This is a genomic window from Clostridiales bacterium (genome assembly GCA_015243575.1).
Lineage (GTDB): Bacteria > Bacillota > Clostridia > Peptostreptococcales > Anaerovoracaceae > Anoxybacterium > Anoxybacterium hadale.
Window position 1 is genome coordinate 519043 of the sequence record CP042469.1, and the last position, 230686, is coordinate 749728.

206 protein-coding genes and 6 pseudogenes (1 of these 212 cut by a window edge) are annotated in these 230686 nt (G+C 44.2%); 159 read left to right on the forward strand and 53 right to left on the reverse strand.

The window, feature by feature from the left end; translation table 11 throughout:
* Positions 1 to 606 carry the 5' portion of a hypothetical protein gene (locus FRZ06_02105; GenBank protein QOX62231.1) on the reverse strand. 93 nt of this gene lie to the left of the window's left edge, so the window shows 606 of its 699 coding nt (coding positions 1-606); the start codon lies at positions 604 to 606; the stop codon falls past the left edge of the window.
* Between the two features lie 253 nt (positions 607 to 859).
* On the opposite strand from FRZ06_02105, the gene FRZ06_02110 reads away from it, so the two are divergent.
* The 8 genes from FRZ06_02110 (at position 860) to FRZ06_02145 (ending at position 12182) form a co-directional block, all read left to right on the forward strand.
* Positions 860 to 1537 carry a uracil-DNA glycosylase gene (locus FRZ06_02110; protein ID QOX62232.1) on the forward strand — a complete coding sequence of 226 codons (678 nt, stop codon included), beginning with the start codon at positions 860 to 862 and terminating at the stop codon, positions 1535 to 1537.
* 527 nt (positions 1538 to 2064) lie between these two features.
* Positions 2065 to 6459, forward strand: coding sequence for a hypothetical protein (locus FRZ06_02115; GenBank protein QOX62233.1), 4395 nt, complete (start codon positions 2065 to 2067; stop codon positions 6457 to 6459).
* Positions 6460 to 6497: 38 nt separating this feature from the next.
* Positions 6498 to 7658, forward strand: a complete 1161-nt coding sequence (locus FRZ06_02120) for a hypothetical protein (protein ID QOX62234.1) — start codon at positions 6498 to 6500, stop codon at positions 7656 to 7658.
* A gap of 35 nt (positions 7659 to 7693) precedes the next feature.
* Complete coding sequence (locus FRZ06_02125) at positions 7694 to 7930, forward strand: hypothetical protein (GenBank protein QOX62235.1); 237 nt, start codon at positions 7694 to 7696, stop codon at positions 7928 to 7930.
* A gap of 144 nt (positions 7931 to 8074) precedes the next feature.
* Positions 8075 to 8410: a hypothetical protein gene (locus FRZ06_02130; protein ID QOX62236.1), complete on the forward strand. Its 336-nt coding sequence runs from the start codon at positions 8075 to 8077 to the stop codon at positions 8408 to 8410.
* Positions 8411 to 8820: 410 nt separating this feature from the next.
* On the forward strand, positions 8821 to 9657 hold the full coding sequence (locus tag FRZ06_02135; protein ID QOX62237.1) for a hypothetical protein: 837 nt from the start codon (positions 8821 to 8823) through the stop codon (positions 9655 to 9657).
* 51 nt (positions 9658 to 9708) lie between these two features.
* The gene (locus FRZ06_02140) at positions 9709 to 10272 is read left to right on the forward strand and encodes a LemA family protein (GenBank protein ID QOX62238.1); all 564 of its coding nucleotides are present in this window, start codon (positions 9709 to 9711) and stop codon (positions 10270 to 10272) included.
* On the forward strand, positions 10272 to 12182 hold the full coding sequence (locus FRZ06_02145) for a DUF2207 domain-containing protein (GenBank protein ID QOX62239.1): 1911 nt from the start codon (positions 10272 to 10274) through the stop codon (positions 12180 to 12182). The genes FRZ06_02140 and FRZ06_02145 overlap by 1 nt, the downstream gene beginning before the upstream one ends.
* Positions 12183 to 12243: 61 nt before the next feature.
* Here FRZ06_02145 and FRZ06_02150 read toward each other — a convergent pair whose 3' ends face one another.
* From FRZ06_02150 to FRZ06_02175, 6 genes are all read right to left on the reverse strand, one after another.
* On the reverse strand, positions 12244 to 13383 hold the full coding sequence (locus tag FRZ06_02150; protein QOX62240.1) for an SAM-dependent methyltransferase: 1140 nt from the start codon (positions 13381 to 13383) through the stop codon (positions 12244 to 12246).
* 114 nt (positions 13384 to 13497) lie between these two features.
* Positions 13498 to 14046, reverse strand: coding sequence for an N-acetylmuramoyl-L-alanine amidase (locus FRZ06_02155; GenBank protein ID QOX62241.1), 549 nt, complete (start codon positions 14044 to 14046; stop codon positions 13498 to 13500).
* Between the two features lie 21 nt (positions 14047 to 14067).
* A complete protein-coding gene (locus FRZ06_02160) occupies positions 14068 to 14661 on the reverse strand; it encodes an N-acetylmuramoyl-L-alanine amidase (GenBank protein QOX62242.1) in 594 nt (197 codons plus the stop codon).
* Positions 14655 to 15260 carry an N-acetylmuramoyl-L-alanine amidase gene (locus FRZ06_02165; protein QOX62243.1) on the reverse strand — a complete coding sequence of 202 codons (606 nt, stop codon included), beginning with the start codon at positions 15258 to 15260 and terminating at the stop codon, positions 14655 to 14657. The genes FRZ06_02160 and FRZ06_02165 overlap by 7 nt, the downstream gene beginning before the upstream one ends.
* A gap of 86 nt (positions 15261 to 15346) precedes the next feature.
* Positions 15347 to 15883, reverse strand: a complete 537-nt coding sequence (locus tag FRZ06_02170; GenBank protein ID QOX62244.1) for an N-acetylmuramoyl-L-alanine amidase — start codon at positions 15881 to 15883, stop codon at positions 15347 to 15349.
* Positions 15884 to 16012: 129 nt separating this feature from the next.
* Positions 16013 to 16966: a LysR family transcriptional regulator gene (locus tag FRZ06_02175; protein ID QOX62245.1), complete on the reverse strand. Its 954-nt coding sequence runs from the start codon at positions 16964 to 16966 to the stop codon at positions 16013 to 16015.
* 384 nt (positions 16967 to 17350) lie between these two features.
* Here FRZ06_02175 and FRZ06_02180 point away from each other — a divergent pair, with 384 nt between their 5' ends.
* The 7 genes from FRZ06_02180 (at position 17351) to FRZ06_02210 (ending at position 26726) form a co-directional block, all read left to right on the forward strand.
* Positions 17351 to 18790, forward strand: coding sequence for an aldehyde dehydrogenase family protein (locus FRZ06_02180; GenBank protein ID QOX62246.1), 1440 nt, complete (start codon positions 17351 to 17353; stop codon positions 18788 to 18790).
* Between the two features lie 140 nt (positions 18791 to 18930).
* A complete protein-coding gene (gene adhE / locus FRZ06_02185) occupies positions 18931 to 21558 on the forward strand; it encodes a bifunctional acetaldehyde-CoA/alcohol dehydrogenase (protein ID QOX62247.1) in 2628 nt (875 codons plus the stop codon).
* A gap of 22 nt (positions 21559 to 21580) precedes the next feature.
* On the forward strand, positions 21581 to 21796 hold the full coding sequence (locus FRZ06_02190; GenBank protein QOX62248.1) for an acetyl-CoA carboxylase biotin carboxyl carrier protein subunit: 216 nt from the start codon (positions 21581 to 21583) through the stop codon (positions 21794 to 21796).
* A gap of 64 nt (positions 21797 to 21860) precedes the next feature.
* Positions 21861 to 23240 (forward strand): ATP-grasp domain-containing protein, encoded by a 1380-nt coding sequence (locus FRZ06_02195; protein QOX62249.1) that lies wholly within the window; start codon positions 21861 to 21863, stop codon positions 23238 to 23240.
* Between the two features lie 5 nt (positions 23241 to 23245).
* Positions 23246 to 24091 carry an electron transfer flavoprotein subunit beta/FixA family protein gene (locus FRZ06_02200; GenBank protein ID QOX62250.1) on the forward strand — a complete coding sequence of 282 codons (846 nt, stop codon included), beginning with the start codon at positions 23246 to 23248 and terminating at the stop codon, positions 24089 to 24091.
* A 15-nt stretch (positions 24092 to 24106) separates the two neighbouring features.
* Positions 24107 to 25090 (forward strand): electron transfer flavoprotein subunit alpha/FixB family protein, encoded by a 984-nt coding sequence (locus FRZ06_02205; protein QOX62251.1) that lies wholly within the window; start codon positions 24107 to 24109, stop codon positions 25088 to 25090.
* A 94-nt stretch (positions 25091 to 25184) separates the two neighbouring features.
* Positions 25185 to 26726 (forward strand): methylmalonyl-CoA carboxyltransferase, encoded by a 1542-nt coding sequence (locus FRZ06_02210; protein ID QOX62252.1) that lies wholly within the window; start codon positions 25185 to 25187, stop codon positions 26724 to 26726.
* Between the two features lie 252 nt (positions 26727 to 26978).
* Here the strand turns inward: FRZ06_02210 and FRZ06_02215 are convergent, their stop codons facing one another.
* From FRZ06_02215 to FRZ06_02230, 4 genes are read right to left on the reverse strand one after another with little or no spacing between them, the layout of a single operon-like run.
* The gene (locus tag FRZ06_02215) at positions 26979 to 27761 is read right to left on the reverse strand and encodes a crotonase (GenBank protein QOX62253.1); all 783 of its coding nucleotides are present in this window, start codon (positions 27759 to 27761) and stop codon (positions 26979 to 26981) included.
* A gap of 13 nt (positions 27762 to 27774) precedes the next feature.
* Entirely contained in the window at positions 27775 to 28944 is a 1170-nt protein-coding gene (locus tag FRZ06_02220; GenBank protein QOX62254.1) for an iron-containing alcohol dehydrogenase, read from the reverse strand.
* Between the two features lie 33 nt (positions 28945 to 28977).
* On the reverse strand, positions 28978 to 30555 hold the full coding sequence (locus tag FRZ06_02225) for a 3-oxoacid CoA-transferase (protein QOX62255.1): 1578 nt from the start codon (positions 30553 to 30555) through the stop codon (positions 28978 to 28980).
* Between the two features lie 48 nt (positions 30556 to 30603).
* Positions 30604 to 31758 carry an acyl-CoA dehydrogenase gene (locus tag FRZ06_02230; GenBank protein ID QOX62256.1) on the reverse strand — a complete coding sequence of 385 codons (1155 nt, stop codon included), beginning with the start codon at positions 31756 to 31758 and terminating at the stop codon, positions 30604 to 30606.
* Between the two features lie 210 nt (positions 31759 to 31968).
* On the opposite strand from FRZ06_02230, the gene FRZ06_02235 reads away from it, so the two are divergent.
* The 6 genes from FRZ06_02235 to FRZ06_02260 all read left to right on the forward strand — a co-directional run bounded on the left by FRZ06_02235 (position 31969) and on the right by FRZ06_02260 (position 38565).
* The gene (locus FRZ06_02235; GenBank protein ID QOX62257.1) at positions 31969 to 32817 is read left to right on the forward strand and encodes a MoxR family ATPase; all 849 of its coding nucleotides are present in this window, start codon (positions 31969 to 31971) and stop codon (positions 32815 to 32817) included.
* 24 nt (positions 32818 to 32841) lie between these two features.
* Complete coding sequence (locus FRZ06_02240; protein QOX62258.1) at positions 32842 to 34038, forward strand: VWA domain-containing protein; 1197 nt, start codon at positions 32842 to 32844, stop codon at positions 34036 to 34038.
* 280 nt (positions 34039 to 34318) lie between these two features.
* On the forward strand, positions 34319 to 35227 hold the full coding sequence (locus FRZ06_02245; protein ID QOX62259.1) for a LysR family transcriptional regulator: 909 nt from the start codon (positions 34319 to 34321) through the stop codon (positions 35225 to 35227).
* A gap of 122 nt (positions 35228 to 35349) precedes the next feature.
* Positions 35350 to 37155 (forward strand): translational GTPase TypA, encoded by a 1806-nt coding sequence (gene typA / locus FRZ06_02250; GenBank protein ID QOX62260.1) that lies wholly within the window; start codon positions 35350 to 35352, stop codon positions 37153 to 37155.
* Between the two features lie 260 nt (positions 37156 to 37415).
* Positions 37416 to 38204, forward strand: coding sequence for a mechanosensitive ion channel family protein (locus FRZ06_02255; protein ID QOX62261.1), 789 nt, complete (start codon positions 37416 to 37418; stop codon positions 38202 to 38204).
* 94 nt (positions 38205 to 38298) lie between these two features.
* Positions 38299 to 38565 (forward strand): hypothetical protein, encoded by a 267-nt coding sequence (locus FRZ06_02260; GenBank protein ID QOX62262.1) that lies wholly within the window; start codon positions 38299 to 38301, stop codon positions 38563 to 38565.
* 234 nt (positions 38566 to 38799) lie between these two features.
* Here the strand turns inward: FRZ06_02260 and FRZ06_02265 are convergent, their stop codons facing one another.
* Positions 38800 to 39066, reverse strand: a complete 267-nt coding sequence (locus FRZ06_02265) for a hypothetical protein (protein ID QOX62263.1) — start codon at positions 39064 to 39066, stop codon at positions 38800 to 38802.
* Between the two features lie 472 nt (positions 39067 to 39538).
* On the opposite strand from FRZ06_02265, the gene FRZ06_02270 reads away from it, so the two are divergent.
* The 23 genes and pseudogenes from FRZ06_02270 (at position 39539) to FRZ06_02380 (ending at position 61904) form a co-directional block, all read left to right on the forward strand.
* Positions 39539 to 40576 carry a hypothetical protein gene (locus FRZ06_02270; GenBank protein QOX62264.1) on the forward strand — a complete coding sequence of 346 codons (1038 nt, stop codon included), beginning with the start codon at positions 39539 to 39541 and terminating at the stop codon, positions 40574 to 40576.
* A gap of 54 nt (positions 40577 to 40630) precedes the next feature.
* Positions 40631 to 41323 carry a deoxyribose-phosphate aldolase gene (gene deoC, locus FRZ06_02275; protein QOX62265.1) on the forward strand — a complete coding sequence of 231 codons (693 nt, stop codon included), beginning with the start codon at positions 40631 to 40633 and terminating at the stop codon, positions 41321 to 41323.
* Positions 41324 to 41391: 68 nt separating this feature from the next.
* A complete protein-coding gene (locus FRZ06_02280) occupies positions 41392 to 42441 on the forward strand; it encodes a zinc-binding dehydrogenase (GenBank protein ID QOX62266.1) in 1050 nt (349 codons plus the stop codon).
* A gap of 18 nt (positions 42442 to 42459) precedes the next feature.
* On the forward strand, positions 42460 to 43524 hold the full coding sequence (locus FRZ06_02285; protein ID QOX62267.1) for a hypothetical protein: 1065 nt from the start codon (positions 42460 to 42462) through the stop codon (positions 43522 to 43524).
* 23 nt (positions 43525 to 43547) lie between these two features.
* Complete coding sequence (locus FRZ06_02290) at positions 43548 to 44135, forward strand: PTS sugar transporter subunit IIA (GenBank protein QOX62268.1); 588 nt, start codon at positions 43548 to 43550, stop codon at positions 44133 to 44135.
* A pseudogene (locus FRZ06_02295) lies at positions 44122 to 44423 on the forward strand (PTS sorbitol IIB subunit). Before FRZ06_02290 ends, FRZ06_02295 begins: the two are co-directional and overlap by 14 nt.
* Positions 44424 to 44425: 2 nt before the next feature.
* Positions 44426 to 45865, forward strand: a complete 1440-nt coding sequence (locus FRZ06_02300) for a PTS sugar transporter subunit IIC (GenBank protein QOX62269.1) — start codon at positions 44426 to 44428, stop codon at positions 45863 to 45865.
* 21 nt (positions 45866 to 45886) lie between these two features.
* Positions 45887 to 46579: a GntR family transcriptional regulator gene (locus FRZ06_02305; GenBank protein QOX62270.1), complete on the forward strand. Its 693-nt coding sequence runs from the start codon at positions 45887 to 45889 to the stop codon at positions 46577 to 46579.
* Between the two features lie 31 nt (positions 46580 to 46610).
* Positions 46611 to 48356 carry a phosphoenolpyruvate--protein phosphotransferase gene (ptsP, locus tag FRZ06_02310; protein ID QOX62271.1) on the forward strand — a complete coding sequence of 582 codons (1746 nt, stop codon included), beginning with the start codon at positions 46611 to 46613 and terminating at the stop codon, positions 48354 to 48356.
* A gap of 51 nt (positions 48357 to 48407) precedes the next feature.
* Entirely contained in the window at positions 48408 to 48677 is a 270-nt protein-coding gene (locus FRZ06_02315) for an HPr family phosphocarrier protein (protein ID QOX62272.1), read from the forward strand.
* A gap of 114 nt (positions 48678 to 48791) precedes the next feature.
* Positions 48792 to 49820 carry a methylcobamide--CoM methyltransferase gene (locus FRZ06_02320; protein ID QOX62273.1) on the forward strand — a complete coding sequence of 343 codons (1029 nt, stop codon included), beginning with the start codon at positions 48792 to 48794 and terminating at the stop codon, positions 49818 to 49820.
* Positions 49821 to 49840: 20 nt separating this feature from the next.
* On the forward strand, positions 49841 to 51457 hold the full coding sequence (locus FRZ06_02325) for a DUF4445 domain-containing protein (protein ID QOX62274.1): 1617 nt from the start codon (positions 49841 to 49843) through the stop codon (positions 51455 to 51457).
* A gap of 130 nt (positions 51458 to 51587) precedes the next feature.
* Complete coding sequence (locus tag FRZ06_02330) at positions 51588 to 52181, forward strand: cobalamin-binding protein (protein ID QOX65802.1); 594 nt, start codon at positions 51588 to 51590, stop codon at positions 52179 to 52181.
* A 27-nt stretch (positions 52182 to 52208) separates the two neighbouring features.
* Positions 52209 to 52859 (forward strand): cobalamin-binding protein, encoded by a 651-nt coding sequence (locus tag FRZ06_02335; GenBank protein QOX62275.1) that lies wholly within the window; start codon positions 52209 to 52211, stop codon positions 52857 to 52859.
* On the forward strand, positions 52856 to 53710 hold the full coding sequence (locus FRZ06_02340) for a hypothetical protein (GenBank protein QOX62276.1): 855 nt from the start codon (positions 52856 to 52858) through the stop codon (positions 53708 to 53710). Before FRZ06_02335 ends, FRZ06_02340 begins: the two co-directional genes overlap by 4 nt.
* A 616-nt stretch (positions 53711 to 54326) precedes the next feature.
* Positions 54327 to 55262: an aspartate carbamoyltransferase gene (gene pyrB / locus FRZ06_02345; GenBank protein ID QOX62277.1), complete on the forward strand. Its 936-nt coding sequence runs from the start codon at positions 54327 to 54329 to the stop codon at positions 55260 to 55262.
* A 1-nt stretch (position 55263) separates the two neighbouring features.
* Positions 55264 to 55734 carry an aspartate carbamoyltransferase regulatory subunit gene (locus FRZ06_02350; protein ID QOX62278.1) on the forward strand — a complete coding sequence of 157 codons (471 nt, stop codon included), beginning with the start codon at positions 55264 to 55266 and terminating at the stop codon, positions 55732 to 55734.
* Positions 55700 to 57007, forward strand: a complete 1308-nt coding sequence (locus FRZ06_02355) for a dihydroorotase (GenBank protein QOX62279.1) — start codon at positions 55700 to 55702, stop codon at positions 57005 to 57007. Before FRZ06_02350 ends, FRZ06_02355 begins: the two co-directional genes overlap by 35 nt.
* Positions 57008 to 57013: 6 nt before the next feature.
* Positions 57014 to 57925, forward strand: coding sequence for an orotidine-5'-phosphate decarboxylase (pyrF, locus tag FRZ06_02360; protein QOX62280.1), 912 nt, complete (start codon positions 57014 to 57016; stop codon positions 57923 to 57925).
* Complete coding sequence (locus FRZ06_02365; protein ID QOX62281.1) at positions 57922 to 58749, forward strand: dihydroorotate dehydrogenase electron transfer subunit; 828 nt, start codon at positions 57922 to 57924, stop codon at positions 58747 to 58749. The genes pyrF and FRZ06_02365 overlap by 4 nt, the downstream gene beginning before the upstream one ends.
* On the forward strand, positions 58742 to 59698 hold the full coding sequence (locus FRZ06_02370; protein QOX62282.1) for a dihydroorotate dehydrogenase: 957 nt from the start codon (positions 58742 to 58744) through the stop codon (positions 59696 to 59698). The genes FRZ06_02365 and FRZ06_02370 overlap by 8 nt, the downstream gene beginning before the upstream one ends.
* 19 nt (positions 59699 to 59717) lie before the next feature.
* On the forward strand, positions 59718 to 60401 hold the full coding sequence (pyrE, locus tag FRZ06_02375; protein ID QOX62283.1) for an orotate phosphoribosyltransferase: 684 nt from the start codon (positions 59718 to 59720) through the stop codon (positions 60399 to 60401).
* Positions 60402 to 60506: 105 nt separating this feature from the next.
* A complete protein-coding gene (locus tag FRZ06_02380) occupies positions 60507 to 61904 on the forward strand; it encodes a spore germination protein (GenBank protein ID QOX62284.1) in 1398 nt (465 codons plus the stop codon).
* Between the two features lie 5 nt (positions 61905 to 61909).
* Here FRZ06_02380 and FRZ06_02385 read toward each other — a convergent pair whose 3' ends face one another.
* The 3 genes and pseudogenes from FRZ06_02385 to FRZ06_02395 all read right to left on the reverse strand — a co-directional run bounded on the left by FRZ06_02385 (position 61910) and on the right by FRZ06_02395 (position 63449).
* The gene (locus FRZ06_02385; GenBank protein QOX62285.1) at positions 61910 to 62401 is read right to left on the reverse strand and encodes a hypothetical protein; all 492 of its coding nucleotides are present in this window, start codon (positions 62399 to 62401) and stop codon (positions 61910 to 61912) included.
* A 20-nt stretch (positions 62402 to 62421) separates the two neighbouring features.
* Positions 62422 to 62874 carry a cell wall hydrolase gene (locus FRZ06_02390; protein QOX62286.1) on the reverse strand — a complete coding sequence of 151 codons (453 nt, stop codon included), beginning with the start codon at positions 62872 to 62874 and terminating at the stop codon, positions 62422 to 62424.
* Positions 62875 to 63221: 347 nt separating this feature from the next.
* Positions 63222 to 63449, reverse strand: a pseudogene (locus FRZ06_02395) (copper amine oxidase N-terminal domain-containing protein).
* 297 nt (positions 63450 to 63746) lie between these two features.
* Here FRZ06_02395 and FRZ06_02400 point away from each other — a divergent pair.
* A pseudogene (locus FRZ06_02400) lies at positions 63747 to 64220 on the forward strand (nuclease).
* Positions 64221 to 64575: 355 nt separating this feature from the next.
* Here the strand turns inward: FRZ06_02400 and FRZ06_02405 are convergent.
* Positions 64576 to 64857, reverse strand: coding sequence for a DUF2325 domain-containing protein (locus tag FRZ06_02405; GenBank protein ID QOX62287.1), 282 nt, complete (start codon positions 64855 to 64857; stop codon positions 64576 to 64578).
* 408 nt (positions 64858 to 65265) lie between these two features.
* Here FRZ06_02405 and FRZ06_02410 point away from each other — a divergent pair, with 408 nt between their 5' ends.
* The 3 genes from FRZ06_02410 to pyk all read left to right on the forward strand — a co-directional run bounded on the left by FRZ06_02410 (position 65266) and on the right by pyk (position 71273).
* Positions 65266 to 68727, forward strand: coding sequence for a DNA polymerase III subunit alpha (locus tag FRZ06_02410; GenBank protein QOX62288.1), 3462 nt, complete (start codon positions 65266 to 65268; stop codon positions 68725 to 68727).
* A 53-nt stretch (positions 68728 to 68780) separates the two neighbouring features.
* A complete protein-coding gene (gene pfkA / locus FRZ06_02415) occupies positions 68781 to 69746 on the forward strand; it encodes a 6-phosphofructokinase (protein QOX62289.1) in 966 nt (321 codons plus the stop codon).
* 99 nt (positions 69747 to 69845) lie between these two features.
* The gene (gene pyk / locus FRZ06_02420) at positions 69846 to 71273 is read left to right on the forward strand and encodes a pyruvate kinase (GenBank protein QOX62290.1); all 1428 of its coding nucleotides are present in this window, start codon (positions 69846 to 69848) and stop codon (positions 71271 to 71273) included.
* 167 nt (positions 71274 to 71440) lie between these two features.
* On the opposite strand, the gene FRZ06_02425 is transcribed toward pyk, so the two are convergent.
* A complete protein-coding gene (locus FRZ06_02425) occupies positions 71441 to 73012 on the reverse strand; it encodes a Na+/H+ antiporter NhaC family protein (protein QOX62291.1) in 1572 nt (523 codons plus the stop codon).
* Between the two features lie 274 nt (positions 73013 to 73286).
* On the opposite strand from FRZ06_02425, the gene FRZ06_02430 reads away from it, so the two are divergent.
* From FRZ06_02430 to FRZ06_02450, 5 genes are all read left to right on the forward strand, one after another.
* The gene (locus FRZ06_02430; protein QOX62292.1) at positions 73287 to 74147 is read left to right on the forward strand and encodes a MerR family transcriptional regulator; all 861 of its coding nucleotides are present in this window, start codon (positions 73287 to 73289) and stop codon (positions 74145 to 74147) included.
* 85 nt (positions 74148 to 74232) lie between these two features.
* Positions 74233 to 75459, forward strand: a complete 1227-nt coding sequence (locus tag FRZ06_02435; GenBank protein QOX62293.1) for an aspartate aminotransferase family protein — start codon at positions 74233 to 74235, stop codon at positions 75457 to 75459.
* Between the two features lie 125 nt (positions 75460 to 75584).
* Entirely contained in the window at positions 75585 to 76949 is a 1365-nt protein-coding gene (locus FRZ06_02440) for an aminotransferase class III-fold pyridoxal phosphate-dependent enzyme (protein ID QOX62294.1), read from the forward strand.
* 3 nt (positions 76950 to 76952) lie between these two features.
* On the forward strand, positions 76953 to 78317 hold the full coding sequence (locus tag FRZ06_02445; GenBank protein ID QOX62295.1) for an aldehyde dehydrogenase family protein: 1365 nt from the start codon (positions 76953 to 76955) through the stop codon (positions 78315 to 78317).
* A gap of 290 nt (positions 78318 to 78607) precedes the next feature.
* Entirely contained in the window at positions 78608 to 79939 is a 1332-nt protein-coding gene (locus tag FRZ06_02450; protein ID QOX62296.1) for a butyryl-CoA:acetate CoA-transferase, read from the forward strand.
* Positions 79940 to 80023: 84 nt separating this feature from the next.
* Here FRZ06_02450 and FRZ06_02455 read toward each other — a convergent pair whose 3' ends face one another.
* Positions 80024 to 80437 carry a universal stress protein UspA gene (locus tag FRZ06_02455; GenBank protein QOX62297.1) on the reverse strand — a complete coding sequence of 138 codons (414 nt, stop codon included), beginning with the start codon at positions 80435 to 80437 and terminating at the stop codon, positions 80024 to 80026.
* Positions 80438 to 80542: 105 nt separating this feature from the next.
* Here FRZ06_02455 and dinB point away from each other — a divergent pair, with 105 nt between their 5' ends.
* From dinB to FRZ06_02520, 13 genes are all read left to right on the forward strand, one after another.
* Positions 80543 to 81769 carry a DNA polymerase IV gene (gene dinB, locus FRZ06_02460; protein QOX62298.1) on the forward strand — a complete coding sequence of 409 codons (1227 nt, stop codon included), beginning with the start codon at positions 80543 to 80545 and terminating at the stop codon, positions 81767 to 81769.
* Positions 81770 to 82035: 266 nt separating this feature from the next.
* Positions 82036 to 82575: a hypothetical protein gene (locus FRZ06_02465; protein QOX62299.1), complete on the forward strand. Its 540-nt coding sequence runs from the start codon at positions 82036 to 82038 to the stop codon at positions 82573 to 82575.
* 272 nt (positions 82576 to 82847) lie between these two features.
* Positions 82848 to 83996, forward strand: a complete 1149-nt coding sequence (locus FRZ06_02470) for an acyl-CoA dehydrogenase (protein QOX62300.1) — start codon at positions 82848 to 82850, stop codon at positions 83994 to 83996.
* Complete coding sequence (locus FRZ06_02475; protein QOX62301.1) at positions 83996 to 84769, forward strand: electron transfer flavoprotein subunit beta/FixA family protein; 774 nt, start codon at positions 83996 to 83998, stop codon at positions 84767 to 84769. Before FRZ06_02470 ends, FRZ06_02475 begins: the two co-directional genes overlap by 1 nt.
* Before the next feature lie 76 nt (positions 84770 to 84845).
* A complete protein-coding gene (locus tag FRZ06_02480; GenBank protein ID QOX65803.1) occupies positions 84846 to 85856 on the forward strand; it encodes an electron transfer flavoprotein subunit alpha/FixB family protein in 1011 nt (336 codons plus the stop codon).
* Positions 85857 to 86168: 312 nt separating this feature from the next.
* Positions 86169 to 87371, forward strand: coding sequence for a sodium ion-translocating decarboxylase subunit beta (locus FRZ06_02485; GenBank protein QOX62302.1), 1203 nt, complete (start codon positions 86169 to 86171; stop codon positions 87369 to 87371).
* Between the two features lie 138 nt (positions 87372 to 87509).
* Positions 87510 to 87719 (forward strand): acetyl-CoA carboxylase biotin carboxyl carrier protein subunit, encoded by a 210-nt coding sequence (locus tag FRZ06_02490; protein ID QOX62303.1) that lies wholly within the window; start codon positions 87510 to 87512, stop codon positions 87717 to 87719.
* Between the two features lie 13 nt (positions 87720 to 87732).
* Positions 87733 to 88890, forward strand: a complete 1158-nt coding sequence (locus tag FRZ06_02495) for an acyl-CoA dehydrogenase (GenBank protein QOX62304.1) — start codon at positions 87733 to 87735, stop codon at positions 88888 to 88890.
* Between the two features lie 37 nt (positions 88891 to 88927).
* Complete coding sequence (locus FRZ06_02500; GenBank protein QOX62305.1) at positions 88928 to 90670, forward strand: glutaconyl-CoA decarboxylase subunit alpha; 1743 nt, start codon at positions 88928 to 88930, stop codon at positions 90668 to 90670.
* A 330-nt stretch (positions 90671 to 91000) separates the two neighbouring features.
* Positions 91001 to 93163: a PAS domain S-box protein gene (locus tag FRZ06_02505; protein ID QOX62306.1), complete on the forward strand. Its 2163-nt coding sequence runs from the start codon at positions 91001 to 91003 to the stop codon at positions 93161 to 93163.
* Between the two features lie 199 nt (positions 93164 to 93362).
* Positions 93363 to 95258: a heavy metal transporter gene (locus FRZ06_02510; GenBank protein QOX62307.1), complete on the forward strand. Its 1896-nt coding sequence runs from the start codon at positions 93363 to 93365 to the stop codon at positions 95256 to 95258.
* Positions 95259 to 95937: 679 nt separating this feature from the next.
* Complete coding sequence (locus tag FRZ06_02515; protein ID QOX65804.1) at positions 95938 to 97719, forward strand: ABC transporter ATP-binding protein; 1782 nt, start codon at positions 95938 to 95940, stop codon at positions 97717 to 97719.
* Positions 97712 to 99463 carry an ABC transporter ATP-binding protein gene (locus FRZ06_02520; GenBank protein QOX62308.1) on the forward strand — a complete coding sequence of 584 codons (1752 nt, stop codon included), beginning with the start codon at positions 97712 to 97714 and terminating at the stop codon, positions 99461 to 99463. The genes FRZ06_02515 and FRZ06_02520 overlap by 8 nt, the downstream gene beginning before the upstream one ends.
* Before the next feature lie 384 nt (positions 99464 to 99847).
* On the opposite strand, the gene FRZ06_02525 is transcribed toward FRZ06_02520, so the two are convergent.
* The 5 genes from FRZ06_02525 to FRZ06_02545 all read right to left on the reverse strand — a co-directional run bounded on the left by FRZ06_02525 (position 99848) and on the right by FRZ06_02545 (position 104807).
* Positions 99848 to 100900, reverse strand: coding sequence for an ABC transporter substrate-binding protein (locus FRZ06_02525; protein QOX62309.1), 1053 nt, complete (start codon positions 100898 to 100900; stop codon positions 99848 to 99850).
* 92 nt (positions 100901 to 100992) lie between these two features.
* On the reverse strand, positions 100993 to 101817 hold the full coding sequence (locus FRZ06_02530) for an ABC transporter permease subunit (protein QOX62310.1): 825 nt from the start codon (positions 101815 to 101817) through the stop codon (positions 100993 to 100995).
* Positions 101814 to 102620 carry an ABC transporter permease gene (locus tag FRZ06_02535; GenBank protein ID QOX62311.1) on the reverse strand — a complete coding sequence of 269 codons (807 nt, stop codon included), beginning with the start codon at positions 102618 to 102620 and terminating at the stop codon, positions 101814 to 101816. Before FRZ06_02535 ends, FRZ06_02530 begins: the two co-directional genes overlap by 4 nt.
* Before the next feature lie 2 nt (positions 102621 to 102622).
* Positions 102623 to 103393, reverse strand: a complete 771-nt coding sequence (locus tag FRZ06_02540) for an ABC transporter ATP-binding protein (GenBank protein ID QOX62312.1) — start codon at positions 103391 to 103393, stop codon at positions 102623 to 102625.
* 253 nt (positions 103394 to 103646) lie between these two features.
* On the reverse strand, positions 103647 to 104807 hold the full coding sequence (locus FRZ06_02545) for a PucR family transcriptional regulator (protein QOX62313.1): 1161 nt from the start codon (positions 104805 to 104807) through the stop codon (positions 103647 to 103649).
* A gap of 499 nt (positions 104808 to 105306) precedes the next feature.
* On the opposite strand from FRZ06_02545, the gene FRZ06_02550 reads away from it, so the two are divergent.
* The 13 genes from FRZ06_02550 (at position 105307) to FRZ06_02610 (ending at position 120527) form a co-directional block, all read left to right on the forward strand.
* On the forward strand, positions 105307 to 106107 hold the full coding sequence (locus FRZ06_02550) for a methyltetrahydrofolate cobalamin methyltransferase (GenBank protein ID QOX62314.1): 801 nt from the start codon (positions 105307 to 105309) through the stop codon (positions 106105 to 106107).
* Between the two features lie 114 nt (positions 106108 to 106221).
* Positions 106222 to 106893, forward strand: coding sequence for a DUF3786 domain-containing protein (locus tag FRZ06_02555; GenBank protein ID QOX62315.1), 672 nt, complete (start codon positions 106222 to 106224; stop codon positions 106891 to 106893).
* Between the two features lie 19 nt (positions 106894 to 106912).
* Complete coding sequence (locus tag FRZ06_02560; GenBank protein QOX62316.1) at positions 106913 to 107671, forward strand: AAA family ATPase; 759 nt, start codon at positions 106913 to 106915, stop codon at positions 107669 to 107671.
* 84 nt (positions 107672 to 107755) lie between these two features.
* Entirely contained in the window at positions 107756 to 109723 is a 1968-nt protein-coding gene (cooS, locus tag FRZ06_02565; protein QOX62317.1) for an anaerobic carbon-monoxide dehydrogenase catalytic subunit, read from the forward strand.
* A gap of 11 nt (positions 109724 to 109734) precedes the next feature.
* The gene (gene cdhC, locus FRZ06_02570) at positions 109735 to 111864 is read left to right on the forward strand and encodes a CO dehydrogenase/CO-methylating acetyl-CoA synthase complex subunit beta (protein ID QOX62318.1); all 2130 of its coding nucleotides are present in this window, start codon (positions 109735 to 109737) and stop codon (positions 111862 to 111864) included.
* 186 nt (positions 111865 to 112050) lie between these two features.
* On the forward strand, positions 112051 to 113385 hold the full coding sequence (locus tag FRZ06_02575) for an acetyl-CoA decarbonylase/synthase complex subunit gamma (protein QOX62319.1): 1335 nt from the start codon (positions 112051 to 112053) through the stop codon (positions 113383 to 113385).
* 33 nt (positions 113386 to 113418) lie between these two features.
* Positions 113419 to 115320 (forward strand): DUF4445 domain-containing protein, encoded by a 1902-nt coding sequence (locus tag FRZ06_02580; GenBank protein QOX62320.1) that lies wholly within the window; start codon positions 113419 to 113421, stop codon positions 115318 to 115320.
* 31 nt (positions 115321 to 115351) lie between these two features.
* The gene (locus FRZ06_02585) at positions 115352 to 116107 is read left to right on the forward strand and encodes an AAA family ATPase (GenBank protein ID QOX62321.1); all 756 of its coding nucleotides are present in this window, start codon (positions 115352 to 115354) and stop codon (positions 116105 to 116107) included.
* Between the two features lie 42 nt (positions 116108 to 116149).
* A complete protein-coding gene (locus FRZ06_02590) occupies positions 116150 to 117124 on the forward strand; it encodes an acetyl-CoA decarbonylase/synthase complex subunit delta (protein ID QOX62322.1) in 975 nt (324 codons plus the stop codon).
* Positions 117125 to 117180: 56 nt separating this feature from the next.
* Positions 117181 to 117978, forward strand: a complete 798-nt coding sequence (locus FRZ06_02595; protein QOX62323.1) for a methyltetrahydrofolate cobalamin methyltransferase — start codon at positions 117181 to 117183, stop codon at positions 117976 to 117978.
* Between the two features lie 94 nt (positions 117979 to 118072).
* Entirely contained in the window at positions 118073 to 118270 is a 198-nt protein-coding gene (locus tag FRZ06_02600; protein QOX62324.1) for a CooT family nickel-binding protein, read from the forward strand.
* An 81-nt stretch (positions 118271 to 118351) separates the two neighbouring features.
* Positions 118352 to 119242, forward strand: coding sequence for a MoxR family ATPase (locus FRZ06_02605; GenBank protein ID QOX62325.1), 891 nt, complete (start codon positions 118352 to 118354; stop codon positions 119240 to 119242).
* On the forward strand, positions 119211 to 120527 hold the full coding sequence (locus FRZ06_02610) for a VWA domain-containing protein (protein QOX62326.1): 1317 nt from the start codon (positions 119211 to 119213) through the stop codon (positions 120525 to 120527). The genes FRZ06_02605 and FRZ06_02610 overlap by 32 nt, the downstream gene beginning before the upstream one ends.
* A 49-nt stretch (positions 120528 to 120576) precedes the next feature.
* Here FRZ06_02610 and FRZ06_02615 read toward each other — a convergent pair whose 3' ends face one another.
* The 4 genes from FRZ06_02615 to FRZ06_02630 form a co-directional block, all read right to left on the reverse strand.
* Positions 120577 to 121053: a hypothetical protein gene (locus tag FRZ06_02615; GenBank protein QOX62327.1), complete on the reverse strand. Its 477-nt coding sequence runs from the start codon at positions 121051 to 121053 to the stop codon at positions 120577 to 120579.
* 152 nt (positions 121054 to 121205) lie between these two features.
* A complete protein-coding gene (locus tag FRZ06_02620) occupies positions 121206 to 122189 on the reverse strand; it encodes a hypothetical protein (GenBank protein ID QOX62328.1) in 984 nt (327 codons plus the stop codon).
* Positions 122190 to 122434: 245 nt separating this feature from the next.
* Positions 122435 to 123157, reverse strand: coding sequence for a response regulator transcription factor (locus FRZ06_02625; GenBank protein ID QOX62329.1), 723 nt, complete (start codon positions 123155 to 123157; stop codon positions 122435 to 122437).
* Between the two features lie 219 nt (positions 123158 to 123376).
* On the reverse strand, positions 123377 to 124654 hold the full coding sequence (locus tag FRZ06_02630) for an AraC family transcriptional regulator (GenBank protein ID QOX62330.1): 1278 nt from the start codon (positions 124652 to 124654) through the stop codon (positions 123377 to 123379).
* A 213-nt stretch (positions 124655 to 124867) separates the two neighbouring features.
* Between FRZ06_02630 and FRZ06_02635 the strand changes: the two genes are divergently transcribed.
* The 17 genes from FRZ06_02635 to FRZ06_02715 all read left to right on the forward strand — a co-directional run bounded on the left by FRZ06_02635 (position 124868) and on the right by FRZ06_02715 (position 140742).
* Positions 124868 to 125515, forward strand: a complete 648-nt coding sequence (locus tag FRZ06_02635) for a dimethylamine corrinoid protein 3 (protein QOX62331.1) — start codon at positions 124868 to 124870, stop codon at positions 125513 to 125515.
* 89 nt (positions 125516 to 125604) lie between these two features.
* On the forward strand, positions 125605 to 126579 hold the full coding sequence (locus FRZ06_02640) for a hypothetical protein (GenBank protein QOX62332.1): 975 nt from the start codon (positions 125605 to 125607) through the stop codon (positions 126577 to 126579).
* 45 nt (positions 126580 to 126624) lie between these two features.
* Positions 126625 to 127074: a hypothetical protein gene (locus FRZ06_02645; GenBank protein ID QOX62333.1), complete on the forward strand. Its 450-nt coding sequence runs from the start codon at positions 126625 to 126627 to the stop codon at positions 127072 to 127074.
* A 97-nt stretch (positions 127075 to 127171) separates the two neighbouring features.
* Positions 127172 to 128230 (forward strand): [dimethylamine--corrinoid protein] Co-methyltransferase, encoded by a 1059-nt coding sequence (locus tag FRZ06_02650; GenBank protein QOX62334.1) that lies wholly within the window; start codon positions 127172 to 127174, stop codon positions 128228 to 128230.
* Positions 128231 to 128578, forward strand: a complete 348-nt coding sequence (locus FRZ06_02655; GenBank protein ID QOX62335.1) for a hypothetical protein — start codon at positions 128231 to 128233, stop codon at positions 128576 to 128578.
* A gap of 267 nt (positions 128579 to 128845) precedes the next feature.
* Positions 128846 to 129238, forward strand: a complete 393-nt coding sequence (locus FRZ06_02660) for a BlaI/MecI/CopY family transcriptional regulator (protein ID QOX65805.1) — start codon at positions 128846 to 128848, stop codon at positions 129236 to 129238.
* Positions 129222 to 130928: a hypothetical protein gene (locus FRZ06_02665; GenBank protein QOX62336.1), complete on the forward strand. Its 1707-nt coding sequence runs from the start codon at positions 129222 to 129224 to the stop codon at positions 130926 to 130928. Before FRZ06_02660 ends, FRZ06_02665 begins: the two co-directional genes overlap by 17 nt.
* Before the next feature lie 228 nt (positions 130929 to 131156).
* The gene (locus FRZ06_02670; protein QOX62337.1) at positions 131157 to 132584 is read left to right on the forward strand and encodes a DUF4445 domain-containing protein; all 1428 of its coding nucleotides are present in this window, start codon (positions 131157 to 131159) and stop codon (positions 132582 to 132584) included.
* A 109-nt stretch (positions 132585 to 132693) separates the two neighbouring features.
* Positions 132694 to 133350, forward strand: a complete 657-nt coding sequence (locus FRZ06_02675; protein ID QOX62338.1) for a dimethylamine corrinoid protein 3 — start codon at positions 132694 to 132696, stop codon at positions 133348 to 133350.
* Between the two features lie 4 nt (positions 133351 to 133354).
* Entirely contained in the window at positions 133355 to 134197 is an 843-nt protein-coding gene (locus FRZ06_02680; protein QOX62339.1) for a pyrrolysine--tRNA(Pyl) ligase large subunit, read from the forward strand.
* 18 nt (positions 134198 to 134215) lie between these two features.
* Entirely contained in the window at positions 134216 to 135019 is an 804-nt protein-coding gene (gene pylD / locus FRZ06_02685; protein QOX62340.1) for a 3-methylornithyl-N6-L-lysine dehydrogenase PylD, read from the forward strand.
* Between the two features lie 56 nt (positions 135020 to 135075).
* Complete coding sequence (locus FRZ06_02690; GenBank protein ID QOX62341.1) at positions 135076 to 135786, forward strand: hypothetical protein; 711 nt, start codon at positions 135076 to 135078, stop codon at positions 135784 to 135786.
* A 182-nt stretch (positions 135787 to 135968) separates the two neighbouring features.
* Positions 135969 to 137015 (forward strand): methylornithine synthase PylB, encoded by a 1047-nt coding sequence (pylB, locus tag FRZ06_02695; protein QOX62342.1) that lies wholly within the window; start codon positions 135969 to 135971, stop codon positions 137013 to 137015.
* An 81-nt stretch (positions 137016 to 137096) separates the two neighbouring features.
* Complete coding sequence (locus FRZ06_02700) at positions 137097 to 138341, forward strand: ATP-grasp domain-containing protein (protein QOX62343.1); 1245 nt, start codon at positions 137097 to 137099, stop codon at positions 138339 to 138341.
* 124 nt (positions 138342 to 138465) lie between these two features.
* The gene (locus FRZ06_02705) at positions 138466 to 138792 is read left to right on the forward strand and encodes a hypothetical protein (GenBank protein QOX62344.1); all 327 of its coding nucleotides are present in this window, start codon (positions 138466 to 138468) and stop codon (positions 138790 to 138792) included.
* Positions 138793 to 138932: 140 nt separating this feature from the next.
* Positions 138933 to 139274 carry a PadR family transcriptional regulator gene (locus FRZ06_02710; protein ID QOX62345.1) on the forward strand — a complete coding sequence of 114 codons (342 nt, stop codon included), beginning with the start codon at positions 138933 to 138935 and terminating at the stop codon, positions 139272 to 139274.
* Positions 139261 to 140742, forward strand: a complete 1482-nt coding sequence (locus tag FRZ06_02715) for a hypothetical protein (GenBank protein ID QOX62346.1) — start codon at positions 139261 to 139263, stop codon at positions 140740 to 140742. Before FRZ06_02710 ends, FRZ06_02715 begins: the two co-directional genes overlap by 14 nt.
* Here the strand turns inward: FRZ06_02715 and nuoB are convergent.
* From nuoB to FRZ06_02750, 7 genes are all read right to left on the reverse strand, one after another.
* A complete protein-coding gene (nuoB, locus tag FRZ06_02720) occupies positions 140719 to 141447 on the reverse strand; it encodes an NADH-quinone oxidoreductase subunit NuoB (GenBank protein QOX62347.1) in 729 nt (242 codons plus the stop codon). The genes FRZ06_02715 and nuoB overlap by 24 nt on opposite strands.
* A gap of 60 nt (positions 141448 to 141507) precedes the next feature.
* On the reverse strand, positions 141508 to 143115 hold the full coding sequence (locus FRZ06_02725; protein QOX62348.1) for a pyridine nucleotide-disulfide oxidoreductase: 1608 nt from the start codon (positions 143113 to 143115) through the stop codon (positions 141508 to 141510).
* The gene (locus tag FRZ06_02730) at positions 143112 to 144590 is read right to left on the reverse strand and encodes a hydrogenase 4 subunit F (protein ID QOX62349.1); all 1479 of its coding nucleotides are present in this window, start codon (positions 144588 to 144590) and stop codon (positions 143112 to 143114) included. Before FRZ06_02730 ends, FRZ06_02725 begins: the two co-directional genes overlap by 4 nt.
* Before the next feature lie 5 nt (positions 144591 to 144595).
* On the reverse strand, positions 144596 to 145255 hold the full coding sequence (locus FRZ06_02735; GenBank protein QOX62350.1) for a hydrogenase: 660 nt from the start codon (positions 145253 to 145255) through the stop codon (positions 144596 to 144598).
* A 3-nt stretch (positions 145256 to 145258) separates the two neighbouring features.
* The gene (locus tag FRZ06_02740) at positions 145259 to 146317 is read right to left on the reverse strand and encodes a formate hydrogenlyase (GenBank protein ID QOX62351.1); all 1059 of its coding nucleotides are present in this window, start codon (positions 146315 to 146317) and stop codon (positions 145259 to 145261) included.
* A gap of 12 nt (positions 146318 to 146329) precedes the next feature.
* Positions 146330 to 148426, reverse strand: coding sequence for a formate hydrogenlyase (locus FRZ06_02745; protein QOX62352.1), 2097 nt, complete (start codon positions 148424 to 148426; stop codon positions 146330 to 146332).
* Between the two features lie 187 nt (positions 148427 to 148613).
* On the reverse strand, positions 148614 to 149468 hold the full coding sequence (locus FRZ06_02750; GenBank protein ID QOX62353.1) for a metallophosphoesterase: 855 nt from the start codon (positions 149466 to 149468) through the stop codon (positions 148614 to 148616).
* A gap of 236 nt (positions 149469 to 149704) precedes the next feature.
* Here FRZ06_02750 and FRZ06_02755 point away from each other — a divergent pair, with 236 nt between their 5' ends.
* From FRZ06_02755 to FRZ06_02770, 4 genes and pseudogenes are all read left to right on the forward strand, one after another.
* On the forward strand, positions 149705 to 150889 hold the full coding sequence (locus tag FRZ06_02755) for an NAD(P)/FAD-dependent oxidoreductase (protein QOX62354.1): 1185 nt from the start codon (positions 149705 to 149707) through the stop codon (positions 150887 to 150889).
* Positions 150890 to 152418: 1529 nt separating this feature from the next.
* Positions 152419 to 152697, forward strand: a pseudogene (locus FRZ06_02760) (hypothetical protein).
* Between the two features lie 45 nt (positions 152698 to 152742).
* Positions 152743 to 153261, forward strand: coding sequence for a cob(I)yrinic acid a,c-diamide adenosyltransferase (gene cobO / locus FRZ06_02765; protein ID QOX62355.1), 519 nt, complete (start codon positions 152743 to 152745; stop codon positions 153259 to 153261).
* Positions 153262 to 153411: 150 nt separating this feature from the next.
* On the forward strand, positions 153412 to 154977 hold the full coding sequence (locus FRZ06_02770) for an endoglucanase (protein ID QOX62356.1): 1566 nt from the start codon (positions 153412 to 153414) through the stop codon (positions 154975 to 154977).
* Between the two features lie 77 nt (positions 154978 to 155054).
* Here FRZ06_02770 and FRZ06_02775 read toward each other — a convergent pair whose 3' ends face one another.
* From FRZ06_02775 to FRZ06_02815, 9 genes are all read right to left on the reverse strand, one after another.
* Entirely contained in the window at positions 155055 to 155612 is a 558-nt protein-coding gene (locus tag FRZ06_02775; protein ID QOX62357.1) for a DUF2284 domain-containing protein, read from the reverse strand.
* A complete protein-coding gene (locus FRZ06_02780; GenBank protein QOX62358.1) occupies positions 155613 to 156047 on the reverse strand; it encodes a hypothetical protein in 435 nt (144 codons plus the stop codon).
* Positions 156044 to 156730, reverse strand: a complete 687-nt coding sequence (locus tag FRZ06_02785) for a GTP-binding protein (protein ID QOX62359.1) — start codon at positions 156728 to 156730, stop codon at positions 156044 to 156046. The genes FRZ06_02780 and FRZ06_02785 overlap by 4 nt, the downstream gene beginning before the upstream one ends.
* Before the next feature lie 35 nt (positions 156731 to 156765).
* A complete protein-coding gene (locus FRZ06_02790; GenBank protein ID QOX62360.1) occupies positions 156766 to 157425 on the reverse strand; it encodes a DUF1638 domain-containing protein in 660 nt (219 codons plus the stop codon).
* A gap of 15 nt (positions 157426 to 157440) precedes the next feature.
* Positions 157441 to 158547 (reverse strand): uroporphyrinogen-III decarboxylase, encoded by a 1107-nt coding sequence (locus FRZ06_02795; protein ID QOX62361.1) that lies wholly within the window; start codon positions 158545 to 158547, stop codon positions 157441 to 157443.
* A gap of 1 nt (position 158548) precedes the next feature.
* Entirely contained in the window at positions 158549 to 159175 is a 627-nt protein-coding gene (locus FRZ06_02800; protein ID QOX62362.1) for a cobalamin-binding protein, read from the reverse strand.
* A gap of 210 nt (positions 159176 to 159385) precedes the next feature.
* Positions 159386 to 160234, reverse strand: coding sequence for a glycosyltransferase family 8 protein (locus tag FRZ06_02805; protein ID QOX65806.1), 849 nt, complete (start codon positions 160232 to 160234; stop codon positions 159386 to 159388).
* Positions 160235 to 160337: 103 nt separating this feature from the next.
* On the reverse strand, positions 160338 to 161072 hold the full coding sequence (locus FRZ06_02810) for a putative ABC transporter permease (GenBank protein QOX62363.1): 735 nt from the start codon (positions 161070 to 161072) through the stop codon (positions 160338 to 160340).
* 14 nt (positions 161073 to 161086) lie between these two features.
* Positions 161087 to 161515: a phosphohydrolase gene (locus tag FRZ06_02815; GenBank protein QOX65807.1), complete on the reverse strand. Its 429-nt coding sequence runs from the start codon at positions 161513 to 161515 to the stop codon at positions 161087 to 161089.
* A 155-nt stretch (positions 161516 to 161670) separates the two neighbouring features.
* Here FRZ06_02815 and FRZ06_02820 point away from each other — a divergent pair, with 155 nt between their 5' ends.
* Together FRZ06_02820 and FRZ06_02825 are read left to right on the forward strand one after the other, a co-directional pair.
* Positions 161671 to 162366, forward strand: coding sequence for a TetR/AcrR family transcriptional regulator (locus tag FRZ06_02820; GenBank protein ID QOX62364.1), 696 nt, complete (start codon positions 161671 to 161673; stop codon positions 162364 to 162366).
* A complete protein-coding gene (locus tag FRZ06_02825; GenBank protein QOX62365.1) occupies positions 162338 to 163930 on the forward strand; it encodes a cardiolipin synthase in 1593 nt (530 codons plus the stop codon). Before FRZ06_02820 ends, FRZ06_02825 begins: the two co-directional genes overlap by 29 nt.
* Before the next feature lie 306 nt (positions 163931 to 164236).
* On the opposite strand, the gene FRZ06_02830 is transcribed toward FRZ06_02825, so the two are convergent.
* The 3 genes from FRZ06_02830 to FRZ06_02840 form a co-directional block, all read right to left on the reverse strand.
* Positions 164237 to 164959 carry an ISL3 family transposase gene (locus FRZ06_02830; GenBank protein ID QOX62366.1) on the reverse strand — a complete coding sequence of 241 codons (723 nt, stop codon included), beginning with the start codon at positions 164957 to 164959 and terminating at the stop codon, positions 164237 to 164239.
* Positions 164905 to 165420, reverse strand: a complete 516-nt coding sequence (locus tag FRZ06_02835; GenBank protein QOX62367.1) for a transposase — start codon at positions 165418 to 165420, stop codon at positions 164905 to 164907. Before FRZ06_02835 ends, FRZ06_02830 begins: the two co-directional genes overlap by 55 nt.
* Positions 165421 to 165562: 142 nt before the next feature.
* Positions 165563 to 167110 (reverse strand): 2,3-bisphosphoglycerate-independent phosphoglycerate mutase, encoded by a 1548-nt coding sequence (locus tag FRZ06_02840; protein ID QOX62368.1) that lies wholly within the window; start codon positions 167108 to 167110, stop codon positions 165563 to 165565.
* A gap of 195 nt (positions 167111 to 167305) precedes the next feature.
* On the opposite strand from FRZ06_02840, the gene FRZ06_02845 reads away from it, so the two are divergent.
* Together FRZ06_02845 and addA are read left to right on the forward strand one after the other, a co-directional pair.
* On the forward strand, positions 167306 to 168907 hold the full coding sequence (locus FRZ06_02845; protein QOX62369.1) for a polysaccharide biosynthesis protein: 1602 nt from the start codon (positions 167306 to 167308) through the stop codon (positions 168905 to 168907).
* 98 nt (positions 168908 to 169005) lie between these two features.
* Entirely contained in the window at positions 169006 to 172806 is a 3801-nt protein-coding gene (gene addA, locus FRZ06_02850) for a helicase-exonuclease AddAB subunit AddA (GenBank protein ID QOX62370.1), read from the forward strand.
* Positions 172807 to 172911: 105 nt separating this feature from the next.
* Here the strand turns inward: addA and FRZ06_02855 are convergent, their stop codons facing one another.
* On the reverse strand, positions 172912 to 174132 hold the full coding sequence (locus FRZ06_02855) for an MFS transporter (GenBank protein QOX62371.1): 1221 nt from the start codon (positions 174130 to 174132) through the stop codon (positions 172912 to 172914).
* Between the two features lie 482 nt (positions 174133 to 174614).
* Between FRZ06_02855 and FRZ06_02860 the strand changes: the two genes are divergently transcribed.
* Complete coding sequence (locus FRZ06_02860) at positions 174615 to 175010, forward strand: NimC/NimA family protein (protein QOX62372.1); 396 nt, start codon at positions 174615 to 174617, stop codon at positions 175008 to 175010.
* 134 nt (positions 175011 to 175144) lie between these two features.
* Here FRZ06_02860 and FRZ06_02865 read toward each other — a convergent pair whose 3' ends face one another.
* The 3 genes from FRZ06_02865 to FRZ06_02875 form a co-directional block, all read right to left on the reverse strand.
* Entirely contained in the window at positions 175145 to 175783 is a 639-nt protein-coding gene (locus FRZ06_02865; protein ID QOX62373.1) for a GntR family transcriptional regulator, read from the reverse strand.
* Positions 175784 to 175792: 9 nt separating this feature from the next.
* A complete protein-coding gene (locus FRZ06_02870) occupies positions 175793 to 176926 on the reverse strand; it encodes an isocitrate/isopropylmalate dehydrogenase family protein (protein QOX62374.1) in 1134 nt (377 codons plus the stop codon).
* 119 nt (positions 176927 to 177045) lie between these two features.
* Complete coding sequence (locus FRZ06_02875; protein ID QOX62375.1) at positions 177046 to 178971, reverse strand: aconitate hydratase; 1926 nt, start codon at positions 178969 to 178971, stop codon at positions 177046 to 177048.
* Between the two features lie 483 nt (positions 178972 to 179454).
* Here FRZ06_02875 and nrdJ point away from each other — a divergent pair, with 483 nt between their 5' ends.
* The 43 genes and pseudogenes from nrdJ to FRZ06_03090 all read left to right on the forward strand — a co-directional run bounded on the left by nrdJ (position 179455) and on the right by FRZ06_03090 (position 216900).
* A complete protein-coding gene (gene nrdJ / locus FRZ06_02880; GenBank protein ID QOX62376.1) occupies positions 179455 to 181806 on the forward strand; it encodes a ribonucleoside-triphosphate reductase, adenosylcobalamin-dependent in 2352 nt (783 codons plus the stop codon).
* A 542-nt stretch (positions 181807 to 182348) separates the two neighbouring features.
* A complete protein-coding gene (locus FRZ06_02885; protein ID QOX62377.1) occupies positions 182349 to 183242 on the forward strand; it encodes an MBL fold metallo-hydrolase in 894 nt (297 codons plus the stop codon).
* Positions 183243 to 183252: 10 nt separating this feature from the next.
* Positions 183253 to 184344 (forward strand): MBL fold metallo-hydrolase, encoded by a 1092-nt coding sequence (locus tag FRZ06_02890; protein ID QOX62378.1) that lies wholly within the window; start codon positions 183253 to 183255, stop codon positions 184342 to 184344.
* An 11-nt stretch (positions 184345 to 184355) separates the two neighbouring features.
* Positions 184356 to 185027 carry a hypothetical protein gene (locus FRZ06_02895; protein ID QOX62379.1) on the forward strand — a complete coding sequence of 224 codons (672 nt, stop codon included), beginning with the start codon at positions 184356 to 184358 and terminating at the stop codon, positions 185025 to 185027.
* A 171-nt stretch (positions 185028 to 185198) separates the two neighbouring features.
* The gene (locus FRZ06_02900; GenBank protein QOX62380.1) at positions 185199 to 186230 is read left to right on the forward strand and encodes a hypothetical protein; all 1032 of its coding nucleotides are present in this window, start codon (positions 185199 to 185201) and stop codon (positions 186228 to 186230) included.
* A gap of 113 nt (positions 186231 to 186343) precedes the next feature.
* Positions 186344 to 187072: a hypothetical protein gene (locus FRZ06_02905; protein ID QOX62381.1), complete on the forward strand. Its 729-nt coding sequence runs from the start codon at positions 186344 to 186346 to the stop codon at positions 187070 to 187072.
* A gap of 363 nt (positions 187073 to 187435) precedes the next feature.
* Complete coding sequence (locus FRZ06_02910; protein QOX62382.1) at positions 187436 to 188320, forward strand: hypothetical protein; 885 nt, start codon at positions 187436 to 187438, stop codon at positions 188318 to 188320.
* A gap of 188 nt (positions 188321 to 188508) precedes the next feature.
* Complete coding sequence (locus tag FRZ06_02915; GenBank protein QOX62383.1) at positions 188509 to 189087, forward strand: hypothetical protein; 579 nt, start codon at positions 188509 to 188511, stop codon at positions 189085 to 189087.
* A 316-nt stretch (positions 189088 to 189403) separates the two neighbouring features.
* Positions 189404 to 189643, forward strand: coding sequence for a hypothetical protein (locus FRZ06_02920; GenBank protein QOX62384.1), 240 nt, complete (start codon positions 189404 to 189406; stop codon positions 189641 to 189643).
* A gap of 188 nt (positions 189644 to 189831) precedes the next feature.
* Positions 189832 to 190347, forward strand: coding sequence for a hypothetical protein (locus FRZ06_02925; GenBank protein QOX62385.1), 516 nt, complete (start codon positions 189832 to 189834; stop codon positions 190345 to 190347).
* 1213 nt (positions 190348 to 191560) lie between these two features.
* Positions 191561 to 192604, forward strand: coding sequence for a hypothetical protein (locus FRZ06_02930; GenBank protein ID QOX62386.1), 1044 nt, complete (start codon positions 191561 to 191563; stop codon positions 192602 to 192604).
* Between the two features lie 215 nt (positions 192605 to 192819).
* A complete protein-coding gene (locus FRZ06_02935; GenBank protein ID QOX62387.1) occupies positions 192820 to 193359 on the forward strand; it encodes a hypothetical protein in 540 nt (179 codons plus the stop codon).
* A 186-nt stretch (positions 193360 to 193545) separates the two neighbouring features.
* Complete coding sequence (locus FRZ06_02940) at positions 193546 to 194526, forward strand: DUF1963 domain-containing protein (GenBank protein QOX62388.1); 981 nt, start codon at positions 193546 to 193548, stop codon at positions 194524 to 194526.
* Between the two features lie 125 nt (positions 194527 to 194651).
* Positions 194652 to 195014, forward strand: coding sequence for a hypothetical protein (locus FRZ06_02945; protein ID QOX62389.1), 363 nt, complete (start codon positions 194652 to 194654; stop codon positions 195012 to 195014).
* A 689-nt stretch (positions 195015 to 195703) separates the two neighbouring features.
* Positions 195704 to 196129 (forward strand): C_GCAxxG_C_C family protein, encoded by a 426-nt coding sequence (locus tag FRZ06_02950; GenBank protein QOX62390.1) that lies wholly within the window; start codon positions 195704 to 195706, stop codon positions 196127 to 196129.
* Between the two features lie 44 nt (positions 196130 to 196173).
* Positions 196174 to 196674, forward strand: a complete 501-nt coding sequence (locus tag FRZ06_02955; GenBank protein QOX62391.1) for a hypothetical protein — start codon at positions 196174 to 196176, stop codon at positions 196672 to 196674.
* 47 nt (positions 196675 to 196721) lie between these two features.
* Positions 196722 to 197456, forward strand: a complete 735-nt coding sequence (locus FRZ06_02960; protein ID QOX62392.1) for a GNAT family N-acetyltransferase — start codon at positions 196722 to 196724, stop codon at positions 197454 to 197456.
* Positions 197457 to 197583: 127 nt separating this feature from the next.
* Entirely contained in the window at positions 197584 to 198291 is a 708-nt protein-coding gene (locus FRZ06_02965; protein ID QOX62393.1) for an SAM-dependent methyltransferase, read from the forward strand.
* Between the two features lie 167 nt (positions 198292 to 198458).
* Positions 198459 to 198985 (forward strand): annotated as a pseudogene (locus FRZ06_02970) (GNAT family N-acetyltransferase).
* Positions 198986 to 199068: 83 nt separating this feature from the next.
* Positions 199069 to 199896: a metallophosphoesterase gene (locus FRZ06_02975; protein ID QOX65808.1), complete on the forward strand. Its 828-nt coding sequence runs from the start codon at positions 199069 to 199071 to the stop codon at positions 199894 to 199896.
* 66 nt (positions 199897 to 199962) lie between these two features.
* Entirely contained in the window at positions 199963 to 200310 is a 348-nt protein-coding gene (locus FRZ06_02980; protein QOX62394.1) for a hypothetical protein, read from the forward strand.
* A 246-nt stretch (positions 200311 to 200556) separates the two neighbouring features.
* Entirely contained in the window at positions 200557 to 200733 is a 177-nt protein-coding gene (locus FRZ06_02985) for a PspC domain-containing protein (GenBank protein ID QOX62395.1), read from the forward strand.
* A 120-nt stretch (positions 200734 to 200853) separates the two neighbouring features.
* Complete coding sequence (locus tag FRZ06_02990) at positions 200854 to 201327, forward strand: hypothetical protein (protein ID QOX62396.1); 474 nt, start codon at positions 200854 to 200856, stop codon at positions 201325 to 201327.
* Between the two features lie 207 nt (positions 201328 to 201534).
* On the forward strand, positions 201535 to 202158 hold the full coding sequence (locus tag FRZ06_02995; protein ID QOX65809.1) for a CatB-related O-acetyltransferase: 624 nt from the start codon (positions 201535 to 201537) through the stop codon (positions 202156 to 202158).
* 191 nt (positions 202159 to 202349) lie between these two features.
* Positions 202350 to 203209 (forward strand): annotated as a pseudogene (locus tag FRZ06_03000) (CPBP family intramembrane metalloprotease).
* A gap of 66 nt (positions 203210 to 203275) precedes the next feature.
* Positions 203276 to 204169, forward strand: coding sequence for a hypothetical protein (locus FRZ06_03005; protein QOX62397.1), 894 nt, complete (start codon positions 203276 to 203278; stop codon positions 204167 to 204169).
* A 51-nt stretch (positions 204170 to 204220) separates the two neighbouring features.
* On the forward strand, positions 204221 to 204673 hold the full coding sequence (locus FRZ06_03010; GenBank protein ID QOX62398.1) for a PaaI family thioesterase: 453 nt from the start codon (positions 204221 to 204223) through the stop codon (positions 204671 to 204673).
* A gap of 99 nt (positions 204674 to 204772) precedes the next feature.
* A complete protein-coding gene (locus FRZ06_03015; protein QOX62399.1) occupies positions 204773 to 206281 on the forward strand; it encodes a carboxypeptidase M32 in 1509 nt (502 codons plus the stop codon).
* Positions 206282 to 206415: 134 nt separating this feature from the next.
* Positions 206416 to 207012, forward strand: coding sequence for a DJ-1/PfpI family protein (locus tag FRZ06_03020; GenBank protein ID QOX62400.1), 597 nt, complete (start codon positions 206416 to 206418; stop codon positions 207010 to 207012).
* A gap of 112 nt (positions 207013 to 207124) precedes the next feature.
* Complete coding sequence (locus tag FRZ06_03025) at positions 207125 to 207538, forward strand: DUF3788 domain-containing protein (GenBank protein ID QOX62401.1); 414 nt, start codon at positions 207125 to 207127, stop codon at positions 207536 to 207538.
* Positions 207539 to 207567: 29 nt separating this feature from the next.
* A complete protein-coding gene (locus FRZ06_03030) occupies positions 207568 to 208329 on the forward strand; it encodes an MBL fold metallo-hydrolase (GenBank protein ID QOX62402.1) in 762 nt (253 codons plus the stop codon).
* Between the two features lie 23 nt (positions 208330 to 208352).
* Complete coding sequence (locus FRZ06_03035; protein ID QOX62403.1) at positions 208353 to 208823, forward strand: YbhB/YbcL family Raf kinase inhibitor-like protein; 471 nt, start codon at positions 208353 to 208355, stop codon at positions 208821 to 208823.
* A 35-nt stretch (positions 208824 to 208858) separates the two neighbouring features.
* Complete coding sequence (locus FRZ06_03040) at positions 208859 to 209275, forward strand: hypothetical protein (protein QOX62404.1); 417 nt, start codon at positions 208859 to 208861, stop codon at positions 209273 to 209275.
* Positions 209276 to 209516: 241 nt separating this feature from the next.
* Positions 209517 to 210323: an ion transporter gene (locus FRZ06_03045; GenBank protein ID QOX62405.1), complete on the forward strand. Its 807-nt coding sequence runs from the start codon at positions 209517 to 209519 to the stop codon at positions 210321 to 210323.
* A gap of 48 nt (positions 210324 to 210371) precedes the next feature.
* Positions 210372 to 211232: a hypothetical protein gene (locus FRZ06_03050; protein QOX62406.1), complete on the forward strand. Its 861-nt coding sequence runs from the start codon at positions 210372 to 210374 to the stop codon at positions 211230 to 211232.
* Positions 211229 to 211651 (forward strand): N-acetyltransferase, encoded by a 423-nt coding sequence (locus FRZ06_03055; GenBank protein QOX62407.1) that lies wholly within the window; start codon positions 211229 to 211231, stop codon positions 211649 to 211651. The genes FRZ06_03050 and FRZ06_03055 overlap by 4 nt, the downstream gene beginning before the upstream one ends.
* An 85-nt stretch (positions 211652 to 211736) precedes the next feature.
* Positions 211737 to 212429 (forward strand): DinB family protein, encoded by a 693-nt coding sequence (locus FRZ06_03060; protein ID QOX62408.1) that lies wholly within the window; start codon positions 211737 to 211739, stop codon positions 212427 to 212429.
* 16 nt (positions 212430 to 212445) lie between these two features.
* Positions 212446 to 213591 carry a hypothetical protein gene (locus FRZ06_03065; protein ID QOX62409.1) on the forward strand — a complete coding sequence of 382 codons (1146 nt, stop codon included), beginning with the start codon at positions 212446 to 212448 and terminating at the stop codon, positions 213589 to 213591.
* On the forward strand, positions 213566 to 213802 hold the full coding sequence (locus tag FRZ06_03070; GenBank protein QOX62410.1) for a DUF2164 domain-containing protein: 237 nt from the start codon (positions 213566 to 213568) through the stop codon (positions 213800 to 213802). Before FRZ06_03065 ends, FRZ06_03070 begins: the two co-directional genes overlap by 26 nt.
* Before the next feature lie 115 nt (positions 213803 to 213917).
* Positions 213918 to 214850, forward strand: coding sequence for an AEC family transporter (locus tag FRZ06_03075; GenBank protein ID QOX62411.1), 933 nt, complete (start codon positions 213918 to 213920; stop codon positions 214848 to 214850).
* Between the two features lie 155 nt (positions 214851 to 215005).
* Positions 215006 to 215488: a sigma-70 family RNA polymerase sigma factor gene (locus FRZ06_03080; GenBank protein QOX62412.1), complete on the forward strand. Its 483-nt coding sequence runs from the start codon at positions 215006 to 215008 to the stop codon at positions 215486 to 215488.
* Positions 215485 to 216111, forward strand: coding sequence for a hypothetical protein (locus FRZ06_03085; protein ID QOX62413.1), 627 nt, complete (start codon positions 215485 to 215487; stop codon positions 216109 to 216111). The genes FRZ06_03080 and FRZ06_03085 overlap by 4 nt, the downstream gene beginning before the upstream one ends.
* A gap of 153 nt (positions 216112 to 216264) precedes the next feature.
* A complete protein-coding gene (locus FRZ06_03090) occupies positions 216265 to 216900 on the forward strand; it encodes a DUF4397 domain-containing protein (protein QOX62414.1) in 636 nt (211 codons plus the stop codon).
* A 97-nt stretch (positions 216901 to 216997) separates the two neighbouring features.
* On the opposite strand, the gene FRZ06_03095 is transcribed toward FRZ06_03090, so the two are convergent.
* On the reverse strand, positions 216998 to 218869 hold the full coding sequence (locus FRZ06_03095) for an APC family permease (GenBank protein ID QOX62415.1): 1872 nt from the start codon (positions 218867 to 218869) through the stop codon (positions 216998 to 217000).
* A gap of 208 nt (positions 218870 to 219077) precedes the next feature.
* Between FRZ06_03095 and FRZ06_03100 the strand changes: the two genes are divergently transcribed.
* The 11 genes from FRZ06_03100 to FRZ06_03150 all read left to right on the forward strand — a co-directional run bounded on the left by FRZ06_03100 (position 219078) and on the right by FRZ06_03150 (position 228738).
* Positions 219078 to 221732: a sensor histidine kinase KdpD gene (locus tag FRZ06_03100; GenBank protein ID QOX62416.1), complete on the forward strand. Its 2655-nt coding sequence runs from the start codon at positions 219078 to 219080 to the stop codon at positions 221730 to 221732.
* Positions 221722 to 222420 (forward strand): response regulator transcription factor, encoded by a 699-nt coding sequence (locus FRZ06_03105; protein QOX62417.1) that lies wholly within the window; start codon positions 221722 to 221724, stop codon positions 222418 to 222420. The genes FRZ06_03100 and FRZ06_03105 overlap by 11 nt, the downstream gene beginning before the upstream one ends.
* A gap of 38 nt (positions 222421 to 222458) precedes the next feature.
* Positions 222459 to 223595, forward strand: coding sequence for a cell wall-binding protein (locus tag FRZ06_03110; protein QOX62418.1), 1137 nt, complete (start codon positions 222459 to 222461; stop codon positions 223593 to 223595).
* A gap of 115 nt (positions 223596 to 223710) precedes the next feature.
* Positions 223711 to 224253, forward strand: a complete 543-nt coding sequence (locus tag FRZ06_03115) for a DUF1697 domain-containing protein (protein ID QOX62419.1) — start codon at positions 223711 to 223713, stop codon at positions 224251 to 224253.
* 110 nt (positions 224254 to 224363) lie between these two features.
* Positions 224364 to 224864 carry a cupin domain-containing protein gene (locus FRZ06_03120; protein QOX62420.1) on the forward strand — a complete coding sequence of 167 codons (501 nt, stop codon included), beginning with the start codon at positions 224364 to 224366 and terminating at the stop codon, positions 224862 to 224864.
* 341 nt (positions 224865 to 225205) lie between these two features.
* Complete coding sequence (locus tag FRZ06_03125) at positions 225206 to 225577, forward strand: DUF2089 domain-containing protein (GenBank protein QOX62421.1); 372 nt, start codon at positions 225206 to 225208, stop codon at positions 225575 to 225577.
* A 17-nt stretch (positions 225578 to 225594) separates the two neighbouring features.
* Positions 225595 to 225966 carry a hypothetical protein gene (locus FRZ06_03130; GenBank protein ID QOX62422.1) on the forward strand — a complete coding sequence of 124 codons (372 nt, stop codon included), beginning with the start codon at positions 225595 to 225597 and terminating at the stop codon, positions 225964 to 225966.
* Between the two features lie 143 nt (positions 225967 to 226109).
* The gene (locus FRZ06_03135; GenBank protein QOX62423.1) at positions 226110 to 226370 is read left to right on the forward strand and encodes a hypothetical protein; all 261 of its coding nucleotides are present in this window, start codon (positions 226110 to 226112) and stop codon (positions 226368 to 226370) included.
* A 129-nt stretch (positions 226371 to 226499) separates the two neighbouring features.
* Positions 226500 to 226979 carry a sigma-70 family RNA polymerase sigma factor gene (locus tag FRZ06_03140; protein QOX62424.1) on the forward strand — a complete coding sequence of 160 codons (480 nt, stop codon included), beginning with the start codon at positions 226500 to 226502 and terminating at the stop codon, positions 226977 to 226979.
* Entirely contained in the window at positions 226976 to 227836 is an 861-nt protein-coding gene (locus FRZ06_03145) for a DUF3298 and DUF4163 domain-containing protein (GenBank protein QOX62425.1), read from the forward strand. The genes FRZ06_03140 and FRZ06_03145 overlap by 4 nt, the downstream gene beginning before the upstream one ends.
* 212 nt (positions 227837 to 228048) lie before the next feature.
* A complete protein-coding gene (locus tag FRZ06_03150) occupies positions 228049 to 228738 on the forward strand; it encodes a TerC family protein (protein ID QOX62426.1) in 690 nt (229 codons plus the stop codon).
* Between the two features lie 231 nt (positions 228739 to 228969).
* Here FRZ06_03150 and FRZ06_03155 read toward each other — a convergent pair whose 3' ends face one another.
* Positions 228970 to 229314: a P-II family nitrogen regulator gene (locus FRZ06_03155; protein QOX62427.1), complete on the reverse strand. Its 345-nt coding sequence runs from the start codon at positions 229312 to 229314 to the stop codon at positions 228970 to 228972.
* A gap of 22 nt (positions 229315 to 229336) precedes the next feature.
* Positions 229337 to 230575: an ammonium transporter gene (locus FRZ06_03160; GenBank protein ID QOX62428.1), complete on the reverse strand. Its 1239-nt coding sequence runs from the start codon at positions 230573 to 230575 to the stop codon at positions 229337 to 229339.
* Between the last annotated feature and the right edge of the window lie 111 nt (positions 230576 to 230686).

Below are 230686 nucleotides of genomic sequence, written 5' to 3' on the forward strand. Positions count from 1 at the left end.
TTCAAAATCAGGGTGAGCGGAGAGATCCCCATTGAAGAGGATTTCGTCATCGACTCTTCCGGAGGCACCGCCAAGGAAGCCGTAGGCAAAGCCCTTGAGTCTTACGTGACCGCCGGATATGAGAAGGACATCCAGAGGGTATTGGGTCAGACTGCCTGCAATGCCTTGATCAGATGTGATCAGAGATTGTTCATCGACAACAACCAGACTGCATTTCGTATAGCCTTGCTTTACATGGATCGTTTCCAGTCCAAGCTCCTCAGCTTTTTTTAAGATGGATGGATCCGTATACTTTAAATTATGAATCAAATAAGAACCTGCCCAGGCAGCATTGTAAGCGATATTGTCAGGATAGCCGGAACCTTTCAGGGGACTGCCAATGGTATAGGAAACAACCCTTTCCCTGAGCATACTGCCAATCAGTGCATGCTGCTCAGGGGAGAGGATTCGTTCGTTCTTGATTCGGCAAAGGTAGAGATCGCTGTGAGCGGAAACCGCCTCGTAAACTGCGGTGGTCCGTTTGATTTCAACAATCTGGTGCCCTTTCAGCCGTATATAATGTTTTAATGCATCCTGTGCATCCTCCGAAAGACAAATGATACTCATGCTGTTATTATACCACAAAAAGTATAGATTTTTGTGGTATATCGCCATCTGCGTTTTCGAAGATACAGTTTAAAAATTCGAAATTCTCGCAGGGCATTCGATCCGTATAACAGTCGCAATTGCGGGATTGATGCGATTGTTATACCATAAAAAGCTATTAATCGACGGTGTGCCTTGTTTGAATGCCTGTTTTGTTATATTATAGAAGAAGAACATGCGTCAATGCATTGGAAAAATGAAGAGGAAGAATACGATGGTTACGATAGGAAATGAATGGGACAATGTCCTTGAAGGTGAATTTGATAAGGAGTACTATCAGGAATTGCGAAAGTTTCTGGTCAGTGAATATAAGTCGAAGACGGTTTTTCCTTCGATGTATGATATTTTCAACGCTATGAAATATACGGCATACGATAATGTGAAAGCAGTGATCCTGGGTCAGGACCCCTATCATGAGCCGAATCAGGCACACGGCCTTTGCTTTTCAGTGAAAAAAGGAGTTCCAAAGCCACCTTCGCTGGTAAATATTTTTAAGGAACTGGAACGGGACTTGGGCGTAAAAACGCCGAATCATGGTTACCTTGAGGATTGGGCAAAGCAGGGCGTTCTGCTGCTCAACACCGTTCTCACAGTGCGGATGGGGCAGGCGAATTCCCATAAGGGAAAAGGTTGGGAGCAGTTTACGGATCGAGTGATTGAGCTGCTGAATCAAAGAGAAAAGCCCATGGTCTTTCTTCTTTGGGGTGCCAATGCAAAATCTAAGGCGGCGCTGATCACAGGAAAGCAACATCTGATTTTGACTGCAGCCCATCCAAGCCCACTTTCGGCACATAACGGCTTTTTTGGGTGCAGACATTTCTCAAAAGCAAATGAGTTTCTTTCTAAAATAGGTGAGGATGAAATCAGTTGGGAGCTTCCGCAGCAGGATTGAACCTATGGAATTCCAAAGTAAGGATCGGTTCTGAACGGTATAAAAGGCTGTTCCGTATAAATTTATGTGATAATAATTTGTTATAATATACAGATCAAAAGGAAGGAGAAAGAGATATGTCAATGGTGTTGTTACTAGGGGTCGGGGGAGCCTTGGTCGTAGTGGTTGTAATCGGGATCGTGCTGGCGCTCAGCAATCGCTGATTGCGCTTGTCCCAAGGATTATCAGATTTTACTTCAAAATATTATGGAAAAGAAAGTCTAGGAAAGAATCAACGCTTTCCAGACTGTTTAACATCGTTTACTTTTGAACTGATACATGGATCAAAGGTTTGGTATTCAGAGCGGCAAAGGCATTTGCCGCTTTTTGCATGAAAAAAATCGGATTTCTTGTTGAACTTTGGTGGGGATGGAATTATTATGTAATTAGGATTTTGATGGTGGGGATAGAGTGGAGCGGGTGTGTTTTGGCTATAATCAGAAGTTTAAACAAGAAAGTTAACTGCGAATAAAAAATCATGACAGCAGGTGTGGATTGAGGTAGATGAAGTGAGAATATACCAAATTGCGGACTTACATATTGGAGTTGATTGTGATATTCCGCGAGGCCAAGAGAAAATTGAAAAATTATGCGAGTTCATTCGCACGACTCAGCCGATTGATGAACTCTTTGCTATAGTTGTTTTAGGCGATATAATCGATTGCGGTGAACCAACAGCATTTAAAAATGCTGAAAAAATATTTGATTATATGCAAAATAGGCTAGATAGCTATCATTACAGTTTCGAATTTTTGCCCGGAAATCATGATATCTGTAATGAATCATTGAATGACTTTGATGAGTTTATTTTAAAATATCAGAAGAATAATTGGCATTACTCAAAAAGTAATTCATTTTCAAATATACATAACGGAGTGAATTTCATATACACCAATTCTCTGTCTCACCTAATCTTTGACCAGCAGGGACGTATCGACTGGAACAGTGTTATAAACTGTATACGTTCTGAACTCCAAAATGTTCTGTTACTACATCATAGTTTTATAGTGGAGGATGAAAGCAATCATTCTGACCTTGAGCACAGCTCAACAGGCGAACAAAAACTTATTGAGGCTGGAATTAGGTTTGTGTTCCATTCACATACACATGCAGGTAGAAGATACTTAATGAGCGGGGAAATCCCTTTAATTGGTTGTGGATCTCTAATGAAAAACATCAAGGATATGGAGAACACAAATAACCAGTTTAATGTAATTCAGATTCATAATGGTGAAATTACCCATATCGAACAGATGATATACATTGGAGATCGTGAGCGATATGTACCAACACCGTTCTACCCTGAAAAGAGCGAAACATATGCAGATCCATTTAGTGTTGAGAAATTACAATATCCAGCTGTGGATGCATATATTCGGCGATTAGTATTACCTCATTCTGTTGCAGTAGGAGACCAATGGGAACAGTATTTCGCTAAAGATAGCTTTTGTACACTTTTGGATGCCTGTAGCAGAAGGAAGAGAGTACTGCTTCTATCTGATGCTGGGATGGGAAAATCTCTCGAACTGCAACAACTGGCGCTCGAGTTGAGCCTTCGGAGTTCAATGTATTACCCTGTATTAATATTATTAGAAGACTATGATGGTGAGGACATTGTCGGACTATTGCCGCATTCCCATAAAAATCTTTATTCGGGAAATCTGCTAATTATCTTTGATGGATATGATGAATTAAATAAGCAGCTCCGATTGAAATTTGAGCGTAAGTTAAAAGCCTACATGACTGAAAATCAAAGTGTACACATACTTATTTCAGCGAGGAGCAATTTTTGTAAAATTGAGCTGGATGATAAATCAAGAACTTTATCCGACTTTGATATATTCGATTTATGCAAACTAACGAGGGATGATATAAAGAATTTTATTAGTTCTATGTCCGTTGAACCAGAGACGTTTATGAAAGATGCCGTAGGAAACAGTCTAATAGATTTGGCTGAGATACCTTTTTATTTGACACATATGATAAGAATATATAAAACAGATGGTTTGTTGCCACGCCGTTCAGAATTAATGAATCGGCTATTGGATTTGCAGCTTGAAAGAGACGATAGTAAATTTAAAGATATTGGCGATTCTTCAATAGAAGAGCGAAAGCATGAGATAAAACAAGTGCTTCAAGAAATTGCATTTGCAATGCAACTGATGCAAAAAGTGTTGTTGAATGATGAGAATGATTATCAGGCTATTTTCTCTTATGAAAAACAAAAATTGGCTAAATACTGCGGAATTTTAACAAAAGTAAAAGATGGATGGAAATTCATTCACAATAATTTTAGGGAATACCTGTCTGCACAGTTATTGAATACTATGAAGCTCGAAGATATAGTTGGATATATTGCCTATAAGGATAATGTCATTAAAGAAAACTGGGTAAATACGCTTTCTTATCTTGCCTCTACGCGTCAGACAAATGATATTCTTAATTGGCTGGCAGAATATAATCCAAATGCGCTAGTGAAATTTGAAAAAGATCGTATTGATGAAGATACGCGATATCGCATTTTTATTAACATCTTTAATAATTATGAAACAAAAAATATATGGTTTCATGATCCTCTTTGCAATGAGGAAGAGCTAGCTAGATTTGCAGCTAGTAAAGAATCGTTATCGTTCTTACTGGAGAAAATACTCCATCCAGTTCATTTCCGTTCACAATATACTGCATTGATGCTACTTCAGGAATTCAAAGATTTGTTTGGAATGGAAACACAAGTAAGGGATTTACTACTTAAGAGCTGCAAAAATCAATCAATCAGAGGACATGAGTGCCGCATGGTGATTGTATCTTTGGCTGTTTTGCATTTAGACAATGATGAAGTTACTGATGAGCTGATACAATTGTTTTCAAATACGCAAGATGACTATATACGGCTCGGTATGTATGAGTATCTAATCAGCATAAATGGTGTGGATAAGCACGTTGATTTCCTGCTCAGTGGTATTGAATATATTTGTCACGACAGAAGTGGTGAACGAATTGGAAATGAATCATATGAACTAACAGAAGGATTAAAGCGTTTGTCGCAAGTTGAAAGTGTTGAGAAAGCTCTAGCATGGTTTCAAACAAAGAAAGAAGAAGATCCTTTCTTTGAATTAGAAAAGGTTTTCGAGACGCTTTGTGAAACTGCGGCAAATCTTTATAAACAAGGAATAATAGAGTTGTTTTCATTTATGGTGAAATGCTTTCAAGACGCTGCGCAACATTTTAAATGGAATCAATGTAAATCTGTAATCCATTTCTTTGAAAATACAAACATGAAGATTGAGCTAATAAATTATATCTTCAGTGAAGGAGAAAATTCGGAGATTACATGGCGCTGCATAGATGAGCTATTTGATAACGATATTGATAGCATAGACTACTTAGCGAATCAATACAAAGACGGAAAATTAGTGGATGACAAACAGTTTATTAAAGTAATACAGTGCGTTGCAATGTCAAAAGAAAAATTTGCTGAATACGCCGAATTGGTTTATAACAAATGTGGATTTTCAATTCCGGAAAAAAAGACAATTAATTATGAGGCCATAAGGAGATCAAGTGTCCAGGAATTCTTTGAAACATTATTTGACCAGGGCCAAAGTGAATTATTACTCAATGAATTACTTACTTCTTGTGGTGGTGAGAATTTGACGATAAATCAATTGAGAAAGGGTGAATACCCTTATAATGATGAAAGACCAACAGGAGCCCCACGATACCTATGGTCTGCTATCTTGCACTATGGCGAGAGCGATGAACTAGCAAGTTCTTTTTTTGATTTAATTTCATGGCAAGACTATTCTGCATTAAATATTATGGATTGTCTAAAAAAACATGATTGGCTAAACCCCAATCAGGAGCAATTAAAGCATATCGAGAATAGATGCCTTGACTTAATTCAAGAAATTGATTTTAATACAGCAGTAACTTACCGCGGAAATGGATATATAGTTAGTTTGAAAGCACGCTTTGTTTCATTTGCTTTCTCGAAGTATCATTTTGAAATTCCAAATGAGACAAAGTTAGATATGTTAGCTCTCCCATCATCTGTTTTCAATGATAAAGGTAACAATATACAAAAATATGAACTTCTTTGTAATGGGATTTCACGACATCTTGTTAGCAAACGCGTTGAAGCAAATGTAATATCAAAATTAGCGCGAGGTGATGTTTTGGCAGACCATTTGGAATACTGCAAAGATAATAGAATTTATAGTGTGGCAGATATTGCAAAAGAAGTATGTTTTGATAATAATGTATGGTTAAAACGTTTCGCGCTTGACTATCTTCTGACTGTTCATGGCGAGGCATATATTTGTCAAAATATGCTATCAGATCTCGAAGATGATCTTCTTTATGATTTCAGCGAAAAAGTTTGGAAAAACAGAGATATGACGCATACTACCGAACTAGAGAAACGTTATCGGAAACAGCCAAACAATCGTTGTCTTAGATACTTAATTATGCTTAATAGTGAGTTTGGTTTGTGCCAATATATAGCTATAGCTGATAAAACAAATGCAACCCCATCTGATGATAGCATAGTGGAAGATTGCACTGATGCAATCGGTCTCATAAGTGATCCTGCCCTGCTTAAACAACTGAACATACTTGTTAAGATTTTTTTTAGACCAGGTTTTAAAGATAAAGATTTTGGATCATTATATGGTAGCTTAACAAAAGCATATACATTGTGCAGTATGATTGATTTCGATACTGTTGTTGCAGAACTAAATAGTATTTGTGTAGAGATGAAGAGCAATTTAGAATGTGTTGGCTTTTGCAATAGAATATTGTCTGACATTTGGTTTAGGAAGCATAACGAAAATGATGGTGCTCTTACTATTCAAGAAGTCAAATTAATACTTGCTAATTTCTGATATCCTTGAGAGATCATTAACTTTAAAGGAGATGGAATATGATACCAATAAATTATCTTATATCCACAAATATAATGAGGAAAATCAATTTAAATATCTATTATATCATTGACCTATTTATTGCTTCTTGTGATGGGCTCGATTGGGAGACATTTCTTCAAGAGATATTTCCGGAATTTTATTTACGAAAACATCCAGAGAGATGCAAAGAAATAGTAACAGAATTATACGAGATGTCAAAAGATGATTTCAGAAGGGATTCCTTAGAACCATTATATGAATATGCATTGTATCATTTAATACAATGGTGGTTAGATGTTACAGATATTGAAATGGATCAAGAAGTTGACGATAATGAAATAAAAACTGAGGACGATGAATTTTGGGCGAAGTATATCAATGATATTGAAGGGTATATAGGTTATTTATTTGATGACTGGGACTTTTTATATGTAGCTGAAATATGGGAAATTTATAAACGGTCGCCGTGGATTATTGAAAATTTCTTTCATATTGATTTAGATGATTATATAGATTTAATGCCTGATGATATAAGCCGAGAATATAGTAGGTATAAAAGCAAAGGAATAAGATCAGCAATCCCACAAGAAAGCATTGAAATGTTTATTGTTAAACAAATTTATAATGTATTAACTCTATTAGAAAATCGACCAAAGGAAATCGCTAAATTGTCAGAAGTGGAGCTAAGCAATCAAATCCAAACAGCACTGTATATGCTATTTCATCATCAGGGAATAGAGATTCAAAGAGAAGAATTGGCCGGCTATGCGGAAAAAGGCACCGGGGAACTAGATTTTTATGGTTATAGGATTGATGATGATATATATGAGAAACTTTTTGTCGGTGAAAATAAGGAGTGGGGAAAATTTGAAAAATCATTTCAACAGCTAATTGGTTATCTGGATAACAACTATATTTTTGGCTTTACAATTATTTTTAATAAAAAAACCCGATTGAGTACAGTAATAAAAAGACGACTTGACATTTTATATTCATTAAACATTGAAGGAAAATTTAAAATTATAGGTGCGCCAACCCCAATTCCCGGCATGAATGATGTTATTATAAGCAAGCACGAGAATCCCGAAAGAGAAGAGTCTTATTTTAATGTATACCATTTTATTTGTAATACATATAAGCCTGAAAGGGAAATGGCTGCTCGGAAAGCTCGTGAGTAAAGAACACATATGTGATTATAATTTAGAGGTATGATATGAGTATGAATTATAAAGCATTAACAGAACTACCCAATGATGAATTGATTCGTCAGTACGACAAGATAGCCGAAAGTACATGTGTTGGATCAAATTATTATACTGAGGAAATTGCTAGACGCAGAAATGAAAAATCAAACAAGCTGATGATTCGTCTTACAATATGGATTACGATTATGACTGCAATAATGCTCTTGTCTACAATTGTTAATATTGTAATCGCAATCGTTAAGTAATGGCTATAATGAACGAACACGTACTGATAATAAAGAATCTTCCAAAGCGGGGAACTTCGCATTATAGCAATCTCAGGTAACTAGGACCTGCCAGCCTAAGCTTCATTTAGTTTTAAAATTGATTCGAGATATGAGGGGTACTAGATGAAAACAGAAAAGAAGAATAATGACCAACATATTGAAGATTTCGAAGAATGGCAAGATAATCAGTACAACCCAGGTCATTATTTGGGGGGTAAAGTGCCAGGGAATTTATTGAATTCAGGAAGAACTAAGATAGTTGGATTCTTTTTAATAGGGATTGGCCTCATGACGATGATCCCTTTTGTTTTTATAATTATTAATGAGTTCAAAAACGATGAGAATCTTTTGCCGATAGAATATGTCCTTCGGTTTATTCAGATGCTTGGTTTCGGAGCATTCAGCTCGGTGATGATTATAAACGGCATAAGAAAAATAATTAGTGGAGTAAAAAACTAGCTATATTAGTTAAAACTAAGGTAAATATGTGCTTTGTATGTGATAGTTTATTAGTGAGTGTTAATATAGAACATCCGTATCAATACTTTGATATTGTTGAACAAATAAATCGGTTTATGTCTGAAGGCATATTGGTAATGGTGGAAGGAAATTGCGACTTTAACAAAATTAATAGAGAAGGCATCTTCGCGGATGACGTTCCATATCATTTGTTTGAATGTAGTAAATGTAAACAAAGATTTTCTTTGTACGTTGAAACATATCATGGGTCTGGAGGAACCTGGAAAGTAGTCAATAACGGATTAATAATTGAACGATAGATTTCAGTTTCGTATTAATGAAAATATTTGAACGTTGCATATTTATAGGAACGGTTGATGTTAAAATGATTTTATAGGAGGATTTTGTTTATGGATTTAGTCAAAAATGGGAAAAGTATTACAATTACTATTATTGCTGTAGTAATCTTACTTGATATTATTAGCTCTCTTAGCGTTTTTCTTATGTACTCTGGCGGCAACGAAAATGTTCTTACGATTATGATAAGACTGATCTTAGAATGCTTATTACTTTATTTCCTTTACATAGGTCACAGATGGGCTAAAGTGTTAACTGCAATACTTCTTCTAATTGGCGGAGTATTATCCGTTCTCACAGGGATTACTCTAATAGGATCACCGTTGGATTTCCTTATGACTTTGGCGTTTGGCTTAGTATTTATCATTAGCGGTATTATATTAATAAAATCAAAATCTGTTAATACTTTTTTCTCATATCAACGTGAAAGGTTAAGCAATATGGATCCTTTAAAAAAAGGAAAGAAAATAATCATTAGCTTGATCTCAATATTTATTTTTACTTCTATTATAACAACGGTGGAGTGTTCGTTCATATATGCTTCTAATAACGACACAGTGAGACTGATTAGCCAATTAACAAGTGGAACAATTAGATTATCTCTCGAATGTGTTATCTTTGTATTCCTTTACAAAGGTCGGGAATGGGCCAAGACGTTAACAATAATACTTTTTTTAGTTGGTGGCGTATTTGGAGTCATTCGCAGCATAGCGTTACTCGGTGCAAGCACATTTGCTATCCTATTGATAATTATGTCATTATTATATGTTGGATTTGCTGTTGTCTTAATAACCTCTAAATCTATTGAGCATTATTTATCTAATAAAAGAGCTGGCATTAGTGATATTTATACAAAGCCAGAGGAAGATAATCAATTAGGAGCTGGCTGAGAGCAAGTTTTTGGGATATAATATAAAGATCAAAATTAGGAGGGGATAAATATGGGAACTGGAATAGTATTACTGATTGTGATTGCGGTTATCGCACTGGCAGCAATTTGGGCAATTTCTGCGTACAATGGCTTTGTCCGTCTGCGCAATATGGTGGAGGAGGCATTTTCCACCATGGATGTTTATTTAAAGAAACGGTATGATCTCATACCAAATCTGGTTGAAACAGTGAAAGGATATGCAAAGCATGAGGCTAGCACACTGGAAAAGGTGGTGCAGGCCAGAAACATGGCGGCAGACGCAAGAACCATCGAGGGGAAAATTCAGGGAGAGAATATGCTGCAGAGTACCTTGAAAAGCCTCTTTGCCATTGCGGAAGCTTATCCGGATTTGAAGGCGAATACGAATTTTATGGATCTGCAATCTCAGCTCCAACGGATTGAGGATGAAATCGCCAATGCCAGAAAATACTACAATGCTGTGGTGAAAGAATTCAATACGAAAGTGGAATCCTTTCCCAGCAATATCATAGCAGGAATCTTCCAATTTAGAAGAAAAACCATGTTTGAAGTGGCGGATCAGACACAGCGGGAAAACGTAAAGGTTCAATTCTGATGAGCACTTCATTGAAACGAAGTAGATTAATTATGGGACTTCTGTTGATGGCAGTACTGTTTTTTGGAAGCACTGTATTTGCTCAAGCGGAAGCCTTTGACACCAACCGCTTTGATGTCAATCTGGTACTGGCAGAAAACAATTCCTTTACGGTGACCGAAACCATCAAGGTTCATTTCAATGAAGCTAGGCATGGTATCTATCGATATATACCATATCAGGGAATTACCACAAGAGAGATAAACGGTACCGAGGTGCAGGAGAAATATCGGCTTAGAATTTCCGATGTGAAGGTGGATGGATATTCCTTCCAAACCTCTCGGGAAAATGGGAATCTTGTGATTCAAATCGGCAGTGGTGATGTTTATGTAAGTGGGGATCAGGAATATAAAATTTCCTATCGCTGTACGCTTTATGATGACGAAAATACTGCGTTTGACAGCTTTTACTGGAATGTGCTTCCGCAGGGATGGACGACACCCATAGAAGCTTCCAATATAACCATTTCCATGCCAAAGCCCTTTGATTCGAAAAAAGCAGAGTTTATAGCGGGTGCTTACGGCTGGACGGATATGGAAGCAGTAAGATGGTCTGTTCAGGGAACTGAGATTACGGCTGATACCACCCGGATTCTTGAGACGGGAGAGGGGGTAACGCTGAACATGCTTCTCCCCGAAGGTTACTTTGTCGGGGAGCTCTCCATGGAATGGATGAAATGGGTGATGATGGCGCTGATCATCATTTCGCCGCTGCTCAGCTTCTTGCTCTGGTTCCTGTTTGGGAGAGATCCACAGATCATCCGAACGGTGGAATTTTATGCTCCGGAAGGGATTACTCCTGCTGAAACAGGATATATTATCGATGGAGTAGTGGATACCAAAGACGTAGTATCACTGATCATTTACTGGGCCAACAGCGGATTTTTAAGGATCGAAGAAAAGAAAGACAAGAGCTTCACGCTGATGAAACTGAAAGAGCTTCCGGAAGACGCGAGAACTTACGAGCATACTATGTTTCGAGGATTGTTTGACGGGCGGGATCAGGTTTCTCCAGAAGATTTGAAAGAGGATTTCTACGGAACCTTTGAAGCGACAAAGGGGCAGCTGAAGGCACACTTTACAATGAAAAAGGAAAACCGAATCTTTACACAAAGTTCGATTGGAGCAAGAGCTGCAGGAATCCTGCTGATGGTGGTGCCGCTGCTTTCCTTGATCGTCTTTGGAACCTTTCTAAGTCGCGCAGAAGACTACTGGGTGATTGCCTCAGTACCTGCGATCCTTTTTGCAGTGGTGGGGTTCAGTCTGTTTATAACAGCCTATGACAGAAAGGACAGCTATTCCAAGAGCAAGCTGACCGGAATGAATTTTGCCGGAGGGCTTTGTCTTGTGATTTTTGGAATTGTGACCTTGGCGTTCAGTTTCATCACCTTAACGAATCTGTTTCCGGGACTGTCGGTTATTCTGGCATCCTTGATTTCACTGTCCTTTACCATGAGAATGAAGCAGCGGACCAAGAAGAGCAGCATGCTTTTGGGTAGAATTTTGGGATTCAGAGAATTCATCAGAACAGCTGAATTGGATCGCATCAAGAGATTGGTAGATGAGCGGCCGGATTATTTTTATCATGTCCTGCCCTATGCCTATGTCTTTGGTCTTACGGACAAATGGGCGAAAAAGTTTGAATCACTGGCGGTTGCACCTCCGGAATGGTATTCCGCAGGCTATGGCAGTCCGATGTTCAATACCTGGATTTTTATGAATTCTTTCAACCACTATACCCGTGCCATGCAGCAAAACATTTCGATTCCTCCCGCTCCGACGGGAGGCAGCAGCTCAGGAGGAGGAGGCTTTTCCGGTGGAGGCGGCTTTTCCGGAGGCGGAATGGGCGGCGGCGGCGGCGGTTCTTGGTAAGAGATCGATTTTAAATAATGAAACACAAAAACGGCGCTTTGCGCCGTTTTGGTTTTCCAAGTTATAATTGATCAATGGTAGGATTTACACTCCAATACTCTTTTAGGCGGAGGTATTCTTCTTCAGCCTCCGGTTTGGGTTTGCCGGTTTTGATCGCGCGGATCATGATATTCTTGGAGGTGTGTTCCAAACTGGTAAATTCAATCAATGTGACCTGATAGCCCCGCTGCTCAAGCTTCAGACTGCGAAGACCGTCGGTCAGAATTGCACAAAATCGTTCTTTCAGGATACCGTGTTTCATCATCGGAGCGTGAAGCTCACTGCTCATCTGATCAAAAAGCTCATGCTGACAACAGGGAACGGAAAGGATTACCGATGCATCCCAACCCACCGCTTTGATCAGTGCGTAGTCGGTTGCGGTATCGCAGGCATGAAGCGTGACCACCATGTCCGCCTTTTCTTCATCGGTGTAATCCGCGATGTCACCCAACTGAAATTGCAGGCCTTCATAATTTAAATCCTGAGCAATGCGGCTGCAAAAATCGATTACATCTTTTTTCAAATCCAGACCGATTATTTCAACATTTCTGCCAAGTTGCTTTTTTAGATAATGATAAAGGGCAAAGGTCAGATAGGCCTTGCCGCAGCCGAAATCGATAATCCGAAGCGGCTTTTGCTGTTTCGGCAGGCTGTCCAAAGCATCGGAAACGATCTCAAGGAACCGGTTGATTTGACGGAACTTTGCGTAATGTTTCTGAATCACATTTCCCGATTGATCCATGACTCCAAGGCGGATCAAAAAATCACAGGGCGTATGATCCGGGAGAATGTATTGCTTTTTCTTATTATGCTCCAAAGAGGAAAGCTCCTTGGACGGCGGTTTTTTTAAGATACGCGGTTTATCAGGCTTAGCTGCAAGGATCTGATAATCACCATCGGTACAGAATAGATTGATTTGCTTAAACTCCCCTGCAATCAGATGATTACAGAAGGGGAGCAACTGTTCCTCATTCAGATTTTCGTGAGTCACCTTGTTGCTGTACTGAAATTCCACCTGATAAAAGACTTCTGCCTGAATCAGCACAGGGCGAACCGTTACCCGATGATAGGGTATTGTTTTTTTTCGCAGTCCGCTGAAGACGATTTTAATCAGACTGCCATTTTCGATTGTTTCCGTAAATAATGTATTTATCTTGTCCATAGTTTCATTGTAACAGTTTTAGAATGAAATAAACAGTTTTTTTTCGATAACGTATTTCTATATCCTGTTTTAACTGCAGCGATTTTATCGTTTTCACTGGGGTTCTTCTTGTTGCTATGCTCGTTTTAAAAAAGGAAGACCGAAATACTGTGAAACACCGAGAGCAAGAATTCTTCCGATGGATTTGATATTATCCTGAATCCACATGGCGTCCAGGGTATTGTCATGGTATCCAATCTCTGCAATAACAGCAGTAGCATTGGTGTCACGAAGCTCCTGCATGCTCCGGCTCGGCATGGTTGTCACGAGATTTGGACGCGGATAGATTGCTCTGAGATTTTCTGCAATAATATTAGCGGCTTCCTGCCCTTTGGGATTATCAGCATAATAAACAAAGCTGGGCCCTTGAAGGGTACCGGTCAGGTATTCAGGTGACGTGGTTGTCTGGAGTCCCAGATGAAGATCGTAGTTGCCTGCATTGGACTCTTCGATACTGACAGAAAGGTCTTCTCCGGGTCTGCTGCGCACCACCTCGATTCCGCTCCCTTCAAGATATGGAACCATCGCATCTGCGATTAAATTCATGTAGTATTCCTCATAACCACCAGTTACAAATTCATTTTTTTGGTTTGAGGGATTCAGATAAACCGTGGGCATAGACATTACCTCCTGGTGTCTTGGAGTCTATAACACTCCCATTTTATTCAGACTGCGGCGTCCGAAAAGGTCTGTTTCCCCAATATCAACAAAAGGGGTGCCTAAATATTCAGATATGGATAATACCAACTGGCGTGCGATCGTATCAATATTTTCTCTGATCCACTGTGCATCTGTTGCGTTGTCATGATATCCCACATTCACAAGTACAGAAGGTCTTGGGGCATCCCGCAGGATTCGGGAGGTTTTATTGGGGATGCTGCTCACAAGGTTGGGCTGAGGATAGATTGCTTTCAGATTGCTTTCTACCAGCTGAGCTGCAGCTCTTCCTCTATGGCTAAAGGCATAGAAATAGACCTCAGGTCCCCTGAGCATTTCTGCAAGATCCGGCGGAGCGGAAGCTGATTGAAGTGAGAGAACATAGTCGAAAGGTTCCTCGTTCGTGCGCTCAATCACCTCTGTCAGAGATTCCCAGGGACTGCTTCTTTCAAACTGAATTCCGCTGGCGCGAAGATAAGGAATCATGGCGTCGACAATGAGATTCATATACTCCTCTTCGTTACCACCGCCTACGTAATCGTTATAATCCTGATTGGATGGATTAAGAAATACTTTTACCATAGCTTTGCCTGTAGTGGACTGGAAAAAGAGATGGACTGGCTGCCAGCTGGCGGAGCCTGCACATCCACAAAAGGCACCTCGAGATATTCTGCAATTGACATTACAAGCGTTTTTGCAATCTCATCCAAATTGTCATGCAGCCAAGTTACATCCGCATAATTATCCCGGTATCCAAGATCAGTCATTATGGCTGCGGCATCGGTATCCCTCAGCTGGGGATTCAGTCTGTCGGACGAGAGCGTCACCAGATTCGGGTTAGGATATATAGACCTGAGATTATCATAAAAAACCTTTGCTGCAATGGACCCGCCGGGGCTGCCGGTATAATGAATCACATTGATGCCCCTCATTAAACCTGCCAGATTTCCCACTCCAGACTCCATATTAAGTACCAGATGCAGATCATGGTATTTTGAATTGGATTGCTCAATAATCTGAGCAACCGTCATGTTGGGATCGTTTCTGTCAAATTCGATTCCGCTGGCTCTCAGATAGGGAACCATGGCATCCGCAACCATGTTCATGTACTCTTCCTCATTTCCTCCGGTGACCACCACTTGCTGGTCATCGACAGAAGGGCTTAAATATACACTTGCCAAGTGTTTTTACCTCCGTTTCATTGAGTGAGGCAGCAGCGGAATGTTGCTGTCCGTTTCTATAATAAATTTATTCATAAAGTTTGAATTTATTCGGAGTCTGAATCGAATAGTTCTGTCAGTGATTTCACAATATTTTCGGCGATAGGATTGATGTTATTTCTGATCCATTGGGCATCCTCAAAATTGTCATGATATGCAAGCTTTATTAATACAGCGGGGGATGACGTCCGTTTCAACTCTGTATAAATTGTAGTCGGTATCGTTGCGATAAGTTTGCGTACAGGGTAAATTTCTCTAAGATTTTCACCGATGATGCCAGCAGCTTTGCGCCCGGAGGTACTTGTGGCCTGATAATAAACGTCCGGACCGCGCAGTACCCCCTGCAGGTCTTCGGGAGCGGAATTTGACCGAAGTGCAATATGCAGATCAAAATTTCCGCTATTGGACTGTTGAATGATTTGAGCCAATGTATTTCCCGGATTGCACCGTTGAAACTCGATGCCATTTTCCCGAAGATAAGGAACCATTGCATCTACGATCAGATTCATGTAGTACTCTTCGTCTCCGTCAATAATATATGAATGATTGTCCTGAACTGTAGGACTTAAGTAAATTTTAGGCACGCAAAACTACCTCCTCCTTTAGCATCGACTGACAGGTGAAACGAGTTTTGGGCAGCGAATTTGCTGGATACATTGTCAGCCGATGCTACAGTTTATGATGGTGTGGTATGTCTGGTGAATCGGAGGAAGTTAAAAGGAAACGGATTTGCGGAGCATGGCTCGGAACGAAGGATCCTGTATTTGATTAGAAGCAAGAAGAGGTTTCCTGTGATAGGTGAAATTACAATTTTGAATATAACGGATAAAGACTTTCATGGCATTGGAGAGATACGCATGCTTACGCCAGAAGACACAAATCTCTGCTGCGATTGGTTCGGCCAACGGACGACAACAAATATCGCTGTCATTTTCAAAGACCTCCTGAAAGATGATGGTTGCAGCATTTTTACTTTTGATCATGTAACGGATGGTTGAGACCTGATTCGATTGCATTATGATACTCAGTGGTAAATCCTCAAAGCTGCTTTTTATGGCATAATAATGAAAAGAACCTTTTGGAAGAATTACAAAAGGAGTGTGCTCGAGCATGGACTTTTCGATCACAGTTTCTTTTGATAAGGGACTTTCAGGACTGAAGGCAGCAGTTAGCTCAGTGATAAAAATAGATTTTGAATCGCAGAGAGACAGAGAGTGGTGACTTTGCACCCCAATCAGAAGATCCAGTTTCGCTTCATCTACCATCTTCAGCCCATCGAGTGTAGGTATCTCAAGAAGTTCTAAGTGAATTCCTGGATGCTGCAATTCGAAACCCGGAATGATATCACCCAATAAGAAGGTTCCTAAGATTGGCGGTACGCCAAGACGAAGCGTAACGTTAGGCTTCTTTTTCAGATCCAGCGCCATCTTTTCAAAGTTATCGACGGACGAGAGAAATTCCCGTACCTTAAGGAAAAAAACGCGACCATCTGTTGTAAGAACCAGCTGATTGTTGACTTTCTCAAAAAGTTGAAATCCAAATTCTTTTTCAAGTTCCTTAATTGCTGCTGTTATTGTAGGCTGCGCCACAAAGATTTCTTCAGATGCTTTTGTGATGCTCATATGCTGACAAGTCTTTTCAAAGTATCGCAAATGGTTGATGTTCATGATGAATACCTCCAGATCTCATATTGAGATAACTCTTTCTGGTACCCAGCATTTAAAGAAGTGCTGATTCCTTTCAGCCGCACCGTAGAACGGTGCATGTCTTCTATTGAATCAAAATTCCTCCTCTGACAGTTTTCCCAACTCTTTCGACCCTATATTCTATCCCATAATACCAAAAAACTATCATAAGATGCGTCAAAGTGCAAGAAAATGTTTAATAATTAACAATCTTTTTACCTAAAAATTTCCTATTGGGCAATCAATTTTTTTAATTTTACAGTGAATTACTGCCATGATAAGGTTAAACCGCCGGAGAAAAAAAGTGTAAAAATGCATGAGGAGATTCACATCCGGAACAAACAATTCAAGAAAGGAATATAGACCATGATGACAAATTGCAATGAATATGTAGCGTATGACGAGTATGTGGCGCATTTGGTCAGCAAGGGAAGAGCTGCACAAAAAATCGCGGAAGGCTTTGACCAAGAGAAAGTTGATCGGCTCACGGAAGCTGTAGCCTATGCGCTTACCGTACCTGAGGTTGCCTTAAAGTTTGGTGAAAAACTTGTCGAGGAATCAGGCATGGGAATTGCGAAAGACAAGCAAGCCAAAATGTTTAGTAAAGTAAAGGGTTCTTATGCACAGATGAAGGGACAAATCTCAGTTGGACTGATTGAGAAGGACGAAGCAACCGGAATCGAAAAATATGCAAAACCCATCGGAGTAATTGGTGCGATCATCCCCATTACCAACGGTGAGGCAACACCTGTTGTAAAGTCATTGATGGCGCTGAAGACAAGAAACGCCGTTATACTGGCACCTCATCCAAAGGCGAAGAACGTCAATTGGGAGATTGCTCAGATGATCAGAGGCGTTCTGAAAGCCTTTGATGCTCCGGAAGACCTGGTTCAGGCAGTGGACCCCGATTACGTATCGGTTGAGTGCTCTCAGCAGATCATGGCTCAGGTGGACTTTATTCTTGCCACCGGAGGAACTCCTATGGTAAGACAGGCGTACTCCTCGGGAAATCCCGCCATTGGAGTAGGCACCGGGAATGTTGTTTCTATCGTAGACGGTACCACGGATATGGATGCGGTGGCTGATATGATTGTCCGGTCAAAGTCATTTGACAACGCTACTTCCTGTTCTACGGAAAACAATATCATTGTATTTGAAGACGCCTATAATGACTTTGTAAAAGCGATGGCACAAAAAGGCGGTTATGTGATTAAAGAGGGTACGGCAGAAAAGCAGCAGCTTGTAAAGACACTCTGGCCTGAAACACCGAAAAATCATGACTTGAACCGTCAGATTGTTGCCCAGTCCGCAGAACGAATTGCGGAGATCGCACAGATTCCTGTTCCCGCAGGAACAAAGATTATCATGGTTGAAGAAAACGCTGGATACGGAAACAATTTCCCGCTTACCGGCGAAAAGCTTTCACCCGTAGCTGAATTGAGAAAATGTAAAGATTTTGATGATGCCGTTACCCAGGTCGAACAGATTCTTGAGTATCAAGGTAAAGGTCATAGTATTGGAATCCATACCAATATTGATGAGCGCGTCACCGCTTTGGGGGAGAGAATTCCGGTGTGCAAAGTTTGTGTCAATTTGCCCCAAAGTCTTTCAAATTCCGGTTCGTGGACTTGCGGTTTTCCGATGTCAATGACCCTTGGCTGCGGAACCTGGGGACACAACAGCATTTCCCATAACGCAACATGGAAGGATTTGCTCAACTTTACATACGTGGCACGCCCCATTCCATCATGGCAGCCCAAAGATGAAGAATTGTTCAGTAAAGAAATCGTCGATGCCCTGAAATAAGCCCCATAATACTGCTTTTTTCAGGCATGCTATGCCCAACTTGCCCAGCTTTGTATCACAGGAGTCTCCTGTGATGGCTCCCTTCCCAATTCAGATCCAACATACGTCTAACCATAATAAAAATAATGAAGGAGAATATTATGAAAAAGGAAGATGAACAGAAAGATGTGAAAAAAGCTGATGCCAGCACACCTGAAGCGGTGCTGGAAGCCAAGCTTGAACAGCTGAGGAAGGCGCAGGAAATTTATTCACATTATACTCAGGAACAGGTGGACAAAATCTTTTTCGCCGCAGCCATGGCTGCAAACCAGGCCCGTATCCCCCTTGCAAAGATGGCAGTTGAAGAATCGGGAATGGGCTTAGTGGAAGATAAAATCATCAAGAATCATTATGCAGCAGAGTACGTCTATAACTCATTTAAAGACACAAAAACCTGCGGTGTGGTGGATTATGATCCCGGATTCGGAATTTCCACTGTTCTGGTACCGGTTGGTGTAATCGGTGCGGTTATCCCCACAACCAACCCTACCTCCACTGCGATTTTTAAATCACTCATTGCTTTGAAGACTCGAAATGCACTAATTATTTCACCCCATCCAAGGGCAAAGAAATGCACTGTGGAAGCAGCCCGAATCGTACTGGAAGCAGCTGTGAAAGCAGGCGCTCCGGAAGGGATCATTGCATGGGTTGATGAACCATCCATCGAGTTCACAAATACCATCATGAAGTCTGTTGATCTGATTCTTGCAACCGGCGGTCCCGCAATGGTTCGTTCCGCTTACAGCTCCGGAAAACCGGCGGTAGGAGTAGGAAATGGAAACTGCCCTGTTATCTTTGATGAAAGCTGCAATATTAAGATGGCAGTGAGTTCCGTAATCCAATCCAAGAGCTTTGACAACGGAACCATCTGTGCGTCTGAGCAGGCAGTTATCGTGTCTGATAAGATCTACAACGAAGTTAAAGAAGAATTCAAGTTCAGAGGAGCCTATTTCCTTTCTCCAGAGGAAATTGAACGGGTTCGTCCGATCATTCTCAGAAACGGTACGGTAAACGTTCAGATCGTAGGCCAGAGCCCGCAGAAGATTGGAGAATTAGTAGATATTAAAGTCCCTGAGAACGCAAAAATTATGATTGGTGAGGTCACATCCACAGAGCTTGACGAGCCCTTCGCTCATGAAAAGTTATCGACTATACTCACCATGTATAAATCCACCAGCTTTGACGATGCCCTTGCAAAAGCAAAGAAACTTGCTCATGACGGAGGTATCGGACATACGGCAGTTCTTTATGTGGACGCAACAAACCAAAGGGACAAGATTACGAAGTTCAGCGATACCATCAACACGGCGAGACAGCTGATCAATACGCCGTCCTCACAGGGCGCCATCGGAGATCTATATAACTTCAAGCTGCCGCCTTCATTGACATTGGGATGCGGAACCTGGGGCGGAAACTCTGTATCAGAGAACGTTGGTGTAAAGCATCTGCTCAATAAAAAGACAATTGCGGAAAGAAGGGAAAATATGCTGTGGTTCAGAGCGCCGGAAAAGGTTTACTTTAAAAAAGGCAGTCTTGGGGTGGCGTTAAAGGAGCTGAAGGCTGTGATGGGTAAGAAGAAGGCATTTATCGTAACAGATGGCTTCCTTTACAGCAATGGTTATACCAAGGCTGTTACCGATCTGCTGGACGAGATGGAAATTCGTCATACAACGTTCTTTGATGTTGCTCCTGATCCGACGCTTTCCTGTGCTGTAGCAGGAGCCAAGGCCATGGCAGAATTCAAACCGGATGTTATCATCGCCCTCGGAGGCGGTTCTGCAATGGACGCCGGAAAAATCATGTGGACGCTGTATGAACATCCGGAAATTGACTTCCTGGATCTGGCTATGCGTTTTATGGACATCAGAAAAAGGGTTTATACCTTTCCTAAAATGGGGGAAAAGGCATACTTCATTGCTATTCCCACCTCGGCAGGTACCGGCAGTGAAGTGACACCCTTTGCGGTTATTACGGATGAAAACACCGGACAGAAATATCCTCTGGCGGATTACGAGCTGATGCCTGATATGGCAGTCATCGATGCCGACCTAATGATGACCATGCCCAAGGGCCTTACCGCAGCTTCCGGTATTGACGCGCTGACCCATGCGCTTGAGGCTTACGCATCCATGCTGGCCACTCCTTTCACCGACGGACTGGCACTGCAGGCTGTGAAGAAGATCTTTGATTACCTGCCAGCCTCTTATATAGAAGGTGCCGCCAATCCGGTGGCCAGAGAAGAAATGGCCCATGCATCCTCCATGGCAGGTATGGCCTTTGCCAACGCCTTCCTGGGCATTTGCCACTCCCTGGCGCACAAACTTGGCGCTCACCATCACTTGCCTCACGGTGTTGCCAACGCACTGCTGATCACTGAGGTTATGAAGTTCAATGCGGTGGATATCCCCAAGAGAATGGGTACCTTCCCGCAGTATCAATATCCGAAAACCCTTCAGCGTTATGGCGAGATCGCTTCCTTTATCGGGATAACCGGCAAAAACGATCAGGAAAAGCTTGATAAGCTGATTGCCAAAATTGAAGAGCTGAAGGATGTGCTGAACATTCCAAAGACCATTCAGGCTGCCGGTGTAAAGGAATCAGATTTCCTTGCATCACTGGATCAGATGACGGAACAGGCGTTTGATGATCAGTGTACAGGTGCTAACCCCAGATATCCGTTGATGGAAGAGATGAAGCAGATCTATTTGAAGGTTTATTATGGCAAATAGCCGCATCAAGGAGTAGCAAACAATGAAATATGAAGTAAAATCACCAATGCCTGCCACCGTGCTTGAAGTTCTGGTAACAACAGGAGAAAAGGTAAGCGAAAAAACCATTGTGGCCACATTGGAATCGATGAAAATGGAAATGCCCATTTTTGCGGATGTGGATGGAACAGTAACCTCCATATCGGCGTCGCCGAATACCACGGTGCCCAAAGGTGGAGTATTGGTCATAATCGAATAATTTTCAGCGTGGATGAATGCCCCTGGCATTCATCCGCTGTTTGAGTGCTTGGAGAGGTATCATCATGATAAAAAGATTACTGATTGCAAACCGGGGTGAAATCGTAGACAGAATTATGCGTACCTGTGAACGGCTGGGAATCGAAACAGTGGCTGTATATTCCGAAGCGGATCGGGATGCACCTTATTTGGGAAAAGCGACCTTGTCCTACTGTATCGGCCCTGAGCGGCCTACGGAAAGCTATCTGAATATTAACGCCCTGATGGAGGCGGTAAAAGACTCACGGGCAGATGCTGTTCATCCAGGCTATGGATTTCTCTCGGAATCAGCAGCGTTTGCAGAAGCTGTCACCCAAGCTGGTGTGAAATGGATTGGTCCTGGTCCAGGCATCCTGCAAAGTATTGAATCGAAGTGTTTTTGCAGATGGCTGGCCCAGGAACTGGATATCCCCGTCACTCCAGGAACGCTGAAACCTGTGACAACGGTAAAAGAAATAATAATGGCAGCGGAGAGGGTAGGGCTTCCGGTGCTTCTAAAGCTGGATAAAGGCGGCGGGGGAAAAGGAATTGAAATTTTAGAGAATGTCTCTGATTCCGGAAGTGTCACGGCGGTGCTGGATCGGATGAGAAGGATTGGAGAAAAGGCTTTTGCCTGTGGGGATGTCTATGTGGAAAAGGTGATTCCTGCTCCTAGGCATATTGAAGTCCAGTTTCTGGCAGATGAAGTTGGCAACGTGATCTGCCTCGGTGAACGGGAGTGTTCCATCCAGAGGCGTTATCAAAAAATCATTGAAGAATCCCCTTCCAGTATTGTCTCAGAGCCGGAAAGAAACAGCCTTTATGAACAGACGGGAAAGCTGGTCAGAGACATGGGATATGTGGGCGCAGGCACCATCGAATATCTGAGAGGTCAGGACGGAAGGTTCTATTTTATGGAGGTCAATGCCCGGCTTCAGGTAGAACACCCTGTGACGGAATTTGTGACAGGGCTTGATTTGATTGAACAGCAGATCAAGATTGCAAACGGAGAGCCTCTTGATTTGCAGCAAAGCGATATCAAATTGTTCGGTCATGCTATTGAATGCCGTATTTATGCGGAGGATTCAGAGACCTTTTTACCTTGCCCTGGGACAATAAGCCGGTTACTTTTTCCGGAAACAAGTTGGGGGAGTGTTAGGGTCGATCATGCCATCAAGCAGGGGTTCAATGTCTCACCCTACTACGATCCCATGCTTGCCAAGGTCATCGCTTGGGGCAAGGACCGTGATGCCGCAGTCTACAACATCACCCAGGCATTGAAAACATTCATCATCGAGGGAGTGGAAAACACCATCGATGCCAGTCTCTCTATTCTTGAGAGCGAAGGCTTTCAGACAGGGGATTTCAATACATCTTATTTAGCAGAACGGAAATTAAACGAAAGAATAACCGATTTACCAGCTTGATTTGCATGCGAATTGAATCGGTATTTCCTAAGCGTGAAAGGAGAATATCAGTGAACATTATCGTTTGTGTCAAGCCGGTGCCTGACCCGGATAAATACAATCTGCTGACCATCGACCCGCAAACCAAAAGACTTGTACGGGAAGGAATTCCTACCGTGATCAATCCCTCCGATAAAAATGCATTGGAGGAAGCACTTCGGCTAAAGGATCTTTATGGTGCAAAAGTATCGGTCATCAGCATGACGCCGCTTTTCAGCGTGGATAAAATTAAACAGTGCCTTGCCATGGGAGCAGATGAGGGATTTGTGATCAGCGACCGTGCCTTCGGTGGTGCCGATACCTTCTCCACCTCATATACCCTGATGAAGGCCATTGAAGAGATCGGGACGCCTGATCTGATTCTGGCGGGAAATGAGAGTGCAGACGGCGCAACCTCCCATGTGCCGGTACAGCTTGCGGAGTGGATGTCTCTGCCCCACATCACCAATGTAACCGTAACAGAAGCTTTTGAGACAAAGCTTCACGTTCGCAAGAAGACTGAGGAGGGCAGTGTGGACTACGAGATTGATCTGCCTGCTGTCATTGCTGTGGAAAGAAACAGCAATCAGCCGAGGATGATTACCGCCAAGGGTATGGTTTCCGCAAGAAGTAAACCTATCCGGGTTTTTGCAAAGGATGATCTGGATGTTGATGAATCTCTGATTGGTCTTTGCGGCTCGCCGACACAGCCTGGAGAACTTATTGTTCCGAATTTAAAGCGAGCGTCCCAGGAACTTAAGGGAGAGCCTGAGGAGATCGCAGCTCAAATTATTACCTTGATCAAGAAATCCGGCGTTGCGGTAGCCGTATAAGCAGGAGGATACATAATGAAGATAAAAAGAATATTGGTTTACGGCGAATTGGAAAAGGAAAGGCTTCATCCTGTCTCGCTGGAACTGCTGTCCAAGGCGAAGGAGATCTTCCCGGAAAGCGATGTGCAGTTTGGCATCGTCGTATTGGGATCGGGGATTGGCAGCGCTGTTGCCGAAGCGCGAAAAAGCGGAGTGGACCTGGTTTACCATCTGGACGATGATCGTCTTTCCGTTTTTCACCCGGAGTATTTTGCAGCAGCATTGATTCAGGCAGTAAAAGCATTCGATCCGGATCTGCTTCTCATGGGAGCGACTTATGGGGGAGAGGAGCTGGCCCCGGCTCTTGGAATTCGCTTGAAAACGGGAGTTGCTGCCCATTGTACCGACATTCGGCTGACAAAGGATGGAAAGCTTGCTCAGCTGGTACCTGCTTTTGGCGGGAAGGTAATAGGAGAAATTTTTACCCCAAATACCAGACCCCAGATTGCAAGCATTAAGCCGGGGATGTTTCTCGCGTCTCCTCAGGAGGACAAAAATGCCTCCCTTAGTACTCTGGATGGAAGTCTTTTGAACAGTGTTCCCAATCGGATCAGGGTCAAGGGTGTTAATCGAAAGGAATTGTCCTCTCTTCCAGTTGAGAAGGCCGAGGTCGTGGTATGCGGTGGGTATGGGATCGGAAGTATGGAGCATTGGAGTTCGCTGGAAAAGCTCGCTGAAAAATTGGGCGGAGCCGTGGCATGCACCCGGCCTGCCATTGACGCAGGCTGGGTCAGAGATGAAAGCAGCATGATCGGCACCAGCGGAAAATCCATTCGTCCCAAGGTTTATATCGGCGTCGGGATTTCCGGTGCGACACATCATATCTGCGGAATGAAAGATGCCGGCTTGATTGTAAGCATCAACAGTGACCCCAATGCCGAATGCTTTACTGTGTCGGATTTTAAAGTGACGGGCGATGGAAATATGATCGTCCGAAATCTTCTGGAAGCTCTGGGGTAACGTTTGGATTCAGTACGGTAAGATTGATTGAAGCATATAACACAGTCTGCAAAGGCAAAGACCTGAGCAGATGATACAGAAGGAGAATATTGCTATGAATAAGCTGGATGGTCTTTTCGAGAAAAAACATGAAATTGCCCTCGGCGGCGGTCAGAAGCGTATTGATGCGCAGCACGCAAGGAACAAGCTGACGGCGAGAGAACGTATGGAAATTTTATTTGATAAAGGGAGCTTTCGCGAACTCGACGTTTTTGTGTCTCACAGGTGTCATAATTTTGGCATGGAGGAGAACCACGCCCCCGGAGATGGAGTCGTTACAGGATTTGGGCGTATTGAAGGGAGACCAGTCTATGCTTTCGCTCAGGATTTTACCGTTCTTGGAGGGTCGCTGGGGGAAGCCCACGCAGATAAGATCGTGAAAGTCCAGCAGATGGCATTACGGATGGGCGCCCCTCTTGTAGGAATCTATGATTCCGGAGGGGCGAGGATTCAGGAGGGTGTAAATTCCCTGGATGGTTTTGCAAAGATCTTTTACCAGAACACCATATCTTCCGGAGTCATCCCGCAGATCTCTGTTATCATGGGGCCCTGCGCTGGAGGGGCTGTCTATTCACCTGCGATTACAGACTTTATCTTCATGGTGGATCAGACCAGTCAGATGTTCATCACCGGCCCCCTTGTAATCAAGGCTGTAACTGGGGAAGATATCTCCTCTGAAGCACTGGGGGGTGCGAAGACGCATAATACCGTCAGCGGCGTCGCTCAGTTCATCGGAAAAAATGACAAGGAAACGTTACTGGAGGTACGGGAACTACTCGGCTATCTTCCCTCCAGCAACAGAGAACCGGTACCGTGTCTAGAAATCACAGATGCACCTGACAGACTGGTTGAATGGTTTAACGGGTTTATTCCGGATGATCCAAAGAAACCCTATGACATTTATGAAATTATAAAAGGATTGGCGGATCATGGTGAATATTATGATGTAATGCCGCTCTTTGCAAAAAATATGGCCACATGTTTTATCCGAATCAATGGAAAGACGGTAGGCGTTATTGCCAACCAACCGCTCTTCATGGCAGGTTGTCTTGATATTAATTCTTCGGATAAGGCAGCCCGATTTATACGGTTCTGCGATGCATTTCGGATACCTCTGTTGACACTTGTGGATGTTCCGGGGTTTTTGCCCGGCGTGGAGCAGGAGACGGGAGGAATCATCCGCCACGGAGCGAAAATGCTCTTTGCTTATTGCGAAGCAACGGTGCCAAAAGTAACCATGGTTCTCCGAAAAGCTTATGGCGGTGCTTACATTGCCATGTGCAGCAGGGGCCTTGGCAGCGACATCAATTTCGCATGGCCTACGGCGCAAATCGCTGTAATGGGCGCAGAGGGAGCGGCTGATATTGTATTCACAAAGGAAATTAACAGTTCTGCTGCTCCCGAGGAAAAGAGGAAAGAAAAGATTGCAGAATACGAAGAGAAGTTCAATAATCCCTACTGTGCCGCAGAACGTGGATACGTTGAGGATATCATCGAGCCTGCTACAGCAAGACAGAAGGTCCTGGAGGCTTTCGAAATGCTTCGGACGAAGACACAGGAACTGCCGGAGAAACGGCATGGAAACATACCACTGTAGATTGGAAGTATGAACCGGAGGATTCCTTCCCTACAGTCACCCTGGACGACAGGCTGACAGGAGAGGATTCATAGATAGATTTTTCCCACAAAACCAAAAGCCGTGCGGTTGTAAAACTGCACGGCTTTTGGTTTTTGTAATAAACTTCTTGGCTTCAAAAAACAAAAACCGTGCGGTTATCAGTCCGCACGATTTTTGACAGGTTAGAATGATGAATCTGAGCAATGGTAAATTGCTCAATCTGGCTTGCTTTTATTTATTCTGGAAGACAGCGCCTCTTTTCTCCAGGAATGCGCTCATTCCTTCGGTTCTGTCTGCAGAGCAGAAGGTGCTGACAGCGGCTTCTGCCTCAAGGGCAATCCCTGACTTGATATCCAGATTCAACCCGGTGGTGATGGCAGTTTTTGCCATCTTCACGCCGATGGGTGATTTACTCATAATCAGACGAGCAAATTTCTCGCTTTCGGCAAGGAGCTCTTCCGCAGGAAATACCTTTTGAACGAGACCAATCCGGTAGGCTTCTTGAGCATCGATCATTTCGGCGCTGAAGATCAGATACTTCGCTGTTCCTTCACCTACCAGGCGTGAAAGCCTCTGGGTGCCTCCGAAAAAGGGGAAAATACCTAAATTGACCTCTGGTTGACCGAATTTTGCCTTGTCCGACGCAAAACGGATATCCGCAGCCATGGACAGTTCATTGCCCCCGCCCAGTGCAAAGCCATTTACAGCGGCAATTACCGGTTTTTCGATGTTTTCTATGTATTCCATGACACCCTGTGCCTTGTGAGCCCAATCTCGCAGCTCAGATGCGGTTTTGTCCTTCATATAAGCAATATCGGCGCCAGCTACAAAGGCCCTGCCTGTGCCTGTCAGTATGACCGCTCTGATTTCCTCTGCGTTCTTAATGGTTATAAAGGCGTCAAGCAGTTCGTCAAATACGTCTACATTCAGCGCATTCAGGGCTTCGGGCCTATTAATCGTCACAGTGGCAAGGCCTTCTTCCACTTTGTATATAATATTTTTATAATCTGCCATTTTAGTTTACCTCCTATTTCTTTTCGCCTGAGTCCCAGAGCTCTTGATAGAGCTCCTGAATTTGAGCATTGCTGGGCGTCCTTCTCGTGTTTCCGGGGCTTCCGCTGTCCAGGGCATCCGAAGCCATTTTCGGAATCTGCTTTATAAATTCTTCTTTTTTTACGCCGAATTCCTGCAATGTCTGGATATCAAGCTTATGAAGCAGCTCAATAATGGCGTTTACAAAGGCATCGGCGCCTTCTTCTTCGCTCATTCCTTCGCTGTAAACTCCGATCGCCTTGGCCAGATCGCATAATCTGTCTGTTGCACCGGGCTTCAGGAATCTGAGGCAGACCTCAAGGAGCATGGCGTTGGAGAGGCCGTGGGGGACATGGAAGAGCGCTCCGATGGGGCGGCTCATTCCGTGGACGATGGTCACAGAGGCGTTGCTGAAAGCGATGCCGCCTTCCATGGCCGCAATGGCCATTTCTCGCCTGGCTTCCACATTGGTGCCGTTGGTATAGACCTCATAGATATTCTTGAAGATCTTCTTTACGGCGGATAAGGCGAACATATCTGCCATAGGGAAGGCTTTCAGCGAGGTGTAGGCTTCGACTGCATGGGTCAGTGCATCAACTCCGGTAGCTGCAGTTATTGCAGGGGGAACCGTAAGCGTGAATACCGGATCGATGACGGCAATCTTTGCCATGAGCTTGGGATCACTCAAGAGCATTTTTACGCCAGTATCCGTATTTGTGATAATGGATACCTTCGTGGCTTCGGAGCCGGTTCCTGCGGTGGTGGGAATTGCCACGGTAGGGGGAAGGTCCTTTTCGATGACCTTTCCCTTGTACTGAGTAATGCTGCCTCCGTTGGATACAACCGCTCCGATGGCTTTCATTGAGTCCAGAGGACTGCCACCACCGATACCGATCAGAAAGTCGAATCCACCCTGCTGAAAGATTCTTACGCCTTCATCAATCATCGTATGAGTTGGTTCGCTGTTGATGCCGGAGTAAATTCTGTATAAAATATCATACTTTTCCAATTCATCGGTAAGCTTTTTTACGTTTCCAAATTTGACCATAGTATCATCGGTTACGATCAGAGCCCTTTTACCAAATGCCCTGATATGTGGCATGCTGAGCTGGATTGCATTTTCTCCGGTGATAATGTACTGTGGAACGAAGAATAGATTTGCCATATTAGTTTCCTCTCTTTCTGATTTTTTGCATTCTTATGAATCACTTTGCAGGGAGGCATTATCTTTCAAGCCCATAATGGAGTCTCGAAAAATTTTTTCATCCATCAATTTCGGTGTTCCCACCATTTTGGGGGTAAAATCCATCAGATCAAGGATCTGTTTCTGTAGATCGATTCCAGGAGCGATTTCGATGAGATAGATTCCGTCATTACGAAGTTCGAAAACCGCTCGCTCAGTGATATACATGACCTGCTGACCAAGTCTTGATGCAAGATCTCCGCTGAAGGTGATTTGCTCAACCATGCTGAGGAATTTCTTTTCCGTGCCTTCCTTGAGAATCTTAAGTTTTCCGTCCTCCACTGCGGTTTCCAAACCGGAGGCGGTAAATGTTCCGCAGAAAAAGACTCTCTTTGAGCTCTGAGTGATATTGATGAACCCTCCGCAACCGGAAAGCCTCGGTCCGAATTTACTGACATTGATATTGCCAAACTGATCTGTCTGGGCCAGGCCTAAGAATGCCAGATCGATGCCGCCGCCGTCGTAAAAGTCAAACTGCTCGTGGTGAGCCAGGATACATTCAGGATTTACAGATGCACCGAACCGGGCGCCGCCTGCCGGAATACCTCCGATGGGACCTGCTTCAACGGTGAGGGTCATATAGTCCCCGATCCCTTCTTCATTTGCTACAGCTGCTATGAATTCAGGAATACCGATTCCCAGATTGACAACGGTATTTTCTGTCAGCTCCATGGCACCTCTGCGTCCGATGATTTTCTTCGCGGAAAGGGGAGGCGCAGAGATACTGGTCACTGGCACTCGAATTTCACCCGTAAGTGATGGATCGAATTGGCAGCCGTAGGTTTGTTCGTGATCCTTTGGGTCAGCAACGATAAGGGCATCGATATAGATCCTCGGGATTTTCACAAGACGAGGATCCAGTGTTCCTTCCTTGACGATTTTTTCAACTTGAACGAATACCTTGCCCCCGCTGTTTTTTGCAGCTTGAGCCAAAGCGGTGACCTCATTGAGGCCCACTTCCCGCTCCAGAGTAACATTGCCTGCTTCATCTGCATAGGAGCCTCTCAGAAAGGCCACATGGATGGGAAATGCCTTATAGAGAAGTTTTTCCTGCCCCAGAATGTTAACTACTTCAACGATGTCTTCCTTTGTGATATCGTTGAGCTTTCCTCCGCCTTTGCGTGGATCGACATAGGTCTCTAGCCCTACGTGGGTGATGGTGCCGAGCTTCTTGCCGGCAATGTCTCTGCAAAGTTGAGAGAGTGTGCCCTGGGGCAGGTTATAGCCCTCGATTTCGTTGTTCAGAATGCATTTTCCAAGGGCCGGGGCAGTGTTGTAATGCCCCGCTATGACCCGCTTGATCATCCCTTTATGCGCAAGATGGTCTCCGCCGTGTCCATCTCTGTTTCCGGCAGAACCGGCGTAAAAATATGTAAGATCTCGGGGGGTACCGCTGTTCAGCCATCTTTGTTCCAAAGCGGCAATTAATGCTTCGGGAATTCCGCTGCTGACGAAACCCCCGTGTGCTACTGTATCACCGTCTCTGATTTGCGCTGCAGCTTCCTCCGCTGTGATGATTTTCATGTGTTTCATGGTCTTCCTCCCTGTTTGTTCGAAATAAGCTTCATTTATTAGCTACAATCAGGAACCGTATTTTTTCAGCGTATCTCCGGCAATAATGATCCGTTGAATTTCACTTGTTCCTCCGGAGGAAATGGAAGTGATGGCATCTCTCAAGAATCTACCGGTGGGATATTCGTTGATTACTCCATATGCTCCCATGAGTTCGATGGTACGCTTTGCTGCTCTTGAAGCTGCTTCCGTTCCAAAGTGCTTGGCCATGCCGAATTCAGTTGTGGTAGGAACCCCTTCATCTTTCAGACAGGCTGCCCGGTACAGAAGTAAATTGGCTGCTTCGTAATCCAACCTGTTTTCCGCGATATGAAATTGAATCGCCTGGAGCTTGGAGATAGGCTTTCCATACAGGATTCTGTCGTTTGCGAATTTCACACTCTCTTCAAGGCAGCCGCGGAGGATTCCCACGCAGATAGCCGTCATGCTGGCTCTACCCACTTCGCCTATGACTTTCAGCGCAGCGGCATTGCCGTTTCCCACGGTTCCAATGAGGTTTTCTTCCGGAACAACGGCGCCAGAGAGGATCAGTTCTCCCGTTACAGAGCCTCTAAGTCCCAGCTTATGTTCTTTTCTGCCAGGAGCAAAACCTTCTGTTCCCTTTTCGACGAGGATTGCTGAAAAAATGCCTCTTCCTTTGTCATCAACGCCTGTCTTGGCTGTGAGAATGGTATAATCTGCCACATGAGAATTGGTAATAAAGCATTTTCGGCCATTGAGATGCCATTTTCCATCTTTTAATACTGCTTCTGTTTTTTGGCCGGCCACATCAGAACCTCCTCCCGGTTCTGTCGTTGCAAGACCTCCGATTTTTTCCCCGCTACATAAAAGAGGAAGGTATTTTTTCTTCTGCTCTTCTGTACCATAATCAAGAATTGCGGAAATACCCAGCTGATGTGTAAACACAAACATTGCTACTCCTGGGGAATGACGGGCGATGGATTCTAGTGCCATGACTCTTTCCACATGGCCCAGCCCAGAGCCGCCATACTCTTCAGGGACATAGATCCCCAAAATACCCAACTCACCAATCTTGGGAAACAGTTCTACCGGACAATAGTCTTCTTCGTCCCATTTAGCCGCATTTGGCGCAATTTCCTGTTTGACAAAATCGTCAAAGGCTTCTTTTAATAATCGTTGTTCTTCTGTAAAATGAAAATTCATGCAAACACCTCCAAAATTAATTGTTAAAATATTGTCCAACAATTTCACTTTATCACGTTCGTTATTTACTGGATAATCAGAAAAACTGATTCCCCCATAGAAAAACTTATCTTGCAGAGTTTCAACGCTCAGGCATAAAATAATACCGGAAATCAGCCGGCGGTAATTGCTCGCTTCGAAATCGTATCGTTTTGAAAGGAAGAGATAAGAATGACAAAAGAATGGCAAAATCAATTTAACGGAAGCGGGGATTATATTGTTTCCCCTGAATTGAAAGACGCAGTGAATATTTCTATCGCCCTGCAGAAACCTTTGCTGATCAAAGGGGAGCCGGGAACGGGCAAGACAATGCTGGCGGAAGCGATTGCCTCTGCTCTGGATAAGGAATTGATCATCTGGAATATAAAATCAACGACCAAAGCGCAGGACGGGCTTTACCTATACGATACAGTCCAGAGGCTCTATGACAGCCAATTCGGCGACGGTGACGTAAGAGATATTCACAGATACATAAAGCTTGGGAAGCTGGGAGAAGCGTTTTTGGCAGACGAACAGAGCGTATTGCTAATCGATGAGATCGATAAAGCAGATCTGGAATTTCCAAACGATCTTTTATGGGAACTGGACAGAATGGAATTCTATATCAATGAGACGAAAGAAACGATTCGGGCAAAACACCGCCCCATTGTAATCATCACCTCCAATGCAGAAAAAGAACTGCCGGATGCTTTTTTGAGAAGATGTATCTTTCATTATATAGAGTTTCCAGGCCCAGAAAAGATGACTGAGATCGTGGACGTTCATTTTCCTGATCTGTGTAAAAAAATTCTCGATCAGGCACTGGAAGCATTTTATCGTCTGAGAGAAATGAATGATCTGCAGAAGAAACCGGGGACCTCCGAGCTTCTGGATTGGATGCAGGCATTGACGCTTTCGGGAATCCCTGTAGTGAAGATCAAAGAACTGCCTTTTCTTGGCGTTTTGCTTAAGAAGAATCAGGACATGGACACCTTTGCCGAGATTGAGGAGAAGGGATACACTGCAAAGCGTTGGATCTAAAAATTAGAAGCACGGGAGGATCGCATGTTTGAGCCGTTTTTTTACCTTTTGAAGACGTATGGATTGAAGGTTTCATTAAATGAATGGATGATTCTTATGGAAGCATTAGATCAAGATCTTGCCCACTCCAGCCTAACGGGGTTTTACAGACTCTGTAAAGCAGTGCTCGTTAAGAGCGAAGCGGACATTGACAAGTTTGATATGGCTTTTATCGCTTACTTCCGTGGGATTGAACACCCTGATCAGCTAAATGAGGTGTTCTGGAAATGGCTTTCAGAAGAAATAAAGGTCAAAGATATTGATGACAAATCGATGCTGGACGACTATCTTCTGGAGCTGGAAGAGTTGCAAAAACGATTTGAGGAGCGGAAGAAGGAACAGAAAGAGCGTCACGATGGAGGGAATTACTGGATCGGTACAGGAGGAACCTCAACCATGGGTCATAGCGGATACCATGAAAGAGGGATTCGGGTAGGCGGAGAAGGGCGCCACAAGACGGCTGTTCAGATTGCGGGAGAGCGTAATTTCATAGATTTCAGGGAGGATCATGTCCTCAGTATCCGCAGTTTTCAGATGGCGTTCCGCAAACTTCGCCAGTATGCTGCCAACACAGATTCTGAGCGATCTGAACTTGACATAGATGAAACGGTGAAACAGACGGGAGACCATGCAGGGTTGCTTTCTCTTGAGTGGAAGAAACCCCGGAGGAATACTGTAAAGCTGATTGTTCTATTTGATTCAGACGGCTCCATGCTTCCTTACAACCGGTTGTGCAGCAGACTCTTTCAGTCGGTAAGCAAGTCCAACCATTTCAAGGATTTGAAGATCTACTATTTTCATAATTGTATTTATGAACATCTTTATACATCGCCTGCCTGCAGAAACGGGGAGTGGATTGATACAGAGTGGATGCTGAAAAATCTGAATAGAGATTATCGGTTAATCATTGTGGGAGATGCAGCAATGGCAGCCTCTGAGCTTATGTCGATAGGGGGCAATGCCGTCATTGGACTTTATAATGAAATCCCCGGTATCGCTTGGCTGAACCGTTTAAAAAAGCACTACGTGAAAAGCATCTGGTATAATCCGGTTCCGGAGGGGAAATGGCAGACGGTCTACGGAAATCAAACACTGCAGATCATCAGAGAAATTTTTCCAATGTATGGACTGACCTTGAATGGACTTGAATCAGGTATTAAAAAATTAATGGTGTTAAGGTAATCTGCTCTGAGTCAAGCATTTTTAGAGTGTTTTACTTCTGTTTGTAAGGTGTTAAATGTCAGTTTTTAGAGGACATATAAAAATTGATATAGGATATCCACAAAAGACATATGGCAAATAATTGAAATTTTACTGGAGAAGCGTGTTGGAACATGATAGGATAACTTCAATTTAAGGATACTGCCTAATGCGACAAAAATTGCCAAAGATACATTTTAATCGTCGGAATTGATATTCATCCGTATTGGGATTCTTTAATGAAATCAGAGAGGAGCATACTATGGATATCAAAATGGTAAATTCTTTTGTGCAGGTTGCAAGACTAAAAAGCTTCTCCAAAGCAGCTCAGATTCTATACATTACCCAGACGGGGGTAAGCCACCATATTGGAGTTTTGGAAGAAGAACTGGGAGTAAAACTGCTCTATAGAGATAAGAAGAGTGTTGCACTGACAGCAGCGGGGGAGTTTTTCCTACAAGAGTCCCATCGTTTAATCTCTCAGTATGAAAATGCGGTGGAGAAGACCAGGGGTATTGCCCAGGGAGACTATGGGACGCTTAAAATCGGATTTTTCAGCATGTTTGACCGAGAACGGATTTCTCTTGTCCTTACAGATTATCATCAAAAGTTTCCCAAAATAAAAATAAGTCTGAGTCAGTGCAGTTATCGGGATTTGAGCTGGAACCTGCTGAATAATGTATTGGACATTGGATTTTCTTCTGATTTAGTCTCTGAAGAATTGCAAGAGTTGAAAGTTTATCAAGCGTATCCCAAACTATGTGTCAACAGAAATCACCCCCTTGCCGATAAGGAGATCGTCCACCTGAAGGACTTGAAAGGAGAGCGTATTATCGTTTTCAATAAAAATAAAGAACAAAAGGAGTATTGTGAAGGATATAATCAAAAAGAGAAGGACGGGCTGCAAGTGGATCAATCTCTTCTTGTGGAAAGCATGGAAGATGCGATGATGCTTGTAAACAACAATTCTGGCATCAGCTTTCTGCCGGAACTATTCAGCTTTGTTAACCCTGAGAAAATAGTGTTTATCGATCAGTCGGTTGTCAATGCTCCCTTTGCCATCAATGCATATTGGATGAAGGATAATGTCAATCCTGTACTTGGAGTATTTGTCAACGAGATAAAGAAAAGGTATGGTGTTTATCGATCCGATGCAGAAGAAATCTGCTAGCCTCCAGTTTTTTGTTATTAATAATAAAAAAAATGAAATTTGGGTAAAAATCTGTTATAATAGAAAGGTTATAACGTTAAGTTAGTAATTCCTTTACAGAAATATAAGAAAGCAGGACCCAAATGAAAGAAAAAATAATCAATATTGCCGTAATTGCTCATGTCGACGCCGGTAAGTCTACCCTAGTAGACGCATTTTTGTCTCAGAGCGGCGTGTTTAGAGAAAACGAAGAAGTTGTGGATTGTGTCATGGACAGCAATGACATTGAAAGAGAGCGCGGCATTACTATTTACTCGAAAAACTGTTCTGTCATGCACAATGACGTGAAGATAAATATTGTAGACACACCAGGACATGCAGATTTTTCATCCGAGGTAGAGCGGATTATTAAAACCGTCGATACCGTTATTTTGCTGGTGGATTCCAGCGAAGGACCTATGCCGCAGACCCGTTTTGTACTGCAGAAATCTCTTGAAATGGGATTGAATCCGATTCTTCTGATCAACAAGATCGATAAGAAAGATCAAAGAGCCATAGAAGTTGTAGACATGGTATACGAGCTCTTTATGGAGCTGGATGCCAATGATAAGCAGCTTGATTTCCCGATTTTATACGGTGTTGCCAAGCATGGGATTGCTAAGACTGAGCTGGATGCGGAGAGTGACGATATCACACCGCTTTTCGATGCCATCATCAATCATGTTGCGCCTTATCCCGACTATAACGATGAACTGCTGCAGATGCAGGTTTCCACCCTTGCTTACGACGATTACATCGGCAGACTGGGAATCGGAAGAATCTATAAGGGAAAAGTGCGTACGGGGCAGGTTGTATCCGTTTGCAAAGCAGATGGAAGCGTCGTACAGCGGAAAATCAATCAGGTTTTTGTATACAAAGGACTGAAGCGGACTGCGGTAGAGGAAGCAGAGTGCGGTGACATTGTCGTACTTGCCGGTATTTCCGATATATCCATCGGGGAAACGATCTGTGCGGATAAAAACCCTCTCCCATTGGAGATGATTCACATTGAAGAGCCCACCATGTCCATGAATTTCATGGTCAACAAATCTCCCTTTGCAGGAAAAGCAGGAAAATACGTAACCTCCAGACATCTGAAGGAACGGTTGGAAAAAGAACTTGAGGTCAATGTAGGACTTGTGGTAGAACCACTGGAGACAACAGATGGCTTTAAGGTTTCCGGACGAGGAGAGCTGCACCTTTCCATTCTTCTTGAGAATATGAGAAGAGAGAGCTTTGAAATCGCGGTATCCAAGCCGGAGGTAATCATGCACAGGGATGAAAAAGGCAAACTCCTTGAACCCATCGAAAAAGTCGTTGTTTCTGTACCGGACGAGTATTCCGGAGCAGTAATCTCGAAGTTGAACATTCGTAAGGGGATTATGGTAGGCATGTCAGGAAAAGATGGATATTCCAAGCTGGAATATCTGGTGCCCACCAGAGGCTTGCTGGGTTATCGTACCGAATTCATCAATGACACCAGAGGAGAAGGAACTTTTGTCCGCCGCTTTGAGTGTTTTGAACCGCATAAAGGAGAAATCCCACAGAGAATTAACGGTGCTGTCATCGCACAGGAAGAAGGCGTTGCAACGCCTTATGCGCTGGATAACATCAGTGAGAGAGCGCAGCTGTTTATTGAACCGGGTACAAAGGTTTATGAAGGCATGATTGTCGGCATGAACAGCAGAAACGAAGATATGGTTGTCAATGCCTGCAAGGCAAAGAAGACCACAAACATGCGAGCGGCGGGAAGCGACGATTCTGTTAAGCTGTCGCCTGCGAAAATCTTCACCCTTGAGGAAGCCTTGGAATTTATCAACGACGATGAATTTGTGGAAGTCGTCCCTGGCGACATCCGTCTGCGAAAAAAATATCTCAAGGAGCTGGAACGGAGAAGGAACGGAAAGTAAAAGCAGCGTGAAATGGAATGAACTGCTGATAGAAGATAACTTTATAGGCCCATTAACCTTTTGAAAATAACGGACTACAAGTGTAATCAGTATACAGACTACATTTGTAGTCTGTTTTAGTGTCTAAGGAACCAAGGAATGAAACGGCTTTTACCTCACAAAAATTCAAGTTGATTCCTGAAAGGAAGCTTACCCATTGTAACTACTTTCGGAAATAGTGTATAATAGGGACATCCATTCCATGATAATTAAAAAGGAGGATGTTTATGTCGGAAACCACCATAAACCTTCTGAAAGAACTTGGTCAGGCTTTTGTTATCGTACTGGCAGGATCAATTTTGATCAGTCTGGTCTGTCGAATCCTTCGCAGGGCACTAAAAAAGAGCAAACTGGATGCAGCACTGCACGTATTTCTAATCAACAGTGTGAGAATCTTCCTGTGGCTGATCGTCGCCATCACAGCATTGAACAGCGCAGGGATTCCTGTGACAGCCTTTGTTACAGCGCTTGGAGCTGCCGGTGTGGCTGTTGCGCTGGCATTAAAGGACAGCCTAGGCAACTTTGCCGGGGGCATTCTGATCATACTTACAAAACCCTTCAGCAAAGGGGATTATATCGAGGACTATCAGACTGCAGGACAGGTCGATAAGATTGATCTGCTGTATACCACGCTGGTCACCTTTGACAACAAGATTATTACAATTCCAAACGGTAAGCTGGCCAATTCCACGATCGTCAATTTTACAAGAAACAAAAGCAGACGTGTAGAATGCCGATTCTCTGCCGGATATCAGGATGATATCGAGAGAGTAAAGGATCTTTTAATGGCTGTGGCAGAGTCCAATCCCTCCATTTACACCGATCCTGCTCCCATAGTAGGAGTGGCAGGGCAGGGGGAAGGGCACGTTCATTTTGATTTAAAGGTTTGGTGTGATACCAAGGATTACACTATGATAAAATATTTTCTCGAGGAACAGGTGAATCTGGCCTTCAAAGAGGCGGATATCAACGTAACTTACCCACAGATGGAAGTCCGTTTGAAAAAATGACAAGAAAAATTTCTAAAATGATTCAAGCTAAATAAAAGGAATCGTATTGTCTATCGATTTCATTAAAAATGATATTAAGAAATGGAGTAAGCTGATGACAAAAGTAAGCGTAGTTTTATATTATTGGATCCTGGTTGCTGCGGCTCTGCTGTTTGCCAGAACGGCGGGCCTTGCTGACAATAACTCCGCAATTATTAAAATTCTTATCGTCATAACAATTCTTTATGTAGGGGTCGTTATGATCAGTCTTTCCCTGGGAAAAAACAGAGCAAAAGAGTATGGCAACAATAGAAACTCGGGTCAGAGTAAGCGAGCCGGGAACGGTCAAGCTGCGGCCTCTCAAAAGAAACGAAAAAAATAACAACAGATCATTAAAATGATAAAAGTCAGAAACAGCCTCAAGAATTAGGCCTGTTCTGACTTTTTTGTTAGTGGTAATTGGCTCTTTTATATCGTAGGGAACGATCGTCCGTACTGGTATAAAAAGACCTTGGATTTCTCCAAGGATTCCCGGCTCATCCGTAATATCAGACTAGCTGTAAGCATTCATTAATAACTTCTTTTGTGAGTACAAACTCAACGTTCTTTTCTTCTTTCATTTACGACCCCTCTTTCCGTCTATTCTTTCTATTGCAAGAGTAATCATATTATTTTTTAAACTAATCGGCCCTATTTCTGCTTTTTCTTGAAAAGTTCCAAGAATACCATCATAGATAATATCGGGCAGTGTTTCATCAGACAGCGGCTTTCGGTCTTCAATACCCAGTTTAGTATCTAAAATTTTATCAATACATACCAAGGTTTTTTGTTGGTCAAACCCGAGGCCAATAATTTCATTCAATAAACTAAGTGCGGTTCTCATCGTAACTTCCCCTTTTCTGATCATCGTTGGATTCATAATAAAAAAAACCCTTGCATTCTAATTACAAGAGCTAACAATATCTCAATCGTTTTATTACATGGCCTAAGCCGATGGTTCTTTCTTTTGCAATAATCTAATTATAGCATACAAATTACGTTTAGGCAACCCAAGTTATAAAATGATTCTTCAAGTCACCATATTTCTAATACGGTTTCACCAAAGAATCAATTCATATCTATTTAGAAAATGAAGAGAGAATGAATTTGATAAAAAAGTATTGATTTTTCATTGACAAAAGGGAAGAAAGGTGTTAATTTATAATACATATTAAACATATATGAATATAATAATATAAATGATATGTACAGTTGACTGGAAAAACCAGAGACTGCAATACCGACATTGATAGATCTAATGGCGGCTTTGCGGTCTTTTTTTTGTACACATATACAATAGAAAGGACGTGGCAGCAATGCACATTTTAGTGATTGGTGATCGGTTTATGACAAACAAAATACTTAAGGATGCCGTAGAAGAGCGCTTCCGGGGAAGCGGTATTTCACTGCAATACACCTTCTTACAAGATGAATGGCCGGTGGAAAATCTTATGGCCAACGATGAAGTCTACGAATTTTGCGGCAGTGATCTTGATATTCTTCCCCATGCCGGAGAAGCGGATGCAATTCTCACGCACTCTGGATGCATTACCAAAAAGGTCATAGACGCAGCACCCAATTTAAAAATCATATCGTTGGCAAGAGGCGGCCCGGTAAACGTCAATGGGAAGGCAGCAGCTGATAGAAACATACCGGTTACATACGCGCCTGGCAGGAACTCCGGTGCAGTCGCTGAATTCGCTGTTGGCCTGATTCTTGCGCACACCAGAAAAATTGCCCAAAGTCATTACTTTTTACGGCATCGCCAGGAATGGCGGGGTGACTTTTATGCAGCGGAATTTGTTAGCAGAGAAATCGGAGGCAGTACTGTGGGAATTGTGGGCTTCGGTACCATCGGTAAAAAGGTTGCAAAAATTCTAAATGCATTTGGAGCAGAAATTCTGATCTATGATCCATATATCACAAAGGAAAGCCAGAAGGAGCATCCAGAGTTTCAGTTTCTGCCGCTCGATCAGGTACTGCAGCGTTCCGACATTCTATCACTTCACAGCAGATACACCAGTGAAACAGAAAAAATGATCGGGGAAAGAGAGCTTGGCTTGATGAAACAAAGCGCGGTTCTGATCAATTCAGCCAGAGGACAGCTGGTAGACCACGATGCCTTATATCTTGCTCTTATGCAAGGAATCATCAGCGGAGCAGCACTGGATGTCTTCGAAGCAGAGCCACCAGGATCAGAATCCAAACTTTATACCCTTGAAAATGTTACCGTTACACCTCATCTTGGCGGTGCTTCCGTTGAAGCGGCAGAAATTGGTGCGAAAATTGCAGCGGATGAACTGTACCGCTATCTGGTGGAGCATGAAGAGCCACGATACTGGTATAACAAATAAATGAATCATTCCATTTAATGATGCGGTTTATTTTAATAGGAAAGGATTTGTAAAATGCCTGAAAAAAAACTAACAGCAGAACAGATTGCTGGTATGATAGATCACTCTTTGCTGCAGCCGCAGCTTACCTTAGAAGAAATTGAAGAAGGCTGCCGGATTGCGGAAACCTATCAAACAGCTTCAGTGTGTGTTCGGGGATATGATACTGCTTACTGTGCAAAGCGTCTTGAGGGAACTGGCGTAAAGGTGGCTTCTGTCGTCGGCTTTCCCCATGGAAACAGCAGTATCGAAGTCAAAGCTTTTGAAACAAAACGTTACATTAAGGACGGAGCCAATGAGATTGATCTGGTTCTTCCCATTGGACTGCTTCGATCTGGATACTGGGATTATGCTGAACGGGAACTGAATGAGGTTCTGTCTGAATGCAGAGAGCACGATGTATTATTGAAGGTCATCTTTGAAAACAGCTACCTAACTCGTGATGAAATTATCAGGTGCTGTGAAATCAGTACGAAGGTCGGTGTGGACTTCATCAAAACCTCTACAGGATATGCACAAGTGGGCGCCACAGAAGAACACATTCGCTTAATGCGAGCAAATACCCCGGCTCACATTGAGATCAAAGCAGCAGGCGGAATCAGAACCTTGGATGATTTTCTCCTCTTTTATCAGGCAGGAGCAACGCGGCAGGGCACCAGATCCACGGTCGAAATTATTGAGGAATCAATACAGAGATTTGGAAAGTAGGAATTTGTCAGTCAGGGTTTGGATAAGGAGATGCTGAATCTGCGGTTCCTGAAATAGGAGGTACATACATGAAAGCTTTATTTTTAACCGGAAAGTCCCAGGTGGAGTACAGAGAAACTCCCACACCAGCCTGCCCGGAGGATGGGTTGCTGCTGATCGTAGAAGCGGTGGGGCTCTGCGGTTCCGATATCAGAACCTACACCCATGGTCACAGCCAAGTTAGCTATCCCTGCATTCTGGGACATGAGAATGCGGGAGTTGTGGTGGCAGTGGGCGCCAATGCCCCTGGAAATTATAAGATTGGAGATGCACTGGTGGTTCACCCGGCAGTACCGTGTGGAACCTGTTATTACTGCCGGAACGGAATGGAATCCATTTGCGAGAATTTGATCGTAGTGGGGTCCGGAATACCCGGAGGATTCGCCCAATATATGGTGATCCCGAAATTATTGCTTGAAAAAGGCACCTTGATCCGAATGCCGGAAGGAATCTCCTTCGATCGAATTGTCATTGCCGAACTTCTTGGATCGGTAATCAGGGCGCAAAAGCAGCTGGATATTGGTCTCGGAGAAACGGTCGTGATCATCGGTACGGGGCCCATCGGCTGTCTCCACAGCGAAATTGCAAGGCTCAGAGGGGCATCAAGGATTATTCTGATCAACCACTCTGCGGGAAGACTGGAATTGGCCAGAAATCACAGCAGCGGTACTCATTTTATCAATTCCAGTGAAGAGGACCCGGTAAAGAAGGTACTTGAGTTAACCGACGGGCGGGGTGCCGATGCAGTGATCTCGGCATCGCCATCTACAGAAGCGGTAGCACAGGGATTGAAAATGCTCAGGAAAGAAGGAAGACTTTCCGTTTTTGGAGGGTTTAACAAAGAAGCGCCAGAGTTACATCTTGACGGCAATCTGATCCATTACAGGCGACTGTCGATCATCGGTGCCTATTCCTATTCTGCAGCGGATTTTGAACAAGGCGTCAAGCTGATCGCAGAGGGAAGGATCAATACTGATCTGGTCACCCATCATCTTCCATTAAAAGAGATGGAAAAAGGTGTGGAACTGATTCAATCAGGAAAAGCCCTGAAGGTAGTACTGTTGCCTCAGGAAGAATAGAAAGGAGCTTGAAAGAACATGGCAAATCGAGAACAGATGACTTCCAGAGAGCGAATCGCGGCGCTGTACCGGCGGGAACTGACGGATAGAGTTCCCTTTATGCATAAAGGGTATGCCTTTTGTGCGAAACATACGGGGATTGACCTATCAGACATCTATCGGGATCCCCACAAGAGCTTTGAAGCACAGAAGCGCATCTTTGAGACTATTGGTATGGACGGTGGACCCTTTTACACCTTCATCGCTTACGGAGCAGGTGAATTTGGAGGTACGATCCGGTATCCCAAGACCCAGGCATCCTATGGACCGGAGGTGGGTGAACGTCCCGTTTTAAAACCGGAGGATATTGAAGGTCTTCAGCTTCCAGAAGTGAGAACCGCAGGCTGTATTCCAAACTCGATGGAATTTGCCAGGCTTCAGGAAGCAGAGGACTATGAGATTGCGTTTATCTGCGGTACTCCGTTTACCCATGCAGCCAACCTCTGCGGAGTAGCAGAATTCCTGACCTATACCAAGAAATATCCGGAGCTGGTTCACAAAGCCCTGCGCCTTATGACAGATCATATTCTTGAGGTAGCCCAGTACTACGTAGACACCTTTGGAAAAGGCAGGGTTCTGGCAAGAGCAGTCTCACCCACAGAGAGCAATGCACTGATTTCTCCCAAGACATTTGAGGAATTTGCTCTGCCCTATGTCAAGGAACTCAACAGCAGGGTTCTGGAAATGGGTGCAAAAAGCATTTACATTCACATGTGCGGGAAGCAGAATAAGAATCTGCCCAAATGGGCAGAAGTCCCCTTCGGTGATCCGGGCATCATCAGCATCGGAACCGAAGTCAGCCTGAGAGAAGCTGCGGAATTTTTCCCGCAGCATGTCATCGCGGGAAATCTGGACCCTCAAATCATCACCAGAGGAACACCTCAGGAGGTGTATGAGGCGAGTCGGATCAATATTTTGGAAGGAAAGGAGCTTCTGCGGGGCCGCTATATCTTTATGGCAGGCTGTGAAATCCCTCCAAATGCGCCCTATGAAAATATCGTATCGATGAAAAGGGCTGTGGATGATTTTGGATGGTATGAATAAGCGCCAAGCAGACCGTAAGACAAATGAGTAATCAAACAATTGATGCAATTGAGCAAAGCAAACAACACGGGCATAAAGGAAAAGCGGTGTCTGGACGATTGGCAACCGGAAAGGAACTGATTCATATCGGTGCCAATTTCAGCAGTGCGGAGGAACTGATGAATCGTATTGCAGACAGCGCACTGGAACAGGGATATATTGAACCTCATTACCGTGATGCCATTTCGGAGAGAGAAAAGGAATTTCCAACAGGGCTTGATCTGCCAATCCCCATCGCGATCCCGCATACCGATGCGGGCTGCATTACCCCTTTTATTGCAGTCGCGACGCTGACAAACCCCATCCCCTTTTATTCCATGGACTTATCCGGAGATATCGTTCATGTTCAGATGGTATTTCAGCTTGGTATCCAAGACGGAGCAACCCACCGGAGGGTTTTGAAAAAGCTTGCATTGGCATTCTCCAGAAAAGAGGATATGGAAGAACTTCTGTATTTGAAAGAGGAAGCTGAGCTTCTAGAGAAATTGAACCTGCTTCTGGATGGATTGCTTGCGATTTCCGAAAGCGGAAATGACTCTGATTCGATAGGAGGACCCCATGAAAAAAATTAAAATCATTGTGGCTTGCGGAGGCGGAATTTTCACCACCACCGTCGTAACGGATAAAATCCAGGAGCTGCTGAGGAAGAACAAAATTCCCTTTCTCATCACCCCGTCAAAAATTACGGAGATTCCCAAGCTGACTGGCGCGGATCTCATCGTGGTGACAGGGAAGACAGAAGCCAAAAACCAAAGTAATATTCCTGTGCTCATCGGCTTGCCTCTTTTTACCGGGGTAGGGCCGAGGAATTTTCACAGGTGCTTTTAACCAAAATTTATGAACTAATTGAAGGGAGATAACTATGAATTTTTTAACTGTACTAAAAAGCGCCATTGACCTATTCGGCGCGCCCATCATCGTACCCATTGTGGTATTCCTGCTGAGCATTGCGCTCAAGGTCGAGGTTAAGAAGGCCTTCCGCGGTGCGCTCTTTATGGGAATCGGTCTGATTGCGTTCAACGTAATTTTGGGTGTACTGATCACTGCCATTAATCCGCACATCACGGCAATGGTAGAACACACCAGTGTAAACCTGCCCATCATCGACATCGGCTGGCCTGCCGGAGCTGCTATCGTTTATGCAAACCAGCTGGGAATGATCTATCTGGTGGTAGGCATCGGCTTCAATCTGCTGCTCTATTTGATCAAGTTCACAGATACCTTCCAGCCCACCGACGTTTGGAATTATTATTATTTTGTTGTATTTGCGCAGCTGGTTGTCTTTGTTACAGGAAGCTTGCCTCTTGGAATCATCAGCGCGATGTTTATGAACCTGATCGTATTGCTCTTTGCAGATTTTCTTGCGCCTTCTCTTCAGGAATATTACGGATATGAGGGGGTTACCGCAACCTGCCATGCCGTCGTCAATATTTCCGCTTTTGCTATCATCGTTCGCTGGCTCCTGATCAAACTCAAAGTAAAGCAGATCCATATCGATCCGGAAACCATTCAGGGAAAATTCGGATTTTGGGGTGAGCCCACTGTCATTGGTCTAATCATGGGTCTTGCCATTGGTATTCTGGGTAAATCCAATGATCTTGCAAATCCTGCAAGCTGGGCCAACATTATTGTGACAGGATTTACTGTAGCAGCGGTTATGTATCTTTACCCCAGCATCTCCGGCATGTTCGTCAGAGGAATCATCCCTATCAGCCAGACGCTGAATGCGAGATTCCAAAGCGGAGAAGCAAAGCGGAAAAACATCAACATCGGTATCGATCCAGCTGTATTCTTCGGTGAGAGCGCCACCCTTACCACAGGACTGATTCTGATCCCCATCCTCATCGCTACAGCGGTGATTCTTCCGGGAAATCAGACACTGCCCCTTGCGGATCTGCCTGCAATGCCTTTCATGGCCATAGGTGCCATCGCAGTATTCCAGGGCAACATTCTAAACAGCGTTGTTACCGGAACCATTTGGTACAGCATTTGCCATTATATCAATACTGACGTGGCAGCAAACTTTACAAAGGCTGCTGTCAATGCAGGCGTGCAGCTTCCTGATACGGCCACAACCATCACCAGCTGGTGCATCGGTGCCAATCCAATTTTTTATGTAGTATATAAGGCCTTCAGTCAGGAAGGAATTGCGCAGATCATCGGCATTGCAGCAGTTGTCGCAGTTTATGTCATCGCTGTGGTACACTTCAAGCGCCACAGAAAGCAGTGGTATCTGGCAGCAGGTGCCAGCGAGGATTTCGTAAATGATTTCCTGGCAAAAGGAGAGCTCGCCAAAGCGTAATCGGAGAAGACGAGAAGGAGAATGGGAATGAACACATCAGCAGTTACTTTGTACCAACAAATTAGGGAGGGAACCTATGGGGAGGGCGATGCCCTTCCCGATGTGGAAACCTTGGCGAAAGAATATGCGGAAACACTTAAAATCGGCATCGGAGATCTGATCTACGAGGGAGCGCTGGAACGGGACCCGGCCCAGCCCGAGGTTGTAAAAGTCAAAGCATCCTATCTTTGGGATGTGGTGGGAGGCAATCACAGCTTTACCGCAGAAGCGAAAAAACGCGGCCAGAAGCCCGGAAATAAAATAATCGGTTTCCAGAAACGAAAGGTATGGCCGCAGGTGCAAAGGCGCCTGGAGCTGGAGCCGGATGATGAGGTCTTTGTCATGGAGCGTATCGTATATGCAGATAAGACCCCGGTGGGTATGGAGTTTTCCTACCTGCCTGCAAAACTTTATGAAGGACTAACTCGGGATCTGTTTGAAGGAGGAAAGTCCACCTTTAAGATCATGGATGAAAAATATGGGCACAAGGCAGCCAGAGCAACGGATGAACTGCGGGCTGCACGCCTTGAAGAAAGGGAAGCTGAAATCCTCGGCCTGGAACCCGGGATTCCTGTGCTGATCCGATTTCGGGTTGCGAGGACTGCCGAAGGGGTTCCCATCAAAGGTTCCAGGGCAATTTACCTGTTCAATGCCCAGTATGAACTTCCGATTTAGCAATGATGATCGATAAAGGAACAAGCGGCAGATGATGATATATAAGGGAACACCGGCTGCACCCGGAATCGCAGTGGGTAACGTATTAAAATATTGTACGAATTGGATCGAACCAGAGGAAAGAACAATCCCCGAAAAAGAGATCAAATTAGGCTTGGCGCGCTTCGAAGATGTAAAGGTAAGGGTTCATCAGGAACTTACTGAGCTCGTCGCTCTGATATCGCAGCAGGATTCTCAGCAAGCAGAGATTTTTGAAGCCCAAAAAGATATTCTCGATGACAATGAAATGAACGCGGAGATCCTCGAGGAAGTCAACGAGAAACGTTACAGTCCTGAGTATGCACTGAGCCTGGTGTTTGGCCGCTATGCAGCAATGTTGGATCGGGCAAAGAATCCAGTGATTCGAGAACGTGCCGCGGATATCAGAGATGTGAGAAACCGCTTCCTCAACTGCTGGTTTGATAGAAGAAACACATCCCTGACTGAACTCAGGGAACCGGTTATTGTCGCTGCCCATGATCTTTTGCCTTCTGAGACAGCAGGACTGAACAAAGAATATGTTCTTGGCATTGCAGGAGAAGTGGGTGGCAGCACCTCCCATACAGCAATCTTAGCCAGAGGCCTTGGGATACCAGCCGTTCTTGGCATTGAAAACCTGCTGTCATTAATAGAAGATGATCAGCAAATTGTTCTGGATGGTTTAAAAGGAGAGCTGATTCTGTCATCGTCAGAGACTGTGAAGGCAACGTATCAGGAAAGGGCGCAATGCTACGGAAATCGCCGCCGGGAAAGCGATGCATTTGAACATATCACAGGAAGGACGGCAGACGGAGAGCGAGTAGATATTCTCATGAATCTGGCAGCACCCGATGACGAGATTCTCAGCAGGGAACCCATCGTTGACGGTGTGGGGCTCTTTCGAACAGAGTTCTTATATTTGGGAAAAAACAAACTGCCTGATGAGCGGGAAAGTTATTTGGCCTATCAAAAGGTACTGAAAACGTTTGGCCATAAGCCTGTGACGATAAGAACCATGGACATCGGCGGAGATAAATGTCTTGATTGTCTTTCTCTTCCCCAGGAGACCAATCCGTTTTTGGGGCTAAGGGCTATACGGCTCTGCCTGAAAGATCGGGATCTATTCCGCGTGCAGCTGAGAGCAGTACTGCGGGCAGGAACCGATGGGAACCTCCAGATTATGCTGCCCATGATCAGCAATTTGGAAGAAATTATCCAGGTGAAGAAGATCCTCAGCGAAGTGAAAGCGGAATTGGCAGAAGGGGGAGAGGCTTTTGCAGCAAATCCCCAGCTGGGCATCATGATTGAGGTGCCTTCCATCGCTCTGATTGCTGATTTGGCGGCAGAAGAAACAGATTTCGCCAGCATCGGAACCAATGATCTTTGTCAATACCTCATGGCAGCAGACCGGTTGAATCCCGATGTTGTAGAATGCTATCAGAGCTTTCATCCTGCTTTATTTCGGCTTATCGCCCAGGTCAAAGAAGCCTACCATTTGAGAGGAAAGCCTGTCAGCGTCTGCGGAAGCATGGCGGGAAATCCGATGTTTGCGGCAGTGCTGATCGGTCTTGGTATCAGAAAGCTGAGCATGGATGTAACAGAAGTAGGTGAAATGAAGCGATTTCTCAGTCTGCTGACGACGGAGCATGCTCAAAAACTTGCGGATCGGGTCTTGACGCTTCCTACCGCTCAGTCGGTTGAAGAATATCTGCAAGAGCAGATGGAACTTCTGGGCTACAGCAGTTATTATGCAATATAGCCTGCCCAGAGACTGCCGATTGCTGAAGCGGATTATTAGAAAGGAAATAAAATGTATACGCAGACAGTAGAAGTAATCAATCCTTCGGGACTCCATTCCAGGCCCGCTTCAAGCTTTGTGAGGCTTGCAGCAAGCTTTCAATCTAAAATCAAGATTCGCAAAATCGGAGAAGACCTCAGCGTGAATGCCAAAGCCATTGTCATGCTCCTTACTCTGGAATGCGGACCGGGTGACACGGTGGAAATCTCTGCGGAAGGCGACGACGAAAAAATTGCGGTGGATGGGCTTGTGGCACTGGTTCAAACCGGATTCGGAGAATAATGAATCAGCGGACACAATTATCAATCATCTATGTTTGGATACAATTCATCGCTTTTGGCGTTTCGTACTGAATCAAATTAGGGTACCAATCCTTAACAGAAAGGAAGGACAGATATGGCAACAGACGTTTTTTCACCAAAGGAAAGACTCCTGCGAATTCTCAATAAAAAAGAAGCAGAACGGCCTCCTGTCATTTGCCCTGGCGGAATGATGAATGCTGCCGTGGTAGATGTGATGGTCAAGGGAACCAGACTCCCGGAGGCGCATCATGATCCTGTGCTCATGAGCAGTCTGGCGAAAGAGGTGGCTGAAAAAACCGGCTTTGAAAACTTTGGTGTTCCCTTTTGTATGACGGTGGAAGCTGAAGTTCTGGGCAGTGAGATCAATTACGGAACGCTGGAGTGTGAGCCGAAGATACAGAAGGAAAAATATCCTTCCGTGGGTCTAGTGGATAGGCTGCCCCTGGGCAGTATGGAAAAAAATACAAGAGTTGGGGCGATAGTACAGGCAATTTATGCGCTGTCAAGGTCGAATCCCGATATTCCTGCCATCGGAAGCATGACCGGTCCGCTGAGTACTGCTGCATCTCTTGTGGACCCCATGACGTTTCTGAAGGAACTGCGCAAGGATAAAGCGCATGCACATCAGGTACTAGAGTATGTCAATGCTCATCTCATGGAATATGCGGCACTGATGATCGACAACGGAGCATCACTGATCTCCATCGCAGATCCTACAGCCACCGGAGAAATTCTCGGACCGAATATGTTTGAAGAGTATGCGGTTCCATATCTGAATCGTTTGGCAGATGGAATCCATAAGCTGGGAGCACCTGTTATCATCCATATCTGCGGAGAACTAAAAGCAGTGAAGCCCCTGGCTGCCGGCCTACAGGCGGATGCTTTGAGCGTAGATGCCTTTGTAAGCCTGAAAAAGCTGAAGGAGGAATTCAAAGAGGTGACTACCATGGGAAATCTGAGTACCATTCTGCTGGAACAATCGGGAACAGAATCCGTACAGAGAGCGGCGGAATTGCTGCTTAAAAATCGGATTGATATCCTTGCTCCGGCCTGTGGTCTGAGCACTTCCACTCCTCTTGAGAATATCAGAGCATTTACTGATCAGGTCAGAGCTGGGAAGTAAAAGAAAGCAAGTGAGGGAATATGCCTATTATCAATTTTAAGAAAGAGAAGATCGCAGTCGAAATACCTCAGGGCACCACCATACTTCAGGCAGCAAGGAATGCCGGTGTGCTGGTGGAATCCCCCTGTAACGGAATGGGTACTTGCGGTAAATGCAGGGTCAAAATAAGAGGAAATGAGGCAGTACTGGCGTGCAGAGCAATCGTAACAGAGGATCTGGCTGTTGAGACTTTGGAAGATAAAACGCTGAATAACACATTGAAAATACACAGTGAAGGAGACAGCTTCACGTATCAAATAGATGCTCCCATTACAAAGAGGTTTGACGGAGTAAAAACACAGGTCTATCTGAGAGACTCACTTCTCACTATAGAGGAGGGTGACACGGAGAACCAGTGTTACGGCCTTTCCGTGGATATTGGAACAACGACTCTGGTCAGTGCCCTGATCAATCTTGCCACAGGAGAGGAACTTGCGTCAATATCTGCCTTGAATCCCCAAAGTCTCCATGCGCAGGATGTCCTTTCCAGAATACAGTTTGCATCCAAAGATCAGGGGCTTGATCAAATGTATGAGGAAATCACCTCAGAGCTGAATCGGATGACTGCGGAGTTATGTTCCGCAGCTGGTATCGAGAGACGTTTTATTTATGAGGCAGTTTACAGCGGCAACACTACTATGATCCATCTTGCCTTACATACCAACCCTGAGTCCCTTGGAAAATACCCTTATACGCCGATCTTAAAAGGTGGTGCGTTTGTAAGGGCATCCGATTATAATCTGGAAATTTCACAGGCAGGAGTCATTTATACGCCGCCTGTTATTTCTGCTTATGTGGGGCCGGATATCACTTCTGGTATCCTTGCAGTACGGCTGCAGGATGTTGAGGGTACGGTTTTGTTCATCGACATCGGTACAAATGGAGAGATGGCTCTTTCCCGTAATGGGGAACTGTCAGCCACCTCAACGGCTGCGGGACCGGCGTTTGAAGGAATGAACATCACCTTCGGCATGCGGGCGGGAAATGGCTCAATTGAAGGATTTGAAATTCATGATGACGGGGCTGTTTCCCTGCAGGTGATTGGCGGGGGGAAAGCCGTGGGAATTTGCGGAAGCGGTCTATTTGATCTTGTGGGCGAATTGGTTCGCCTGGGAATCGTAACGGAAAATGGGCGGTTTGCCAATCCGGATACGCTTCGTCTGCCGCAGCAATTGTGCAGCAGGCTGAAGGAATTCCAGGGGAAGATTGCCTTTGAAGTGGCACCGGACATCTATCTGACATTGAAGGATGTCCGTCAGGTCCAATTGGCAAAGGGAGCCATCCGAGCGGGGATAACCGCATTGCTTCGCCATCAGGGAGTAGCAGAGGAGGACGTGAGTCAGGTGCTCATTGCAGGGTCCTTCGGCTATCATCTGAAGACCAGGAGTCTGGTTGATATTACAATCATGCCGAAAAGCTTTGAAAAGAAGATCCAATTTGTGGGGAATACATCCAAATCAGGCGGGAAAGCATTTCTCCTGAACCAGAGGTTCCCGGAAGAGATGAAGGCGCTCGTAAAGCGGGTGAATTCCGTTGAACTTGCCAATTTAGACGGATTTGAAAGACTGTTTGTGGGATGCCTGAATTTCAAAGAGTAATCTCAGTGGCAGTGCTGAGTGAAAGGAATCGGTGCAATCTGTGCTTAAGCAATGTGTGCTTGAAAAATCTGTGCTTACGCAGTCCGCGGTGAAGGAATTTCTGTCGGCGTTGGCGGCAGCCGTTGCAGATATGCAGGAGGGCGAAGCTGTGAAGCTAGCCCATAGAGCGCTGGAAATGGGACTTGACCCGCTGACAGCAATCGATTTGGGCTTGCGGGCTGGTATGGAGGAAGCGGGCAGACGTTTTGAAGAGGATCAGTATTTTATCCCTGAGCTTCTGGTGTGCGCCGATGCTATGGAAGCAGCAATGTCCGTGCTAAAGCCTCATATTAAAATTGAGGACAATAATCATCCAATTAAAGTGGTGATTGGCACCGTCGAAGGAGATAATCATGATCTAGGAAAGAATACCGTAGCAGTCTTTTTGGCTGCGGCAGGATATGCTGTATATGATCTGGGAAGAGATGTTCCCTCGCAATTATTTGTTGAAAAGGCCATAGAGATTGATGCCGATATTATCGCATTGTCAACCCTCATGACCATCTCTACGCCTCGTATGGCAGAGGTCATAGGATTACTTGAAGCACAGAATATTCGCAATCGCTTTAAGGTGATCATCGGAGGGAAACCGGTATCGAAGGACTTTGCAGGAAAGATTGGTGCAGATGGTTACTCTGCAGATGTTTCCGGCGCGTTGCGTCTTATTCGCAGCCTGATGGACTGAATGAATGATATGGAAGGAGTTGCAGGAATGTCAGAACAAGAACGATTATTTGAAGAACTAGCCCTTGCTGTTTTGGAGATGGAGGAGGAAAAAACCATATCTCTTTCCAAAGAAGCATTAGAGGAGGGTATTGATCCCGTGGATATCATTGAAAAAGGATTGTCGGAAGGAATGACTCGGGCAGGAGAGCTATTTGAAGAAGAAGAATATTTTGTGCCGGAGTTGTTAATGTGCGCCGATGCAATGAATGCAGGAATCGATTTTATAAGACCGCATATAAAGATTGATGCGAATACAGTACGCAAAAAAGCAATCATCGGGGTTATTGAAGGGGATACTCACGATATTGGAAAAAATCTTGTCAAACTGATGATGGATAATGCAGGCTTTGAAATGATCGACCTGGGAAGAGATATCCCAGCGCAGCAATTTGTGGATAGAGCAAAAGAAGTGGAAGCGGATTTGATCTGCATCTCCAGCTTAATGACAACCACCATGGACAATATGGCGGAGGTGATTCAACGATTAGAAACAGAAGGCATCCGTGGGAAATTTAAGGTTATGGTGGGTGGCGGGCCGATTTCCGGTGCCTTTGCAAAAGATATTGGAGCGGACGGCTATTCCGCAAATGCAGCAGAAGCAGTTCGTTTGGCAAGAACGCTGGCGGGTGTATCATGACCCATGAGTTCCTATGCCCCGGCAGGGAGGAATCCAGCTTGAGCAGGGGTGCTGCCGCTCTAGGGGCAGAAGTTTTTTCTGAACCTAGTGTTTTGCTTGAGGGAGCGGTGCGAAACCAAAAGGAGTATAAAAGTGCGTTTTTACGCCTTCCTCCCGGTTTCCCAGCTGAGTTAACTGATTTTGGACAAAAATTCCGAATTGACGGCGGCATGGCAGTGCCCGGAAAAATGCCTTTTCAAAAACCCGAAGCACTTGCGGAATTTCTAAGAAAGAATCAATCCTTGAGGATCGGTAAAATCGTTCTGGAAAGCCTGAAACGTTCAAAGCTTACAACGGTTCACAGTCCTGTGATTCTCAGCTTCTATGCGCCTTTTTCTCTGGCAGCGGCATTAACAGATTCCTTTTTACTTTACCGCATGATGAATCATTCTTCAGAGTCCGTTGCGCTGTTACATGAGATTTTATCTCGGATTACAGTGCTATTGAGCGATTATGCCATTGACGGGTTGGCATGCGGTGCTGATATCCTTTCCCTCGCGGATCCCTATGGCAATTTGGAGTTGGTTGGCGGGAAGTGTTATCGGGAATTTTCCGGTAAATATTCCGCGATGCTTTTGAAAAGATTGGAGCCGGAGCTGGGAGCTGCTCTCGTTCATTTGTGCGGAAAAACTGCGCTATCTCTTGAGAAAACCGGGTTTATGAGAGCAACGGAATCTCGGGAAGAACCTCCTGCTCCTTATGCAAGGATCTTAATAAAGAGCCTCCGAAAGGAACCTTCCTTTCTTGGATATGGGTGCATCCATTGTGAAGAATCGTTGAACGATCGTTTTTGGGTCATGCATTTATCATGAATTTAACCTGTTTTTAGCAATGGGCTCTGCTTAAGTTTTTTTATTGAAATGGAACCATTCGATAATGATCAAAGGAAGATTCATAATTTGGGAGTAGTCTGCAATTAAAATATATTTTCTTAATTACCTTGACGTATGAAACAAGCTGTGATAATATACTATAGATTTAAGCTAAAATACGAAAGGACATCAAAATGATAGCAAGGGAACGTCGATTCAAGAATATGAAATGTGTATTACCGGACGCGGGATTACTATTCTATTCCGAAGGTGTCGTATTTCCCGTTTTCATTATGATTCATCAATTCTAGTCTTCCTTTTTGGAAGACTTTTTTTTATCTAGCAAGAGCTAGATAAAAAGGGGAGTGCAGAGGGGGTACCCCTCGCCGATAAGGAGGGTGCTCAGGCTGCTTGCAACTTAAAAGCAGCCGCCGAAGGGAACCATAGGGTTCCCTAGCGGAAGTGGCATAGCCACTTTTTTATGGCCTAAAACCATTTACATCACGTGAATGATGGGAGTTCGTGAAGGCAACCCGTTATTCATTTCGGATAGCTTGTATTGCATTGCTGCATGAATGAAAAATCATAGAAGATTTTTCAGTAAGGAGGGATCACATTGTTAAAAGGAAAAAGCTTACTGGAGCCCATGGATTTTACAACAGAAGAGATGGAGGAACTATTCTTACTTGCAGATAGGATCATCGAGGAACCGGAACAATATGCAAAATCCTGTGAAGGAAAACTGCTGGCAACGTTGTTTTATGAACCCAGCACCAGGACGAGGTTCAGTTTTGAAGCTGCCATGCTTAGACTCGGAGGAAAGGTTATCGGATTTTCTGAACCGAATTCCAGCTCCGTATCAAAGGGAGAGAGCATTTCTGATACCATTCGGACAGTAGCCTGCTATGCGGATCTGGCTGTCATGCGTCATCCCAAAGAAGGGGCGCCAAAGGTTGCGGCAGCCTGCACCGACATGCCTGTTGTCAACGCAGGGGACGGAGGTCATCAGCATCCCACGCAGACCCTTACCGATCTTTTGACCATTCGCAGAGAAAAAGGCGGGTTTGAAAACCTCACCATCGGTCTTTGCGGAGATTTGAAATTTGGACGGACAGTCCACTCTCTGATCAAAGCCCTGTCAAGATATAGAAACATCTCCTTCGTGATGATCTCCCCTGAGGAATTAAGGATACCGGAATACGTACGCAGGGAGATTCTGATCAAGAATAACATACCGTTTCAGGAAGTTAAAAATATGCAGGAGGTGCTTCCCAGCCTGGATGTTCTCTATATGACGAGAGTTCAAAGAGAACGCTTTTTCAATGAGGACGATTATCTCCGTCTCAAGAATCGTTATATTCTGGATGCTCAGAAAATGAAGCTGGCCAAGGAAAACATGATGGTGCTCCATCCCCTGCCAAGAGTAAACGAAATCTCTGCAGAGGTGGATAACGACCCGCGAGCACTGTACTTTAAGCAGGCGAAATACGGCATGTTTGTCAGAATGGCACTGATCATGAGTTTGCTGGGCGTGGAAGAGAGGAGAAATTGACATGGTAGTAATCGACAGTATTAAAACAGGCATCGTCATTGATCACATCACAGCGGGTTTGGGTATGAAGATTCTGGAGTATCTGGATATCGATACGACAAAGAATACCGTAGCACTGATTATGAATGCGGTGAGCAACAAATTCGGCAGAAAAGATGTTGTTAAAATCGAGAATGTTGTGGATATTGATCTGGCAGCCCTTGGGATTATTGATCCAAAAGTTACCGTCAATGTCATTGAAGATCATATTATTAAGAGGAAAATTCATGTCACAGTGCCTGAGAAGGTGGTGAATATCATCAAGTGCAATAATCCTCGCTGTGTTACCTCTGTGGAATCAGGTGCACCTCAAGTATTTCACCTCATCGACAGGGAGAACCGCGAATATCGATGCGACTACTGCGATGAAATTATCAGCATGAAAGGCGGATATAGTAATGAAGTTCTGCATAAACAATGGTTTGATCGTTGATCCCCATCAGGCTTCACCGTTTCTGGGAAACCTGGTGATTGAGAATGGCATCATCACAGAAATTGTTCCTGCAAAGCAGAATCCGGCGGCAGTTCAATCTGATTCTGAGACTGCACATGAGGGCACAATTGAAGATAATCATACAATTGATGTAAGTGGAAAAGCGGATGTGCATACAATCGACGCAAGGGGAAACTGGGTGGTACCTGGGCTCATTGATCTTCATGTTCACTTTCGAGAACCGGGATTTGAATACAAAGAGGATATACAAAGCGGCTGTGAGAGTGCAGCTGCAGGCGGATTTACTATGGTCTGTTGTATGCCCAATACAAGCCCTGTTATTGACACCCCTGAAGTGGTTCGTTTCATCCGAAAAAAGGCAGATGCCGGCAATGGTGTTGATGTGAGCTGTATCGGAGCAATTTCAAAGGGGCAGGACGGGATAGAACTTGTAGACTATGAAGGCATGCTGGTTGATGGAGGCATTTGCGGAATCAGCGAAGACGGAAAAACCGTCGCGGATGAATCGGTTATGCTGGAGGCCATGAAAAAAGCAAAGGAACTGGGGCTTACCGTGTACTCCCATGCAGAACCTGAGGCTGAAATCGTGAAGAGGGATCTTGCCTTGGCGAAACAATCGGGATGCAGGCTTCATTTCTGTCACATCAGCGAGAAGGCCAGCATTGCGCTCATTCGCCATGCAAAGGAAGGCGGACTCGCTGTCACAGCGGAAACAGCGCCCCATTATTTTGCCCTCACAAGTGAGGAGGTTCAGGGAGATCCAAATAAAAAAATGAATCCGCCGCTTGGGACGAAAGCTGACCGTGAAGCAGTAATGCAAGCGCTGAGGGATGGAACCTTGGATGCCATCGCAACAGATCATGCACCGCATCATATCAATGAAAAAAGCGTTCCTTATGAGCTTGCCCCCAACGGTGTAATCGGGTTGGAAACAAGCTTCGCAATAAGTTATACGAAACTGGTACGAGCGGGTATTCTGACGCCTGCAGAGCTGGTCAAGAAAATGAGCTGTAAGCCTGCAGAGATACTAGGGATCCACAGCGGGAGGATTGAGATTGGCAGACCAGCAGATCTTGCCATCATCGATGTTGAGGCAGAATATGAGATTGGCTCAGAGCCGTTTCGTTCCAAGAGCGCTAACTCCCCCTTTTTGGGAGAAAGAGTGTTTGGACGGATCTTATACACCATCAAAGACGGAGCCGTCATATGGAATGCGTCAGAAGCATCCGGCTGCATGAAATCAGGAGGTTGAATAAGTATGATAGATCGATTAATAAAACAGATTGAACAAAAGGCAAATCCTACCGTTGTTGGATTAGATCCTACTTTTGAGATGATCCCCAAGACCATGGCTAACGAGATGTTTGAAGAACACGGGAAAAACACGAAAGCAGTGGCAAACATGTTCCTTCAGTTCAACAAGGAAATCATAGACCAGACCTTTGACCTGGTACCGGCAGTAAAATTACAGATTGCAATGTACGAACAGTATGGATTGGACGGAATCTCTGCTTACCTTGATTCCATCGTTTATGCTAAGGAAAAGGGGCTTGTGGTAATCGGGGATGTGAAACGCGGTGACATCGCGTCCACCGCAGCGGCTTATGCAGGTCATATCAGCGGCATGAGCATCGAAGGAATTCATTTTGACCCATGGAAGGAGGATGCGGTGACACTGAATCCATACATGGGTTTTGATGGGATCGAACCGTTTCTTCCTCCTTGCAGAGAATTGCATAAAGGGATTTTCATTCTAGTAAAAACCAGCAATCCCTCTGGCAGCGAGCTTCAGGATTTGATGAGCCAAGGGAAGCCTGTTTACGAATATACAGCTGAGCTGGTGAGCAAGTGGGGGGAGCTGGCAATGGGCGATCAAGGCTACAGCAACGTAGCGGCAGTGGTGGGAGCAACCTATAAGGAGCAGGGCGAATTCCTGCGAAAGAAGCTGTCCCATACCTTCTTCCTTGTTCCGGGATATGGTGCCCAGGGTGCGTCAGCAAAGGATCTGGGCGGGTACTTTGACAGCGACGGCAGAGGCTGCATCATCAATTCTTCAAGAGGAATCATCGCAGCTTACCAAAAGGACGGGAAATATGGGGAACAAAATTTTGCAGAAGCAGCGCGGGAAGCGGTACTGCTGATGAAAAAAGATCTGGGAGGTATCGTATGACGGGATCTGAGTCAAGAATTCTGGAATCCAAGATCTTGGGAAATGATCAGATTGCCCGGGAAATATACTGCATGACGCTGGAGTACGAGGGCTGGGAAAGTGAGATGAAACCGGGGCAGTTTGTAAATCTTTATCTCAATGACAAGAGTATGATTCTGCCAAGACCGGTCAGCATCTGCGAAGCTGAGAAAGGCAAGCTGGCACTGGTATACCGAATTGTAGGAAAGGGAACGGAAGCGCTTTCCAGCTATGCCCCCGGTGATATCATACGAGTCAGCACTCCTTTGGGAAATGGATATGATGTGACCGATATTGCGCTAAGGCTTGGAACTGACAGCTCAAAGACGATTGTCCTTGCGGCAGGCGGGCTTGGAGTGCCCCCTATGCTGGAACTTGCCAAGTCACTGCGAAAAGCAATTGAGCCCAATATAAAGTTGACTGCAGTGATTGGTTTTCAGGATGAGGTTTTTCTTTGCGAAGAACTGGAACAATATTGTGACAGTGTTCTGGTTGCCACCGACAACGGAAGCAAGGGATTTCATGGGAATGTTCTGGAGCTGATGAAAGCGGAAGGCGATCCTGGAGATTATTATCTGGCTTGCGGACCGAAGCCAATGCTCAAGGCTGTCTCGGATTACTGTGTAGAGAAAAACATACCGATTCAAGTATCTTTGGAGGAACGAATGGGCTGCGGCTACGGGGCGTGTGTTGGATGTACCTGCAGGATCAAAGAGGAAAACGATGAGAAAGTTCCTTTCAAGCTGAAGAAGGTTTGTAAGGACGGTCCGGTATTCAGGGGAAACGAGGTGGTTTGGGATGATTAGTCTTAATAAGAATCAAAAATCTACTGGCAGCAGCAGTGCAGACTGTGATCTGGATCTGCGTGTTACCATCGCAGGAGTAACACTTGATAATCCTGTAACAACGGCTTCCGGTACCTTTTCCGCAAGAGAAAGCGGTGCATTCTACGACATCAACGAACTTGGCGCTGTCATCACCAAAGGAGTGTCGCTCGAACCATGGGACGGGAATCCAACACCGAGAATTGCAGAAGCCTATGGGGGAATGCTCAATGCGGTGGGGCTTCAGAACCCCGGTGTAGATGCTTTTATTAAGGACGAACTGCCCTACCTGAAGAGCTTTAAAACGAAAGTGATTGTGAATGTTGCGGGCAAGACAAAGGATGAGTACTGCCGTGCCGTGGAAAAGCTTTGTGAGACCGATGCAGATATGCTGGAGATTAATATTTCCTGCCCCAATATCAAAGAGGGCGGCATCAGTTTCGGTGCAGATACTGCAATGGCCGCTGAGATAACGAAGGCGGTCAAAAGAATCTCGACCAAACCAATCCTGATGAAACTGACACCGAATGTGACCGACATTGCAGAAATAGCAAGAGCAGTAGAGGCGGAAGGCGCTGACGGGATCTCGCTGATCAATACACTACTGGGTATGAAAATTGATATTTACAAAAAGAAGCCTGTGCTTTGGAATCGGATGGGAGGTCTTTCCGGCCCTGTGGTGAAGCCGGTTGCCGTTCGCATGGTATATCAGGTGCGCAGAGCTGTAAAGATTCCGGTCATCGGTCTGGGTGGGATCATGACTGGCGAGGACGCTGTGGAATTCTTTATGGCCGGAGCAGATGTGATCTCCATTGGTACTGCCGCGCTTGTTGATCCTCAGGCACCGGTAAGGATTAAAAGAGAATTGATCGACTTTATGAAAAGCAACGGATATAAAAATCTGCAGGAGATAAGGGATGCCTTGCTGTGATTGGAAAAGGGAGAACCAAATGAATTATAAAAAAGAATTTATTGAATTTATGGTGCGGTCAGGTGTGTTGACCTTCGGTGAATTTACCACGAAGAGCGGGCGGAAATCACCATATTTCATCAATACAGGAAATTACAAAACGGGAAGGCAGCTTGGGATGCTTGGCGAGTTTTATGCTCACTGCATTGGAGATCATATAGAGCAAGGGAATCTTAAGAAGGACATAACTGCTTTGTTTGGACCAGCATATAAGGGGATTCCCATCTCTGTAGCGGCATCCATTGCTCTGGCGCAGAAGCATGGCATTGACATCAACTACTGCACCAACCGCAAGGAGGTCAAAGATCATGGCGAAGGAGGCTCGCTAATGGGTTATCAACTGCAGCCGGGAGATTCTGTGCTGATTGTTGAGGATGTAATCACTGCAGGGACTGCTATGAGAGAATGCCTGCCGATCCTGAACCATTATGGTGTCAGTGTCGAGGGGCTTATCGTATCGGTGGACAGGATGGAACGGGGTGCAGGAAATGCAACTGCAATTCAGGAGCTGAGAGAGGAATATGGCATCGCAACCTATCCGATCATAACCGTTTTGGATATTCTGGAACATTTGCATGGGAAGGAAATTGACGGCAAGATACAGATCGACGACGGGACAAAAGAGAAGATTGAAGCTTATTTGGACACATATTGTGCGAAATAAGAATAAAACAACTCCCTTTGGAAAAAATAGTCTGAAAAGAATATATGGGCATATCTGAAAACTATTTGCAGTTTCAGATGAGCCCTAAGATAAAGGGGGATTACAATGGAAAATAACAAGTTTGACGATTATATCGGTTTCTTTAGAAGTCTTTTGCCATTGGGGGAGAGCTTTGATATAGTAGAAAGAAATCTCGTGATTGGTGAAAAAGAAGCGTATCTGTATTTTATTGATGGCTTTCTGAATTCCGATGTTTTGGAACGGGTAATTACCAGCCTTTTGCTCGTCAGCAAGCACGACATGGGGCAAAGAAGCAGCGCCTCTGATTTTATCAAATATCACGTACCTCATGGGCCTGCATCGACAGAAAAAAATACCGACAAAATGATGAAGTCACTATTGTCAGGTCTAACGGTTATGATCATTGACGGTTATGCTGATGCGATTGTTATGGATCTGCGAACCTATCCGGCACGCGGTGTTGAGGAGCCGGAAAAAGAGAAGTCTTTAAGGGGGCCGAAAGACGGCTTTGTTGAGACTCTTTTGTTCAATACTACTATGATCAGAAGAAGGATTAGAGATCCTAGGCTGGTCTTTGAAATGTATACCATCGGCTCCACTTCAAAGACGGATGTTTGCGTTGGATATATAAAAGGTGTCGTGAAAGAGGAGACTCTTGAAGTTATCAAGAAGAAATTAGCAGGGATCAAAAGAGATACACTGACAGTGGGTGATCAAAGCTTGGTAGAAGCTATGGCGAAATCTCAGTGGCTGAGTCCCTTTCCCAAAGTTCGTTACAGCCAAAGGCCAGATGTGATCTCGGCGCATCTGACGGAGGGGAAGCTGGTTCTTCTGGTGGACAATAGTCCCACTGCCATTCTTGTACCCACCGGTATCTTTGACTTTTTTCAAGATACAGATGATTATTATTTTCCGCTGATCACAGGAAACTATTTCAGGCTGCTGCGTGTGTTAAATATGATTGCGGTAATCTTTCTCACACCGGTTTATCTACTTCTTGCGGAAGGCTTTCTTCCCGTCCATCCAAGACTGGAATTCTTTATTCCTGACGAGGGATATGCCATTCCACTCTTTTTCCAGTTTATTCTGCTGGAATTTGCTATAGACGCACTGAAATTGGCGTCCTTGAACACGCCAAGCTCACTGGGGATGTCTCTGTCTGTAATTGGGGCTTTGATCCTGGGCCAGTTTGCTGTTGATTCCGGTTGGTTTATCCCCCAAACCATATTATGTATGGCTGTTCTTGCATTGGCCAGCTTTACGCAGCCAAGCATTGAACTGGGGTACGCTACAAAGTACATGAGAGTTCTAATCTTAATCGGTGTTGCCATATATGGTCTTTGGGGTGCCCTCATCGCCTTGCTGCTCGATCTCATTATGCTGGTTAAAACAAAGAATATTGTAGGAACTTCCTATTTATATCCACTGGTACCGCTGAATAAGGAAGTGCTGAAACGCTTACTATTCCGAACAAAAGCTTAATCAGTTCAAGCTGTTACTGACGCACTGGAACGATAATAGAATTTAACAAACTTGATATTATAAAAATCACAAGCGATAATATCCTGAGTTTCAATATCCAGAAGCAAAATGTAATTGATCCCCAACCCAATTAACCTGCCCGATCTCATAACGCGGTTTGTTGTACCGATCAAAAATTCTACCTCGACGTATTTTCCGATCTGTGTTCTTAAGAATCCATTCAGGTATTGCAAGCTTTCGTAGTCCAATATCTGACGGCTTTCTGGAGGAAGCAGCGGGTTGACGGGTACTTGTATAGTAGGTCTGCCTTCTGCGGGTGGCTGAGTGGCCGGGGGCAGGTTGGGATATATGGGTACCGGTGTCCCTGATGCGGGAGGCGTCGGTATTTCAGAGGCGGAAGGCATTAGCGCTTCCGGTGAGGAAGCTGTCGTTAAAACCGCTAGCTGATCTTCCTGAATTTTTTGTATTCTGGATTTTATCAGATTACAATCAAACATTGGATTCCTTTCCTTTCTTATCAAGTATTCGCATAATATTGAGTGGGGATATAAAAGCAATGATCCCCAACTCTTGTATGAATAACGCCTACGTTGGTTGGAAAATACGGAGGGCATTGAGGGCTGTACGGATTAAAAAAGAAAAGGGAGTTATCGACTCCGCTCAGTCTGTTGCCTGCCAGTGCCCAGTCGACAATGGCATAGTGCTCGTCGGTAGGGTTCATATTATTGACATTCTGAGGATTATACACCCCTCCGATGGAAGTCTGCATGCACACAAACTGCCTCGCCTGCTCTATAATATTACGGACATTGCCTCCCTCGCTAATTCGAGCGAATTCTCCGAAAGGAATATTTACTCTGTTCATGATGACGGTTGCTACTGCACGCATTCCATCCTCACCTTCACCTCCGGCCTCACATTGAATCAGCCTGGCAAAGAGTTCCCGCGTATCAAAGGAATCAAACGCCATGTAAGTCACCTCAATAAAGTTTTATTTTAGTATATGCGTTCTCCTTGTAAAGTGATATTAGATGATTGCTAAAAGGTGAACTCAACTTTCAGGTTTCCGTTGATTTTAATCGTATCCCCATCAGCCAGTCTAAGATTGCTGTATGTCTGCCGATCGGAATAGTAAGAGCCGGGTGCGCCAAGGATCTCGTTAAGTCCTGTGCGTCCAAGAGACTCCACGCTTCCGATAAAGTTGCCTCCTCCAGATACGGCGGTACAATTATACTTGCCTGCCGGAATATCCTCGCCGACCACATATTGCCCTGCGCTAAGGGTAAAGGGTGCAGTTGGAAGTGCAGCGGGCTTCGCACCTATGTAGATGGATTTTGTCGCGGCATCCCATGATACGTCGTGACCCAGCGCTTCAGCGGCCGCTCTTACGGGAAGATAGGCTGTCCCATTATAAATAAAAGGCTCTACAATTGTTCCGTTTGCATCCTTCGGAGTGATCATTCTTTGATTAATATAGAGTTTGATATTGTTGTAGCTGGCGGTAATGTTCTTCGTTTCTGAAATCGCATAAACGGTTAATGACATGGAAAATACCAAAATCACCGATGCAATACCTGCGATAAACCCCTGAATTTTATCTCTTCTCATCGTACCCACTCCTTTGAATTGATCCATTGATCATTTTTTTTATTAGACAATGGATGCTCCCTCGATATTTTTCCTCATAATATCACATGTTTTACCAAATATAAATACCCGATATACAAAAACTGTAAACTTCAAATTTTATGTAAAATGTTCAATATAAAAAGAATAAAATTACCTTTGAATCTTTTCCGTTCTTCCGCTATACTAATAGTCTGTGGAAAAGGAGAGACAACAATGAGAAGGCTTACGACAGGAATCCTGCTCTTTTTTCTGCTGATCTTAACAGGCTGTTATGATGCTCACAATTCAGCAAATGCTCCGGAGAGTTACTCTGTAGTAAGGGTTGTTGACGGTGACACCATCATTGTTGACTTAGACGGTACCGAGGAGCGCGTTCGTTTGATCGGAGTGGATACCCCGGAGTCGGTTCATCCGGCCAAAAGCAAAAATGTTGCATACGGAAAGATTGCGTCTGAGTTTACCAAGTCGATGTTGGAAGATCAAGCTGTAACTCTGGAATATGATGTTCAGGAAAGGGATCGATACGGCAGAGTACTTGCGTATGTGTACCTTGACGGTGAGATGTTCAACAAGACCCTGCTTGAAGAAGGTCATGCTAAGGTGGCTACCTATCCGCCGAATGTGAAATATGTAGATGCTTTTACAGCAATTCAGGAAAAAGCAAGGGAAGAAAAAAAGGGTGTATGGGCTTATGATGCGTTTGAGGGCAGTGAGGGAAGCACTACATCTGAAGAAAAGAATGAAAAAACGCAAATAGATGAGCAGAATGAGGAAAAGCAAACGAAAGATCAGGCATCGTTAGGATCAGAACAATCAGAAGATTATTACGTTGGGAATTCCAACACAAAAAAGTTTCACAGGCCAGGCTGCAGATACGCAGTAGATATCAAACCGGAAAACAGCGTTATGATTGAGCAGAGAAATGATGCACTGCAGCAGGGATATGATCCTTGCAAGGTGTGCAAACCTTAAAAAGGACCCCGGCGAAAAAAAGCCGGGGCTTTATAATATGGAGAGGAAAAACAAACTGATTGTGTAATCCTTAATTTAGATAACCTTCCAGCAGGCTTGAGAGTGCGTTGCCGCTGCTGCTATGACTTCTGAGTACGGAAATATTGGACTTTTCAGCTTCCTGAACGGCAATCTCTACCATTTTATGGGAGACGGTGCCTGTAAATAACACAATGACGTCAGGGGAACCGATCATTTTCCGCAGGTTCCTCACAGGATCCACAAATACCTTTGCTTTGCAGTTGTGCATCTTGCATACATCCTTATACTTACTTATCATTTTCTCGTTACCACCTATAATTATTATGCTCATAATCGGCGCCTCCTTTTATCATACTAATCATATATGAATTATATGTTTTGTTTCGAGAATCATACCTTATTTTTTTAGGCTTGTCAATATAAATTTCAAATATTTCATAATCTGCATATCATGTAGGATATTATAAGAAAGATTCTCAACATGAGCTACAAATCATATCATAAATTTTCCATAAATATTATGAAAATGTGCCACAATATACTGTATACATGACAAAATCTTAACAAATACTTCACTGTTTTATGGTATACTTTTCAAGTATGCGTGGTGGTTCCATTGTGGTGCAACTTGTCAAGTAATGCTGACTATGATAAAATGAAAAATGGAAAAATAGCAGCTGAATTTATACAAACCAGATGTTTTGACTCCCGGATAGGGGAGCAAAGAAAAGGAAATACCATGTCATTTACTCACCTTCACGTACATACGGAATACAGTCTTCTGGACGGAGCAGCGCGGATCAAGGATCTGATTGCAGGAGCCAAAGCGCTCGGCATGAAAGCCGTGGCCATTACGGACCATGGTGCGATGTTCGGTGTAGTGGATTTTTATAAGGAAGCGAAGAAGAACGGCATCAAGCCCATCATTGGCTGTGAGGTTTATACTGCAGCAAGAAGCATGAGGGAGAAAGATGCAGAAAAAGACAAACGTCAGGGCCATCTGGTATTGCTGGCAAAGGACGAAATTGGATACCGCAACCTTATGAAGATCGTTTCCGCAGGGTATACAGAAGGTTTCTATTATAAACCGAGGATCGATCATGAACTTCTGAGAACCTATAGCGAGGGAATTATCGCTTTGAGTGCCTGCCTTGCGGGAGAGGTTCAATGGAAGCTTATGAACGGCGATTATGAGGGCGCAAAAAAAGAAGCTCTTGCCTTGCTGGAAATCTTCGGAGTGGGTAATTTTTATCTGGAACTTCAAGATCAGGGCTTAGAAGAACAGCTGCGAATCCTTCCGGATATGAAACGACTCAGGGAAGAAACAGGCATCCCCTTTGTGGCAACCAATGATGTGCATTATGTAAAAAGAGAGGATGCAATTCCCCATGATGTCCTGCTTTGCATTCAAACGGCTAAAACCGTAGATGACGAAAACAGGATGCGATTCCCCAATGACCAGTTCTATTTGAAATCTCAGCAGGAAATGGAGCATTTGTTTGCCGATTTACCGGAAGCGATAGAGAACACAAATACGATTGCAGAGCGCTGTAATGTGGAATTTCAATTTGGGCAGATTCACCTTCCGGAATTTAGTGCTCCCGCAGGGAAAACCAATGAGGCGTATCTTCGAGAACTATGTATGGAGGGGATGGCGTACCGATATGGAAGCGCTTCGAAAGAACTTGAGGAACGGCTCAATTATGAGCTTGATACCATTTTAGCCATGGGCTATGTGGAGTATTTTCTGATCGTTTGGGATTTTATCAATTACGCCAAGAACCATGGCATTATGGTGGGGCCGGGAAGAGGTTCTGCCGCAGGCAGTCTGGTGGCCTATACGCTGAGAATTACGGACATCGATCCGATTAAATACGGTTTGATCTTTGAACGATTCCTGAATCCTGAGCGAATCAGCATGCCTGATATTGATATTGACTTTTGCTACGAAAGGCGTCAGGAAGTGATCAACTATGTGGTTGAAAAATACGGCGCGGATAAAGTGGCACAGATCATAACCTTTGGTACAATGAAAGCCAAGGCTGCAGTCCGTGACGTGGGCCGTGCCATCAACATGAGCTATGGTGACGTTGATGTTATTGCGAAAGCCATTCCGTTTGATTTGAAGATGACCATTGAGAAAGCACTGGACATGAATCCGGAGCTTCGGGCAACTTACGAAGAAGACCGGCGCGTAAAAGAACTGCTGGACACGGCTAAGGCGCTGGAGGGAATGCCGAGGCACGCATCCACCCATGCGGCGGGTGTGGTAATTTCTAAAAAGAGCATTCATGAATACGTTCCTCTCTATTTGGCAGATAAAGGAATCAGTACCCAGTTCCCTATGGGAACCATTGAAGAACTGGGCTTGCTGAAAATGGACTTCCTCGGTCTGAGAAATCTGACCGTAATCAGAGATGCCCTGGAGCTTATACAGGAAAATCATGGTGTAACCATTGATCTGTCCAGAATGACCTATGACGACAAGGCAGTGTATGATCTGATCAGCTGCGGCAATACGCAAGGAGTGTTTCAGCTGGAAAGCTCAGGTATGACACAGTTTATGAAAAACCTGAAGCCTGACTGCTTTGAAGATGTGGTTGCAGGGATTTCTCTGTATCGTCCGGGTCCAATGGCATCGATTCCAACCTACATTGAAAATAAAAAGAATCCGGATAAAATTCAGTATGTTGACCGGAGTCTTGAGCCCATTTTGTCGGTCACTTACGGCTGCCTTGTTTATCAGGAGCAAGTTATGCAGATTGTACGTGATTTAGCTGGGTATACATATGGAAGAAGTGACTTAGTTCGAAGAGCTATGAGCAAAAAAAAGATGGATATCATGCTTCAGGAACAGGAATACTTTGTATATGGAAAGAATAACGATGATGGCAGTGTGGACATTCAAGGCTGTGTCAGAAACGGCATTTCTGAAAAGGCTGCCAAGGAAATCTATAATCAGATGATTAGCTTTGCAGAATACGCTTTTAACAAATCTCATGCCGCCGCGTATGCGGTGCTGGCATATCAAACGGCGTACCTAAAAGCGTATTATCCTGTAGAGTTTATGGCAGCACTTATGACCAGTGTCATCGGAGATTCCACGCAGATCGCAAAATATATTCGAAACTGCGGAGAAATGAAGATTGAAGTACTGCCGCCCAATATTAACGAAAGCAGCAAGAAGTTCACTGTGAAGGATAGGAAGATCAGGTTCGGCTTGCTGGGCGTCAAGAATGTCGGAGAAGGAGTCATTGATGCGATTGTCAGAATGCGAGAGGAGAAAGGGACCCCCAGAGACATTTTCCAGCTTGTAGACAATATCGACATTCATGAAATCAATAAAAAGGCCTTGGAGAGCCTGATCAAAGCAGGCGCTCTGGATTGCCTCAATGAAAACCGAGCACAGCATCTGTCTGTTTATGAAGGTTTGATTGAGTCGGCTCAGAACAATTCCAGAAAAAATATAGATGGGCAGCTCTCCTTATTCCAGATGAATGCAGAAAGCATGCAGAGATCTGGGATTACAGGACGCCTTCCCGACGTAGCCAATTTTGCTAAGGATCTCCTTATGGCTATGGAAAAAGAAATGCTGGGTGTCTATCTGACTGGCCACCCGTTATCGGATTACGCAGAGCAAATCGAAAAGATCGCAACAGTTACATCCGAGGATTTGCTTCATGCCGAAGGAAATACCGAAATTCAGGATGGCATGAAGGCTACCATGGCCGGCATGATCAGTTCCAAGAAAACTTTGATCACCAAAAAAAATAAGATGATGGCCTTTCTTCAGCTGGAAGATCTCTTCGGAACAACCGAGGTCATTGTCTTCCCCAACATATATGAAACATCACTGCACCTGTTAAAAAATGACAACGTGATTGTGGTTCGGGGTACTGTAAATTTTAAGGAAGATGAAGAACCAAAGCTTCTCGCAGACAAAATTATTGCCGTTTCGGATTATAATGGAGGTTTGGTATCCAAAACAGTACGGATTACCATCCCGCGCAATCTGGACGAATCAGCTGTACTATCGAGGATCAGAGAGATCATCATGGAACACAAAGGTGATACACCGGTGGTAATTGCTTCAGAAACCACCGGTAAGAAATACAAAACAAAGTCAGATTTGTGGGTGAAACCCGATGAGGTTTTCAAGAGAAAGCTGACTGAACTGGTAGGCAGGAACAATATACAGTAGAGGAATTATATTTTTAATCGTAAGAATGAATCACTCGATAGGAGGTAATTGTCGTGAAGAGAATTGCAGTACTGACAAGCGGAGGGGACGCTCCCGGAATGAATGCCGCTATCCGTGCGGTTGTAAGAGGAGCACTCTATCATAAACTAGAAGTTTACGGTATCGAACGTGGATATGAAGGCCTGATCAACGGAGAAATCAAAGAATTATCCGTAGGCTCTGTTTCAGATATTCTTCAGAGGGGCGGAACATGGTTGAAAACCGCTAGAAGTAAGCGCTTTATGACTCCCGAAGGTTTTCGAAGAGCGCTGGATATGCTGCAGAATTTTGAAATTGAAGGCGTGGTAGTCATTGGCGGAGACGGATCCTTCCGGGGAGGCCTGGAGCTTACGAAAGCAGGGATTACTGTGATAGGACTCCCGGGAACCATTGACAATGACCTTGCTTACACCGATTTTACCATCGGATTTGATACTTCAGTCAATACGGTATTATCAGCCCTCGGAAATATCAGAGATACTTCCTCCTCTCATGAGAGGAGTACTGTAATAGAAGTAATGGGCAGGCACTGCGGTGACATCGCACTTTATGCGGGACTGACCGGCGGAGCCGAAAGTATATTGATCCCCGAGGAACCGGTTGATATGAATAAGATTTGCCGTACTTTGATTCAGGGAAAAAATAGGGGAAAAATGCACAGCATTATCCTCAGGGCCGAGGGTGTTGAAATGAGCACTCAGGAACTAGCGAAAACCATTGAGGAAAGAACGGGCATGGAGACTAAGGTTGTGGTTTTGGGATATATTCAAAGAGGTGGATCCCCCACGGCAAGAGATCGCATGCTGGCAACAAGAATGGGATACAAAGCAGTAGAATTGCTGCTTGAGGAAGGAATGACCAGCAAAGCAGTAGGTGTAAAGGGTGATGAGATCATCTATTATGATCTGGAAGAAGCACTTAATATGAAGGGCTGCCATGATAAGTCACTGATGGAGCTGGCTGAAATTATGTCAATATAGAGAAAATACTGATCCATTCCAAGCGCTGGTCTGATTGAACAACGAAGACGGCGCACCTTCCAATTGATCAGTGTTTTCATAGATTTGGAGAATATGAAAATGAAGAAAACGAAAATTATCTGTACCATCGGTCCTTCTTGTCAGGATCGCGAAACCTTAAAAAACATGATGGTGTCCGGTATGAACGCTGCCAGAATGAATTTTTCTCACGGCGATCATGAGGAACAGAAAGGGAAAATGGATCTCGTAAAAGAGCTTCGTGAAGAACTGGAACTCCCTATTTCCATCATTTTGGATACCAAAGGACCAGAAATCAGAACAGGACAGTTTGTCGAGAAAGTAGTCCAGCTGAGCGAAGGACAGCAGTTTATTCTATCAATGGACGATGTTTCCGGTACAAAGGAAATCTGTTCCGTATCCTATAAAGGTCTGATCGATGATGTTAAGCCTGGCGACCGGATTCTTCTGGATGACGGCCTCATCGGATTGACTGTTGACGAACTAAAGGAAAAAAATATCATCTGTACCGTTGATAACAGCGGAGAAATTAAAAATAACAAAAGCATCAATGTTCCGGGCGTGACGGTAAAGCTTCCTGCAATTACCGAAAAAGACAAGCAAGATATTTTGTTCGGGATTGAGCAGCAGGTAGACTTTATTGCCGCATCCTTTGTAAGAAGAGGCTCAGACGTAGAAGAAATGAAAGCGTTTTTGAAGGAGCACGGCGGTGAGCATATTAGAATCATTTCAAAGATTGAAAATAAAGAGGGCGTTGATAACATCCATGACATCATTGATGCGTCAGATGCTGTTATGGTGGCAAGAGGGGATCTCGGTGTTGAAATACCAGCTGAACAGGTTCCGATCATTCAGAAGAAGATTATCAAGCTTTGCAACCTTCTGGGAAAACCAGTTATCACCGCTACACAGATGATGGATTCCATGATCAGAAACCCCAGACCTACAAGAGCAGAGGTTGCTGACGTGGCCAATGCCGTATTTGACGGCACTGACGTAATCATGCTGTCAGGAGAAACCGCATCAGGAAAATATCCTGTAGAAGCGGTGAAATCCATGGTGGATATCGCATCTGCTGCAGAAGCGACTCTGAATTATGATACGATCTTAAAAGAGCGCTATCGGGCAAAGGACGACTGCCTTACCGATGCCATCGGTTATGCCAGTGTTGCCAGCGCCAACGGTCTGAAAGCCACGGCCATACTGACACCTACTGCAGCAGGATCAACGGCGCAGGTGGTATCCAAGTTCAGACCGAGAGCACCGATCGTTGCACTCGCTTCCACAGCACAGGTTGCACGGCATTTATCCCTTGTGTGGGGTGTCATTCCTCTCGTTTCCTCACCGGTGAAAACCATGAAAGACGAGTTTATTGAGTCCATCGACGCATCGTTAGAAAAAGGCTTCATCGCCGATGGAGATCTTGTGGTAATTACCGCAGGAGTTCCAGTGGGTGTGGCAGGTATGACGAATATGATGAGACTGCATATTGTAGGAAACACGATCTAAAGATCGTTTCTTAGAACGAAATGGGTCATAAGTGATGCTCTTTCTGGGTCAGCACCTGTAAAGAGCGCTAAATTCCCTTCCGTCACATCAATAAATACAGCTTAAACCGATCATAGGACAAACTCAAAGGAGGGGAATACCCCTCCTTTTTTTAATGAGGAAATCAGTTACTCTTGGCTTTCCGAAGCAGAGTCAACCTGATCCTCCGTCCGATATTTACCGGCCCCGAAAAGGCGGTTGAGGACAAATACTGTTGCAAGGAAAAGAATAAGGACTACCAGCATGGGAAGAATCCAATGATCAACAAAGCCCGATATGAGAAAACCAACACATGCAACGCAGGCGCAAGTTACAGAATAAGGAATCTGGGTCTTGATGTGATCGGTATGGCGGATATTTGCTGCGGCAGAAGATAAAATTGCAGTGTCAGCCAGAGGAGAACAGTGATTACCGAAGCCGCCGCCGCCGATGACCGCTGCGATACAGGCGTATACGTTGATGTCCATGGCGATTGCAAGGGGAACGGCGAGAGGGATCATGATGGCATAAGTTCCCCAGGTGGCTCCGGTAGAGAAGGTCATAATGCAGGAAAAGATAAAAATAATGACTGCAACAAGAAACGGCGGAACATTTCCGACAAAGAGAGAAGCAACATAGCCTGCTGTATCCAGCTCATCCCCAACCCCTCCGATGCTCCAGGCAAAGGCCAGCAGTATGACCACAAAGAGCATGGATTTGGTCCCCACAACGAAAGCCGCTATGGAATCGCCGACTTTGGAAAGCCTGCGGACTGCGTAAAAGATAATGGCGAAGATTACAGCAATGGAAACCGCATAGGTTAGGGCAAGCATTCCGTCCATATTGTTCACCGCATCCAGTACATTGAAGCTTTCAAAGAAACCGCCGGTATAAAGCATGAAGATCAATGCACAGCAAATAAGGAGCAGGATTGGTGCAAGCAGGTCAAGGGCTGTGCCATTTTTCTGCTCAATGGAGGAAAAATCATCATCATCGGCTCCGCCTCCGCTGAAAGTTTTATCACATAGAGCACCTGTGAGCATGGTTCGTTTTTCTGCTTTTGCCATGGGGCCATAATCAAGACCCAGGTAGACCACGATAATGACCATGATGATGGAAAGCCATGCGTAAAAGTTAAAAGGAATGCAGAGCAGAAACGCCTGGAAGGCATCCTGATCGACCCCTGCGCTGGCATAGCTGTCTGCAATAAGGGAACAGATAAAGGCTACCCAGCTGGATAGTGGAACGACAAGACAGATTCCAACGGCGGTGGAGTCGATGATATAGGAAAGCTTTTCCCTGGATACACCGAATTTGTCACTGATCGGACGCATGATCGCACCGTTTGTCAGGGCATTGAAATAGTCGTCGAAGAAAATGAGAAGACCGATGAGCCATGTGGTACCTTGGGCACCTTTTTTCGTAGTAATTCGGCGGCCTAGTAAATTTCCAAAAGCGGTAGAACCTCCTGAACGGGTCAGAAGTCCGATCATGCCTCCTAATAGAATTACAATGATCAATACCTGCATATTCCAAGGGTCGGTAAGTTTTGCAATAATGATTTCTATCATTTTTTCAAAACCACCAAGAGGGTGGCCGCCAACAATGATAAGGCAGCCGGTATAAACACCAATGAAGAGTGAGAGCAGAACTTCTTTTGTGGCAATTGCAAGCACAATTGTGAGGAGGGGAGGAACGATCGCCCAGAATCCTACTTCCATAAAGTGACCTCCTTTTTCTTTATTTTTAGGGAGTACGAACCGAAATCCGCCTCTTTCGGGCCTATTATAATCCTAGGAAAATAGGCTGTAAATCGATTCAAAGTAAAAATATTCAGAAAATTAAAAAAACTATATACATGGTATAATGTTGCAAGTTATTTAATAAACAATGGTATTCGTAATGCTGGTAATCTTGGCAGTGATTAAATCCCTGCAGGCGGCGGTTGGCCTGAGGGTTTAATAGATAAGGGGTAAAGAGAAAGGGGAAATTCCAATGAAAAAGGTGATGGAACATATCACCATCGGAAGCATGGCTAAGATCAACGGGATCTCCGAGCAGACGCTGCGGCTCTATGATCGAATGAGGCTGCTGCAGCCCAGTGAGACCAATCCTGAGACAGGCTATCGCTACTACAACATCAAGCAATGCGCGCAGCTGGATATGATCCAGCATATGAAAGCCCTGGGCATGAATCTCAATCAAATCAGAGAATGCCTTGATGAAAAAGATATCAAGCGCTTTCGCCAGATCCTGAACCTTCAGAAGCAGAACATTGAACGGCAAATTCAGGAGCTTCATTATAAGCAGCAGGCGATTGAACGATCCATTGAAAGCTACAGACGGTATGATTCGGCTCCAGAAGAAAATTCGGTTATTCTGGAGTACATAGAAGAGAGGAGAATCTTTTGCTTTGATACAAAGATCAATTGCTACAGCTACGATATGGATTACTATGAGCATATCCTGAGGTCGCTGAAGAAAAACTATGTGCTTCACAAGCTTCCCAGCTGCTATTTCTGCAATGTGGGCAGCATTATCAGAAAGGACTATTTCCAGCGCAAGGAGCTTTGGGCTACGGAGGTTTTTCTCTTTGTAGAAGATGATTTTGAAGCAGTTGACGGCATCGAAGTGATCCCTGAGGGCATGTATCTTTGTACATACTGTTACGGTTTTAACAAGGAGGAAGAATCCTTGCGACTACTGATGGACTATATCTTCGAGCATAATTACGAGGTAAAAGGAGACTGTATCAGTGAGGTTCTGATTGAATTTCCAACTTTTTACCGCTATGACAGAAATGCTTTTTTTAAGCTTCAGGTACCCGTCAGACAGAAAAAGAAAAAAATAATTTAATCTATTGACTTTGTAATTGCGATAAGGTTTAAGATGGGTTTGGGCTCAGGCAGAACGAGCTTGAAAGAAACGGAGGAATGATGAAGTGCAATTACAAAGCGTCAAATTAACGGCGCAGGAGGTAATCGATCTCACAAATCAATACATGATCGAGACTTACCAGCGCTTTCCCTTTGTCGCGACAAGGGCAAAGGGCATGTACCTCTACGATGAAGAAGATCAGCCCTATCTGGATTTTTACGGCGGCATTGCAGTAAACAATGCAGGAAGCTGCAATGAGAAGGTGGTGGAGGCCATCCGAGATCAGGCGGGAGACATCATACATACCTTCAACTACCCGTACACAATACCACAGGCATTATTGGCCGAGCTGGTCTGTAAAACTTTGGGTATGGAGAAGATCTTCTATCAAAATTCCGGCACAGAGGCCAACGAAGCCATGATCAAGCTGGCAAGAAAATACGGAACGGATCACTACGGACCTGAACGGTACCACATCGTCACAGCAAACAAAAGCTTTCACGGAAGGACTTACGGCGCTATGTCCGCTACCGGACAGCCCGACAACGCTTGCCAGATCGGCTTTAAACCTATGCTCCCGGGGTTCTCCTATGCTGAGTTTAACAACCTTGAGGCATTCGAAAGAGCAGTGACGGAGCAAACGATAGGCATCATGCTGGAACCTGTTCAGGGAGAAGGAGGCGTCTGGCCTGCATCAAAGGAATTCCTGCAGGGGATACGCAAGCTCTGCGACGAAAAAGGTATCCTCTTGATGATTGATGAAATTCAGACAGGCTGGTGCAGAACCGGCAAGGTAATGGGATATATGAATTATGACATCCAGCCTGATATCGTATCCATGGCCAAGGGTCTGGGGGGAGGCATGCCTATTGGTGCCATCTGTACGTCTTCTAAAATTGGAGCAGCCTTCAATCCAGGTTCCCATGGAACCACCTATGGTGGAAATCCGGTCTGCTGTGCAGCCGCCTACGCTCAGGTCAGTGAACTTTTAGATCTGTCCTTGGCTCGTAATGCAGCGGAGACAGGCAGCTACTTTATGCAGAAACTAGCGGAACTGCCCAGAGTCAAACAAATCAGGGGATTAGGCCTTCTGATCGGAGTGGAATTTGATTTTGATGCTGCGGCTGAGATCAAACATAGCTGCCTGGACAGAAAACTTCTTGTCACTGCCATTGGCTCGAACATTATACGAATGATACCGCCTCTCATTGCATCCAAAGACGACTGTGACAGAGCATATGATATTCTAAAGGCCGCCGCGGAGGAAGCCTATAAGCGAAGATGCTTATAGCGAAGCTGCTGATAGAAGAGGTTAACGTCAGAAAGAACGGTTAATTCTAAGGAAGCGCTGATTTGATGGAATATTGTACGGGATGAATCTGCGTTTCGGTAATCTTTGATAAGGGGTGATCAGTGATGAGAAAGAGCTTTGAAGAGGTACTGCAGTATACAAATTATGCAATGAAGACCATTGGGCAAAAATCAATGACAGACGAGGAAAAGGATTATTTCATCAAAGAAACCAGGAATAACTTTGACAATCATATCAATCCGGGTTTTCTTGAGTACCGCAAATCTGCCGGAGCGGACGATATGGCCATGGAATGGATGGCAAGCGGGGATACGTTTGTAGATCTTCACGGAAATACTTATATCGATTGTCTCGGCGGTTTCGGTGCATTTAACTGCGGCCATAGACATCCAAAAGTGGTCGAAACCGTGAAAAATCAGCTGGATAAGCAGCCTCTATCCAGCGCAGAGCTCATCGATGCAAATCGCAGTCTGCTTGCCAGAATTCTGGCGGATGTAACCCCAGGAGAGCTGCAGTATACCTTTTTTACTAGCTCCGGGACAGAAGCTGTGGAATGTGGATTGAAAATGGCAACATTGGCGACTGGAAGGCATTACTATATTGCATTTAAGGGAGACTTCCACGGCAAAACCATGGGAGCCCTTTCCCTGACCTCCAAGGAGCATTTTCGGGGGCCATTCCTTCCGTTGCTTCAAGGAGTCAGACATGCGCCTTTCGGTGATCTGGATTATCTGACTAAGCTTCTTGACATCATGGAATTTACGGGAGAGCTTCCGGCGGCTATCATCTACGAACCCATTCAAGGAGAAGGAGGAGTTCAGATCCCACCGGACGATTTTATCCCAGGAATCAGAGCGCTCTGCGACAAGTATGACATCATGATGGTTGCCGATGAAGTACAGGCTGGGATGGGCAGAACGGGATATCTCTTTGCAACGGATTATTCCAAAGTAGCTCCGGATATTCTTTGTCTTGGAAAGTCCATCTCAGGCAGCGTTGTGCCTCTCAGCGCTTGTGTCTGCACAGAAAGAGCCTTCCGGGGAATGTTTCCCGACCCGCTGCTGCATAGCACAACCACAGGAGGAAATCCCCTTGCAACAGCCGCTGGAATTGCTGCCTTTCATGTAATCCTATCAGAAGATCTTTGCGGAAAGGCACAAAAATCAGGGGCGATCTTCATGGAAGAGCTGGAAAAGCTTCATCAGAAATATCCTGAGCTTCTGACCGCATACAGAGGCAGAGGGCTGATGATAGCAATGGAGTTCTGTGATGGTGACCTGGGTTATGAAGTGGTGTATGAGGCATTTAACAGGAGGCTTCTGCTATCCGGCTCTTTGATCAACGCAAAGACCATCCGTATTGAGCCGCCGCTTAATATTACGGAGGAGCATGTTAGAAAAGCGCTTGAAATCCTTGATGAATCCATGGCAATCGTCTATGCCAAACACTTCGGGAAGGAAAAGGAGTAAACGATGGATACCATTGAATTTGTTTCAGAGCTTATTGCTAAGGCGAGGAAAGCTCAGCAGGAATTCGAGGCATATAGCCAGGAACAAGTGGATCTCGTTGTCAGAGCTGTGGGAAAAGCAGTATATGATAACGGCGCGGAACTGGCGCGTCTTGCAGTAGATGAGACCGGCATGGGAGACTATGAAGATAAAATCATGAAGAACAAGGGTAAGGCCATGGCGGTATGGAATCATCTGAAGGGCAAGAAAAGTGTGGGGATCCTGCGATACATAGAGGAGGAAGGAATCGTCGAGGTTGGTAAGCCCATCGGAATTATCGGAGCGGTTACTCCGGTGACCAATCCTGTAATGACGCCAATGCACAATGCCATGATCGCGCTGAAGGGGAGAAATTCCATTGTAATCTGTCCCCATCCCGGCGGGAAGCGCAGCGGAGTGAAGACCGTGGAGTACATCAATCAGTATCTCAAGGAGCTTAATGCACCGGAGCATCTTGTCCAGGTTGTGGCAGAGCCAACTTTGGATATCTCCAATCTTGTAATGAAGATGACCGACGTCTGCATCTCCACCGGCGGACCAGCCATGGTGAAGGTAGCGTACAGCAGCGGAAAACCAGCCTTTGGAGTGGGTGCAGGAAATAATCAGTGCCTGATTGATGAGGATGCCGATGTTAAGGATGCTGTCCCTAAGATTATTCGAGGAAGAATCTATGACAATGGTGTTCTTTGCACCTGCGAACAGAGTATCATTTGTCCTGATTCCCGTTACGATGAGATCATCAAGGAATTTGAATCGCAGGGGGCTTATTATGTGTCTGATCCCAAAGAGGTTGCTGCCCTAAGAGAGGTGACGTTCCCAGGGGGAGCCTTGAATAAAACCTGCGTTGGACTAAAAGCGATGTACATAGCGGACATGGCGGGGATAAAAATCAGCCCGGAGACAAAGCTTCTGATTGTAAAAGCTGAAGGGGCGGGAAAAGCTGATCCTTTCGCAAAAGAAAAGCTATTTCCCATCCTTGCTGCGTATCGATATCAGACATGGGAAGAGGGCGTCGCCATCGTGAATGCAAATCTGGAGGTTGAGGGGAAAGGGCACAGCATGGTGATCCATTCTTTCAACAAAGCGCATATTGAATATGCGGCAGAGAATATTCCCGTATCCCGATTCCTGATCAACGGAATCGGATCAAGCGGCCTTGGCGGAGCATACACTAACGGTCTTGCACCCACAGGTACATTGGGCTGCGGTTCCTGGGGCAACAACAGCCTCAGTGAAAATCTCAGCTACCGTCATCTGATTAATATCAGCAGGATTGCTTACACCAATCCCAATGCCCATATTCCAACCCCGGAGGAAATCTGGAGTTAACCTATTTCTCTTTTGCCTGGGAGGCGCAGGCTAGTAGGAGTAAAGGTAAAATTGGGTCATAGAGTCGGCAGGAGGATTCCATCTGCCGGCTTTTTCATTCTGTAGGAATCTTCTGCAGCAAATCAAACGAAACAACTGGAAGAATTTTTATCAATTCTAGAAAATATTTCTTGATCAGCTTACCTATTATCGATACAATGATTAACATGGGTTGACAAAAAAATAACATTGTTTGTAAAAGCAAATTTGTCTGCCGATGTTAGATTAAATGATTCAGAGGAGAATTCAGCATGATTATGGACCAATACAGAAATAAATGTGTCACAGCGGATGAAGCAGTCAAAGTAATCAAGGATGGTGACTGGGTCGAATTCGGGTGGGGAGCAAGCTATGCAGGGCTGCTGGCAGAAGCCATCGACAAAAGAAGAGATGAACTTCATGATGTCAATCTTCGGGGAGGTGTTATTTTAAAACCCCTGCCGTTTATTGAAAATGATCCTGAGGGAGAACACTTCACATGGAACAGCATGCACCTGAGCGGATACGAGAGAAAGCTTGCCGCCAAAGGTCTTGCTTACTACATTCCGATCAAATATTCCGAAGTACCTAGATACATACGAGAAAACTGCCGCACTGATGTTGTTGCAATTCAGGTTGCACCAATGGATGAATATGGCTATTTCAATTTCGGGGTGTCCATTTCCCATTATGCAGCAGTCATCGAAATGGCCAGAACCGTCATAGTAGAAGTCAACGAGGATATGCCTAAGGTTCATGGCGGATATGAGCATACGGTACATATATCACAGGTGGATTATATCGTGGAGGCCGGACGGTGTGGACTGCCCACCCTTCCTTCTGCAGCACCGTCTGAAATAGATAAAATGATCGCTGATCACGTGCTGTCCGAATTGATGGACGGCGCTTGTATCCAGCTGGGAATCGGCGGGATGCCAAACGCACTGGGCAAAATGATAGCGGATTCCGATCTGAAGGATTTGGGAATCCATACGGAAATGCTGGTAGACGGCTTCGTGGATATGGTAGAGGCAGGAAGAGTAACCGGGCTAAAGAAGAACATCGACAAGGGGAGAATGGCATATTCTTTTGCAGCCGGTTCTCCGAAGCTCTATGACTTTATGCACGATAACCCATCCATTGCCGCTTATCCTGTGGACTATACAAACAATCCCTTCATCGCCGCACAGATCGATGGTCTGATTTCCATCAACAGTGCCGTAGAAATCGATCTGTCAGGTCAAGTGTGTTCGGAAACCGCTGGGCCAAAGATCATCAGCGGTTCCGGAGGACAGCTTGATTTTGTGGAAGGTGCATATAATTCGAAAGGAGGGAAGAGCTTCATCTGTCTTCCTTCAACCTTTACGGATAAAGCCGGAACACTTCACTCCAGAATCAAGGGAATGATGACCTTGGGATCGGTTATCACGGATACCAGAGCAGGGGTTCAATACGTCGTGACAGAATACGGAAAGGTGAATCTGAAGGGGATGTCCTCGTGGCAGCGTGCCGAGGCGCTGATCTCCATCGCTCATCCTGATTTCCGAGATGAGCTCGTTGCTGAGGCAAAAGAACTGAAAATCTGGAGAAAGAAAAACAAATAGGGGTTTTGAAGCTAAAATAAGGAAAAAGGGTAAATAAAAAGCTTTCGGCGGGAACAAATCCCGTTGAAAGCTTTTTTCTATTTCTCAGGAAGGAATCACGATCAGCTCTGCCTTGCCAGAAACACGTTCTCTTAGTTTTTCCACTACGCTTGACCTAGTTTCGGCTTCGCCGGATTCCCCTAAAATCACATGAGTGATCTTATTTTTTGTAACCAGATCCTCAAGGGTTTCCAGAACATCATTGGAACGGACAACCGTAAGATTTGCACCATATTCCAATGCTTTCTCATAAAGATACTCCAGCGCTTCCCCTTCTTTGGAGTTCCCTAAAAATTTGATCTGATAATGGGCTACATGTATTATAAAAAGTTCGCCTTTCTGATCACCAAGAAAGTCATGTCCATATCGGATCAAGCGATCACAGGTTTTCTGCTGTGTAACGCAGACCATTACATTTTTCATTTTATCTCCATCCCTATTAAAACTTACAGCAAACATTGCAGCCTGCTCGGAAGGCCCAAACAGGCCGCATCCTATGTCTATTATTATACACTAGCGCAGGGTTGTTTGCTAGTGTAAAATATAAGTTGGAGGTCGCGTAAAATGGACAGAACCATACTGCATTGTGACATGAATGGATTTTATGCATCGGTGGAACTTTTGGCACTCCCGGAGCTAAAAGGCAAGCCTGTGGCAGTCTGCGGCAATCCGGACAACCGGCATGGAATTATTCTTGCAAAAAATGAAGAAGCCAAGGCTTATGGCGTTGTAACGGCCGAGACCGTGTGGCAGGCAAGAAAGAAATGTCCTGATTTGATTTTAGTACCGCCTCACCATGATCGGTATCGGAGTTACTCGCAGAAAATTAACGAGATTTATGCCAGATATACCGATAGAGTGGAGCCCTTCAGCATCGACGAATCCTGGCTGGATGTTTCCGGGAGTCTGAAGCTGTTTGGGACGGGAAAAGAAATTGGGGATACCATCAGAGAGACTGTAAAGAAAGAGCTTGGCCTTACCCTTTCCGTCGGAGTTTCCTTTAATAAGGTTCTTGCAAAAATGGGAAGTGAATATAAAAAACCTGACGCCACAACGGTGATTAACAGAGACAACTTTCGAAAAATTTTATGGCCTCTTCCGGTACGTGAGCTTTTTTTTGTAGGAGGGGTTACGGCGGACAAGCTTGAGAAGGCTGGGATCAAGACGATTGGTGATCTTGCCGTATATAATCGAACGTTGATCTGCAGCATGCTCGGGAAACAAGGGGCAGTGATTCACGATTACGCCAACGGCATTGATGACAGCCCCGTCTGTCTTTCCTGCGAGCGACAGAAGATTAAATCAGTGGGAAACGGGATGACTTTCAAACGGGATTTGGTGGGGCTTGCTGATATTAAGACTGCGATTCTGGCCTTGTCCGACACCGTTGCCACCCGGCTGAGAAGCTATGAACTGAAATGTCAAGGCGTTAAGGTAGACATTAAGGATCCTATGTTTAAAACCATTTCCAGGCAGAAGCAGCTTTCTTCGGCAAGCAATCTGGCGGAGGAGATCGGGGCAGCTTCTCTTGAGTTGATATGCAAATACTGGAGAATGAATGAGCCTATTCGTATGCTTACAGTCACTGGAATCAGTCTGGTTGACGAAGGAGAAGCGGAACAGCTAAGCCTTTTTGTCGCAGAGCAAAAGGATCGTGAAAAATCAGAGACCATTGAGCGAACGCTGGATGCCATTCGAAAAAAATACGGCGGCAGTGCCATCACCTTTGGCGGAATTTTGAAAAATGATATCGGCATAGAGCTTCACGAAATGGTTCAGGAAGACGGATAACGGTTGACGCTGAGGGAATGAGATATTATAATAGATGCGGATCAAGGTACGAAATTTGCGGATATTCCACAAATTTCGATTTGCGTGCATCTATTGTATCGGTGTGAAGCAAGCCGGAGCAGCGGCTTGCACGGATGATATAATAGATGCGAACTAAGGTGCGAAATTTGCGGGTATTCTACAAATTTCGATTTGCATGCATCCATTGTATCGGTGTGAAGCAAGCCGGAGCCATCTAGATAAAACTGCAAACAAGGAGGACTATCGTGAGAGTTTTTAAAATAGCAGCAGGTGTGATTCTCGTCATAACGGGGATATTTTGTTTCGCCGCTCCGGGGGCCACATTCGTTTCTGTTGCATTTATACTGGGCTGTGCGATGCTGCTGTCCGGAATCAGCGGCGTTACAGCATACCTATGGATCGGAAAAAAGAGGGAGGTACCATATCTGCTTTTAGCAGAGGGAGTAACCTCAATTCTGTTGGGAATACTAGTTTTAGCCAATCAGATTATCGCTGAAGCCGCAGTTCCGGTGTTCTTTGGACTTTGGGTGATGTTTTCCGGTGTACTGCGTGTTGCAGATGGGGTTTCGCGAATGAAACAAGATCTGCGGGACTGGAGCTGGCTTGTGATTTTAGGAGCCGTTGGCACAATTACAGGCATGTATTCCTTTTTCAATACCGTACTCTTTGACTTCTCACCGGTGATGCTGACAGGTATTCTCTTCGTCATGCAGGGAATCCATGTTCTCATAGCTGGTGTTAGCCTTTCCTTTCACCCCAGGAAAAAGACGAAAGCTGCAAAATAGACTTACATAAAAACTTAATCCGGTAATGAAACGGTATATTTACAAAGAAATATAATTGAGAGACGGAGCCTCGTTCAATCGAACGGGGTTTTTTGATTGCCTAAAATCCGTACACCTGTACGGATTTCCCTACAGTATGACAGGGCTCGAAGGGCAGCTGGTACTGTAACTTCCTTTCAATTTCAGCCTTTCTTTTGCTAGCGTCAATTGGCACACTTCTTGCGATTTAAATATAACAAAGGCAAAGACAACAGAAAGGGGGATTACAACCTATGAAGTTTGATTTGGAAGAAGACCACGTTATGATGCGAAAAATGGTCCGTGATTTTGCGGAAGAGGAGTGTGGGCCTGGTGCAGAGGAGCGGGACGAGCAAGAGGAGTTCCCGCTGGAGTTATGGGCAAAATGCGGTGAACTGGGTCTGGCTGGAATCACTTTTCCGGAGGAATATGGCGGGGTAGGTGCTGATTATATCTCCTATGCCATTGCGATTGAGGAGATTTCAAGGGTTGATGCTTCTTTAGGGGTGACCATCTCAGCCCATTCCAGTTTGTGCGCAAACCCCATCTATCTCTTCGGGAATGAGGATCAGAAACAGAAGTACCTGCCTCCTCTGGCAGCAGGCGAAAAGCTGGGTGCATTCGGACTGACGGAATCAATGGCGGGCTCTGATGCTTCCGGTACCAGAACTACCGCTGTTAAAGACGGAGAGGAATATGTATTAAACGGTTCAAAGATCTTTATCACAAACGGATATTATGCGGATACTTATGTGGTTACAGCTCAAATGGATAAAGCAAAGGGGAACAAAGGTATTGCAGCTTTCATCGTGGAAAAGGGCACCCCCGGCTTCACCTTTGGCAAAAAAGAAAAAAAGATGGGGATCCGATCATCTGCTACCTACGAGCTTGTCTTTGAGAACTGCCGGCTACCTGCCTCCAATCTGCTGGGGGGAGAAGGGCAAGGCTTTAAAATTGCAATGATTACCCTTGATTATGGTAGAATCGGCATCGCAGCGCAAGCCTTGGGAATTGCGCAGGGTGCCTTTGAGCAAGCGCTGAAATATTCTAAAGAGCGGTCTCAATTCGGCAAAACTTTATCTGAAATGGATGTGATTCGGTTCAAGCTGGCAGATATGGCTCTTCAGATCGAAGCGGCCAGGCTGATTGTCTATCAGGCGTGCTATCTTGCTAATGAACATAGACCCATTTCCAAGCATTCAGCCATGGCAAAAGTTTTTGCTGCGGAAACTGCAAACAGCGTGACAACTCAAGCAGTACAAATTCTTGGGGGGTATGGATACACCCGTGACTATCCGGTGGAGCGCATGATGCGGGATGCAAAGATTACGGAAATCTATGAGGGAACCAGCGAGATTCAGAGAGTGGTCATAGCAGCCAGCATTTTGAAGGAGGGAAATTAATGAATATCATCGTTTGCCTGAAGCAGACATTTGATACGGAAGCGAAAATTCAAATAAACAGCAGCGGGGGGATCGACAGCACCGGAGTAAATCTGGTCATCAATCCATATGACGAGTTCGCTGTTGAGGAGGCGCTGAAGCTGAAAGAAGCTTTCGGCGGAACGGTTACCCTTGTCTGTATGGGCAGGGAGAAGGCCCAGGAGGCATTGCGAACTGCCCTTGCTATGGGCTGTGATCAGGCTGTTCTCATCTGCGATCCCGCCCTCGTGAATGCCGATGAATGGGTGGTTGCAGAAGTACTGGCAAAAGCAGTAGGTCAGCTTCCTTTTGATCTCATTCTGACAGGTCGCATCGCAGTAGATGATGGGTCGGGACAGGTGGCAGTTCGATTGGCGGAAGCACTTCATATTCCATCGGTGAGCAGCATACTCAAGCTGGAAGCCGAAGATGGAAAGGCCACTGTCACTAGGGAAATTGACGGCGGAACGGAGTTGATTGAAGTCAGTCTGCCTGCAGTATTTACCGCACAGAAAGGACTGAATATACCGCGCTACCCGACGATGCTCGGTATTATGAAAGCAAAGAAAAAAGAACTCAAGGTGTTGACCCTCACTGACCTTGATATGGCAGTTGAAACAGCTGTACCAAAGATGAAATGTCTGTCCTGCAGCCTTCCAAAACCCAGAACGGGAGGAAAAAAATTGGATTATCAACCGAGTGAAGCAGCAAAAGAATTAGCGCGTTTGCTTCGAGAAGAAGCAAAGGTAATTTAGAAGGGAGGAAGGGTTTATGACAGAAGGGACTATGGCAGAAGGGACTATGGCAGAAGGGACTATGGCAGAAGGGATTATGCTGGAAGGGCTTGTGACAGAAGATATTAAGCCGGAAGGAATCTATGTCATTCTTGAATCAGCGGGTATGGAAATTCGGAAAGTTTCGTTGGAATTGTTGAGTAAATGCAGAGAGATTGCTGATCTGTCAGGTGAGGTTTTAACGGCGGTTATTGCCGGAAAAGAAACGGAACGTTTTGCACAGAAAGCAGCAGCATATGGCGCGGACCGGGTCATCCTTCTGGAAGATGACAGGCTGGCTCTCTATACGACAGGCGCATATACCTCAGTGCTGAATCGGCTGATCCGGAAAGAAAATCCAAAGGCCGTGATTCTGGGAAACACTGCAGTGGGTAAGGATTTGGCTCCACGCCTTGCCCAGCGGCTCGGTACTGGAATGGCCTCTGACTGTACGGGAATGGAGTGGGACGAACGATATTTCATAAAGTTCAGTCGTCCAGTATATGGCGGAAAAGCTTTTCTAGAAGCAGTCTCCGATGCGTATCCCATAATGGCAACGATAAGACCCAATACCTTTGCTCTTGGTGTAGAGGATGATAACCGAAGTGCTGAGGTCATACGAGAAAGTACTGAAATTGACGGGGAGGATCTGAGAGCCATCGTAAAAGATATCGCCATGACTGTTTCACAGCGTCCAGAACTCATTGAAGCGGACATCATTATATCCGGAGGCAGAGGGATGAAAGGCCCTGAAAATTATCAGATTCTCGAAGCGTGTGCCGACGTCATTGGTGCGGCTGTGGGCGCTTCAAGAGCAGCTGTGGATGCGGGATGGATCGAACAGAAATTTCAAGTGGGGCAGACGGGGAAAACCGTATCCCCAACTCTATATATCGCCTGCGGGATCTCCGGCGCAATTCAGCACCTTGCAGGAATGGGATCTTCCAAGGTCATCGTAGCAATCAATAAAGACCCTGATGCGAACATCTTCAATCTTGCTGATTATGGGATCGTGGGAGACCTATTTGAAATTGTGCCCTTGCTTACGGAAGAATTCCGAAAGCTGTAGAAAGGAAGAGAGGATCATGACTGACTTCACCCTTTTGGAGTTGATTGCTGCGGCGGCACTGGCTGTTGCAGGAGCATTCTGCTTTATATGGAATATCAGAAGAGAATTAAAATAAGGGTTTGGCCGTACAAAAGAGGGCCAAAGGGAAGGGAGAATAGGAATGAAGGAAGCCATACTGGTTGCGCTTGAAGTCTATTATATGGGATTTATTATCTCCATTCTGATCGCAGCGCTGATCAAGGGAATCCTGCTGGTGATACGTCGTTTCACTCCGAAAAAAGGAGTGGAAGCAGAGAGGAAGGAGGCAGCAGAATGAATCTGGCCATGTTGTTTCAGGGCGTGGGGACGCTCTTCTATCAGGATCCTAAAATAGCAGTTGCCAGAATTGTTCTGATTCTTCTGGGAATCCTTCTGGTGTATCTTGGGAAAAAGGAGGTGTTGGAACCTCTGATTATGATTCCTATGGGTTTTGGGATGTCGGCGGTGAATGCCGGAGTGCTGTTTTTGTCCGCTTCACAGACAGGAACCATCTTTATCGATCCCATGGTAACAGAGACAAATGGGTTGATGCAGATTCTGCAGATCGACTTTCTGCAGCCCATCTACACGTTTACTTTCAGCAATGGTTTAATCGCATGCATTGTATTCATGGGGATCGGCGTGATCTCTGATGTGGGAAATGTATTGAGATATCCTTTTACCAGTATGCTCATCGCTTTGTGTGCTGAGCTGGGAACCATTGTGACCTTTCCCATTGCCCATGCCATGGGACTCAGCTGGGGGGAAGCGGCGGCTGTTTCCATCATTGGAGGGGCAGACGGACCGATGGTACTGTTTACCTCATTGATTCTGGCAAAGGAACTGTTTGTACCGATCACCATCGTTGCGTATCTATATCTAAGCCTCACCTATGGGGGGTATCCGTTCCTCATCAGGCTGCTGGTACCAAAGGAATTGAGGGGTATCGCTCTGAAGTCATCCAAGCGGAATGATGTGACTTCAGGAGAAAAAATTGCCTTTGACATGATTGCCTCTACTGTGCTCTGCTTGCTGTTTCCGGTGGCAGCACCCCTGTTTTTAAGTTTCTTTCTGGGAAATGCCATCAAGGAGTCAGGGATAACGAAATATATACAGATGCTGGAAGATGTTTTTCTATATGCAGCGACCTTTTTTCTTGGACTAATGCTGGGCGTATTGTGCGAGGCAAGCACGATCCTAAATCCAAAGATTTTGATTTTGCTGGTGCTGGGAATGGTAGCGTTGCTGCTTTCGGGAATCGGCGGGATTGCAGGAGGCTATCTCGTCTATCTGATCAACCATAAAAAGTTTAATCCAGCTGTAGGAATTGCAGGGGTCTCCTGCGTCCCCACAACAACAAAGGTAGCACAGAAAGAGGTATCCCGCGTCAATAAGCGCTGCGTGATCTTGCAGTATGCCATGGGCGCGAATATCTGTGGGGTGATTACTACTGCAATACTAACAGGAATCTACATCACGATTGTACCGCTGCTTTAAATCTGCCGGTACAACTATATTCAGACCAGTTGAAATTTGGGAATCTGTCTTTTACCGGATACTGTTTTCCAACTAGAAATGTAGGCAAGGCAAAACGCCGCACCAATTGAAAGGATTATATAATAGGAGGGATTGAAAATGGGAGAATTAACAAGCCCAATGGCAGGGAGAGTTCAGGAAATTCATGTAACAGCAGGCCAGATGATTACAGAGGATGACGAACTGTTTATCATCGAAGCCATGAAGATGGAAAACGCAGTTTATGGAGATCCGGGCATCGTGAAAGAAGTTCTGGTCAAGGTAGGCGACAAAGTAGAAGAGGACGATGTCCTGGCAATTATAGAATAAGGGGGATAAATCGATGGATTTTGGATTGACGGAAGAACAGAAAATGGTGCAGGACATGGCCAGAAGTTTTGCTGAAAAAGAGATTGCGCCATATGTGGAAGAGGATGAGGAGAACCACTACTATCGCAGAGAAATTCTGACCAAAATGGGAGAGCTGGGACTTCTGGGATGGAATATTCCTGAGGAATACGGCGGGAACGGAATGGGCTGGATGGAGGGTGTCACTGCACTTTACGAAATTGCCAAGGTACATACGAGCTGGCGGCTGAGCATCAGCGGCAATTGCTGGGGGCCAGCCATGACCATCAATGAGTGGGGGACAACGGAGCAGAAAGAAAAGTATATTCCTGATCTGGTAAGCGGTCAAGCGGTGGGAAGCTTTGCAATGACCGAGGCTAACTCTGGATCAGATGTGGGAAGCATGAAAACCTTTGCAGCAGACAAAGGAGATCACTGGCTGCTGAATGGTTCAAAAATGTGGATTTCAGGGGGCCATGCAAGCGATATCGGACTGGTTTATGCCGTCACAACAGAGGGTGGGGGCCCCAAGGGGCTGTCCTGTTTTATCATTGATTACAATCATACACCGGGCATCACAAGAATTCCAATCACAAAGAAAGTAGGAATGTGGACTGCGCCTACTTCAGAGATTGTATTCGAAAATGCTGTGGTACCTAAGGAAAATTTGCTGGGACCTGTGAATAAGGGATTTCAGATCTGTATGTGGATGCTGAACAATACCCGCATGGGCTGTGCCACCGGTGCTGCGGCACTTTCTGCAGCCTGTCTGGAAGGAGCGGTTCAGTATGCCAATGAACGGACGCAATTCGGACAGCAGATCGGAAAGTTCCAGATGATCCAGCAGCAGATAGCGGAGATGAAGCTAGAGGATGAGGCAGCAAAATTCTTGGTGCTCCGTGCAGCATGGCTGAAGGAAAACAAGCTTCCGAGCCAGCAGGAAACCTCCATGGCAAAACTCTTTGCATGCAATGCCGCAGTCCATGGGGCTAACACTGCAATGAAAATCTATGGTTCTTACGGGTATTCCACTGAATATCCCTGCGGACGGTGGCTTCGGGATGCAAAACAGTTTGAAACACTAGAGGGAACCTCAAATATTCACATGGGAATCGTAGCGGGCATTGAGCTGGGGTATCAGCCCAACAGGTAGAAATGAGCAGAGCATATGACTGAAAGGAGAAGGAAAGATGATTGAAAAAGATTTTTCACTGCATTCCTATTTTAAGAATATGCCAGGGATCGGAAGTGAATTGACGCGCACTCTGAAAAAGAATGTCGAGGAAATAAAAGAGCAGGAAGACCTCATTGCACTGGAGTTTGAACGGGTAAAGCAGAATGGAAAAGCGACGGAGGCAATGAATGAAAAGGGGGAGTGGACCGCATGGCAGCGGCTGGAATATCTCGTTGATCCCGGCACATGGTGTCCCTTGCATACCATATATGATCCTCTGGAAAATGAGGAAGGAAATACGGGAGTGATCGACGGCATCGGTAGGATTGATGGTAAATGGGCGGTAATTATCGCTTCCAATAATAAAGTTATGGCTGGTGCATGGCTTTCCGGACAGGCTGATAATGTGCTTCGCGTAACCGATATGGCAAAACTGCTGCATTTGCCTTTGGTTTGGGTGCTGAACTGCAGCGGAGCAAAGCTTATGGAACAGGAACGTCTTTATGCCAACCGCAGAGGAAGCGGGACTCCTTTTTTCCGCCATGCTGAGCTTCAGAAGCTGGGGATTCCCATTATCGTAGGCATTTACGGAACCAATCCTGCGGGTGGCGGCTATCATGCCATCAGCCCTACCATACTCATCGGTCATAAGAAATGTAATATGGCTGTGGGAGGTGCGGGAATCGTCAGTGGTATGGCACCAAAAGGCTATATTGATGAGGAGGTTGCCGAAGCACTCATCGATGCAACAAAGAAATTTAAGACAACGCCGCCAGGGCGCGTGGAGATTCATCACAACGGTACTGGCTTTATCAGAGAGGTCTGCGACACAGAGGAAGAGGTACTCGACGAGATCAAGCGATATTTAGGAACGCTTCCTTCCTATGATGCGGAATTTTTCCGGGTAGGGGAACCCACAGAGCCAAAGTATCCTGATTCGGATCTTTACAGCCTGATCCCCTTGAATCAGAAGCGAATCTATTCCATGTCGGAAGTTCTTGCCCGTCTCTTTGACGGTAGTGAGCACATGGAGTTTCGTCCGGAATACGGGCCGGAGATTTATTGCGGCCTTGCAAAGATCGATGGCTATCTGTGCGGTTTTGTTGCCAACAACCAAGGTGGCTTGGGTACAGGCTATCCTCATTACGCAGAGTATGATGGGATCGGAGGCAAGCTGTACAGGGAAGGTCTGATTAAGATGAATGAATTTGTTACCCTGTGCGGACGAGATCGAATTCCTATGATCTGGGTTCAGGATACCACAGGAATCGATGTGGGAGATACCGCAGAACAGGCAGAGATGCTGGGTCTGGGGATGTCGCTGATCTATTCCATCGAGCAGTCGGAAACCCCTATGATGACCATTGTTCTCAGAAAAGGAACCGCCGCTGCCCATTACGTTCTCGGCGGGCCCCAGGCAAACAATAATAATGTCTTTACCTTGGGCACGGCGGCCACCGAAATCTACGTCATGCATGGGGAGACCGCAGCAGCTGCATCCTATGCAAGAAGACTTTTGAAGGATCGGGAGGACGGAAAGCCACTGGATGGCACCATCGGAAAAATGAATGAGATCATCCATCAGTACAATGAAAAATCCAGACCTGCCTATTGTGCAAAAAAGGGATTTGTTGATGAGATTGTTGCGCTTCCGGAGCTTCGTAATTACTGCAGAGCCTTTGTGGGGGCTTATTATCAAAACCCCAGATCCATCTGCGCCGTCCACCAGATGCTGACCCCAAGGCTTATCAAGGGTTAGGCGTAAAATTCTTAGATCAAAGTGCCACAGCCCTCCGCAGTATGGGGGCTGTGTTTTTTAGGAAAGGGAAAAAAATCCGGGAAGGAAAGGAAGACGATCCCGCGGAGAAAATATACATAGCCTCATCGCTAAAATTCTACAATGTTCTATTTTTTTATATTCTACAATGATCCAGTAAAAGGTTTCAGGCAAGTTTTGAGAAAGCGATGTGGTGTATTGACCGGATGTGGTAGATTGACCACCTCATCCGGTCAATACACTGGGAACTAAATCGGCTGTGAAGTGGGGTGCGCTGACACCTCTCACAGGGAGTAGAAAGGGTCGATACGAATGGATGCCGTTCAGTATAAAAATTTTTCAGAGGGCTTTACGGTGGAACAGATGATGAACCGCAATTTTAAGGTGCTTCATCCTGAAGACTCTCTGCGCAAGGTCATCGAGTACTATCAGCAGTTCAAGGTAAACACCCTGCCTGTTGTAAATGAAACAGATAAGCTCATTGGCGTGTTTCCTAAGAAACGACTTTATAAGGCGCTTCTGGAGGGGGCGGATTTGGAAACACCCTGCGGTACATATATGGTGGAGCATCCGATTTTCATTACGGTGGACAGGACTTACGATGAGTATTCACTGGTGGTGCGGGTGACGAAGAGTAAGGTAGACAATGTAGTGGTACTTGACCGCTCCGGCCGAGTTGCAGGCATGATTGGGACGGGAGAGTACCTGCGGGGAAGTCTGAGCGTAATCATGGCCTCCTCTGCGCTTATGGAATCGCTCTTTCGTGTGAATTATGAAGGAATCATCATAACGAATCAAAACGGAATCCTGCTGCGGATCAATCCTGCTGCTGCCAAGCTGTTTGGATTAGAAGCGGAGCTTGTCAAGGGAAAGGCGCTGGAAAACCTCCTTCCTGAGATCGAAATCTCAGAGGAGCGCAGGATCGGCCAAAAGATGATACTGAATGGAATTCCTGTTATCGTCAGTCAGGTGCCCATCATCGAAAATGGAGAAAAAATTGGATTCAGCTTTGCATTTTTAGATATTTCGGACATGGAGAAGATTGCGCGGGAACTGGAGCTGGTGAAAGAACTTCAGCACACTGTTGATGGAGTCCTCAGCGCCTCTTCTGACGGTGTCTTTGTTTCTGATCCGGAGGGTATTGTCAGATATGTAAACGAAAGGGCCTGCCGCCTTCTGTCCTGCAAGGCAGAAGACATTATCGGCAAATCAATTCGTGATCTGCTGCGCCTTGATGAAAAACAATCTACCGGTTCTGCCGCGACCATCAACTGCGTGGAAACCGAACGGAAAAATCGGACGGGAAAAAGCGGAACAGGAGCAGCGGCAGGAGCAGGGGTTGACGTTTGTAATGTACAAGGGAAGCATTGTATCGTTTCTCATATTCCCTTTCTAAGGAATGAGCGTCAGAGCATTGTCAGCACGGTATACCTTAATGATAATGCCGTAACTGAGGAGATTGCAAGGAAATGGCTCTATCTGAACCAGCAGGTGCAGTATTACAGGGATCAGCTTGAAAAAAGAAATGAAGGCGGAAGATTCCAGAAAATGGTTAGCCATAACCCAGCATTTACTAAGATAAAAAACGAAGCTCAGTTGATTGCCCGAAGCAGCTCGACGGTTTTGCTTACGGGAGAGAGCGGAGTCGGCAAGGACATGTTTGCCCGGGGAATTCATGAAGCCAGCCCCAGGGCAAAACAGCCGTTTATTAAAGTAAGCTGTGTATCCATACCGGAAACCTTATTTGAATCAGAGCTTTTCGGATATGCACCGGGTTCCTTTACCGGAGCATTGAAGAACGGAAAACCCGGATATTTTGAGCGTGCAAATAAAGGAACGGTTTTCCTGGATGAAATTGGCGATATGCCAATGTCAATTCAGGCAAAGCTGCTTCAGGTGCTTCAGGAGAAAGAGTTCACCAGAGTCGGAGGTTCAGGGAAACAGTCGGTTGACGTGCGGATCATTGCCGCTACCAATCGGGATCTTCGAAAAGCCATTGCCGAGAAGACCTTTCGGGAGGATTTATATTACAGGCTGAATGTCATAGCATTTCAACTTCCTCCGCTAAGGGAGCGCCCGGAGGATATTGCAGCTCTGGCCGATGCTTTTGTGGAAAAGTACAACGGAATTTTGGGAGCGAGGGTAAGGGGAATCAGCCTTGGAGCTAGGGACGCGCTCCAGGGATATTCCTGGCCAGGGAATATTAGAGAACTGGAAAATGCGATTGAAAGGGCGGCCAATTATGTCTGGGAGGGAGAGATCGGCGTGGAAAATCTTCCTTCTCAAATTGTATCCAGCGCACAGCCTGAAGAACATCCTCCGCTATCCTACCGGACCAGTCTCATCGGTTTTGAACGTGAGATGCTGCAGGAGGCTCTAAATAAAACAAACGGAAACAGGAGCGCTGCAGCCAGGCTGCTTCATCTGAGCAGATCTTCCTTTTATGACAGACTGGAGAAATACGGTATGAAATGAAATGGAGGAAGCAGCAGCCATCTGCAAGAAAAAAAGTAGCCACATTCTGTCCGAATGTGGTTAATTTTTTTAAGCCTCAATTGTACTGATCAAGAGCTTAGGCCCTTTGGTCTTTTTTATTTTTCTCCTATCTTCATAATTTCTACAAAACTTTTCTATATACTCAATCCAAGAAATGAAAAGAGGTGTTGCGTTTCAAATGGAGAATGAGATGAAGCGAAAGAAAATTCGCATTGGCGGCATGACATGCATCAGCTGCCAAAATAAGATTGAAAGAAAACTGAATAACACTGCCGGAATTGAAAGTGCTACGGTGGACTATGCTAAGGGGATAGCAAATGTGATCTACCATCCCGATATGGTTACGTTAAAGGAGATTGCTGCGGTCATTGAACGTATGGATTATAAGGTGCTTGCAGATAATCAAACGACGGCTGATGATAAAACCAGGGCAGTCGGTTTTGTTATATTGATTTTGTCTTTGTTCATGCTGCTGCAGCAATTTGGTTTGACGAATTTTTTTAGTTCTTTCCCATTGGCTGAGGAAGGCATGGGTTACGGAATGCTCTTTCTCATCGGCCTGCTGACATCTGTCCATTGCGTTGCAATGTGCGGAGGGATCAATCTCTCGCAGTGTATTCCACAGGTAGAACGCCCAGCTTCCGGGCCATTGGCCTCCATGGGTCCGAGCTTTTTATATAATCTGGGAAGAATCATTTCGTACACGGTAATCGGTGGTCTTGTTGGCGCACTCGGTGGGGTGATTAGTTTTTCCGGCGTGTTTAAGGGTGTCGTACAGCTTGCAGCCGGTGTATTTATGGTAATCATGGGCATCAATATGCTTGGTCTGTTTCCTTCTCTTCGAAAGCTGACGCCTCATATGCCCCGGATTTTTGCCAGTAAAATCAATGAAGAAAAGGGACGCAGCAAGAGTCCTCTGTATGTTGGGCTGCTCAATGGACTCATGCCGTGTGGGCCGCTGCAAGCGATGCAGCTTTATGCTCTCTCAACGGGAAGTATGACGCAAGGCGCTTTATCCATGCTGCTGTTCAGTTTGGGAACTGTGCCGCTGATGTTTGGACTCGGCGCGCTAAGTTCTGTACTGAGTAAAAAATTCACCCGCAAGGTCATGACCGCCGGAGCAGTTTTGGTTGTTGTACTCGGTTTGTCAATGTTTTCAAGCGGCATGAGTCTATCGGGTTTCTCCTTTGCAGGGGCTTCTGGCAGCTCACAGGGAGGGCCTCCCGTTGTAATAGAAAATGGTGTCCAGCAAGTCTCATCAACTCTTGCATCTGGCGGTTATCCTGCTATTACAGTTCAATCCGGTATTCCTGTTCGATGGACGATTGAGGCACCTGAGGGCAGTATCAATGGCTGTAATAATAGAATCCTAATTCCGGAATACAACATTGAATATCAGTTTCAGCCGGGGGAGAACGTGATTGAATTTACTCCTACAACCAGTGGAAAGTTTCCTTATAGCTGCTGGATGGGTATGATTCGCAGCTCTATCACCGTGGTGGACAGCGAATCTGAGTTACGCGATGGATCGTCGCCTTCTGATAACGGCAATGGAGCAGAAGCTTCCACTGACGGTACAAATGGAGCAGATTCCGATCAAGGATTCTTTGATTACGGTACGACGCCGGAACCCGTTTCGGCTAATATCTCCATTCCTACCGAGAAATTGGCTGTAGCTGAAAAGAAGGGCGGATACCAGACTGTATCTGTGGAATTGACCGATCGCGGCTTTGTACCGGCAATTGTTGTAGTTCAGGCAGGGACCAGTGTACAGTGGGTGATCCGTGACAGCTCAGCTCCGGGCAACAACGCCGAATTATTGATTCCGGCATACTCCACAAAGCTTACGCTGTCGCCAGGAAACAATACACTGAACTTCGTTCCGCTGGAAAGCTTTGACTTCTCCAGCGGTGATCATACTCGTTTTGGGTATATCAAGGTAGTTGATGATCTTTCAGACATCGATGCCGAGTCGATCAAAGCGGAGGTACGAGACTTTGAAACGATGATCTGGCCTCCTGAACTTTTTAATGCAGGGGGAACTGGAGGCGCTGGAGGAGCCAGCTGCCACTAAAGCGGTGAGAAGAATGAGCTGATTTTATTGTCTGACTCAGTTCAATTAGCAGAGGTTCACCCGATTGGTGAATGATAAGGAAAAGGAGGATTAGAGCATGCAATTTTTATTAAGTCACTGGCATTGCATATTGCCTATTGCAGGCATTGCCGCAGCAATTTTCTTCATGGGTGGCAAATCATCTAAAGAAGAACGGGATAGAGCAGCATAAATCATACACATAATGTGATCGTAGACAGAAGTATATCTGAAACTCAAATGACAAATAGTATCCGAGAGAAAAAGAGAGCCTATCGGCAGATTCCCAAATGGAATTTACTGTATAGGACTCTCTTTCTTTGGGATAGAAATTTTGCTGGAAGGAATTCTGTCTTTTACAAAGAAAAAAATCTACTTCTTTGTATATACCAATAAAGAAATAAAAATGTCTGATTGGTTCATTTTCACCTAATTGGAGCGGAAACAGATTCCTTTTGCCGCTATAATGTTTGGTATAACATGCGTTGCTGCGCATTTTTTTAAGCGCCGTGGTTAGCCAATGCTAACTCAATTGAAACGCAAGGTACCTGCTCTTTGCCCTTAAGCAGTTCAGGTACATCATAATACCAATACAATTTTCAGGAAGAAGGTGAATCTTTTGAATCAAAACAGTGAGAAACCGGAAGCTCGCAAAACCGGTATGCCAAGGCTGCTACAACTAGCAGCAATGAAGAAGGGTCTTGTTATTTCCTCAGCTATTCTTTCTGCGCTGGCAGCTGTCGCGTCTTTCATCCCCCATGTGGTTATCTATTATGTGGTGCGGGAAATTATGAACGTATATCCCAACTTTGGAACTCTGGATATCCATCGGATAAATCTCCTAGGTCTTGCAGCATTTGGCGGAATCGTACTGAACATCCTGCTGTATTTTCTGGCGCTCATGTGTTCTCATCTTGCAGCATTCGGAACACTCTATGAGCTTAAGGTAAACTTTGCATCTCATCTTGCGAGGGTTCCGCTGGGCTTTCATATCCTCATAGGAAGCGGAAAGCTGCGCAAGATTATGGACGAGAACATTGAAAAAATTGAGGGTTTCATTGCCCATCAACTGCCGGATATTGTGGCTTCCATGGTGGCACCTGTAGCGATGTTTGTAATCTTATTTGCAATCGATTGGCGTTTTGGACTTGCTGCGGCTTTCGGAGTTGCCATTGCCTATTTCGTTCAGGTAAAAGGCTATGGCAGGGAGGGATCCAAAAAAATGATGGAGCTCTATATGAATTCTCTGGAGGATATGAACAATGCTTCGGTGGAATACATACGGGGCATCACTGTGGTAAAGGCTTTTCGTCAAACGGTCTATTCCTTCCGGAGGATGCACAATGCAATCAGTGAGTATACGAAAATGGTCATTCCTTTCACCTTGAGCTGGGAAAATACCATGTCAGCGTTTACAACAATTATTAATAACATCTATCTATTTTTAGTTCCTGTTGGAATTTGGGCAGGAATCCGGGCCACCAACTATTCGGAATATGCTGTCAATTTTATTTTTTATCTGATCTTTGTCCCTTCCATTGCTACGGTGATGATGAAACTCATGTATGTTACCAGCGGCGCGAGGCAGATTGTTGGGGGCGTGGAACGAATGGACAATATTTTGAATGAAGCAGAGCTCCCACAGCCAAAATTTCCAGGTACCATCTCATCCCATGATATCGTATTCGATCAGGTATCCTTCTCCTATCAAGGGCAGGATGCGGAGGCGCTCTCAGGTGTAACCTTTACAGCGAATCGAGAGGAGATAACCGCCATCGTTGGGCCCTCCGGCGGAGGAAAGAGCACCATCGCCCATCTGATTCCCCGATTTTTTGATGTGACTGAGGGCAGTATTCGAATTGGAGGGGTTGATGTCAGGAATATGAGAAGTGAGTATCTGATGGAAAAGGTCAGCTTCGTATTTCAGGATGTGTTCCTCTTTAAGCAGAGCATCATGGAAAATATCCGCATTGGCAATCAGAACGCCACGGATGACCAGGTGATGGCGGCAGCAAAAGCAGCCCAGTGCCATGAATTTATACTGAAATTACCGAAAGGCTACGATACTGTGATCGGAACGAGAGGGGTTCATCTTTCTGGAGGAGAGCAGCAGCGAATTGCCATTGCAAGAGCAATCGTCAAGGATGCTCCCATCATCGTACTGGATGAAGCTACCGCATTCTCCGATCCTGAGAATGAATACCTAATTCAGCGTGCTTTTGAAAAGCTGATGCATGGAAAAACCGTAATTATGATCGCCCACAGGTTATCCACGATTCGTAGTGCCAATAAGATTGTGGTGCTGGATAAAGGCAGACTCATTGAGGAAGGAAGCCATGATCAGCTCCTTGCGAAGGAAGGTAAGTATTATGATATGTGGCTAAGATATACCCAAACCCTGACCTGGAAAATCAATCGAAAGGGGGCTTCAGTCCATGTTTAATTTGAAAGAAGCACTGATGCTAACGGCTAAGGGATACTCTGATCTGAAGAAGGCTATTGCAGCCTGCACACTGACCAACCTTTCTCTAATGCTTCCGTTTCTTATTACCATACAGCTCTTTGCGGAGCTGCTCAAACCGCTCATGGGTCAGGAGATCTCCTGGAATAAGATGTGGGCGTTCCTTGGATTCGGTGTAGTTGCTGCTGTCTTGGTTTTCCTTGCAAGCAAAAATGACTACAAGAAAACCTATGTTACTTCCTATATGGAAGCGGAACATACGAGAGTTAGTGTGGCGGAGCGGATTCGAAAACTGCCCATGAGCTTTTTCAACTCTAAGGATCTGACGGAACTGACAACAAACATCATGGCGGATTGCACAACGACGGAGCACGTTCTGAGCCACATCATTCCCCAACTGATCTCCAATGGTATTTCCATCACACTGGTTTGTGCCATGATGGCAGCCTTTGACTGGAGAATGGCCATTGCGGTATTCTGCTCCGTACCTGTTGCACTTCTTGTGATCCTTGGAAGCAAGAGTTTCCAGAGACGTCTCAGCGAAAAGCACGTCGAATCAAAACTGAGAGCATCGGGACAGGTTCAGGAATATCTGGAAGGAATTAAGGTAATCAAAGCTTGCGGACTTGACGGCTCCAAGTTTGCTAAACTCGATGAGGCACTGCGACTGATGAAAAAGATGGCTATGAAGATGGAATTCGGGACAGGAATCTTTGTTACGGGGGCACAAATGCTGCTTCAGGCAGGGATCGGACTAACGGTCTTTGTGGGTGCGCACCTATTAACAAAGGGCAGCATCGAGCTTATCCCGCTGCTCATGTTTCTAGTCATTGTCGTTCGGATTTATGGCCCAATCATGGTTGAGTTTACCTTACTTCCTGAGCTCTTTTACCATCGCATTTCCACGAAGCGGATGCGAACCCTCATGACAGCTCCTATTATGGAAGGAAACGCGGAAGCAAAGCTCACTCAGTGGAATATTGAGTTTGAGGGAGTATCCTTCAGCTATGACACAAAAAATGCCGGGACAGATTCGGTGATCAAGGATCTAACGGTATCATTTCCTTCCGATGCCATCACCGCGCTTGTAGGTCCATCGGGCTGCGGAAAAAGCACCGTATCCAGGCTCATTGCAAGGTTTTGGGATGTAAACAAGGGAAGGGTTAAGGTTGGCGGTGTAGACGTGAAGACCCTTGATCCGGAACATTTGATGAGTTACATGTCCTTTGTATTTCAGGATGTAGTTCTTTTCAATGACACGGTATATAACAACATAAAAATTGGAAATATGAATGCCAGTGAAGAGGAAGTAATTGCCGCTGCCAAGGCAGCATGCTGTGACGATTTTATCAAAGAACTGCCAAGTGGCTATCAGACTATGCTGGGAGAAAACGGCAGCACCCTGTCCGGCGGAGAACGCCAACGGATTTCCATCGCCAGAGCGCTTTTGAAAAATGCTCCTATCGTTTTGCTAGACGAGGCCACTGCGTCTCTCGACCCGGAAAACGAAGCGCTGATTCAGCAAGCCATCTCCAGACTGATCGAAGGAAAAACCGTCATTGTTATCGCTCATCGGCTGCGAACCATTGCAGGAGCAGATAAGATTGTTGTTCTTGAAGATGGAAAGCTTGCAGAAGAGGGAACCCATGATGCCCTCATGGAGAAAAAGGGACTCTACGAGCGGCTTTATACCATCCAGCAGGAAAGCCTTGGGTGGAGCGTGTAGTATCGTCATATTTTCAAAATGGAAACAGCCACTGCCGGTCGGCAGTGGCTGTTTCCATCGTAATAATCTTGGCATATAAAAGAAGGTATATACATCGGGTGCCAAGGCACAACACGCCTTAGGCATCGATGCGATTCATTATAGAAGTAGGGCAGCTTCTATAATAACGAAAGTAATTTGGGAATTGCAAGCCGTATGCGCATCCAATTTCAACGCCGCCTTGCATCCCCGTTTCCCTGATTTGCAGCGGCTGCTCAGCCTGATGGACCGATGCTATCACAGCCATCGTTTGACTGAGCAGATACCGCTGATTGAAGGGATATTGCATCGCCGGGTATGGACCGGCGCAGGCACTCGTAGGTAAATATATTACTGTAATATATTTTATTTTGAAGCGGTCGCTTCTTCCCAGTACTTACTGGTGATCGTATCTTCAGAAAGATCCGCTGCACTTGTAAGCAGTCCATATTTCAGGGCCAGGTCAGCGGTCTGCTGAATTGCATCCTTATCAATGTATCCGATCTTTGCAGGATCAAAGCCTTCCGGTGCAACGAGCTTCGCTACTTCCTTGGCCATATAAATCTGGTGTTCCAGGGAAATGCTCTGGTCTTTTTCGTATACAATCTTTCCTGCGGCTTCCGGATCAGCGCATGCATCGGCCCAGCCTTTTATGGAAGCTCTCAGGAAGCGGACGAACAGATCTTCATTGTCAGCGATCCAATCCTTTGAGACGAAGAGACAGTCTTCCAGCATGGCAACGCCTTCTTCATTCATATCAAGTACATTTAGATCGCTTTCCTTATATCCGGCTTCCAGCACAAGGCCGTATTCATTATAGGTCATGGCGGAAGCAGCGTCGATTTCATCATTCAGAAGCTGATTCATGGTGAAATCTTGCTGAACCAGTTCCAGATCTTTGTCTCTGTTTAATTTGTTTGCCTCCAGAAGGGCATAAATCTCATATTCATTTCCACCGAACCAGGAACCGACCTTTTTTCCAGCTAGATCTGCAGGGCTGTTAATTCCGGTGGATGCTTTGGAAACGAGCAGCATAGCGCTCTTTTGGAAAACCTGGCTGACTTCCAGAAGATCCCAGCCCTCGGATTGGTATTTTAAGAGACTGGAAACCCAGGTAACGCCCACATCGGCAACGCCGTTGTAAACCTGCTGTTCTGCAATAATGTCACTTCCTCCTGGGAGGATTTCAATATCAATTCCTTCTTCTTCATAATAACCTTTTGCAGCAGCTACATAATAACCCATAAATTGTGACTGAGGCAGCCATTTGAGCTGCAGCGTCATCTTATCAAGTGTTCCGGTTTCCCCGGCATTTGAATCTGCACCGGCATCAGAACCTGCTGATCCACAGCCTGATAAAATGACGGATGCGAATAGGAATAAGGACAATAATGCCGCTAACGTTCTTTTTTTCTTCATGATTTCATCACTCCTTGCTAGTTGTTTTAACATTTGTCTTTTCCGGATGGCTTCATCAGTTCTCTCGGATGATGCCATACGACTTCAGAAACTTATCTTTGTGAAGCATGCCATTTGATGGCCTTGCGTTCTACCAGTATGATGATGCAGTAGAAAAGTACTCCTGCCAGCGATGCCACTACAATGTAGGACCAGCCCATGGCCATTTCAGCTTTTCTCAGATGATCCTTGATTCCAAAGCCCAGCCCCGAAGTGGAGGTAGCGAAATATTCGCTGATAATCGCTGCGATAATTGCTGCTGCGATGTTGATCTTGGATGCAGTAAAAATATAGGGCAAGCAGTTAGGGAACCGCAGCTTTCGAAAAATGGTAAAGGGGCTTGCAGCTACTGTATGCATCAGATCCAGAGAGTAAGGCTTCAAGTTATTTAAACCACTGTATGCATTGATGGCCATTGCCGCCATGCACACGATGGTTACAACACCAATCTTCTGATACATGCCGTCAGTAAACCAACAGTTCATGATGGCTGACAGGGCAACGATGGGCACTGCATTGAAGGCAGAAACGATGACCATACCGCCATAGCCCCATTTGGGCAGACAGGTTGCAAGTGCAGCAATACCAAAGCCTAGCAGAGATCCCAGGAGCATCCCGATGAGCGCACCGGATAGCGTTACTTTTGCATCCAATAGGGTCTTCGTCAGATTTTTTTGCAGGGTTTCCAAAATCTGAAGCGGAACCGGAAGCTGAAATGGTTTCAGATCCAGCAGCTGATGGAAGATTCCTGCCTGCCACACGACCAGAAATGCTGCTCCAAAAAGCAGAGGCCAAAGTATGGACTTAAGATGTGCTCCTCTGTCAAATCCGCTGCTGATGACACTCTGGTTGTTGATTACATTTTGATTGCTTCTCATGATGCATCACCTTCCTTTCTAACCGCAGCTCGTTTCCAGGGAAGGAGGAGTTTTTCCAGAAGGTTGACGATATGAAAGCTGATAATCCCCATAAATGCACTGGTCAGCACAGAAGCCCAGAATATATCGGAAGAACTGGAATATAGGGAATATAAAATCTTAACACCAATGCCGCTTGAGGATCCAAGCATATCAACCAGGATGGAAGCCGTTACTGCCATAGGAGCGGTTATTTTCAAGCCCGTAAAAAGATAGGGCATGGAAAAAGGAAACATCAGCTTTCTATATACGCTGAATTTGCTTGCTGCGATGGAATAAAGCAGGTCTTTTTTATCTTGCTCCACACTTTTCAGTCCGCTGAGCATGTTGACGGCCACGGGAAAGAAGGTGATATAAGCTGCGATGATGATTCTTGAGGCATTCATATCTCTCACGATATTAAAGATGATGGGGGCAAGGCCCAGCACCGGAATCATCTGGGATATGATCAAATAGGGAAAGGCGATGCGTTCTGCGACTTTTGACAGGCTCATTATGACTGCCAGAAGAATCCCTACCCCTGCACCGATGAAAAAGCCAAGAGCCGCTCTTGAAAATGTGACACCGCCTGCCTCCAGCAGCGGCTGCCAATTTGCGGCAAAGGTGGCAATCACGGTATGCAAGTAAGGAAGTTTGGTTGCGGCTGTATCGGGACCAAGCGTCTTCACAAGCAGAAAAGAGACGAATTCCCAGATAAGAATGAAACCGAGAAGCCATACGGCAGCTACGATTCTCCTGTTTTTCTGGCTGATGACTTCAGGCATACCTACACCCCCTCAAAGCTTCTTCTTATTTTTGAAACCAGTGCATAAAACTCTGGGGTTTCTCTTAAATGACCTTCACGTGGTCGTGGCAGGTCGATGTCAATTACTGCTGACAGTCTGCCCGGATGAGGGGAAAGAACCACAACCCGATCGGATAGGAAGACTGACTCCGGGATGTTATGAGTAACAAAGATGACGGTTTTGCTCGTCTTGCTCCAGATATTCAGCAGATCCTCATTCAGCTTTTCCCTTGTGAACTCATCTAAAGCGGAGAAGGGTTCATCCATCAAAAGAAAGTCTGGATTGAGAGCAAGGGCTCTGGCAATACCGACTCTTTGCTGCATTCCGCCGGAAAGCTCAAAGGGATATTTGGTTCCGAAATCCTGAAGTCCTACTAGCTCAAGCATATTGTCAATTCGCTTCGTTCTTTCTTTTTTTGGTACACCCATAATCTCCATGGGAAGACAGATGTTCTTACGCACTGTTCTCCAGTCATACAGAACGGGGTTTTGAAAGACGATGCCATATTTTTGCTGCATTCTGATTTCTCTCGGCGTCTGACCGAGGATGGAAATACTGCCTGAAGTGGGCTGTAGCAAGTCAGCGATGATGCGAAGCAGTGTGGTTTTTCCGCAGCCCGACGGACCCAGCAGAGAGATAAATTCTCCCTCGCGGATATCCAGGCTTACGTCGTTCAAGGCTACGATGTTTTCTCCGCTGTTGACTTGATAAACCATGCTTACATTTTTTAATTGAATTTCAGGCACACTCATGATGGAAAACCTCCTAACAGTTTCAATCGTTCCTTTCACTTTGAACAAATTGCATGATTCAATTTGCCAAATAAAATGCCATGATTGAAATTGAATATGGGAATAGAAAAAGGGCCCTGTTGTTATCGAACAGGCCCCTTTGCCGTTTGTTTTTTTATGTATATTTAACATAGTAACATAATTTAGATTCAATTCAACGGTCTTTGGCACAAATTCCATTGTGCCGATGCACAGATGAGCTGGATTTCAGCCATCAATACAGGATTTCCTTAATATGGTATGAAAGGAGCAGCTTCAGAGCGTCCTGATAGGTCAGCTCGCATCCTAATATCTCTTTGACGCGCTTGATTTTGTAATTGATGGTATTTCGATGCACATATAATTCCCGTGCAGTTTCCATAACGCTGGCGTTATGATCCAGATAGCTCTTCAATGTTGCTGCATAATCTGTATCATTTTTCTCATCAAACTCCACGAGCTTTCCTAACGTTTGCTTATAAAATCGCTTTAAAGTATTATTATCTTCAATCTCAAGCAAAAGCTGATAGAGCCCTGCCTGGTCAAAAAAGAACCGGTCAGTATCCTGTCGTTCCGCCATTTTTAAAAGGGAAACAGCTCTTCGGTGGCTCCTGTGAAGCGATTTGATTCCGGTTTCATTTACACTGACTCCGGAACGAACTCGATAAAGACTTCCCGGCAGATTGCAGATTTCTTTCAGTTCCTCCAGTGCCTGATCCACAATCTTTTGAGGAAAACTCTGAAGGATTGCAAGAATAACCTTATCATGTCGGAAAACATTGAATCTCTCGCTGTGACGGGCTAGAATCTTAGAAAGGTGCATTCTCAAATGCCGGTCATAAGCATCGTACTGTTCATCCCAATCGGCTTCGATGCATAGTGCGATAATGCTAAAGTCCGCTTCTGTATCAAACTCATTGCGTTCCAGTACGGATCGGTATTCATTGAGTTTTTCAGGAGAGAAGATTGCATTGCGAAAAGCGGCGGAGACCGTGATTTCGTTCTCTTCTGATTTTACTAATTTTCGGCAGAAGTCCTCAGTGATTTCCACCATTTTTGAAGTTTTGGGAATCGTAAAGACGGGCAGTGAGATTTCCCTCAAAGCAAGAAGAAGTTGTTCTGGCAGGGTAGTGATTTCCGGCCCCAATTTGATGACCAATCCGCTGGCGTGGTGTGCATCCAGCGATTGGATAAAGTTGAATAGCCAGTCAGTTCCCTGATGGCCGACACCTGTACAAAAAACCAATTCCTGGCCATTTAGAAAATCTGTTCCGGCTTCATTTTCCAGTCTGTGAACCCAGCTCACCAAGCGATTGCGGCTGTTTTCCCCGCTGATTTGCCGCAGATCATATTTTTCGCCTGCGTACTTGCACAGGGAACTTAAAGTCATTGTCATTTTATTCTCTTCCTTTCTATTTTCAATCCTGTCCCTCAGTGTCAGAAAGAATTGACACTGCGCACTTGGCTGCTTCCTTAAATTTTCGCCATTGAAAACAAAAAGCATTGAGGATTACTTTCTGAATATTCTAAAATTATACTCCCTGAACGTTGATTCGTCCATAGAAAACCATCAAAATCCAGATGGTTCCAGCAAGGCAAACAATATCAAAGATTTGCAACACCTAAAACCTCTTAGCGGAAACCTGAGCGGCATTGGAAAATGAGGAATTCAACCGTTTGTGCGGGGTGAGCTATGTCGATTGGAATAAGAAAAATTTATAAAAACCAGATAAAAAAATTATAAAATTATACAATAAAAATAAGGAAATGAACGATTTTCCGAGGACTAAAACAAAAAATCATACTAAAACTTCTGTAAGAAATGATATCAAGCAGAGAGCTCCCTCAGGTATGATGAAAGAGGAGAGATATCTTTATTTTTAGGAGGTAAGTGAATGATTATCATAGGAGAAAAGCTCAACAGCACGCTGAAGGCGATCAGACCCGCCATCGAAAGCTATGATGCCGAGGCTGTGGCAGATCTTGCGAAAAAACAGTACGAAGCAGGGGCCACTTTTATCGACATTAACGCAGGCGTATTTGTTGATGATGAACCAGAACGGCTGGCATGGCTTGCAAAAACAGTGCAGGAAGCAATTGATGCACCCCTTGCAATCGATTCTCCTGATGCAAACGCTATCAAAAAGGCTTTGGAGGTCAATAAAAATTCTAAAGTAATGATTAACTCAATTACCGATGAGCCGAAACGATTCAACGAGATCGCACCGCTGGTTGCTGAGTATAAAACCAGCATCATTGCCCTTTGTATGGATTCCACCGGAATGCCTGAAACGGTGAAGGACAGAGTTTCTATTGCAGAAAGTCTCATAGAAAAATTGACAAAAGAGGGTGTTTCAATCAGCGATATTTATATCGATCCTCTCGTTCGTCCGATCAGCACAGGGATCCATTACGGAAATGTGGCCATTGAAACCATTCGTGAAGTCAAGACTCAATTCCCTGATGTTCATATTGCATGCGGCTTGAGTAATATCTCCTTTAGCCTTCCGGCAAGGAAGCTAATCAATCAGGCGTTCCTGGTAGCCGCCATCGGAGCGGGAATGGACGGAGCGATTATCGATCCTCTTGATAAAAAACTGATGTCAATGATTTATGCAAGCGAGGCCTTGTTCGGCAAGGATGACTATTGCAGAACGTACCTGAAGAAATACAGAAGCGGTGAGATTGAGGCCTAACTTTTATGAAATCGCACGATTAAAACTTAATCTGTTATGAAACAGAGCGATTTAAGTTAGTCTTCTGCAAAAGAAAGCGTAAAACAGAATTAATAGATACATACGGAGGTTCAAATGAAGCAGGATTCCAACCTGGCAAAGGCATATCTGGAGGCCTATGAAAAGGCGTGCCTTGCTCTTCTTGCATGTGACAGTGAGATGGTCTGCCAGAATACGAAAGCTGTTTTTGAGGCGGATAAAAGCACCTATGTGATACGGTACTTCAATCAGGAATACCGTATCAAATGTACGGACGGGTATTTCGTCTTTGATCAGGAACCTTCCGAACTTTCCATCACAGAACAAGTATTAGTACTTCATTATCTGATCAATGCAAAACCAAGACCCATGACCGGCAGAACCATATCATTTCTGGAAGTGCCAAAGGGCGGATCGATCTATCATGCAACCTTTAAGAAAAGGGCGGTCGATCCGCTGGTGCAAACTTTCTCCGGAAACCTGGGTGGATTGATCAATGCCGCTGAGGCGCTCGGTGGCAGGCCGGAGACCTTTGGGGATGCCAGTTTCTCCGTGTTCATATTTCCTTATGTTCCCGTTACTTACGTCCTTTGGCAGGGGGATGAGGAGATCGCATCATCGGGAACCATCCTATTTGATGCATCCGTTTCGGATTTTTTACCAACGGAGGATCTGGTGTTGGCAGCAAGCTATGGTACCTATCGGCTGATAGGAGAACACAAGAAGAATCAAACAGTGAAGTCCGAAGACAAGATGATTTTTCAGTAAGTCAAGAAAGGATAGGACTATGAAAATAGCCATATCAGGTAAGGGCGGAGTAGGAAAGACAACCATCGCATCCAATATTGCCAAGCTGTTTCAAAAAGAAGGATTTCAAGTATATGCTGTGGATGCGGATGCTGACAGCAGTCTGGGGCTTGCGCTGGGAATCGACGAAGCAGAGCTTAATGAGATCAAACCCATGATCGAAATGAAGGAACTCATTGGTCAGCTTTCCGGTGAAGGAGCCCTTTACACGTTAAATCCCAGAGTGGACTCGGTGATTCGCAGCTACAGCATCGATGCTTGCGGAATTCGTTTTCTTCGCATGGGAGGTGTAAAAAAAGGAGGATCCTCCTGTTACTGCCGGGAGAACACATTTTTGAAAGCATTAATGAATGCTTTGATCATGGATACTAAGGAAATCGTAATTCTTGATATGGGCGCAGGAATCGAACATCTGACAAGAGGAACATCTGCCAACGTTGATTTAATGCTGGTGGTCACAGAACCTGGCAGGTCCAGTGTTCAGACAGCTCGAACCGTGGAGAGCCTTGCAAGAGAGCTGGGCATTCATGAGATCAGATTTATCGCCAATAAAGTCAGAAGCGAAAGAGAAAAAGACTTTATTTTGTCAAATTTCAGTCAGGAAGAACTTCTTGGCATTTTGGGGTATGATGAGGAAATCGCAGAGAAATCAATGGGATATGGGCAGAAGCCCGATGCCGTCGATACGCAGGAATTGGAAGACCTATTATATAAAGTAGTAACTCAAGCAAAATCTTAATTAGTACTAACATCAAAAAATTACAGACAAATATTGAATAAGCGTATTCATGAAGAATAACAAGATATCATGGAGGTATTGAATATGTCAACAGCTGAATTTGAAAAAAGGACAGTTGACCCGGCAGCAGCAGAAATGCTGACGGCTGCTGGGGAAGCGCAGATCTTGACCTCTTGGGACCGTTATAAAGCGCAGCAGCCTCAATGTAAATTTGGATTGACGGGAATCTGCTGCCGCATTTGTATTCAGGGGCCATGCAGAATCATTCCATCCAGGCCGGGTCAGGACAAAGGTATTTGCGGTGCCTCAGCATATACCATCGTTGCAAGAAATCTTGTCAGGTACATAGCAGGCGGAGCTTCTGCTCATTCCGATCACGGAAGAGAGATCGCCTATACGCTGCTGCATACTGCAGAGGGGCATGCCAAGGATTATAAAATAACAGACGGAAAAAAACTGATTCAGGTTGCTGAGAAAATTGGCGTTGCCACAGAGGGAAGAGACGAGATCGAGATCGCAAAGGATGTGGCAGTGAAAGCGCTTGAAGACTTTGGAAAGTACGATCACGAACCATGTACATGGCTTAACGCGACCATCGACGAGGAGCGCAGGCTGAAATTTAAACATACAAATATTGCACCCACGGCCATTGACCGGGCCATTGCACAGCTTTTACATCAGACCCATATCGGTACTGATGCGGACCCTGTCAACATTATCTTCGGCGGTCTGAAAGCTGCCCTTGCGGATTACACCGGAATGTCTCTTGCTACGGATCTGACAGACGTTCTATTCGGTACACCCCAGCCTGTTTTGACGGAAGCAAATCTGGGTGTCCTGGATGCGGAAAAGGTGAATGTTGCAGTTCACGGTCATAATCCGCTCTTGAGCCAGATGGTCGTTTATGCTGCGAGAGAGCTGGAAAAGGAAGCAGTGGCTGCGGGAGCCAAAGGCATCAATCTGGTGGGAATCTGCTGTACCGGAAACGAGGTCCTCATGAGAGAAGGAATTCCCACTGCGTCCAATTTCGGGTCACAGGAGCTTGTCATCATGACTGGCGCTCTGGATGCAATGATTATGGACGTTCAATGTATCTCGCCCGGTGTCAAGGATCTTTGCAACTGTTTCCATACCATGCTGATTACCACTTCAAACATTTCCAAGGTTCCAGGCTCGGTTCACATTGAGTTTAACGAGACCACGGCAATGGAGGATGCAAAAAAAATCGTAAAGCTGGCAATCGCGCAGTACGGCAAGAGAAGGCCGGAGCGTGTTAAAATACCGCAATTAAAAAAACAGGTTGTGGGCGGCTTTTCTTATGAAGCCCTAATCGATCTCTTTGCAAAAATCAATCCCGATTCACCCATCAGTGTTCTGACAGATGCCATCGCTGCCGGTGAAATTAAGGGAGTCTGTGCTTTTGCAGGATGTAATAATCAGAAGACCATCCATGATCATGCGACCATAACCATCGCAAAGGAGCTGGCGAAAAAGGATGTTTTCCTGGTCTCTACGGGTTGTGCCGCCGGTGCCCTTGCAAAGGCCGGGCTGCTTTCCACAGAGGGAGTGGAAGCCTTTGCCGGCCCAGGATTGAAAAAATTTATCAAGCGTCTTGAGGAACATTCGGGTCTGAATGCAGGACTGCCATTGGTATACCACATGGGTTCCTGCGTAGATAACTCGAGAGTCGCAAGGCTGTGGAGCAATATGGCTAAGAACATGAACATTCCCGTGCCGCAGCTGCCCTTTGTAGCCAGTGCGCCGGAAGCCATGTCGGAAAAGTCCATCTCCATCGGTTCCTGGGTCATTACCATGGGAATCCCATGTCATGTAGGGGTTATGCCTCCTCTGGAAGGCAGTGAGCTGGTCCATGGTGTAACTACAAAAATCGCAAGAGACGTCTTCGGCGGATATTTTATTTTTGAAACAGATCCTGAAAAAGCAGCTGAGAAGCTCTATGAAAGAATTGAAAAGCGGGGATGGAAGCTCCGCGTGCATAAAACGGCGGCGGAGAAATATAACAGCTCTCCAGCGCGGGTTTACGAAGGATAGGAGGGGAAATCATGTCGAAGCATTTGTTTACTCAAGCCTATGAAGGCGCCGTGGTTGCCACCAGCTATGCTGAAATTCTACTGACCCAGGCGATCCGCGAGCACGGAGAAGATACACTCGTATGTTATCCTGACACTGCATATAAACTGCCGGTCATCACTGCTCTCAGCGGAGAGGACGTCAGTACGCTGAAGGATCTGGTGCCCATTCTAAACCGCATCAGAATGACCAAGGTACGGGATGAATTGACCCTTGACGGAGCAAAGACCAATGGCGAAGCGGCGTTTTATGCGGCAGAAATCATTGAGGCGCTGCGCTATCTGGGCGGCAACAATCCCCACGTAGAGCCCTGGACAGGATTTCTGACAGACCCTGTACTGAGAAAATTCGGAATTCAACTGGTAGACTTCACCATTCCTGGTGTTGCCGTTATCATCGGAAAAGCACCGGACAGCAAAACCGCTGCGAAGCTCATCAAGGATCTTCAGAGCAAGGGCATCATGCTGATGCTGTGCAATGAGATCATCGAGCAGCTTCTGGAAGAGAACGTAAAACTGGGAATCGACTATATTGCATTCCCCCTTGGGAATTTCACACAGGCGATCCATGCAGTCAACTTTGCGCTGCGCAGTGGTCTCGCCTTTGGAGGAATCGCCCCGGGCAATAAAACAGAACAGCTCCAGTATCAGAGAAACCGTGTACGCGCGTTTGTTCTCGCTTTGGGAGAGCAGGACGAGGTGCGAATCGCCGCAGAATTCGGGGCCATCATGCTGGGTTTTCCCACCATTACCGATCAGCCGCTGGAAGAGGAAGTGCCCGACTGGTATGTTTACATGCCGGACTATGAAAAGATGGCTGCTTTTGCCCTGGAACTCAGAGGGATCAAAATCAAGATTGTTGACATCCCTGTACCCATTACCATCGGCCCGGCCTTCGAAGGAGAAGTCATCAGAAAGGCAGATGCTTATGTAGAATTTGGCGGAGGAAAGGCTCCTGGATTCGAATATGTCAAAATGGTGGGACCTGACGATATTGAGGACGGAAGAATTACCGTGGTGGGCCCTGAAATTGATGATGTGGAAGATGGGGCAATTCTCCCCATCGGTATCTATATCAAGATCTACGGAAGAAAGATGCAGTCAGACTTTGAGGGTGTGCTGGAGCGCCGTGTCCATTACTTTATCAACTACGGAGAAGGCTTGTGGCACGTTGCACAAAGAGATCTATGCTGGCTCCGAATCAGTAAAGATGCAAAAGAGAAAGGGTTTAAGTTCAAGGATTTCGGAGAAATCCTGATCGCAAAATATAAATCGGAATTCCCAGCCATCGTGGATCGCGTTGAGGTTACTATATATACTGAAGAAGCGCTGGTCAATGAGAAGATGGAAGAGGCAAGAGAGGCATACAGAGTCAGAGATGAGCGGCTTGGCGGTCTGACAGACGAGTCTGTGGACGAATTCTATTCCTGCCTGCTCTGTCAGTCCTTTGCCCCAAACCATGTCTGTATCGTAACACCGGAACGTGTAGGCCTTTGCGGTGCCGTCAGCTGGCTGGATGCCAAGGCTTCCTTTGAGATTACCCCAACAGGTCCAAACCAGCCCCTGAAAAAGGAAGGAGTTGTGGATGAGGAAAAGGGGATCTGGAGAAGTCTCAACGAGTATGTCTATACTGCCTCTAATCAGTCGGTGGAGGAAGTTGCGCTGTATACCCTGATGGAACTTCCCATGAGCTCCTGCGGATGTTTTGAAGCGATCATGGCCATCGTACCGGAAGCCAATGGCCTGATGATCACCACCAGAGAACACTCTGGAATGACCCCTTGCGGCATGACCTTCTCCACCCTGGCAGGTGCTGTAGGCGGCGGTGTGCAATCGCCGGGCTTTATGGGAATCGGAAAACGATATATCATCAGTAAAAAATTCATAAAAGCGGATAACGGGATCGGAAGAATTGTCTGGATGCCCAAGGATCTTAAAGAGTCTCTCAGAGGAGAGATGACAAAGATTGCAGAGGAGCAGGGCCTTGGCAGTGACTTTGTTGATAAGATTGCAGATGAGACCATCGGTACTGCCACCGAAGAAATCCTTTTCTTCCTGGAGGAAAAACAGCATCCTGCGTTTACCATGGATCCGCTGTTCTAACGTTTTCAAGTATCAACCAAACAAATCACTAATAAATTGCAAAGGAAATTTTATTCACAGCGGTTCATGCTCAAGTGAGAATTGGAGCGGCTTATCGCACTCGATCCCCAAATGAAGGCGGGAAAGCTGCGTAGAAAAATGATGCTGTGAATAGAATTTCCAAGCAAGAAAAGGAGATGTGAAATTATGGCACTAACAGGATTAGACATTTTCAAGTTATTACCGAAAACCAACTGTAAGGATTGCGGAAACCCAACCTGCCTTGCATTTGCTATGGCTTTGGCAGCATCCAAAACCTCCATCGAAAATTGTCCTCACATTTCAGAAGAGGCTAAGGAGACACTTGGCGGAGCTTCTGCACCTCCCATCAAGCTTGTAAAGGTTGGCAAAGAAGGCTACGCGAGAGAACTGGGAGATGAGGTTGTATTATTTAGACATGATAAAACCTTCTATCATCCAACCTGCTTCGCAGTAGAAATCTCCGACACCCTGACGGGAGACGCGCTGACGGCCAAGGTAGAAAAGGTGAATAGCCTGACGTTCGAGAGAGTCGGTGAGCTGGTTTCCATCGATATGATCGCTGTCAGGAACGATTCCGGAAGCCCTGAGGCATTCGAAATTGCTGTTAAAGCAGTAGCCGAGAAAACCTGCTTTGCTACCGTGCTGATCAGTGAAGACCCTGCTGCCATGGAAAAAGGCCTTGCGGTCATAGGAACATCAAAGCCGTTGATTTACGCAGCAACAGAAGCAAACTATGAGAAGATGGTGGATCTTGCAAAGAAATTTGACTGTCCTCTCGTCGTAAAGGGTGACGGGCTGGAAGCGACAGCAGCACTGGTGGAAAAGGTTGCGGCCTCCTACAAAGAGCTGGTTATCGATACCGGTACAAGAGCGCTCTCTCAGGCGCTTGCTGAAATCACACAGATTAGAAGACTTGCCATTAAAAAGAGATTCCGTCCTCTGGGATATCCCGTCATCGCATTTACCGCATCCGATGACCCGAAAGAGGAAGTCCTGGAAGCCAGTGTGTACGCTGCCAAATATGCCAGCATCGTCGTGTTGAAGGCGGATGAAAAGTCTCAGATACTGCCTCTTATGGCTCAGAGGATGAACATATACACCGACCCGCAGAAGCCAAGTCAGGTTGAGCCGAAGGTATATGCCATCGGAGCAGCCACCAAGGAATCTCCGGTTTACGTAACAACAAACTTCTCCTTGACCTACTACACCGTCGAAGGAGAAATATCAGGAAGCAAGATTCCTTCCTATATCATCGCCTGTCCCACAGACGGAACCTCAGTACTGACCGCCTGGGCAGCGGGAAAATTCAACGGCGACAAGATCGCGGAATTCATGAAAGAATGCGGAATCGATAGCGTTGTTGATCATAAAAACATCGTCATTCCAGGATACGTGGCTGTAATCAAAGGAGCTCTCGAAGAAAAATCCGGCTGGAAGGTTATGGTTGGACCGGCTGAGGCGTCGGGGTTGCCTGCATTTGCGAAGTCCTACTTCGCTTAATTGCTTGTTAATTTTGCGTGATGAGGATTTTATATGGCACAATATCAAGTGACATTTCTACCTGACAATATTGAAATTACCGTTGAAGAGGGAACCAATCTGCTGGAAGCGGCAAGAAACGCGGGAATCGAACTGGGCAGCCCCTGCGGCGGCAACGGAACCTGCGGTAAGTGCGCCGTGCGGGTCACTTCAGGCCTTTACGAAGCCGGGAACGATTTTCACCTGGCGGAAGACTCGAAGACCCAGGGGGATACTCTGTCCTGCACTGCTTCTGTTAAGGGTGATCTGACGGTTGAAATTCCCGAAAAATCCAGAATGAAAAAGCATAAGGTTGTTCTTTCGGAACGACAGATCAAAGAAAATAGTTTCTTGCAGCAGAACGGAATAAATCCTGTGGGAAGAAAGTATCATCTTATGCTCACAAAGCCTGATCTTAAGGATAATATGAACGACCTTGACAGAGTAAGGAAGGCTTTAAGGAAAGAATACGGTGTCACAGAAGCAACGATTTCGCTGGACGGTCTGCGAAAGCTGCCTGAAGCGATTCGGCTGGGGAATTTTGAAATCACCATTACTGCGATCATGGTTCAAGGCCGGTGCGAGATCATCGGTGTGGAACCAGGAAAGATGGAAAAGCCCGTTTTCGGGGCGGCTGTGGACATGGGAACCACCACCGTAGTTGTGGTTTTGGTGGATCTGGACAGCGGTACCATCTTGGATCAGGAGGGGACTTACAATAAACAGGCCACGTATGGTTCTGATGTAATCTCAAGAATCATTTATGCCGATGAGAACCAAGACGGACTGAGTACCCTCAAAGAGGCAGCGACGGATACGGTCAACGAACTGCTGAAGGCACTCCTTGCGAGAAACGGCCTTTCCGCAGGGGACATCATTTCTATGGTTTGCGGAGGAAATACAGTGATGACCCACCTGCTTCTGGGAGTCACACCTACTTATTTGAGGCTGGAACCCTATCTCCCGGCGGCGGTAACGTTTCCTGCAGTGAATGCGGAAACACTAGGAATTGGTATTCATCCTCATGCCCCGGTTTTGACACTTCCTTCTGTTGCAAGTTATGTGGGAGGGGATATCTCGGCGGGCGTATTTGCAATTCTGCCCAAAAATTCTGATGATCTGAACCTGTTCATCGACATTGGAACCAACGGAGAATTGGTACTGGGCAACAGCGAATGGCTGGTTACCTGTTCCTGCTCAGCAGGTCCCGCGTTTGAAGGTTCAGGAATCAACTGCGGGATGAGAGCTATGGATGGAGCCATTGATTGGATTGAGATCGATCCTGTCAATTTGGAGGCTGGCTATCGTGTGATTAACGGTGGGAAACCCTTGGGGATTTGCGGCTCCGGTTTGATTTATTCTCTTTCGGAGATGCTGGAAGCCGGAATCATTGACAGAGCGGGAAAAATCCGTCTGCCAGCGGAGGTTCCGGGTGCATGCAGAAGCAGGATTAGGATCGGACCGGAAGGAGCGGAATATCTTCTGGTACCTGAATCAGAAAGCGGTACAGGCAGAGATATCGTGATCACAGAGGGGGATATCAAGAATCTACTAAGGGCAAAGGGAGCGATCTTTGCAGGAATCAGAACCATGCTGCAGCAAGTTCAGCTGGATATGAGTGTTATCTCTAATGTTTTTATCGCCGGAGGCTTCGGAAAATATATCAACATTACAGATGCAGTGCGGATCGGCTTGCTGCCGGATTTGCCGGAAGAGAAATATGAGTATGTGGGCAACAGCTGTATTCAGGGTGCCATTCTGGGATTGCTTTCCCTGGAGGCCCTGATGGAAATGGATGAGATTGCATCGAAGATGACGTATTTGGAACTATCCATAGGGAATCAATTTATGGATGAATTCATTTCAGCAGTATTCATACCCCATACAGACCTCAGCTTATTCCCCAGTTTGCAATAAGGGGAAACCGGACACGAAAGGAGTTCACAGGATGACAGTACAAATAGCAGTAGCAGGAAAAGGTGGAACAGGGAAAACTTCATTCTGCGCACTGTTGATCAGATATCTGATTGAGAGAGGCAAGACCCCAATCCTGGCGGTGGACGCAGATGCGAACGCAAATCTCAACGAAGCATTGGGTTTTTCCATTGAAAATGAAACGGTATCGGAATTGATCGCAGCAACCAAGGATCCAAATGCAATCCCTTCCGGTATGACTCAGGATGTTTTCATCGAGTATAAGCTCAACGCAGCGTTGGAAGAGGGAAAGAATGTTGATCTCATTGTCATGGGAGGACCGGAAGGCCCTGGCTGCTTCTGCTTTCCCAACAATATCCTGCGTAAATATCTGGATCACCTCTCCAAAGGGTATCAATATATTGTCATGGACAATGAAGCAGGACTGGAGCATATCAGCAGAAGAACTACGCGGGATATCGATGTGATGTTTGTGGTCAGCGATTGTTCCGCAAGGTCAGTTCGATCTGCCGGAAGGATTCATCAGCTGGTCAAACAACTGGATACAAAAGTGAAAAATCTTTATCTCATTCTGAACAAAGCGGCGCCTGAGGATGCCGAAGCCCTGAAGGAAGAAATTGAAAAAACAGGACTGAAGCTTGCAGGTCTCATTCCAGCTGATCCGATGATCACCAGCTTCGATATTGGAGGGAAGGCGCTCTTTGATCTGCCTGAGAACTCACCGGCAGTAGGGGAACTTTTTAAAATTCTTGACCAATTAAAAATATGAATGTGGAATTCAACAAGCAAGGGATGAAAGGAGAATCAATCAATGCCTGTACAAATTATAAAAGAAAGAAACAGCGGTAAAGTTTTGAATGTTGTTCTTGGTGCTACCAAAGAGCAGGGCGGAACGAGGACCCATACCATAACTGTTGGAGGGCAAACAAGCCTGCCATTTCTTCATTTTGAAGGAGAGGCTCCCAATAAGCCCGTCATCGCCATGGAAGTGGTGGATAGAGTTCCCGATGATTGGAACGATGAGCTTAAAACGGCTTTAGGGGATGTTTTGGACGATCCCACTGTTTGGGCAAAGAAGTGCGTGGAAGAGTTCGGAGCAGATCTCATCTATCTGAGGCTCCAAAGTGCAGACCCGGAACTGGGCGACAGTTCGCCTGAGAAATGCATTGAGACAGTGAAAAGCGTTCTGAAAGCAGTAGGCGTTCCGCTGGCAGTGATCGGCTGCGGAATCGACGAGGTAGACAATAAAGTGATCAGTGCCGTTGCAGAAGCCTGTGCTGGTGAAAACCTCCTGCTGGGTCATGCGACTCAGGAAAACTATAATACCTTAACTGCCGCATGTATGGTACATAAGCATACTCTCATTGCCAATTCTCCGCTGGATATCAATATCTGTAAACAGCTGAATATTTTGATCACGGAAATGGGCCTGCCCATCGAGCGAATCATTATGGACCCCAGCATCGGAGGTCTTGGATACGGCATGGAATACGCCTATTCCATCGGAGAAAGAGGAAGAATCGGAACGCTCCAGGGCGATAAAATGCTTGCGCTTCCCACCTTGGGAACGGTCGGCTTTGAAGCATGGAAGGCAAAAGAAGCCAATGTAGGTGCTGATGAATTTCCCGGATGGGGAGAGCAAGGGGAGCGCGGTATCCTGTGGGAAGCTGTTACAGCCACTTCCTTGCTTCAATCGGGTCTTGACATCCTCGTGATGAGACATCCAGAAGCGGTCAGACTGGTCAGAAAGAACATTGAAGACCTTATGAAGCCCAGCAGCCTGTAACTTTAATCAAAGAATCCAACGTTAGCCCCAATGAAACATATAAAGGAGAAAAGATTATGGAAATCATAGGTGAAAGAATCAATGGGATGTTCAAGGACATCAAGGAAGCCATTATAGCCCAGGATAAAACGGCGATACAGGAATGGGCTATCAAGCAGACTGAAAATGGAGCAAACTGGCTTGACGTCAATACAGGAGCCAGCGCAGCGGATCAGTTCGCTGCCATGAAATGGCTCATCGAGACCATTCAGGAAGTGGTTGATACACCGCTCTGTCTGGATTCCACAAACTATGATTTAATCGAAGAAGGTCTCAAGCTTTGCAAAAAACCAGCCTTGATCAACTCCTGCCATGCAGACAGATACAAGATTGAAAGAGTTTTCCCTATGGCCATTCAGTATAATGCCAAGGTCATCGGACTGGCTATGAGTGAAACCTCTGGGATTCCCAAAAACGCCGACGACCGTGTGGCACTTGCTATGGAGCTTGTTGCAGCTGCAGATGAATTCGGGCTGCCCCTCCAGGATCTTTATATCGATCCTCTGATTCTGCCAGTAAACGTTGCACAGGATCATCCTGTTGAAGCTATGGAAACCATCAGACAGATCAAATTCCTTTCTGATCCTCCGGCTAAAACTGTTGTTGGTCTTTCTAACGTATCCCAGAAATGCAATAACAGAAAGCTTATCAACAGAACCATGCTTGCAATGCTCATGGCCTGCGGACTCGATGCTGCCATCGTTGATGCCAATGATGACGAGCTGATGGATACCGCTGCTGCCGCGAGAATCCTCATGAATAAAGAAATTTATTGTGATTCTTACGCGGATCTTTTCAAATCAAAGAAAATTTAGCGGCACTGTTTTCAGTTGAAAATATAGTGAATTTGAAAACAATACGATACAATTCTAATTGAACATAGTATGAATACAAACGGGGGTAGATAAAATGTGTGAATCAACTGTATATCTCATCGATAAGAACGGAAAAGAGAGCCTTTTCTTTGAATTGGTAGACAAAATCGTGCCGGATCAGAACACAGTCTATCTGGAGGACATCCTGGGGCAGAAAAAGTCAATCCAGGCAAGGATCAAGGAACTGGCGCTGGTAGACCACAGGATCGTGCTCGAAGAGATCGGGGAATAAATAAAATAGGTGATATTACACCGCGTTGCAGACATTCTCGCAACGCGGTGGTTTGCATGTTACAGAATAAGGAGTTTTCATATGGACTTAAGTACGCTGCGCAAAGCGCTGGAAGCAGAGCGTTATGTATTTGACGATAATCTACTGACGACCTTGTACATTGCGATCAAACTGGGAAAACCTCTCCTTATTGAAGGCGCCGCCGGTGTCGGAAAAACCGAAGTGGCTAAGGTTTTGGCTGCCGCATATGGGGTTGAACTTACGAGGCTGCAATGCTACGGAGGTCTGGATGAGGCCAAAGCCTTGTACGAATGGAATTACCAAAAACAGCTTCTAAGTATTCAACTGAATCTGCAGCAGGGCAGCGATACAGAAGAAGGTGGGGACAAGAGGCTAGAAGGTCTCTTCAGCAGAGATTTTCTGCTGGAACGGCCGCTGCTGAAAGCCATCAGCAGTGACAGGGAAGAGGTACTGCTGATTGATGAAATTGATAAAGCGGATGAGGAATTTGAAGCTTTTCTTCTTGAACTCCTGTCGGATTTTCAGGTATCCATCCCTGAGCTGGGAACTGTTAGAGCAAAGATGCGCCCCGTTATTGTTCTGACCAGCAATAACACACGGCAGCTTTCCGATGCACTTCGAAGAAGATGTGCTTATCTCTTCATTGAATATCCGACCATTGAGAAAGAGTGCGCTATCATAAACGCGAAAATACCTGGGGTACCGGACAAGCTCGCAGCTGATGTGGCTGCCGCCGCAGCATACTTGAGAAGCAACGAAAAGATATTCAAAAAACCTTCTATTGCTGAGACCCTGGACTGGGCTTCTGCACTGATGGCGCTGAATCAGAAGCTGCTTGATGAAGAAAGCGCCGCAAAGACCGTAGGATTTATGCTGAAGAATCAGGAGGATATTTTGGAGTTTTCGGAGGGCGGCGGATTTGGACGATTTATTACTCAACAACTTACTTAGATTTTTCGAAGTTCTGCGAACTGCAGGAGTCAGGGGTAGCCTGTCGGAAGCCATTGATGCTATCGAAGCACTTACCTGTGTGGACGTGATGGATCGGGCGGCGGTGAAGGCAGCTCTCTCTGCATGTGTTGCAAAGAGCGAAACCGAAAGAAAGATCTTTTCCGAGTGCTTTGAGCGGTTTTTCATCAATCCTGTTGAGAAGAGCAATTATGTTACCCGCAAATCAAAGGCCAGAGAGCAGCGGAAACTGGAAATCCTTGAAAAAGCTTCCGAACTCCAGTATCAAGGTCAGGAGCTTGATCTCAGCGATGAGCTCAAAGAGATCTACTCTGAGATAACCGTCTCTGAGCGACAAAGCATTCTGGATTTCCTGGAGCGGTCTTCCATGGGAAAAAACATGAAGTCCCATTTCAAGCCCATCACGGAAAATGTGGTAAAGGGGAAGCTGAACAATCTGAAAAACAAGTGCCAAAAGCCCCACAATCACCATCAATGCAGTATTTTTTACAGCCCGGTCTCAGAAGCTGGAATCATTGCGGAGGATGCGGAGGAAGCAATCCGTGAGGAAAACAGTCTCATCTATAAAAATCTGAGTACCATCGAAGATAAAGATATGCCTGCTGTCATTCAGCTGATCAGAGCTATGGCGGAGCGGCTGAGAAAGAGCACGAGAAGGCGGCTGCGTACAACGGGAAGAGCCGGTCTTGACTTTAAACGGACCATCAGTTCCAGCATTGCTTCGGGAGGTACCTTGTTTCGATTAAAATATAAAAGAAAGCACGGTCCAAAACAAAGAATCCTTACCCTCTGCGATGTCTCAGCCTCTATGTACCGGTTTTCAGGTTTTGTGCTGAAATTTATCTCCTGCCTCCATGCCGAAGTTTCTTCTGCGGACAATTATGTATTTTCTACAGGAATTGAAAAGCTCAACATCAGGAGCTTTACAACCTCTACTGATATTGAGCAGGAAATTACCAAAAGCAAGGTGTGGAAAAAAGGAACGGACATCGGTCAGGCAATCCGCCATATTCTGACGGACCGATTTGCGATTGTTAATTCGTCCACCGTCGTTATCATCGTCAGCGATGCAAAGACGCTCAATGTGGCAAAAGCCACAGAGGAGCTGAAGCAGCTGGCGGCGAAAGTAAAGCAGATCTATTGGCTCAACCCCATACACGAATCCGACTGGGGTGAAATCGCCGGGTTGGATGGATTTAAGCAGTACTGTGTCATGCTGGACTGCAGCAATCTTGACAAGCTGAGTAGAGCATGTGAACGGTTATGATAGATTCAGAGTATTTGAGAGATATCCTTGAAAGGCCATGTCAGATGGATTATTGATTTGGTGGATTTTGAGTAGTGGAATCTACTGAAAAATATTTTGACATCCAATCGATAAGTTCCTCTCGGTCATCTAATATTTTGCTTACTGAATCTATATAATTCTGCGTAAGCGCTTCGCTGTTTTCTTTAAATTTCATAGATATCTTTGCCTGCTCGTCTGAAGAGGCATCTGGACTTGATGCCAATTCATTCTGCATCGAATACCAAAGCTTAGAAGAGGCAAAATAGTATTCTGCAGACAACTGCTTTAGTTCATCCATATTCACATCTGATACATGAAAATCATCCTGAAATTTCATTCTCAATTTAGCTGCATTTTCTTCGCCTTCTCTCCAGAATAATTCATATAATGCACCTGCCGCTTTTTCATAAGCAACTTTTTCCACCTTATCATCTTTTATTGAAAAAAATAATACTAGTATCAGACCAAGTGCTAATAACAATAAGATAACTCCGACTTTTCTCATAGAAGATTTACCTTCCTTTAGGATATCCTATAAAATATTTGATGGTATTTTGGTAAAATATTACAAACAGACCGCTTTTGCAGCCTGTTTGTAAAGATAAATTGAGTTATAATTAAGGATTTTCAGATTACGTACTTTATTTAACTAAAATATCATGGTAACCTATCCGTTGAAATTCCTACCCATCCAGAGCCATTTGAAGAGTAACCAAGACTAGTGGCTAAATCGCGGCTAAAGTCTACTCCGGCTCTATTTGTAATAGTTCTGCCGAGGTAATTAACACCTCCATTATAACCTGTTTCATATGCAGCTTGAGCCATTGGTTTTCCTAATGCTAAATCGGTGTACATTCGACGGCTACTTGGTAAACTTCCGGCAGAATCCCAATAATTGTCATCAATGCTCCAGGGCCCAGCTTCTAAGACCTTAATGCCATAAGCTGAAGTCTGTGGAGATAGTTCAGTAGAAATATTGATCTTATAATCATTTCCACTGTAAGTTGAACGGTATTTTGTGGGTATATCGCTAATTTGCCCTAAATTTGCAAATTTTAAATATTTATCTGGTAATGCAACGCAATTGGCAGAATTAGCATTAAATTGGGTTGCATACACTCTACAAGCTCGAGTTCCGGCTCGTGCTAATGACTGTTCGGAGAATTCTTTATTTTTTTTAGCTTGTATGGCAGAATCATCAGCAATGAATTTAGCCATCCATTTAGTAAATTCATCACTATCTCCCAGCTTCCTGCTAATTGAACCGATATAATTATCCATAAGCTTTGTACTGTTTTCTTTAAAACTCATACTCTTCGATATATCAGTATTTGCTGACATGTCATTTTGCATGGAATACCAAAGATCAGAATTTGCAAAATAATAATCTGCGGCTAACTGCTTTAAGTCTATTATATCGGCATCGGACAATTGAAAAGCTTCTTGAAATTCAATTCTCGCTTTATCAACATTTTCTTCCCCCTCACACCAAAACAGGTAATATAACTCGCCTGCGGCTTGTTCATAATTAGGTTTTGTTTTAGTTTTCTCTTCGGCAAAGGTTGAAGAGAAAACTATTGATGACAGACACAACGCAAATACCAATATGATTGATGATAAAACTCTTAACGATCTTTTCATGATGTACCTCCTGGCAGAAATCTGCCAATATACTTAAAATATAAGTTTGGATTTGATTTCTCCTTCATCCCTCCCTTCCTTTGAATTTCTACGGTTCAGTAACTACCTAAAACCTGAGTTTCATTACATTAATTGCTTGTGTTCTCAACTGAACCATACCTTATTGTTCCTGTATGTTAGCATAATACGTTATCCCGTGCAGAACATTGTAATAACTGACAGTTTTTTTGTAGTGAACCAAGATTTTATCTGGACCCTTTTTTTTCAATCTCCATTTGCATAGTACGAATGCTTTTTCTTTTTGTCTGGCTGATGGGCAGAATTGCACCGTTTCGCATCATTAATTGCTCGTATTGAAATTTTGCGACGTGATAATAGTTTACAAGGTAGGATTTATGGCAGAAAAAGAAGCGGGATTTTCTCAACTGAGAAAAGATATCCGCTAGGGATCCGTAAAATATTTCTTCGCCTTCTATAGTAACCATTTTTACTTTTCTGCCAAGACTTTCAAAATATAGAATACTTACTGCCGGAATACTTTTATTTTCATAGTTCTGCTTATATTGAAATGCTAGGCAAAGCTTATTTGATAATTCCATGCCCTTTTTAAGCACTGTCAATACCTTCTCTGCTTCTAAAGGCTTGACCAAATAATGCAGAGGCCTTACTTCAAACAAATCCATCGCATAGCTGTCGTCACCTGATATGTAGACGATAAGAATCATTTCATTCTTTAATTCATTTCGAATACTCATTCCTAGCTGAATTCCGTCAAGTTTCCTGAGATTGATATCCAGAAAAACCATATCATAGTATATACCCTTTTTAAGGTGCCTATAAAATTCTTCACCGGAAAAGTAAACATCTGTTTCGATCTTCTGATAGATTTTTCTTTCATAATCCAAAATAATCTCTTCAAGTTGTGCACAAATTATTGGGTCATCATCGCAGATTGCAACACGAAACATAAGTACCGATCCTCCGTTTCCATCAGAAATGATAGTTTTGGTTCTGTAGGGGCTAGATTAGATAGAAAGGCTTTTTATTCCTGCTGTTTATAAGACAGAAAATTTGTGAATTTTGTTACATAAATTTCATAAAATTGTTTGAATTGTTATAAAAAAATAATCCCACAAAATAAGCCTAAGGCATTGTTTGCCGGATTATGTTCTATACTATCTATAATTTTACTTCTTCACAACACCCTTCCGATAGTTCTTTGGCGTTACCCCTTTCAATTTCTTGAATACTTTCGAAAAATAGCTCTGATCGTCAAAGCCTGCCTGCAGGGAAACATCGATCAAGTTCAAATTCGTATTGGACAAAAGCTCGCAGCTTTTGTTGATTCGTATTTGATTGAGATAGTCGGTGAAGGTAATTCCCATTTCCTGTTTGAACAGCATGGATAAATAGGATGGATTGGTATGGAGGTGACTTGCGACGGTTTTCAAAGAGATTTTGTTTTTGTAGTTTTCATTCACATCTAAAATCGCCATACGGATGATTTGTGAGTTGCCGGAATAAGAGCTGGCTGCGATGGCCTGGACGATACTATCAACCAGGTTTGACGTCAAGATGGATAGTTCCTGATAGCTGACCGCCTTATTTAAAACATTCATGTCATAATAGTATGCTTCTGCCTGCTCTTGGGACAGGCTGGTTCTTTCCGTAACAAGCCGTGACAGAATGGTACAGATGCTGAGCACCTTTGTTTTAATAGAGGACAGGTCACCAGCTTCAATCAGAGAAATTCTGCCAAGTAAATCGCTTAGCAGCTCAAGACTTGCCTTGGAGTCTCCCTCCTTAACCCGTTCTAAAAGCTGATTTTCCAGGTCGTAGGGATAAGGCATGGACTTATTCTCTTTTTTATATTTTTGAAGGCTGAGGCCAATTTTTCGCTGTTCCTTATATTGGCTGTTTATGCTGGCATAATCCTCATTCGGTGAGATTGCTGCCAGGATACAGCTCCAAAACAGTGTCGCAAGATGAGACACTTCTTTTGGCTTGTACACCTTAATATTGCGCAAAAAAAGGATCGCTTTGGGAAAGGCATCAAAATGGATGTGGTTTAATGAAAAGATATTGGAGATACTGCTTTCTTTCAAATCTCCCATGATGATAGGCCCCGCCATAAAGCATCCTAAAACCTGCCCGTTGATGATAAGTGAGACAGCAATTTTGACTAGACCAGCCTTGCAGAGAAAAACGTAAGGCTCACCTAGCTGTGCAGACAGCTTTGCTGAGGAGGCCAGATTCCGTGCGCAGGGGCTTAGGGGATCTTTGTAGATATCAAAATAGTTGCAGAATTTGTTGGACTTATTGCATTCCCATTCAATTTCCTGATTGGGATTGAAATATGTAACGGGGATGTCGGAAATGATGCAGAAGGATTGTATTGCTTCTTCAATCTGAGATGACAGTTCCTGAGAGGCCGATACCGAAGAAGGAAGGATGAAATGTTCCATTATTTTCAACTCCTTAGAACTGTAAAAATATATACTTATGACAATAAAATATTACCATAATCATAGAATCAAAACAATAAAATATTCAAAGGCAACCAATAAAAACTACCAAAATAACAAAAAGCATTTCTATGAACCCATACACAATTAATATAAGATAAGGTTAGGGAAACACTGATAAGACCACAATTTATAATATTTTAGGAGGGTAACATGAGCAAAGAAGCATTATTCAAGGAAGCGTTTGATTCAATCCTGGATTGTGATGAAGACAAGGCGATGGAAGTATTAAAAACTGCCGAAGAGCAGGGAATTGATTCTGTTGAGCTTTTGACCCAGGGCTTCAGCGCGGGAATCAAGCATCTTGGAGACCTGTTCGGGCGCGGGGAGGTATTCCTTCCAGAGCTGATCTTCGGTGCCGAGGTAATGAAAAGAGTTACGACAGAAATCGAAAGCAAGATGGATGCCTCCCAGGTTTCCACCAAGGGGATCTTTGTGATCGGAACCGTTGAAGGTGATGTTCATGACATCGGAAAAGGAATTGTAGCTTCCTTAGTGAAGACCAATGGCTTTGATGTTTATGATATTGGCAGAGAAGTTCCCGCCGAAGTTTTTATTGAAAAGGTGAAGGAATTCAACGCAGATTTCCTCGGAAGCAGCGCCCTTCTTACAACAACGATGACCGAACAAAAGAAAATTGAAGAACTGATGGAAAAAGCCGGGTTGAAAGGAAAAGTCAAGACTCTGGTGGGGGGAGCTCCGGTAACAAAGCGCTGGGCAGAAAAGATTGGTGCCGATATGTATTGCGAGGATGCAAGCGATACCGTAAATGCACTTCTTGGTTGGATCGGAGAAAAATAAGGCAACCGTTGATCATAACGTCGGAAGTGAACATGAACCATAAGTGATTATGAACAGAATAGCATCAATCCAAATAGGATAGGAGGCAGATCGTGAGCAAGTTTAAGTACGAAGATGACATCTACGGCTATTGTATTTTGCGCAACGAAGATTTAGATGCCTTACATGAAGCTACCCTGGATCTTATGGAGAATTACGGACTCCAGATCCACGGAGAAGAAGCGCTTGAAATATACAGCGCAGCGGGTTGTGACGTAGACCGGAGCATAGACCGGGTAAGATTTCCAAGAAATCTTGTCAATGACAGCATTGAATCATGTCCGGAAGAATTTACATTATGCGGACGTGATCCTAAAAATGACGTGAAGGTGGGAGGCAAAAAGGTTGCCTTTAAAAACTTTGGTACAGGGGTTCGAATGATTGACCCATATACCGGAGAAGTCAGGGATTCTACCAAAGAAGATCTGGGAAATGTGGCAAGATTCTGCGATGCTATGGATACTGTGGACGTATTCTCCATCGCCGTCGCTGCGGGAGATGTAAACCAGAAGGTAAAATGTCTCCATGAGGCGGAAATTGTATTCCATAATTTGACCAAGAACTTTGCCCATGATCTGGAAGGGGTAAAAAACACCCAGCGCTTCATTGACATGGCAGCGGCAATTCAGGGCGGTTATGACAAGCTGAGAGAGCGGCCCATTATCGCCATGGGAGCCTGTCCCAACAGTCCCCTTGAGATCAACGAGAATGAGTCGAGCATCATTATGCTGTCTGCAAGACATGGACTGCCCATCGATATTCTTTCCATGGGACTGTGCGGCGGAACTACCCCGGCTACCCTCGCCGGTACTCTGGTGGTCACCAATGCAGAGATTCTGGGAGGAATCGTTTTATCCCAGATCATAAACAAGGGAAATCCAATCCTTTACGGAACATCCACAACCATTATGGATATGACAACAGCAACTTCGCCGGTAGGAGCGCCGGAACATGCCATGTGCGGCGCCGCAGTAGGCCAGATCGGCCATTACTACGGGATTCCTACCAATGTAGGCGGAACTTAGGGGGACAGTAAAGTAGTCGATGCCCAGATCGGGCACGAAAAGACAATGACTTCTCTGTTACCGGCAGTTACCGGAAGTAATATTATTTACGGTATGGGAATGCTGGAAATGGGTATGACCATGAGCTACGAGCAACTGTTAATTGATCAGGAGATCGTCCGCATGATACGAAGAGTACTGCAGGGCATTCCTGTGAACAAGGAAACCATTGCTTTAGATGTAATCCAGAAGGTAGGGCCTGCTGGTAATTACCTCCGCGAAAGACATACCTTGAAATACATGAGGCAGGAACTGTCCAGCACCAAGCTCATCAACCGCAGAATGAGAGATCACTGGCTGAATGAAGGCGGAAAGGATATGGCCCAAAGAGCAAGAGAGCAGGCGATAGAAATCCTTGAGAACTATCAGCCGATACCGCTGCCGGATGAAGCTGCAAAGAAAATCAGAGCCATCGTCGAAGAGGGCGAAGCAGAAGCAGCTGAAATGGGCGAATAGAGTAAATGCCTTAAAAGCTTGCGCAGGAAATTTTGCGCAAGGACTACGGCTACGCAGTATTGTACATAATTAACAATCAAAGGAAAGGACGTGTGAAATGGGAGACCAAAAGAAATACTTCACGCGAATGGGTGACGGCTCCATCATTTATATGACGGAAGAAGAAATTCGGGCCGATATCCAGGCGGGAGTAGAAGACGCAGCAGACAGAGGTAAGATCGCCCCATTGACCCAAGAGGAAATGGATCATATCTATGATATCATCACCATGCCCGGCGGGGTCGTAGGCGTTGACCCAAAGGATGCCATCGTAACATCCAACGATTCAGGATCAGACAAAATTAGTACGAAGTGCTGTATCCCGGTAGACAGAAGTATCAATGCCATGATTCACGAAAGAGTTTTGGGCGCTGACTCGGTAGATATCGGGCTGGAGGATTACAATTACAAAACGGTTAAGGGAGTTGCAAAACGAGAGGCTGCGGTGCTAAAAAGAGCGCTGAATTATACAACCATGCCACTGTTCTATGGCGCGATGCCCAATCTGGGATTTTATACAAAGCCCGATGGCCCCATCGACAACTGGGCCGTGCTGCTTCCGGAAGGAAAGATTAAGGAAGCTATGGCAGCTCAGGAGGAAGCGGTTGATCACGCAGTCAGAGACATCGTATTTGTCGCGGAGCAGATGCACGACGTTGGTGCAGACGGATTCCAGCTGGATACCAGCGGTGCCGCAGGAGATGCCGACTTTCTGGCGGCGCTCAAAGCTTGTGAGATCATACGGGACAAATTTCCGGACATGGGTGTTGAAATTGGAATGGCCGGGGAGTTCGTACTGGGGATGCATGGCAGGCTGAAATACAACGATGTAAGACTTGCCGGGCTTTATCCTCACCATCAGGTCAAGCTGGTTGAGCAAGCGGGAGCCTCCATCTTCGGAGCTGTGGTTAATACCAACTGCAACGCTACGTTTCCCTGGAATATCGCAAGAGTCTGCACGTTTCTCAAAGCATGCTCAGAGGCTGCAACCATTCCGGTTCATGCTAATGTAGGAATGGGCGTCTGTGCCATTCCCATGTGTGAGAATTCACCGGCGGATATCGTATCCAGAGTGGACAAATGCCTGATCGAAATCTGCAAAATAGACGGATTGTAGATTGGCGTGGGTGATCCCCTGGGACAGGAAGCTACACATGGAATCTGCGCCAGCATGGGCGGTGTCCGTACCACCGGAGATATGGTGATGCGGCTTCAGATCGCTAAGAAGATGAGAATCGACGAAGCGAAGAAGTATGTGGCGGAAAAGCTTGGTCTTACCATCGAAGAGATCTGCGATGTTGTGACCATGGCTGAAGTAAGAGAAGAGAGAGGATTTGGTCTTGCCAATTTCGAACCCTACGCGGAGTCCAACATAGGTATGGAGGCGAAGTTTAGGATTGCTGAAATTTTAGACATCAAGATCAATTCCGTCGAACGCTTCAAAGAGAGAGCAGGATTGAAATAATCCGGCAGCAAAGAAAGGCGAATTGAAATGATCCCAATCGCAGAGAACGCCGGATCAGTGGCAGGTAGGTGCCTTCCGCTGGCAGGGGATTTCAAAGCAATGGGTTCATTTAGACTACGGTCAGCAAGCGGAATATAAGAGGCGGATGATCAGAATCAATCTGATGTCCGTCTTTTTCATTTTATGGAGCAAGGATTGACATTATGACTACAGAGTGTTATTGTAAAAATAGACTACATCGTGTACGCTAAGGAGGGGATAGAGATGATGGTACAACAGGTGTCCGATTCCGAACTGGAATTGATGAAACTAATTTGGGACAATAAGGGGAAGCTTTTATATGCCGCGCTGATGGACCAACTAAAAGCAAAAGGCCGTACGTGGCAAAAGAACACGGTCATTACTCTGTTGTCCCGGCTGGTGGAGAAAGGATTGTTAAAAACCAGCAAAATTGGTCGTCGCAATGAATACATCGCTGTAGTGACAGAGGCGGATTATCAAGCGGCGCAGATCAAAACCTTTCTCGATAAGCTCTATGAAGGTGATGCCAAGGGGCTGGTAGCCACACTGATACAGCGGGAACTGCTAACCCCAGGTGATTATGAGGAGTTGAAAAAGTTTTGGGAAAGAGAGAGGGAGACAAATGAACGGGATCTTTAAAATCGTTCTGTCGCTCTCTCTGTCCGGATCGCTGTTAATCCTTGTTTTGTTCCTTTGTAAGCCCCTGATCAGAAATAAGCTGAGTAAGGGGTGGCAGTATTATATCTGGCTGATTGTGATTGCTCGACTGCTTTTGCCCTTTACGCCTGAAACAAGTCTTGTTGGTATTTTATTTCAAGAGATTGACCGGACCATCTGTCAATCAGTCACCGTGCCGGCGCTGGAACAACAGCAAGGTGCATGGCTTCCGCCACAAGTTGCTGATAACACACTAAGAGACGAGGAGCCCGTCAAAACCACTCGTGCAGAAGGGCATACCTTCCTGATCATTATGGTTGAGCATCTTTGGGTTGTCTGGCTGGTGACTGCGCTGATCCTACTAACACGAAAAATTACAATCTACCAGGGTTTTGTGCGATATCTCATGGCTGGACGCACAGAGGTTGCCAGCCCTGAATTGCTAGATCGGGTTGCGGAAATTGGCGAGAAAAACGGAGTCAAAAGACCGGTGGAGTTATATACAAATGGTCTTGTCTCATCACCTCTGCTCCTTGGATTTTTTCGTCCTTGTATTGTTCTACCTACTGCTGCTTTGCCGGAGAAAGAATTCGAATTTACAATACTCCACGAATTGATACACTATCGGCGGAGGGATATGTTTTACAAATGGCTGGTTCAGTTCACCGTCTGTCTTCACTGGTTTAATCCTCTTGTCTATGCCATAAGTCATGAGATCAATCGAGCCTGCGAACTTGCCTGTGATGAAGCAATTGTATGCAAGCTGGATTTTCCAAACCAGCGCGCCTATGGGGATACGCTGATAAACGCTTTAGGGGCTGGCGGTAGATATCGCGATTCTCTTGCTTCTGTGACACTGAACGAAAGCAAGAATCTATTGAAAGAGAGGTTGGAAGCAATTATGAAGTATAAGAAAAGAACGGCACCGGCGGCGGTACTTATGGTTTTATGCACAATCCTGCTTTGCGTAGGAGCCTCTGCCGCAGGAGCTTATGGGGCGGCTCCATCCAGTCCTTCGACTGCTCCATGGAATGTTATGGGAGAGAGAGGGCAATCATACACCTATTCTCAGGCAAGTTACTATGAGGCCCCGTATCTCTTCGAGCTTGGCTGGAACCTAAACGAGAACGGGTACAACTCATATCCCGATAAAGCCAAAATCGTATTATCCTCTCAGAAAGAAATGATGGTTTCTTTTGATAAATCTTGCAAGGACTTTATCAATAATGACAAGGCCCTCTCCAGCCTGAAGAAATTATTAGAAACGTTAAGGTCACAGAGTGAGGACTCCTCTTTACCGCTGGAAAAACCCTTCATCCTCAGCGTGGAAGATGTCGGGAACAGTAATCTTAGAGAATTAGCAGAGAAGTATTACACAAGTCATACCGTAACGAGATTTGTGGCCATTTTTCCATCACTGGATTCTGAGACACAAAAATCATACTGTGATAGGATGTTTGCGGACAATGAGAATGCTTTCTTTGCAGCGACGGTAAAGGTCATGGATGCTGACTTGATCAATTCCTATGCAGAGAAGGCATATCGTGAAAACAAGCTGACTTATTTTACAAATATCGTTCCATATTTGACAGATGATATGAAACAATTCTGGATAGTAAAAAGCTCACAGGAAAAGCGAAATACGTTTCAGGCTGTACTAACGACGAAATAGTTGCAGAAAAAGGCATACCGCGGTTCATGTATCGGAAAAACACGGTTTGCAAGCCTCGGGTGATAAAATCGCGGTAAAGCTTCTTTTTCTAACATAATTCGACATGTTTGAGCGAAAAAAACATACGGTAGATGCTTTCCATTTCAGCGTTTTCGTGTATAATGTAAATAGAAACTTCTATGTACGTTAAATATTAAACAAGCTCTGTTTTGACAGAAAGGGTATTTCATGTGGATCGAAGGTCAAACATGCATTGGCGGCGGAAAATGCCATGAATGCGGAAGATGCAACCGCTATGAAACGACAAACCGGAAATCAAAACTGATTTTCCTGCCTGATGACTTTAAACCCCAGCAGGAAGCAGCGCAGGCTGACGGAAGGCCTAAATATGGTGCTGCTTTTGATATTGGGACGACTACAATTGTAGGTATGCTTTGGGATCTAACCAATACTCGATTGGTGGATGTTGCTTCCAGAACAAATCCGCAAAGCACCTACGGAGCAGATGTGATATCAAGGATTACATATAGTATGGTGAGTCAGGATCACCTTGAGCTTCTCAGGGACAAGGTCAGAGCCTGCCTCAACGAGATGATAGCGGAATTTCAGGTGCGGCATCTGATTGAGCCTGCTGACATTTTTAAAGCTACCGTGGTGGGCAATACCACCATGAGCCATCTATTCCTTGGCATGGATCCATCAACCTTGGCGTTGGCTCCCTTCGAGCCTGCTTTTCGCGGACCCGTGGAGAAAAGTGCAGCGGATCTAGGCCTTACGATGAACCCGGCCGCCAGAGTCTATATTCTCCCCAATATAGCTGGACATGTAGGTTCAGATATTGTGGGGGTTATTCTGGCCTCCGGCATAAAAGAGCTTTCTGGTTTGCGGCTTGCCATTGATATCGGAACCAATGGTGAAATTGTGCTTGCAGACAACGGCAGAATGCTGGTTTGTTCTACGGCTGCAGGCCCCGCTTTTGAAGGTGCCCGGATTTATCAGGGCATGCGTGCGGCCAAAGGCTCTATTGAGGGCGTATCCATAGAAGAAGGTACGATAAAAATAAAGGTGATTGAAGAGGCCGAACCCATCGGGATTTGCGGCTCCGGCCTGATTGATGCCGTTGCTGTCATGCTTGATGCTGGAATTATAAATCACAAGGGCAATATTCTCACCGGAGAGGATGCGGAAAAAAAGGGCCTGGGTCCTGAACTATCGACAAGGCTTCGAAAAGGGAAAAGTGGAAATGAATTTGTTCTCGCCTGGAAAGAAGAAGGAGAGGATATTGTAATTACACAGAAAGATATTCGGGAAGTTCAGCTTGCAAAAGGTGCGGTGTACGGTGGCATTGTAATTTTGATGCAATGTCTTGGGGCCGACTCGTCTCAACTGGAAGAAATCATGATGGCTGGGGCATTTGGAAGCTATATTAATAAAAAAAGTATCCTTCGGATCGGGATGCTTCCCAATGTTGAAGAGGAGAAAATATCACACATCGGAAATGCGGCAGGAGTGGGAGCTTGTATGGCACTGCTGTCGGAAACCGAGCGGATCAAAGCCTATATACAGTCGGAGGATGCCGAGCATATTGAACTGGCCCTCCATCCGGATTTTCAGAAAGAGTATATCAATGCAATGTATTTCCCAAAGGAAAGCTGAATCAGTGGCCCGGTTATAATAGACAAATCAGCCGGCGTTTTGAATTTCACTGTCTCAGACGTGTTTAACCTTATCAGTCGATGCTAAGAGCCCTAAGGAGAGGAAATCCGTGGATAAAGACGAATTGACGAGAATTGCCCATAGGACCATCGTTGAAGCCGACGAAGAAAGAGCAATGCAGATTATTGAAGAAGCACTGGTGTCTGGGATCAATATCATGGAAGTACTTCGGGACGGTTTTGCCGAAGGGAACAGAGAGATCGGTGAGCGCTTTGAAAGCGGAAAGCTCAGCTTGCCGGAGCTGATTTTCTCCACGGAGATTATGAAGAAAGTACTCCATGTGGTGGAGACCTATACGAATATTGACGATATTAAAGTCAAAGGTAAGGTGCTGATTGCCACAGTTGAGGGTGATGTTCATGAAATCGGTAAAGGAATGGTGGTCTCCACCATGAAAAGCTACGGCATTGATGTGATTGATATTGGACGTGAGGTGCCTGTTGAGCAGATTATAGAAAAAGCTCAGGAGCATCAGGTGGACATTATTGCAACAAGTGCGCTTTTGACCTCCACATTGAAAGAACAGAAAAAACTGGAAGAGACGCTCAGAAAGATGGGCATCAGAAATAAATACAAGACCATGGTCGGCGGTGCGCCATGTACCCTGCGCTGGGCAAAGCGCATCGGAGCGGATCACTATACCGAGGATGCAGTGGAAGCTGCTAGAAGAGCTATACTGATTTTAAAGAATAAAGAGAGGCCGTAAGCCTATGGCTGAACAATTTACAACGACGCAGACACGTCGTCTGGTGGAATTGAATGGTGAACCAGAAGCATTTCTCAAAGAATTTGAGACCGCAGAAGCGCGGAACCGATTCTTTAAGGAAACAGAGAACCGTCTGGTGAAACTCAATCGGGATAAGCTCAGAAAGCTGCTGGACGAAGAACATAAGCCCCTTTCAGTGAGGCTGGAAGAAAAACTTAAGGCTTGGCTGACAGAGCAAGAGGGATTTACCCAGGTGGTAACCCCGACCATCATCACAGCAGAGATGCTGGATAAGATGACGATAACGAAGGAACATCCGCTGACCAATCAGGTGTTTTGGCTGGATGCAAAACGTTGCTTGCGTCCTATGCTGGCCCCAAACCTCTATGAGGTGATGCGGGATCTGCATAAGGTCACCAAGGAACCGGTACGGATCTTTGAAGCTGGCTCCTGCTACCGCAAAGAATCCCAAGGGGCTCAGCATATGAGTGAATTCACCATGTTAAACCTAGTAGAATTTGCGGGCATAGAAGAAGGCACTCAGATGAAGCGCCTGAAAGAGCTGGCCGAGGCTGCAATGAAAGCTATAGGAATGGAACAATACGAACTTGTGATTGAAAAATCAGAAGTATATGGGGAAACAATGGATATCATTGCTGGCGGATTGGAATTGGCTTCCGGGGCGTATGGCCCTCACTTTCTGGATGGTAAATGGGGTGTTTTTGAACCCTGGGTAGGCATCGGATTTGGGATTGAGCGAATCGCCATGAAAACAGGTGGTTATCAGACTATAAAACGGGTAGGAAAAAGCATAGCGTTTTTAGACGGTTCGCCGTTAAAAATATAACATCCGGAGGGTAAAAATTTGACGAGATTGATTACAGAGTGGATCGCAGATATCGAGCACAACATCAGAGAACAGGAACGCGATTTGAAAAGCAAGACAGGGCATGACTATACTTCCCTTGCGGCCAAGGCAGGAGGCTGGTCTTACGGTGATATCGAAAGAGCGTCTCAGGAGATCAAGGTAGCGGTGGTGCCTGTTACAACGGGGCAGGGAATCATTGGTTCCTTTGCACAATCTGTTGCAGCTGTAACAAAAACCATGGGCTTTCGAAGCTATGTGACCCAACATACTGATGTGAATGGAATGCATGAGGCGTATCAGCATGATGCGGATATTGTTTACTTAGCAGATGATGACCGCTTTATCTCTGTCAATTTGAATAAGAAAAAAATGGCGGATAATAATGTCGCAACCGCTGCGGGGTATATCGCAGCATTGGATGGCGCCATCGGCTCTTTCGTGGGGAAAGAAGTCCTGCTCATGGGATACGGCGCTTTGGGAAGAGAATTTTTAAAAGGTCTCAAGAAGAAGGGCATTTCTGTCGCGGTATTTGATCTGGATAAGGAGAGACTGGGCCAGGCAAGCAGAGAGGAAGTTACGGCAATTGATTCCTTTGCCAGAATCAGTTCCTATCGATATATTATTGACGCGACCTCTCAAGGAAGCTGGCTGCATCAGGGATTGCTTCATCCGGAAGCATGGATCGCAGCACCTGGCATTCCTCTGTCACTGAATGAAGGTGCACAAGAGATTTATTCTGAAAGGCTCATTCATGATCCGCTGCAGATCGGCGTGGCCGCAATGCTCGGTATGACTTTGTAAAGGGCATGACACTGAAACAATAAAGTATCACCTGGTAAAAGGAGGTTCCGGCAGAAATGAATAATCAAGTATACCTGCTGGACAGAGGTGAAGCGGATTCCTTTGCAGAAGATTATTTTCTGAGCATCTGCGGATTAAAAAATCGTGAGGGTGGGAAGTACACCAGGATGCTGGAGCAAGGGATGCAGATCAGAACAAGGATCAGCAGCGGAATCGACTTGAAAGCGGTGGTCTCGGGCTTTGACAGCGAGGTATTGTCAGGAAACACCGTAACCATCGGAGCTACTACCTTTATTTGCAATGGGTTTCAGCAATTGAAAAAAGATAAAGTACATAAGATTTATGCATACATCCTTACGGCAGGAAGTTTTGAACTGGATGATAGTGAACCGGTACTAGAGCAGCTCTATGCAGATATTTGGGGAACAGCGTACACCGATGCAGGGCTGGAAGTATTGAAGGTTAAGCTGATGGAAGAGATACGACAGGAAACTGGAAATCATAAGGCTTCTGTTTTGGAACCTTTTGGCCCCGGATTTTACGGAATGGATGTGGATCAAGTGGGCAGTTTTTTTGAAATCCTCGATGGAGATCGGATTGGTGTCAAAGCACGTACCAACAGTCTCATGCTTCCGCTGAAATCCTGTGCGGGATTTTATATTGCGGCTGATGAGGAAACAAGCCTGCCTTCCAAAGATTGCGTAAGCTGCCGATCAGATCACAGCGGCTGTGAATTTTGTCATGCAGTAATCAAAAACAAACGGTAAGATAAGGAATGAACCAGCAACTACCAGTGAGATTTGCAGGCAAGCAATCTTATGGCGGAAGTGGATCATCCACTGATATGGGGAGCGGATCGTATTGATCGCATAGACTCTAAATCTATGCAGCCGAGTGAAACTCTCGGGCTCCTCGCCATTTAAAATTGAATGAAGGTAACACCATTTCCATGCCCCAAGCGTCTTGTACCTTGCCAAAGGAGGGTAGCATGAATAGAGATGAAATTATAACCATACTCAGTGAAGACAATCCCGTTAAGATAGAGGAGCTGTTCCGCAGGGCCAGAACGGTCAGAGCGCGCGAATTCTCCAATAAAATCTTCTTATACGGTTTTGTCTATTTTTCTACTTGGTGCAGAAACAACTGTAATTTCTGCTACTACAGAAATGCAAACAGCATTTCACGTTATCGCAAGACGGAGTCTGAAATCATTGCCATTTCTGAGCTGCTTGCAAAATCCGGTGTCAATCTCATCGACCTCACCATGGGAGAGGACCTGGCTTATCATAAGGAGCACTTTACCACGGTCTTTGACATGATCAAGGTGATTAAAGACCGTACCGGTTTGCCAGTGATGATTTCACCAGGGCTAGTTGAGAACGCATGGATCGACCGTTTTTCAGAACTGGATACGGAGTGGTATGCGCTCTATCAGGAGACCCACAATCGAGAACTGTTTGCCAGGCTAAGAGCCGGTCAGGACTACGATGAACGGATGAATGCAAAGCTGTATGCCCGAGACCGAGGAATGCTTATTGAAGAGGGAATCCTCACTGGCGTAGGTGAAGATCTTGAAGATATTGCGGATTCACTGCTGGAAATGGGAAAGATCGGAGCAAGGCAGGTCAGGGTTATGAGTTTTGTTCCTCAAAAAGGAATCCCAATGGAGCAGGTGAAAAAGCCGGAGCCCATACAGGAGCTAAAGATTATCGCACTCCTGAGACTCCTTTACCCCAAGGCCTTGATTCCCGCCTCGCTGGACATCGACGGGATCAAGGGTCTGGAAGATCGAATCAACGCTGGAGCCAGCGTGGTTACCTCGATTATTCCGCCCAGATCTGGTCTTGCAGGGGTGGCTCAAAACAGCATGGATGTGGACGAGGGCGGAAGAACTGTTGCGGAAGCGGCAGGTATTCTAAAAAATATGGGATTGGAACCTGCTTCAGCAGAAGAATACAGAGACTATCTCACAACTCTAAGGGAAGGGTCGATTTAAGGAAGCACTGATTTCATGGAAGATGCACAGATTGTCGAGGAAATTTTTTATTTGCAAGAAAGCTTGAGAGGGTGATCGGGAGTGACAAGAATTGCAATCATAGGAGGAAAGCTTCAGGGTACAGAAGCAGCTTACCTGGCGAAGAAAGCAGGCTTTACCAGTATTCTCATAGATCGTAACGAGAATTCTCCTGCCATCGGATTATGTGATGAATTTCTATGCTGTGATATAACACAAGAAACTGAGGAACTGATCGCGGCACTGAAAAACGCAGATTTTGTATTGCCTGCTAATGAGAATCAAGCGGTATTGGACGCTCTGACGGGACTTGCAAAAAAACATTGCTTCCCTTTGGCCTTCGATCCGGAAGCATACCGGATCTCTTCTTCCAAACTACTGTCCGATGAACTGATGCACGCAAACGGCATCCCGGCGCCCAAGTATTATCCTGATTGCAGTGGCCCATATATTGCGAAGCCATCTTCCATGAGCGGAAGCGAAGGAGTACAGCGGCTTGCTGACCAAGAGGCATTGCTTCATTTTCTTAAGACGGTATCTGAATCGGAAGAAAGTTGGGCGAAAGAAAGCCGAACGAAAGAAGGTCGATCGGAAGAAGGTCAAACTTTATGGGTAATACAAGAGTATCTGGAAGGACCTTCTTATTCTATTGAAGTAATTGGAGCCCCCGGTTTCTATAAGACCTATGAAGTGACGCAGATCCATATGGATGAGGTGTATGACTGCAAAATGGTTACGTCTCCCTGCTCGATCACAGCGCAGCAGGAGGATCAATTTCGGAACATTGCGGTGAAGCTTGCTGAGCTTACGGGTCTGACGGGAATTATGGATGTGGAGGTCATCGATGCCAACGGTGAATTCAAGGTTCTGGAGATTGATGCACGAATACCCAGTCAGACACCTACGGCTGTTTACCATACATCGGGGGTCAACTTTATAGAAGAGCTAAGGGATGTGTTTTGCGGGGAAGGCTTATTCCCGGAAAAAAAACAGAAGAGTAACGAGCAGAAGAACCAGAAAAAGAATCAGGCGAAAAATACGAAGAAGAAATTCTGCTCTTATGAGCATTTGATGATCAATGACGGAAGAATTACAGAACATGGCGAGCATATCATGGGCCAGGGCGGTATTCTGAGCCTGCGGGAGCGGTTTTACGGTGCTGATGAAGTGATCTCAGACTATAGAAGCGGTGAACAGATTTGGAGAGGAACTTTCATCAACTGGGCAGATACAGAGGAAGAACTGATGGCGAAGCGGCAGAGCATGAGAGCACGACTCCAAGCAGGTCCCACAGCGGATCTCGATTGATGACAGAAACAAAGCGGCAAGGAACACAACAAAGCGGCAAAGAACACAACAAAGCGGCAAAGAACACAACAAAGCGGCAAAGAACACAACAGAATTAGGGAACGTACCAGGAAGGACGAGGTAAATGAGCAACGAAAATAAACGATATTACAGAAAACAGATAGAGCTGTTTCTATTGCTGGACAAGATCAAGCTCTGGCCATCCCGGACCGGAATTCTGCACGGGATACGTTCCATTGAGAAAAAAGGAGATTTTGCCGAGGTAACCACTCATTGCGGCAAAACCTTCCAAATTTATAATTCCAGAAACTCCAGAGCAGCCCGATGGCTGCGAAATAAATGGGTAAGCCGGCCCTGCAAGGACTGCAGGATTCCGGAATGGAAGCTGGAAAAATACTCGACCACATTTTTCACACAGCACTACGGAAGTGATTTGAGGCATAAGGACTAGCGCATCAAAAACAGGACAGTCTGGTAACGGGCAATCCTGTTTTATTTTATTGACATATATCGATCATCTATATATAATATGTAGATGATCGATATATAGTTTGCTTAATCAATTATAACTTTGAAAGGGGCAAGAAATAAATGAAAGACAAAAGTATTGGCGGGGGCAACACAACGATGCTGATTCTTAGGCTCATTGAAAATGAAGATATGTATGGTTACCAGATGATTGATGCGCTTGAAAAAAAATCAAATCACGTATTTGCTCTGAAAGCGGGTACTCTTTATCCGATTTTGCACGGTCTTGAACAGCAGGAAATGATAACGGCTTACGATGGCGTGTCGGAGGAGGGAAGACAGAGAAGATACTATCAGATCACCAAAAAAGGGAGAAAACTCCTTGATGAGAAAAAGAAAGAGTGGGAGACCTATGCCAGCGCAATCAAAAACGTGATGGGGGGGATTTCCTATGCTGGGGTTTAAGGAAAAGCTTGTGCGTAAGATTCGAACAGGTGCAGACACAGCCACTACGGAGGTGATAGACGCAGACAATCCCAAACGATATGCAGACGATTCCATACGATATACAGATGATTCCAAACGATATACGGAAGCAGTTTGCAGCCAGATACGGCATCAAAAGGTTCGGTGTTATATTGCAAGGGAGCTGGAGGACCATATTGAGGATCGGAAAATAAGACTGATCAAAGCGGGAATTCCTGAACAGGAAGCGTTGCAGAGCGCTATTTCGGACATGGGAGATGCAATCGAAGTTGGGCAGGAGCTTGACCGTGTACATAGACCGAAGCCCGAATGGAGCATTATCGCCGTTACTGCAATCATGCTCTGCATTGGAGTCTGTGTTCAATATTACCTGTCGCGCATCGCTGCGGAAGGCAGCTGGGCAGGGCGGGAGGCATTTCATAAATACATGACCACACTCCCTGTAGGGATTGTATTTCTTTTGGCGGCTTATTTTGCTGACTATACTGTTCTTGGAAAATATCCGAAGCGGATTTATACTGCCATTCTTCTGCTTTGCGTTGCTTTGCACCTGTATGATGGGCAAATATTCAGCTTGTACAGACATAACTTAAATGCCCGGTATCAGATGGTCTATCTTGCATTGCTTTTACTGCCAGCCTATGGAGCAATCCTGTACAGCGATAGAAACAGAGGATATGATGGAATTTTGAGGTGTGGAGCTGCAGCGGTTGCTGCGATTCTGGTATTGGGATATTCGCAGCAGGAATACGTGCTGGTAATCTTTGCGGTGGGTGGATTGATCCTGATTTCCGCGGCCATAGCAAAGGGTTGGTTCGCAGTAGAAAAAAAGAAGGCCTTAGCACTGGTATATGTGCCGACCTTGCTGAGCATGTTCGGATTTTTTTTACTGAAATTGTGGAGATATGGAGAGGGGAAAAATCTTTTCCTTGAAATGATCAAGGGTAAAATTTTGATCAGTCAAGATACTCCAGATGGGTTTCTGGTCTTATTTGCACGCAGTATCATAAAAAATGCAAAATGGATCGGTCAAGGAGAGCTTAGCCCTATGGTGAAGTCCCATACAACACGCTTGGAGGAACTCCTTCCGATCTGGTGGGGAGACTTCAGCTTGACCTATCTGATCCATCAATGGGGTATTGTAACAGGGATACTGACTTTGGCGATCTTTACATTTCTGATCATAAAAATGATTCGGGTGACATTAAAACAAAGAAACGCTCTTGGCTTTATCATCTCTTTGTCGGTGGTTACAGCTATTGGGATGCAGAGCTTGCTGTTCTTGTCAGCCAATCTGGGTATCTGCCTTCTCGTCATTCTTCCTCTTCCGCTGATGACCATAGGCCAGACGAGCTTTCTCGTCAACATGGTCTTGCTGGGACTCCTTTTGTCTGCTCATCGGAATCTCGATATCATAATGGATTTACAAACGGTCGATCGCTTTTAAGATACCATAGAGAATTGCCTGAGGCCGGGGCGGGCAGCCCGGAATATAGACGTCTACGGGCAGAACAGTGTCAATTCCGTTTTTTGCAGCATAAGAATCCTGGAAGATCCCTCCGCTGCAGGCGCAGGCTCCTACGGCAGCCACGAGCTTTGGGTTTGGTGCTGCCTCATAGGTTTTCAGAAGCGCAAGCTCCATATTTCGAGTTGCAGTTCCCGTGACCAGCAGCATGTCTGCGTGTCTTGGGGATGCGACAAAATGAATCCCAAATCGTTCAATATCATTAAATGGGTTATTCAAAGCATTGATCTCATAATCACATCCGTTGCAGGAACCTGAGTCAACCTCTCTGATCTGTAGGCTCCTGCCGAAGCGCTTCTCTATTTTTTTCTTTAATTGAGTTCCCAGCTCTTCATAAGTCATCTGGGCAAGCTCAAATTCGCCGGTGATTTCAATTGCTCCGTGAGGACAGACCTCTGAGCATAGTACACAAAAGATACAGGCATTATCATTGATTTCCAGGGTGTTGGTATCGACGTTTTCCACGATGGCACCGGAAGGACAGCGTGTGACGCATTCGCCGCAGGCTGTACATTTCTCTGAATGGATCACCGGTTTGCCGCTGGTGAGGCTGGTATCAAAGGGCTTGGCAGGATAGTCCTGTGTCACCCGGGGATATTGAATTATTTTCTTGATAACTTGAAACATAGTATACTCCTTACAGATCGTTATGAGTCACAGCCAGAAGGGGAAGGCTGTGAATCGTAACTATAGATCGTTTCCCGCATAGGACAGGTTGAAGCTCTTATTGATCAACGGAAAGTCAGGCACAATATTGCCGGAAACTGCATGGCAAAGGGCAGGCCAGCTGCAGAAGGACGGTGTCCTTACCTTGTACCGCAGGATGGTATTGTTTTCCCCAGTCATGATATAATGGATGTTTTCGCCGCGAGGAGATTCTGTCAGACTGTAGGCGCTGCGGTAAGGTTCTAAAATTCCGATTTCCTCTCTGACGATGCCCTGTGGAATCTGCTCCAATACCTGCTGCATCAGTGAAATCGACTGGAAGCATTCTGCCAGCTTGACTTTCATTCTGCTGCTCACATCCCCGTCACTTTGAACAGGAACCTCAAAGGTGAGTGATGCGTAAGCTTCGTAGGGAAAGGCCTTTCTCACATCAAAGTCAACGCCGGAAGCTCTTCCGCCAGGTCCTGTGGCATTGAGATCCACGGCAATCTTATGTTTCAGGATGCCCGTATTCTCGATCCGGTCGACAAACAGGCTGTTATGCATCACGATTGCCTCCGTTTCCGTCAGCTCCTTCTTAAGCTCGGCCAGAAGCTTTGTGAGGGTTTCTTCCTTGCCTTGAATAAAATCCTTCCGAATTCCGCCGGGTGTATTCACGCTTCTTAGAAAGCGCATCCCGCACAGCTCATCGGCAATTCGGTAGCACCAGCCTCGAAGCATTTTAAACTGATAGGAGGCAAAACCGTACGCCACATCCTGGCAGATACCCGCTAGGTCGCCCAGATGACTGGTGATTCGTTCCAGTTCGGCAAACAGGACTCTGGTAAAGGAAGCTCTCACCGGAACCTGAAGCCCTGCGATTTTTTCAATCGCTTGACAGTAGGCCAGGGAATTGGTGAAGGTTTCATCTCCAGAGATCCTCTCGGAGAAATAGAAACCCTGTTCGATGGTTTTCCCCTCGATGAGCTTTTCGATCCCCTTGTGGACGAAATAAAGCTGCGCTTCCAGGTTGAGAATGGGTTCGCCGGCCAGACTGAAGCGGAAATGCCCCGGCTCGATGATTCCTGCATGAACAGGGCCTACCGGTATCTCATAGACGCCCTCTCCGTCAATTCTGGTGAATTCAATTTTCTCATCAGCAAAGTCCGGTCGCTGATTTACAGGAAATTCCTTGCGCAGCGGATATTGGTTTTTCGGCCAGTTGCCATGGAACACGAGCCGCTTCGGATTGGGATGACCCATCGGGCGAAGTCCGAAGAGATCATGGATTTCACGTTCGTACAATGCCGCAGCAGGGATCAGCTCACATAAGGATGGAAAAGCACTGGTTGATGGATCAACCGGCAGAGCCACGCTGATTAATATGCCGGACTGACGATTGGCAAATACCGTATGAATGGTGAAACTGCCAGTTCTTTCTCGATCGTCCGAAGCAAACATAGATACCAGAGGAAAGGCCAATTGCCCGTTCAGATCCTTGCAGATCGTATGATAGGAAGAGGCGTTCGATTCCAGATAGAGGGTGTTGCCATGAATTTCAGACATTGAAAGTTCGGGAAACCGGGCAAAAAGCTCGTTCTGTTTATTGTTCATGGAATTGCTTTCTTGTTTGTTCATCATAAACCTCATAATGTTCCGTTCCAGGAGATAATCTCTTGGGCCGAGGTGAGCAGTTCTTTTACAGGAGCGGGAAGATACAGCCCTGATACTGAAATTAGAATCAGCATCAGGATCAGAACAATGGCTCCGGCAAGATTCGTCTCACCGGGCGTACAGGAATCCGGGGCATCTCCGAAAAAGATGTGGAAGAGTGCAGCGGCGATTCCTGCAAAAACTGCGGCCAGCAGCAGTATGACGACGCTCCCCAGCAAAGGGCGTCCCTCTGCGAAGGCGGAGAGAAACACACTGATCTCACTGGCAAAGATACTGAAGGGCGGAGCGCCGGATATGGCGAATAGTCCCAGAAAAAAGGCGGTGCCGGAGACGGGCAGTACTTTTACAAGACCCCGAACCCCGGTGATATTTCGTGTTCCGTATTTCTGCAGGATATTTCCCGATGCTAAAAACAGCATGGATTTTGTAAGGGAATGATTGATCATGTGGTATAGTCCGGCGAAAATGGACATGGGAGTAAAGATTCCCATAGCCAGGGTAATCACACCCATATGCTCGATACTCGAGTAAGCCAAAAGCCGTTTGTAATCACGCTGCGTAAGGATAAACAGCGCAGCAGCAGCAATGGAAAGGACGCCAAAGCCAATCATGATCCTGCCGGTAAAATGACTGTCGCCCAAATTTTTATTGACAATAGACAGCACCCGAATCACCGAATAAAGAGCACTGTTGAGAAGAACACCGGAAAGCAGGGCGCTGATGGGTGATGGTGCCTGGCTATGCGCGTCGGGCAGCCAGGTGTGCATGGGAGCCAGTCCTGCTTTCGTTCCAAATCCAATCAGGATAAAGAGGAAGGAGAGTCTGAGAACTGGGCTGTTTAAATGTTCTGCATTTTGATAAAGGACGTTCCATTGCAGCGCACGGTTGGGATCGATGAGCTCCACCGAAGAGAGGTGCAGGAATATAATCCCCACAAGCGCTACAGCGATGCCTACAGAGCAGATAATCACATACTTCCAAGCGGCTTCCAGAGTGTGCTTGTCATTGTGAAAGCCCACTAGGAAGGTTGAGGCCAGCGTCGTTCCCTCAATTGCAATCCACAGAATGCCCAGGTTATTTACCGTCAGAGCAAGAACCATGGTGAAAAGGAAGGTGTGCATCAGCAGGTAGAAAAGACGAACCTTGCTTTCACGAAGAGTCCCTTCCCGTAATTCTCCGTTTAGATAGCCAATGGCGTGGATTGAAACGAAAAGGCTAATCACAGCCACGATATCCAGCAGGATCACACTGAGCGCATCGATATAAAATAAGTTCCAAAACCAAGGGTATCGCAGTGTACCGCTGGACGTTACAGCAACTGTCGCGTACCCTGCCAGAAACAGGAGGGCAGCGGCGCTGAGGATGCTGACCGTGTGGAGGAGCTTAGTCTTTTTAATAATAATAGACAGCAATGCAGCCATGAGAGGCGTAAGCCATAAGAACAATCCCATAATATCTATCCTTTCAGGTTTTTGAGCTTATCGAGGTTGATTGATTCAAATTTCTCATTCATTCTGGTCACCATAACACCCATGATGAGAATTGCAGTAATCATGTCGATGAAGATGCCGATATCCACGACAAAGGGCATTCCGTGAGTGGAAAAAAAGGCGGTGACGAAGATTCCGTTTTCAATGACAAGAAAACCAATCATTTGACCAATGGCCTTCTTACGGCTGATCATAAAGAAGAAGCCGATCAGAACCACGGAGAAGGAGTTGACCACCTGGAGGTTCAGGTGAGCCCCGTCTAAGCTTCCGATGTTGGACACGGAGAAGTACGCAAAGACCACCAGTCCGCAGCAGATCAGAATCAGCAGAGGGATATTCAAATAAAAGTCCTTTTCTACCTTATATTCCACGGTTCCGTAGGTGCGATGCAGCAGACGGGGAATGTAGATTACCTTGAGCAGCACGATGATCACACATACGATCAGAATATCGAAGCTGCCTTCGCGAATCAGACTGTCTATCCCCATGATCCCGGCGGTAAGGGCGATGAGTGCTGATTGAATGCGGAAGGTTTTGATGTAGGACTTAATCCTCTTGTGAGAAACCAACAAAAAGGACGACAAGAGGATAAGCGCCGATAATATATCAAAATAAGAATCCATCATGAACTACCTCCCCAGTACAAAATATTGCAGGAAGCCCAAAAATGCTAGAATAAAGGAAAGTGCCGCAAGATTGGGTATGCTGAAAAAACGAAATTTTACCGTGCTGATTTCCGTGACCGCGATCACGAGAGACGCAAGGATGATTTTCAAAATATAGAGAGCCATGGCAGCGATAACAGCCGCTGCTGATACCGCGCCGGCAGCAGTTTCAGCCACAATACTGACAGATCCGCCTGCAATTCCAAAAGCCCCGACCGCACCGCTGGCTCCCGAAATTCCTATAAGAGCAGCAAGCTGATCCGTGGGGAGAAAAAGATTCACTAGCAGTGTCAGGAAAATTAACTGCTTGATGGCCGCACCGTATTCCATCAGCGCCAGATGACGGCCGGAATACTCAAGGAGCATGGCCTCATGAACCATGGTGAGCTCTAAGTGAGTGGAAGGATCATCCACCGGAATTCTGGAGGTTTCTGCCAGTATGATAATGATCATGGCGAAAAAGCAAAGAATATAGACCGGATGAAGCAGCGGATTTCCAATCGCTCTCATGGCAGTCATCATTTCGTCGATGGCTGTGGAGCCTGAGATCAATCCCACCGTAAAGACCGATACGAGCATCGAAGGTTCGATCAATGCAGAAATCATTGACTCACGGCTCGCGCCCATTCCGCCAAAGGTGCTTCCGGTATCAAGTGCAGATAAGCACATGAAAAATCTGCCGAGGGCCAGCAAATAGATCAGCATGAGGATATCGCCGGAAACTGCTGATGGCAGCAGGGTGGTTACAGGAACTAGCAGAGCTGCTGTCGCTGATGTGGCAAAAACAATGTACGGTGTTGCTTTAAAAATCCAGGAAGCAGTATCCGAGACCACGGATTCTTTACGAATCAACTTCCAAAGGTCAAAGTACATCTGAAGCACCGGAGCACCTTTGCGCTTTTGTGACAGCGCCTTCACCTTTTTAATGATGCCTCCAGTAAGGGGCGCAAGGAGCAGGAGCAGGATAAACTGTATGATGTTTGAGATAAGACTTGAGATCAAGTCTGGTGTAAAATCTGACATAGAAATCCCCTCCTAAACCATTCTGTTATAGAGCATGAGAACCAGTACTGCTACGAAAATGTAAAGCAGATAGGTGTGAACACTGCCCGTCTGTATCATAAATTTCAGCCTTCTTGACCAGCCTGTAATCCAGGAAAGAAGAGGCACGTAGAAATATTTTTCAAAGGGTGACTCTGTTATTATGGTGTATTCCATGGACTTGGGATGATAAAAATCATCTCCGCTCCGCTTCAGATCCTTTGAGGAACGGAAAAAGATCTTGAATACAATCTTGATGGGCTTTGAAAAAGCAGTTCCGCTGTACTGCATACGAGGATTTAATTCCCTAAAACCGCAGTCCCAGGTTCCATATTTTCTTTCCTGGTAGGTTCCGCCAAAGAGCCTTAAAATCAAGAGAGCTGCAAGGATGAGCAGCACCATAGTAATCACTGCAAAAAGGGGTGTAACCAAGATCCCAAACGGCTCAGACGCAATGCTGCCTCTAAAGCTGACTTCCGGGATCAGGACGGAAAAATCAACAGGACGGTAAAGATCAAGAAAGCCTCCTTGAAGAAGCGGGTCTGCTGAAGCCTTTGCAATAGTAGCCACCGCCTTGCCAATCAGCACGATCATGGCCTGGGGGAAGAGTCCTGCAAGAAGACATAATGCAGCAAGAATACCGGTTCCAAGACTCATACTAAAAGGAACTTCCTTTGCAGCCGCTGCCCTTTCACTTCTTGGAAGACCTAGAAATGAAATTCCAAAGAGCTTGATAAAGCAGGCCGCTGCCAGTGCACCGGTCAGAGCAAGGGCTGCCGCTGATAGAATCAAGGAAATATTCAAAGCAGCACTTCCAGATGTAATACTTGCAAAGATGGACTGATATGTAAGCCATTCTCCGATAAAGCCGTTGAATGGAACAACGGCGGAGATGGACAGGGCACAGCCCAGGAAGAATACTGCTGTCACAGGCATTCTCTTGATCAGACCACCCAGCTCCTCCATGTTTTTGGTATGGGTTGCAAAATGAACCGAGCCTACACCGAGGAAGAGTCCTCCTTTAAAGAGCGTATGATTCAAACAATGGAGCAGAGAAGCGGTAAATGCCAGAGCGGCTACCGTTTGCTTGCCGGATGACAGCGCCAACATACCTACACCTAGCCCAATAAAAATAATTCCCATATTTTCAATGCTGCTGTAAGCCAGCAGTTTTTTTATATTCTGCTCGATATACGCATAAAGGACACCGAATACTGCAGAGAAGATACCGAGTAAGAGAAGAACCATTCCCCACCAGGGTGTGTTGACTCCTAAATAGAAGCAAACGAATCGAAGCAGTCCATAGACAGCAGTTTTAATCATAATACCGGACATCAGCGCAGAAACGTTTCCCGGTGCGGCGGGATGCGCATAAGGAAGCCAGATATGTAGCGGTAACATACCGGCCTTGGTAGCAAAGCCTATCAGAAACAACAGAAACATGACGTTTCTTCCGCTTTCGGGAATTTGCTCCAGAGAGACCGGGCTAATAGCAAAAGAGTTTGTATAGTAAAACATAAGCATAATTGCGATGAGGAGAAAGGCAGAGCCTAAATGGGTCATGACGACATAGATGAGACCAGCCTTGCGGGTTTCTTCCTTTTCTGATTCAAATACCACGAGGAAATAAGAGACCACAGCCATGATTTCCCACGCCATGAAAAAGAAAATCGCTTGGTTTGCGGTAAACACCATCACCATAGACAGGATAAAAGACGCATATAGGAATTGGAACAAGCCAATATTTCGCTTTCCGTGATAATGGGATAAATACCCGAAGGAATAAATCGATACGCAGATAGTCAGAACCGACAGAATCAGCAGAAAAAGAGCTGATAGATGATCCAAAGTCATGCTGATGGATAAATAAGGAATCGATGGCTCAAACGGTGAAATTGTGATGCTCTCCTGACCGGAAAACAGCAGTGACGCTGACGATGCGATGCCTGCAGCAGCGCCTGCGATGCACAGTCCCTGAGACCATAAGGTACAAAGCTTATGACTCCTGGAAAAGAGAATGGCTGCAAACGCGGCAGCCAGGTATAAGAAGATGGAACCGTATAATAAGTGCTCCGGTGTTATATCGTCCATTGGTATCCTCCTTTGACAAAGTACAGCCCTAAAATTATGCAAAAAAAACCTACAATAATACTAGATTAGACCTGCAAGGAGATATTGTCAAGAGGCGGCGGAAAGCTTTACTATTCGGAATATTGAAACGATTTAGAAAACAAAAAAGACTGCGATTGTGCAGTCTTTGGAATTCGAGGTTATGAAATTACTCTGCAGCAGACGGGAGTTCAAGGGTGATCAGGGTCAGCTCCGGGGGGGATAAGAAGCGATAGGGCAATGTTGACATACCGACGCCGGCATTGACATAGAGCTGAGTCTTTCGCTGGTTTTCAAACTGAAATAATCCATGGATGTATTTCTTTCCGTAAGGCGGCAGGATGTAGTCATCAAAAAATTTAAGATTGATTTGCCTTCCGTGAGTATGGCCGGCAATCATGAGGTCTGAATTATAATCCAAAACTTCATCTACAAGGTCTCCCTCATGGGCGAGGATGATATTATAGTAATCTGGTCTGCCCCAGCTGGCAATGGTAGGGTCACCATAACCAATGAGAACATCATCAATGCCGATGATTGCCACCTTTTTTTCATCAATAGCCTGATATTCGTTTTTCAGTACAGTGAAGCCGCCTGCCTCCATGATTGCTTTATATTCGTTTTCAGCTCCGCCGCCATAGTCGTGATTTCCAAAGATGGCAAATTTGCCGTAAGGTGCCTTCATTTCTGCAAACTTTTCTGATATCAATGAAACGTCTCCTGTATAGATATCGTAGTAATCGATGAGATCGCCTGTAAAAACAATCATATCCGGCTCTTCATCCTCTAAAGCGTCAAGGATTCGCTGAAAATCTTCCATATTATAATAATCACCGAATTGGGTATCCCCGAATACTGCGATCTTAAGACCGTTCGCCTCGACGGGAAGTGAGGATGAGGAAACGGTGACATCTACCTCTCTTAACATATTTGGTTCAATATATCTTGCATAACAAAACACACTGACCGCAAGAATGATCAGCAGAAATACAAATCGTATGATATTTTTTAACAGTCTAAACACTGGGAACTCCTGGATTCGTGATATAAGTGGTGTAACAGATCAAAGTCTACCATATTCTATTCTATAATGCAATGTGTCAAGTTATGCAGCTCAGAACCAATTGAGAGCAATTGAGAGTGGTGTTTTCGTAGTCGGACAGAAGCTGGGTGTGGACACAGGGGTGCATTCAATGGTATTATATTAGATGTATGACCTGAGTGTAACGGCTAGGAAATATTGGAGATTCGAGGAACAACATGAAACAGAATATAACTGGCAGAAAAAACATAACGGTAATCGGAGGCGGCCCTTCAGGAATGATGGCCGCTGTTACTGCTGCCCGCAGAGAGGGCAATGCAGTCAGACTGCTGGAAAAGAATGAAATTCTGGGCCGAAAACTGCTCGCAACGGGTAACGGGCGCTGCAATCTTACAAACCTTAATTGTAAAGATGCAGCAGACACCTTGGAGTTCTTTTCAGAAATTGGGTTACTGACCAGATCGGAAGGGGAAGGCAGAGTGTATCCTTATTCTGAGCAGGCTTCAGCTGTTTGCGATGTTTTGATCCATGCACTCAGAGACCTTCATGTTGAGGTGATCTGTAAAGAAGTCATCCAAGTTGTTGAAACGCAGAAGACAGGCTTTGTGATTACCACCGAGAAAAATAAGTTTGATACCGATGCAGTGATTCTTGCCACAGGCGGGAAAGCGGGGCCCCAGTACGGGTCCACAGGCGACGGATTTAGAATCGCAAAGCATTTTGGACATACGATCGTGAGGACGATGCCGTCACTGGTACAGCTTGTATCGGAAAAAGCTTGTTTCCGGCTTCTAAAGGGAGTCAGAACAAAAAGCCAGGCAGAACTCCTGAGGGATGGCAGTGTTATTGCGATGGAAAACGGAGAAATTCAGTTTACAGAGGATGGTTTGTCCGGAATCTGTATCTTTAATTTAAGTAAATATTATCAGAAAGGTGATGCAGTCAGACTGGATTTGTTTCCAGAATATGACTTGGCGTCGCTGCTGCGGATGCTGGAAAAGAGAGTGAGCTCTCTGGCTTCGAAACCCATGGCGGAATTTTTTTTGGGCATGGTTCACAAAAAATTGACACCAGTGCTACTGGGAGAACTTTCTCTGGATGAGACCCGGAAGATTCATACGATGACAATAGAGGAGCGTTCTAAAATCGCTGAACTACTAAAGGGATGGGTAATCCCTATTTCCGGCACGAAAGGCTGGAAGGAAGCACAGGTGACTTCAGGAGGCATTGACCTTTCTGAAGTGGATTTGAATACTATGGAATCAAAGTTGGTGCCCAAGCTGTACTTTGCCGGCGAACTTCTGGACTGGGATGGAATCTGCGGAGGCTACAATCTGCAGTGGGCCTGGTCTTCGGGAAAAGCTGCTGGGAGAGCCGCAGCGGAAGCACTTGGAGATATGTGATGTTAAGAATACATGAAATAAAGAAGAGTCTTGGAGAGAGTCAGGCAGTGATTCCTGAACGTATCGTCAAGAAACTTGGCGTAAAGGGTCTGCAAATTCAAGAGTACCGCTTGATCAAAGAGTCGGTGGATGCAAGAAATAAGGCCGATATCAAGCTGGTTTACTCGGTAGACTTTATCCCGTCACTGGCGGATAAAACGGCTGGTGAGACGGAGATCCGTCTGCTCAGTCAATGTAAAAACGCAAAGCTGGAACCAGCGCCTGATATGAATTATCAACCGGTGCAGCAAGGCAGCGAGCCTCTGAAGAACAGGCCGGTTATTGCTGGATTTGGTCCTTGCGGCATGTTTGCAGGGCTGATTCTTGCACAGGCCGGGTACCGCCCCATTATAGTGGAGAGGGGAAAGTCCATTGAGGAACGTGTGAAAGATGTAGAGCGTTTCTGGAAGGAGGGAATCCTCGATGAGGAATCCAACGTCCAGTTTGGAGAAGGCGGAGCAGGTCTTTTTTCTGACGGAAAGCTGACGACTCAGATTAAAGATCCGAGAGTCAGAAAGGTACTGGAAGAGTTTATTTTGGCGGGAGGCCCTCCGGAGTTATTGTATAAACAAAAGCCCCATATCGGTACGGATGTTTTGAGAAGAGTGGTACTTTCCATTCGCAGGACAATTCTGGAATACGGCGGAGAGATCTTATTTCAGAGCCGCCTTACAGGGCTTGAGGTTTCAGAAAACGGGAATAAAGGTGCAACCACTGGCAACAACGACAATGGCGCAATCATTGGAAACAGCGACAATGGCACAACCACTGGCAGCATTGGAAACAATGGCAATAACAACAACGGCGGAAATGAAAAAAGGATCAAAGCTGTTCAAATCAACGGTGGAACAACCATAGAGACAGAAAACCTCATTCTAGCCGTGGGGCACAGTGCGAGGGACACCTTCAGAAACCTGTATGAAAGCGGTGTGGAAATGAGTCAGAAGCCGTTTTCCATCGGTGTTCGTATTGAACATCCTCAGAGCATGATCAACGAATCTCAGTATGGCAGCAGCCGCGAAAGCAGCGAACTGGGAGCTGCAGATTATAAGCTTTCTTATCGATGCAAAAACGGGAGGGGCGTATATACCTTTTGTATGTGCCCTGGAGGCTATGTCATCGGTGCGGCTTCCCAAGCAGGTCATGTTGTGACCAACGGCATGAGCTACCATGATCGGGGGTCAGCACTCGCTAACAGCGCACTGCTTGTGGATGTTAGAACGGAGGATTTTTCCGATGATCACCCTTTGTCAGGAATCGATTTTCAGGAGAAATACGAGAAACTGGCATATCAGGCAGGAGGAGCGAACTATCATGCTCCTGCGCAGACGGTAGGAGCTTTCATGGCTGGTGACTTCAGTGACGACCTGAAGGCAGCGGAATCATCAGCAGCGGAGAAGAATGCAGGAGCTTCAGCAGTGCTGAAATCGTCTGTTTCAGCCGATCTTGACCCTACCTATCGACCAGGCGTACACTGGACTGAATTGAGAAACTGCCTGCCGGACTTTGCGGTGGAAGCCATGCGGGAAGCGATTCCTCAGCTTGGAAGAAAGCTCAAGGGCTTTGATCGCGAGGATGGGATCATGACAGGGGTGGAGACAAGAAGTTCATCCCCGGTGCGGATCAATAGAGATGAAATGCTGACCGGAAGTATCCAAGGTCTTTATCCTGCGGGAGAAGGAGCAGGATATGCAGGCGGAATCATGTCTGCAGCTGTAGATGGTATTAAAGTTGCTGAAGAGATCATAAAACGATATCAAAGGCTTTAAGTATATATTACCAATTAGTGATTGAATCAAAAGGAGAGAAATGAAATGCTAGAGAAGGGTTACATTCAGGTGTATACCGGAAACGGTAAGGGAAAGACCACCGCTGCACTGGGAATTACGCTGAGAGCAGCCTGTGCAGGAAATAAAATTTTCTTTGGTCAGTTTATGAAGGGTCAGGACTACAGTGAGAAAAAAGCGATTCACTGCCTTCCCGGCCTGACAATGGAGCAGTTTGGAGGCGCATTCTTCGTCAACGGAAAACCCACAGAGAAGGATGTGACCGATGCAGAGGCAGGCCTTGAAAGAATGAGAGAGATTGTTACCTCCGGAGAATATGACCTTGTTGTGTTTGATGAAGTTAATACCGCATTGTATTTCAAGCTTATTTCAGTGGAAGATGTTCTCGAGGTATTGGATTTGAAACCGGAAAAAACAGAAGTAATTTTGACAGGAAGATACGCTCCCCAAGAGATCATCGATCGAGCTGATTTGGTCACAGAGATGAAAGAAATCAAGCATTATTACAATGCAGGTGTCGACGCTAGAGTCGGGATTGAAAATTAACTGCTTTTCCAATGAAAAACATTCGGGAAAAGGTGATATAGAAGTGAAACAAAAGAGAACGAAAGAGAAACATAAGAGAGACAAAAGAGAAACAAAAGAGAAACAAATGAGAAACATAAGAGAGACAAAAGAGAAGAGAGGAAGTGAATTGTGAGAAACGGTATGATAGGAAAATTAGTATGTTTAGGGTTGTGTCTTAGTCTGATGTTGGGTATGTCTTCGCCGGTTTACGGCGCAGAATCCGTGACAAAGGATTTGTATAGCTTGAATGAAGACGGAAGTTACAGCTTGTTTACGAACTATGTTGACGGATATTCTCTTCGTGTCGATCAGGGCATGAAGGTGGATATGGATTATTCCGGTGTTGTTGCAGTACTTGAAAATGACAGCAAACGCATTGAAATCTATAAGGAATCACTGCCGTATAATATCAGCCAGCAGGCTTATATCAATTATTCGAATCGGTTTATTAACAATAGAACCGACCATACCAGCGAGTACGATGTTCAGACAAGGATCAACGGGAAAACGGTTCATATTCTCCAATGGTCGAGAGATAAGCTGAGCAGAGTAAAAAACGATAAGAATTATTACGTTTCCATGGAGATTTTAAATGGTTCCCGGGAAGTATATACGGTTTTAGTAAAGTCAGACAAGCCTTTCTATCTAGAGGGTGGCTATCAATATCTGCTGGATGATTTTGAGTTGTTTGCCCCAACAAAGTCGTCTTACATACGCCAGTCACAGGCGGTGGTTCCGGAGGAAAGAGGATGGAACCAGGAGACGGAGGACTTTTATTATCAATATTTCGGCCCGGCAAGCACACTGCAATGGGGGATTTTTGAACCAGACGCTCCGGGGGACTTCACTCAGATGAAATATTTGGAATCAGCGATGGAGTATGAATTTCCTATTTTGCTGAATTATTCCAGCTTTGAAAACAAAACACAACACCCCAATCTGGATGCGAGACTAAAGGCGGCATATGAAAATAATAAAACCCTTGAGCTGACGCTTCAGACACCGTCAAGCGATTCGGGAAACATGGTATATGACGTGCTGGACGGAGAATATGATGAGTTTCTGAAGGACTATGCGAAAAAGGTAAGCGACTTTGATCATCCTGTTATGTTCCGACTGGGCAATGAGATGAATGGGGACTGGTGTCCTTATTCCAGTTATCATACCGCGAAGGATACGATGATCTTCAAAGAATTCTACAAGTATATCTATAATATCTTCGAAGAGGCAGGCGCAGACAATGTAATCTGGGTTTGGAATCCAAACGGAAAATCATTCCCTGATTTCAAATGGAACGATGCATTGATGTATTATCCAGGGGATGAATATGTAGATATTGTGGGCTTGACGGCATATAATACGGGCACCTACTATCCGGGAGAGGACTGGATTGAATTTGATGATCTGTATGATTCTCTATATGCTGAGTATGACAGACTGTTCAAGCAGCCGATGATGATTACCGAGTTTGCATCCAGCAGCGTAGGCGGTGACAAAAACAAGTGGATTAGAAACATGTTCAATCACATCGGAAAGTATGAGAATATCAAAGTAGCGATCTGGTGGGACGGCTGCGACTGGGATGAAGACGGCAACATTGCACGGCCGTACTTTATCGATGAAACCCCTGATCTTCTTGAGACCTTCAAAGAATTTCTGAATCAAAAACCGATGTTCTGGGATGTATTTGGTTAACACATTGATTTCAATCGGTGTGACTTTATAAAAAACGGGCTGGCCATGATATGATATGGGCAGTCCGTTTTTTTGTATTATTCTTTTTTTAGTAGAATCAAGCCCACATATGAAACGGTATTTTTACCGTTATAATATGGTATCCCACAGCTTTTTTCCAGTGCCATAACGTCAATTCCATAACCCTCAACAGAGGAAACTGCTTGATCGGGATGGCGGCATGGTTCCTCGTCCAGATAGGCACATCGGGGACATAATTTGCAGCAGCCAGCATTTAGGGGAAGGATCTTGTCAAAATCATATTCTTCTTTTATTGTTCTCAGGATGTCACGAAAAACTTTATCGTGGATTTCCTGGCCCTTCTTCATTCCGTTCCAATCAAAAGAGCTGGAAAGATGATGAACTGTTTGGAAAAGCAGACCTTGGCTGAATGCTTCTACAATTTCCTTAAGCTGACTGATAGGGCCGATGGCTGGAGGTCCCATCCAGTTTGTGTTATACATTCCGCACACATTTTTCTCACAGGCCTTTCGGAATTCCTCGTGGAAGGTGATGCCAGATGTGTCGGCTATGGCTGCATAGCTTGCATTGGATGAGAGCGCAAGCTGCACAAGATCCGTGTCCTTAATGTCCAATTAAATTCCCGCCTTTCCGGATTGCAATGTCAAGGTATCCTCCCATCTACTTAAAACCGCAGCTCTCAGAGATTCCTCATCCGTCCCAAAGACGATGGCGGTTACTGCCGCAGTACCGCTGCGGACAGGATTTGCTAAGCATCTGGCAGGATTTTTTACGCTGATCTCCTTGCCTGTGGCAGAAAGCCATAGTTGAAATCCTTCTTCGAATTCTGCGAAAATCTTGATATGACCGATATAATGATGGTGCAAGAGAGCCCAATGCCTTATCGATATCAGCCAATCTGACAAAAGTGCACTAATTGCATTTTCTGTCATGTCCCTCTCAAACTGCAATAATAGGGTTTGTGAAAAGACTGCAGGGATTTCTTCAGCTGCTCCAATCAGGTCACCATGATCATGGATGGTATGATTCAGATGATTCACTTGATTCATTTTTCTGTCACCTCTTCTGATGATCCATTTGCTTCCGTTACTTCTTTCCATACACTGCCTGGAATCATTCCGCCCCCTGACAGCTTAATTTTCTTTGCACTGGCGTTAATGGAACGGATTCTATCTTCCACCAGACTTATCGCTTCATCATCAGTCAGATCGATCTTGTTGATCAGTACAACATCGGCTTCATAAACCTGCTTTTCAACAAGGATAGGGGCTACCTCTGCCAATTCTTCCCAGCGTTCTGCATCAACGACGGTGATGATTCGTATCCGGTCAGAGCGTTTCACATGTCGATTGATCGAATCAGCGATATTTCTGGGATAAGCCAAACCGGTACATTCTATGATCACCCACTGGGGGTTGAGCGTACCTGCGATTTCATTCAGCATCACGGTAAGATCTGCCGCCAGAGTGCAGCATACGCACCCGGCAAATAACTCCCGTACCTCATAGCCGCCGGCTCTTAGAATTTTGTCATCAATCCCAGTCTCACCAATTTCATTTTCTATGATGACAAGATAAGGGGTTTGGGCTTCCTGATGTTCACTCAGATCAGTTTCCTGCCGGCCATTCTGATGGGCTTGCTGCTGGTTTTCCTGGATCAGGAAAGAAGCCAGGGAAAGGATCAAACTGGTTTTCCCGGCGCCCAAAAAACCACCGAAGATAATAATGTTCATGTTAATCTCCATAAATATGTGATAATATGCTTATTTTAATCTCCATAAATATGCGATAATGTAACCGCTGTACCGGGACGAATCACAATAAAATCGTCATCCCATGGGCCTGTCAGGAGCTTTTTCAAATAATCAAGGGTTCCTGGTATCACCTCAATTCTAAGCTGAAGGGTTTTGCCAATTTCCTGAGACGATTCCAAAACGCCTTCCAGTGAGTACGCCCTGGTCTCTATGATTCCCAAACGTTCATAGTGCTTTAACAGCTGGCGGAACATCCGATCTGTGCGTTCCTTTCCGTAACGACTGATGGACTGCTGATATTCATGCCATATGGTCTTTTCATTCTCCAGCCAGCCCTTCGTTAAAAAATATGTGCCTGCCGACTGGGAGATTTCCTTACGGATCAAAGATGAACCCAGCAGGAGAGAAATACAGTCGTCCGTTCTGGGGAAGATCATCTCAAAAGAAGGCGGGATGAGCCCAACCAAGGCATTGCCGCAATAGCCAAATGCCATCAGTACCCGTTCTATGTTGGACAGGTGATCCAACTCCTCCTGCAGGCGCTTTCGAAGCAGCTCAGGTGAATTGTGGAGCCCTGACGGAATCCATAGCACCGGATATGGACATGCCGATTCTCGGATCAGACACTCTATCTCAGAGGAAATCGTACTGCAGGCAATTAAAACAGAATTCATCAGCGCTCCTCTATCCTATTTTCCTGTTGCAGCTGCAATCATAGCCTTTACATTTTCCAGTTTTGCATTGGCAGGCAGCGTACAGCCATTGGACAAAATATAACCCTGGCCCATATCCTGAATCCTCTTGGTGCAGAAGTCGTAAACCTCATCCGGTGTTCCAAGGACCATTAGACCAGCGGGAACATCTCCTTTTATACAAAGCCTGTCGCCCAGCTTTTCCTTGATTTTATAAATATCTGTTGCGCCGTCGCATTCAAACACGGCTTTCCCTTTTGGGAACGCTTTGAAATAGTCCAAATCTCTTTCCCAGTTTCCGTCGCAGTGGATATCGCAGACAACCCCTTCTTCGATGATCATATCGGCGGTTTCCTTGATATATTTCCATACGAAACGTTCCCAGAGCTTTGGTGAGTAAAATTCACTGGCACCGCGAGCAGGGGAGACAAATACCACTTGGGGTTTGATGGCGCGTATCTGTTGCCTCAATTGCTCCAAATTCTCTTTCTGTATCACCTCCAGAGCGGCTTCTACTTTGTCTGGCATTTTAAATAGATCCCGCATAAATTTTGACATGGACCGTCCGCCGCTCAGGTATTCGTTTACGGTTATTGTAACCAGAGGAGAATATACAAGATAGCCTTCATCGTTGAAGTTCTGAATCGCCTGAGGCGCATAGGCGAGTTGTTCCAAGGCTCCTTCAAAATCGAAACCAAGCCTGTTTTTTAGGTAGCTGGGCATAAAGCTGCTCCAGCCTTTATTGATGATAGTATCGTAATCTTCCGTGGTCATCATTTCCGCTTCGTCAAGCTGCCAGAGCATGTTATCCGGCAGTTCCCGGCCAGGTACCTTAACTTTTGCCATAAAGATCATTGGGAAGATTGGACCGACAGCAAAGGCACTGGTAACTCCGTCAACGTCGCCAAGCTGTTTGACGGAATCAAGCATGACCTCGCTGGATCGTTTGACACTGGAGCAGAATTCGGATAATTTTACCCCTGTATGTATGGCACAGAATCCATCAATCATGAGAATAATCGGAGTCCTGTCCGTTTTCTCCAACGCCAATGTTTTCTTAAAACGTTCTGTTCTTTCCTGGAGCAATTCCTGATTCGTCTTCATTTCAGTTTACCCCCATGATTTTTTTACAGTAATCTACTGTTTGCTGTGCATTTTTACATACGATATCTGCATTGACGTACCGTCCGGCAGCTTCATCCACAGGCCCTCCGCCAAAGATGATTTTTACATCCTGCCGAAGGCCGGCGTCTTCGATTTCCCTGATACATTGTCTGACATTATCAAAACAGGTAGTCAAAAGGCACGATATGCCGATGACTTTTGGCTTACGCTCTTTGATTGCGGCGATGTATTTTTCGGTGGATACATCAACTCCCAGATCGATGACGTCAAATCCGTTACTTCGCATAATCGTGCCCACAATGTTTTTGCCGATATCATGAATATCGTCGTAGATGGTTCCAAGAACAAAGCTTCCGAACTTTGAAGAACCTGAATCTGCGTTTTCTCCCAGCAAGGCAGATGCCTGCTCGAAGATTTCTGCTGACATAATGAGCTCTGACAGATAATACTCTTCCTTTTCGAATCTTTTCCCTATGATACTCATACCTTCCTGCAAATCTGCTACGATGTCCAGCGGCGCTGTATTGCTGCTGATCATTTTTTGGACCTCATCTAAAACTGTATCTTCATCAAGTTCTGCCATGGCTTCAATCAGTTTGCTGTTCATAACCTAAATCCCTCCTTATGGAATGATCAAAATTCGTGAAAACTGCTGAAATAAACCCGCCTCCTTTCAAAGAAAATCATGGTCTGTATATACAGGTTAAGTTTAGTATACTGCAGCGAGAATTGTGTTTCAAATAGATGAAGCGGAGATATATGGATAAAAATCGACAAGAAAATACAAAATGGAAGAAATAAAAAAGACCCTCTGAAATCATTCTGAGGGCCATAGGTGCGGTTGCATTGGCAGCAGCATCTGCCTTTCGTAATGCTTATAGAGGGCGTGAAAAACACCTGAATATTTCTTGCTCCATGGTTTCTTTTTTCCGCAGAAATGAAGAAATACGGTTTCGTTGATCACCCGATCCATATCAAAGCTGCCATTCGTTGTGAGCTTGTAGTAAATATAGTAACGTGCATCATAATTATAATACAGTTCATCCAAGCTTTTGATCTGTTTTGCATATAATGCGTTGAGAATGTCCTGATCCGGCATAACGAGCTTCGCCCGGTTCTCTTCGACGAAGCGGAATATTTCCCTTTCATCGGCTTCCTTGCGCAGCTGTGCCAAATTCATCAGTAAAACCCCTGAATTATAGTAGGATTCTATTTCATAGGGAAGCAGACGGACTCGGTTGATCTCACGAACGGATATTTTATCATGAAAGGCTGCGGCATAAAGAAAGCCTTCCATATTCGTATTGTAGAGTTTTCGAACGGAATTGAGCACAAGGATATCAGGGTCGAGATAGAGGATGCGATCCAAATCCTGAGGCAGAAGCTGATGCGCCAGCAGGCGAAAATACATTTCCCTTGTATAATGGAACAGTACCGGTGCATCCTGAAACCAGTCGTCACTTACGCGGATGACCACCAGGCAGCTGTGATGAGCGGATACGAACGATTCAAGCTCTGTGATCTCCTCCTCCTTCAGACTGGTGTGTAATACATAAATCTGAAAGACCTCATCGGCATTATTTAAGAACATGGATTTCAGCATCACTCGCAGCGGCTTTAAATAATTAGAATCTAGGGTTACCAGTATGTTGATTTGTGATTTCATTTGTTGATTCATCGAAGTTCCTCTCTGCTTTCACTAAAATAGTGTATTCCCTAAGAAAATGCCGATTTAATGGAGTATACGCACGGAGTTAATTAGCGTTCCCCTAACTCTGACGGTACTTTTTAAGCTGCTCTTTGGTTTTGCGAAGCTTGTCGCTGAGATCCTCCTTGATGAGCTGAAGTGCATCATCATAGATTACAGATTTCAGCTTTGGAAAAGCTCTTAAGAGTCGTTTTTCCTGAAGACTTAGCCTTGAAATTACTTCTTTGATTTCACTTATCTGAAGCTTAAATTCAGTGATTTGTATTTTCAGATCTGCAAGTTGAAGCTTCTTATTGAGGCCAAGAATCGTTAAAACGGTTACGGTGCAGTCCACGAGGAAAACAAAGGTAATGAGCAAAGCCGAAATCATAACCACTTGATCCGATAGAAGCTCCGTTTGGTGAATGACCCACGGATGGGCAAACCGAACCAGCAGTACGGAGAATGTTCCGAAAACCAGAGCCCCGGCCAGGCTAATACGGCCGTTCAGATTATATTTGTGGGAGGAGTAATCCCACCATCTGGCCATGAATAATTTTTCCATCAACCAGGATGTGAAATATTCCAAGGAGCAGGCAGTTACCATTCCAAGATAGAATAGCACGATGGGGTTGTGGGTTTTATCCAGAAGCAGGACACATAATACAGCGCCGAATCCGTAGATCGGACAGTAGGGCCCGTTCAGAAAGCCCCGATTGACCCATTTTCGTTCTGTTACAGAGCATAGGATCGTTTCGTAGACCCAGCCGATGACGCTGTACAAAAACAACCAGCAGATGTATTGATAAACTAACATTTTTGCCTCCTTACTCAGCTTTGTTTGTCTATGGTGTACAGATAGATTGCTTTTACTTGAATATTCGGCCTCAGTCGCAGGATCTCTACAGCAGAGCAGAATTTATCCACCAGGCAGACCAGAAGCCCTTCTCGGTATTGAGGTACAGCAGGGATTAGTGGGAACATATGCGTTCGAATAATGTCTGCCTCTTTTTCATTTAGTCTCCACTCCTTTTGAGCGTTTGTCAAAGCCGCAGATGGATGGGTAAACCCGTGGAACCGGTGAGAACGGTCTTTTGTGTGCCAGTCATAAAGAAAAAAGTCATGAAGCAAAGCACCCTTCACAAGACTCTTTTTATCCCAAATAAAAGGCAGCCAGCCTGCTGCAGCAAGGCTGTAGTAGGAAACAGAAATGCTATGGAGAAGGCAATCTGTTCGCCCATGCTGGGTAAAGTCCTTCATGCTTATGAAAGAAGGGCTGACAGAAAGAATTTTAATGCAGTCAGTTAAAATCTCTATATCAACGGGATTAACCAAGTGGATTCCTCCTGAAATATTACTTTGATGTTGCCTTTGCCTCATGTGTATATTATTATACTATTGTGAGTTATATTGCAATGGCTAAAAGAAAGCAAGTTTGTGGTATATACCATAAATGCAATGTGTTTTGTTACTTTACGGGGGGTGAAACCATGTTGGATCAAAAAAAAGAGCAAATGGACAAGCGCTGCAGAAAGACAAGAAAAGCCATTAAGATAGCTTTAATTAAAATGATGTCTGAGAAAGAGCTTTCTGATATCACCATAACGGAGATTGCGGAGGATGCGGATATCAATCGGAAAACCTTCTATTCTCATTACAGGGACTTATATGATGTGTTGGACGAAATTGAAAATGATTTGGTGAGCAAAATCTTTCAAATTCTGGATCGTGCAGATTTGCTGAAAAGCATCCATAACCCATATCCTCTGTTTCATCAGATTACAAGCGAGATGAATGAAGATATTGAATTTTATAGTTTGCTGGTGCAGTCAAAGGATTACAACAATTTCATGGATAAGATAAAGACAATCCTGAAAGAGAGATTTTTGGAAATGTGTCAGAATACTGTTCAAATGGAAAAGGAAATCCTTTCTTTTACGATAGATTTCATTACTTCCGGTCTAACCTCTGTCTACCGGGAGTGGGTGCGGTCAGACAACCGTATATCACTGGAACAACTGACCAGATCGTTGAGTACCTTGATCGGAAGCGGATTCAATGGACTGGCGGAGGAGCAAAAGCATGAAGCAATACCAAGCAAAAGCATATAAAACTACACTATTTATCGTGATCATGGCTCTTCAGCTGATATTGCTGATTGTTTTTCTGATCCGTTTCAACCGTTACTTCAGTATCTTTTACGGGTTCAATGTGGCGCTCAGTGTTGCTTGCGTCTTCTGGATTTTGAACAATAAGAGCAATCCAAGCTATAAGATCGCATGGATCATACTCATTATGCTGTTCCCTGTATTCGGAGGGCTTTTTTATCTGTTTTTCAGCGGAAACAAAACAAGCCGCAAAACAGCCGGAAGAATCCTTGAGATTTCCAAGATATGCAGTGAGATTCTGTGTGCTGATGGTGATCGGAATGATGAATTGAAGACTGGGAATCAAGATGCCTTCAATCAGTCCGCCTATCTTAAAGACTATGCGGGCTATCCTCTCTACCGAAATCTTTATGCCCAATACCTTGCTAACGGTGAGGCGAAGTTTGAAAAGCTGAAGGAAGAATTGGCCAAGGCAAGACAGTCGATCTATCTGGAATATTTTATCATCGAAGAAGGCTTGATGTGGAATAGCATCCTGGATATTCTGACAGAAAAAGCCGCGGCGGGGATCGATGTCCGCATTATTTATGATGCCGCCGGTTGTTTGGAGACCTTACCGATGAATTATTCCCGGTATCTGGAAGGGAAAGGGATCAAATGCTGCGTCTTTAGTCCCTTAGTTCCGCTATTATCTCCGAGGCTGAATAATCGGGATCACAGAAAAATCGCCGTGATTGACGGTCATACCGGTTTCGTGGGCGGAATCAATCTGGCAGACGAGTATATCAATCACATCGAAAAGCATGGCCATTGGAAGGATGCGGCCCTCATGATAAAGGGGGAAGCGGTTCGCAGCCTGACGGTGATGTTTCTTTCCATGTGGAGTTACCTCAGAAATGAGCCAATTGATCCTGAAGCAGTGAATGCAGGATCTAGTTCAACGGTTGACTGTGAAGCGGCGGAAAATCCATATTTACAAGCGAAAAGCGATGTACCTGGCATCGAGGCTGCGCCTTTTGACGGGTATCTTTGCCCATTTGCAGACAGTCCGCTGGACGGGGAACCCGTGAGCCAGAATGTGTATTTAAACCTGATCAATAAAGCGGAGCAGTCCGTCTATATTACAACGCCGTACTTGATCATTGATCATGAAATGGTAAACGCTTTGTGCAATGCGGCAAAGTGCGGGGTCGATGTTCGGATCATAACACCTCACCAGGGCGACAAATGGTATGTCCACCCTGTGTCACAGTCATATTATTCAACCTTGATTGAAAGCGGTGTGAAAATTTATGAGTACGAGCCTGGGTTTATTCACTCCAAAACCTTTGTTGTGGACGGTTGTTTCGGTGTTGTGGGGACCATCAATATGGACTATCGCAGTCTGTATTTACACTTTGAATGCGGGGTTTGGATGTACCAGTGCAGTTGTCTTGCGGATATGGTTAAAGACTTCGAGGATATTCTCGCGGTAGGCGTCGAAATTACTAAGGAGGATTTGAAGCAGATCTCTTTGATGAAAAGGGCACTCATGTCATTGCTCAGAATCTTTTCACCTCTGATGTAGGGATATTACTCTCACGGTCAAGGATGAGGGGAATCGGAGTGGCGGTTAGTCGTAATAGGGGATAAAAAGGGCCGCTTCTTTCTCAATCAGAGGAAAGAAACGGCCTTGTTATTTTTATTGGCTCTATGTCAAATGTTGTGGTAGAGCTCTCAAGTAAAATAAAAAATAAGTAAAAATGTGTTTCAATCCAGCGAAGGTCAATCCATCGCTGGATTGTTTTATGGGAACTAGTTGGTAAGGGCATAACAAAACAAGCCATATTGTAGGTAGGCCAGGAATTGGAACAGTCGAAATGATTCATTTTAATCAGGCTGCCATCATATGAAGGATTCGATTGCGAAAGCGGCTAAAATTTCGGACTCCGTAACAGTTTCGCTTCAAGACTTTGATCCGATTATTGCAGCCTTCCGTAAATCCGTTTGTATATCCCAGGCTAAAGGCTCGGAGTATGTAGGGCTGCCATTTGTTGATGATATCAAAGCATTTCTGAAACTCCTCTAGTTTTGCAACTCCTGCACATAGATTCCAGTTACTCAGATTCTTTTTTGCTTCGTAGATATCTTTGCTGTCCATAAATACATAAAAGTTTTCTTTCAACCAGTACGCTTTGCGGAGTTTCTCGGATACCGCCAGCATATTTTCAAGCTGCTGGCACTGCTCTTCGTTGAGCTTTTCCTGCCGAGATAGAAGTAGCCAGCGGCTTTTCTTGAAGTATTTACGTCGTTCATCACTGAATTTCTTTTGCTCGGATTTTCTCACGTTTTCTAGCGCCCATGTCACATACCGGCAAACGTGGAACTTGTCCGTGATTACACTGGCCTCTGGAAAACAGAGCGTCATAACATCTCGGAATTGAAGGCTCATATCCATCACTAGATATTGAACCTGTTTGCGCTTTTCCAGAGGAAACTGAAGGAAGTAGGCGATCAAATCATCGCTTTTCTTGGAAGGAAGAATATCTAGGACCTTATGCTTTACAGGATCAGTGAGAATGCACTGAAATTTGCGCCCACCTGCGTTCCCTTGAATTCATCGATAGAAAGAACCCTTGGCAACTTTGGAAGCGGATATGATACTCTATCGAAGATTCTTATCGCTGTTCCAGTAGAAATGCCGTTCCTTTTTGCGATAGATGCAGTGGATTGTTCACAGCTGTAATCATGCAATACTTTAGAGGTTAGTCGTTTTGTATTCCGCTGATATCGTGCAAGAAACGATAACCTTTCCTGAAAGACAGTTCCACAGTGAGGGCAGTAATATCTGCGCTTTCGCACATGGAGCAGGCAGTGCAGCCCTTGTAACGGCAGGTCCTTTACAAGCTGTTCGCGGTAGGAATGCGTTCTCTTCGTTCCATGACGGCAGACCGGGCAAACCTGCATCTGAAGTCTAGATTCCAGCCACACATGAATCTGATTGTTAAAATTCTCGACTCTGGTTACAATTACATCTTTTAATCCCAGCAAGTCTGCTGTACAATTTGGGTAGAGCATAAGCTAATCTCCTTTCGAAATGGTGTGTGGTAACTTCATTCTACTTGAGATCTGCTTTATGCTCTATCTTTTTTGCAAAAAACAAAATGCTGTGGCATTTTAATTTCTAAAACACCACAACATTTATTATAGAGCCTTTTTATTACGATTCGCGAACCAGAAGACTTCTTCCTGTCATTTCAACAGGTTTTTCGATGTTCATCAGATCCAGCAGGGTTGGAGCGATGTCAGCGAGTACGCCGCCTTCCCTTAAGGCTACAGGTTCATTTGCAATGACCAGCAGGGGTACGGGATTGAGAGAATGGGCTGTTACGATATTGCCCTCCTCATCAAGCATACAGTCAGCATTGCCGTGATCCGCGGTCATGATTACCTGACCTCCTTTGGCAAGCACTGCGTCGATTACCTTTGGAACACATTCATTCAGTGTTTCAATGGCCTTGATGGTTGCAGGGATATTGCCAGTGTGGCCTACCATATCGGGATTGGCAAAGTTTAATATGATGACATCGAAATCACTTTCTTCAATCTGCTCCACAATTTTTTCAGTGACGAGATAAGCACTCATTTCAGGCTGCAAGTCATAGGTGGCAACCTTAGGTGAAGCGATCAGGATGCGTTCTTCCCCGTTATTAGGGGCTTCTACACCGCCGTTAAAGAAGAAGGTTACATGGGCATATTTTTCTGTTTCAGCGATTCGAAGCTGTCTGAGATCAAGCTGAGACAGGTATTCTCCAAGGGTGTTTTTCAGAGACTGGGGAGGGAAGGCTACCTTAACATTCGGCATTTCAGCATCGTATTGTGTCATGCAGACATAGGATAAGTTTTCGATTGTCTTTGCGCGCTCAAAGCCGTTGAAGCCCTTGTCTACGAAGCATCTTGTGATCTCCCTTGCACGGTCCGGTCTAAAATTGAACATGATGATGGAGTCATTGTCATTGACGGTCACAGGAGTATCATCCGCACCGCAGATCAAAGTAGGCAGAACGAATTCGTCATTCTGGGCTCTGCCATAGGAAGCCTGCAGACCTGCAGAAGCACTTTCCGCTTTTTCGCCGATTCCAAGGGTCATGGCATCATAGAATTTCTGAACCCGTTCCCAACGATTGTCACGATCCATTCCGTAATATCTTCCGGAGATCAGCGCGATTTTTCCGAGACCGGCTTTTGCAAGATATTCTTCCAGCATTTCAAAATAGACCTCAGCACTTTGCGGCGGAACATCTCTTCCGTCAAGAAGCGCGTGTACGTAAACCTTGGTCAGGCCTTTCTGCTTTGCCATATCGATCAGCGCATATAAATGAGTGATGTGGCTGTGTACTCCGCCGTCTGAGAGAAGGCCCAACAGGTGAAGTGCAGAGTCGTTTTCCAGAACATGATCCATGGCGGCTTCTAAAGCAGCGTTATGGAAGAACAGACCTTCCTGAATCTCTTTCGTAATTTTGGTGAGTTCCTGATATACGATACGGCCTGCGCCGATATTGAGATGTCCTACCTCAGAATTTCCCATCTGACCTTCCGGAAGTCCGACATTAAGTCCGCTGGCTCCGACGGTGGTATTGGGATATTTACTGAATAAAGCATCCAGATTCTCTTTATGTGACTGATTTATTGCATTTCCTGCGTAGTCGATTCCCGCGCCGTAACCATCCAGGATCATTAATAAGTTCGGTTTTGCCTTTAATTGCATGTTGTTCTCCTTTATTCTTTCTTTATATGTAATGTATGGAATTATTATATCCGATGTATCCAACAATTCTCCAAAAACTGATCTGTTTTTTATTAATTTTTATTATAGCAAAATTAAAATATAAAATATATAGAACTGATCAAAAATTTTGGTATAATAGATGTGTATTTCAAAAAGGCAAGTTGGGGAGGGATTATGAGTAAAAAGACGTTTTTAAGGGGAGCAGCAATTTTAGGAATCGCAGGACTTTTGGTACAGGTGATGGGTGCAATTTTTAGGATTCCCCTTGGCAATATCATCGGCGATGAGGGGATGGGTTATTATCAGACCGCATATCCGATCTATGTATTTCTGCTCGTATTTTCTACAAATGGAGCACCTGCTGCCATCTCTAAAATGACTTCTGAGCGCGTTGCTTTGGGGAAGCAATCGGAGGCTCACAGAGTCTTTAAACTATCGTTCGTTCTGATGTTCGCACTTGGAATTGTGGCCTTTGGGGTCTTTTTCTTTGGTGCGGAAGCCATTGTGAATGCTTTGAAAAATCCGGGAGCATACTACGCCATGATTTCCATCGCACCGGCCTTGCTCTTCGTGCCGCTTATGTCGGTATACCGCGGGTATTTTCAAGGGCTGCAGCAGATGGAACCCACAGCAGTTTCACAGCTTATAGAACAGGCAGTGAGAGTTGCCGTCGGTCTTAGCTTGGCGATTGTTCTGGTTCCAAAAGGCATCGAATACGCTGCAGCGGGAGCGACCATCGGGACAAGCATCGGGCCCATTGCAGGCGTTGCTATGCTGGCGGTCATTTATCTTTTAAAGAGAAAAAAATTAAGAAAAGAAATTGAAGAATGCAAAGAGGTAGAAAAAGAAAGCGCCGGAAAAATCATTGGTACACTCGCAGCCATTGCGGTGCCCATTACCATCGGCGTTTCCATTCTGCCCATTATGAATATTGTTGATGTAGCCATTGTAATGAGAAGGCTTCAGGAAATCGGATTTGGCATCAAGGAAACCAATGCATTGTATGGTCAGCTCACAGGGATGGCAGGACCGGTAATCAATATCCCCATGGCGCTGGCTTTGAGTATTGCTTTGAGTATGGTACCTGCAATTGCAGCAGCAAACAGTGTCAAGGATACTGCTTTTCTGGACATGAACGTACGGCTGGGACTTAGGACTGCTATGATCATCGGAGTTCCTTGCACCTTTGGATTGATGGCTCTGGCAGAACCAATCATGCTTCTGATCTATCCAATGCAGGCTGCCAGCGCATCCAGTGCTGCACCGTGCCTGTTTATTCTGGCCATTGGTATTGTATTTCTATCGATCGCTCAGACCATGGCGGGAATCCTTCAAGGACTCAGCAAGCCTTATGTGGCTGTGGCAACCCTTGCAGTCGGTGTTGTGGTGAAAGCAGTAACGACCTATATTTTTACCGGTATTCCAAGCCTGAATGTGCAGGGAGCTGCCATTGGAAGTTCCATTGCATACGGCGTCATTGGTGTGCTGAATTTTGCAGCGGTAAAGAGATATACCGGTACCCGGTTTGATATGAATTTATCTGTGTGGAAGCCCCTGTTTTCAGGAATTGTAATGGGCATTGTTGTACTTGCTATATACTATGCGGGAAGAAGCTTTATCGGCAACAGTCTTTCAACAGTGTTATCCATCGGAGCCGGTGCGGCGGTATACGGAATCATGCTGCTGAAAACAAAGGCCATTGAAACACATGAAATTAAACTGCTGCCCAAAGGTGATAAGCTGGAGCGACTTTTGGTCAAATTAAGGTTAATCTAGTATAACCAGCACTCTCGGAAAAATATTCTGCACCAAACATTAATGTATTTGGTGCGGGATATACTGGATGTATGAATAGATACAATTGGTGATCGTGTATGAAATGGACAAAAGAACAGCAGGAAGCAATCGAAATCAGAAATAAAAATATTCTGGTATCTGCGGCGGCAGGCTCCGGAAAAACTGCTGTTTTGGTAGAGCGGATCAAGCAGCTGATTCTTGGAGATCAGACGGCCCTGGATCGCATGCTGATTGTAACCTTCAGCAACGCGGCGGCCTCAGAAATGCGGGAAAAGATCGTAACCGCCATCTCTGCTGAGCTGGAAGAAACTTCGAAAGAGCAATCAGCCGCTTCCAAGGCGGCCTTTTTGCGAGAGCAGTTGAATCTGATTCACAGAGCAAATATCAGCACCTTTCATGCCTTCGCAATGGAAGTGATCCGGCGATACTTTTATTTGATTGACATTGAACCAAATTTTAAAATATGTGATGAAGCACAGAAAACAATCCTGCAGGCAGAGGCAATGGAGCAGTTGTTCAGCAACCGATTCGAGGCCTCCAGTCAGGATTTTCTTCAGTTTTTGAATCAATTTGCCTCTACAAAAAGCGACAATGGGGTCAAGGACATGATCTATGAAGCCCACAGCTTCATCCAGAGTATTCCCGACTCCTTTTCGTGGCTCAGGGCAAAGGCGGAAGAACTGTGTGTCAGCAGGGAGCGCTTTGAGGAAAGTGCAGCGTTTGCAGAGATCAGAAAAGATATCAAACGGAATCTCACTCTGGCGGAGGGATGCTTCCTCAGAGCAGGAGAGCTGATCGAAACACAGGGAGTCTCAAGTCTTGTACCCAAAAATAAGCTGGAATTAGGCTCCATTGCCGAGCTTTGTGAGCATTTTGAGACCCTGTCCTTTGATGAATTCGGCATTTTGATTTCGGGAACGAAATTTCAGACGTACACGGCAGCAAAGGCAGAAAAAGAAAGCTATGAGGAGATTAAGGAGGCGGTATCAGCACTTCGGGATCAGGGAAAATCCCTGGTGAAAAAGCTGATTTCTCAATATTTTGCAAGACCGCTGGAATCCTTTACAGAAGACCTTGCCAAAACCTGCGATGACGCCCGCTTTTTATGCGGTCTGGTAGAAGAATTCGACAGCCTTTATAAAGAGCGAAAACGGAAAAAGAGTCTGATTGACTTCAACGACATAGAACATTATGCCCTGGCGGTGCTCTCTAGAGAGGAAGCAGCCGCCGAGTACCGGCAGAAGTTTGATTACATATTCATCGACGAGTATCAGGACAGCAATATTGTGCAGGAAACCCTCATCGGAAAGATCAAGAGGGACAACAATCTGTTCATGGTGGGAGATGTCAAACAGAGCATCTATAAATTCAGGCTAGCAGAGCCGGAGATTTTTATCGGCAAGTATGAGGCTTTTAAGACCGCTGAAAACGAAACAGATATCAAACTGGATTTGAATAAGAATTTCAGAAGCAAGAAAAACATCATCGCATCAGTCAACGATATCTTCCGGCAGATTATGAGCAAGGATCTTGCTGGTCTGGAATACGACGATGCAGCGGCGCTGTATCAGGGCAGCCCTTATGATGGGGATCTCAATTACCCGGTCGACCTCTATCTCGTAGACGAAAGCCAGGTTGATGATGGATCTCTGGATGAGGAAATCCGGGAGATGAAGAAAGCGGAAATTGAGGCATATGCAGCGGCACAGATCATCAGTGAAGCAAAGGGCAGCTTGATCTATGATGGAAAAAAAGGGATTGAGAGGCCCCTGGAAAACAGGGATATCGTCATCCTGCTTCGCGGTGCCAAAGGGTATGCGGATATCTATTATGAAGCGTTGCTGCAGGAGGGGATTCCGTCTTTTATCGATACCAGCGACGGTTATTTTGATACGATGGAGATCGAGGTTTTTCTAAATCTCCTTAGAGTGATCGACAATGGAAAGCAGGATATTCCACTTTTAAGCATTTTGAGGTCTCCGGTCTTTGGCTTCACCATGGAAGAGCTGATCTTGATCCGGCTTTGCAATAAAAAGGGTGCTTACCATCAGGTATTCCGGGAATTTGCGGCCTTCGGTGAGCAATATGAATCCTGGAGTGAGGCTGCCAATGTGTCGGAGCCGGAAGCGCTTTCCCTTGCGAAAAAATGCAAAGAAGCGGTGGATCGGATCAAGAGCTGGAAGCAGCAGGCAACCTTTATGCCGCTGGAAGACTTCCTATGGATGCTGATTCGGGAGACCGGATATTATGAATACATCGGCGGAATTCCAGGAGGAGGCCAGAGACAGGCAAATCTTCGGGCGCTGGTGGATAAGGCGGTTCAGTTTCAGAGCAGCCAAATTAAGGGGCTATTCAGCTTTATCAATTATATCGAAGCCATACGAAAACGAAAAGTGCCCATGGGACAGGTGAAGCTGCTGGGCGAGAATGATGATGTAGTCAGGATCATGACGATCCATAAGAGCAAGGGCCTGGAGTTTCCAATGGTTCTCACTGGGGGACTGGGAAAGCGTTTCAACAGAGACAGCGACACCTATCAAATCAGTCTCCACAAGGACATCGGCCTTGGGCTTCGCTATGTGGACAAAGAGAATTCCTGTTATAAGAAGACGATCATCCAAACAGTGATCGATCAGAGAAAGCGAAGGGAGAGCCTGGCGGAAGAACTGCGTATCCTTTACGTTGCTTTCACAAGAGCCATGGATAAGCTGGTACTGCTGGGAACGGTCAAGGATCTGGAGACTGCGATGGATGCTTACGACCTGAAAGGCACTGATTTTTCTGGCGCAAGATCCTATCTTGATTTTCTAGTGCCTGCACTTCCCCAGTCGAAGATCAATCTCTGCACCATGAACCGCGGAGATATCAGTTTGAAAAAGGTGGAATCAGGACAGCAAAAGGAAGCGATACGGAAATGGATTCTAGGCGAGCGGGAGATCGTAAATGACCAGACTGTCAAGGAAGAGAGCGCCAGTCAGTCTGGTGATGATAAGAAAATCAATCAGTCTGGAGCTGAGGAGAAAATCAGTCAGTTTGGAGCTGAGAAGAAAACCAAGCAGCCTATGGCTGGGGAGATAAATCGTCAGAACATCGCTGAGGAGATCAACAGGAGATTTGGGTTTGTATATGTGCATAAGAACGCTCTCACGCTCAAATCAAAATTTACGGTCTCTGAAATCAGCCGACTTTCCATGTCAGGAAAGGGCTTAGAACACGAGGAATGGAAAATAGCAAGCTTGGAACCGAAAGAATTGGAGACCACTGGCAGACGAAGAAATACATTCTCTGTCCCTGCCCTTGAGACACCCAAGTTTATCAGGGGCACAAAGCGGTTTACCGCCGCTGAGCGCGGTACCATCCTTCACAAGGTGATGGAACATCTAGATTTTCACGGGATGTCCCCCTATGCTCACAGCTCCGCCGGAAAAGTCGATCTGCAAGGCATGGAAGCGGCTGTTCAGACAAAGGTGCGGGAGCTGGTCTCCAAAGAAATTCTGATGGAAGAAGAGGGAAAGGTGGTTTCCGTTTCGCAGATAGCCTCCTTCTTCTGCTCTGAGATTGGCCTTCGTGCAGCGAAAGCGGACAAACTCTATAAAGAGGAATCGTTCAATGTGATAAAGGAGATTTCCGGCGAAAAGATCATCATTCAGGGAACCATAGACTGCTACTTTGAAGAGGACGGAAAATACATTTTGCTGGATTACAAATCCAACTATATCCGCAGAGATGAGGAAGAGACTGATTTGGATCAGGTTCGGGAAACGTATCGAACACAGATTGAGCTATATAAAGAAGCTTTAGAGAAAATTCGGGGCATCAAGGTTCATGAGGCATATTTGTACCTTTTCTCTCTGGGACGTGAACTTCGGGTTTTGTAATGCTCCGTTATATTCTGTATCAAAAAGCCCCTTGCTTGGTAGTAAAGCAAGGGGCTTTGCTGTAACAGTGAACAGCCACTCTACTGTAACAGACAACTTCTGATACTATTTCTTGTCCAGCGTGAGATAAGCTGGTATCAGAAGGGTCACAATTCCAAGAACCAATATGAGAATCCCGGATAAAAGGAACCAAATGCTGACGCCAATGCGGTCCGCAAACGCTCCTGAGAGCAGGAGACCGAGGGGCATTGAGAAAGAAACAACGCTTGTCAAAAGAGCGAAAACTCTGCCCAAGTACTCCGGCTGGATTCTTTCCTGAAAGAGAGCTATCTGAACACCGCTGTAAAAGGGGCCGGAAAAGCCCATGAGCAGGCTCAGCACCAAAAAGAATGCAAATCCACTTTCCGGAAGAATCCCCGCCAGTGAAAGACTGGCTCCCATGAGAAGGATGGATGCTGTTATCATGAGGGTTTTCCTTTGAAAACCGCCCCAGAGTCCCAGAAGCACGCCGCCCAGAAGCATTCCCGCGGCGAAAGCCATCTCCACAGCGGAAGCGTGAACTGCTGTTCCGCCGAAATAGCTGATACTCATTAGCGGAAAGAGTGCGTTGATGGGCATATAAATCAGCATATAGAAAGCTCCGATCCAAAGCAGTGTAAAAAGGCCGCGCTGCTTCCGCAAGGCCTCATACCCCTCCTTCATTTCGAGAAGCATACTTGTTTTTTCAACTGTGTCCTGCTTTTCAAGCTCCGGTATGACTGCAGCGGCTACCGTGATACAAGCTGCAAGAGCACCAAGTACATCCATTGCGATGATTGCATTGAGACTCCAAATAGAATACAGCATCGCAGCCAGAGCAGGGCTTAGAATATAGCTAACAGACTGGATCGACTGTGTATAGCCTGCACATCTTGTCAACTGTTCAGTCGGAACCAACAATGGTGTCACAGCGCTTAAAGCTGGTGAGTGAAAAGCTGAGCCCACACTGCGGATAAAGAGCACCAGCAGAATGACCCAAACAGGCAGCTCCATGAACAGCGTTAACAGAGCAAGTACCCCGCCCGCTGCTGCTATGAGCAGATCCGCGCCGATCATGATCAGCTTTCGCTGGCAGCGATCCACCAGAACACCAATAAAGGGACCCAGAATTGCCTGCGGAAGAAAGCCTGCTAAAGTGGCCATAGAAAGTACCAAGGCAGAGCCGGTTTGGTACGTTAAATACCAAATGATGGCCATCTGGAGGACAGCACTGGTGATCAATGACATTGCCTGACCGGACCAGATCAGAAAAAAGTTTAATTTCCAATTGTTTTTTAATCGTTGCATATAAAAATCTCCTTGCATTTTAAAATTGCTTTGTGTAACCACATATTCGGCAATAAAAAATGCAGGGCACCGCAAGGGGCATTGCCTGCAAATCAATACAAAGAGACACCAATAGAACATCCAGCGTATCAGCGCTGCCGGTTCATTTATGCTCTGTTCGTAAAGATAAGTATGACAAAAACACCGCCTGTGCGGACGACTGCTTTTTTATTGCCAACTTAACGAAGACGAACGGAATACATAAATGAGTATCCTCCTTTTATTATTCAAATTTATCTCAAACGCCGCGCATGTCTGTTTCCTTAAGAAAGCACACTGTTAATTTGTGTTTCCTTAGAATAAAATAACAACGGGAGCGCTCAGATAATTATATGATAACATAAAACGATGCACTTGTAAAAAATAATGCACTTATAAAAAATAATGATTATAATACTATTCAGAGACCAAATAATCGTTCATATTGAAATGGAGGAATGAAAATGCAGGAAGTTTATGAATTCTTGAAAAAGTGTAATACGTATTACCTTGCAACGGTAGAAGGAGACCAGCCAAGGGTGAGACCCTTCGGAACTGTAAACATCTTTGAGGACAAGCTCTACATCCAGACGGGAAAAATCAAGCCGGTATCCAAGCAGATGAAAGAAAATCCTAAAATTGAAATCAGTGCCTTTGATGGTGCTGCTTGGATTCGTGTGCAGGCAATAGCTGTTGAGGACGATAGAATTGAGGCAAAACAGAGCATGCTGGATGCTTATCCAAGTCTGCAGGGCATGTACCAAGCCGATGACGGCAACACGCAGGTTTTGTATTTAAAGGATGCGGTTGCCACAATCATGACTTTTGGCGTGAAAGAACCGAAAGTCATTACATTCTAGTATCTAGCAAAGCCAATATCTAGCAAAGCCAATATCTTGTTACCATTGACTAGTAAAAAACCGCAGCGAGGTTTTCTTCGCCGCGGTTTTGTTTTCTAGTGATTTTGTGTAAATTCTATTTTTGAATATTCTTCTTAATCCTGCCAAAGGACGGACTTTGCTCTTTGCTTTGCGTTGTCAAGATGTCTTGCTACCGCTGCTTCGGCCGCGTCTGGATCTTCGTTCTGGAAGGATTCAAAAATCGCACGGTGTTCCTGCAAAACCTCATCCAGATAGGTGTCAGAGGACTCGCAACGGGCAGGTCTGCTTTGCTTGATATAGAGCTGGAAGGATGACAGAATCCGGTACAGCATACGGTTGTGGGATGCCTTGTAAATCAGATCATGAAAATTCATGTTGATATTCAGCATTTTCTCCACGTCTTTTTTCTGCGTATAAAATTCCATAAACTCGAAAGCTTCTTCAAGCTTTTCGTATTCATCCTTGGTAATTCGTTCGATGGCCCACCTTACGGCCAGGATCTCATAGGACTTTCTCAGCTCATACATATCGCGGATATCCTGGGGAGTAAAGCCTGTTACAAAGGCCCCCCGGTTGGGAATGGTTTCGATGAAGCCCTCCAGCTCCAGCTGCTTAAAAGCTTCTCGGACCGGAGTGCGGCTGACTTTGTATTCATCGCAGACCTGCTGCTCTGTCAGCTTTTCTCCCTGACGGAGGCGGCCCTGCAGGATGTCCTTCCTGAGACTGGAAAAAAGGTCTGTTGAAAGTGCCATGATCTACCCTCAAATCTTTGAAATAATATAGTCTGCGTATTCTGCTCCTGTGCATCCGTCTGTTCTGCCTGTGATTACCAGCTTTTTCTCATTGGTGCACGCTTCCAGAGCGCCAAAGAGCTTGTCAGCCTGAGCCTGATAGCCGATGTGGGACAGGAGCATTGCGCCTGCACGGATGACGCTGGAAGGATCGGCATAGATGTCTCTGCCTTCCTCAACCATTCTCGGTGCGGAGCCGTGGATGGCTTCAAACATGGAATAGTGCTTTCCAAGGTTAGCGCTTCCTGCGGTACCGACACCACCCTGGAACTCAGCAGCTTCGTCAGTCAAGATATCACCGTAAAGGTTGGGGAGAATGAGCACTTCAAACTGACCGCGTCTCTTTTCATCCACCAGCTTGGCGGTCATGATATCGATATACCAGTCGTCAACCTCGATTTCTGAGTATTCCTTGGCTACGTTTTTGCAAACGTCCAGGAACTTTCCGTCGGTGGTTTTCACTACATTTGCCTTGGTGACAATGGTAACTCTTTTCTTGTTGTTTGCTCTTGCATATTCAAACGCAAGTCTTGCAATTCGTTCGGTACCCGGGTTTGTGATGACACGGAAGTCAAAGGCCAGATCATCGTTAATGTTTACACCCTGGCTACCCAGTGCATAGAGGCACTCGGTGTTTTCTCTGAAGAAGGTCCAGTCAATGCCCTGCTCAGGAACTTTTACCGGTCTTACGTTTGCAAAGAGGTCAAGTTCCTTTCTCATTGCAACATTGGCGCTTTCCACGTTGGCCCACTTGTCGCCCTTTCTGGGTGTGGTTGTAGGACCTTTGAGGAGCACGTTGCATTTCTTGATTTCTGCAAGGACATCCTCTGGAATGGCTTTTCCGGCAGCAGCACGGTTTTCGATGGTGCAGCCGTCGATCACCTTAAACTCAACTTTACCGGCTTTTACTTCATCTGCCAGCAGGTTTTCCAGAACCCTGTGAGCCTGAGCCGTAATGGCAGGGCCGATTCCGTCTCCTCCGATGACGCCAATGATGATTTTATCAAGAGCCTGATAATTGACAAACTCTGTATCCTGTTTCATTTTTTCCACTCTCGCAAGCTGCTGCGCCACGATCGCTTCAAATGCTTTTATATAATCCATGTGTGTTGTTTCCTTTCTATCTATACCTATTGTGCTGATGTGATCCTTCATATTTTGGTTTTCAAAAAATCGGGAGGTGAAGGTTGTTATTGCCAAAAGTCAGAAAGATTTGCGTTATTTTATTCGTTATCTTTGATTTGATTGATTCTCCCGCCTGCCAGGATCATCTCGATTTCCTGTTCTGAAAATTTGGAGATGGCTTTGTATTCTTTGCCTGTCTCTGGATTTTTCAGGAGAATGACAGGATTTTTCACCTGTTCTCTAGCGTTTTCAATGACCAGCTTCTGTCCGAGCGCGAAGTCATCGTAATCTGCAGGATCGTCGAAGACAAGTGGCAGAATTCCGCTGTTGATCAGGTTAGAACGGTGAATTCTTGCAAAGGATTTGGCCAGTACGAACTTGATTCCCAGATAAAGGGGAGCCAGGGCAGCGTGCTCACGGCTGGAGCCCTGTCCGTAGTTGTCTCCGCCGATGATGACGCCAGCACCAGCTTCCTTACAGCGTGCGGAAAAGTCCTTGTCGATCTTTTCAAAGCAGTAGTTTGCAAGGAAAGGAATGTTGGAACGGTAGGGCAGTAATCTGGAATCGGAAGGCATGATATCGTCTGTTGTGATATTGTTGCCTGCGTGAAGTACCACGGAGCCGGTTACGATTTCCGGTAATTTTGTATTCTGTGGGAAAGGCTTGATGTTGGGGCCCATCACCACGTCTGTATTGGATTTATCGGTTCCCTTGGGGTAAACGATAAAGTTATCATTGAAGTTGAACATTTCTTCTTTGATTTCAGGCAGTGTCACGCCGGAGACCATTCCGTCGGTGAGAATGCCGGTCACAGCAGAAATGGCAGCGGTTTCAGGGCTGACGAGATAAACGTCTGCATCCAATGTTCCGCTTCTTCCTTTGAAATTACGGTTGAAGGTACGGAGGGATACAGCACCGGATTTTGGTGACTGACCCATACCGATACATGGACCGCATGCATTTTCAATAATTCTCGCTCCTGCATTGATCATGGAAGCAAGGGCTCCGTTTTCCGCCAGCTTGCTGAGGATCTTGCTGGAACCGGGAGAAATGACAAGGCTTACATCAGGATGAACCTGCTTTCCTTTCAGGATTTCAGCGACCTTCATCAGATCCGTATAGGAAGAGTTGGTGCAGCTTCCGATGGCAACCTGATCCACCTTGATGGTACCGATATTTGTGATGGAATCTACATTGTCCGGGCTGTGGGGCTTTGCTGCAAGGGGAACGAGGGAACTCAGATCTACCTTCAAAACCTCGTCGTATTCTGCATCAGCATCGGCAGACAGTGCCACATAATCTTTTTCTCTGCCCTGAGCAGCAAGATATGCCTTTGTGTTTTCATCGCTAGGGAATACGGAAGTCGTAGCACCAAGCTCTGCGCCCATGTTTGTAATGGTTGCACGGTCTGTTACTGACAGTGTCTTTACGCCTTCTCCGGCATATTCAACGATTTTTCCTACACCGCCTTTTACGGTAAGCTGCTGTAGAACATAAAGGATGACATCCTTTGCGGAAACCCAAGGTCTCAGCTTTCCAGTGAGTTCAACCTTCAGCACTTTTGGAACGGTCAGGCTGTACGTTCCCTGTGCCATTGCCAGTGCTACATCAAGGCCGCCTGCTCCGATGGCGATCATCCCTAGGCCGCCGCCTGTCGGTGTATGACTGTCGGAACCCAGAAGCGTCTTGCCGGGAATGCCGTAGTTTTCAAGCTGAAGCTGATGACAGATCCCATTTCCGGGCTTTGAGAAAAGAACGCCGTGACGCTTTGCAACGCTCTTGATAAATTCATGGTCATCCGCATTTTCGAATCCTGTCTGCAATGTATTGTGATCAATATACGCAACAGAAAGCTCTGTTTTGATTTTTTCAACGCCCATGGCTTCCAGCTGAAGATATACCATCGTTCCGGTGGAATCCTGCGTAAGGGTCTGGTCGATTTTCATCGTGATTTCGTTACCTGGAGCCAGCACACCTTCAACGAGATGGTTTTCCAGGATTTTGTAAGCTAATGTCTTTCCCATGATTTCTCCTTTACTAGTTCGAACGGCTTGCAATACGCGAATGTCGCGGTGATCTTCCATCGCGATTTCATTCATTGGCAGCGACCGTTGAACTTATGCTATATAAATATCAATTAGTATTGTATATCTGTATACAATTATACAATTTTATATTAGAAAAGTCAAGGATTGCTGCAGTGAATGTACCGTGAAAAGATTTTGTTTAAAGCAGAGCGGTAAGGTGAATTTTCTTCAATTCCTGTCTCGATTTTTTATCTCCTTCGACAGGAATAGTGATTGAAAAATCAAAACGAATACTATATAATGGTGAATACTCACCCGGAAACAACAACATATTGGGTGTGACGTGCTTGGATTCAGTTGACAACCTTCTAATATAAATTTGATTTGTGGCGGGTAGAGTTCACTGAACCGGGTATCAATACATAACAGCTTTAAAGCCGGGTTAATATACCGGAAGTGAAGACATGCAGGAGGCAAAAAATGAAGACGGTGGTCAAAAGAGACGGCACCCACGTTATCTTTAAGAGTGAAAAAATTAAGACAGCAATCGAAAATGCCATGCTGGAAACAAAAGCGGGGATCGATGCGAAGCTGGCGGGAGAGATAGCGTCTGCCATAGAAAAGCAGGTGGAAAAGACGGAGCGGCTGGTCAATGTGGAGGATTTGCAGGATCTTGTTGAGGATTTTCTCATGGCAAGTGAACGCAAGGATGCCGCAAAGAAATTTATTATATACCGCTATGAACGGGACAAGACCCGGGATGCGAGAAAGCGGAGAGACGGCAGAATCCTTTCTGAGGAATTTGTCAGCAAGTATAAACATACCCCATCTCCCATGAGTCAACTGGGGAGCTTTGTCTATTACCGTACTTATTCCAGATGGATGCAGGAGGAAATGCGCCGGGAATACTGGTGGGAGACCGTCCGCCGTTCTGTTGAATATAACTGCAGTCTCGTGCCGACTTCAAAGGAGGAGGCAGAGAAGCTTTATAAAAATGTATTTGAATTGAAGCAGTTCCTGTCGGGAAGGACCTTTTGGGTAGGGAGCACCGATGTTTCCAAATACTACCCCATGTCCAACTATAACTGTTCTTTCCAGGTAATCGACAGCTTTGCCGCATTCCGGGACATCTTCTATCTGCTGATGGTAGGCTCCGGGGTAGGGGTACGGGTACTGAAATCAGACGTTGCCAAGCTGCCGCCAATTAGGACGGACGTGGAAGTGATCCACGAGTCCTATACACCAATGCTGCGCGGCCTTCGTCAGGACAGTACCGCATTGGAATTTACCCACAATGACACGGTTAAAATTACCATCGGTGACAGCAAAGAGGGTTGGGTTCAGTCCATGGACTACTTCCTCAAGGTGTTCTACAGCACAGAATACCGGAAGATTAATACCGTGATCCTGAACTATGATCACGTCAGATCCAAGGGTGAAAAGCTGAAGACCTTCGGCGGAACCGCAAGCGGGCATACCAGCATGAAAAATATGTTCCTGAAAATCCTCAAGGTCGTAGAAAAAGCGAAACATCGCTCAACGACCAGCAGAATCAGGCTGCAGCCCATCGACTGCCTCGATATCGCCAACATCATCGGAGAAAATGTAGTGGTGGGAGGCGTAAGGCGTACCGCAGAGATCGTGCTCATCGATCAGGATGACAAGGAATGCATTCAAGCAAAGAGTGAGCTATATAAAAAGGTAGACGACAAATGGTCCATCGACACAGAGATTGCCCACCGTCAGATGAGCAATAATTCCATTTATTATACGAGAAAACCAACCCGCCCAGAGCTTCACTGGCATCTGCAGCAGATGCGATATTCCGGGGAGCCGGGCTGGGTCAATGAGGAAGCCGGTTCCAAGAGGCGGCCCAATTTCCAGGGCGTAAATCCCTGCGCGGAAATCCTGCTGGATTCTAAGGGACTTTGCAACCTGACGACGGTAAATGTTATGGCCTTTGTGCATGATGGCGTACTGGATCATGACGGTCTGATGGAGGCACAACGGCTTAGTGCTAGAGCGGGGTACCGCATGACCTGCACGGAACTTGAGATACCGGAGTGGAATGCAGTACAGCAGAGGGATAAGCTCCTTGGCTGCTCACTCACAGGCTGGCAGGATATGGTCAATGCGCTGCAGCTTGATCAGCAAGGCCAGGAAAAGCTTCTTGCAGAGCTAAAAGCTGCGGCTAAGAAGGCTGCGGGTGACTATGCGAGAGAACTGGGACAGCCGGAACCGCTGCTCGTCACTACGATAAAGCCCGAGGGAACCCTGAGTCTGCTGCCGGTTGTATCCAGCGGTGTCCATTATTCTCACGCTCCTTACTATGTGAGAAGAATCCGGATCAGCAGCGATGATCCTCTCACCAAGGTTTGCGAGGAACTGGGATATCCGGTATTCCCGGAAGTAGGTCAGGACCCGGAAACTTGTGTCACCAAGGTGGTGGAATTCCCCGTCAAAGCACCGGGACAGCGATTTAAAGCGGATGTCAGCGCCATCGAGCAGCTTGAAACATATAAGATGTTCATGACCCACTATGTGGAGCACAACTGCTCCATCACCATCCATGTGAGAGATCACGAATGGGATGCGGTAGAACAGTGGGTTTGGGACAACTGGGAGGAGACAGTAGCACTCTCATTCCTGTCCTTTGAGGACAATTTCTATGAGCTTCTGCCTTTCGAGGAGATTTCCGAGGAGGAGTTCAACACCAGAGTTGCTGCCATGAGCCCCTTCGTTCCGTCTCTGATTTCCAAATATGAGAAGGAAGAAACGGAGTACGATATCGGCAACGAAGGCTGTGAAGGAGGCGTTTGCCCCATCAGATAACCGGTAAGCGCGTCCGTGTGATTCGGGGTGATAGTGACAGCGCGATTTGCGATAATGGTTGCAGGATTGTTCAAGACTCCGGTGTGTTCCAATAAAAATTGGACGCGGGCAGCAGAAGCTGCCAAATGCCAAAGTCTTGCATGAGATGTAATAAATAATGACCAGACAGATGTGTAGATCGAAGGCTGGTGTATCAAGGGCGGCAAAGTGATTTGCCGCCTTTGCTATAAAAAATTAGGATTTGCTGTTGAAGTTTGGTGGGGATGGAATTATTATGTAATTAGGGTTTAGGTGGGCGTGATGGAGCATCGGGTTTTGTCTATAATGGGGAATTCGTACAAGGGGGAATTAAATGTTCAATAAAGCATTGCATTATCCTTAGATTGTGATAAATGATGGCTAAAAGCGTCAACTTATATTGAGAGGAAATATCGACCATAGTGCCAGCATCATATGGTAAGCCATTTTATGAAACTGTAACTAGAAGATTCGGAGGAAGAAGCGCTTAATATCTTTGGCGGACATATAAATGATCTACGTTAATGATATCCGACATCCGCTTAACAGAAAAGGAGACAAATATGAGCTTGATAGTTAAATTCTACGATGTGGAACATGGAAGCTGCACCCACGTTATAACTCCAAATGGAAAACACTTATTGTTTGACATCGGTACGAAATCATCGACCAGCATCTGCAGGCATCTGAAGAATAATTATTTTGGGAAAAGCGGTAAACCGGATATGCTCGTTATCACACACCCGCATATTGACCATATTGCAGATTTAGAAAATATGTATACATATGACATCAAGCCTAAATGCCTTTGGCGCGACAAACGAGCATTTCCTCTTACTATCCTTACAAGTGATAGACAGGCACAAATCAGTCTTAAAAACTGCGCTAACAGAATGAGTGAGGAATATTCATCTGCTATCGTAGATTTAGATAACCCTGAAGCGCCCGCAAACAATGGCGGTGTTGGTGTAACGAGGTTTACTCCCATATTGGAAAAATCCGATTATTCTGATGTCAACAATTTTTCTTGCATCAATGTCATTGAATATGGTGGATTCAAGGTTGTCATTACAGGTGATAATCCATCGGCAAAACTTATTGATATGCTCCAGCAGTCTGCTTTTAAGGCCAAAATTGCAGGCGCAACAGTTCTTCTTGCTCCGCATCACGGGCGCGACAGCGATTTTTGTAAAGAGTTTGTGGAGGCTGTTAATCCTTCACTAACAGTATTTTCGGATAAGCCGATACAGCATGAAACACAAGCATATTCCGCCCAAAAGTATTACAACGTAACTAGAGGCGTCACTTGGAATGGCAGTCCTCGTCGAGTGTTTACAACTCGTAACGACGGGACAATTACCTTTACCTTCAGAGATAACAATAGTTGGTCTATTGACATCAGCGCGACCGAATATTAAAGAGGGTGTAATGATGAACTATGAAATTGATTTTATTGGCGTAAACGAAGAAAGTAGTAAAGATGCTGCCGCCACTTGCCTTCGATTTTATTCGCAGGAATTAGGGCGTTATGTAATTATTGTATATGACGGAGGCTTTGCGGTTCATGGAAAAGCGATGGTAAAGCTTATCAAAAAATACTACACTGACGAAAAATTCCCATACATTGATATTGTCATTTGCTCTCACAGTGATGATGACCACGCTTCGGGTCTATCGGAAATATTCGATGCCTGTTTTGTTGGGCATCTGATAGTGAACCGTCCTTGGCTGTACGCGAGCGAGTTATATAAAAAAATAAAGGATAAACGAAAAACTATTGATAGCCTCGAACGTGAACTCAAAGAAACATATTCCGCTATTGCCGAGCTCGAAACAAAGGCGCTGGAGCAAGACACCAAAATTCACGAGGGGTTTCAGGGAAAGGTGCTTAGCTATGTGCCTTTGTGGATACTATCGCCAACAAGAGAGTTCTTCATACAGCAAGTGATTGAATCTTCTAAGACGCCACTGCAAGAAGATGCTTCAATTTCATTTTTCAAAAAGGCGTTTGAAACTATAAGGGATACAATAAAGGATTACTGGAACAAAGATGCAATTCGAGAAGGTGAATCTACAACACCTGAAAACGAAACTTCTATAGTGATTTATGGAGATATGGCAGAAGAAGGGTCATTTCTCTTGACGGGCGACGCCGGCGTTCAGGCATTAACTGAGGCGGCTGATTATGCCGATTTCATGGGAATTAGCCTTAGTAGTGTGAAGTTTTACCAGATTCCTCATCACGGTGGACGGCATAATGTTTCACCAAGCGTTCTAAATCGAATTGTGGGCAGTATTCAACCCAGCGGAACAACACCAAACAAATCAGCATTCGTGTCGGTTGCTAAAAATTCTGACCATCCAAAAAAAATGGTTGTGAACGCTTATATACGACGAGGTGTAAAAGTATTTGAGGCAAGGACTTCTTCAAAATGGCACCACAGAGGTACTCCTGAGAGGGATGCTTATAACACAGCAACGCCGCTTGAATTCAGTGAATATGTAGAAAGTTGGGATTAGAGGGAAAAATAATGGATAACCTTAAAAGTTACCGAGAAAATGAGATTAAGTGGTATGTGTTAGCATATCTGCTTTTGGTCGTTGTCGTATGCTATCCAACCACCACTCAGAGCGTTAACATAGAACTAGCCACAAAAATTGAAACGCTGATTACTTCTACTTTTTTATCCGGTATTGTTTGCTCATTGGCTTTTGTTTTTGACAGCCTCTTTTCAAGCCAACTTAAAGATATTTTGCTATATTTGGGCTTCACAAAAATGCCAGGAGCAACCGTTTTTACCCGAATACAAGAAAATCGCCTTAGAGATTTACGGATAAATATAGACGGCGCACAATCCCGTTATAAAGAGATAATCGAAAGTATGCCGTCATCAAAAGAAAAACAACGATACGAAAATTCGAAATGGTATTCCTTATATTCAGCGCACAAAGAGGATGTGCGGGTATTATCTGTCCACCGTGATTTTTTGCTCTGCCGCGACTTGTATACAACCACAGTTTCTTTGACTGTTTTGACGCTAATTATGATGGCGATATCTTTATTGCCTTTCAGCTGGATTATTTTGGGGTATCTGCTGATAATGCTCGTTGTGACAAATATTGCGGCGCATAATAAGGCGAGCCGATTTGTAAACACCGTGATTGCTGTAGACTTAGCTTCGGCACCTAAATTGGAAAATTAAAATGACCACTGGATAATGCTTATAAGTATTATCCCTTTTTAGTAGATGTATAGTGTGTCTATAATACGAAGCTCAGGCAGGCGAGGATTTTGTAAGAATGTATAATGAAAAGTTTACGTCTTATAATAAATGAGCTTTTACGATATTGAATTTAAGGGAGATAATTTTTAAATGTTTAAGATACTTGTAGATACTTGTGTCTGGCTTGATCTAGCAAAGGATTACCAGCAAAGAGCTATTTTAACTACACTTGAAGAATTAATACATCAAGGTGATATAGAACTTATCCTGCCGCGTGTTGTGGTTGACGAATTCAATAGAAATAAAGCACGTATTATCGAAGAGAGCAGCCGCAGCTTGTCAGGTACATTGAAAAGAGTTAAAGAAGTTATCGAGAAATTTGGTGATCCGCAAAAAATAGATACAGTATTATTGGAGCTAAATGATGTTGATCATCGCCTCCCGATTTTAGGTGAGGAGGCTGTAGATACAATAGGTCGGATCGAGCAATTATTTGCGTGCTCATCTATTATAGATATTTCTGATGCTGTTAAGCTTCGTGCTGCGCAACGTGCAATTGATAAACGTGCACCTTTTCATAGACAGCGAAATGGAATCGATGATGCAATCTTGATTGAGGTTTATAGGGATGCAGTTGGTGAACAAAAAACAGGTAGAGCCCGATTTGCTTTTATCACATATAACACTAAGGATTTTAGTCATCCGAATGCAAGTAACAAGCTGCCACATCCGGATATTCAAGATTGTTTTTCAAAGGTGAAGTCGCATTATTGTATAACTTTACGTGAGATGTTACAACGCATCATTCCTAAGGAGTTTAATGATTTTTTAGAAGAACTTGAATGGGTTGAAGAACCGAGGAGGTTATCAGAAATCGTAGATGCTATCGACGAGTTTGCTACGAAAGTCTGGTATAATCGTCATCAGATAATGCTAGAAAAATTAGAGGAAGGAATTATTAAGATTGTAGATAAAGAAACCTTTCCGATTATTGACCATGAAACTCGTCCGATTCAACGAGATATTTTGGAAGGAGCACTCAGGGCGGCAAATGAAGTGGAAAAAAGGTTTGGAATTGAAAATCTAGGCCCTTGGGATGATTTTGAGTGGGGAATGATAAATGGGAAACTCTCAGCATTGCGATGGATCCTTGGCGATGAATGGGATATGCTCGATACTTAAAGATATACAAATAGCACTTAATGTGTATCAAGTCAAGTTTGTTAACGCTAATCTTAATTTGTAACAGTTGGTGTATATGGCATTACAAAGTATATTAATACGAGAGGGAAAAAATGTTTATTAAATACGGGGAAGAACTTCATTTACTAAAACTAATGACAGAAGGGCTGATATATTTTAATCCATGCGAGTATTTTCGTAATTTAGAAATAAAACAGATGGAAAGAGGAATTGGAGATTGCAATGATGGTGGCATTTTAGCTTCTGGAGAAGTAACTTTACAAACAAGTGATGGTAAAGTTTATAAGAATAAAAATCAGAGTGTCGCATTTATTGCTGAACCTTGTTTAAAGACGCCAGTGTTTTGTATCAAGAGAGCTAAAAGTGATAATATTACCGTTGAGGAGCGGCATAATTTAGCGGAACAATTTCCAAAGCATACGCATGCATTAATAATTGAAAATGAAGTAAATTTCCTTGAGAATATTAGATATTGCTTTAGGAGTAAAGCATTTTGTCACGATATATTTTATCAAAATGAGTTATTTACAGATTTTACTGAGTACCTATTTAACGCTATATCCGAGACGTATTTCTATGAACCTAAGAAAAAAGCGAGATATTATGCAACGTTTACTTCATTTCTAAATAGTGGAGAAGTTAAACGACTCCGAATAGATGATTCGAATTATTTTAAGACAATGTTCCGTAAGAACCTATTTTTTAAGGAACAAAGCGAATTTCGCATAGTGCTTCCTTATAAAAAACAAGAAGCAGGTGAATTATATCAGATTAAGCCCGTATCAGCAAGGCTATGTAGAATTGATGAACTGGTACATTAATAATTTAATAACTACGCATCTTCAATAGAGAATTATTTGAGGTCATGCATGAAAAAATAGCTTATGATTCATTTGTAAACTGTCTAACTTTGGCTAATTTCATGAGAAGTTGTTGCTAAGGAGTATTTTATGACCATAATGCACCCAGTAAGACTTGTAGAAAAGTAGTATTTACGTTTCCAATAAAGTCAATGCCATCATAGTTAAGATGTCGGATTCTGAACGGCGCATTATAGCAATAAATAAAAGGTCAAACCCTCTAGATCTGCAAGCGGGATCTGACTTCTTAGTCTTAACTATGTAGTGAAAATAATAATAGGAATGATTTTTTAAATAAATCTACAAACAGATACGGAGGATTATATGGGAACCTGGGGAGTTGGTATTAAAGCAAATGATGATTTCATGGATTTCTATGATGATATAATTGAGCAATTTAACGATGGGAAACCTTTTGATGAAATAACTAAAGCTATGTTACATAAATATGAATCTGAATATAAAGAAGAAATAGACCAATTGCATAACTTATTTTTTGCGCTAGCATATTCGGGTTGGGAATGCGGATATCGAGATGCGATAATCTTTGAAAAAGTTAAAAATATTATTGAGGATGGCACAAATATAGAAGTATGGAGAGAATTAGGTGCAAGCAGCTCTACATTAACAAAAAGGGAGAAAGCTCTATCAGATTTTTTAAAAAGGATTGAAGTAAAAAAGAAGAATCCCAAAAAGGCAAAGATTATTAAGTTTAAACCAGCAATTTTTGATAAAGGTACTGTATTAGTTATTAATTTAGATAACGGTACATACTCTGGAGCGATCGTTTTAGAAAGTGAAAATGAAGATAAAGAATATGGATCAAATCTGATTTTAGAAGCTTTCATAAACAAAAAAACCAAACCAACAATACAAGAAATTTTAAAGGCAAAGGTATATGATTATTCATGGTATTCTAGTCATGGCTACAAAAAATATAGTTCTAGATTTGAAATAATTGGAAATTTAAATGTAGAACAGAATTATAGTTGTTGTAGAGGAACTGGTTCAACTTATTCGTCCTGGATAAACCTTGTTTCTAATCTTCAAGATAATTACTACCGCTATAAAGAGAATAATAGATTTAAAAAAGTAAAGAAGTTTCTAAACCTAAAATCAATTGAAATTGAAAAAATACAGAGGGAAAGAGTTATTAATGAGATGAAAGCTTTATTAAAACAAAAAAGTAATTCTTCTAAAACTACTTAAAATTTTAATTTACCAATCTATTTAAAATTAACTTCTCAGTTCAGCTGCGTATTATAGCAAAAATTGATTATCTGCAGAGAGCTGCAAACTTCGCAGTTTCCATAAACTCAAGAGTGGAGATCTGCCGGCTTAATTTTCACTGTGTGATGAAACCTCATAGGTAATATGATGTGAAGGAGACTAAAGATTTGAGCGCTGATAAAATAAATCTAGTAGAAGAGATAATATCAAGGATAAAACCGATTATTGCAACATGGGAAGATGATGATATATATGCAATGTCTTTATTTGTTAATGACTATAATGACAATCCATGCCGACCAACTTTTACACTAGGTTATAACACGGAGTGCCAATATAAAAAAGCTATTTCAAGAGCAAGTAGTCCTTTGGAAGCAAGGTGGAATTATGCATTTTGGTTGCAGAACGATAAATTAGTTTTTGGAATCAATGAAACCGCTGAAATAGTAAAACAATGGATTTTATCAAAGCAGCTACCCTTCTTTACATATGAAGAAATGTTTGAAACCGATGAATGTAATGATGTCGATGATGAACAACTTTATAGAATCACACAAGAATTCGTAGATGTTTTGGTTGATGTAGTAAAAGAATTGCATGGAAGTGGTTTTATGATAAGTAATTTCAAGAATGAAATCCCTGTGATTATTCATGAATTAGAATATTATGAAGATATTGCTGAACAAAATATCAAAGCAAATACTCGTCAGCTCGTAAAGGATTTTATTGATTTTATAAACGAGTAAATATAATGAACTGCGCATTATAGCAATACTTTAAGGTTAGTTTAAGAAGCCGGATTTACTCCCCATTATTTTCATTACCGTTGGATATTTTTTATAGAAATCAGACACTGCAGCCTATGGAATCTGTTCTGCAGTTAGTTAAAATATTTGAAGTAGGAGCGTTCGGTCTTGTGATGACCGTGGGCAGCATCTGGAAAATCATAGTGGGGATGAAAGAATATCATTCGCCAAATTGAAATCCGGGGACTACAGGCTTAATCTTCATTAATTCTCGATCTAATCATATGATGTTGAATAAAAAAGGATGATAAGTCATGTGGCAGAAACTTTAGATCATGAAAAGATCAAAGACACTGAAAAACCAAATAGAAAGATTAGAGAGATTTTGGGCGCCATCGTTTTATCCGCCGCCCTAATTTTCGATACGGTCTTTCACGAGCAGGATTCTGATACCGTGTTTGATGCAGGTGGCAAGGCAGCCATTATCGTGCTTATGCTTACATTCTTTGTAATCTATTATATCCAGATAGAGAAGAATGACTATGAGCAAAAATGAAGAACTACAAAATTATCTTACGACTTAATTAAAGATAAGACCATCAAATTTCAGCTGCGAATTATAGCAAAAATAATGAATTTGCAGAGATCCGCGATGTGCGTGTTATCCATAAACCCTGGATAATGGATATGGGATTAATCTTCATTATGTAGTGAAAAAGCCTTAGTTTTTTAGAGGGAACAAATATGAAAAAAAGAAAAGAAATTTCTAGAAGACAGTTTACACGCGCTACTCTAGCTTTAATATTATTTACTTGTTCTTTTGCGTTAGTTTTGGAGGTTTTTAATTTTTTAAATGAGAAAAACCTTAGTGAATTCCTGATCTCGATTGTTGTTATTCTATTAGCTGTAGCATTTTTTATTATAATTGTTATTACTGCAAATAGAAAAGATACAAATGGTAATGAGAAACCTTTGGGAGTAATTTATAAGAGCTCTTTAAGCCCCAAAGAATTGTTCATATTACTTTTTCACAAAAAAGATTGTCCATATTGCGGATTGAAGCTTAAGCGTAAAAAAGGGATTACTAAAATGAACGAAGGTATTGAGAAAATTAGCCATACGTATTTATATGGTGATGTCTATAACAAGAAAATCTTTTTTAGATGTGAAGATTGTAATAAGAATTTCGATATTAATGAATTAGAACTAAGATGGGTAGTAAGTAAACAAAAGAAATTTGATAAGAGGGTTTCTAAATAGATTCTCTCTTCATATTTAAAAACTTATGAATTCAGTTTCGAACTGCGTATTGTAGCAATTACAGGCAACTGGGATCTGCGGTGTAATTTTCATTAAGTTGTAAATATTGTATTGATTTGTTATTAACTGTTTAAGATTGGATTCAGAGAATATATAAGGGGTTATTATGAATAAAGAAATGCCGAAATGGAAAGAAAAATCTACATATGAAAAAGGATTAATAGTTCTTAGTCTGACTCTTTCGTTTTTTGTTATCCTATTTGCTGCTATATATCTTACCGGAGGTGGCAAGATGCAATTAAAATAACAGAACCTTTATTAGGATTAGTGATGCTCCTTCAAGCGTTGCAATTCTGGGAATATAATAGACTTGTTTCGATACTTAGCTTTATTGCCTCGCTTTTAATTTTAGTTGTTTTAATGGTTGTTTTCTTCTTCAGATAAGTATGGAAAAAATTCTGGAAAAGTATAAGCTAAAAGATTGGTGAAGTCATAGTGAAAGGTTTTAAATTTGAATTTAGGGATATGGGGTTCAACACGGAGGTAATGTGGATAGAATAATCAATTTCAAGCTTTCAGAAGTAATTTGCTTTTTATATGTGCTGTTAATTGTTTCATCGGTGTTTCAATATACAGGATTGATACTAGTCTGGCTTTCAATCCTTATATTCCCATATCTAATGATCAATTTTAAGTATGTATTGAGCCAAAAGTATGCGATACGAATCTCGAATCTCCTGATAATTGTCCTGATTGCATTTCAAATAGCTGAAAGCTTCATCAATATTATTCAGCTTTTTAATTCGGACTTTATTACATATTCAATAACCACTTTAAAATCTATATTTATTACTCTTAAAGGCGTTAGCTTTCTAACAATCCACGTTCAATTTATTAGAGAAAAACGAGATAAGAAATTAAGCCTACTTAAAGTCAACTTAATTTTACTTGGTGTTTTCAATATTGCATTAGGAGTGACCACTCAGATTTCTATCTTCTCGTATATAGTGGAGCTGGGAGTAACACCTAATATTTTACTGATAGTATTTTTCGTCTCACAGTTGTTATATATCGTGCTTTTGATATTGTTTGGAATTCTTTTCAGGAATAATGGGATTTCGGATCGGGCTGCTTAATCTTCATTATGATGTGAAATTAACCAGTTATGAACGCTAAATGGCATGGATGAGAAACTTGAAGATAAAGGAGTATTATGAAAAAGATTTTGGCAGCCTTGTTGATATTCATTTTTATAATTAGTTTGGGGGCTTGTAATCGTTCAAATGAAGATAATAATACTAAAATAGAAGAAAAAAACGGCAATATAGAGGTTGCAATGGGAAGCGGAGGTGACGTTTTGGCATGGCCACTTGCTTATAACATTAAGGAAATACTTGGAGAGCATCTCTTTATGGCCGACGGCATCCCTGAGACTATGGCAGTATATAAAAATAAATATGTGACAGATGGGGCCGGGGTACCTTTAGCACCTTTGACTGAGAATGATATGCTAGAACTTGGAAATTCTGTTGCTGATCGCTTAGGTGAGAATATTATAGAAGTAGAAAATGGCCATAACAATAATTATTTGCGTATTAATTGTGAGGGAATAGAAATTTATGTTAGTGGCAACGGAAATGTAAGTGTGGAATTCAATAAGTCTTTTAAATTGCCAATGGAAATTGACGGCTGTAGGGAGTCGTATATCACAGCTTCCAATTATGTTTCGGAAGAACTAAAACCGCTTTTGGAGTTGTGCGGAATTGAAAATCCTACGCCACTTATAAGTCATGATTATACTTTTAATGGTAAACGAAGTTACAACTGTAACTTGGTAGATGCTGATGATAGTTTCAGTTCTGTTGGTTTGTACTTTGAGAATGGTTTTCTCTATAGCATTACTTGGGATAGTTACAAGTGGTCTTCGGGTGAAGTTGTGGGTAAATATCCTACGATTTCCTATAATGAAGCAAAAGAATTACTTCTTGAGGGACAGTATTATAGCATTGTGCCACTGGAAGAACCAATTAACGAAAGCGACATTGTGGGAGCAGTAATCGGGTACAAGACACAATGTTATGATGAAGTTTTTATGCCGTTTTATGCTTTTTATGTAGATGTAACAGACCGAAGTGAGGTGGCTATGCCAAGTGAGACTATTGAGCTTGGACTTAAGAATTATGCAACCTACATAGTTCCTACAATTGAGGCAGAATATTTAAAGGATTTTCCTGAGATAGTGGTGCATTTCAATTAAAATGAGCATCCTCCTTAATCTGATTTCACAAACAAATTAAAAATAGGACGCCAAATTCCTGCTGCGCATTATAGCAAAAATTAAGTGTTTATAGAGAGCTGCAGGCTTCGCAGTATCCATAAATCTGGATGCGGATCTGCCGGCTTAATTTTAATAAGTAGTGAAACTGATTGAACAATATGGCATTGATATCGTAATGCAAAGGAGATTTTTTAATGAAAACACAAACAAAAAACATAGTAATCGTCGTTTTAATATTAATTATTCTTAGCGGTGGATATTGGTTTTGGAAGACTTGCTCGGACTATAAACACAAGGTAAATGATGTCTTGGAATACAGTGCCTATTCAAATCTCAACATAACACAACAACAATTAATAAATTTAAGAGACGGAATTAAAACATATGAGGGTCAACAGATAAGCAGCGAAGAGTTTTATAATATCATTCATGGGCCATGCAGAGACTATTTTCTTTACGGGGATTACACAAGAGAATTCCGATACTTGAACAATAAATTAAGCTATCTTGATTACTCTGCCTTAAACACCTATATAATGCTCTTAAATGACAAAATTCCACCGGAATCTATTGATTATCATAAAGAGAACCTAATGAAAATTATCAAGCTGTGGGCACCACTTAACTTTTACGCGATGGACAGTTATTTAGAACCTAATGAAGAACTGAAGAAATTGATTGAAGAAACAAATACTCTTGCAAATGAAGGCATAGAACGAATTGAGGATAAGTAGTAAATCAGTTACCTTAACTTACTAATTAAAGCGACAGGTCTGAGCTTCGTATTATAGCAATAACTGGAATGTCAGCCCAGTGTAGAACATTAACAAATCTGAGGAAGAGGATCTGCCCGCTTAATCTTCATAATGTGATGAAACCTCATTGGGAATTTTGTATAATTAGGTAATCGATTTAATTTATTGTATATGGGGGTGAGCACATTAGTCGTGAATAAGTATTTAAGAGTACTGACGATTATTTTAAGCCTAATAATGCTTTCTGGATGTGTTCAAAATTCAAAAGGGATTAACGCTAATAGGGAGGATAACATGAATTTTGAAAGTTTACTCGAACCGATGCAAAAATCTAGCATAAGAATTGCCTATGAATTAAACACTGACAAGGGGTGTCCTGTTGGAAGTTCTAAAATAGGTGGTAAACCAGATTTGCCAGCTGATTTTGAGTGGTTTTATTATAAAGGCGAATCCTATGACGGCATAATTGAAAGACGCCCACTCAGTTTTCTTGCTCATATAAATTGCGAAGAAGCTAACAAATTTGATAAAGACAATTTATTGCCTTCAAAAGGTATGATTTATTTTTTTTACGAGCTTGCTTCAACGACTTGGGGCTTTGACCCGAATGATAAGGGTAGTTCAAGGGTTTATTATTATCCGGGGAACATATCAGAACTAAAAAGTACAGACTTTCCTTCGGATTTAATAGAAGAATATAAATTACCAGAGATGTCTATTGTGTTTTCTTCAAAGAATGAACTTCCTGATTTTGAGGAATTTATTGAGTGGCATAATGAGTTCGGATATGATAAATGGGATGCATATGATGAAGCAAGGAACAAGATTATTCCGGAATCCGATGAAGTTAGTATCAATAAGCTTCTTGGTTACGCTAATCTAATTCAGGGAGGTATGTTGTTAAGCTGTGAAGAAACTTCAAATGGTGTTTATACGGGAACAACCACAGAGATTCCTGTAGACAAATTGCAACAGTATAAGGAAAACTGCACAAAATGGCAATTACTATTTCAACTTGAATCAATTGAAGCCGAGAATTATGAAATGCTCTGGGGAGATGTTGGGAGAATTTATTTTTACATAATGGCAGAGGATTTATTGAAGTTAAATTTTGATAATTGTTGGCTCATCCTCCAATGCACTTAAATAAGCACGAAATTCAGCTGCGCATTATAGCAAAAATAATGAATTCGTAGAGAACTGTGGGTGTCACGGGATCCATAATACCAAAAGGACAATAACGGGTTATTATTGCAGAAAGGAAATCAATTATGAACAAAATAATAATTAAAAATATTAAATTTACTTCATTCATGAAGTTATTTTTCGTGTTTTCAATGTGCCTCGGTATTCTTATAGGTATTTTAGGATTCATAGCTGGGATATTTAACGGGCCTGTTTATGTAAATATTGGGGCAAATGTATATACAGGTTTTGTAGGGGGGCTTCTAGGCTTAATAGTTTTCCCTCTATTAAGCGTTATATTTGGAACGATTTTAGGATTATTAACATTCTATCCTTTTAAATTGTTTCTGAAAATGAAAAAACGCTTGCCACTTTATATTGAAGTTGAAAATTATGAAATTCAGAATGAAGAGATATCCAATTTTTCTTGCAAAAGTGAACAGAATTAACCTAATCATTCACGCGTTGCTAATGCAACGCTATTACCTTTATAGATTCAACCTCAGGATAAGGCTAAAAATAAACAGAAATTAGAAAGGACTAAGAAAATGAAATATTATGTATTAGAGGGCACGTTTAGAAAAGATCTCCCTGAAAAAACTGATCTGCAAAATGCGATTGACGCACATCTTGATTACAGAGTTTAAACTGCATATTTGCCAGGATTACCTCAAAATTTGGTTTGATTAGTGAGATAAATCATTTAATGGTGAAGAATGCTGGTTTACTCAGGAGGCTCGGCATTTGGGCTTCTATTGGTTTTATATTGAGGTATTGTTATGAAGGCAATTCTTGAAAAATTGGAACAAACTAATATTATAAAAGAACTTGTCAGTGAAACGATTCTGTCTATATATTCCCAATTATTATCCCAAAGGTGCTGTAAAGATGGAACAAGAGCTTTTTACGTGCTATGATGAAATAGTGGTAGCAGCTTCTTTTCCAGCTCAGTCAATGTATCGTAAATGAGGGTATCAGGAGACCAGCTATCATAAAATACTTACTGATAATGGTGACTATCTCTGCTATCATATTATGAAACTTCAAAAAGGCAAGGTTCTATTATGAGCGTAGTTATGCTAAAGCTGGCTAAAGTGATCATAAATCTTTATACTCAAGAAAAACAAGGAGAATTAAAATGCTGCAAGATAGGGTAGAACGGGCTCTCAGCCTTCATAAAAAAGGATATAACTGCGCGCAATGTGTAGTGTGTGTGTATAGTGATGTAATCGGGCTTGATGAAAAGACTTTGTTCCGGGTTGCCGAGGGCTTTGGCGCAGGCATGGGAGATTTTCAGGGAACCTGCGGCGCTTTGACGGGTGCTTTTATGCTGACCGGATTGACAACGGATGGGGCTGGCATCGACGGTCCTAAAACAAAGCAAGTAACTTATCGTAAAGTCAAGGAGCTATCCAAGGCTTTTAAGGATATCAATGGCTCTGTCCTCTGCAGCGAGTTAAAGGGCATGACAGGCGGTTCGGTATTGCGGAGCTGTGATGGATGTATAGAGGATGCCGTACGAATTGCAGGCAAGATGCTTGTTGATGAGGGTTATCTCGATTAACCTATATGTTGATGAGAATAACTCATACCTTAGAGGACAACAACATGAAAAAAAATATTCTAATACTTTTGTCGCTAGTTCCTGTAGTTACGGGCTACATATTGAATCTTACATTATTGATACCGGGATTGGGGTTGTTGCTTTACTATCTCATCCCATGCGTTACTCTGTTCTTTTGGTTTTATCTGGGAAGTAAATATTCCAAAATCGCTTGGAATATTATCCAAGCAACAATAATTGGCAACGGTATAGGACTAATTAGCCTGATCGCATACTTTTGGCAATTTTGGGGCTGCAATGATGACAACAGAAATATGCTCATTGCAGGGGTATCCCAGTATTTCGTTGCAAACACGAATTTACTGACGGCGAAATTTGCGATTATATTCGAATCCCAGGCAAACTCGATTTCACTAATATCAGTAACGTCAATGCAGCTATTTGGATTGTTTCTTATGGTTATTATCTTTATGAGCGGTTACGTTTTTGGCAAAGTGAGAGGTAAAACAAAGCCATCCTTAAGAGACAGTGATTATAAATTATAATGAAAATGCTTTTTTGATTACTTAGATTGGACGAAAGGGCTCGCTTGATGATGGTAGATCTACTAAAAATTGCTCCATTCTTTTCGGAATGGAAGGAAACGTTAATCTGGTCATGCTTGCAGGGATGCATGGGGTATGCCATTGCAGATCATAATGAAAATCCAACTGCAGCTCAGATAGTGGTTGGAGATTTTTGCTTCTATGCGGGAATGCCTAACGCTGACCTTGTGAAACAGGCTGCAGCGCCGATTATTGTCCCCCGAAATCTAGAATGGTGCGAATTGATTGAATTTATTTGGGGAGACCGTGTAGAAAAAGTCCTGCGATATGCAATTAAAAAGGAACCGGATGTTTTTGACGCTGAAAAACTAGCTGAATATGCAACTTTGGTGGATGAAAAGTATACTCTTAAATTGATTGACCAGGAAATCTACGACTACATAATCCAGGAGGATTGGTCAAAAGATCTCTGTTCACAATTTGCAGACTATCATGATTATCGGAAAAGAGGTATCGGCGTTGCTGTGATCCATCAGGGAAAGCCAGTTTCCGGTGCTTCCTCCTATACGGTTTATAACGGCGGAATCGAGATCGAAGTTGATACAAAACCGGAATTCAGGCGAAAGGGACTTGCAGCAGCCTGCAGCGCAAGACTGATTTTAGAGTGCTTACAGCGCGAATTCTATCCGAGTTGGGATGCACACGATTTACATTCTGTTGCATTAGCAGAAAAATTAGGGTATCACATGGATGCTCCATATACTGTCTACATTAAAAGGTAGTGTAACTCATCCGGATGCTGCGGCTAAAGGTCAGAATGGTAAGGGATATTATAATTTCGTTATCGTAATATTGAAATAAATAATACCCGCCCTTGTCAAAGGAGGGTAAGAAAGCAAGGACAATATTGTGGAGAATAGAGAGAACTGTTTGATTTGCGGCAGGCCCTTAATATACAAGCAGATTGCCGAAGAAAAAAGATGTGAACTATGTAACGGCACATTCCAATCCTATGTGGTATGTGAAAATGGACACTATGTATGTGATCAATGTCACGGTAAAGATGTTAATGATTTGATTGGATCTTTTTGCACCACGTCATCAGCAACAAGCCCCCTCGATATTCTAGAGCATTTAATGGATTTCAAGCCGGTGGCTATGCATGGACCTGAGCATCATGTTTTGGTCGCTTGTACATTGTTAACTGCTTATAAGAATTGTGGGGGAAAGATAAATCTTGAGGAGAGTATCAAGGAAGCGATTGAACGTGGGAAAAATGTTCCGGGCGGAATTTGCGGATATTGGGGAAATTGTGGTGCTGCAGTTGGCTCCGGAATCTTTATGAGTATTGTCACTGGTTCTACACCGCTAAATGAAAAGGTTTGGGCTTTACCAAACAGGATGACATCAAAATCATTAAGTGCCATTGCGGATTGTGGAGGGCCAAGATGTTGTAAACGAAATTCGATATTAGCTGTGATGACCGCGATAGATTTTACTAAAGAGGCTTTAGGAATTTCAATGGATACAGAATCACAGATCATCTGCAAATACCATCATCGAAATAAGGAATGTATCAAAGAGAGATGCCCATTTTATAAGCAGAACCAACGTTAGGCTATGTTTCAAGCGAGAGAATTAAACCAGAGACCTTTGATATTGAAGAGTGGTTAGTCATCGTCTGCAGGTTTCGCCTTCAATATGTGATGAACGGAACGTTCATTCAGGAAATAGGAACAAAGCCAATTAGCTTCGTTTTAGGAATATTTATAAGAGGGAATATTATGAAATCAGGTGAAAAAGAACACATTATTGAGTTCAAGTATATTACTGGTGCATATATGATTGAAGAAATTAAACAGCTTTTTTTAGAGTATGCCCAGTCATTAGAAATAGACCTTGCTTTTCAAAATTTTGAGAGGGAATTTAAGACATTACCAGGACAATATGGATTACCCGATGGGGCTTTAGTATTAGCATTGGTTGATGGTAAAAGAGCAGGATGTATTGCTCTGCGTAAGATTTCTGATAGCATATGTGAAATGAAAAGGCTATATGTTCTCGACGAATATAGAGGGTTAGGGATTGGTAAAAAGCTTATTTTATTGATCATTGAAGAAGCCAGAAAGTTAAACTACAGTTATATGAGGCTCGATACCCTTCCAACTATGAAAAAGCACAAGAAATGTATCTATCGTTTGGATTTTATGATATTGAACAGTATGTATATAATCCAATTGAAGGGGCAAGATTCTTGGAATTGCGTTTGAAACTTGACATCAGTAAACGACCGATAGCTAGTTTTAATTAAGAACCCAGGAAACATAAGGAGCTCCTCAGGGATTACGAATTGTAAAAAAGTAAAGAGAGGGTTATGTATTGTGGCGTGCGAGTATTAGAAAAAGAAAAAGACTGATTATATTTGCAACAATAGTATCTGCCTTAGTATTTTTAATTGTTTTTGCTTTGAATGATAGATTGACTGTCAGATATTACGAAATTGAAAGCAATGAGATCCAAAATAATGTTCGCGTTGCTTTTGTTGCAGATTTACATAGCTGGTACTATGGCGAGGAGCAAAGGACGCTTCTTCGTTGTATTGATGATCAGCAGCCCGATCTTATATTGTTTGGTGGAGACATTGTAGACGATAATTTGCCGCAGGAAAATGCAGTTATTGTCCTTAAATCGTCGGCAGAAAAATATCCATGTTACTATGTCTCGGGAAATCATGAATATTGGAGCGGCAAGATTGATGATATAAAAAAAATGATTGAGGGATATGGTGTTATTGTCCTTGAGGGACAAAGCGAAACCATTACCATAAACCAACAGGCACTCAATATTTGCGGAGTTGACGATGCAGAAATCGGAGAGGATAATTTTATTCAGCAGATAGCAGATGCTGAAAGCCAAACTGACTCTACCTTATTTACGATTTTCATGGCGCATCGCCCTGAGTATATTGACACTTATCTGCAACATGATTTTGATTTGATTTTATCCGGCCATGCACATGGTGGTCTATGGAGGCTACCTGGAATTGTAAATGGCTTCTTCGCACCCAATCAGGGCTATTTCCCCAAATATGCGGGCGGAGCATACGAGTTTAATGAGAAAACCTTTATAGTGAGCCGTGGACTTTCGAAGACGACAGCCAGCATTCCTAGAGTTTTCAATCCTCCAGAGCTTGTGATAGTTGATATTGTTTCTACGAAGTGATATGGATTCTATGAACTAAATTACGTTTTCTTTATCTTGAAAGACATAGGGAATGAGGGGGAGAAAATGAGACTAAGAATTAATAAAATAGTTGATTCAAATGCGGCAACTATCTTTATGTTTTTGTATGGGTTAATCATCCAGATTGTTGCGCTGCCTGCCATTTATTATTATAGCTTGGTGTATCAAGAGGCTGCAGCGATGTTCGAAAGACTTGTTGTAATATGGTTTTGCATCCCCATTATATCTATTATTGCAATATTATTAGCAATTCTACAGATAATTAAAAGAAACAATCATGAGAAAAGGAAACTTCCAATGATTGGCTTGATTCTAAATTCACTATGGTTCTCAGCCTATCTAGTCACGCTGTATTTGGTCTTTGTTTGGAAAGCAGTTCCATTTCTTATATGATAATCCCCATTTTCTACCTGATGTGGTAGAATTAAAGAGATAGCTTATTCAGAAACAGACGATGGACAGGGAAGAGCGGTTAGACATTAATAGAAAAAAGGGAAGGGAACAGGGGGGAGGACTTACATGTTAACAACAATTTCACCTTTACTAATCTTAAGTGTGATACCCATCATATTTATCGTTCTTGCGATAAGATGGTCACGAAACAACAGGAACAATTATTACCAAGGAAGTCAATCTGGGATGTTGTGTAGAAGTCGCAATGATCGGGTAATCGCAGGAGTCTGCGGCGGGATTGCAGATCACTTTGGATGGAGTGCCACTGTAGTACGGTTGTTTTTTATTATTACTGGAGTGGGCATATTAACCTATGTCATTTTAGCGATTGTGATTCCTGATTCTCCAAGCTCCTTGCTATAAGAAAGGAAGGAAAAATGTTTTTACTTGTTGGTACTATAAGTCCACAGCCTGAAGGGAATGCTGATATATCATCGGACCTTTAAGCTTACCATCAGCGAATCTATGAGGTAGAGGATATCAATGCTAGGATTTCATTTAGAAGGTTTAATTATCTCCATACTGGCGGTATTGCCAAATCTAATGTTTGTCGTTTTCCCTCCGAATAATCTGCCAAAAGGCAATATAGAGAAACCCCATATGCTGTTTCAGTTGCTTGAAAAACTAGGACAGGGGGGGATCATGGCAATTCCGTTGCTGTTTGGCTTAAGCTTTTCGGGGGTTACGGGCAAAATTGCATTGGTGGGAATGATTATAACGCTGTGCTTTTACTACTATTGCTGGTTCAGGTATTTTAAATGCGGTAATGATTTTAGGCTCCTTTTTACACCGATTTTTGGAATCCCCATTCCCATGGCATTCAGCCCAATAATGTACTTTGCTTTCACAGCTCTTGCCATGAGGTCATTGACAATGACTATTGCGGTGCTTTCATTCGCGCTGGGCCATTTGGTTGTTAGTAAAACCACAGCCGCATATGTTAAGAATAATTCATAGAAAGTAGCGCCAACTACATGGTTTACTCACATAACAAGCCTCCCTTTTTCAGTGTGTATTGGAAGGGAATTCTAAGAAAATCAAGGTACCACTAGATACGATCAAAGATGCTAATAAATAACAATACCAAGGGGTGATAAGGTGAAAAGATGCATTGTAGTTACTGGAATAGTTAAATAAAAAATAAAATAGGAGGATTTTATGACTATTCCAGAAAAAATATATCCGAGAACGAATGATTTCGAAACAGTATATCTAAAAAGTGTAATTTCGAATCCCAATATCGTTGTTGGTGATTATACCATTTATCATGATTTTGTTTTAGATCCGGTGCTATTTGAAAAGAATAACGTACTATATCAGTACCCTGTCAATAATGACAAGTTATTAATAGGAAAGTTCTGTTCCATTGCATGTGGAGCAAAGTTCCTCTTCTCCAGTGCAAATCACACGCTTAAATCACTTTCCACCTACCCTTTTCCGATATTCTTTGAAGAGTGGAATCTCGATAAGAAAAACATCACTTCTGCATGGGATAACAAAGGTGATATTGTAATCGGCAATGATGTTTGGATCGGCTATGAAGCGGTGATCCTGTCTGGTGTTCGGATTGGTGATGGTGCAATTGTAGGATCAAGAGCAGTTGTAACAAAGGATATCCCACCCTATACAATTGTAGGTGGTGTTCCAGCGAAAACAATCAAGAAGCGCTTTGATGATGATGTCATCATGAAATTACTGCAGCTTCAGTGGTGGGACTGGCCCTTCGATAAGGTGCAGCAGCATCTGCAACAGATCATGAATGGAGAAGCTGACCAGCTATGGCTTTAATCAGCTATTTATTGTGAACAATAGGGAAGCCTGTAACCGGGCTTCCTCGCTGTTCTGCCTTCCAGTAAAAATTGGTTCACATTCAGTCTGCTGTTAGTCCCTGAAAACTGTGATCATCGCTTGATCGAATAATCTTTTTCATCAGCTATATTAGCAGAGCAGTTACATTATTAATCTTTTAGGAGAATTAGATGGTAGAAAACAAACTAGGAAATCCAATAAAATTAATCGCTATTGTTTACATCATATGTTTTTTGTTCAGGGCGATTGAATATTTCTTTATTCGTACTGATCAAACAATTTTCGGTGAAGCATTCTTACATAAACTCACTGGTATCATTGTGCTGGCAGTTGTTTTCGGTACTTCTCTTTCAAGTGGTCTGAAACAGGTTTTGTTAACAGGGCCATTGGGAAAAAAATACTATATGGTTTATTGCTTGGTGTCGCGGTATTCAGTATCTCTTATGGAATAGAATACTTTATACTTCTAAAGGGTGACAGCCCCTCCTTTCAGATCTTTTTGACGAGCTACTCTATTGAAGGCAATCGAGCGATCCAAAGCAGTCTCATGTTTTTTGTAATTTGCATTGCAGGAAACATCATCAATGTAATTATGGAAGAAGGTATTTTTCGTGGACTATTTGTTAAGCTTGCAGAAATAAAATATCCATTTATAAAAGCGACTATTTTGTCATCCGTCCTTTTTGGAATTTGGCATATCGCCGCTCCAATTAGAAGCCTTTTGGATGGAGAAATGAGTGTTGCCGGGACGGTACTATCTGCACTCCTGTTGATTTTAACAACAGGAATAGCGGGAGTGAAATTTTGTTTACTAACGAAAATTACCGGCTCTGTATGGATGTCTATGGCTGACCATTTTACGAACAACACGGTGATTAATCTTCTGCATGTCGTAACCTCCTCCGGTATGGATGAGTTGCAAGTGATTCGAATTTCAATCGCTCAAACCTTATCATTTCTGATTGTGCTAATTATTTACTGGAAAAGTGGCGCACACTACAAGCAGACGTTTCGAAAAACATATCTATAGCGGTCGTCACGTTAATCGCTTTGATGGAAATTTACTTATAATTCCTAGCACTGCCAGCGATTAGAGATGTTTCGAGATCTTAAGATCTCGAAATCAGAGTTATGCTGTAATGACATCGATATTTCCGACGATCAGGATCATCAAGAGCAAAAAGTCCGAATCTTACCTCGCCATATAATCGCGGTACTAGAAAATTATCAGTTAAAGAATATTACAGAGGAGAAATTTGCCGAGTGGGTTCAGACCGTTTGGTTCAGTGATTTTTTTGAATACTGTGATGAATGCAGTGATTGCATCTCTCTTTTGGCAGACGTTCAGGAAGAAGTTAATGAGGAGGTCCGAAGGCTTGATGATCACAAGATTGAAAAATACATACAAACATTATTGAACATTGATGAATCAGCAACCGGCAAGACAGAGATGGGGCTGAGATTTCTCATCAAAGAGCATCTGCTGTCAATTGTAGTAGGGCTTCAAGTTTTATATTCGGCTATCAAAATATTGATGTTTATCATTGCTGTGGTTGGAATTGAGCCGAAGATTTTAATTAATGCGATATCGATCATGATGTTACTACCTTATGTTTGTATCATATATCTCGGGGTCGAATTTCTTCGAGAGAGGCCCTTCGCTTGGTATGGGATCACAAGCAGTTTTCTATACCTACTTTATAAGAGTATCATTGAATGCATTATACTAGGAGTTGTTTTGTTATATGGTGATTCAATCGCTGGCTTTTATGAAATGTCGCTGTCAGCGGCGAAAGTGAATAATATTCCGATTATAATCGGTATCATCATCAGCATCTTTGTACTAAGGCTGCTACTGCAAAATGATACATTGACAAGTTTCAATTTAAAAGGAAAATCAAAATTGGTATTGATCTTGATCAATACGGGAATCGTAGTGGTCACCTGTGCACTGTATTTTGCGGTTGTACTACTGCTGGTAAAACATTAATACTCATGCGTTATAGCGGATAATACTATATTCTATAAGGAGGTAACTTGAATGAGTAGATTAAACGATATATTAGAACAAGAAAATTTTGAACAGGACGTTAGGGAACTCATTTGTACATTTAAGGAGAATAGCCGTGTAAGCAAGCTGATGAACCCAGAACTGGTGGACTTTAACAAAACGGAACAAACGATTACACTAGGCTTTCCTGTGCAGAAATATCAACTGAATGAGCATGATACGATGCATGCGGGGTTCATCGCTGCCGCTTTTGATGAGGCACTCGGTATTTTTGCCTCACATCTTTCCGGCGGAAAATCCACTGTTTCTATCAATATATCCTTAAACTATATCAAGCCAATTCCAAAGGATGACACCATTATGATAACTGCAAAAGCAACCTCTTTAGGGCGAACTCTGATCACAGTTTCTGGCGAATGCAGATTGAAAAGCAATGGATTACTTACGAACACTGCACTGGCAACCTTTGCGATTGTTGGATAGCCCATCAATATCATCACAGGTTACATAGGATAAACTACGCGATAAAAAAAGAAAGGATAGGATGATTATTGGCTTTACAATAATCATGCAGGGTCAAAAATGAATCAAGAAACAATTACAAAGATTGAAGAACTAAAAGAATATTTAAAAAAAATAGAGTATCTTAGCAGTACAATTGCGTTATTGCACTGGGACAGCGCTATTTATATGCCGAAAGAAGCAATAGAATACAGAAGCGAAATGATGGGATACTTATCAGGCGAGAGCTACAAGCTTACAACCTCAGAAACCATGAAAGCGTTCATTGATTATTTTCATGGTAAGGATGATTTAGATGATTTGACAAAGGCCATGGTAGAAAATATCAGAAAAGAGTATGACCACGCAATGAAAATTCCCGAGCCGGAATACGTTCAGTATGAAATCGATAAGGCACTCTCTCAAAGTGCATGGGAGGAAGCCAAAAAGAAAAAGGACTTCTCAATTTTCAAGCCTCATCTTGCTAAAATGATTGCGTATAATAAAAAGTTCTCCGAATACTGGGGGTTTGTGGGTAATAAGTACGACGGCCTTTTGGATCTCTATGAACCGGGAATGACGACAGAACGGCTTGATGTTGTCTTTGGAGAATTGAGAGAATCACTGGTTTCGTTGCTTCAAAGAATTAATAATTCAAAGATCAAAACCGACGATGCTTTCTTGAAAGGGAATTACTCGGTTGAAAGCCAGAGAAAGCTAGGGGAATCCATTTTAGGTAAAATCGGGTATGACTATGAAAAAAGAGGAAGAATCGATGAATCGGAGCATCCCTTTACGACCAACTTCGGGAACAAGGACGTCAGGATAACCACAAAATACGATCCTTCTGATTTCAGACCAGCCATCTTTTCAATGATCCACGAAGGCGGCCATGGAATCTACGAACAAAATGTTTCGGACGAACTTACAGGAACTTCTTTAGCTTCCGGAGCATCCATGGGCATGCACGAATCTCAATCACGGTTTTATGAGAATATTCTTGGAAAGAGCAAGGCGTTTTGGAGCTATTTCTACCCGGAATTTCAGAATGCCTATCCAGAGCTCAATGGAGTTGAACTGATGTCGTTTTATCGGGCAATCAACTGCGTGGAGTCATCTTTAATCAGGATTGATGCAGATGAATTAACGTATAGCCTACATGTCATCATTCGATATGAAATGGAAAAGCTCCTGATTGATGGTGAGGTTGACATTGATGACGTTCCGAGGCTTTGGAATGAAAAATATAAGGAGTATCTGGGTGTAACGCCGGAAAACGATGCGGAAGGAATCTTGCAGGATGTTCATTGGTCCGGCGGAGATTTCGGATATTTTCCAACCTATGCCCTTGGCAACCTGTATGGATCTCAAATTTTCAATAAGCTGAAAGAGGAAGTTCCGGATTGGAATCAAAAAATCTGCAGCGGAGACTTTGCATCGATTACCAAATGGTTAAAGGAAAACGTTCATCAGTATGGTGCAACCTTAAAGCCTGCGGAATTAATCAAAAAAGTTACTGGTGAGGAGCTGAGCGCGAAATACTTTATCGCGTATCTCAATGATAAATTCGGTGCGTTATACGAGGTATAAGCACTTTTAGACGTTGATCTGTATCAGGAGAATTCTATCCTGAATTTGGCTGTGCTCATGGTAGATGGCCTTTTCTAATTTGGCATAAGAGTGCTGTATAATAGATTAGAAAATTCGTTGAGGGAGTGATATCAGTGAAGAACTTTTGTGTAATTTTATTTCATGATTTTGAAACCTTGGATGTTTTTGGACCGGTAGAAGTAATGGGCAAACTGAATCAGCACTATCGTATTGAATTCTATTCAGAACATGGGGGCCTTGTAACGAGCAGTCAAAATGTCAAAGTGCAGACTCTTCCAATTACTGAACTTAATGGACTGAATGAACTGGATGTTCTGCTTATACCAGGCGGCATTGGAACCAGAAGTGAAGTGAACAATCAAGCTTTCATTCAGATACTAAAACAGATCTCAAACCGTGCCCAATTTGTGCTGACTGTTTGTACTGGTGCGGCTTTATTGGCAAGGACTGGTCTGCTTAAGAACAGAAAAGCTACCACCAATAAGATGGCGTTCGATTGGGTTGCGAATCTGGATCAAGAGGTTCAATGGATCAGAAAAGCAAGATGGGTTGCCGACGGTAAATACTACACTTCATCAGGGGTATCCGCCGGCATAGATATGACTTTGGGATTTATTGGTGATATAATAGGAATGGAGGCTGCGGAAAGGATCTCGACGGGTATTGAATATATCTGGAACAAAGATCGTAATGATGATCCGTTCTGTTAGAATCATGGAAAAATAGAAAGCATTTACAAGACTAATCAATTCCATTTATTGGCTTATGAAAACGATTGTTTTATCAAGAGAGAATTCAAAAGAGGTTAAGGGGGAATCGATCATGCTGGAAAAAGCACCGACAAAGGAAGAGATGGTTTGTTTGATAGGACAACCATTATTTGATGTTTGGAACGCGCTGTGTGAACGGATTGAATCAAGGTATGAGATGGACCGTTTTTGGAATCATGGCGGCAAGAAGTGGACGTATGAATATAAATATCGAAGAGGCGGAAAAACCTTATGTGCTTTATATGCGAAAGAAAATGTTTTCGGCTTCATGATCATTTTTGGAAAAGAGGAACGGGAAAAATTTGAAGAAGCCAGGAGTGATTATTCTCTGGAGGTGCAGAAAATCTATGATGATGCTACAACCTATCACGATGGAAAATGGGTGATGTTTGAGTTGACAGATACCTCTCTGTTTTCTGATATGGAAAAGCTTCTGCGGATCAAGCGAAAGCCGAATATAAAATAACTGTACAATTATTGGAAAGGAATCAATATATGCATGATTGGTTTACAATAGACCGCATTGACGCGGATACATACATCATCAGCGAATACCGGCATTGGGAAGAAACGCACTGTTACCTTCTGAACGGCTCTGAGCGCAGCCTGCTGATTGATACTGGACTCGGAATCTGTAACATTCATGATGAAGTGAAGAAACTGGCAGACAAGCCGATTACGGCCATCGCCACACATATTCATTGGGATCATGTCGGAGGCCACAAATATTTCCCGGATTTTTATGCGCATAAGGATGAACTCAATTGGCTCAGCGGTGAGTTCCCTCTTACCATGGAACAGATCAAAGATATGGTCGTTGACCGCTGCGACCTTCCGGAAGGCTATGATGTCAACCGTTATGAATTCTTTCAGGGGACGCCGACAAAGGTACTGCAAGATTGTGAAGTAATTGACCTTGGGAACCGCCGCATTCAGATTCTCCACACACCTGGACATTCCCCGGGACATATGTGCTTTTGGGAAGAGCAACGAGGTTATATTTTTACAGGTGATTTGGTCTATAAAGACACCTTGTTTGCATACTATCCATCCACAGATCCAAAGGCTTATCTCGTTTCTTTGGAGAGGATTTCTGCATTGCCGGTGAAACGCGTTTTCCCGGCACATCACACGCTGGATATTCAGCCAGAAATCCTGAGCCGGATGCGTGATGCTTTCCGCAACCTCCAAGCTGGAGGGCAGCTGCATCATGGCAGCGGAACTTTTGATTTTGGGGACTGGGCTGTATGGTTATAGAATTTCCACGGAGGACAACAAACATGCAACCATTGACCGTTAAGAGCAACGCCTTTGAAGAAGGCGGCCTTATACCAATCAGATACACTGCCCGCGGGGAGGATTTATCGCCGGATTTTGAATTGGAGGGCATCGTTGATCATGCAGAGTCCATCGCCATAACGTGTGATGATGCGTCCCATCCGTTATTTCCAAACTATAACCACTGGGTGATCTGGAATATTCCTGTACAAGAGATTATTAAGGAAGGCATACCGCGGGGTGCAACTGTGGACAGCCTGGGCGGGGCCATACAGGGAATTGCTTACGGCAGAAATAGGTATAAAGGCCCGAAACCACCGTTGAATGCCTTTCATACATATGTGTTTACTGTTTATGTATTGGATTGTAAAATAGATTTGAGTCCCAAAAGCAGAAAGCGGGATCTTTTGAATCAAATGGAGGGGCATATTTTACAACAGGCAACCCTTTTAGGTAAATTTAAGAACCGCTGATCATATCTTTAGCAGGCAATAAGGAGGTCGACTCAATGAAGAAAAAACTAGGAATAGCCGGAATCACCCTTTTCATCATCATTGTAAGCATTCTCTATTTCTCAACTACTGCTCCTATTGCAAAAGATATGGCCGAAGTGCAGATCCAACGGGTGAGTGTACTGAACAGTAAATATGAAGACCAGGATTTCACTGATCATATCGATTGTGAGATACTGGCACAAATTCTGAGTAACTATAAACGAAGTAGGTTGCCATATGATTTTGCACCTTATCAAGCAGCAGTAGGCGATATCGACATCGGGTATTTTGATCACGGTGATTTGAAACATATTTCACTTGGCAGTGTCAATGTTGTATACGACAGTGCTGACAGGGGAGGGTATAAGATTCATAATTCTTCCGAATTAGTAAGCCAGATTCAAGAGATGATCAAAAAGAGAAGAGCATAGAACAAAATACTGAAAGGGGAGTCCAATGATAGAGAAACATTTAAATCTATTCTATCCCCAGTGGCAGGGATTGGGGACTGAGCAGAAATCTATTATTTTTTTGATTACAATACTTTTGACCGGCAGCTGCTCCTGAGGATTTGAATTAACAGGCTATAACTATAAGAACTTAATTTTAAACGAAGCAGGCTAAACCGGAAAATGTCCGTGAAAACAGCCTTGAAGAAACGCATGGGGATTTATGAGTAAGATAGACAAATGGAAAGATAAACTGCATGACATCATTTTTGAATCAGCAACGCCAGCTGGTAAGGCCTTTGATATTGTACTGATTATTGCAATTGCCTGCAGCAGCATGCTTCTTATGGCAGCTAGTGTTCCGGAGCTTCAAGAACAATATGGTACGATCATGGCATATGGAGATATCTTTTTCTTCACCTGCTTTTCGATCGAGTATGTTCTTCGTATCTTTTGTTCAAACCGAAGACTCAGATATATTAGGAGTTTTTTCGGTATTATTGACTTGATGGCGATTCTGCCGGTGTTCATTGGATTTTTCCTTCCGGCTGCGAATTACCTCATTTCAGTCAGGATCTTCCGCTTATTGCGAATCTTCCGGATACTTAGAATGTTTCGTTATGTTGGAGAATCCAGATTGCTGCTTCGTTCCCTACAAGCCAGCGGGCCAAAGATTGTCGTATTTATCATTGCAATTTTTTCAATTGTTACCATAGTCGGAACACTGATGTATGTAGTTGAAGGCCCCGAAAACGGGTACGCAAGCATTCCTGAATCCATGTATTGGGCTATCGTGACAATTTCCACGGTTGGCTATGGGGATATCTCTCCCCAGACAGGCTTTGGAAAGTTTCTGGCAAGTGTGCTGATGATAACAGCATATGGTGTTTTGGCTGTCCCGACAGGTATCATCTCCTACGAACTGGCACAGAATGCAAGACTCAGCATGGCAAAGAGATGTCTGAACTGCGAGGCCATATACGATGATACGGATCATTATTGCAGAAAATGCGGTAACAAATTGAAATAATATATGGTATAATATGGTATTCGGATTAGATTAAGGGGGAAAATTATCGTGAACTATGATAACGAAAACAAAGGGACTTTTAGTGATGAGGAACAGCTGCTCAACACTGGGCAGAAATTGAAAATCGGTACCGTGCTAAAGCAAATAATTTTCGCCTATAGGGCTGGATGGCGCCAGTTTTTGGTGCTGTCATTGCTTACAATAATTTCACTGCTTGGGATGGCTGCGACGGAAGTAATCGTATTCTATTCGCTTCCTGCAGCAATCATTTTGTTTCTTTTATCGCTGGCATCGCTTTACTATTTATTTCGAGCGAATGCGGGGATCATTCTTCTGACAAGAGATCTATTTGAAGGAAGGAAACGGACCGTGAAGGAATCCTATCACCAAACAAAAGGTTTGGCCGGAACGTATTTTGCAGTTTCACTCCTCTATGGCTTAATTTTGATCCTTCCCGCTATAGGAATCGGTATATCTTATGAGCTGATCCACAATACTGCTATAAAATATGGAGTGATCGTTCTGTTAGCGATACCACTGGTATTTCTTGCCGCTAGATATTCTATGGCTATTCCTGAAGCAATCCTTCTTGGAACGAATCGTGAGTTCAAAAACAGCAAGCTGTTGGTAAAGGGTAATTTCTGGCAAGTTCTAACTGTGCTGATTGTAGCGGAAGGAGTTATCATACTACTTTCTCAGAGCTTGGTTCAAGTGTCAGAAAGCAATTTTGGACTTGCTACAGCGATTTTACTGGTTGTGATTCAAATGGTCTTTCAAGTGCTGACTGCCCCCATTTATGGAATTGCCCCAACGATCCTGTATCTGAACTTGAATGAAAGAAAGCAAAGGATTGGGCTTCCTTCTCTTAACGACGAGAAGCTCGATGGGATGGAAGGCGAGCAAAAATGATCAGAAAAGTCGAACAAAATGAAACAGATCTCGTGATGAACATCTGGCTTGAAACCAACGTAAAAGCCCATGATTTTATAGAACGAAGTTACTGGGAAGGCAATTTTGAACTTGTTAAGGAAATGCTGCCTGATTCAGAGGTATTTGTCTATGAGCAGAACCATATCGTTCAAGGATTTATAGGACTAATGGACCAGTACATTGCCGGAATCTTTGTAAAAGCAGACGGTCAATCCAAAGGGATCGGAAAAGCACTGCTTAACTATGTGATGGAAAGTCATTCTGAATTATCATTACATGTATACAAAAAGAATATAAGGGCAGTTGAGTTCTATGTGAGGGAAGGCTTTGATGTTGTCAAGGTACAAGTTGATGAAAATACCGGTGAAGTGGAGCTTGCAATGAACTGGGCAAAATAAATGGTTCAATTCGGTAAGCGAAAAAGAATAATCCAAATACGCTTTGGGAAACTTCAAGATTCGGCCAACAGAATGGGAGAGATCAATGAGTATTACGTCTGAATGGAATGTAAAACAAAAACAGCTGAAAGAGATCATACGAAAGCCGGAGCGGTATCCTGATGCACAGGAGCTTTTTCTCAACATGCATCAGTCAGTACATTTTGCAGAAATGAGTAAATGCGAAGAGACGCTGATGGATCAGTTGTGGGATGGTCTGGAGCGGAATGAATTTGCCATTATGCCGACGGAGAAAGATGTAACCATTGCATGGGATATCTGGCACATAACCAGGATTGAAGATCTAACAATGAATCTATTGGTCAACGAATCGGAACAGGTTCTGAATTCGCGGTGGTTATCTCGTCTGCATACGCAGGTAACAGATACTGGAAACGCAATGACTGATGATGAGATCATGGAATTCAGCAAAAGTATCGATCCGGTGATATTAAAAGAATATCGGATTGCTGTCGGTGCAAAGACGCAAGAAATCTTGAAAAACCTTAAAGCCGAGGATATGAAGAGAAAAATCAAGCGTGAAGATCTTGCAAGGATACGGGATGTACAAGGGGTAACCGAGCATCCCGAAAGCATCTGGCTGCTGGATTTTTGGGGGAAGAAGGATGTTGCCGGTATTATACTGATGCCCATAACAAGGCACCAGCTCGTACATATTAATGAAGGGTCTCATATCAAGGAAGCCATAAGAAGAAAAAATGTGTTCTATCGAATCTGAAAGGAAGGGTATGCTTATGATGAACATGGCCCGAGCCTTTATTCTGGCTTTTTCTTTGTGCCTGACAGGAATTCTGTTGATGGGATGTTCTCATGACGTTTCCAGTGAGCGCAATTATTTGCTCAAGGGAGAAAACGATGAGTGGGATGTGGATTATCGGATCACCTTTACCACTACGTTTCCGGAAGAAAACGGAAAACAATATGCTAAGAGGTCGAAATCAAATCTGATTACTGTAACCTTTAAGAAAGACCTCGCGGAGCTAGCAGAAGTTAAAAATATGAAGATCAGTTACAAGGACAGCTTTGGCAGTGGCGGTTATGAAGAACAAAACTATGATGAACCACTGGAAAAAACGGTGTTTCGCTTGGGTGGAGGCAAGTCGTCTTCCAAATCAGAACTTGTAGGATTTCTGGCAAAGCCAGAAAATTTCTATCAAGCAATGACAATTTACGGAAGCCCTGCAGGAGATGGTGCAGATAACGCTTACGCAACAGTGACGGTTGAATCGGATGATCGAATACAGCAGATACAACTGCAGCGGGTTAGAGAAATCGTTCATAAGATCGATTTCTTAGAGATTCTTAAGAAACAATTATCAGGGATTCAGGTTCCAAGCTATTATTTCAGCGAACTTAATCTTGTAAAACCAGATTTACAATTGGTTAAGGTAAATACCCGTATTTCCGCCGGTTGGCTCACTAACAGTGAAGAAGGCAGCACAGAACAGGCTCCTGAGGAATTATTTTACGAGTTTATGATCAAAAATGCAGCAAAATCCCAGACTGGAGATTTTTACCGTATGGGAATGGTCGATCTACAAATGGTCCCTGGAGACCGGCTAAGCAGTATCATGAACCAAATTACCGGTCATCCTAACAATGGGGTTGACGGAGTGTCTGATGCGGGTTTTGGGATAATGACGAAAGGTGATTTTTTCAACTCTGAGGAGGAGTGTGAAATCATATTCTCATATGATCTCCAGCCATATGAAACCTCGAGTTTGAATGAACGTATCGCCCTTTCTGAAGAGCAGAAGAAGGAGCTTCTGGATCGTGCTTTGGATGCTGTATTAATCATAAAATATAAAGGAGAACCCCTCGCTCAGTTTAACCTGGAGGACATGGAGGAAAACGATGAAGAAGAATCAACAAAGGATTAAATTATCCAAAGAAACGAAGGATCATATGATTACGGAAATAAAGCGCTATTATCTGAACGAAAGAGATGAAGAACTGGGGGATTTAGCTGCGGCCCTATTTCTTGATTTTATCATTGAGGAGCTGGCGCCTGAATTTTACAACCAGGGTGTATATGATTCCTGCAACTTCATGAAAGATAAGAGTGAGGATTTACTCACGATTCAAATCTAAAAAACGGAACTTTGGGCTGAAAAATTGCCAAATAAAAATAATTGTTACATTCACATCACGATAAGAAAAACCTGCGGAACCCTTCAGATCCCGCGGTAAGCAAAGAAAGGCTACAATGAACTACTTTAATGTTATCAATGAAATTATTGCACTAATTCTTCTAATGCTGCTGGGCTTTGTCTGCTATAAGATCAAGCTGTTTAACAAACAGTCTTCCCAGATGATGAGTACTCTTGTCATAAAAATTACATTTCCTTTATTGATCATCGTATCAATGAATCGAGAGTTTACAAAAGAGCTAATGCACAACAGTTTGATCCTAATCGGAATTTCCATTGTTGCTTATGCTGTTATTTTGTTTTTTGCTGAATGGTGGGGACGAAAAACCAATAAGCCTCATGAGAAGTCTGCTGTTCTAAAGTGGATTTTTGTCTTTGGAAACTGTTCCTTTATGGGATTTCCGGTGGTGAATGCAATCTATGGGGGTGTGGGCGTATTTTATGCTGCAGTCTTCAACATGTTTTATATTTTCCTAATGTTTTCTTACGGGATTGCTATTTTGCAAAAAGGGGCATTGAAAGACGTTTGGAAAAGCCTCCTGAATCCCGGTCTAATTGCAACAATCATAGGGTTTGCTATGTTTTCCTTCCAGTTGACGCTGCCTTATGTGATTCTGAGGCCTATGCAGATGGTCAGTGATATGACGATTCCGCTGGCACTAATCGTTACCGGAATCAGTCTTGCTCAGATTCCTTTTCGAGAGCTTATTCGGCCTGTTGACATTTGGGTCGTCAGTTTCCTGAGGCTGATCCTGCTGCCTGCTGCGGTGCTGCTCATTCTTCCGCTGTTTCATTTAAATCAGTATTTGATTGCGATCCCGGCAATCCTGCTGGGTACACCAGCTGCTTTGACGGCGGGAGCATTTGCGATGAACTACGGGCTTGATGATCAACTTGCCAGCAAGGGTGTAGTGCTGACCAATTTTCTGTCCGTCATTACGATGCCCATTGTAGTCTGGGCTGTCATGCTGGCAATACAGGCCGGATAACCAGCGTATCATAGTTTTTAGAACGGTACTAGCGTATCTTTTTGAGATTGAAATGTGTGAAGAGGAATCTTTGATTCCTTATTCACACTTTTTCTTTTTATTTTTTGTAACGAAATTTTGTTAGATTGGATTTATGCAGTGAAGGAGGGTCGTATATGTTTGAAACAGAGGATATCTATCAGGAATACGCCCAAATCATTTATAAATATCTCATGAGTCTTTGCAGTGACGCGAACCTTGCAGAGGAGCTTACCCAAGAAACCGTTTTTCAGGCGATAAAGTCATCCAAAAGGTATGATGGCAGCTGCAAGATTTCAACGTGGCTCTGTCAGATTGCAAAACATCTGTGGTATCAGGAGCTGGATCGGAGGAAACGAAAAGGGACAGTGCTTTTGGAGGATCATTTCGTTTCAGATGACCTGACACCTGAAGAGCAAACAGGACTTTCAATGGAGAAAATGGAACTCTTCAAAGCAGTTCACGTTTTGGATGTGACATCAAAGGAGGTCATTTTACTTCGCATTACAGGAGCGTTTAGCTTCCGTGAAATCGGAGAAATATTTGAAAAAAATGAAAACTGGGCGAGAGTCACTTTTTATCGTGCAAAACAGAGAATTGTGAAAGGACATAAAAAATGAAGTGTGAAATTATACAAGATTTAATTCCAAGCTATATAGACGGTCTGACAAGTGATGAAAGCAACCATGAAGTGGAGGAGCATTTTAAGACGTGCCCCAATTGTGCTGCCGTATGTGAACAGATGAGAGGAGAACTTCAACCTGATCGCTCGAAGTTGAATTCGGATGAGGTAAAGACTGCAATAAGGCCATTTAAGAAATTAAATCGTAGAATTTTTCAGTCTGTTTTGATTACGCTTGCGGTCTGTGCCTTTGCTGCGATCTGCTATTTTTATTTCTTCGCAATCGGATGGATGGTGGATTCCAAAGATATGAAGATCTCCTATGCTGTCGAAGATGGTGCGCTTCGTATTAATTTTGAATTGACCAACGGTATGGTGCTCACTCCCTGGAGAGATCGAAGCAGCTTTCCCAATTCGGCATTCTCCTTTAGAGAGTGCTACAGCAGCATACTTGATGATCAGGGACAATATCCAAACCAGTTTTCCCATGGAATACAGCATTTTAAGGAGGATGGATCTGTGGATCCCTTTACGGAGGAAGACCTTGTTATACTGAAATTTAAAGACAAGACCGAGATCTTGCACTTGAAGAAAGTCGCTGAAGACATGGGGCTGCAATAGCTGGAATTTCATTGGTTTAGAGGGATCAAAGGATTAGAAACAGGTGAGAACTTCTAGACAAGGATCAACTCACCTGAATAGGAACATATCCATAAATACCGCATATGTTATTAAGGATCATAAAAATTAAATATCATATGTGGAGGTGATAGAATGTATTCTAACACAAACGACGACTATGGGATGCAATTCCACAGAACGCCCACAACGGGTTATATCCGCGTTCTGCATGCAGTTCCCGATGCTCCCAATGTAGATGTGTATGCCAATGATGATCTGATCGCAGCCGATCTGGCTTTTGGTGAAAGCACGGATTATATTGCTGCGGCTCCTGGGGATTACATCATAACCGTCTATGCTGCGGGCACACAAGAAAATCCTGTATTGAGCAACACGCTCACTTTGGAAGAGAATGCAAACGCAACAGTTGCTGCCATTGGAACCATGGACAATTTGCAGCTTCTGGCCATTCCTGATTCGGATTTGGTTATGGAAGCAGGCACCCCAATGGTTCGATTCGTACACCTTTCTCCCAACGCACCGGCTGTTGATGTGACACTCCCCACCGGGAGGCTGCTTTTCAGTGACGTGGCATTTACACAACGAACCCCCTATATTCCGGCTCCACCCAGAACATATACGCTTCAAGTCAGAGTTGCCGGAAGCCCTGATGTCGTACTTACTGTACCGGATGTGACCTTTGAGCCGAGCATGATGTATACCATTTATGCCATCGGTCTTGCAGGGGATGAACCTGAACTTCAGGCTCTGATGCTGACTGACAGATAGTGTAAAAACACCCCAACGTTTGAACCTGATATGCTCCCTAATGAGCACGAACGTTGGGGTGTTTTTTATTGAAGTTTCCAAAAAGCGGAGATTTAAACTACCTTTTGCTGGCTAGATGCTTCTGAAAGTAATGATCATCCTTCAGCTGAAGCGGCATATTGCTAACAACGATATGCTTATGCTTCAGCAATTTTTTTTCAATATACTTTCGTGTATTTCCATGAAGCAGTGCATGCCACCATTTTCTCACGACAAAACTTGAAAGCAGCACCGTAATCATATCACCGGGGGTATGGTCGTACTCAGCAGATTCAATGAAGCGAATCAGAGGTTCAACCACTTTTCTGTAGGGCGAGAGTTTAATAACCAGTGGGATGTCAGTGTTCAGCTTGTTGTACTTCTCCAGGATTATTTTTCCTTCCTCCTCGCTCATCACCACGGTAAATGCAGTTACCTCCTCGCAGATCGTTTTCGCATATCTCAGCGCGCGCACACTGGCAACATTGACACTTTCGATGGGGACAATGATCTTGTTATGATATTCCAGCTTTGATAGATCGGCGGTTTCGTATTCGCTTCCCTTGATCTTAAGTTGTTCTTTCACTGCAACATAGTGTACGTAAACTTTCATTTGAAGAAATACCAGGATGGGTATGAGAATGAGGATGATCCAGGAACCTTCCTCAAATTTTGCAATGGAAATAATCACCACAACCGTTGCAGTGAGCAGGGCACCGAATCCGTTAATTGCAGCTTTGAAGTGCCAATTCTTGCTTCGCTCTCGTCTCCATTTTATAAACATCCCGCTTTGGGACAACGTGAAGGAGATAAAAACGCCTACGGCGTACAGGCCAATCAATGAAGTCACGTTTGCTTGAAAGCCTATAATCAGCAGTGCTGAGACTGCAGAAAGGAGCAGTATGCCGTTATCATAGCTGAGCTTGTCACCTCTCATGCTAAGCTGCTGCGGTGCGTATTTTTCTTTTGCCATGACAGCGATTAACATGGGGAACCCTGTATAAGCTGTATTTGCAGCCAGGATCAAAATCACAAAGGTGGTAGTGGTGATGTAGTAAAAGAAAAAATTGTGACCGAAAATCTCTTCTGCGATGAGGATCAACATAGCCCCTTCCTCACTGGGGATCACGTGATAATAATTGGCAATAACCGAAGTTCCTCCAAACAGCAGTAAAATGATCATTGATAGGATGAGCAATACAGTCTTAGCATATTTTGTGGATGGATCTTTAAAGTTGGGCACTGCGTTGCTCACTGCTTCCACTCCCGTGAGAGCGGTACAACCACTGGCAAATGCTTTCAGCATGATCAGCAGACTTATGGCTCCCAGGGGTTTTTCAAAATTTGGTTCTTTGGGAATATATCCGTTCTGCAGTTTGATGGCACCTCCGATGATCAGAATTAGAATGCCTAAAATAAAGGCATACGCTGGAACTCCAAATACTTTGGAAGATTCTCGGATGCCGCGCAGATTCCCGATCATCAGTAGGATGACCAGTGCTGACGCAATCATCACACGGTAAGGCTGAAGCCCTCCGAAAGCGGAAGTAATCTGCTCAACGCCAGATGAAACGCTGACTGCCACCGTTAAGATGTAGTCCGCTGCCAAGGCGGCACCGGCTACCATTCCGGCTGTATTTCCTAAATTTTCCTTGGAAACCATAAAGGCACCGCCTCCATTGGGGTAACTGTCAATGGTCTGTCTGTAGGAGAGCATCAAAACCAATAAAAGGCCGATGATACAGCCTGATAAGAGTGACATTTTTCCGTAAGCAGCCACCCCTATCATGGGAATCAACACGAGAAGCATCTCCTGTCCGGCATAAGCAACAGAAGAGATGGCGTCCGAGGAGAGAATGGGAAGTCCCCAAAGGATCCCTAGCTTTTCACCGTGTAAATCAGATGTTTTCAATGGTTTTCCCAAGATAATCTTTCTTAATTTTTCTATCATAATTCTGTCACTGCCATTTTCAAGGCAGTGAATTCCCTCCATCAGTGATTTCAAAATAAAAATATTGTTCTTAACAATAACGATAATTGATTGTAGATTAAAATAGTATAAAGAAAACCGATCAGGGCATTAAGAAAGTATAAAGAGTTTCCAAAACCCATTGATTTTAACAGCAGATCAAGTAGAATACTCTCAGGCGGTGATGATAATGGATTGGGAGAAGAAACAGAACCCCATAGGGGTCAGAAAAAAAGGGAGACTGAAAATATTCCTCGGATATGCTGCTGGCGTGGGGAAAACCTACTCAATGCTTGACAATGGAACTGAGAAGCTGAAGAGCGGTGTTGATACTGTCGTGGGCTTCGTTGACCAGGGATCAGGCCAGGAAACCCTCAGCCTTCTTGAAAGGTTACCGATTCTTCCTTTAAAGAGCATTTCACACGGCAAATTGCAGCGCAGGGAGTTTGACGTGGATGCAGCGCTGGAACGAAAACCAGAGTTGATACTGGTTGATGATCTGGCTTATACAAACCCGCCTGAAATGAGAAATCTGAAACGGTATCAGGACATTGAAGAACTCCTGAATGCAGGTATCGATGTCTACACGACGTTGAATATACAGAATATAGAAGGCTTGAGCAGTATTGTTCAGAGTATCATTAAGGTCAGCCCCGGGAAAACCATTCCTGATTATATTTTTGATCAGGCTGATATGATTGAAACCATTGATTTTGCACCAGAGGAATTAATGAAGCGGTTGGAGGAAGGCAAAATCTCCCGCCATGCTAAATCTGGAAATACGATGAAATATATTTTCACGAAAGAAAATCTGCGCCTCCTGAGAGAGCTTACCATGCGAAAGGCTGCAGACCGGCTCAGCAATGATAATCAGAGAGGTGTACCGACGAGGGATTCTCTTGTCAGAACAAAGTTTCTGGTTGTGATAAGTGATGGGGTGCCTTCGCCCAATTCAATCCGGTGGACAGCAAAGGCAGCAGACGTTTTTCATGCATCATGGACGACTGTTCATGTAGATTCTCTGAGAAGAAATCATGAAAATGAGGTGCAGGATCAGCTCGATCTTGCCAAAAAACTTGGCTCCGAAACAGTAAGGCTGAACGGGCACGACGCTGCTGCTGTCATAGCAGAGTATGCAAGGGTTTCTGGGATCTCAAACATCGTGATTGGAAAGGTCAGAAATCAAAGAAGCATAAAGAGACTGTTTGAAAGAGAGCTGGAGGATGAACTTTTTGCTCTGCTGCCCAATGTGGAACTTCATATCATACCGGAAAGTTTTCCGATGAAGCATCGAAAGCTGAGAAAACTAAAGCTTACGGAAAATATTGTATTGTCATGGGGTGATACCATGAAAACATTGGGTATATTGGCCCTTGCAACACTGCTTTCCAAGGGTATTAACACTTTTATCTATGATGATCAGAATGTTATTACCGTATACATTTTATCTGTGATGATTATCTCCAGAATCACAAACGGGTACTTTTACGGTATGACAGCTTCATTTCTGAGCGTCCTGCTGTTTAATTTCTTTTTTACCATACCCTATTATACGTTTGCAGCGCTTCAGCCTGAATATCCAGTTACGTTCATGATTATGTTCATTGCAGCATTTCTGATTAGTACGCTAACAATGCAAATTAAGACACAGGTGAAGATCTCCGCGGAACGGGAGCATCGAACAAAGCTTCTTTATGAAATAAACAAGAAACTGCTGCAGACAAGAGGACTGGAAAGCATCGTGAAATTGACAAGTGAATACATTACTCAGATTTTCGATCGTGCCGTAGTAATTTATACAGAGGATCCTGTGAATCCAGCATCGGGGTATTACATGGAATCATCGACAGACCCGTATACTGCACAATTGCGGCGAGAGGAAGAACGAGAAGCTGCCCATTGGGTTTATCTCAATAAGAAGAAAGCAGGAGCCGGAACGGAAACACTGATGAATGCAGGGGCGCACTATATGCCGATCCTCTCACAGGGCAAGCCCCTTGGTGTTGTCGGAATATCCTGCGCAAACGGGAAGCTGGATCAGAACAGTATTATGCTTTTAAGAATGCTTGTATCCCAGGTAGCCATGGCTCTTGAGAGACAATTTCTATCTGACGAACAAAGGCGAATCCTTTTAGATTCGGAAACAGAAAAGATGAGAAGTAACCTGCTGCGGGCAATTTCGCATGACATCCGGACGCCGCTCACCGGAATTTTGGGCGCATCCTCCGTCATATTAGAAGCAGGGGAAACTCTGGATCAAGTAACCCATGACCAGCTCCTTTCCAATATAAAAGAGGATTCGCAATGGTTGATCCGTATGGTGGAGAATCTTCTTTCTGTCACGAGAATTAACGAAGGAACGATGAATGTTGCTAAATCGCCGGAGGCTGTAGAAGAAATAGCAGCAGAAGCGGTCAGCCATGTAAGGAAACGCATTTCAGATCGGAAAATAACAGTAAAAGTTCCCGATGAACTGTTGATGGTACCTATGGATGGGATGTTGATTGAGCAGGTATTGATCAATCTTTTGGAAAACGCGATTAAGTATTCTTCGGTGGAAACCACCGTTGAACTGGAGGTCTTCTCCAAAGGCCAGTTTGCTGTATTTGAGGTTCGGGATTTTGGTAAGGGCATCTCTGAAGGTGATCTCGGTAATTTATTTGTTACAAGGCTGCCAGACAATGGACACAGTACTGATTCTTCAAGGGGAATGGGAATTGGTTTATCCATCTGCAGATCCATTATAAAAGCCCACGGAGGTAAAATGGAAGCAGCCAACAGAGAGGCTGGGGGGGCAGTGTTCCGTTTTCTTCTGCCCTTGGAGGGAGCACAAGATGAATCATAATCCTTTGATCTTAATCGTTGAGGACGATGCGTCCATCTGCAACTTCATAGCAGCTGTATTGTCAGCAAATCAATACCATCTAATCAAGGCTGAAACGGGAAAAACCGCGGTCTCACTGGCTGCTTCCCATTGTCCTGACCTGATTTTGCTTGATCTTGGACTGCCAGATATGGACGGAATTGACGTCTTAAAAAGCCTTCGGGAATGGTCCGGCATCCCCATTATTATCGTATCTGCCAGAGGACATGAAAGGGAGAAAGTCGAGGCACTGGATCTGGGCGCTGATGACTATATCACAAAGCCCTTCGGCACTTCAGAGTTGCTGGCTCGAATCAGAACGGCACTGCGCCACAGCCAAAAACCATTTACAGGAGCATCACGAAGAGATAGAATATCATTAGGTGAACTCGAAATCGATATCGAAAAGAGACTTGTTACAATGAAAGGCAGAGAGGTACACCTGACTCCCATCGAATATCGGATCATACTGCTGCTCTCTCAAAATATGGGGAAAGTACTGACCTATGACAATATCATCAGAGAAATCTGGGGACCATATACCAATGAAATCCAAACCCTACGGGTGAATATGGCCAACATCAGAAGAAAGCTGGAAGAAAACCCAGCTGAACCGAAATATATTGTAACCGAGGTCGGAGTGGGGTATCGGATGGTAGAGGAAGTCTGATCAGAAGCTATCACAACACAAAAGGGAAGGGGAAAGAAATGAAAAAAGAATGGAAAGGGTTTCTTTGCGGTGTGCTGGCCACATCGCTTATTTTTGGTATGTCTTTCACGGTATTTGCCGAAACAGCAGGCAAGGCAATAACCGTCGCTTACCGCAATATCAAGATTTATGTGGATGGTGCCGAGGTTGAAACCACAGATGTCAAGGGAAATCCAACGGAAGCGTTCCTCTACAATGGAACAACGTACTTGCCGGTCAGAGGTTTGGCTGCGGCATTAGGGAAGGATATTGCATGGGATGGAAACAGCAATCGGGTTTATATCGGATGGATCCCAGAAACGATGAGACCTGTTGTTACGGTTAGCACTGCGGAAGAATTCCTCAAGGAGATCGGTTCCAATAAAAAGATTGTATTAAAGCCGGGGGTTTACAATCTTTCAGCTGCAGATGAGGGAAGGGGTCTGATGATTTCAAATATCAATAATCTTACGATTGAGGGGGCGGAGTCCGGTAAGACGGAATTTGTTGTAGACTCTCGGTATGCCCAGGTGATGAATTTTATAAATTGCAAAGGCATTACAATTAAGAATATCAAAGCAGGTCATACACCGTCAGAATATGAATGCGATGCTGGGGTGCTGCTCTTTGACGGCTGCAGTGACATTTCTGTGAGCAATTCAGAGCTTTACGGCTGCGGCAGCATTGGGGTAACATTGCAGAACACCAACGGCTTCTACGGATACGATCTGGATATTAACCATTGTTCACTGAGAGCAATTGAAATCCATGATTCCCAAAATGTTTTGTTTCAAGATTCCCTGATCCGGGATCATGAAGCTTACAGCAATATTGTCTACATTGCACGATCGGAAAGCGTTACGTTTCGGAACAGTGCGTTCAAGAATAATAACAATTTCCTCTGGAGCTTCTTTGAATTATCTGAGAGCGCAGATGTGTTAATAGAAGATTGCCGCTTTGAAGATAATTCCAGAAAAACTGACCCCGATTGGGAAAATGTAAGCTTTTTTAATGTGGGGGAAGATATGACAGGAGCCGGCAGTTCGCTTACCGTACGAAATACGATCATGAAAGGAAACAAAAGCGATTTGCTCACGAGCAATAAAAAGGCTGTTACATTTGAAAATTGTACGATGAGCAATAACACTTGGAAATAGCTGGGGCGGCATGCTCAAAAACTGGCTGCTGCATGTTCCTGCCGTCTCGCGGTTCCGGTAACACAAGGGACGTAGTAGAGAAGGTGTACCGGAAGCATCAAAAAAGGAGGATGTTATGAGGTATATTGCATTGCTGAGGGGCATCAATGTAGGCGGCAATAATAAAGTTGCTATGAAAGATCTGAAAGCTTGTTTTGAACGCATGGGGTTTTCAAATGTGATAACCTATATCAATAGCGGAAACGTTCTTTTCAGTGGTGAAAAGCAAGTGATGACAGAGCTGATTTTGTTCTGTGAGGAAACCCTGAAGAATGAGTTTGGATTTCCCATCAGAACCATGGTAATTTGCGAAGACGACTTTCAGGTGGCCATGGCCCATGCCCCCGATTGGTGGGGTGATGAACCGGAAGTGAAACATAACGTACTCTTCGTTATACCACCTGCTACCGGGGAAGGCATCGTGAAAGAGATCGGAGCAATTAAACCAGAGTATGAAAAGGTTGGCTTCTATGGAGCTCTGATTTTCTGGTCAGCGCCTGTCAAAACCTTTTCCCGAACAAGATGGTCAAAGATTGTAGGCACCCGTGCTTATCAGGATGTGACCATCAGAAATTCCAATACAGCTAAAAAATTGTTGGAACTCTTACAAGGTGACTGACCTGGACCAAATGATGCTGGGTTGATTGAAGCGAATACGGAATTGTTTGGCTTACTGGCTTACAATAGACCGATGGCTGATGATATGAGAAAACTGATGGGGGGATTACTATGGCAGTGATTATAAAGCATAATGAGCTTGAGTATGCGGCGAAAGAATCTGCAATTTCCGAATTTGCTCTACTGACTGGAAAGAAACAATCTGGAGCGGAAAAGCATATGAAATATGATATTCGCATGCTTGAAGCCGGGAGGTTCTCCTTTCCCTATCACTTTCATCGCAATTCAGAAGAACTCTTTGTAATACTTTCAGGGTGTGCTGTGCTGCGAACTCCCACGGAGTTTTTTGAAGTGCATGAGGGTGATGTGATATTTTTTGAGATGGGACCGGATGGAGCGCATCAGCTGTATAATCACACAGCTGAGCCATGTCGATATCTTGACCTGCGTACTGTTTCCGGTCTAGACGTTTGCGAATATCCGGATTCCGGAAAAATCAATATCTTGCCGGAACAGGAGGTTTATCAGACCGGAGATCAAGTTGACTACTATCAGGGAGAAGCGCAGGTCCGCGATAAATGGCCGGAGTCCGTTCTGGAAAAGTCGCGGTAAAAAGAATAGAATATCAGCACAGCTTGAATCGATAAATGAATTATTATGCCGTTTTGAAATCTTCCGGTGAATTGATCCGGTTGTCTTCATGCGGCTTTTTTATTTTACAGTGGTAGTTGGAAAAATCGCTTTCAACGGAGGCGTGGAGGGAATCTGCTGACTTGGACTATAAAAAGTTAAGTGGTTGGCATAGATAATCTAAGTGAATAATTAAGAATTATTAATATAATTAATTTAAACATTAATAATATTAATAAAAATGCTAATATTATTGAAAATACCTATTGCTTTATTTCAATAATAGTGATATTGTTGATTTATGGAAAAGGAGCGTGAGAAATATGTCCTACAAAGTTATCGGAAAATGCCCTGTTTGCAGTTCTAAGCTAAAAGCGATCAAACTGAAATGCAATCAATGCGGTACTGCCATAGAAAATGAATTTGAACTTTCCAAGTTTGAATATCTCAGTGCGGAGCAGCTGAACTTCATGGAAATCTTTGTGATGTGCAGAGGGAATATCAAGGATGTGGAGCGTGAGCTTGGAATATCTTATCCGACGGTTCGGTCAAAACTGGATGAAGTGATCGGCGCATTGGGCTATCCGGTTTCGAAAAAGCCTGCCGTCAATCAGAATGAAATTATTGATCTGCTGGAAAAGGGAGAAATAACAGCGGATGCGGCGCTAGCGATGATGAAAGAAAACAAATATTAATAAGGAGTGAAATTAAAATGAAAGAGGATGTAAAGAGAATCTTAAAAATGGTGGAAGAGGGTAAGATCGATGCTGACAAAGCGACCGAATTAATAGAAGCAGTGAATGGAAGCAGCGAAAGTCAGTCCTTAATTGTGGCAGACAGAAGGGATAAAATGCTGCGCATTAAGGTTTTAGGAGGAGAAGCGGACACGGTGAATGTGAACATTCCTGTCAATTTTCTGAAGTCCATCGGAAATGCCATCAACAATGTCAAGATACCGGGAGTATCAGAACAGGAAGGAATCGATATCAAAATGATTATGGAGGCCATCGATTCCGGCTTGGAGGGAAAGATTGTTGATGTGAAAACATCGAAGGGTGAGTTTGTGGAAATCAGCATTGATTGATCAAAAGAAAACCCGTAATAGATTGCTCAAAGGGCCCCTTAAGAATGGTTAGAAAGGATTCTGATGCACTGCTGAAAAGGGTCTCGTACGATTTATGGTAGGGTCACCATGAATTAAGAATAACACGGAAAGGAATACTGGGAGTGAAGATTTATCTCAAGGAAGGGGAAGGACGGCGATATATGATTCCTGCACCCCTTTGGCTTGTAAAGGCGGCACTGGGAATCGGAGGGATTGGTGTCAGTGCAGCAAGAAAATATGTTCCAGAGAACCAGCGGATCTACTACGACAGTATTGATTTTAAAGAACTGAGCAAGGGCTTCGACGTTCTAAGTCAATATAAAGGACTGACTATGGTAGATATCAAGGCTAAGGATGGAACGGAGCTAAAAATTATTATATAAGGAAAACAGAAGACTGCAGCAAAACAAAAATTTGCTGCAGTCCTTCCATTTTATGTAGTTTAAATATTTTGCATTGGTAAAAACTTTTTAGCAGACCGGTTTGTCTAATCATTACAAGGAGGTAATACAATGTCAAGAAAAGAGCTGTTTGAGAACTACATAACGGAAAACATTGACAGCATATATCGGTTTGCTTATACGATCACAAAGGATCAGGGGGATGCCGAGGACGTGGTAAATGAGAGTGTCATCAAAGCGCTGAAAGCGCTAGGTTCACTGAAAAAAACTGAGTATTTAGGAACATGGTTTTATCGGATTGTCGTGAATACCGCAATGACCTATCTTAAGAAACGGAGCAGAATTGTCTATCTGGATCCAAAGGATATGGAAGAGCTGAAGGATCAGGGAGAACCATATGCTGATTTGAATTTTGAGGAAATGATCAAAAGGTTGGATACAAAATATAAGAGCATTATCGTACTTCGGTATTTTGAAGGTATGGCTCTCACTGACATCGCCTACGTTTTGAATGAAAACCTAAATACGGTGAAAACCAGATTATATAAGGCTTTACAGTTGCTTCGCAGTGATATGGGGGGATCGTTATGAAAAAAAAATTGGAATTTATGAAGGAAGAATATATGAGATTAAATGCGTCTGAGGAATTGAAAGCTAGAGTTGCTGAAACTATGAACAAGCAAGGGAATAAACATTTTACTCTTCGAAGAAGGACAGCAGGACTCGCAGCTTGTATTGCTGTGCTGCTCATAGTATCTTTGAATGTAAGCCAGTCACTGGCGGCGACCATGGCGGACATGCCGGGAATGAGCGGGATCGTCAGAGTATTGACATTTGGTCGGTATGCAGTAGAAGATAAGGGCTTTCATGCGGATATTGTCACACCGCATATCGAAGGCCTTTTAGATAAAGAGTTAGAAGAGAAACTGAATAATGACTTTAAAGAATATGCCGATTCGGTAATTGCGGCTTTTGAGAAGGATGTGAAGGAATTAAAAGAAGAGTTCCCTGATTCCGAGATTCATTATGGGATCGACTCCGGGTATGAGATCAGAACGGACAATGATAAAATACTGGCCATCGATATCTATTTGGTGAATACGGTGGGCTCTTCTTCAACTACTCATAAATTTTATACCATTGATAAAGCATCAGGTAAACTGATCACGCTGAAATCACTTTTTAAAGATGGTGCTGACTATGTTAGTGTGCTGAACAGCTATTTGGTAGGCGAAATGAAGCGGCAAAACGAAGCGGATTTGAATATGTTCTGGGTCGATGATCCGGAGATGGGTTCCTTTGAAAGCATTCGTCAGGATCAGAATTTCTACATCAATGAAGATGGTTTGCTTGTAATCTGCTTCGATAAGTACGAGATCGCTCCTGGAGCATCCGGCAGTCCAGAATTTGTAATTCCGGAAGATATCATTCGAGATATTAGGAAATAGAGATAGACCTATAGGTGGATTGACAATAAAAAAGGAGTCTGTAATGGGGAAAAACAGGCAGTGAGAAGAAGCTGCCTGTTTTTTGAAATATCTTTACCGTCGAAGGAGGATTTCTGTTTACTGCAAAAACCCCATCATGGTATAATGAATACAATATACAAAACATTAAAGTCAATAAATTTACTCATCGATTTAGAAAGGTATCTACTACTATGGAAATTCTAGGATTATCTATTACTCAATTTCTTACCGGTATTTTGTCTATCGTTATGATTGACTTGGTTCTTGCAGGAGATAATGCCATTGTCATTGGTCTTGCCTGCAGGAATCTGCCGAAACATATGCAGCTCAAAGCGATCTGCCTTGGAACTGCAGGGGCTATTGTCATAAGAGTGCTTGCAACGCTTGTCATCGTATGGTTACTGCAGTTGAAAGGCCTTATGTTGGGCGGCGGTGCTCTTTTGATTTGGATTGCCTATAAGCTGCTTGCAAAGCCTCAGAATCATGATGATGTAAAATGCTATGATTCGTTGCTTTCTGCAGTGGTTACAATTATTGTAGCAGATGCAGTTATGGGGATTGATAATATCTTAGCCATCGCCGGAGCCTCCCATGGAAGTTATGTAATGGTAGTCATCGGGCTTGCAATCAGTATTCCAATCATGGTCTTCGGCAGTACACTGATCATCCGCCTTATGGAAAAGTTCCCTATTATTATCGATTTTGGAGCAGCTGTGATTGCATACACCGCAGGGAATATGATTACTGAGGAACCTCTATTGCATCATTTCTTCCTTCGTCAGGAGATAAAGTATGCTTTGATCGGAATCATCATTTTGGGTGTTCTCGTAGCTGGCCGTCGTATGCGGAGAATCTGTGAAGCAGCATCCGATAGAATGTAAAGCAAGAAAAACTTTCATTCCTACTTGCCATATTAAAAACCTCCTCTGATAGATTCGATGTTTGATTCTACCATAGGAGGTTTTTAAATTCCTATTTTTCAGTTGTCCTGTTTTCCAGTCTCAATCCATATTCTGCATCAACCAAGAGGTTTCTCCAAAATTCTTTACAGACCCGAATAATATGATGTTCCATAATGGCTACTTCGCAGATGGCGCTGTGTAATAATTATATTAATTAATTGCGTCAGTGCCGGTTTCCATCGTGCGGATACGCATTACAGAACGCAGGTCGTAGCTGAATATTTTTCCGTCACCTGCATTTCCAGTGTAGGCTGCTTTTTGAATTGCTGTGATGGCTTTCTGTTCCCACTCTTCGTTGGAGACGACAATTTCAAATTTCACCTTTGGGCGGAGCATGAACTCTACCTCTTGACCGCGTACAATTTCAGTATAGCCCTTTTGAGTACCGCAGCCTGAAACCTGAAAAACAGTAATGCCGGTTACTTCAACTTCGTTTAAGGCTTCCTTGACATCTTCAAGCTTTTCCTCGCGAACAATAGCTTCTATCTTAATCATAGAACAATTCCTCCTTTTCTATTTAATCAAGCCCGTGAAATGCAGGATATGCGTGTTCACCGTGCTGCGTGATATCAAGTCCAATCAGTTCATCCTTCTTATCAACACGGAGCTTTGTGAACATACGCACAATACCGGATGAGATAAGAGTGCCGACAACTACTACTACGATTGTAATAAGGATTGCGACCGCCTGCCTCCAGAGAAGATCGCCGCCGAAGAATAAACCGTTAGCCGCTCCCCAACCATCGATAGAACCATCATGGAATAAACCAGTCATGAGACCACCGAAAATACCTCCAATTCCGTGGCAACCAAATGCGTCGAGAGCATCATCAATTTTAAGCACTTTTTTGATCAATTTGATACCAAAGTAGCATACGGGAGAAACCAAAAGTCCAATAAGAAATGCTGCCCAAAGAGGTACAAAACCGGCTGCAGGGGTGATTCCAACAAGACCGGCAACCAATCCGGTGCAAGCTCCAACCACAGTAGGCTTTTTGTTGATGATCATGTCGATAATCATCCAGGAAACAAGTGCTGTTGCCGCTGAAAGATTTGTTGTCATTAAGGCGTGAGCCGCAAGACCATCAGCTGCACCTGCCGAACCGGCATTAAATGCGTCCCAGCCAAACCACAGGAGGCCTGCGCCGATGACTACAAACGGAATGTTGTGAACCCGATACTCCTGCTTTTCATAGCCCACTCTTTTGCCCAGAAGTATTGCGAGAACCAGTCCCGTTGTACCGGATGCAATATGTACAACATTACCGCCTGCGAAGTCAATCGAACCAAGCCCACTGGCCAGGAAGCCGCCGCCCCATACCATATGGGCCAAGGGATAATAAACGAGGAGAGACCAGATTGCAATAAAGGGAATCAAAGCATTAACCTTCATTCTTCCTGCTACAGAGCCTGTGATAATCGCCGGGGTAATAAGAGCAAACATCATCTGAAATGCAGAAAATGTAAATGTAGACACACCTCCCTCAGTAAACGTATCACTGCCTGTAATTCCGTTATGGAATAAGTTTGTAAATCCTGCGGAAATCACTGGCCCACCATCAGCCCCGAATGCAAAGTTCCAGCCAAAAGCCCACCAAAGAATCATTCCAACTCCGAGAATAAACATAGAGTTAAACATGTTGTTTACAACATTTTTGCGTCTGCCAAGACCCCCGTAAAAAAAAGCTAATCCCGGCGTCATAATGAACACCATCGCTGCACAAATAATTAAAAATGTATTGCTTGCATAGTCCATACCTATTAACCTCCAAACTTAAAAATGTAAGCGTTTCTTTTTCCGCAGGTTAATACTGCTGAAAAAAAAATGCCGTACAGGTATTCTCTAGAAAAATACCTGTACAGCACC

Bases quoted from the DNA above. Each gene is read 5' to 3' on its own strand.
- FRZ06_02530 (QOX62310.1), bottom strand. From the start codon at position 101,817: ATGAGAAGCAATCAAAATGTAATCAACAACCAGAGTGTCATCAGCAGC.
- cobO (QOX62355.1), top strand. From the start codon at position 152,743: ATGCTAGAGAAGGGTTACATTCAGGTGTATACCGGAAACGGTAAGGGA.
- FRZ06_02810 (QOX62363.1), bottom strand. From the start codon at position 161,072: ATGTTAGTTTATCAATACATCTGCTGGTTGTTTTTGTACAGCGTCATC.
- FRZ06_02285 (QOX62267.1), top strand. From the start codon at position 42,460: ATGGCAAATCGAGAACAGATGACTTCCAGAGAGCGAATCGCGGCGCTG.
- FRZ06_03070 (QOX62410.1), top strand. From the start codon at position 213,566: ATGAAGAAGAATCAACAAAGGATTAAATTATCCAAAGAAACGAAGGAT.
- FRZ06_02160 (QOX62242.1), bottom strand. From the start codon at position 14,661: ATGGTAAAAGTATTTCTTAATCCATCCAATCAGGATTATAACGATTAC.
- FRZ06_02300 (QOX62269.1), top strand. From the start codon at position 44,426: ATGAATTTTTTAACTGTACTAAAAAGCGCCATTGACCTATTCGGCGCG.
- FRZ06_02605 (QOX62325.1), top strand. From the start codon at position 118,352: ATGGACTTAAGTACGCTGCGCAAAGCGCTGGAAGCAGAGCGTTATGTA.
- FRZ06_03030 (QOX62402.1), top strand. From the start codon at position 207,568: ATGCATGATTGGTTTACAATAGACCGCATTGACGCGGATACATACATC.
- FRZ06_02590 (QOX62322.1), top strand. From the start codon at position 116,150: ATGCCTGTACAAATTATAAAAGAAAGAAACAGCGGTAAAGTTTTGAAT.
- FRZ06_02595 (QOX62323.1), top strand. From the start codon at position 117,181: ATGGAAATCATAGGTGAAAGAATCAATGGGATGTTCAAGGACATCAAG.
- FRZ06_02230 (QOX62256.1), bottom strand. From the start codon at position 31,758: ATGAATTTTCATTTTACAGAAGAACAACGATTATTAAAAGAAGCCTTT.
- FRZ06_03040 (QOX62404.1), top strand. From the start codon at position 208,859: ATGAAGAAAAAACTAGGAATAGCCGGAATCACCCTTTTCATCATCATT.
- FRZ06_02315 (QOX62272.1), top strand. From the start codon at position 48,408: ATGTATACGCAGACAGTAGAAGTAATCAATCCTTCGGGACTCCATTCC.
- FRZ06_03100 (QOX62416.1), top strand. From the start codon at position 219,078: ATGGATTGGGAGAAGAAACAGAACCCCATAGGGGTCAGAAAAAAAGGG.
- FRZ06_02820 (QOX62364.1), top strand. From the start codon at position 161,671: ATGGCTAAAAGAAAGCAAGTTTGTGGTATATACCATAAATGCAATGTG.
- FRZ06_02660 (QOX65805.1), top strand. From the start codon at position 128,846: ATGGTACAACAGGTGTCCGATTCCGAACTGGAATTGATGAAACTAATT.
- FRZ06_02905 (QOX62381.1), top strand. From the start codon at position 186,344: ATGTTTATTAAATACGGGGAAGAACTTCATTTACTAAAACTAATGACA.
- FRZ06_02290 (QOX62268.1), top strand. From the start codon at position 43,548: ATGAGTAATCAAACAATTGATGCAATTGAGCAAAGCAAACAACACGGG.
- pyk (QOX62290.1), top strand. From the start codon at position 69,846: ATGAAGAAAACGAAAATTATCTGTACCATCGGTCCTTCTTGTCAGGAT.
- dinB (QOX62298.1), top strand. From the start codon at position 80,543: ATGGACAGAACCATACTGCATTGTGACATGAATGGATTTTATGCATCG.
- FRZ06_02220 (QOX62254.1), bottom strand. From the start codon at position 28,944: ATGGCAAATCTATTCTTCGTTCCACAGTACATTATCACCGGAGAAAAT.
- FRZ06_02890 (QOX62378.1), top strand. From the start codon at position 183,253: ATGATGAACTATGAAATTGATTTTATTGGCGTAAACGAAGAAAGTAGT.
- FRZ06_02900 (QOX62380.1), top strand. From the start codon at position 185,199: ATGTTTAAGATACTTGTAGATACTTGTGTCTGGCTTGATCTAGCAAAG.
- FRZ06_03105 (QOX62417.1), top strand. From the start codon at position 221,722: ATGAATCATAATCCTTTGATCTTAATCGTTGAGGACGATGCGTCCATC.
- FRZ06_02450 (QOX62296.1), top strand. From the start codon at position 78,608: ATGATTATGGACCAATACAGAAATAAATGTGTCACAGCGGATGAAGCA.
- FRZ06_02175 (QOX62245.1), bottom strand. From the start codon at position 16,966: ATGAACATCAACCATTTGCGATACTTTGAAAAGACTTGTCAGCATATG.
- FRZ06_02145 (QOX62239.1), top strand. From the start codon at position 10,272: ATGAGCACTTCATTGAAACGAAGTAGATTAATTATGGGACTTCTGTTG.
- FRZ06_02125 (QOX62235.1), top strand. From the start codon at position 7,694: ATGAGTATGAATTATAAAGCATTAACAGAACTACCCAATGATGAATTG.
- FRZ06_02710 (QOX62345.1), top strand. From the start codon at position 138,933: ATGAAAGACAAAAGTATTGGCGGGGGCAACACAACGATGCTGATTCTT.
- FRZ06_02580 (QOX62320.1), top strand. From the start codon at position 113,419: ATGGCACAATATCAAGTGACATTTCTACCTGACAATATTGAAATTACC.
- FRZ06_02895 (QOX62379.1), top strand. From the start codon at position 184,356: ATGGATAACCTTAAAAGTTACCGAGAAAATGAGATTAAGTGGTATGTG.
- FRZ06_02785 (QOX62359.1), bottom strand. From the start codon at position 156,730: ATGAACATTATTATCTTCGGTGGTTTTTTGGGCGCCGGGAAAACCAGT.
- FRZ06_02200 (QOX62250.1), top strand. From the start codon at position 23,246: ATGCGAATTGAATCGGTATTTCCTAAGCGTGAAAGGAGAATATCAGTG.
- FRZ06_02475 (QOX62301.1), top strand. From the start codon at position 83,996: ATGAATATCATCGTTTGCCTGAAGCAGACATTTGATACGGAAGCGAAA.
- FRZ06_02500 (QOX62305.1), top strand. From the start codon at position 88,928: ATGATTGAAAAAGATTTTTCACTGCATTCCTATTTTAAGAATATGCCA.
- pyrE (QOX62283.1), top strand. From the start codon at position 59,718: ATGAATTATAAAAAAGAATTTATTGAATTTATGGTGCGGTCAGGTGTG.
- FRZ06_02690 (QOX62341.1), top strand. From the start codon at position 135,076: ATGAATAATCAAGTATACCTGCTGGACAGAGGTGAAGCGGATTCCTTT.
- FRZ06_02855 (QOX62371.1), bottom strand. From the start codon at position 174,132: ATGCAACGATTAAAAAACAATTGGAAATTAAACTTTTTTCTGATCTGG.
- FRZ06_03080 (QOX62412.1), top strand. From the start codon at position 215,006: ATGTTTGAAACAGAGGATATCTATCAGGAATACGCCCAAATCATTTAT.
- FRZ06_02490 (QOX62303.1), top strand. From the start codon at position 87,510: ATGGGAGAATTAACAAGCCCAATGGCAGGGAGAGTTCAGGAAATTCAT.
- FRZ06_02480 (QOX65803.1), top strand. From the start codon at position 84,846: ATGCTGGAAGGGCTTGTGACAGAAGATATTAAGCCGGAAGGAATCTAT.
- FRZ06_03115 (QOX62419.1), top strand. From the start codon at position 223,711: ATGAGGTATATTGCATTGCTGAGGGGCATCAATGTAGGCGGCAATAAT.
- FRZ06_02680 (QOX62339.1), top strand. From the start codon at position 133,355: ATGGCTGAACAATTTACAACGACGCAGACACGTCGTCTGGTGGAATTG.
- FRZ06_02350 (QOX62278.1), top strand. From the start codon at position 55,264: ATGGTAGTAATCGACAGTATTAAAACAGGCATCGTCATTGATCACATC.
- FRZ06_02990 (QOX62396.1), top strand. From the start codon at position 200,854: ATGCTAGGATTTCATTTAGAAGGTTTAATTATCTCCATACTGGCGGTA.
- FRZ06_02150 (QOX62240.1), bottom strand. From the start codon at position 13,383: ATGGACAAGATAAATACATTATTTACGGAAACAATCGAAAATGGCAGT.
- FRZ06_02135 (QOX62237.1), top strand. From the start codon at position 8,821: ATGGATTTAGTCAAAAATGGGAAAAGTATTACAATTACTATTATTGCT.
- FRZ06_02510 (QOX62307.1), top strand. From the start codon at position 93,363: ATGGAGAATGAGATGAAGCGAAAGAAAATTCGCATTGGCGGCATGACA.
- FRZ06_02560 (QOX62316.1), top strand. From the start codon at position 106,913: ATGAAAATAGCCATATCAGGTAAGGGCGGAGTAGGAAAGACAACCATC.
- FRZ06_02355 (QOX62279.1), top strand. From the start codon at position 55,700: ATGAAGTTCTGCATAAACAATGGTTTGATCGTTGATCCCCATCAGGCT.
- FRZ06_02730 (QOX62349.1), bottom strand. From the start codon at position 144,590: ATGGGATTGTTCTTATGGCTTACGCCTCTCATGGCTGCATTGCTGTCT.
- FRZ06_02875 (QOX62375.1), bottom strand. From the start codon at position 178,971: ATGGGAAAGACATTAGCTTACAAAATCCTGGAAAACCATCTCGTTGAA.
- FRZ06_03145 (QOX62425.1), top strand. From the start codon at position 226,976: ATGAAAAAAAAATTGGAATTTATGAAGGAAGAATATATGAGATTAAAT.
- FRZ06_02630 (QOX62330.1), bottom strand. From the start codon at position 124,654: ATGGAACATTTCATCCTTCCTTCTTCGGTATCGGCCTCTCAGGAACTG.
- FRZ06_02815 (QOX65807.1), bottom strand. From the start codon at position 161,515: ATGAAGGACTTTACCCAGCATGGGCGAACAGATTGCCTTCTCCATAGC.
- typA (QOX62260.1), top strand. From the start codon at position 35,350: ATGAAAGAAAAAATAATCAATATTGCCGTAATTGCTCATGTCGACGCC.
- FRZ06_02240 (QOX62258.1), top strand. From the start codon at position 32,842: ATGTTTGAGCCGTTTTTTTACCTTTTGAAGACGTATGGATTGAAGGTT.
- FRZ06_02800 (QOX62362.1), bottom strand. From the start codon at position 159,175: ATGAACAGCAAACTGATTGAAGCCATGGCAGAACTTGATGAAGATACA.
- FRZ06_02515 (QOX65804.1), top strand. From the start codon at position 95,938: ATGCCAAGGCTGCTACAACTAGCAGCAATGAAGAAGGGTCTTGTTATT.
- FRZ06_02405 (QOX62287.1), bottom strand. From the start codon at position 64,857: ATGAGCATAATAATTATAGGTGGTAACGAGAAAATGATAAGTAAGTAT.
- FRZ06_02670 (QOX62337.1), top strand. From the start codon at position 131,157: ATGTGGATCGAAGGTCAAACATGCATTGGCGGCGGAAAATGCCATGAA.
- FRZ06_02925 (QOX62385.1), top strand. From the start codon at position 189,832: ATGAAAAAAAGAAAAGAAATTTCTAGAAGACAGTTTACACGCGCTACT.
- FRZ06_02805 (QOX65806.1), bottom strand. From the start codon at position 160,234: ATGAAATCACAAATCAACATACTGGTAACCCTAGATTCTAATTATTTA.
- FRZ06_02600 (QOX62324.1), top strand. From the start codon at position 118,073: ATGTGTGAATCAACTGTATATCTCATCGATAAGAACGGAAAAGAGAGC.
- FRZ06_02305 (QOX62270.1), top strand. From the start codon at position 45,887: ATGGGAATGAACACATCAGCAGTTACTTTGTACCAACAAATTAGGGAG.
- FRZ06_02550 (QOX62314.1), top strand. From the start codon at position 105,307: ATGATTATCATAGGAGAAAAGCTCAACAGCACGCTGAAGGCGATCAGA.
- FRZ06_02845 (QOX62369.1), top strand. From the start codon at position 167,306: ATGAGTAAAAAGACGTTTTTAAGGGGAGCAGCAATTTTAGGAATCGCA.
- FRZ06_02650 (QOX62334.1), top strand. From the start codon at position 127,172: ATGGGAGACCAAAAGAAATACTTCACGCGAATGGGTGACGGCTCCATC.
- FRZ06_02485 (QOX62302.1), top strand. From the start codon at position 86,169: ATGAATCTGGCCATGTTGTTTCAGGGCGTGGGGACGCTCTTCTATCAG.
- FRZ06_02455 (QOX62297.1), bottom strand. From the start codon at position 80,437: ATGTTTGCTGTAAGTTTTAATAGGGATGGAGATAAAATGAAAAATGTA.
- FRZ06_02545 (QOX62313.1), bottom strand. From the start codon at position 104,807: ATGACAATGACTTTAAGTTCCCTGTGCAAGTACGCAGGCGAAAAATAT.
- FRZ06_02155 (QOX62241.1), bottom strand. From the start codon at position 14,046: ATGTCTATGCCCACGGTTTATCTGAATCCCTCAAACCAAAAAAATGAA.
- FRZ06_02205 (QOX62251.1), top strand. From the start codon at position 24,107: ATGAAGATAAAAAGAATATTGGTTTACGGCGAATTGGAAAAGGAAAGG.
- FRZ06_02195 (QOX62249.1), top strand. From the start codon at position 21,861: ATGATAAAAAGATTACTGATTGCAAACCGGGGTGAAATCGTAGACAGA.
- FRZ06_02445 (QOX62295.1), top strand. From the start codon at position 76,953: ATGGATACCATTGAATTTGTTTCAGAGCTTATTGCTAAGGCGAGGAAA.
- FRZ06_02575 (QOX62319.1), top strand. From the start codon at position 112,051: ATGGCACTAACAGGATTAGACATTTTCAAGTTATTACCGAAAACCAAC.
- FRZ06_02840 (QOX62368.1), bottom strand. From the start codon at position 167,110: ATGCAATTAAAGGCAAAACCGAACTTATTAATGATCCTGGATGGTTAC.
- FRZ06_02270 (QOX62264.1), top strand. From the start codon at position 39,539: ATGCACATTTTAGTGATTGGTGATCGGTTTATGACAAACAAAATACTT.
- FRZ06_03015 (QOX62399.1), top strand. From the start codon at position 204,773: ATGAATCAAGAAACAATTACAAAGATTGAAGAACTAAAAGAATATTTA.
- FRZ06_02325 (QOX62274.1), top strand. From the start codon at position 49,841: ATGCCTATTATCAATTTTAAGAAAGAGAAGATCGCAGTCGAAATACCT.
- FRZ06_02265 (QOX62263.1), bottom strand. From the start codon at position 39,066: ATGAGAACCGCACTTAGTTTATTGAATGAAATTATTGGCCTCGGGTTT.
- FRZ06_03065 (QOX62409.1), top strand. From the start codon at position 212,446: ATGATGAACATGGCCCGAGCCTTTATTCTGGCTTTTTCTTTGTGCCTG.
- FRZ06_02190 (QOX62248.1), top strand. From the start codon at position 21,581: ATGAAATATGAAGTAAAATCACCAATGCCTGCCACCGTGCTTGAAGTT.
- FRZ06_02385 (QOX62285.1), bottom strand. From the start codon at position 62,401: ATGTTTGATTGTAATCTGATAAAATCCAGAATACAAAAAATTCAGGAA.
- addA (QOX62370.1), top strand. From the start codon at position 169,006: ATGAAATGGACAAAAGAACAGCAGGAAGCAATCGAAATCAGAAATAAA.
- FRZ06_02495 (QOX62304.1), top strand. From the start codon at position 87,733: ATGGATTTTGGATTGACGGAAGAACAGAAAATGGTGCAGGACATGGCC.
- FRZ06_02860 (QOX62372.1), top strand. From the start codon at position 174,615: ATGCAGGAAGTTTATGAATTCTTGAAAAAGTGTAATACGTATTACCTT.
- FRZ06_02280 (QOX62266.1), top strand. From the start codon at position 41,392: ATGAAAGCTTTATTTTTAACCGGAAAGTCCCAGGTGGAGTACAGAGAA.
- FRZ06_03085 (QOX62413.1), top strand. From the start codon at position 215,485: ATGAAGTGTGAAATTATACAAGATTTAATTCCAAGCTATATAGACGGT.
- FRZ06_02380 (QOX62284.1), top strand. From the start codon at position 60,507: ATGGAAAATAACAAGTTTGACGATTATATCGGTTTCTTTAGAAGTCTT.
- FRZ06_02320 (QOX62273.1), top strand. From the start codon at position 48,792: ATGGCAACAGACGTTTTTTCACCAAAGGAAAGACTCCTGCGAATTCTC.
- FRZ06_03055 (QOX62407.1), top strand. From the start codon at position 211,229: ATGATCAGAAAAGTCGAACAAAATGAAACAGATCTCGTGATGAACATC.
- FRZ06_02585 (QOX62321.1), top strand. From the start codon at position 115,352: ATGACAGTACAAATAGCAGTAGCAGGAAAAGGTGGAACAGGGAAAACT.
- adhE (QOX62247.1), top strand. From the start codon at position 18,931: ATGAAAAAGGAAGATGAACAGAAAGATGTGAAAAAAGCTGATGCCAGC.
- deoC (QOX62265.1), top strand. From the start codon at position 40,631: ATGCCTGAAAAAAAACTAACAGCAGAACAGATTGCTGGTATGATAGAT.
- pylB (QOX62342.1), top strand. From the start codon at position 135,969: ATGCCCCAAGCGTCTTGTACCTTGCCAAAGGAGGGTAGCATGAATAGA.
- FRZ06_02120 (QOX62234.1), top strand. From the start codon at position 6,498: ATGATACCAATAAATTATCTTATATCCACAAATATAATGAGGAAAATC.
- FRZ06_03120 (QOX62420.1), top strand. From the start codon at position 224,364: ATGGCAGTGATTATAAAGCATAATGAGCTTGAGTATGCGGCGAAAGAA.
- FRZ06_02470 (QOX62300.1), top strand. From the start codon at position 82,848: ATGAAGTTTGATTTGGAAGAAGACCACGTTATGATGCGAAAAATGGTC.
- FRZ06_02440 (QOX62294.1), top strand. From the start codon at position 75,585: ATGAGAAAGAGCTTTGAAGAGGTACTGCAGTATACAAATTATGCAATG.
- FRZ06_02780 (QOX62358.1), bottom strand. From the start codon at position 156,047: ATGAATCAAGTGAATCATCTGAATCATACCATCCATGATCATGGTGAC.
- FRZ06_02755 (QOX62354.1), top strand. From the start codon at position 149,705: ATGAAACAGAATATAACTGGCAGAAAAAACATAACGGTAATCGGAGGC.
- FRZ06_02665 (QOX62336.1), top strand. From the start codon at position 129,222: ATGAACGGGATCTTTAAAATCGTTCTGTCGCTCTCTCTGTCCGGATCG.
- cdhC (QOX62318.1), top strand. From the start codon at position 109,735: ATGTCGAAGCATTTGTTTACTCAAGCCTATGAAGGCGCCGTGGTTGCC.
- ptsP (QOX62271.1), top strand. From the start codon at position 46,611: ATGATGATATATAAGGGAACACCGGCTGCACCCGGAATCGCAGTGGGT.
- FRZ06_03130 (QOX62422.1), top strand. From the start codon at position 225,595: ATGAAAGAGGATGTAAAGAGAATCTTAAAAATGGTGGAAGAGGGTAAG.
- FRZ06_02340 (QOX62276.1), top strand. From the start codon at position 52,856: ATGACCCATGAGTTCCTATGCCCCGGCAGGGAGGAATCCAGCTTGAGC.
- FRZ06_03075 (QOX62411.1), top strand. From the start codon at position 213,918: ATGAACTACTTTAATGTTATCAATGAAATTATTGCACTAATTCTTCTA.
- FRZ06_02635 (QOX62331.1), top strand. From the start codon at position 124,868: ATGAGCAAAGAAGCATTATTCAAGGAAGCGTTTGATTCAATCCTGGAT.
- FRZ06_02535 (QOX62311.1), bottom strand. From the start codon at position 102,620: ATGCCTGAAGTCATCAGCCAGAAAAACAGGAGAATCGTAGCTGCCGTA.
- FRZ06_02525 (QOX62309.1), bottom strand. From the start codon at position 100,900: ATGAAGAAAAAAAGAACGTTAGCGGCATTATTGTCCTTATTCCTATTC.
- FRZ06_02330 (QOX65802.1), top strand. From the start codon at position 51,588: ATGCAGGAGGGCGAAGCTGTGAAGCTAGCCCATAGAGCGCTGGAAATG.
- FRZ06_02235 (QOX62257.1), top strand. From the start codon at position 31,969: ATGACAAAAGAATGGCAAAATCAATTTAACGGAAGCGGGGATTATATT.
- FRZ06_02935 (QOX62387.1), top strand. From the start codon at position 192,820: ATGAAAACACAAACAAAAAACATAGTAATCGTCGTTTTAATATTAATT.
- FRZ06_02245 (QOX62259.1), top strand. From the start codon at position 34,319: ATGGATATCAAAATGGTAAATTCTTTTGTGCAGGTTGCAAGACTAAAA.
- FRZ06_02425 (QOX62291.1), bottom strand. From the start codon at position 73,012: ATGGAAGTAGGATTCTGGGCGATCGTTCCTCCCCTCCTCACAATTGTG.
- FRZ06_02225 (QOX62255.1), bottom strand. From the start codon at position 30,555: ATGAAACACATGAAAATCATCACAGCGGAGGAAGCTGCAGCGCAAATC.
- FRZ06_02215 (QOX62253.1), bottom strand. From the start codon at position 27,761: ATGGCAGATTATAAAAATATTATATACAAAGTGGAAGAAGGCCTTGCC.
- FRZ06_02180 (QOX62246.1), top strand. From the start codon at position 17,351: ATGATGACAAATTGCAATGAATATGTAGCGTATGACGAGTATGTGGCG.
- FRZ06_02410 (QOX62288.1), top strand. From the start codon at position 65,266: ATGTCATTTACTCACCTTCACGTACATACGGAATACAGTCTTCTGGAC.
- cooS (QOX62317.1), top strand. From the start codon at position 107,756: ATGTCAACAGCTGAATTTGAAAAAAGGACAGTTGACCCGGCAGCAGCA.
- FRZ06_02985 (QOX62395.1), top strand. From the start codon at position 200,557: ATGTTGTGTAGAAGTCGCAATGATCGGGTAATCGCAGGAGTCTGCGGC.
- FRZ06_02910 (QOX62382.1), top strand. From the start codon at position 187,436: ATGGGAACCTGGGGAGTTGGTATTAAAGCAAATGATGATTTCATGGAT.
- FRZ06_02210 (QOX62252.1), top strand. From the start codon at position 25,185: ATGAATAAGCTGGATGGTCTTTTCGAGAAAAAACATGAAATTGCCCTC.
- FRZ06_02825 (QOX62365.1), top strand. From the start codon at position 162,338: ATGAAGCAATACCAAGCAAAAGCATATAAAACTACACTATTTATCGTG.
- FRZ06_02950 (QOX62390.1), top strand. From the start codon at position 195,704: ATGCTGCAAGATAGGGTAGAACGGGCTCTCAGCCTTCATAAAAAAGGA.
- FRZ06_02715 (QOX62346.1), top strand. From the start codon at position 139,261: ATGCTGGGGTTTAAGGAAAAGCTTGTGCGTAAGATTCGAACAGGTGCA.
- FRZ06_02625 (QOX62329.1), bottom strand. From the start codon at position 123,157: ATGTTTCGTGTTGCAATCTGCGATGATGACCCAATAATTTGTGCACAA.
- FRZ06_02870 (QOX62374.1), bottom strand. From the start codon at position 176,926: ATGGATTATATAAAAGCATTTGAAGCGATCGTGGCGCAGCAGCTTGCG.
- FRZ06_02790 (QOX62360.1), bottom strand. From the start codon at position 157,425: ATGAATTCTGTTTTAATTGCCTGCAGTACGATTTCCTCTGAGATAGAG.
- FRZ06_02835 (QOX62367.1), bottom strand. From the start codon at position 165,420: ATGCTCTACCCAAATTGTACAGCAGACTTGCTGGGATTAAAAGATGTA.
- FRZ06_02945 (QOX62389.1), top strand. From the start codon at position 194,652: ATGAACAAAATAATAATTAAAAATATTAAATTTACTTCATTCATGAAG.
- FRZ06_03005 (QOX62397.1), top strand. From the start codon at position 203,276: ATGTTTCGAGATCTTAAGATCTCGAAATCAGAGTTATGCTGTAATGAC.
- FRZ06_02955 (QOX62391.1), top strand. From the start codon at position 196,174: ATGAAAAAAAATATTCTAATACTTTTGTCGCTAGTTCCTGTAGTTACG.
- nuoB (QOX62347.1), bottom strand. From the start codon at position 141,447: ATGTTTCAAGTTATCAAGAAAATAATTCAATATCCCCGGGTGACACAG.
- pyrF (QOX62280.1), top strand. From the start codon at position 57,014: ATGATAGATCGATTAATAAAACAGATTGAACAAAAGGCAAATCCTACC.
- FRZ06_02865 (QOX62373.1), bottom strand. From the start codon at position 175,783: ATGGCACTTTCAACAGACCTTTTTTCCAGTCTCAGGAAGGACATCCTG.
- FRZ06_02430 (QOX62292.1), top strand. From the start codon at position 73,287: ATGAAAAAGGTGATGGAACATATCACCATCGGAAGCATGGCTAAGATC.
- FRZ06_02335 (QOX62275.1), top strand. From the start codon at position 52,209: ATGTCAGAACAAGAACGATTATTTGAAGAACTAGCCCTTGCTGTTTTG.
- FRZ06_02620 (QOX62328.1), bottom strand. From the start codon at position 122,189: ATGAAAAGATCGTTAAGAGTTTTATCATCAATCATATTGGTATTTGCG.
- FRZ06_02960 (QOX62392.1), top strand. From the start codon at position 196,722: ATGATGGTAGATCTACTAAAAATTGCTCCATTCTTTTCGGAATGGAAG.
- FRZ06_03150 (QOX62426.1), top strand. From the start codon at position 228,049: ATGGAAATTCTAGGATTATCTATTACTCAATTTCTTACCGGTATTTTG.
- FRZ06_03125 (QOX62421.1), top strand. From the start codon at position 225,206: ATGTCCTACAAAGTTATCGGAAAATGCCCTGTTTGCAGTTCTAAGCTA.
- FRZ06_03160 (QOX62428.1), bottom strand. From the start codon at position 230,575: ATGGACTATGCAAGCAATACATTTTTAATTATTTGTGCAGCGATGGTG.
- FRZ06_02540 (QOX62312.1), bottom strand. From the start codon at position 103,393: ATGAGTGTGCCTGAAATTCAATTAAAAAATGTAAGCATGGTTTATCAA.
- FRZ06_03045 (QOX62405.1), top strand. From the start codon at position 209,517: ATGAGTAAGATAGACAAATGGAAAGATAAACTGCATGACATCATTTTT.
- FRZ06_03090 (QOX62414.1), top strand. From the start codon at position 216,265: ATGTATTCTAACACAAACGACGACTATGGGATGCAATTCCACAGAACG.
- FRZ06_02725 (QOX62348.1), bottom strand. From the start codon at position 143,115: ATGAGGTTTATGATGAACAAACAAGAAAGCAATTCCATGAACAATAAA.
- FRZ06_02740 (QOX62351.1), bottom strand. From the start codon at position 146,317: ATGTCAGATTTTACACCAGACTTGATCTCAAGTCTTATCTCAAACATC.
- FRZ06_02980 (QOX62394.1), top strand. From the start codon at position 199,963: ATGAGACTAAGAATTAATAAAATAGTTGATTCAAATGCGGCAACTATC.
- FRZ06_02645 (QOX62333.1), top strand. From the start codon at position 126,625: ATGACTTCTCTGTTACCGGCAGTTACCGGAAGTAATATTATTTACGGT.
- nrdJ (QOX62376.1), top strand. From the start codon at position 179,455: ATGAAGACGGTGGTCAAAAGAGACGGCACCCACGTTATCTTTAAGAGT.
- FRZ06_02930 (QOX62386.1), top strand. From the start codon at position 191,561: ATGAAAAAGATTTTGGCAGCCTTGTTGATATTCATTTTTATAATTAGT.
- FRZ06_02615 (QOX62327.1), bottom strand. From the start codon at position 121,053: ATGAGAAAAGTCGGAGTTATCTTATTGTTATTAGCACTTGGTCTGATA.
- FRZ06_03155 (QOX62427.1), bottom strand. From the start codon at position 229,314: ATGATTAAGATAGAAGCTATTGTTCGCGAGGAAAAGCTTGAAGATGTC.
- FRZ06_02735 (QOX62350.1), bottom strand. From the start codon at position 145,255: ATGATGGATTCTTATTTTGATATATTATCGGCGCTTATCCTCTTGTCG.
- FRZ06_02390 (QOX62286.1), bottom strand. From the start codon at position 62,874: ATGGCGTTTGATTCCTTTGATACGCGGGAACTCTTTGCCAGGCTGATT.
- FRZ06_03035 (QOX62403.1), top strand. From the start codon at position 208,353: ATGCAACCATTGACCGTTAAGAGCAACGCCTTTGAAGAAGGCGGCCTT.
- FRZ06_03025 (QOX62401.1), top strand. From the start codon at position 207,125: ATGCTGGAAAAAGCACCGACAAAGGAAGAGATGGTTTGTTTGATAGGA.
- FRZ06_02260 (QOX62262.1), top strand. From the start codon at position 38,299: ATGACAAAAGTAAGCGTAGTTTTATATTATTGGATCCTGGTTGCTGCG.
- FRZ06_02555 (QOX62315.1), top strand. From the start codon at position 106,222: ATGAAGCAGGATTCCAACCTGGCAAAGGCATATCTGGAGGCCTATGAA.
- FRZ06_03060 (QOX62408.1), top strand. From the start codon at position 211,737: ATGAGTATTACGTCTGAATGGAATGTAAAACAAAAACAGCTGAAAGAG.
- FRZ06_03110 (QOX62418.1), top strand. From the start codon at position 222,459: ATGAAAAAAGAATGGAAAGGGTTTCTTTGCGGTGTGCTGGCCACATCG.
- FRZ06_02365 (QOX62281.1), top strand. From the start codon at position 57,922: ATGACGGGATCTGAGTCAAGAATTCTGGAATCCAAGATCTTGGGAAAT.
- FRZ06_03010 (QOX62398.1), top strand. From the start codon at position 204,221: ATGAGTAGATTAAACGATATATTAGAACAAGAAAATTTTGAACAGGAC.
- FRZ06_02255 (QOX62261.1), top strand. From the start codon at position 37,416: ATGTTTATGTCGGAAACCACCATAAACCTTCTGAAAGAACTTGGTCAG.
- FRZ06_02885 (QOX62377.1), top strand. From the start codon at position 182,349: ATGATATCCGACATCCGCTTAACAGAAAAGGAGACAAATATGAGCTTG.
- FRZ06_02705 (QOX62344.1), top strand. From the start codon at position 138,466: ATGAGCAACGAAAATAAACGATATTACAGAAAACAGATAGAGCTGTTT.
- FRZ06_02110 (QOX62232.1), top strand. From the start codon at position 860: ATGGTTACGATAGGAAATGAATGGGACAATGTCCTTGAAGGTGAATTT.
- FRZ06_02130 (QOX62236.1), top strand. From the start codon at position 8,075: ATGAAAACAGAAAAGAAGAATAATGACCAACATATTGAAGATTTCGAA.
- FRZ06_02520 (QOX62308.1), top strand. From the start codon at position 97,712: ATGTTTAATTTGAAAGAAGCACTGATGCTAACGGCTAAGGGATACTCT.
- FRZ06_02745 (QOX62352.1), bottom strand. From the start codon at position 148,426: ATGGACGATATAACACCGGAGCACTTATTATACGGTTCCATCTTCTTA.
- FRZ06_03140 (QOX62424.1), top strand. From the start codon at position 226,500: ATGTCAAGAAAAGAGCTGTTTGAGAACTACATAACGGAAAACATTGAC.
- FRZ06_02140 (QOX62238.1), top strand. From the start codon at position 9,709: ATGGGAACTGGAATAGTATTACTGATTGTGATTGCGGTTATCGCACTG.
- FRZ06_02795 (QOX62361.1), bottom strand. From the start codon at position 158,547: ATGAAGACGAATCAGGAATTGCTCCAGGAAAGAACAGAACGTTTTAAG.
- FRZ06_03095 (QOX62415.1), bottom strand. From the start codon at position 218,869: ATGATAGAAAAATTAAGAAAGATTATCTTGGGAAAACCATTGAAAACA.
- FRZ06_02505 (QOX62306.1), top strand. From the start codon at position 91,001: ATGGATGCCGTTCAGTATAAAAATTTTTCAGAGGGCTTTACGGTGGAA.
- FRZ06_02370 (QOX62282.1), top strand. From the start codon at position 58,742: ATGATTAGTCTTAATAAGAATCAAAAATCTACTGGCAGCAGCAGTGCA.